Below are 188,665 nucleotides of genomic sequence, written 5' to 3' on the forward strand. Positions count from 1 at the left end.
CCGCTTTCCAAGTAGTAAACTAAGTATAGACGATCATCCGGGAAAAAGGGAGAAAAAAAGACAAAGAAGACTAGAAACGTCCACAAGGACGTTTCTAGTCTTCATCAAGGACTTTTTCAGTGGCCCCATAGACGTACAGCCGGCTTTTTTCTACATATGCTGTCTGTGTGTTTCCTGATCGTGTGCGCCGGCCGCATGTATTTCCTGCGGTCCGGGATCCCGGCGGCGACGGCGGATCTGAACGGTCAACAGAACAGAAGCGAGGACGAGAATCATACCGAGCGCCTGCCAGAGTGTCACCGCATCGCGGTACAGCAGGACGCCGATAATGATCGCCACCACCGGTTCGACAGTGGAAAGAATAGCCGCCCGTCCGGATTCAATCCATTTCAGGCCGGCGGTATAGAAAATGTAGGCGAGAACGGTCGCAAAAACGGCGAGACCGGCGCCATAGAAAAAGACGGTGCCGGTAAACAGGTCCGCTTTCTCCCAGAGCCTGCTCGTCGGCAGTAGAAACAGAGAGCCGAAAAGCATAGAGTAGACGGTGATTGTCAGGGAATGATACCGGCCGCTTACATATTTTCCGAAAATGGAATAAAGTGCGTAAAAGAAGCCTGAGAGAACGCCGTACAGAATGGTCATTCCGGAGATGCTGAGCGAACCAGCCGGCAGAAAGCCGACGGTGAACGCACACCCGGCGAGCATCAGGATCAGTGCTCCGATCTTCCGGAGCGTCACCGGTTCTCCGAATGTAAACCGGGAAATCAGCGCGACGAAGACGGGTCCGGTGTATAAAAGGACAACCGCCAGGGAAATCGAGGCGTCCTGTATCACGGTAAAGAAAAAATAATTAAAAAAAGCGATGCTGATGATGCCGGTGCCGATAAAAAAGGGTATATCACGGGCCTGGATGCGCAGCATCTGCGGGTTTTTCCCTGCGAGAAACAGCGTCAGAATAACGGCGGAAAAAATCAGCCGGATCCCGACTACTTCCCATGGAGTGAAACCGGCGCTGTTCAGTTCATTTACAAACAATCCCGTTGTGCCCCAGAGCGCTGCGCCGAGGATGACGGATAAATAGGCGGTTTTTGTCGTCACGTGCCTCTACCTCCTGCTTTGTCACTTCATATGTCCTTACTCATTGTAATACGGAATGATTTGGAAAAAAAGGGCCTGAGTCCTTGCACTCAGTTCCAGAGTACTGCTTCTGTGAACGCAAAGAATATGATAAAATGGAACATTGGAACGGGGCCTGCTGTGAAGGTCTGAATCAGTCTGTATCAAGCGTCGTTTTCCAGGGGGCGCATGAAGGAATGGAAGAGAGAGGAAGTTCATGCTATGTACATAGAATTGGAATATGGAAAACTGAATTATGAAAAAAGCGGATCCGGCCCACCGGTTATTCTGCTTCATGGCTGGGGGGCGAATATCGGCGCGATGTCACCGATCCAGCGGGGGCTGGAGGGCGATTTTACCGTGTATTCACTGGATCTACCCGGTTTTGGAGACAGCGAAGAGCCTCCGGAGCAGTGGGGAATTGCCGATTACTGTGACGTTCTGCGCGACTTTATCGACAAACTATCGATTGAAAATCCGATTCTTATCGGACATTCGTTCGGCGGCAGAATGTCGATTTACTATACGGCAACTTACGGCGGCGTGCACAAGGTGATTCTCGTTGACAGCGCCGGCATCAAACCGAAGCGGAAATTTTCCTACCACGTGAAAGTCTCCACGTATAAAGCGGCGAAAAAAATGCTGAAGCTGCCCGGGTTAAAACACCGGGAGGAGGAACTTCTGCAGAAGCTGAAAGGGAAGTTCGGTTCAGCGGATTACAAAGGAACCAGCGGCATCATGCAGCAGACGATGGTGAAAGTCGTCAACGAGGACCTGCAGCATCTGATGCCGGATATGAAATGTCCTGTTCTACTCATTTTCGGGGAGCAGGATACCGCGACGCCGGTTTCAGACGGAAAGCGGATGGAAGAGCTTATTCCCGATGCCGGACTCGTCGTGTTAAACCAGGCCGGGCACTACGCCTACCTGGATCAGCCGCAGCAGTTTCAGGCGGTTATACATTCATTTCTTGAAAAAGATAAAAGGAGCCGGACATGATTCAATTGTATATTTTTCTCATCATAATGCTGGTCGGCTGGATTCTTCCAGTCACTCTGAAAGTAAAACGGAGCGTTCACATGCTCCAGCAGAACTCCTACCGTAATGAGCGGTTCAGCAAATGGATTTCTGAAAACACGTCGAAAGTCATCCAGCCGGTGGAGGTGCTTTATGCCGCGCCGTTTCTGCTGCTCGTTTTCACCCGTTCGGATGTGCTGCTTCTCGCCTTTTCCGCCGGGGTCTTTCTCATCGTTTTCGCGGTGATCTACAGCACGAGACCGGAGGAGAAAAAGAAGCTCGTGTACACGAAGCGGGTGCAGCGGCTTCTTGGGGTAACCTATGCGGTATACCTTCTCATTGCATCCATTGCGATCGTCCTTTCGGCATTCATCCACGTCATGGCAGCCTACGCGCTGCTCGCACTGTCGGCGATGCTGCCATTTACGGTCATGAAGCTCGTGAACACGATCAATACGCCGATCGAAGGACGCATTAACGAAGGATTTGTCAATGACGCCAAACGGCTGCTGAAAGCGTCCCCGGACCTGAAAGTAATCGGTATTACAGGCAGCTTCGGGAAAACGAGTGTCAAACACTTTGTGCACGCCGTTTTGTCAGCCAAGTACAATGTGCTGATGACGCCGGAAAGCTACAACACGCGTCTCGGTGTGACGAGAACGATCAATGAACAGCTGAAGCCCTACCATGAAGTGTTTATCGCGGAAATGGGAGCGAAACAGGAAGGGGATATCCAGGAGATCTGCGACATCGTCGGTCAGGAATACGGTATTCTGACGGCTGTCGGCGAGCAGCATCTGGAGACGTTTAAGACGTTGGACAACATTAAAAAGACGAAGCATGAAATCATTGAAACACTTCCGGAGTACGGCGTCGGCATTTTAAACATGGATGATGAAAATATCATGTCCCATAAAGCAGAGAATCCGGCGCGGCGAGTGTACTACGGCATTGACCGGGAGGATGCGGACATCCGCGCGTCGGATATTTCCTACAGTGCGCGGGGGATGTCGTTTACGATTACGCTGAAGGACGGGACGACGGAAACATTCCGCACCCGCCTGCTCGGAAAACATAATATCTACAATGTCATGGCGGCTGTCGCTGTCGGTCTGGAAATGGGCATGACGCTTTCCCAGATGGCAGCGCCCGTGAAAAATATCGCTCCAGTGCCGCATCGTCTGGAACTGAAGCCGACAAACGGCAACATTACGATTATCGATGACAGCTTCAATTCCAACCCCGTCGGCTCGAAAATGGCCGTCGATGTGCTCGGACAGATGGACGGGCGCAGAATGCTTGTCACACCGGGGATGATTGAGCTCGGAGATAAAGAATATGAGCTGAATCGGGAATGGGCCAGATACGCTGCCGGGAAGTGCGATTATATTATTTTAGTCGGACCGAAGCAGACGAAGCCGCTTCAGGACGGTCTTGCCGAAGCGGGGTATCCGGAGGAGCAGTTCTACATTGCCAAAGACTTAAACGACGCCATTCAGCATATGCATCAGGTGGCTGTCGATAAAACGATTGTCCTGCTGGAAAACGACCTGCCGGACACCTTTTTAGAGTAGAAAACAAGAAAAACAACCAGGGAACGTACCAACTGACAGAGGATGGTGGAGGAATGAAAACGCGCGTAGCAGTAATTTTCGGCGGTATTTCCGTCGAGCATGAAGTATCGGTAATCTCCGCACTGCAGGCAGTGCAGAACATGAACAGCGAAAAATATGAGATCACCCCGATTTACATTTCCAAAGACCGCAAATGGTATACCGGGGACGTGCTTTTGGATATTGAAAACTACAAAGATCTGAAAAAACTGATGCAGGAAGCACAGCCGGTCCGCATGCAGCGTACGGCGGACAGCCGGGTGATCGTGGAGAAAGATCCGCGCCCGCGCTTCGGGAAAGCAGAACTTGCGGAAGTGGACGTGGCGTTTCCAGTCATTCACGGAACGTTTGGGGAAGATGGTGTCCTTCAGGGATACCTGGAGCTGCTCGGTCTTCCGTACGTCGGCTGTGATGTAATTTCTTCCGGTGCCGGCATGGATAAAGTGCTGATGAAGCGGATTTACCGCGATGCCCAGCTGCCGATCCTCGACTTCGTGACGTTTTACTCCTCCCAGTGGAATGACGATAACACCGGCTGGCTGAATCAGATTGAAGAGAGTATCGGTTATCCCGTCATCGTAAAACCAGCAAACCTCGGATCGAGTGTCGGCATCAGTAAAGCGGAAAACCGGGAAGAACTCGAAGAAGCGATTGACCTCGCGCAGCGCTTTGCACAGAAACTGGTCGTGGAGCCGATGGTCTCCAACATGACCGAAGTGAACTGTTCGGTCGTCGGCGATCCGTCGGAAGTGGAAGCGTCCGTCTGTGAGCAGGTGCTAGGAACCGATGAATTTTTATCCTACGAGGATAAATACACCGGCGGCGGCAAAGACGGCGGTTCAAGTAAAGGCATGGAATCGACCAACCGGGTTATTCCTGCAGAAATCGGCGAAGGAAAAACCGCGGAAGTGCAGCGCCTTGCGAAAGCAGCCTTTCAAACACTCGGCGCAAGCGGTGTTGCCCGGATTGATTTTATTATCGATGAAAATTCAGGCACCGTTTATATTAATGAAATTAATACCATTCCGGGATCGCTGTCTTTCTACCTCTGGGAACCTGCAGGCCGTCCGTATCCAGAGCTGATCGACCGGCTGATTCAGCTGGCATTAAAGCGCGAGCGCGAGCGCGGCCAGCTGATGTTTTCGATCGACTCCAACTTGTTCTCGATGCAGAACGGCGGCGCGAAAGGAAGCAAAGGATCCAAGCAGTCCTGATCTCATAGGGAACGTTCGTCAAAACGCCATGATGACCAGAAACCGTCATCGTGGCGTTTTGTCCTATTAAATAAATAAAGGAGAAGATACGTATGCTGAATAAAGTACGCTATTTTAAAAAGATGTACATAGATAACCCGAAGCTCGTCGTCATTCATCAAATGGGCAAAGTCGGTTCGACGACTCTGGTCGAAACGCTGAAAGAAAAAAACTGGCAGCCGTTTCATGTCCACAGCTTCCGCACGCCTCTCTCCACCTCGATGTATGAACAGTACCGCTCCACGCGGTATTACCGCACACCTTTATACCGTCTGCGCTATTTTCTCCGCCACCGCCTCGTTGAAATGTTGTTAAAGCAGCGTAAAAAAGTAAAAATTATCTCCCTTGTCCGTGAGCCGGTTTCCCGGAACCAGTCGATGTATTTCCACGCGTTTCATGTGCCTCTCATGGGGATGAATAAATATCAGGATAACCGGCAGGAAGATGCCGTGAATATAGAAGCCTTCCGCAGAGACTTCTATAAGCGCTTCAATCATCTTTACGGGAACCGCTGGTTTGATCAGGAGTTTGCCCGTATCTGGGACGTGAACGTGTATGCCTATCCTTTCGATCAGGAAAAAGGATATACGCGGATCCAGTCCGGCAATAAAGATATTCTGCTCGTGCAGATGGAAAAATTAAATGACCTGGAACAAGTGCTGGCGGATTTTCTAGGGGAAGAAGATCTCACGCTCACCCAGGCAAACAGCGGCTCCAAAAAATGGTATCATGCAGTATATAAAGAATTTAAGCAGAAGGCGGATCCAAGTAAAGAATATGTGGACCAGCTCTATGATACGAAGTATATGAACCACTTTTATTCAAAAGAAGATCAGGAGAAGGGGCGGAACCGGTTTCTCCGGAGCTGATGACGAAAGCAGGAAAGCCGGCTGCCGCCGCCGGGATGGGAAAGCAGGAATGACATAATGAAAAAAACCGTTGTCCTTATGATGCTGTTAACGATTGTTTCGAAAGTGATCGGATTTCTCCGCGATGTGACGCTCGCCTATTTTTACGGTACGTCCGGAGTCAGTGATGCGTACTTAATTTCATTGACTGTCCCTGTCGTTTTATTCGGCATGGTGGCGAAAGGAGTTTCCACCGGCTATATTCCGATGATCAGCCGTCTGGAGACGGAAAAAGGACCGCAGGCGGTTGTCCGATTTACAAACAACCTAATCTGGATGCTGCTTCTCGGCAGTACGGTGCTGATCGGCGCTGCGTGGATATTTGCTGAACCACTCGTGCTCGTTTTCGCGAGCGGGTTCACCGGGGAGACGCTCGAATTGGCTGTCTACTTTACGCGCGTGACGCTCGTTGGCATTTACTTCACGATTTTTATCCGGATTCTGAGTGCGTACTTAAACTACCAGCAGCTCTTCGCCGTGCCGAATCTGCTTGGTATTCCGATGAGTCTTATCGTGATTACGTCCATCGTACTCAGTGCAGAATTCGACATGCCGGAACTGCTGGCGTACGGGTTTGTCGCTGCTCTTTTTGTGCAGTGGCTCATCCTGCTCGGCTTTTCCTTTGCGAAAAAATTCAAATGGAAGCTGGTGCTGGATCCGAAAGATCCGGAGCTTCGGAAAATGGCAGTGCTGGCGCTTCCGGTCATCCTCGGTTCGTCTGTGCAGCAGATTAATAAGCTCGTCGACCGGACACTGGCTTCTCAAGTAACCGTCGGCGGTATATCTGCGTTAAACTATGCCCATACGCTCACGAACTTTGTTCACGGCGTATTTGTGATCTCGATTACGACGGTTATGTTTCCAAGTATTTCGAAGCAGGCAGCGGGCGGGAAAAAGAAATCTTTCCGCTCTACGATTGAGCAGGGATTTCTCGGAACGGCGATGCTGACCATTCCGGCTTCTGCCGCTGTTCTCGTTCTTGCAGAGCCGATTGTCCGGCTGCTGTTTGACCGGGGTGCATTTGACGCCGAGGCAGTCACTCTCACGTCCGGGGCCTTTTTCTTCTACGCGCTTGGAATGACAGGCACCGGCCTCCGGGTCGTTTTATCCCAATCGTTTTATGCGCTGCAGGATACACGCACACCGATGATAAACGCGGCGATTGCGATGGGAGTTAATATCGTGCTGAATTTTCTGCTGGCGCCTGTGATGGGAATCAGCGGACTGGCACTGGCAACGAGTATTTCCGCTGTTTTTTGTGCGGTGCTGTTGTACATGCAGCTGCAGAAACAGGTGGATCTGCGGCTCGGCAGGCTGGTCCGGTCGCTTGTGTTAATTACTGCAGCTTCCGCTGTCATGGCTTTCGCTGCGGGCAGTTTGTATACCACGCTGGCACCGCTTACTGAAATTGGCGCGCTTTCCGCTGCAGCTGCAGTCGGAGCGGTCCTTTACTTTTTGATTTTATATGTATGCAAATTTGAAACGCTCCTCCGGGCTGTGGACGGAATCCGCCGGAGAGTGGCGAACAGGAGGCAGGACCCGTGAAGGAAACATTAACGGAAATGATTGAACTCTCGATTGCTGCAGGCCAGGCGATTATGGAAATTTATGATGAAGAAGACATGGAGGTGGAGCGGAAGCAGGATGACTCGCCGCTCACGAAAGCCGATAAACAGGCACATGAACTGCTGTTCCAAGGTCTTCGTATGTTTGCACCGGACATTCCGGTACTGAGTGAAGAAGGGGATCATCCTGCTTACACCACACGGCGCTCGTGGGATCGCTGCTTCGTCGTCGACCCGTTAGACGGAACGAAAGAATTTTTGAAGCGGAACGGGGAATTTACGGTAAACACGGCGCTTGTGGAGAACGGAGTGCCGGTACTCGGCGTCATTTATGCGCCGGCGCTCGACCTGCTTTATTTTGCTGACATAAACGAAGGAAGCTTCAAGGCGGAACAGGCGTCGTTAAAAAGCTGGTCCAGTGACGCTGTTTTCCGCCTCGGCTATCCGCTTCCGCTGGAGACGACGAATGAACTGACAGCGCTTGTCAGCCGTTCCCATCCGTCGGAGGAAACCCAGCAGATGCTTGCGAAGCTGGAGGAAGCCTACGGCTCACTTCAAAAAGCGAATGTCGGCAGTTCGCTGAAGCTCTGCTATATCGCCGAAGGAAAAGCGGATATTTATCCGCGTATGGTACCGACAATGGAATGGGATACAGCAGCCGGCCAGGCAATCGTGGAGGCAGCCGGAGGGGAAGTGCTCGTTTATCCGTCCGGAGAGAAGCTGATGTACAACAAAGAAGATCTGAAGAACCCGTACTTTACAGCAAAAAGAAAAACGATTTCTCTTCCGAAAGGAGTTTTTCACAATGACCGATAAGCTGCGGAGCCATCTCGACGCACTGGAAGCCGAGGCAGTTTACATCATTCGTGAAGTAGCTGCGGAATGCGAAAATCCTGTCATGCTCTATTCGATTGGAAAAGACAGCTCGGTTATGCTTCATCTTGCATTAAAAGCTTTTTATCCGGAGAAGCCTCCGTTTCCATTTATGCATATCGATACAACATGGAAGTTTAAAGAGATGACAGCGTTCCGCGACAGAAAGGCGGAAGAACTTGGGATAGAGATGCTTGTTCATTCCAATGAAGAGGGGATCCGGGAAGGCGTGAACCCATTTGATCACGGCGCGGCCTACACCGACATTATGAAAACAGAAGCGTTGAAACAGGGGCTGGATCAATACGGCTTTGATGCAGCGTTCGGCGGCGGCAGAAGAGATGAAGAGAAGTCCCGTGCGAAGGAACGTATTTTTTCGTTCCGCAATGAACATCACGCCTGGGATCCAAAAAATCAGAAGCCCGAAATGTGGAAATTGTACAACACACGCATTCATAAAGGGGAAAGTATGCGTGTCTTTCCTCTTTCCAACTGGACGGAAAAAGATATCTGGCAGTATATCCGCCGGGAAAACATTGATATTGTGCCTCTCTACTTTGCCAAAGAACGGCCGGTGGTGGAGCGGAGCGGCAACATTGTTATGGTGGATGACGACCGTATGCCGATCGGAGAAGGGGAGGAAGTCGAATATAAAAAAGTCCGTTTCCGGACGCTCGGCTGCTATCCGCTCACCGGAGGCGTGGAGTCCAATGCGGATACACTGGATGCGGTTATTGACGAAACGCTTGGAGCCGTCAGCTCTGAACGGACGAGCCGTGTGATTGACCACGAAGGAAGCGGCAGTATGGAGCGGCGGAAACGGGAGGGATACTTTTAATGGAGCAGCTTCTTCGATTTATTACGTGTGGAAGTGTCGACGACGGAAAATCGACATTGATCGGTCATCTTTTATACGATGCCAAACTATTATATGCAGATCAGGAGCGGGCGCTCGAACTCGACAGCCGGGTCGGAAGCCGTGGTGGAGAGATCGACTATTCGCTGCTTCTGGACGGCCTGACAGCGGAGCGGGAGCAGGGAATTACCATCGATGCCGCCTACCGCTATTTCACGACAGATAAGCGCTCGTTCATTGTGGCAGATACGCCCGGTCACGAAGAATATACGCGGAATATGGCTGTTGGGGCCTCCACTGCAGATGCGGCGGTACTGCTCGTCGATGCGTCCAAAGGGATCAGTACTCAGACGAGGCGCCATGCACGCATCTGTTCGCTGATGGGAATTCGTCATTTTATCCTCGCAGTGAATAAAATGGATTTAATTGATTTTGATGCAGAACGATTTGCACAGATTGAGCAGGATTTCCGCCGGTATACAGCGTCGTTTTCCATTCAGTCGATTCAGGTGATTCCGGTTTCTGCAACAGATGGGGACAACGTGACGAAAGCGTCCTCGCGAATGCCGTGGTATAAAGGAGCGCCTTTGCTGCAGACGCTGGAAACGCTGCAGACAGAAAGGGAAATGACGGATCGGCCGTTTGTCCTTCCGGTACAGCGCGTGTCCAGACCGGACAGCGGCTTCCGCGGTTTCCAGGGGCAGGTGGAGTCCGGCACGATCCATACAGGAAGTACGATTTATTCGTTTCCGAGCGGAGAACAGGCTTCGGTGGAGAATATTCTCCGCGGGGATGAGAAAGTGCAGGAAGTGACCGCGGGCGATCCGGTCACGATTCAGCTCGACCGGGAAGTGGATGTCTCCCGTGGATGCGTGCTGAGTGAACGCCCGCTTATCAATGCGGATGAGCTGGAGGCGGATATTCTCTGGATGGATGATACGCCGCTGGTTACGGGAAGGTCGTACCTGCTGAAACTCGGTACGAGAACTGTTCCAGCCCAGGTTTCAGAGATCAAGCATCAAATTGATATTCATTCCGGCGAGCCTGTGCCGGCTTCCAAACTTTATAAAAATGAGCTTGCTCTCGTCACCCTCCAGCTGAATGAGCCCTCGCCGGCAGAGCGGTTTGATGAACATCCTGTACTCGGGTCCTTCATATTAATGGACCGTCTGAGCAACATGACTTCCGCCTGCGGCGTTGTGGAGAAAACGGCATCGCGGAAAGAAAATATTCAGTGGCAGGAAACAGAAATCGGGAGAGCGTACCGGGCGGAGCAGAAAGCGCAGCAGCCGGCTGCCATCTGGTTTACCGGACTCTCCGGATCGGGGAAATCCACGCTTGCGGATGAACTGGAAAAGCGCCTTGCAGCGATGGGGAAGCATACGATGCTTCTTGATGGAGATAACCTCCGTCATGGTCTGAACAGCAACCTCGGTTTTTCTGAGGGGGACCGTGTAGAAAACATCCGCCGGGCGGCAGAAACAGCAAAGCTGATGAATGATGCCGGCCTGATCGTTCTGGCTTCCTTTATTTCACCATTTAAAAAAGACCGGCGCCGTGCCCGGGAAATTATTGGCGGAGCATTCCTGGAAGTATACGTCAGTACGCCGCTGGATGTATGTGAACAACGGGACACAAAAGGCTTGTACGCCAAAGCACGCAGTGGTGAAATCAGCAGCTTTACCGGCATTTCGAGTCCGTATGAAACGCCGGAAGCGCCGGAGCTGACAGTGGATACTTCTACAGGGACGCTCGAAGAACAGGTGGAGCAAATCATCAGCATACTTATGCAGAAGGACATGATCTGATCCTGCCTGAAGCAAAAAAGCGGATGAACTGCATCATATGAAAAAGCCGGACGATCCTGAAGCGCATTGCAGCGTTTCAACATCGTCCGGCTTCTTTGTTTTTGAAATATCCCGGATATCGTATGGTCAGGGGGGATCATCCTGTTCCGATCTCCGTGTACTTCTATTCTTTCGATCCCGGTATGGACAGATTTTCCGCCAGCTGCTCCGGGAAAGGGTCTTTGCCGTTCTCCTCCATAAAAAACTGATCCCGGTAGCGCACCATCCGCGTGTTCCATTTAGGAGATATCTCCGGACATTCTCCGTCCAGGCTGCAGCGGAGCGCGATTTCAGGAAAATTCACGCCGGCTCCGAGACTCATAATCTGACTGCCGCAGAAGCGCGGATTCAAATCTGTAAGCAGATACTCTCCGTCCTGCTCCATGAACTGCAGATTTAAAAAGCCGTCCGTCATGAAAAGCGTACCGACTTCTTCAGCTAGTTTCATCAGCTGCTGATCCTCCACAACGACTCCATCCAGCACGATACCGCTTGCGACGCCGCTCCGGCGCCTCGGAATCACCGCGCACGCTTTTCCGCGGTGCAGATACATATCGACGCTGTATTCCTGACCGGCGAGGTACTCCATCAGCATTTTTCTGCCGTGGTGCGGGATGGCCGCGTAGTCCTCTTCCCAGACGACACTTTTCTTTCCCTCGGAAAGCGCCTGGAGGTATCCTTCTTTATCTGTAAGAAGAGCAAAACCGAGTGCTCCGTGGGCGTTTGTATCTTTTGCAACGGTGTATCTGGTGTCTGAAAAACGCATCAGCGCTTTCCGGAGTTCCTCGTTGGTATGAAAAAGCGTATACCGCGGTATGTGCTTTTTCATGCCATGAGCTTCCATAAACGCGTAGGCTTCGCCTTTATCCGTCATTCGGTTTACCGATTGTGTAACCGGTGCGATAGAGCGGGACGGAATCTCTCCACGGCGCCGGTGGTAAATATCGATTTCCTCGTGAAGGGACGGGAATACTAAATCCACGTTCTCCTCCTGCACGATCCGCTGGATGTCCAGTATATACTGATCCTCATCGTGCACACTCGAAATTTGATAAAACCGGTCGCAGAAAGGTCTGCCTGCATTTACCTGCCGCCGGTCACAGCCGATGATCGTTACCCCATCGATCTCCCTCAGTCCGCGCATAACCCCCTGCGCTGTCGGACCGCCGATTCCGGTCACTACTACTCGTACTTGTTTCAATTGCCTTCACCTACTATTCTGCATCCCATAATATTTTCATTATACGTTTTTACGTAAGCAGTTACAAAGCAATTCCGCTATTTTCAGGAATTTAGAGATTCTCGGCAGACGACGCTGGATTTCCGATAGCGGAAAAGGGGCAGACTCTGATACAATAATTCATATGAAAAGGATTTCATACGTGTGGACAAGGAGGAGGATGCAAGATGAGCTGGAAGGTGACAAACAATGAACGCTCCCAGGATCAGCTGCTCGTAAATGAAAGTCTGTTTGCTCTTGGAAACGGTTTCCTCGGAGTGAGGGGAAATGTGGAGGAAGGGTATGGAGAGGGCATGATTTCCATCCGGGGGACGTATATTAATGCCTATCACGACGAAACGCCCATCGAATACGGGGAGAAGCTTCATGCTTTTCCGGAGACCCAGCAGAAGCTCGTTAACGGCATTGATGCGCAGACGATATACATTTCCGTTAATGGAGAGCGTTTTTCCATGTCTGCAGGCACCATCCACAGCTTCGAGCGGACTCTTCACATGGATAAGGGACAGCTCATTCGAAACGTGGACTGGGAGTCCCCGTCCGGTATCCGGATGAAGCTGATGTTTTCCCGGTTCGTTTCCATGACGACGAAAGAACTGTTTATGCAGCAGGTGGAGATTGAACCGGAGGAAGAAGCGGATATCGTTATTACGGCAGAAGTTAATGGCAGTGTCACAAACTTTTCCGACCCCGGCGATCCGCGGGTGGCAAGCGGGCATGCAGAAAGACTCCACGTTACCGACTGCCGTGCAGAAGGGCGGAGCCTGCTCGTCACAGACGAAACGTATGAAACAAAACTGGAAATGCATGTTCACTCTATGTCGGAAGTATCCGCGCCTGCTGACCGGACGACGGAAATAAAGGACGGGCGCGCGGCAGAACATTACTCGCTGAAGACAGGAGAACGGATCGTCTTCACCCGCTGGAATGTGTTCACAGATACGTACCGGCACGGGGAAAGCCTTCAGGAGCGGGCAGAAAATATCATTCGGAAATGCGGCTCTTTCGACGAGGAGGCGGCAAAGCAGCAGGCGTACTTGACACGTTTCTGGGAGGAGGCCGGTCTGAAAATTGAAGGGGATGATTCCCTTCAGCAGGGGCTCCGTTTTCATTTGTACCATCTGCTGCAGTCGGCAGGAAAAGACGGAGTCAGCAACATTCCGGCAAAAGGGCTTTCCGGCGAGGGCTATGAAGGGCATTATTTCTGGGATACGGAAATTTACATGCTGCCATTTTTCCAGATGACGCAGCCGGAGATCGCCCTGCAGTTGATAAAATACCGTTACTCTCTTCTCGGTGCAGCGAAAGACCGTGCCCGGGAGGTCGGGCATGAGAAAGGGGCACTTTTCCCGTGGCGGACGATCACCGGCGGCGAATGCTCCGCCTTTTTCCCGGCAGGTACAGCACAGTACCACATCAGTGCAGATATTGCTTACAGCTTTATTCAATACTACCTCGTCACCGGCGACATTTCATTTGTAGACGAGTATATGCTGGAAGTGCTGACGGAAGTGTCCCGGCTCTGGATGGATATGGGACACTACAAAGGCGGCACGTTCCGGATCGACGATGTAACAGGGCCGGATGAATATACGTGCATCGTCAACAATAACTATTATACGAACGTAATGGCGCGACACAGCCTCCAGTGGGCGGTGAAATCATGGGAGCTGATCGGTGGGGATGCAGCAACCGCGTGGAAAGAAAAGCTTCAGCTGGAAGAAGGAGAGCTTGCAGCATGGCAGGAAGCGGCAGACCGCATGTACCTGCCGTATAATGAAGAACACGGCATTCATGCGCAGGATGATACATTCCTCCAGAAAAAAGTATGGGATCTGGAGAATACACCGGACGAGAAGTTTCCTCTGCTGTTAAACTATCATCCGCTCACGCTGTACCGGTACCAGGTATGCAAGCAGGCGGACACGGTCCTCGGTCACTTCCTGCTGGAGGAAGGGGTCGATGAAGAGGTGATGCGCCGCTCCTACGATTACTATGAAAAAGTGACGACCCATGATTCGTCGCTTTCCTACTGTATTTTCAGTATGATGGCTGCCCGTCTCGGAGATACGGAGAAAGCGTACGATTACTTTATTAAAACGGCCCGTCTCGATATCGATAATACGCACAAAAACACGAAGGACGGACTGCACCTCGCCAATATGGGCGGAACGTGGCTTGCTCTCGTCTACGGCTTTGCAGGCCTCCGGGTGGATGAAAACGGCCTCCGCTTCCGGCCGGTGCTTCCCAAAGCATGGGAATCCATGGCTTTCCGTATCCGGTACCAGGGACGTTTTCTCGAAGTGGAACTCGGGCAGGATCAGATCACGTACCGGCTGCTGGATGGTGAAGACCTTTCTATCGATCACTTTGAAACAAGCGTAACGGTGCAGGCGGGAAAAGAAGTTCACGCTTCCTATCAGACGTAACACGGACTGCAGACGAAAAAAGCGGACGCTCCCTTTTCAGGGAAGATACGCTTTCGTTTTCGATTCCGCCGGGATTTGTCACTTCCCCTGCCTTATCAATTCAGGGAGTTCATGAAGGGAGCGGATTTCATGGTCAGCCTTTATGTCCGCATGCGGTGGATCGTCGAACCGGTTGAGCCATACGCTGCGGATTCCTGCCCGGCCTGCTCCGAGGATATCTGTTTTCGGATTGTCTCCGATCATCCACGTGTCTTCAGGGTGGGAGCCGCTTTTTTCGAGGGCATATTCAAACAGCGAAACATCCGGCTTGCCCCGGCCGAAATCGCCGGAAATAATGACATGATCAAAATAGGGGGCGATTTCCTTCGTAATGTCGAGCTTCAGGTTCTGCAGGCTCGGGGCTCCATTAGTGAGCAGCACGAGTGTGCAGGACTGCTTCAGCTCAGAAAGTACCGGATAGGCGTCTTCAAACACGAACGGTGACTGGATGCGGTACTTGATAAACTGCTGTGCCAGTTGTTCCGCTTCCGCGTCGGAAAGAATGGTTCCAAATGAAGAAAGAGCTTCCTGCCAGACGGTCCGCTGATAGCCGCGGATCATCCGGTTCATTTCCGGAAAGTCAAACGCCGGATCATCGAACGTTCCCCACAGCCCTTCAAACGGATTGATACCGATCATCTGAGTGAAGTCGTACACCTCGTATTCACTGTATCGTTTACGGGCAGTGCGGCGGACTTCGTTCTCCAGTTCGTCTGCATCCAGACCATATGTTCCGGCTGCATCGCTGCAGGTCCGGTTGAGCGCTGTCTGAATGCTTTTGGCATCCCATAAAATCGTATCGTCTAAATCAAAAAAAACAGATGTCATGCTTTCTCCTCCTTCACCTTTCTGCTTTACCAGTTTAAAGCAACGTGAATTTTCTGTAAATACATCTCGGAAAAGAAGGATATCGATGATTTCATCACGAAAGAAATCAAGTGAACGTTCTGCAGTATCGAAAATCGAAACGAAGGAGTCGATTCATGTATGGGTAAGAATATGGAACATATGGGACGCAGCACTCAGCTTCTGCACGCAGGGCAGGTACCGGACCCCGCAACCGGGGCGAGAGCGGTGCCGATTTACCAGACAACCTCGTACGTTTTTGAAGATACCGGTCATGCCGAGCGTCTGTTTTCGCTGGCAGAGCCCGGAAACATTTACAGCCGGATTATGAATCCGACAGTAGACGCATTTGAAAAGCGGATGGCGGTGCTTGAGGATGGCGTCGGAGCACTCGGTACATCCTCCGGAATGGCGGCCATTACGATGACGATTTTGAATCTGGCGTCAAGCGGCGACCACATCGTTGCTGCCTCCCACCTATACGGCGGGACGTACAATCTATTTGCGGTCACACTTCCGCGGTACGGGATTAATGTAACGTTCGTCGATATTTCCAATCCGGACGAAGTGGAAGGTGCCATTCAGGAGAATACGAAAGCGGTGTATGGGGAAACGATCGGAAATCCGGGCCTTTATGTCATGGATTTTCATACGATTTCTGACATTGCCCACAGCCATGGAATTCCGCTCGTCGTGGATAATACATTCGGTACACCGGCTGTCTGCCGTCCGCTGCAGCACGGAGCGGATATCGTCGTGCACTCGGCGACGAAATGGATCGGCGGGCACGGTACAACAATCGGCGGCGTCGTTGTAGACGGCGGACGGTTTACGTGGAACAAAGAGAAATTCCCTCATTTCCACGAACCGGACCCGAGCTACAACGGGCTTGTTTACAATGATCTCGGAGATATGGCGTTTATTCTCAAGTTGCGCGTGCAGCTCTTAAGAGATATCGGAGCTTCCCTGAGCCCGCAGAATGCGTTCCAGCTGCTCCAGGGACTGGAGACGCTTTCTCTGCGGATGGAGCGACACCAGCAGAATGCAAAGAAACTGGCTGAAGCGTTAAGCGGTCATCCCGGCGTTTCGTGGGTTAAGTATCCGGGACTTACCGAACACCCTGCGCATGAGCTTGCAGCGAAATACCTGGACGGCGGATACGGTGCCATCGTTAATTTCGGCATCGAAGGTGGAGTGGAGGCCGGACGCAAGCTGATCGACTCCATCACGCTCTGGTCGCACGTGGCCAATGTCGGCGATGCAAAAAGCCTGATTATCCACCCTGCTTCAACGACGCATCTGCAGCTGTCCCCTGAGGATCAGGACCGCTCCGGGGTAACACCGGATCTCGTCCGGCTGTCTGTCGGCCTGGAGCAGTTTGAAGATCTGTACGCGTCTCTTGCGGATGCGATTGCCGAAGCTACCGGCACCGACGCAGCGCTTCCGGAGGTGGATCCGCTCGCTCAGGCACGTCAGGCGGCGGTCGAACACACAGAAGACGGTCCGCGCCGGAGAGTGCTCGCTGCACTCACGTCGACGAGTGAATATACGAAAGCGTGGGAACGTCTTGGCTACCGGGTTCTGCCGGCAGGCTCTGAGGAGGCGCTCCGTGAACTGCAGCAGAATGGCGTTCATGTAGATTATGTGTATGCTCCGGAGGGGGCAGACAGTCTGACAGAGACTGCCTGCCGGCTGCTTCAGCCAAAAGGCGTGATTCATCATGGCACGCCGGATGTGGAAGCGAAAATTCCATCAGGTACGGCTTCCTTAGTCGACAAAAATTAACATCTCCATGTATTCTCTCTTCTTCAGCTGTAGTATACTAAAGAGTAGAGAGAGGGATGACCATGTGGCTGAAAATGACCGCAAGCCTGTTTATGATCACGACATTTGTACTTGGGGGAGTGCTCCTGTGGCTGCAGCTGACACAGGGCTCGATCCTTGCCGGAGGGGATGAGGAATCGTTCCAGCCGGAGGCGTCGTTTACGGATGCTTCGTATTACTATTTCCTCCCGGATGAAGAAATCGAGTCTTTGATCGACCGGGCTGTGACGTCTACAGAAGGAATCGGCAGCTACCAGCTTCCCGTGGAATACAACGGATTGAACAAGCCGGATGTGGCGTTTACGTATGCTTCCCCGCCTTCCCTCCGTGTCATGCTGGAAGCCGGTAGAGTGTATTCCTCGTACGGACGGATCCCGGGGGTTCAGGAAATGAAAGAAAAACTGAATGATGAATATTTCCCGATTCACGTGCGCTTTCATAAAAACCGGGCTTATGTCTATGATACGCAGCTGGAAACCAATGAAGCGACGGTGTATCCGGAAGAAACCGTGATCCGCGGAAACGGAGAGGAAGCGGTCCACTACTTTCACAAAAATGACCTTCCATTTGATGAGACGGCATCCCTTGTAGTGGAAGATTCGTCAGACGACGCTTATTTCATCAGCTATATACTGGATTTTTCCGCGTATAAATAGAAGACCGGCAGTGCTTTAAAAAGCGCTGCCGGTCTTCTTTCTATTCGGGTCCGTCCGCAGACGAGTTTAACTCAGGATAGTTTTCCTGAAGCTGCTCAAATACGTTCTGTTCGACTTCAAAGTACAGCTGATTCCATTCCTGCGTAGAGGAAGGATTTACTTCTGCATCTGCGGCTGCGTCCTCCCGGATCTGCTGCCAGATGAAGGATTTGGCGTACTGAAACTCCAGCTGCTGTGCAGAAAGCTCCGGATTTTCGGATTCCAGCACATCCAGAAGCACCTGCAGCTCTGTATCTTCCTGAAGTACCTGCTCTTCCTGTTCGTTCATATAGGCCTCAAAATTTTCCCGTGTGTAGGAAAAACCATAATCCTCTTCTGCGAACGTTCTCCAGGCATCCAGTTCGGCTGCTATCCATTCTGCGCTGGAAACCGTATTCTCCTCTTCCACAGCATAATCTTCCCCCTGCTGCTGGAACAGCGTATAGACATACGCATGTTCTTCAAAGGAAGCGCGGGAGAAAGCCTCTTCTTCCGACGGAGTGAACTCAGCCAGCGTCTCCTCTGCCTGTTCCCGCAGCTCTGAAGGGTCACCGGCATCAAACGAACCCTCGTTCGTTTCGCCTTCGATATCCATGTCTCCACTGTTCTGTGCGCCGGCTGTACTTCCCGGATCTTCCTCGGTAGAGGGCTCCGTTTCTTCTGCAGGGCTGACATCCTCCGTCTGGATTACCTGCTGCTCCCGGTCCATGACCACCAGAAGCGCGGACAGGCCGATCAGAATGATGAAGCCTGCAGCGAGTATGTATATTTTTTGTCTGGACATTGTGTCACCTCGTTCTAAGCATTTACCTCAAGAAAAGTATACCAGATTCGGGAATGAAAGAAAGCCACAGAATATTCATGATTCGGTAAGAGAATCATGCACGTCCACTATCACACAACAAAAGACTTATTTCAGAATGTTTTGTTGGATTTTCTGCCAGATAAAACACCATTTCGTAGAACTATGGTATGATAATGAAAACGACTATCGGTACATAATTCTCAAAAAATACAAATCATCAGGGGGTCATGGTATGCGGAAATCGTCAGTGAAACAGAAGATGATGGGAGCATTTGCGGTATTGATGCTGCTCTTTATTGCCGGGGCAGCAGTCACAGTCTGGCAGCTCAATCAAATAGAATCCGAATCGGAGCAGTTTTCACAGGACAACTCCCGTGCGCTGGAAATGACGGATGCAGCAGCGCTGATCCGCTCCCAGTTCATCGCAGCTTCCGATTTTGCACGGACGAATGGAGAGGCGTTTTCACAGGAAAGTTATAATGAAACGAATGCCCAAATCGAGGGAATTCTAGAGACGACTTCACAAGCATCCGGCGGAGAGCTTCTCGAACAAGTGGAGGCCATTCAGTCCGGGCTCGCGTCGTTTAATGAAACGGTCGGACGTATTCCGGAAAACAGCGGACCGCTTCAGAATCAGCGTCTCGATGAACTGGCAGAAGAACGTTCAATTATTGTGGACCAGGCACTTACTGCAGCAGATACGCTGCGGCAGAATGCAGCTCAGTCTGAGAGCAGTGTCAGTTCAATTATTCAGAGCAGTATCGTCACTTTTCTCATTGTAATCGGAGCCGTACTGTTACTGGGTGCTGTGTTATTTTATGTTCTGGCAGGTCGCATCTCCAGTTCATTAACCCAGGTCGTTCATACTGCTGAAGCCGTCAGCAGAGGCAGGTTGGATGTGGAAAAACTCCCCGAACATAACCGGGATGAAACCGGGAGAATGGGCGAAGCCGTCAACCGGATGGTCGATGAGCTGAAAAAAATGATCGGACACACGAGTACAACAGCAGAACAGGTAGCTGCCGGCTCTTCCCAGCTTCTTGCCGGTGCAGAGGAAGCAGGCAGGGCAACGGAAGAGATTACGCATTCGATCCAGGAAGTCGCGTCAGGATCCGAAAAACAGGTGGAGAAAGCGGCGGAAAGTGAAGCGGCCTTTGCCGGTATCAGCCGGACGATGCAGGACGTTTCCGCGATGATTCAGGAGGCAGAAGCCTCCAGCAGCCGGACAAAGGAAGAGGCAGCCTCCGGAAAAGAGGTGGTCGACGCCTCGGTCAAACAAATGAAAGAAGTGGAAGAAGTAACAGCATCACTCGAGAAAAGCATGACTGCACTCGAAGAGAAGTCGAGCCGGATCGGGAGTGTCATTTCTCTTATTACAGATATTGCAGAACAGACGAACCTGCTGGCACTGAACGCCGCCATTGAGGCAGCAAGAGCCGGAGAGCACGGCCGTGGATTTGCGGTCGTTGCAGATGAAGTCCGGAAGCTTGCCGAGCAGACTTCCTCCTCCACAGGAGAAATAACGAATCTGGTCGCCCAGATGCAGGAAAGTGTGCAGGAATCAGTGGAAATGACTCAGTCCGGCCGCAGCGCGGTTGCTTCCGGAGCAGAATTTGCGGCTTCGGCGGGCGGAACCTTTGCTGACGTTACCGGATCCGTCGATGCCATGTCCCGGAAGATGCGGGAAGCGGCAGCCTCGGTGGAAACGATGCAGGAAAAACTGCAGGAAGTCACCGGCGTCGTCCAGGAAAATACGGCGATTGCGGAACAATCTTCCGAGCATGCACAGAACGTTGCTGCAGCTGCCGAAGAGCAGACGGCATCGGTTCAGGAAATCCATGATTCTGCTGCGAGACTGGCACAGGCTGCAGAAAGTCTGGAGGTATCTCTCCAGGCATTTCATATGGAAGAGCTGGAAGAGACGGAAGAAACTGCGGACGAAGCGGAAGAAGAGATGGATCAGGCCGCTTCCTGACGACTGATTATTCAAGCAGGCATACAAGAAGAAACCCTCCGGCAATGATGGAGGGTTTTTTCTTCGTGATTTCGGAAAGAAAAATATATTATCCATTGATTATATAATCAAATGATTATATAATGCAGGAGGTGTTCGATGATTCAGTCAGAAGAAAGGATGTTTTTATGGAGGCGTTTCTTGCAGGAGCTATATTTCTAGTCACATTAGTATTTGTTATCTGGCAGCCGAAAGGGCTGTCTATTGGGTGGTCGGCTTCCGGAGGGGCGCTCCTCGCACTCGCTGCGGGTGTCGTAAGCTTCACGGATGTTGGTGAAGTAACGGCTATCGTCTGGAATGCAACATTCACATTTATCGCAGTCATTATTATTTCATTAATTCTCGATGAAATCGGCTTTTTTGAATGGGCCGCGCTTCATATGGCGCGTATCGCAGGCGGAAGCGGTGTACGTATGTTCATTCTGGTTACGCTGCTTGGGGCAGTAACTGCCGCTTTCTTCGCCAATGACGGTGCAGCACTCATTTTAACACCGATCGTCCTTGCGATGGTACGGGCGCTTCAATTCAAAGAAGCTATGATTCTTCCATTTGTTATGGCAAGTGGATTTATCGCAGACTCGACATCGCTTCCGCTGATCGTCAGTAACCTGGTGAATATCGTTTCAGCAGATGTGTTCGGTATTGGATTTATCGAATATGCCTATTACATGATTGTTCCTAATTTGTTTTCCCTTGCTGCCAGTATGCTTGTTTTGTACGTTGTTTTTCGGAAGAATATCCCTTCTACATATGATATGAACATGCTGCAGACCCCGGAAGCCGCAATTAAAGACCACAGGATGTTCCGTTTGTCCTGGGTTGTTCTCGGGCTCTTATTAGCGGGCTATTTCGGAAGTGAGTTTATCGCATTTGGCGATGGCACACTTCCCGTATCGTTTGTTGCCGGCCTGATTGCTGTATTTTTCCTCCTGATGGCCCGCCGCTCACCGGCTGTGGAAACGGTACGGGTCATGAAAGAAGCACCATGGGCGATCGTCGTTTTCTCTATTGGGATGTACGTCGTTGTATTCGGTCTGCGGAACGCGGGACTCACTACGATTCTGGCGGGCGTTCTGGAGCAGGCGGCAGAAGGGGGGCTGTTCGCAGCTGTTATGGTGATGGGCTTTTTAGCAGCGGTTCTATCCTCTGTCATGAACAACATGCCGACCGTGATGATCAACGCACTCGCGATTCAGGACACCGATGTAACCGGCGTCATGCGGGATGCATTGATTTATGCCAATGTTATCGGCTCCGACCTCGGTCCGAAAATCACACCGATCGGATCGCTTGCGACGCTGCTCTGGCTGTTCGTCCTGCAGCAGAAAGGTATCCGCATTTCCTGGGGCTACTACTTTAAAATAGGCATCATTCTCACGCTGCCGACACTGTTCATCACACTTGCCGGACTGTGGATCTGGCTTTTAATTATCGGCTGACCGGATGATGATTCAGGCTTCTCTGCGAAAAGTGCAGGGAAGCCTTTTTACCGTTGAAGAAATTATAAGAAACGAAGCTTCATTCAAACAGGTGTGCCAAGGGCTGAAGCATTTCAATGTTCAGCTGCATTTACCGTCGTTGTTTTTGTTGGCAGACTTCTCCGCAGTTCGGCAGAAGCACTCTGAACGCTTACAGCCGTCCACGGCCGGGTATATACAAAACAGCGGTGTATTTGCACCACCATGTGATGAAAGGTAGAATGAGAGCAGGAAAGGGCGGAGATATCATGAAGCGATACGGGACAGCCGGGCTCGTCATGGCCGGAGGCAGGTCAAGCCGTATGGGCGGAGATAAAGCGCTTCTGCCGGTCGGAGAAAAGACCGCTGCAGCGCGCACTGCGGACATGGCATCCGCTGTGTGTGATATCGTCGTGGTCATTACAAACTCGGATGAAACGGCAGAAAGCCTTTCTTACGTCTCGGTGAACGATCTCCGGCCGTATGAAGGGCCGCTTGCAGGAATCGAAGCAGGAATGAGCGCTGTGGAGGCGGAGTGGTATCTGGTCTGTGCATGCGACATGCCGCTCGCAGAGGAGAAGGCTGCTTCCATCCTGATAAACGAAGCGGAGAAAACAGGAGCCGATGCAGTGATACCTGTCATCGACGGCAGGCAGCAGCCGCTGTTCGCTGTTTACAGCCGCCGCGTACTTCCGGAGATCAGCCGCTGCCTCGACCGGGAGGAGCGTTCCATGAAAGCTCTCTTCCGCTCGATACACGTAACGGAAGCGCAGGAACCGCTTTTTCTTGAGAGCGGGATGACGAAAGAAGCGCTGTCGCTGTTGTTTTATAACATGAACCGCCCGGAAGAATATGACTGGATCATCAGCCGGATGACGTAGCTTGGAGGCGACATGGATGACAGAGAAAACATTTCAGGACTTTTATCAGAATCAGGTCTATTTCTCCACCGATGATCATCCGTACGGATCAGACCCCCGCCACGTGTGGGTGATTACCCGGCATAAAGGAGACTGGCTGCTGACGAAGCACCGCTCCCGCGGCATGGAATTTCCAGGCGGAAAAGTGGAAGCGGGGGAAACAGCGGAGCAGGCAGCTGTAAGAGAAGTATATGAGGAGACGGGCGGAATCGTCCGGGATATTCATTACATCGGCCAGTACCGTGTGGAAGGCCGGAAAGAAACGGTCATCAAAAATGTGTATTTTGCTGATGTGCCGGAAGTCGAGAAAAAAGATAATTATCATGAAACACGTGGACCCCGGTTCGTTCAGAAGCTGCCTGGAAGAATCCGCGGGCACCGCGGGTACAGTTTTATTATGAAAGATGATGTGCTGCCGCTCAGTCTTGCAGAGGTAGCGAGGCGTTTTCCGGAAGGCTCGGCAAAAATGCGCGGCAGTTGACACAGACAGGAAAGTCCGTTATTATTCTCAAAAGCGGATACTCTTATCCCGAGCTGGCGGAGGGACAGGCCCGAAGAAGCCCGGCAACCATCATCTTTCAGGATGAACGGTGCCAACCTGCAGAACGAAGTTTGTTCTGACCGATAAGAGGTGAAAGGAATCGTATCAGCCTTCTCCTCACTCAGCAGGGGAAGGTTTTTTTTATTCAGTCCACGGACTGCCGATCACCACCATCAATGAGGGAACACCGATGGGAGAATGAGTGCCGTAATGAAGAATGGAGGAGGAACTTGCTCATGGCAGGAAAAACACGTTTATTTACATCGGAATCAGTTACAGAAGGACACCCGGATAAAATCTGTGACCAGATTTCCGACTCGATTCTGGATGAAATTATTAAGCAGGACCCGAATGCACGGGTCGCCTGCGAGACTTCAGTAAATACGGGACTCGTGCTTGTAGCCGGGGAAATTTCAACGTCTACGTATGTGGACATTCCGAAAGTTGTGCGGGAAACACTGAAGGATATCGGCTATGTACGTGCCAAATACGGGTTTGATTATGAAACCTGTGCCGTACTGACATCGATTGATGAGCAGTCGGCGGATATTGCGCAGGGTGTGGATCAGGCGCTGGAAGCACGGGAAGGCCAGATGACTGACGATGAGATCGAATCGATCGGTGCAGGGGACCAGGGGCTGATGTTCGGATACGCCGACAACCAGACACCTGAACTGATGCCGCTGCCGATCGCTCTGTCCCACCGGCTCGCCCGCCGTCTGACACAAGTGCGTAAAGAAGGCATTGTGGAGTATCTCCGCCCGGACGGAAAAGTACAGGTGACGGTGGAGTATGATGAAAACCAGGAGCCGCTTCGTGTCGACACGATCGTCGTTTCCGCCCAGCATCATGCAGAAATTGACCTCGATCGAATCAAGCAGGATATTAAGACGCACGTTATTGAGCCTGTCGTCGATGCATCGCTTCTGGATGATCAGACGAAATATTTCATCAACCCGACCGGCCGTTTCGTTATCGGCGGCCCGCAGGGGGATGCCGGACTGACCGGAAGGAAGATTATTGTGGATACGTACGGCGGCTATGCCCGTCACGGAGGCGGTGCATTTTCCGGCAAGGATGCGACGAAAGTCGACCGCTCCGCTGCTTATGCAGCACGCTACGTGGCGAAAAATATCGTCGCTTCCGGACTCGCGGACCGCTGTGAAGTACAGCTGGCGTATGCGATCGGCGTAGCACAGCCGGTTTCCATTGCAATCGATACATTTGATACAGGAAAAGTATCCGAAGACGTCCTCGTTCAGGTCGTTCGTGATAACTTTGACCTGCGTCCGGCAGGTATTATTAAGATGCTGGATCTGCGCCGTCCGATTTATAAGCAGACAGCTGCCTACGGCCACTTTGGGCGTACGGACATCACGCTGCCCTGGGAGCAGACGGATAAAGCAGAAACGATCGAAAATCAGGCGCTGGAGCTCGCTGGAAAATAAAAAGAAAGCACGGCCGCTTCTGCGGTTCGTGCTTTCTTTTTTGTCTACAGGTTAGTATTTGGCCGACTGGCCGCCGTCGATGGTAATGACAGAGCCGTTAATAAACGTCGATTCATCGGACAGGAGAAAGACGACGAGTGCGCCGACTTCTTCCGGCTTTCCGAATCGTTTGGATGGGTTGGCCTGGACAAACTGCTCTCCGAACGATTCCCAGTCATCGCCGGCCATCTGCTTCAATGAGCCTCGGACCATATCGGTCATAATCGCTCCCGGCGCGATGGCATTAATACGCACGTTGAATTCACCGTACTCCACACCTGAGTTTCGTGTGAGACCGACGACGCCGTGTTTGCTTGCTGCATAGCCCGACTGGCTGCCGACACCGCGGATGCCACCGACAGAGGCGGCGTTGACGATGGAACCGGCTCCCTGCTTTTTCATTTCCTTTAATACGTATTTCATTCCGTAGAAAACACCATTCAAATTGACGTCGACGACTTTGGCAAACTCGTCGGTGCCGTAGTCTTCGGTCAGGTTCTGTTTTCCTTCAATGCCTGCATTGTTGAAAAATCCATCGATCCGTCCAAACGTGCTGACGCATGTTTCGACAAACTGTTTCACTTCTTCTTCGTTCGTGACGTCGGCCTTTACCGCTTCCACCTGCGTACCGTGCTGCTTCAATTTTTCAGCGGCCTCCTGAAGTTTTTCCTCATTCATGTCCACTAAAAACAGAGACGCTCCCTCTTCCGCTGCTTTTTCTGCAGCAGCGAGCCCCAGCCCGGATGCACCGCCGGTAATCAGAATTACTTTGTTTTCCAGTCTTTTCATCGAAATCTGCCTCCTTTACGTAATTTGGAATGGTACAATTTGAGTGTAGCACGCAGAAAAAAAGATAGAAGAGAACAGGATTGGCCTGCTGTAGAAAGAATCGACATCTTTTCAATATGTGTAGAAAGGCGGGGGCGTATGGGGGATCAGGCGGCAAGGACGAAGCATCATTTAAAAGAAGGACTGATGGAAGAAATCCACGATGGGGGCTGGAGCCGGGTAACCGTCAATAAAATTGCGGAGCGGGCGCAGTATCACCGCACGACATTTTACAAATACTATCACAGCCGCGATGAAATCGCACAGGACCTCCGCAGAGAAATGAAGGAGGAGATCAAACGGACGAGCATGAACCGCTACAGTCCGGGATTTCCGGTAGAGCTTGCGGATATGCATGAAGCGTCGTTTGAGTTACTGTATTTCATTCAGGAAAACCGGCGGTATTTCGATCTGCTCATCCGTCAGGACAGCCTCCCCGGGGCGGAGAAGGACCTGGTGGAAGGTATTTATGAAGTGCTGCGGGAAGCGTTCCTGCTTGCCCCCAAAAGCGGAATCGACGTCAATACGCCGGTACACAAACGGTACATGGCCTACGGTACCGCAGGGCTGATACAGGACTGGATTCAGGCGGGATACCAGCCGGGGCCGGAAGAAGTAACAAAGCAGCTTATCACCGTTCTTCATGCCTTTTCCAAAGGGTTCGTTATCGAAGAGAAGCGCTGACACCTAAAAGGTATCAGCGCTCTTCCTGCATTCGTTTGTACACTTTTCCTTTATCCACATACGTCTGGCGGATGCGTGTAAGTTCTGCGTAATCATCCTCCGTCAAATCGCGGACGACCCGTGCCGGTCTGCCGAGGGCCAGTTTCCCCGGTGGGATCTCGGTATTCGGTGTAACGAGGCTTCCTGCGCCGATAAAGGCGTTTTCCCCGATGACCGCCCCGTCCAGAATTGTACTGCCCATGCCGATCAGGGCGCCGTCATGAATCGTGCAGCTGTGAAGCATGCATTGATGACCGACCGTGACGCCGCGTCCGATGACAAGCGGAAGGTTCGGGCTCTGGTGGAGAAGCGACTGGTCCTGGATGTTGGAGTCGTCTCCAATGACCGTCGGCTCCACATCCCCGCGGATAACCGTATGATACCAGATGCTTACACGGGCACCTACCGTAACGTCGCCGGTAATAACGGCGTTTTCCGCTACATAGGCAGTGATATCAATCTCCGGGTCTTTCCCGTTGTATGGGTAGTGAATCATAAGACGCCTCCTTTTTCTTCATCGTACAGGAATGGAAATTGCTTGACCAGTGCCAAAGAGACAGGCAGTATAACGGTAGACGACGAAACCATCAGGGAGGAACAGACTATGTGGCTGTGGAGAAGCACCGTTCAATCACCAAAAGGCGTCATCGTTCTCGTGCACGGAGCAGGAGAATACCATGGGCGCTATGAAAAAACGAACCAGCTGCTCAATGAGCACGGGTATCACATTATCATGGGGGACCTTCCCGGACAGGGAACAACGGCCGGTCCCAGGGGGCACATCGACTCCTTTTCCCAGTACGTCCGCGAAGTAACCAGCTGGATGCGGGAAGCATTTCAGTTTGATCTGCCGGTCATTCTCATGGGTCACAGTATGGGAGGCCTGGCTGCCCAGGAGACGCTGCACAGCCTGCCGGATCATCTTCAGCCGGAAGTCATGCTTCTCTCCTCGCCTTGCTTCGGTCTTGCGACGAGCCAGCCGCGGTGGAGAAGAACACTTGCCGGAATGCTTTCCCGGACGGCACCGAAAACAATGTTTCCGAACGGGCTGGAGCCGGGAAGCGGCACGCGGGATGAAACTATGCGTCAGCGGGATGAGGCAGATGACCTGCTCGTGAAAAAAGTAAGTGCCCGCTGGTACACGGAGCTGTTAAAAGCGATGAAGCGGGCTCACGAGACAGCACCGGCGCTTCCAGACGTTCCAGTGTATGTTACGCAGGGAGGCGACGACCGGATCGTCGATAAACAGGAAGTGCGCCGCTGGTTTGACGCCCTCCGCGTTTCAGAAAAAGCATATAAAGAATGGCCGGACGCCTACCATGAAGTACTGAATGAGCCGGAGCGCAGGCAGGTAGCGGATCACCTGATCGGCTTTTTAGACGTCCAGCTTCAGCTCCGCCGTCGTTAACCGCTCCAATACGACTAAAAAGGGCGCTGCGCCGCGCTGGTTGATATACTGATAGATCAGTGCCTGTACCTGTTTCTGGGGAAGCGATGAGGCGAATGCCATCAGCGCATCGCGCTCGTTTTCTCCGCCCGGATGGCCGTGGTAGACGACCATCACGATCCGTCCGCCTGCTTTCAACTGCGGAAGCAGCGTCCGGAGTGCCTGAAGCGTTTCTTCTGGTGTTGTCACGACGGATTTATCGCCGCCCGGCAGATAGCCGAGGTTAAACATGACGCAGTCGAGCGGTGCGCCGGAAAGATACTTCCCGGCGTTCGCATGCGAGTCCCGGACGAGGGTGACCCAGTCCGGGGCTCTTTCTTTCGTTTCATCCAGTGCCTGCTGCTGGATATCCATGCTGGTGACAGTGCCCTCCGGTCCGGCACATGAGGCGAGAAACGTGGTATCATGACCGTTCCCGGCTGTCGCATCGAGAACGTGGCCGCCTGTTGGAATTACTTCTCCGGCAAACATTTTTGCCGCTTCCAGTACCGATTTCATCGGTCTGCCCCCAGCTTCTGCAGGATGGAAACAACCGTGTCGATATCGTCCGGCGAGACATCCGCATTCGTCGTAAAGCGGACCGCTTCCGGCTTGTACTGAATGACGGCGGCGCCTTCTTCATGGAGCGCCTTCACCCATTCAGCGGCAGAGCGGGAAGAGGTGTCTGTGTCTGCGACGATAATATTCGTTTCCACATCATGGCGGATCGTTAAATCGGTGTCGTTCATAATGACGTGAGCCAGCCGCTTTGCGTGGTCGTGATCTTCCTTTAACCGGCCGCGTCTCTCCTGCAGCGCATAGAGCCCGGGTGCAGCAATAACACCGGCCTGGCGGAGGCCGCCGCCGAGCATTTTCCGCTTTTTGCGTGCGGTCTGAATGAATTCCTTTGTTCCGGCGAGCATCGAACCGACCGGTGCACCGAGTCCCTTCGAGAGACAAAACTGCACACTGTCTGCAAAAGCGGCGATTGCTGCCGGCTGCCGGCCGGTTGCTTCCGCTGCGTTAAACAGCCGGGCTCCGTCCATATGCACCGGAATGCCATATTCGTCAGCCAGTGCACGGACACCGGTCAGATAGGAAAAAGGAAGAACACTTCCGCCGCCGCGGTTGTGCGTGTTTTCCAGCCAGATCAGTCCGGTCTCCGGATAATGAACATCTTCCGGACGGATGGCTGCTTCCATGGCATCCAGATCCACAACGCCTGCTTCGTGCGGGAGCACACGGGGCTGGACGCCGGCGAAAGCGGAGATGGCCGCACCTTCGTAAATATAGACATGTGCTTCATTATCCATCACAATCTCCTGGCCGGGGCGGGTATGGGTTAAAACAGCGGCCTGGTTCCCCTGCGTCCCACTCGTCGTAAACAGCGCGGCCTCTTTGCCGAGAAGCTCCGCTGCATAGCGCTCCAGCTCATTGACGGTCGGGTCTTCCTCATATACATCATCCCCGACGATGGCCTCGGCCATAAGCCGCCGCATCGTATCATCGGGTTTGGTTACCGTATCACTGCGCAGATCAATCATCGTAACGCCTCCTTCAGTAGTAAATCATTTCTATTCTATCATTTCCGGTTCGTTTTTTTCAGGAATCAGAAGGAAAACGGCAGGTGGAATCGGGGAGCAGCGCTTGACAGAGAAGCTTGGGGTGCATACAATGAGAACGATACAATAATATGGAGAAAACCAGCAGAGAAGAGGATCAGTAACAGCATTCCCCGTCTTCAGAGAGTTAACGGCAGGTGAAAGTTAACGTCAGGGTTCTGTGAACTCGCCTTGGAGCTGAGCATACAGCCGTGATTCCAGCGTTAGTGGAAAAAAGGGAGTGCACCGCTGTGCACTAATCGTGGGTGGTACCGCGGGAAGTATTTAAACCTCTCGTCCCGGCAGACGCTGGGGTGTGAGGTTTTTTTTGAAGGCAGAATGAACGGATCAAGCGCGGGTAAGTTCTCTTTACATAAGCAGAGCGTTCCTGAACCCAGCTCCGCGTCCGGACATACACACGATTTTACAACCATGCAGGAGGGAACCAACGTGGCATTTTATCATCAGCAGATTGAGTCCAAATGGCAGAAATACTGGGAAGACAATAAGGTATTTAAAACGAAGGAAGAGCCGTCCAAAGAGAAATTTTACGCGCTGGACATGTTTCCATACCCATCCGGAGCGGGGCTTCATGTCGGTCATCCGGAAGGATATACAGCAACAGACATTCTCTCGAGAATGAAGCGGATGCAGGGCTACAACGTGCTTCATCCAATGGGATGGGATGCGTTCGGACTTCCGGCTGAGCAGTATGCGCTGGATACCGGCAGACATCCGCGGGAATTTACCGAACAGAACATTAACAACTTCCGCCGCCAGATCAAGGCGCTCGGCTTTTCCTATGACTGGGACCGGGAGATTAACACGACGGACGAAGACTACTACAAATGGACCCAGTGGATCTTTATTCAGCTTTACAACAAGGGCCTTGCCTATGTCGATGAAGTAGCGGTGAACTGGTGTCCGGCACTCGGTACCGTACTTGCTAATGAAGAAGTTGTCGATGGAAAAAGTGAGCGCGGCGACCACCCTGTCGAGCGCCGCCCGATGAAGCAGTGGATGCTGAAGATTACGGAATATGCCGACCGTCTCCTGGAAGATCTGGAGGAGCTCGACTGGCCGGAATCCATCAAAGATATGCAGCGCAACTGGATCGGACGCTCGGAAGGGGCGGAGGTTGCTTTCCCTGTTAAAGATTCCGACGAGGAAATCCGTGTTTTCACGACCCGCCCCGATACGCTTTATGGTGCGACCTACATGGTGCTTGCTCCGGAACACGAGCTCGTTGCGAAACTGACGAGTCCGGAACAGCAGAAGCCGGTGGAGAACTACCAGAAAGAAGTGGCGCTTAAGAGCGATCTGGAGCGCACAGAGCTTTCGAAGGAGAAAACCGGCGTGTTTACCGGAGGGTATGCTGTTCACCCTGTGACCGGAGAGAACGTGCCGGTCTGGATTGCGGACTACGTGCTGGCAACGTACGGTACAGGCGCCATCATGGCCGTCCCTGCCCACGATGAGCGTGACTACGAATTCGCCACAGAATTTAACCTGCCGATTCAGGAAGTTGTTTCAGGCGGAGATATTTCCGTGGAAGCTTACACCGGGGACGGGGAGCACGTGAACTCCGGCTTTCTGAACGGTCTGGAGACAGAAGAAGCCATTACGAAAATGTGCACATGGCTCGAAGAAGAAGGAAAAGGTAAGCGCGAGGTCACCTACCGGCTGCGCGACTGGCTCTTCAGCCGTCAGCGCTACTGGGGCGAGCCGATTCCGGTCATCCACTGGGAAAACGGCTCCATGACACCAGTTCCGGAGAACGAGCTTCCGCTCACGCTTCCGGAAATGGACGAGTTTAAGCCATCCGGTACCGGGGAATCTCCGCTCGCCAACAACGAAGAATGGCTCTACGTGGAGGATCCGGCAACGGGCATGAAAGGCCGCCGTGAAACCAATACGATGCCGCAGTGGGCGGGAAGCTGCTGGTACTACCTCCGCTACATTGATCCGGATAACACCGAGCAGCTCGCCGACCCGCAGAAACTGCGCGAATGGCTTCCGGTGGACATTTATATCGGCGGTGCCGAGCATGCGGTTCTTCACCTGCTCTACGCCCGTTTCTGGCACAAGGTGCTCTATGATATCGGCGTTGTGCATACGAAAGAACCGTTCCAGAAACTATACAATCAAGGCATGATTCTCGGGGAAAACAACGAAAAAATGAGTAAGTCGAAAGGCAACGTCGTGAATCCGGACGACATTATCGTCTCCCACGGAGCGGATACACTGCGTCTCTATGAAATGTTTATGGGGCCGCTTGATGCGTCCGTTGCCTGGAGTGAGAACGGTCTGGATGGCGCGCGCCGTTTTCTCGACCGCGTCTGGAGATTGTTTGTTGATGAATCCGGTGCATTAAAGCCGATCGTCATGGACGGTCAGGATTCCGATGAGATGACGCGTGTCTATCACCAGACCGTGAAGAAAGTGACGGAGAACTATGAAAACCTCCGCTTTAACACCGGTATTTCCCAGCTGATGGTGTTTATCAACGAAGCCTACAAGCAGGAAAAACTGTCGAAGAGCCATATTGAAGGCTTCCTGAAAATGCTGTCACCAGTGGCTCCGCATATCAGTGAAGAGCTGTGGAATAAGCTCGGTCATAACGAGACGATCACGTATGCTACGTGGCCGGTGCATGATGAATCCTGGCTCGTGGAGGATGAAGTGGAAATTGTACTTCAGGTAAATGGAAAAGTAAAAACGAAACTGCTCGTCGCAAAAGAAGCATCCAAAGAAGAGATGGAGCAGCATGCCATGGAAGACGAGAAAATCAAGCAGGAACTGGAAGGGAAAACGATCCGGAAAGTGATCGCCGTTCCCGGAAAACTTGTTAATATCGTCGCAAACTAAAGCAGTTCGTAAAAAAACACCCTCCAGAGGGTGTTTTTTTACTGCCGGTGCAGTGAGGCGGTGTAGGAGACTTCCGGATGTTCGGGATGGTGGCGGATAATAGCGAGAAGCTGATTGTTCATGTATTCCGGCGTTTCCGGAAAGCCTCTCCGCACCCAGTCCATGATCATCCCGGTGATCGCATGGGCATGATAGGAAGCGTACAGTTCTTTGTTCAACGATGGAGGGGCATCGATCAGCAGTTCTTCCAAAGTGATTTTCTGGATCATCGACTGGATCTCCAGCTGAAAGTCATACGCTGTGGAGGAATCCAGGATAACCGTGTAGAAACCGCCGTTTTCATACACGTGTTCAAAGATCTGAATGGAGGAAGCAGACAGCTCATCGAGAAACAGGCGGCGGACATGGAGGTAGGGTTCCCGGTAGCACCTGGCCAGGTCATCCAGAACACCGCTCCGTATTTCTTCGAACAGTTCAGCTGCATTGTTATAGTGATGATAAAACGTACTCCGGTTCAGATCGGCGCGCTGGACAAGTTCAGTGATGGTTACAGCCCCGAGCGTTTTTTTCTTTAACAGTGTCAGAAGCGCCTGCTTTAAAGCGAGCTTCGTTTTTCGTACGCGGCGGTCCTCGTTCATTTCTACCTCACTCCTTTCGACATTTCACACGCTCTTGTTGCTTAACCGGCAGTGCAGCTTATGTGTGCTGTCTTTTCTTTCAGTATACTCCGTTATACTGGAAACAGCTACAATGAGTTCCATACTTTTCTTAAGGAGTGACAGACATGAAACTTCAAGGAAAAACAGCTGTTGTGACAGGTGCTGCATCAGGTATGGGGAAGGCGACTGCGCTGCTTCTGGCATCGGAAGGAGCGAACGTTGTGTCAGCAGACATTCAGCAGGATGGAGCGGAGAAAACGGCGGAGGAAATCCGCAGCCAGGGCGGTAAAGCAGTCGGTCAGCAGACAGATATGAGTAGTCCGGAAGAAGTAAAGGCGATGATTGACCGGGCCGTTGATGAATTCGGCACATTGGATATACTCGTAAATAACGCCGGCATTATGGACGGATTTGAGCCGGTCGGCGAGATTTCACTCGAGCGGTGGGAGAAAGTATTTGCAGTGAATACGACCGGGGTAATGACGGCGATGAAGGAAGCGGTACACGTGTTTTTAGAAAAAGAGAGCGGAGTGATTGTGAACATCGCTTCCACCGGAGGAGAGAACGGCTCCCATGCCGGAGCAGCCTACACCGCATCCAAACATGCGGTGATCGGCTTAACGAAAAACACGGGCTTTATGTATGCAGAGAAAGGCATCCGCTGCAATGCCATCGCCCCTGGTGCAGTGCAGACGAATATCGGCTCCAGCATGACATCTGTAAGCGAATTCGGCCAATCGAGAGCCGGAAAGACGCATGGACTCGTTCCCAGGGCCGGGGAACCGGAAGATATTGCCCGGGTGGTTCTTTTTCTCGCTTCAGATGATGCTTCGTTTATCAACGGATCTGTCGTGACAGCGGACGCAGGATGGACAGCTGCTTTTTAGAAATGGATAATGAAGCATTAGAAAAATAACTTCTCACAAACTGTCTGCGGTCTCTATATGACTGCGGGCGGTTTTTTGTTTTGTATAGTATTCGAAACTTCTTCTACACAGGTATGTTGAGAGTCTTGGCATTTCAAAACTCTGTTGGGTACGCAGTATGTTTCTGCTTTCCGGCCTGTTATCATACAGTGATATGGACAGCTGTATACGTTTTGTTTCACTTTTATATAATTAATGTTTGACTTTTGTATAAACGGGGGATTACGTTACTACCGGTGTAACAGCCATTTAAATAGAAAGGAGTGACAGAAGATGACTTCTTTGTTTCTCGTACTGTTTGTGATGCCGCTTCTCAGCTTTCTTGTCGGGATCGGCGGAGGTTATACGCTCCGTAGTATGTCCGTGAAACTGCTGGCACTTCCTTTATCGATGGTCATGCTTCACCTGATTATGATTTTCACGGTTCTTGGTATGAGTTATGCACACTGGCTGATTGCAGTCGTCATGATGGCCGGCATTATGATGGTCCCGGCTACGGTAATCGGAGAGTTCCTGCAGCGGAAATATCCGATTCATCTGCCGGCCTGGCTGCGCCGTTAACAGCACGGCCAATAAAGCCCCGCTTCCGGAACGAGCTCGTTCCGGAAGCGGGGCTCTTTACGTGGAAGGCCAGCCGTTGGCAGTTGTTGTAATATCGCGGAGGTCTCCGAGCGTCGTTCTGCCGCGGTCTTCAATATAGCGGAGCAGTTCTACGAGAAGGTGTGCCGTCGTCAGAGCATCTCCAAGCGCACTGTGCCGGCCGTACACTGGGGTGCCGAAATCAAGCGCATAGTGCTGCAGGTCGCGCATATCTCTCGATGGTGCAAGAAAACCGATTAAATCCAGCGTGTCGATATACATCGGATCCTGAAACGATGCTTTTGCCCGCTGCAGTTCTTTTTTCAGTACTGTAATGTCGAATGCAAGGTAGTGACCGGCCCAGGCACAGCTTTTATGTGACGCGGCAAACGCAAAGAAATTATTTACAGCTTCCAGGGAAAGCGGCGCCGTGGCTGTATCGGCCGCGGAGATTCCGGTCAGTTCTGTAATTTCCGGAGGAATGGAACGGCCGGGGTTAACGTAGGTTTGAAAGGTATGGTCTGTCACTTCAAGGCCTTCCACCTGGACCGCTCCGATTTCAATTAAGCGGTCCTGGCCGCCGACGGCAAATCCGGTCGCCTCCGTGTCAAACACGGTGAACCGCAGGTCTTTAATCGGTGTATTCAGCGGCATCTCTTCGATCAGGCGGTGGGGGAGCTGTTTTCGCTTCCAGAACATTATAGAACCACCTCCATCAGGTCAGCCCGTAGGCAAGCAGTGCTTTCTGCTGTACCATACGCACCGTCTTCAGTGCGGTAATAAATTCTTCTTTTTCTCTGGTTTTTAAGTGGGAGAAATGAATGGTCGAACTCGTATCTTCTCCGCGGCTGAACTGCTGCCAGGACTGCTTTATCCTGATGGAAAGAAGCGTCTCATAGGCGTGAAGCATTTCGTCGGCTGCATCTTCTGAAATAATCCCCCGCTCCTGAAGCAGCTGCATCTGCTGGCGCGGCGTGCCTTCTACCATCTGGTGATGCACACAGAGAAGCTGAAGGCTGTGGTAAAACGGAAATAGCGCCTGCTTTTTCATGTCGATACTCTCTTTTCTCATCCGGAAAAGAGCGCGGATCGGCGAGTCCAGGACAGGGACAGGTGCCTGCTTTTCGAGCTGTGCGGCCCGGTACATAAAAATCCGTGATTCCTGAAACTGCTCCTGCACCATACGATGAAAGGATCCGTGCAGCTTTTCGCTGCCGCAGAGAAAGCGGAAGGCTAAAAAGTTCTGCGCAAGCAGAATGTTGTCATTCGTTGCACGGAGACCCCACGTACGGATCCGCTCGCGCCATTGACTGAGTGTCCCTCTCCACTGCGCGTTTGACGCCATCATATCGCCTTCACACCGCTTGTAGCCGGCAGTCTCCATCAGGTTTGTTATTTCTTCTCCAAAACGGCGGAAGTAGGCAGCCGTCTCTTCCTTTCGGTGATCGGGAGGATCTTCATATACAAAAAAGTGATCCTGGTCGGTCAGCAGAAACTGTTCTCTCCGTCCGCCGCTTCCCATAAGAAAAAAACCATAGGCGGCAGGAGGGACACCGTACCCCTGCGCCTGAAGCTTTTGCCTCGCAAGTTCGACACAGTGACGGATAAGCCGGTCATAAAGGCCGGTAATCACATCAAGTATATGAAGTACCGGAATGGCATCATCCAGCAGGCGCTCCAGTACTCCGTAGATCGCATGTTTTACTTCAGGCAGAGTGGCTTCATCCGCCCGTTCAATTTCCTGCAGAATATCAAACGCCCCACGGTTCTTTTTACGAAGCAGATCCGAAAGGGTCAGCATACCTGCAGGCCGGCCGTTTTCCACGACCGGCAGGTGCTTGATGCCATGGAGAATGAAAAGAGAGATTGCATCGTAATAGTATGCAGCGCGGTCGATGACGACGGGGGAAGGGGTCATAACAGAACCTGCTGACGTTTCCGTTCTGCCGGAGGCAACGACACGCGTGACAACATCTTTTTCCGTAAGGATTCCGGCGAGTGTGCCATCCGCTTCCAGAACCATGAGAGAGCTGACACCGTCATCCACCATTTTTTTCGCTGTTTCCTGAATCGAGGCGTCTGAATGAATAACAGCCGGCGGCTCGTTCATAAAATCCTGCGCCCGGCGGATAAACGCATCGCTTTCACCCCAGGATCGGGCGAGGTGGATCTGCTCGGCAAGGGACGCATAAATTTCGCGGAGTCTGACAGCTACCTGCCTCATCATATATTCCCGGACCTGTTCTTTTTTCCAGAGCTCGTCCATCACAGGGTACGGAATAGACAGGCAGACAGCATCTTCCGCTGCGGCTACTTCCACGGTGACCGTATGGGTTTCCGGCTCTGGTTCCCCCAGAAAAGCAGCTAGACTGGAGAACCCGATCATCTCTCCGGAATCCACTAACTCCAGCACCTCCATACCATCAGCTGCCTCTACGCCGACCTCTGCAGCTCCTTCCAAAAGCAGGAGGAGACCCTCCCGCTCGGTATCCGCGTGAAGGATCTTCTCTCCTTTCCGATATAAAAGAAAGTTACAGTCATCCAGAAGCGCGGAGGCCGCCCCTTGAAACAGGGGATGGCCGAGCGCTTTCTCCTTTTGATTAGTCGTCGGTTCCATCGTTCATCCATACCTCTCCATCCCGGTACGTCATCTGTTCCGGATAACGCAGATCGGTTACTTCATCCTGCAGCTTCTGTGCAGGCGGCGGTGTCATAAGAGAAACGACAATAACGAGTATAAGGTTGGCAGTTACACCGATGAGTCCGGCGCCTGTATCCTGAATGCCGAAAATGGTAATACCGGCCATCGACAGGAAGATGTAGGTCAGCGTCACGCCGAGACCACCGAGCATGCCTGCAAGAGCTCCGGCCGCATTCATCCGTCTCCACCACACTCCGAGGAAGAGAACCGGGAAGAACGTACCACCGGCAAGAGCAAACGCCCAGGCGATAATTTGGGTGATAACTCCCGGAGGATCCAGGGCAATAACACCTGCAGCAATTGTTGACAGCACGATCGCAATCCGTCCAGCCTGAAGGCGCTTGTTGTCTGTCGCATCCGGCTTAAGCAGACGGTAGTAAATGTCGTGTGCAAACGAGGAGGAAATCGTAATCAGAAGTCCGCCGGCAGTGGAAAGTGCAGCTGCCATGGCACCGGCTGCAACGAGACCGACGACGAACAAGCCGAGGTTGGCAATTTCCGGTGTTGCCATAACGACGATATCCGGATTGATTACCAGGTCCTGCCAGTTGAGCGTTCCATCGCCGCCACTGTCCGTAATCTCGAGAAGACCTGTATTAATCCACGATTCTGTCCAGCCCGGAAGGTCATCGAGCGGCTGTCCGACAACCTGCGTCATAATAATAAATCGGGAAAATGCCGCATACGCAGGAGCAGACAAGTAGAGAAGGGCGATGAATAACAGTGCCCACGCACCACTCCAGCGGGCCGCTTTCATTGTCGTAACCGTATAAAAACGGACGATAACGTGGGGAAGGGCAGCTGTTCCAAACATTAATGTAAACAACAGCGCCAGAAACTGCATTTTTGAACTTTCGGAAAATGGCGCAAAATACTCAGAAATACCAAGTTCCCTGTCGATCGCACCGAGCTCCGATACAATATTTCCGTATGTCAGCCACGGAAATGGATTTCCGGTCACCTGAAGCGACATAAAGACAATAGGGATAATATAAGCAACAATTAAAATTAAGTACTGGGCAACCTGCGTCCAGGTGACACCTTTCATTCCACCGAGCGAAGCATAAATAGCGATGACGACAACACCGATCATCACCCCGGTGGAGGCGGGGAGGTTCAACAGCCGGCCGATAACAACACCCGAGCCGGACAGCTGACCGATAATGTACGTAAAGCTGATGATGATGGTGGCGATAGCTGCCACGAGGCGGGCTGCGTTGCTGTCAAAACGGTCTCCAATAAATTCCGGCACGGTAAAGCGGCCGTACTTTCTGAGCTGCGGTGCGAGCAGAAAGGTCAGCAGCAGGTAGCCGCCTGTCCAGCCCATTATGTAGGCGAGGCCGTCATAGCCGAGAATCATGACCGTACCGGCCATCCCGATAAACGAAGCGGCACTCATCCAGTCCCCGCCGATCGCCATCCCGTTCCATACAGGTGGAATGCCGCGGCTTGCAACGTAAAAATCAGAGGTTACTTTGGCACGGTTGTACACAGAAATTCCGATATATAATGCAAAGGTTAATAAAATGAGCGTGAGTGATACGAGTGACTGCTGGTCCAAGTGAGTTCCCTCCTGTCCAATCGATTAGTGGTCTGATGAATTTCCGCTGATACGGACGTTCGCTTTTTCATCGATGCCGAATGCCTTATCCACGCGGTCACTGATGATCGCATTTGCAAATAGGAGCACAACAAAGGTAACGACGGCTCCCTGAGCTCCCATATAATAGTGGGCAGGCATACCGAGAATGGTGGCACCTGTTTCATAAATGACATCGGCAAATGCTGCGACGCCGTAAGATACACTGAATCCGATCAGCAGGCAGATCACAACGAGGATTGTACGGATTTTGAAATACTTTTCTGCAGTCTTTTTTTCGACTTTCCTCATAAGAAAACCCTCCTTTGTACAAAATAAGTAACCGGAGTCACCTCCTTTAAATACTGAAACCGCTTTCAGTTATCGAGGAAAAAAGCACCGTCTTCTAAACGATTTCCGTTGACCCTTATCGTAAGTTAAATACAAAACGGACCGTATCCATAAAAGGAAGCGGCACCATCGCCATCTGTACAATAACGAATAAAAACATCGCAAAAAACGGCACCGTTAAAAGGATCGGCTTCCGGTACTTAAAGGTGGCCCACACAGCTGCAGCAGCAAGCACCCAGAATAAAATGAGTATCCACATAATCACAAAACCTCCCCGGCAGTCTGCTATAGAACAGCACTTCCTATGTAAATGCTTACTTGTAGATTATTTCAAATTTTCAGATACAACTCAACGAAAAAGTGACTCTTTTTTGACAAAATGAAGGAATTAGGAGGATAGTCATACATTAATTGTAAAGAAACGTCGTTCGTGTCCCTGTGTTGCAATACAGATGAAAGACAAATCGTGATATGAAAAACGGCCTTCCGTCTAAAAGGGGAAGGCCGTTTTCATCATGCTTCAATTTTTCGGTCAATCAGGTAATGAAAGACGGCAAGAAGTACTGCATAAAATACGAGGTAAAAGAGCGTATCCCCCGCGTACAAAATAAGGTTCTCTGTTCCATCCGCCATCATTCTTCCAGGAGGAAGGGAAAAGGTGCGGTAAAACAGCTCCGACAAATTGACGATTTCGCCGAACTGGAGCAGTTGAAACACCCCTTCTGCAGCCGAGGTAAGGTAGTTCCAGCCGATAATCAGCAGTACACCCGCCGCTGCACCAAGAAAGCGGAAAGCTTTGAACAGAAGGTACAGCAGCACAACCGCGAAACCGAACTGCAGTGAAAGGTGTGTCATCAAAAGATAAATCCATGGGGAGGCACTCTCATAGAAGGAGAGAAGGCTCCGATCCAGCTCATCGACAGGCAGAACCGCCGGAAACTGTTCTAGAAAGAGTCTCAGACTGAACCAGCCGGCTGCCATGGCATAGGCAAGGGATAGAAGATACTGGCTGAACACCGCAGCAAGTTTGCTCGTAATAAGCTTCCATCCGGGAACCGGCAAATTCAGCCATGTCCAGTGCGTCCGGCTCCGCCACTCCCCCTGAAGGCTCCACAGCCAGGCGATAAACAGGTAAAGGACGTGCGCAGCGGCAACGACGAACATGAGTAAAAACGCCCATCCTGAATTTTGTGTGAGAGAAAACCAGATTAACAAATAGAGGAACGTAAAAACGCCCTGCAGGATAAAAAAGACCGTTCGTGTCTCCCGCCATTCTTTTCGGAAAAGAGTCATCCACATCCGTTCATCACCGTCCTCAGTATGTCCGTCAGCGACTGCTGCCGTTCCATTTTCAGCGTTTCCGTATCTCCTTCAACGACAATTTTTCCGTCATGGAGAAAAAGGACATGATCGAGGTACGGCTCGACTTCGCGGACTTCATGCGTGGATAGAAGGACGAGCTGTTTATCCATGTCAATATAGCGGATAATCATCTGCAGAATGTCCTCCCGTACGACAGGATCCAGTCCGGAAAGTGGCTCATCCATACAGATCAGCGGCGCACTTCTCGAAGCGGCGGCAGCGATTTTCAGCCGGGCACGGTTTCCACGTGACAACGTTTTAACCTTCTGCTGAAAAGGCAGGTTCATTTCACGTGCCATCCCGAGTGCCGTTTCCTTATTGAAGTCTGGAATGATCCGGGACATGAAATCGATCGTCTCCTCGACGGAAAAATAGCGGTAAAGGGCATCTTCCTCTGACAAGTACGCGGTATCCACCGCGCCGTTTCTGGCCGCGGCTGCGTTGTCGATCGTTACTGTACCTTCTGTCGGCCGGAGAAGTCCGGTCAGGAGTTTTAAAAGTGTGGATTTTCCGCTCCCGTTTTCACCGATGACACCGCAGATGCCGGTGCGGTCAAGATGCAGGTCCAGTTCTTTCACTCCTGCGAGCCTGCCGTATTTTTTCGTGACACTGCTGCATTCAATTTTCATCACAAAGCTCCTTTCGCAGGTTTTCGATCAGCTGCCGGCAGTCATCGTGTTCCAGCCCGAGCTGCTTCATCTGCTGGATGTAGCCAGCGGTCTGCTCTTCAGCAAGGCGCCGTTTCAGCGAAGCGATCGTTTCACGGCTTCCGGTGACAAACGTTCCCTGGCCTCTTCTGGACTCGACGATGCCTTCCCGTTCAAGTTCCATGTATGCGCGGGAGGCTGTGTTCGGGTTAACGCCGGTTTCAAGGGCGAAGTCGCGTACGGAAGGCAGACGGCTTTCCGGGGGACGTTCCCCCTGGCAGATCTGATAATAAAGATATTCCATTAATTGAATATAAATGGGACGTTGGTGGTCAAAGGCCAGCGTCATAGCAGGACCTCCTTTCTTCCGGCAGGTGTCGACGGGAAACGGGTGATTCTCTTAATCGGTGATATCCCGTTTATGAAAAACGGCAAATGTCGTTCCAAGCAGTATGCTGACGTATAGAAACAGAATTCCTGCCGACTGCCACCAGCTTGTGCCGTCGATCATCGGCTGGCCCTGAAACAGCGTCAATAGACTCGTGTGGGCAAATAATACATAAAATGCCCAGTCGTACGCAGATGCCAGGAAAACGAGCTGCGGACCCATAAACAAAAGGACAAGAGAAAAAGCAACAGCCGGCGCCTGACTTTTAAACAGTGTTCCGAGTGTAAAAGCAATAACGGTAAAAATCATCATTTCCACATAGGCAAGGCCGTACGTGATCCCAAGGTAGACGGGGAGTGAGACAGCGCGGATCATTCCATCGACCCACTGTATTACTTCCGGCGACGGTATGGAGAAACCGTGGAAAAGAATGCCGGCACCAAGCTGGGAGAGGGCAAACACGATTGTCAGCAGAAGCCCATAGGCAGCGATGGCTGAAAGCTTTGACAATAAAATCTTCCATCGTGCAACAGGAGAGGCTGCCAGAAGCTTTATCGTTCCAGTCGTATGCTCGGATGCTGTCACTGCGGCGCCTGCAATGACTGTAAACATTGTAATGAAAGCGAGGGAGCCGGCGCCCTCCAGTACGTAAGTGAACGCATGCGTTGACTCCAGAAGCGGATACGTACCGGTATTTTCATGATAGAAGCTGAGTTCTTCCGCACGTTCCCTGTTTTCAGGAGGCATTTCATTCGATTCTGCCTGCTGCTCCAGAGCTGATAGTGCCTCTTCTGGTGCCACTGGTTCTGTAACGGCATTGGAAATATAGGACGTTCCAAAAGCAGCAAGGACAACCAGAGCGACAGCAATCCACGTAAAGCGGCGGTGAATCAGCTTCATCCATTCGTTCTTTACTAAATTGATCATGTCAGTCCACCTCCTTCTGTAACTGTAAGAAACTTCTCTTCAAGTGTTGTCGACCGGGAAGGACGGATTTCGGTAACACGGACACCATGATCAACCAGATGCTGGAGCAGATCGGGAACCTGCTCTTTTCGGCAGGTAAATACCCAGCCGTTTTCTTTTTTTATTACATCGGTTTCCATATAGTGCTCAAGGACAGAAGGGAGGGTCGGTGAAGGCTCTGTTTCCAGGTACATGCTGTTTTCTTCCTGCTCGAGAAAAAGACTCATGCTGCCGGTGTGTGTTAAAGAGCCCTGCTGGATCACGAGAAGTTCATCGCATAACAGTTCCATTTCAGACAGCAGGTGACTGGAAACGAGCACAGCCAGATTTTCTTCATGGGCCAGCTTCCGCAGGTACGTCCGTATTTCCCGTATTCCGGCCGGGTCAAGACCGTTTGTCGGTTCATCCAGAATGAGAAGGGAAGGGCGGTGCAGCAGTGCCTGTGCCAGGCCGAGGCGCTGGCGCATTCCGAGTGAATATGTGCCGGCTTTTTCATGAATCCGTCCGGAAAGCCCGACGAGTTCTGTCACTTCCTGTATTCGTTTTTTATCAACGCCTGAATGCAGCCGGCTGAAGTGAAGCAGGTTTTTCCAGCCGCTTAAGTAACTGTACATTTCCGGGTTTTCGACGACAGCGCCGATCTTTTTTCTGCCTTCCGGGCTGCTGCCGGTCACTTTCGAATCATAAATAAAAATGGAACCGCTGTCCGGACGGACAAGGCCGGTGATCATCCGGATCAGCGTCGTTTTTCCGGCTCCATTCGGACCTAAAAGACCGGTAACGGATCCCGATTCTACAGAAAAACTGACGTTCTGGACGGCGGCTGTATTTCCAAACGATTTTGCTGCATTTTTCACGGTTAAAGCGGAAGTCATAAGGTCGCTCCTTTAAATTGTTATAGTGTACTACTTAAATAGTACACTAGGAAATAGAAAAAAGCAATTCGTTTCAGCAGGTCAATGATGGAGAGGAATGAAGGAATATAATAAAGCTGCCAGCGGAAGATGCCGCGGGCAGCTGTAAGAAGAGGAAAAGAAGGGAAGTGCCGGATGTTTTAGTTCTGCAGTGTTTTGGATGAAAGGCTGTGTTCTGCTGCGGCAGAGCCGGCGGTGTAACCGGTGGAAAACGCCACGGTGATATTGTAGCCGCCGGTATAGCCGTGCAGATCCATGACTTCGCCGCTGAAAAACAGCCCCGGCATTTTTTTGGATTCCATCCGCTTTGGAAACACTTCTTTTACGCTGACGCCGCCGCCTGTAACAAACGCTTTTTCCAGCGGAAGGGTGCCGTCTGCAGATAGGGTAAACTGCTTGAGCACGCCAGCGAGTGCACGGATTTTCTCGATCGACAGTTCATTTCCTGTAATGAAGAGATCGATCTCCGCACGCTCCAGACTCACCGGGAGCAGGCGTTCAGGCAGAAATCCGGAGAGCGCGTTCTTCACCGCTTTTTTCGGAACGGCGTCGATTTCCTTTTTCAGACGCTGAAACAACTGTTCCTGATTTTCGTCAGGAAAGAGGTCAATTTCTAACGGAACCGGAACGGATCCGTGCTTTTTCCTTGCTTTGACGACGTACTGGCTGCAGCGGAGTCCGATCGGACCGGACAAGCCAAAGTGCGTAAACAGCAGATCGCCGGTGTGTGCTTTGATCAGCTTGTTCTTTTTCGGATCGATGACCTTGAGCGTAACACCTCGAAGTGATAATCCCTGAAGGGTCTTTTCTTTAATAAGAAGATCCTTCAGCGTAATCGGCACTTCCGTCGGATAGAGGTCGGTAATCGTATGCCCCGCTTTTTCCGCCCAGGGATACCCGTCACCGGTGGACCCTGTGTGGGGGACAGAAGTGCCTCCGGAGGCAATGATGACACTCGGTGCAGAAAATATCCCTGCATCTGTGGTGTGAATACGATGGCCGCTTTCTTCGTCAAAATCGATCGTCGTCACTTCTGTTTTTTTATAGATGTCGACCTTGAGCTGCTGCAGCTTGTGAAGCAGGGCCCGGACGACGTCATGGGCTTTGTCAGTGACAGGGAACATCCGCCCGTTATCTTCTTCTTTCAATTCAATACCGAGAGATTCAAAGAAGGCAATAATGTTTTCATTGTTAAAGATAGAGAACGGGCTGTACATGAAGCGGCCGTTACCGGGAATGTGCCGGATCAGCTCTTCGTTGTCCACCCGGTTGGTAACATTGCAGCGGCCGCCGCCTGAAATAGCCAGCTTCCGTCCCAGTTTGCTTCCTTTATCCAGAATCGCTGTCTTTGCACCGTTTTCTCCGGCTGCAGCTGCGGCCATCAGTCCCGCCGGACCGCCTCCGATGACGATGACATCATACGTGTTCATTGGTATTCGTCCTTTCCTTGTCAAATAGGCTCGTTCTGTCCGTATTTGTTGGTATCTTTCCCGATTGTACGCCTGCGGCAGTGTTTAGGCAAGCGGGAGAGCGGGAATAACAGTTTTCGTACTTTCTATTACATATGCGTCCTCTCCCATGAGCAGAATGTTCGTATCAAGCGTCATTTTCCCTTATAATCGGGGATGTGATGAGATGAGTCGTACTGAGAGGTCCTGAGAGCAGGTGAGCGGCAAAATTGTTTCGATTATTTGCCTAAACGCTATTTTCTTCCCGGTTTGTATGTGCTACACTGCTCTGTGGAGCTAAAAAGCCGACCATTATTGTCAGACACCTGAGAGGAGGATTTAGTTATGTTTACAGGACTAAAATCAAGATTTGAGGAAAAGAGAGCATTTTTATCCCGCCAGACGCAGGATCGGATCGAGCAGTTTGCCAGTTTTGAACGTCAGCAGTCCCTGATTGAGATGGAGCGTTCCCAGTCGCAGCAGTCCATTTTGAATCAGGAGATCGGCAAGTACCTGAAGACGGTACACCCGACATTCCTTCTTAAGCAGGATGTACATCGTGCACTACTGAACATGTTATATTCCCGTTCAGAAGGCACGTTCAATATGAACCTGTCCATGACGAAAGAAATGCGCAAAGCGTATTCGTTCTATCACAACGAGCTGAAGATCTTTATTGCGCTTCTCGAGCGCCGCGGATTCCGTATGGAAGGACGCGAAGAATTGTTCATGCAGACCTTCCTGACGAAGCTGCGTGAAAACAACTACCGCTACCTTTCTGACGTTTACGGAGATTTTGTACCGGAAAATGCTTCTATTGCCGGAGCGTTTGAAGCGTATATCGACGCCGTGGATAGAAAAGATAAGTACGAAAGCGGTCATCTCGACTTCTTTGCAACGTACTTGAATCAAAAAGGAATCGCCGACTTCACTTGGACGAAAAACAAAATGAAGCGGAAACTGAAGCAGTATGAAAAAGCGCACAAGCAGGAATTTAAGCTGAAGCAGCTTGAGCGCCGTCTCCAGAAGACGAGCTGATTCTGCTCTCAGGTGCAGCGGACACCACACGATGGCCGGCTGTCGAATAAAAGCAAGTATCCTCCCACAGTGCGGAGGGTACTTTTTTTTCGACGATTCAGGAAGACACTGCAGCCTTTCTCCTTGTAATAGGGAAAGAGAGTGTAGGCGGAAAAAACACAACGTGGTAAAGTAGAGGGCAGAGGTGAAAAGGTATGGAAAAATGGAACGTCCTATTTATTGGTGCCGGGAGGATGGCAGAAGCCGTTATTTCCGGTATCGTGAAGAAACAGCCGGAGGAGATCGGCACGATCACTGCAGCGAACCGCTCGGATCTTGAACGGCTGCAGTTTCTCCAGGATAAGTACGGGATTACAGTGACCACAGACTGGCTGCGGGCTGTAAAAGAGCAGCAGATGATCATTCTGGCGGCGCCGCCCAAGGCACACGACTCCCTTCTGAAAGCTGTGCGCCCTTTTCTAACGAACCAGGTTGTCGTTACGGTCGCTGCCGGCATCGACCCTGCATATATGGAAGGCCGTCTGCCGGAAGGCACACCGGTCTGCTGGGTCATGCCGAATACAGCGGCGCAGGTAGGCATGTCCATGACGACGCATACGTACGGAGCGCATATCCGTCCGGAGCATAAGCCTTACATAGAAGCGGTATTGGAGGCAATTGGACCAGCGGAGGAAATGTCTGCAGAACAGGTTCATCACATGACAGCGATTACCGGCAGCGCTCCGGCTTTTATCTATTATATGGCCCAGGCGCTGGAGGAAGCGGCAGTATCCTATGATGTAACCGGCGAACAGGCACGCAGGCTTGTTTCCACGATGATGCAGGGAGCAGCCAGGATGCTCTCTGAAGGAAAAAGTCCGGAAGCATTGATGGAGGAAGTGGCTTCCCCTGGAGGTTCGACGGCGGAAGGACTTCATGTGCTTGAAACCTACGAAGTGGATAAAATGATCCGGCAGGCGGTCGATGCCGTCAACCGCCATGCTGCACAAGGAGGAAAATCATGATTACGATGTCCGTTTCAACCACCTCCCATGACCAGATGATCGATATTACATCAAACGTCCAGCAGGCAGTGGACGAAGCAGGTGTACAGTCCGGTGCAGCTGTGATCATGAGTGCCCATACAACAGCAGGGATCACCGTAAACGAAAATGCCGACCCCGATGTGAAAACAGATATGCTCCGCCGTTTCCGCGAGGTATATCCATGGGAGGACCGCCGGGATCTTCATATGGAAGGAAATACGGCGGCCCATATGAAAACAAGCACTGTCGGCGTATCACAGACAGTAGTTATTGATAAGGGAAAGCTGGTTCTTGGAACATGGCAGGGGATTTATTTCTGTGAGTTCGATGGACCGCGCGAACGAAAATATCACGTGATGGTTCTGCCCGCGTAAAAGGGAGTAATGGAGGAATGTCAGATTCGCAGCTGCTCCGGGGGACAATGATCCTTTCGGCAGGCATATTTATTACAAAAATGCTCGGTTTAATTTATATCTTTCCATTTACAGCAATTGTGGGTCACGAAGGGCTGGCGCTGTACCAGTACGGTTATACGCCTTATACCGTGCTGTTAAGTCTTGCAACGCTCGGCGTACCGCTTGCCGTTTCCAAGTTCGTCTCTAAATATAACGCGCTCGGCGACTACCGCACCGGGCAGCGGCTTCTGCGTTCCGGATTGATCATTATGTCAGTCACCGGAGTGATTGCTTTTTTCATTCTGTTTTCCGCAGCAGAAATGATCGCAAACCGTGTGCTGGATCCGGACAGTCTTAACGGCAACACGGTGGAGGACGCAGTGTTTACAATCCGGATGGTCAGTGTGGCACTGCTGATCGTTCCGGTGATGGCAGTCATCCGTGGGTTCTTTCAAGGGCATCAGTCGATGGGGCCGACGGCTGTGTCGCAGGTGATCGAGCAGATTATACGTATTGCATTTATATTGATTGTCACCTACTGGATCATGAATATGACAACAGGGAATCTCGGGACTGCTGTAGGCTTTGCCACATTCGGTGCTTTTGCCGGAGCGGTGGGAGGACTTGCGGTTCTGCTTGTCTACTGGAAGCGGAGGGCACCCGGGTTAAAACAACAGGTGCGGGATAGTACGGTGGATCACCAGATTCCGCTCACCTCGATGTATAAGGAATTATTCCGGTATGCCGTCCCGCTTTCGTTCGTCGGTCTCGCTATTCCGATGTATCAGTCAATCGACTTATGGACGTTCAATCCTGCGATGCAGGCAGCTGGTTTTTCGCTGGAGCAGGCTGAAACATATTTTGCTTCCTTCGGCCAGTCTTCCCATAAACTGATACTGATTCCAGTGTCGATAGCGACAGCAATGTCGATGACGATCCTGCCGACGGTCACTTCTGCTTATACGAATCAGGAGCACGACCGGCTGCAGCGGACGATCACACAGACGTACCAGATCATTCTGTTTCTCACGATTCCGGCAGCCGGCGGACTGGCCGTCGTTGCCCAGCCGATGTACGGAACGTTATTCGGTCTCGAAGAAGTCGCGGCAGGCAGTGACATTCTCCGGGTTTATGCTCCAACAGCTGTATTATTTGCGGTATTTGCTGTCACCGCGTCCCTCCTTCAGGGGATTAACAAGCAGAAATATGCGGTGCTGGCGCTTATTGCCGGTGTGGCGTTCAAGCTGGCATCCAACAGTCTCTTTATCCTCTGGTTCGGACCGGAGGGAGGCGTTTTCGCAACGATGGGAGGCTATATTTTGTCTGTCAGTATTAATGTCTGGGCTGTCGGACGCTTTGCGCAGTTTGATTACCATGTTATCCGCAGGCGCCTCCTGCAGATCACCGCTTTTACGGCCGTGATGCTCCTTATAACAGGCTATCTCGCCTGGGCACTTATGCAGATTTTCCCGATGGATTCACGCACGAACGCAGCTATTGTATTATCGTTATCGGTAGCAGCTGGAATACTCATATACGGTGTGCTCACGATCAAGACCGGTATCGCCGGCAAAGTGCTCGGCCACCGCTTCTCGATACTTAAATAAGGCACAACAAAAAACAGCCCGGATGCGGAATGCATCGGGCTGTTTTTTCGGCTCAGCTTCTGTGCGGTCAGGTGCCGGTGGACGCAGCCGCTGGATCAGCTGTTTCGGGCTGGTCCATCCACTGCTCCGCCCAGGACTGGATTTCATCCAGTGCAGGCTCAAGCGCGCGGCCTTTTTTGGATAGTTCATACTCTATCCGGACCGGTGTTTCCGGATAGACATGGCGCTCTACGACGCCCATTTCTTCCAGCTGCTTCAGCCGGTCCACGAGCATTTTGTCACTCATGCTTGGTATATTTGCAGAAATGTCCTTAAAGCGGGATGGCCCGCTCAGCAGTACGCGGATAATCAAGCCGTTCCAGCGCTTGCCGAGAAGCTGAAACGCAGACTCAAACTTCGGACACATTTCGAATGATTCCATACCTTTCACCTCATTTCGCTCCAATAAAATAGAACGACATTTCCTATGTCTATAGTATAACACAGGGAAGGTAGTTAATATCAAGGTTATATGTAAATAACTTTTCGAAAGTAATAAACGATTATATATAGGTTTAATGTTGTACAAAACAAGGTATAAGCTTCTACAGGTCCTATTCAACCAATTCAGAAGGAGTGTATTATTTTATGACTACTGTACTTGTACCGTATTACAGCACGTTTGGACACATTTATACCATGATGAAAGCAGCAGCGGAAGGAGCGGCGGAAGTTCCCGGCGTGGAAGTGAAAATTGTCCGCATCGAAGAGTTTGAAGCAGCTCGACAGGCTATGTCCGGTCAGGATGCCTACGTGCAGGCGCAGGAAATGCAGAAGGACATCCCGGTCGCAACCCACGAAGATCTGAAGTGGGCGGACGGCATCGTCTGGGGTATTCCGACTCGTTACGGCACGATGCCTGCACAGATCAAACAGTTCCTGGATACAGCCGGCGGTCTATGGGCGAACGGAGAACTGGAAGGGAAAGTAACAGGTATCGTTACGTCCACCGGTTCGATCCACGGCGGCCAGGAAACGACAGCTATCACATCGCTTATTCCGTTTCTCCACTTCGGCATGATCTATGTCGGTCTGCCTTATGGCCAGAACCCGGAACAGATGACGACAGACGGCATCGGCGGTTCCCCATACGCTGCATCGACAGTAGCAGGGCCGGACGGCAGCAATCAGCCGGATGAGCGTGACCTTACAATGGCCCGCCGCTTAGGAAAGCGCGTCGCTCATGTAGCACAGAGCATCCACGGATAAGAAGAACATGCAGAAGACTCCGGATTTCCGGGGTCTTTTTTTTGAGAGTACAAGAAAGTATAAAATTCGAAACTTCTTCCGAGCAGGGATGCCAAGGGTTTTGGTATTTCAAAGCTTTGTTAAATTAACTATTTGCTTCTGTTGGTAGAGTCTCTCCGCTTTTCGGCAGAAGCTTGCCGTGGGGCTTGTCTTCCAGCCGGGCGCTATTTGCACGGCTGTATAGCATGAGCGGAGCCGGCCTATGGTTTAAGGCGCAGGGCAGCGAACTTCTGCCATGCGGCGCGGCCGCGCGGAGCCATGCTACTTGTAATAAAAGTGTTGTACGGCTGCAGGTGCAGGCAGAAAGCGGGAACCTCTTCAATAGACCTCTCTTTTCTTTTAAGACCAGGCGGTTTCTGCCTGGTTTATTTTGAAACGTGATGATGGACAGACCATGTCTCCATCATCCGGCTGATGAAGTTTTAGTGGAAAGGGAGCTTTTTCACATAACAGACAAGCTCCGGCAATTGTGTTAAATCATTGAACAGGCGGGAATCCAGCGAAAGGCACTTTTAGGGTGTTTCCCCATCTGATATAATGAATCAATCAATGGACTGTGGCAGAGGGGGTGCAGGGTTGTCTGAAAGAAGATGGTACATAGACTGGTATTTGATTTCCGCTGTCTTATTCATGTCGGTATTCGGCCTGATTATGGTCTACAGCGCCAGCTTTGTCGAAGGCTATCAAGTGTATGATGACCCGATGCACTTTTTGAAGCGGCACCTCGTCTGGCTGATCCTCGGCGGTACAGCATTCCTCTTCATGATGTTTTTTCCGTACCGTCATTTTAAAAAATTTATTTTGTACATTCTGGCAGCATGTCTGCTTCTGTTGACTCTGGTCGTCATTCCCGGCGTCGGACACACTGTAAATGGAGCAACGAGGTGGATTGCCATCGGAGGCTTCACCCTTCAGCCTTCGGAATTTGTAAAGCTTGGTATGATTATTTACCTTGCCTATATTTATTCAAAAAAACGTTCGTACATTAATGACTTCAAGCAGGGGCTGGCACCGCCGCTTGTAATTGTTTTTCTTGTATTTTTGTTAATTATGCTTCAGCCTGATTTAGGTACGGCGACAGCAATTGTCATGGTTGCAGGTCTTCTCGCCTTTTTTACAGGAGCTAGATACTGGCATTTATTTGCACTCGGCTCCCTTGCCGGGGCGGGGCTGTGGTTTTATGCCAGTACGGAAGAATACCGGATGAACCGTATTACCGGTTTTATGAATGCCTTTGAGCTGCAGCAGACAGAAGGGTTTCAGCTTGTGCAGTCCTATATTGCCATCGCGCACGGCGGACTGACCGGGGCAGGATTTGGCAGAAGTGTGCAGAAATTATTCTACCTTCCGGAGGCCCATACGGATTTTATTTTAGCGATCGTCAGTGAGGAGCTCGGCGTGCTCGGTATTCTCGCAGCGCTCGGGGTAATGGCATTTATCATCTGCCGGGGCATTGTTATCGGTGCCCGCTGCCAGGATGATTTCGGCAGTCTTCTTGCATTTGGTATTTCCTGTCAGCTCGCTGTTCAAGTAGTATTCAATGGAGGAGCGGTAAGTGGTGTGCTTCCAATTACAGGAATTCCATTTCCATTTCTCAGTTATGGGGGATCCTCCCTTCTCATCACACTTACAGCGCTCGGTATTCTGGCCAACATTTCCAGAAGAACGGAGAAAGACAGGATCCACCGGAGTGAAAAAGGCAGTCAAGAATATAACTCCCCTGAAGGTGTGTCGACGCCGCGAAGGGAAGCAGGAATAAGTAGGTGACAAGAACGTCATGCAGGAGCGAAAAAGTGCATTACAGCAGCTCGATTTAAGTTTGTTATTTTTTCTGTTCGTATTAATGTGTATCAGTCTGCTGGCTATTTACAGTGCAGGGAACTCCGCGCAGTACAGTGCGGATCCCTCTTATTTTGTGCAGAGGCAGATTATCTGGTTCGCCGTAGGAACGATCATAATGCTTGGAGCGATGGTCGTTGATTATGAAGTATTTAAAAATTTTTCTATATGGATTTATGGAGTCAGCATGATACTTCTTGTTGCTGTTCATTTTGCAGGAATCGAAGTTAACGGAGCACAGCGCTGGATCGGCCTTCCGAATGTATTTACGTTTCAGCCTTCAGAGTTCGTAAAGATCTTTATGATTATTACACTCGCCCATCTTCTCTACACAATCACGAAAGTCCCGAGACCGAAAACATTCACATCGGATGTCATTGTTGTAGCGAAAATACTCGGTGTCGGTCTTCCACCGTTCGCGCTGATTCTGATTCAGCCCGATTTGGGCACCGCGCTTGTTATCTTTTTCATTATGGTTATTATGATTCTGATGGCCGGCGTCACTTTCCGGATGATCGGTCTGCTGACGACGATCGCTGTTTCTGCGGTTACTTTCCTCGTCTGGATGCACAATAATGCGTATAACGTCTTTATTCAGATCATTAAACCCCACCAGCTCGACCGGATTTACGCCTGGCTGGATCCGCAGGAAAATATTGCTGGTGAAGGTTACCAGCTGTATCAGGCAATGCAGGGGATCGGAGCAGGAAGACTTTACGGAAGCGGCTTTATGGAAGGTGTGAAATCGCAGAGTGGGGATCTCCCGGAGATTCATACCGATTTTATTTTTACAATAATCGCTGAAGAGTTTGGTTTCCTGGGAGCAACGATACTGATCATCGTTTATTTTCTGCTCCTGTACCGCATGGTTATTATTGCATTCACATGTAATAATACATTCGGAACGTATATTGTTGCCGGAGTCATCGGACTGTTCGTCTTTCAAATTTTCCAGAATATTGGTATGACTATCGGTGTTGTGCCGATTACCGGTCTGGCGCTCCCATTTGTCAGTTATGGGGGAAGTGCACTGGTGACGAATATGCTGGCCGTCGGGCTTGTGCTGAATGTAAATATACGTACGAAACATTATATGTTTGGTGAAGATGATTAACTGTTCATACAAATATGAAACGATGTATAACATCCTGTCCGGCAGCCGCCGGTCAGGATTTTTCTCCGAATAAGCGTTAAAAACCAGCATTAAATACCAGGTGAAAGGGGTGTCTCCGCATGCGCGCAGATAAATTGATGTCCGATCTCGGCTATGGATCACGGAAAGAAGTGAAGGAGCTTTTGAAAAAAGGAGTATTAAAAAAAGAGGGGGAGGCAGTAACACTCGGAAAGACGCAGGTGGATCCGGAACGTGATGAGATACTGCTGTACGGGGAAGAACTCGTGTACCGGACCCACTTGTATGCCATGATGAACAAACCAAAAGGGGTCATTTCCGCAACAGAAGATGGGAAGGAAAAAACGGTCATTGATCTGCTGGAACCGGAAGATCAGCAGTTTGCACCTTTCCCGGCGGGCAGGCTCGATAAAAATACAACCGGTCTCGTTTTTTTAACAAACGACGGCAAGCTTGCCCATCAGCTGACCTCTCCGCGGAGGAAAGTCGGCAAAGAGTATATCGTCTCTCTGCACCGCCCCTTTACAGAAGAAATGAAAAATATTCTTGAAGCCGGCGTACTGCTTGAAGACGGGACGGAGACAATGCCGGCTCATATTACAGAAACAGAGGATCCGCATGTCATCCATATGGAAATTTATGAAGGGAAGTATCATCAGGTTAAGCGGATGATTGCCGCATGCCGCAATCATGTAACCGGGTTGAAGCGGATACGGATTGGTCCACTTGTTCTGGATGAATCCCTTGCCGAAGGAGAATACCGGGAGCTATTGGAAGAGGAGATTGAAGCACTGAAAAACGAAACGTGACAGCTGCCCGCGGCAGCTGATTTCTGCGCAGACCTGCCGAAAAAGCACCCCCTGCAAGAAGCGGGGCCACTGAAAATCTCACGCTTTTAATTGAATGAAAGTAAACTCACAGAAAAAAGACGACTAATTTCCAATTTTTGGATCTGGTTGTCTTTTTTTTTCATGGAACTCTTTTGATCACTTTCATGCTTTTTATCCAAGGCTCAATCAGACGAAACGAAAGACGGGGAAAGAGCATGAGGTGAAGACCCCGCAGAACATCCAAAGGATGTTGGAGGAGGCTGAGGCCATGCCCGCGGCAAGCTTCCGTCTGTAGTGCAGTCTGATTTCACTAATTGAAAAGGTTAAAGTTTCTTTTCGTGTATCAAATTGTGCAATAAAAAAGAAACTCTCCATGTAGAGAGTTTCTTTAATAGAGACTTTTTCAGTGGCCCCCAAGAAGCTGCAGGGGGTGTTTCACGCTTCGTTTCAGGGAAATCAGGAAACTTTCGTGCGGCGCTGTGTCACCGACCAGATGCCGCGTTCTGAGGAAGAGACGAGACCGTTGTATTCGAGCACATTCAGATCGCGCTGAACTGTACGTTCCGTCGTACCGAACTCGTCTTTGAGTTCCTTTGTAGAGACCGTTCCTTTCTGTTTGATGTAGAGGTACATAGATTTAATACGAGTTAACATACGATCAGTTGACGGTTTCAAAAAACCACTCCTTCATGTTTGTTACCCAATAGAAATCCCGGCACATCAAGTGCAGAAAGGGTGTAATCGTGACTTAGAGACGGACATCAACACGGCTGCCGGCATCCGGATGGGGAGCTTTCGGCGCCTCATTTCCAGCATCAGCAGTGTGAAGTTCTTCCAGCATTTTCATACTCTGTGCTGCCTGAGTCGACAGTGTGCTTTTCATGAGGTTCATGGAAAGCGTATGCTGGAGCTGCTGCGTCTGTGCCTGCATGGCTGAGCTTAGGTTCACAGATTTCCCCTCCTTTATCTGATATTTTACACGTTTCGCCTCTCATTCGTAAAGTGAAATAATCGTAAAATTCGTAAATCGCACGTAAAGAGCCGTGGAAACGTTCGGAATCTGCCTTTAATTCCTGTGATTTCAGGCGTATACTGGAAATTAGAAGATTATTGAGAGAAAGTCAGGGATGTATACATGACCGAGGCGCAGCGTTTTTACCGTATGAAAGGTTATTTTTTCTTTGTATATTTTGGATTCGGTGGATTATTTCCGCTTCTTACCGTTTATCTGCAGAGTGAAGCAGGACTGAACGGTACACAGATTGGTGTGATTACATCGATCGGTCCGATTGTTATGATTATCATTCAGCCGCTTTGGGGGATGCTCAGCGATGTGACGAAAAAGCCGCGCCTTCTGCTCGTCATTGCCTCGATCGGATGCGGAGCGGTCGGCCTTACTTATTTGTTCGCAGAAGCGTATGTCGTTTATACCGCAGTGGCTGCCGGCATCGCGCTGTTTCAGAGTGCGCTGATTCCACTTTCGGACAGCATGGCGATGAATTATGTTAAAAAGAAAGGCGGAGATTACGGCCGTATCCGTATGTGGGGAGCGGTCGGTTTTGCGCTATCGGTCTGGCTTATGGGAACCTTGTCTGATACGTTCGGTCTGCAGGTTATTTTTTACGGGTTCGCTGTCGTACTGCTGATCAGTGCCTGGCACGCTGCAGGGATGCCGAATGAATCCGGTACCGAAAAGGTCGATTTAAAAGGCGGGCTGAAGCAGCTGATTCACGTACGATCATTCAATGCCTTTCTGCTCGTCACATTTCTCGTCTACGGCCCGATTATGGCGAACAACTTCTACTTCGGCGTGTTAATTCAATTTGTCGGCGGAAGTCTCGCGGGCGTCGGGTTTGCCTTTTTACTGGCTGCAGGAAGTGAAGTTCCGTTTATGAGGTGGGCAGGGGCATGGATCCACCGCCGGGGGATTTTATTCATTCTTGGAGCAGCTGCACTGGTTTCGGGTCTTCGCTGGCTGTTTTATGCAGGTGGTCCGGATCCGGTATGGATCTACATAACGACAATCATGCAGGGATTCAGTATAGGCCTGTTTGTTCCTGCGGCACTTCAGTTCGTAACGGATATTGCTCCAGGTCCGGTGAAAGCGACAGCCGTATCGATTTATGCCGCTGTCGGCAATGGAATCGGTGCCTTCTTTTTCAGTTTAAGTGCCGGTCTGCTTCTGGACTGGTTTTCTATTACAGAAGTCTATCTCTTTTATGGAGTAATGACGCTTCTCGGTGCCGTGCTGCTTCTTTATATTGCCTGGCAGCGGAAGGGTATGACGAACGTTGCAGTAAACTGAGAAAATAACAAAAAAGCATGGAAACAGCACAGGATTCTGCCGATATAATAGACAGAGCCGTGCTTTCCATGCTTTCTTTCTGCTTTCGTTCAATGTTAACGGAGGATCAGGATTCGAAATCAAACAGATCCGTGGACAGATAGCGTTCTCCGGTGTCGCAGGCAATCGCAACAATCACGTCATCCGGGCCGAGCCTCTCTGCCACCTGAAGTGCTGCATAGCAGGCGGCACCCGAGGAAGGGCCGACAAGAATACCTTCTTTTTGAGCCAGGTGGCGGGCCGTTTCGTATGCATCTTCATCCGTAATTTGAAAAATCTCTTCATAGACGCTCTCGTTTAATATTGGTGGCACAAATCCAGGGGACGTACCGACCAGTTTGTGCGGACCAGGCTTTCCACCGGATAAAACAGGGGAGCCTTTCGGTTCAACGACATGGATCGATGCCTCCGGATATGCTTTTTTCAGCTCTTCACCGGTGCCGGTGATCGTGCCGCCAGTGCCGGAAGTAGCGACGAAAGCAGAAAGGGGGCGGCCGATCTGCTTCATCGACGTCTTAATTTCTTCGGCCGTCGTATGTCGGTGGGCATCCGGATTGGCTTCATTTTCAAACTGCATCGGCATGAACGCATTTGGATCGGCCTCTGTTATCTGCCTTGCTTTCTCAATTGCACCGGGCATTTTTTTATCACCGGGAGTAAGTACAACTTCGGCGCCGTACGCTTTCAGAAGGTTAATCCGCTCCTGGGACATCGTGTCCGGCATCGTCAGAATGGCTTTGTATCCTTTTGCTGCAGCATTCATTGCCAGGCCGATCCCGGTGTTGCCGGAGGTAGGCTCGACGATAACAGAATCCGCATGGAGGAGACCTGCTTCTTCTGCCTGTTCAATCATATTCGCAGCGGCACGGTCTTTTACGCTTCCGCTCGGATTCATAAATTCCAGTTTTAGATACACCTGCGCATGTCCGGGTTTCCCCGTCCGCTGAAGTTTCACAAGCGGAGTGTCTCCAATCAGTTCATCCATCCTGTTCACTACTTTTGACACGATCGACATCCTTTCTTCATCCTATTATTGTCCCGGAATAGAAAGTCGCTTTTTCCGGGTGGTTTATTGGGTAATTGCTTTATATAGTATAGCACAGGAAAGGGGGCGGTGATAATGGAACACCACTTCATTGCCGTACGTACAAAGGGAGACGCCGCCGTCACTGCGGAAAAAGCACAGGCGGAAGCGGAGCTTGATACCTATTTTAAAACGCTCGTGCATCCAGCGGATTTTCACATCACGCTTTTGTTTCTCGGAGGATGGGACATGGAAAAAACGAAGCAGCTGTGGAAAGCGCTCCAGAACGCAGAGGCTGCGGGAGGAAAGGTGAAGATGGAGGGATACGGTTGGTTTGGCAGCAGAGAGAGGCCCGGTGTCTGTTATTTGGATGTGAAAGAGGAAGGACCGCTTCCCGCACTTTATCAATGTATAACAGAAGAAGCAGCGAAGCTGGGGTTTCCCCTTCCAAAAAGGCCGTTCAAACCGCATGTCACACTTGCAAAGAAATGGGCAGGAGGGAATCAGCAGCTGGTTCTGCCGGAGTATGTACCGGCATCAGAGCAGGTTGTGAAAGAAATCGACCTTCTCCGCGTACATCCGGGAAAGAAACCTTCTTATGAAACATTGGATATACTGGAGTTAAAAGAAGCAGAAGGAAAAGAGGGGAACAGATGGCACAACTCGTAAAACTGGCAGACTATGTTTCCCGATATGAAATAGACATTCACCGCTACCCGAGCCGGTTCGTCCGGCTCAAGCGGGAAAGATGGGACCGGCTTTACCAGGACTGGGAGGCCGTGCGCCGCGGGGATGGAGAGCTGGCCCAGCATTACCGGAAGCCGGGAGAAGGCTGGAAAGAAAAAGCACGCAGCCTGTTCAGCCGCAGAAAAACGCAGGAGGAAGTGGAACTTCCTGATGACTGGCAGCTCCGCAACAAATCACTTCCGGAATTAAAAAAACAGTTTCAGGATGAGCTGTTTTCCTTTCAGCTCAGCTGGGCGAGCTCGACGGTATCAGAAATTTCTGCTGTCGACGAGCATTATCAGAAAGACCCGCTTCTCCGGCTGTTCGTTTCGGCACTGCCGGACACCTGCTTTCTTTTCTACGAGCCGACGCTTTATGCCCGGAAAGCGCCGGTGGACTGCGACGTCATCCTGCTCACACCGAACGAGATATGGATTATTCATACTCTGTCAGGATCAGAAGATACGATCTACAGCCGGATCGATCAGCGGCACTGGGAAAAGAGAGAGGGAGAAAGCCGGAAAAATATGCTGAGTCCGCTGCTTTCACTGAAGCGGACGGCGTCTGTTGTAACGACGATTCTGGAAGAAAAGGATATTACCTATCCAGTAAAAACAGCGGTGATGACGCTTGATGCTTTTTTGGACGTGCCGCGTTCCGGCAGGCAGGTGCGGTATGTGGACCGGAGAGAGCGGGAGTCGTTCATGGGCTACTTCGAAAAAATGCAGGCACCGATCAAGTCCGGCCAGTTAAAAGCAGCGGAAGCACTTCTGGATCATGCAGCGACGATATCGAGAAGGCGCCCCGGCCAGGAAGACGGCAGTGATGTTGAAAATCCTTCTGAAGTAGAGTAGTATAGATGAGGCTGTATGCTGGAGGGATTTGGATGATAGACAAACAGGACGTGGTGGAAGTGCGGCGGACCTTTGACTGGGCCGGTGCCCAGGGAATTGAACTTATGACGTCATCGCATCAAGTGTTTGCACCGACATGGAAGCAGGCAAAAGTAGAGCTGGAGAACCTGTGTGGAACAAAGGATTCACGCCTGTGGCGCATCCAGCCGCCGATGAGTATGGAAGAAGCAGAGCACATAGACCGGATGCTGCTGGAATGGGCAGATGCGGAAAGTCGTGAAAAAGCATAATTTCCTGCAATGGAAAAACCTCCCGGATACGCTGGTATCCGGGAGGTTTTTCCTATTAGGAGAACATTGTGGGAGATCAGGAACGTACCGGCGTCAGCTTCCAAATGTCGGACGCATACTCATGAATCGTCCGGTCACTCGAAAATTTCCCGGAATAGGCCGTGTTTGCGACGCTCATTTTCTGCCAGTGACGGGGATCCCGGTACGCCTGCTCTACCAGTTCCTGTGTAACGACGTAGGAATCAAAGTCTTTCAATACGAAATAAGGATCGTTGTGGTAAAGGATATGATAGAACAGATCTTTAAATTCGATTTCCTGAGAGCCGAACTCTCCGCCGTGAAGCTGATCCAGAATGCGGCGGATCCGTTCATCGGTATGATACAGATCTTTTGCATTGTAGCCGCCCTCCGCATAATAGCGGTGCACTTCCTCACTCGACAGACCGAAGATGAAGATGTTGGATGGCCCGACCAGATCTTTAATTTCAATGTTGGCTCCATCGAGGGTACCGATCGTTAAGGCTCCGTTCATCATCATTTTCATGTTGCCCGTACCGGAAGCCTCTTTACTGGCAGTGGAAATCTGCTCACTCAGATCCGCTGCAGGAATGATTTTTTCAGCGAGGCTGACATTGTAGTTTTCGAGAAAGACAACTTTCAGGCGGTCGCCGATAACAGGGTCCTCGTTTACGATAGAAGCAACGTGGTGGACCAGTTTGATAATCTCCTTCGCCATGTAATAACCGGGCGCTGCTTTCGCTCCAAATATAAACGTCCGGGGCGTCAGGTCCAGGGACGGATTGTCCTTTAATTCATTGTACAGGTGGATGATATGAAAAATATTCAGCAGCTGCCGCTTATATTCATGAAGCCGCTTAATCTGTACATCGAAAATTGAATTTTCGTTTACGTGGATACCGGTTCGTTTTTGGATCAATTCCGCCAGTACTTTCTTGTTTTCCTGCTTTACCTGCCCGGCCGCTTCAAGGAAGGCTGCGTCATTACTGTAGCGGACGAGCCCGCTCAGTTTCTGCGGCTGACTGATCCACTGCGGTCCGATGGCTTCTGTTACGACATCTGCCAGACCGCGGTTTACCTGCAGCAGCCAGCGGCGGTGCGTAATTCCGTTTGTTTTGTTATTGAATTTTTCCGGATAGAGGCGGTAAAAGCGGTTCATTTCCCGTTTTTTCAGTATTTCCGTATGCAGATGCGCGACACCGTTTACGCTGTGGCTGCCGACGATCGCAAGGCGGGCCATGTGCACCTGGTCGTCAGCAATAATCGCAAGGTGCGGAATATCGAGCCGCATGTCCGGATGATCAAACCAAAGTCCGCGGCAGAAGCGTTCATTAATTTCATTAATGATCATGAAGATACGCGGCAGAAGCTGCTGGACAAGATCAACCGGCCATTTTTCCAGTGCTTCGCTCAGCGTCGTATGGTTCGTATAAGCAAGCACAGCTGTTGTAATCTTCCACGCTTCCTCCCAGCTTAAGCGCTCTTCATCCATTAAAAGCCGCATCAATTCCGGAACAGCAAGAGAAGGGTGGGTATCATTAATCTGAATCGCTGTCTTCTTATGAAGCTCCCGGATGCTGCCGCCGTTAGCTTTATACTCGCGGAGAATATTCTGGATGGTCGAAGAAACGAGGAAATACTGCTGCTTCAAGCGCAGTTCCCGTCCTTCCAGGCTGGAATCATCCGGGTAGAGAAACCCTGAAATCTGCTCCACGGAATGCATGTGATCCAGATGGTGATAGTATCTGCTTTCCGAATCGCCAGGGATTTCCGCTTCGTGTTCCGGCAGTTCTGCACTCCAGAGGCGGAGTGTATTTACGACATTGTTGCGGTAGCCGACGATGGGAACATCATAGGGGACAGCCAAAACCTCATCTGCATGTTTGTAAGTGAATTCCAATGAACCATCCGCACGGGCGTGGCTGTGCACCTCGCCGCCGAAGTAGATCTTTAAGGATTCATTCGCTTTTCGGGTTTCCCAGGCGTACGCTTCTTTCAGCCAGTAATCCGGCAGTTCCACCTGGTTGCCGTGAATGATGCGCTGCTCAAACAATCCATACCGGTAGCGGATCCCGCTGCCGTGACCAGCATATTTGAGCGATGCCATCGAGTCCAGAAAACAGGCAGCCAGTCTTCCTAGTCCACCGTTGCCGAGTCCGGCATCGTGTTCCTGATTATATACGGATTCGGGATCGCGTCCGAGCTGGCGCAGTGCATCACTGCATACATCCAGAAGACCGCAGTTCATAAGATTACTCTCCATAAGACGTCCGATTAAAAACTCCATGGAAATATAATAAATCTGTCGTTCATTACGCTTTTCATACCGCTGGCGGGTTTCCAGCCAGTCTTCTGTAATTGAATCCTGGACGATGGAGGCAACAGCCTCGTAGACATCCTTATCATCGGCTTCTTTTATTTCCTTCCCCCGCTTGCGGCGGAGCTTATCTTCCAATAGTTGTTGAAATTCTGTCGTTGTATACAAAAAAGTGACCTCCCTCGAGAAATAGCAGTGCACGTGAAGGGCAGCAGCCCGGCATTGAAACCTGGGCAGTCTGCGGGAAAACGGGTGGCGGCAGTTCCTCCTGGAGGGATTTCTCCATCATAAGGTCAGAAGTTCTTTATACATTCCATCGTAAAGTTTTGCAGAATCTTTCCAGCTGAACCGGCTTTTGTTGACGTTCTGCAGGAGCGGCTTTAATAGTTCCGGACGGGAGTAAATGAGGAGGGAATACCTCATCGTATACAGCAGTTCGTGTGCATTATAGTTCGCAAAGCTGAACCCATTTCCTTCCCCGGTGATTTCATCATAGGGAAGAACAGTGTCCCGGAGTCCGCCGGTTTCCCGGACGATTGGAATTGTCTTGTACTGAAGAGAAATCAGCTGGGAGAGACCGCACGGTTCAAACTTGGACGGCATCAGGAAAAAGTCGGCTGCAGCATAAATCTGCCGGGCCGTTGCTTCACTGAATTTAAGGAGCGTTACCATTTTATCGGGATATTTTCCTGCAAAATGGGCGAAGCTCTGCTCAAAAGCATAATCACCGGTTCCGAGAATGACAACCTGAACGTTTTCCTGCAGAAATTCATCAAGAATCCGTTCAAGCAGGTGGAATCCTTTCTGCTCTACAAAACGGGATATGGCTGCATACATTGGAATATCTCCGTCTTCCGGAAGGCACAGCTCGCGCTGCAGCCAGCGCTTGTTTTCTTTCTTTTTTGCTCTCGACGTCCGGTAGGGGACATAGAGGTTCGGATCTTTCATCGGATCATAATCAGCTGTATCGATCCCGTTGACGATTCCCATAAGGTCGATGGAACGCTCGTTCAAAAGCGGGTCGAGGCCTTCGCCGTAGTACGGCTGTTTGATTTCTTCCGCATAGGAAGGGCTGACTGTCGTAATTTTATCCGCGTGGAAAATAGCCGCTTTCATGCAGTTGATCATGCCGTGCCACTCCATGCCTGGGAAATGCTCCGGTCCGACATTCATCAGATCATAAAACGCTTCGTGTGTCATCCAGCCCTGATATTGAATGTTGTGAATCGTAAAGACACTTTTTAAATCAGGCATCATGATGTTGGCGAAGGCGACCGCCATACCGGTCTGCCAGTCGTGCGCATGAAGAATATCCGGTCGTTCTTCCATGCCTTGAATAATTTCAACGACTGCCCTGCTGAAAAAGACGAAACGTTCGCCGTCATCAAAGTAGCCATAGGCGCCGTGGCGCCCGAAATAAAATTCATTTTCGACGAAATAGTAAGTAATACCGTCCCTTACCAGTTTATGAAGGGCAGCTCCCTGACTTCTCCAGCCTACCGGTACGTTAAGTGTGCCGGCTGGAATGAGCTGAGAGCGGTACGCTTCATCCATCTGGTCATAGAGCGGCAGAATGACGCTGATCTCATGACCGGTCTGCTCACGCAGTGCCTGAGGAAGTGAGCCGATAACATCAGCAAGTCCTCCGGTTTTAACAAAAGGGGTACATTCCGATGCAGCGAAAACAATATGTGTCACGTAAGGCTCCTCCTTGCGTCCGGATATGAACCGGCGTTTCCATAGTATCTATATCAATAGGTGTGCCCCTGCAAAGTAGGGGAGCCGGTATTTCCGGCCCCCTGTGCTGACGTTCTGCAGGTGACAGGTCAGATAACTTTCCGTTTTGCGACGATGAACGGTTTCTCAGATGAACCAATAAATGTTTGACCGCCGCTTATCTTTACGTCTTTGTCCAAAATGACGTTTTCCAGATGAACGCCTTCTTCGATCGTACAGCGCTGCATGATGATGGAATTTTTAACGGTAGCGCCTTTCTGTACTTTTACTCCTCTGAAGAGGACACTTCCGCTGACGTCCCCATCGATGACGCATCCGTTCGCGAGAAGGGAATTTTTCACATCGGCAGTCTCACGGTATTTCACCGGTGGCTCGTTACTGATTTTCGTGCGGACATATGAATTATCGAAAAATAAGCGACGGTACGCATCCGGGGAAAGCAGTTTCATATTATGACGGAAAAAGCTTTCGATGGAATTGACGAACATGGCATAGCCGTTGTACTGATAGGATTCCACATGCAGTTTATCCAGATTTTCTTTAATGCCGTGGAAGAAGAAATGATCTTTATGAAACGCGATGCATTCATCAACGAGGTCCATCAGCACATCTTTTTTAATGATATAGACATTCGTGAACGCTTCTTTGTTGTTCTGATCATTTGTAAGCTGCGTTACTCTTCCGTTATCCGCAGTTACACGGAGCTGGGACTTGTGTTCCGGGAGCTCATCATCCAGGTGGACGGTCAGGAGAGTGACATCGGCGCCGGATTTTACATGATGATTAAACATCTCTTCATAGTTTGTATTAGCCAGAAACTGACTTCCGCTGATCAGCACATGATCCGCTTTGGAACGATTGAAGTAATCGCGGTTGTTGTGAAAATGGCGCAGGTCTCCTCTGGAAATATCGGTAGGATCGTTCCAGTCAGGAGGGAGGATGAACAAACCGCCGTGCCTGCGTGCAAGCTCCCAGTCAGATCCGGTGCCGACATGGTCCATCAGCGAACGGTACTTTTTGTTCGTAAAAACGGCTACTTCTTCAATTTCTGTTTTTACCATATTGGACAGGGTGAAATCGATCAGTCTGTACCGGCCGGCAAACGGTGTTGCAGCACCGCAGCGGAAATACGTCAATTCTTCCAGAAAGTCATGCTCGTGCTCTAAATTAATTAACCCCATTAGTCTCCGCATGGTCATCCCTCCTTAAGTTAGCTGCTCTACGTAGTCACGGTTAATAACAACAGGTTCTTCTTCCGTCGTTCCATCGATCACGGTGTTATCAGGAATGTCGACGTTTTCCATAACAATGGCCCGCTTCACCGTACATCCTTTGCCGATTTTCACATTTGGGTGGAGAATCGATTCAGAGACCAGGGACTGTGCGCCTACATCGATACATTCAAACAAAATTGAGTTTTTCACCGTGCCGCTGATCCAGGAGCCCGAGTTGATAAGGGAATTTTCCACGACCGCATTCTCATCGAGAAACTGCGGCGGATAGTTTGTATCCTGTGAATACGTCCGCCATTCCTTATTGTTGAGTGAAACCGAAAGGTCCTCCTCCAGAAGATCCATATTCGCTTCCCAGTAGCTCTGGATCGTTCCGACGTCTTTCCAGTAGCCTTCAAAGCGGTAGGCGAACATCCGCTTCTCGTCGTTCAGCATCGCCGGTATGACGTCTTTTCCGAAATCGTGGTCGGACGTATCGGATTCTGCGTCTGCGACAAGGTATTCCCGAAGCGTTTTCCAGTTGAACAGGTAAATGCCCATCGATGCCAGGTTGTTTTTCGGTTTGGCAGGCTTTTCATCGAATTCGTAAATTTCCAGGTTGTCATGTGTATTCAGAATACCAAAGCGTGAAGCTTCCTCCCATGGCACTTCAATAACAGAGATTGTCGCATCCGACTGCTTCTCTTCATGGTGCTGGATCAGTTCCTCGTAATTCATCTGATAAATGTGGTCGCCGGAAATGACGAGAACATATTCAGGATCATACTGATCGATATAGTGTATGTTCTGGTAAATGGCGTCCGCTGTCCCCTGATACCAGCTCCCGCCTTTTTTCGCCGTGTAGGGGGAGAGAATCGTCGCTCCGTCCTCCTGGCGGTCCAGATCCCACGGCTTGCCGATACCGATATGCTTGTTTAATACGAGCGGGGAATACTGTGTCAGTACACCGACAGTATGAATCCCCGAGTTGGAGCAGTTGGAGAGGGTGAAATCGATAATGCGGTACTTTCCTCCAAACGGCACGGCCGGCTTGGCCAGGTTTTTCGTGAGCAGGCCGAGCCGTTTCCCTTCACCGCCGGCGAGCAGCATGCCTACACATCTCTTTTTCATGAGGAAGCCTCCTTCTGGTTTGGAATTGATTCTTCTTTCCGCTTAAATACACAGACAGCAAACGGCGGAACTTTGATTTTTATATGCTGAGGGTGGTCATGCCACCGCTCCGGCATCGTGAAATGGAGACTGTCATTCTCCTGTCCGGACCCGCCGTATTCCGCTTTGTCCGAACAGAAAATTTCCGTATAGGTGCCTGGATGAGGAACGCCGACTTTGTAATCGTAATACACTTCCGGCGTGAAGTTGCAGACGACCGCGAGCGTTTCATTTCCGTAGCGGCTTTTCCGCAGGAAGCAGGCAATACTCTGCTCATTGTTATGCGGATCGATCCATTCAAAGCCTTCCGCTTCGTGGTCCAGTTCAAACAGGGCAGGGTGGTTCTGATAAAACGCATTTAATTCTTTTACAAAGCGCTGCATGGCATGGTGTCTCGGATAATCGAGCAGGAACCAGTCCAGTCCAGCCTGGTCCCGCCATTCCACGTACTGACCGAATTCCGCGCCCATGAACAAAAGCTGTTTTCCGGGGTGGGCCGTCTGATATCCGAGCAGAAGGCGCAGCTGGGCGAACTGCTGCCACTGATCCCCCGGCATTTTATTCAGAAGGGATTTTTTCCCGTGAACGACCTCATCATGGGAAAGAGGCAGAACAAAGTTCTCACTGAACGTATACATAAAGGAAAAGGTCAGATTGCTGTGATGCCATTTCCGGTAAAATGGATCATACTCCATGTAGTCCAGCATGTCGTTCATCCAGCCCATGTTCCACTTGTAGTTAAATCCAAGGCCGCCGGTATAGGTCGGTGCGGTAACAAGCGGGATGTCGGAACTGTCTTCAGCCATCATCAGCACATGGGGGTCATAATGAAAGACCGTTTCATTCAGCTTTTTTAAGAAAGCGAGTGCTTCTAGATTTTCTTCGCCGCCGTAGGTATTGAACAATTTACCTGCACCATCCGGAAGGTCGAAGTTTAAAGAGATCATGCTGGCGACAGCATCTGCGCGGATGCCGTCAACATGCATCTCCTTAAGCCAGAAAACGGCGTTCGATATGAGGAAGCTCTGGATTTCCGGTCTGCCGAAATCAAAAGTAAGTGTTCCCCAGGAAGGTTTGTCGGCTTTACGGATATCGGCATATTCAAACAGCGGTTCCCCGTCAAACTGGCGGAGACCATGCTCATCCCGGCAGAAATGCCCCGGAACCCAGTCCATAATGACGCCGATTTCCTCCTGGTGGCAGCGGTCGACGAAATATTTAAATTCCTCCGGCGAGCCGTAGCGGCTCGTGACCGAATAATAACCGGTAATTTGATACCCCCAGGATAGATCAAACGGGTGTTCCGCAAGCGGCATAAGCTCTATATGGGTAAACCCCATTTCTTTCACATAAGGAATGAGCATATCTGCCATTTCTGTATAGGAGTAGAGAGAACCGTCTTCTTTCTGTTTCCATGTTCCAAAATGAACTTCGTAGATAGAAAGCGGCTGGTTGTAGGAAGGGACACGGGCTTTCGTTTTCTGCCATTCGGCATCTGACCATTCATACGTTGAAGGGGCAGGTACGACCGAAGCAGTCGCCGGACGCACTTCCGATTCCCGTGCATACGGATCTGATTTCAATCCGCTCCAGCCGTCGGGATGCGTGATCGCGTATTTGTACGTCATGCCGGGTTTGAGGTCCGGGAAGAAACCTGCCCATACACCGGCTTCGTTCTGTTTCGTAAGCGGGTGGGAGGTTTCATTCCATTCGTTAAAGTCTCCGGTAACGCAGACAGAAGAAGCATGTGGTGCCCAGACAGCAAATCGGCAGCCTTCTTCGCCGTCGACTGTCTGCATATGCGCGCCGAGCAGGCGGTAGGATTCGAAGTGGGTTCCCTGATGAAATAAGTAAAGCTCATCTTCAGGGAGAGTGTATGTCATGAAAAAGCCCCCCTCTCAAGGGAAAATGTTGTGCATTTGTATTATTCTCTGTCCAGCAGTGATTTTCCTGTACCGATGTAAAAAAAGTGAGAAAATTCTTGTTTCATTAAGAGGCTTCCTCCCGCAGCCAGACAGAAACAGGCAGCAATTACAGGTGATAAGAAGCTGTGCAGAGAATACATTTTTCTTTTCCCCATCAACTCCGTGCAGAAACGGGAAATAGTACGTATAATAGGAAGTTCAATGTGTAAAGAGGCAGGAACATTATTTTGACTTTCGTAACTGCTTGAAACGGATGAAAAGAGGGAATTTATCCGTTAAGAAGGATAGAAATGGGGAAACAGAATGAACGTCTGGATGGACGACCGCTATACAATTGAAATTAATGAAGAAATAGATACCCACTGGGCAGAGCTTGTCACAGAAGCCGGGCCGATGGAGCTGCAGAAAACCGAAGCATTTCTTTACCAGTCAAAAGAACCGATGCCGGTGGAGGATGATCTCCGCTTCCGGATTGAAGAGAAAACATATCCGGTGTATTTCCGCGGGGTTGTCACAGACCCTGCGTTTGATGCGGCCTACCCTGCAGAGAAGGAAATACTTGGAGCCACAAGACAGGACGGCGGAACCGTTTTCCGCGTCTGGACTCCTTCCGCGTCGTCTGTGAGAATATGTACGTACAGCCAGACATATCCGATGCACCGGAAGTATAACGGAACCTGGGAGCGCTGGACGGATGACTGTCCGCACGGCACGCCTTACTGGTATGAGGCAGAAGTACATGGGGAGACGATCCGCACGCCCGACCCATACGCAAAAGCGCTGACCGTAAACAGCAGAGAAAGCGTCGTTTATTTTCCGGAAGGGCGTCAGTCCGTATCAGAGCGGCCGCCGCTTCAGCACACACAGGATGCGGTCATTTATGAAATACACGTTCGTGATGCAACGATTCACCCGGACAGTGGTGCGGAGAATAAGGGCACGTACCTCGGACTTGCTGAAAAGGGAACGGTGTCTCCGGAGGGGTACACGACAGGTCTCTCCTATATTAAAGAACTCGGCGTCACGCATGTGGAACTGCTGCCGGTAAATGATTTTGCGCGCGTCGATGACCTCGCTCCGGAAAAGCAGTACAACTGGGGATACGATCCGCTTTTCTTTCAAGTGCCGGAAGGGAGCTATGCCTCCCGTCCGGATGTTCCTGAAGTACGCATAACCGAACTGCAGTATCTTATCGATACGTTTCATGAAGAAGGGCTTCACGTTGTCCTGGACGTCGTTTTCAATCACGTTTATGTAATGGAGGAATCCCCTTTTGAAAAACTTGTGCCGTGGTATTATTTCCGCCGTCACTGGAGCGGTGAAATCAGTAACGGCACCGGGGTCGGAAACGATATGGCGACAGAGCGGCACATGGTCCGGAAATTTTTTCTTGATACCATTGATTACTGGCTCTGCCATTTCCGTGTCGACGGGTTCCGCTTCGACTTGATGGGGGCGCTTGATCAGGAGACGATGCGTCAGATTGAGTTGCGCTGCAGGGAAGAAGATTCCCCGATTCTTCTGCTTGGGGAAGGATGGGACCTGCCGACCGCACTGGCGCCGGATCAGAAAACGGTCAATACACAGGCCGGGGACGTTCCCGGGATCCGTTTCTTTAATGATATGTTCCGGGATTCGCTGAAAGGGCCGGTTTTTGATGTGGAAAGCCTTGGCTACGTGAACGGAAAAGGACTGGGAATTGAGCGGATGTTTCAGCTTGTAAAAGGGTCTGCGGATCCATTTGACAAGGGTTCACCGCCGCATACGTCTGAAGTGACCCAGACCGTAAATTATATTGAGTGCCACGATAATCATACACTCTGGGATAAGCTTGAACGCTCCAACAAAGGGGAATCGGAGGAAGACCGCAGAGCACTGCATCAAATGGCTTCCGGACTGATGCTCGTCAGTCAAGGAGTACCGTTTCTACACGCCGGTCAGGAGTTTTACCGGACCAAGTCGGGAGATGGCAACAGCTACATCTCCCCGGATGAAATCAACCGCCTCGACTGGAGACAGAGAGAGGTACACGAAGAAGATATTCAGTTTATCCGAAGCCTGATCGACCTCCGGAGACGTTTTGATATTTTCCGGCTCCGCACAAATGAGGCGGTGCGGAAGCGTCTTTACCGGCTGCAGACTCCGGCTCCGGTCTTTGGCTTTATGCTTCTTGATACCGACCGGGATTTCTGTGTCTACGCTAATCCTGTTAAACGGCGCCAGGAGATTGAACTGCCTTCTCCGGGGCCGTGGCAGCTGCTCGTATCCAATAAGGAGAGCCGGGATGTGACTATTCACAGTGAGTTCACGATGCTTGAACCGTACGAGTTTCTCGTGATAAAAAAATCAAGGCGGTAGTTGAACATTCCTGCAAACTTCTTTACAATGATAAAAGGCTTTTTGTGCGCAGGATTGTCATACCCGCAACGTTGACAGATAAGGGTGAATAATGTGGAACATTTTATGGGAGAAGGCTGGCGGCTCCGGCCTGCAGGCGGCGCTACCGGTGAAGCGTACGTTGCCGAACAGGGAAAACAGAAAATATTTGTAAAGCGCAACTCTTCTCCTTTTCTTGCAGTTTTGTCTGCAGAAGGCATTGTTCCCAAATTACTGTGGACGAAGCGGCTGGAAAATGGAGATGTGATTACCGCACAGCAGTGGATCAGCGGCAGGGAACTGACGGTGGAAGAAATGAATCAGGACCGGACCGCAGGACTCCTTGCTAAAATCCACCGTTCCAATGAACTGCTGGCGATGTTTAAGCGGATGGGCAACACACCGCTTTATCCGGAGGAAATTGTACAGAAGCTGGAAAGGCAGAACGACAGCGATACAGATATAAAAAGGCATCTGGATCACATACGCACGCTGATGCCGTCCGTTCAGGAAGAAACGTACGTGGTCTGTCATGCAGACGTTCACCATAACAACTGGATTGAAGATGATCAGGGAAGTTTATTTCTTATCGACTGGGATGGAGCGCAGGTAGCAGATCCTGCGCTCGATTTGGCCCCGCTTCTTTACGGATATGTGCCGAAAGAACACTGGGCGGACTGGCTCGACCGTTACGGCGCAGAGCCTTCGAATAGCCTCCGGCACCGGATATGGTGGTATCGTTTAATTCAATGCCTGGAAAACATCCTCTGGTTTCGAAGTGTCGGACAGGAGGCAGAGGAACTGGAGTGGCAGTATCAGCTTGAAAAAGCCTGGGCTTCTGCTCCGGATTAATATCCGCTGGAGGAAGAAATCGTCATCATTCTATACTCCCACGATAATGCGCTTGTGTTGTCGTGGGAATTTTTCTGTAAAAAATGCACGAATAGAAGTAAGGAAACACAGGAGGAATTTACATGCGATTACGTCATAAACCGTGGGCAGCTGAATATCTGGCAGACCACCCGGAAATTCTGGAACCGGACCCGGCTTCCTACCGCGGGAAGTGGGCCAGCCGTTTTTCAAAAGACCAGCCGCTCTATGTAGAGGTCGGCACCGGGAAAGGTGCTTTTGTCAATGAGCTTGCTGAACAGAACCCGGATGTAAATGTTATCGGGATTGAACTTTATGAAAGTGTGATCGTCACAGCAGTAGAGCGGGCCGTGGAAAAACCAAAAGACAATCTGATTCTGCTGAAACAGGATGTCGCGGATCTGACGGACTTTTTTGCACCCGGAGAAGTGGACCGTCTCTACATTAATTTTACGGACCCGTGGCCGAAAAACCGGCATGCGAAACGACGGCTCACGCATGAAGGATTTTTAACGAAGTATACCGAAGTAATGAAAAAGGGAGCAGGTATTCACTTCAAGACAGATAATCAGGGGCTGTTCGAATTTTCGCTGGAATCAATGAGCCGTTTTGGATTTTATTTTGAAAATGTCAGCCTGGATCTTCATCAGAGTGGCATGAGACAGAACATTATGACGGAATACGAAGCGAAATTCGCCCGCAGAGGGATGAGGATTTATCGTCTTGAGGCAGTGCTCCACTGACTGTATGTGGAGGAGGCGTCCGGTATGGCAATGGAACAATTTCAGGCCGGTGAAAACATGGTGTTGACCTGGCTGGACGGCGGGGTAACTCATATGGATGGAGGGGCGATGTTCGGGGTCGTACCGAGACCGTTATGGGAGAAAAAATATCCGCCTAATGAAAAACATCAGATTGAGCTGCGCTCGGATCCGGTTCTGATTCAGACAAAAGAGCGGACGATACTGCTTGAGTCCGGCATCGGCAGAGGAAGGCTGTCGGAAAAGGCGATGCGCAATTTCGGTGTAACAGAAGAGTCACGCGTGGAAGAGAGTCTTCAGAAGCTTGGACTCGCGCCCGGGGATATCGATGTCGTACTGATGACACATATGCATTTTGACCATGCCTGCGGACTGGTTAAAGAAACGGCCGATGGCCCGGTTCCAGCATTTCCTAATGCAGAGATCTGGTGCACAGCAGTGGAATGGGAGGAGATGAAGCATCCCAACATCCGTTCCCGCAATACTTACTTTAAAGAAAACTGGGAGCCGGTTGCGCATCAGGTGAAGACGTTTACGGATACGTACTCACCAGAGCCGGGCATTACCATGATTCATACCGGCGGTCACAGTGCCGGTCATGCGGTGCTGCGCCTTGAAACGGAAGCAGGGCGGTTCTGGCATTTTGCCGACATCATGCCGACCCACGCCCATCAGAATGTCCTCTGGGTGCTTGCTTATGATGATTATCCGATGGATTCTATTGCAGCAAAACAGACATATACCGCTCCGGCAGTGGAAGCCGGCGACTGGATTTTTTTCTATCATGACGCTGTCTACCGGATGATACGTTGGGAAAATGTGGGCCGGGATATTGCCGGGGAAGTCCGACGGAACAAATAAACACACAGAAAAACCGCAGGAGGCTTGCTCCTGCGGTTTTTCTGTGTGGGATGATTCCCGTAATGCGCTGATGTTTCAGGGAAACATCAGCCTTCCTGTTTTTTAAATTCCAGAACCGTGCCTGTTGCTGCATCGACGAAAAATTCGTAGGCAGAGGTGTTTCCGTCTTCTTCAGCGACAGTAATGCCGCCACGGTAAGCATCGTAGGACAGCTGCTCCTGATCGTAGGATTCCGGAATCATATGAACCCAGGAACCTTCCACCCGTCCCATTTCAGAAGCCTTTTTCTTCACCAGCTTCAACGCTTTCTCCGGCTGCATTAACGTTTCTTTTTGATCCATCGTTGTTTTTGCGAGGACAGTTACAGCAACACCTGCACCGACACCTGCAGCAAAACGTTTCCAACTCATAGCACGACACTCCTCTTCATAACTTCAATCTTGCTTTCAGTATAGCGGATGAAACGCAGAATGCCAACGATTCTACGTGGAAAATGCAAATAATTTCCGTAAGCGGGCAGGACATTGGTGGAGATTCGGGACAGTGTTCGATAGAATGGGAGGTAGAAAAAATTTTGAAGGTGGTATGCATACATGGATACGTCTACATATGAGATGTTTGAAACATTGACGCAGCTTCCCGGAGCACCGGGGTTTGAGCACGGCGTACGCGCGTTTATGAAGCAGGAATTGAAAAAATACAGCGATGAAATTGTTCAGGACCGCCTCGGCGGAGTGTTTGGAGTCAAGCACGGCGAAGGGCCGAGAGTGATGGCAGCCGGCCATATGGATGAAGTCGGTTTTATGGTGACATCGATTGATGAAAAAGGCCTTCTACGTTTTCAGCCGCTCGGCGGCTGGTGGAGTCAGGTGCTTCTCGCACAGCGTCTTCATGTGATCACGGAAAACGGTCCAGTGACAGGAGTAATCGGATCCATTCCTCCCCATCTTCTGGATGAGGCGAAGCGGAGTAAACCGATGGAAATGAAAAACATGTATATTGACATCGGCGCCGACAGTAAAGAAGATGCTGAGAATGCCGGCATCCGCCCGGGGCAGCAGGTCGTACCGGTCTGTCCGATGGAACGGATGGTAAATGAAAAGAAAATTATGTCCAAAGCCTGGGACAACCGTTACGGCACCGGCTTGTCCATTGATCTGCTGAAAGAGCTGCAGAATGAAAAGCTGCCTAACACGCTTTACTCCGGAGCAACCGTTCAGGAGGAGGTTGGTCTCCGCGGTGCTCAGGCAGCAGCCAATATGATTCAGCCGGATATCTTTTATGCGATGGATGCAAGCCCCGCAAATGATGCTTCCGGGGAAAAGGATGCGTTCGGCAGACTTGGTGAAGGGGCGCTGCTCCGCATATTTGACCGCACCATGATTACCCACCGTGGCATGAGAGAATTTGTACTGGATACCGCCGAAACGAATAATATTCCATATCAATATTTTGTTTCCCAGGGCGGTACGGATGCAGGAAGAGTACACATTTCCAATAACGGTGTTCCTTCTGCTGTAATCGGTATTCCATCGCGCTATATTCACACGGCAGCTTCTATTATGCACGTGGAGGATTATGCAGCTGCAAAAGAGCTTCTCGTCAAACTGGTTAAACAGACCGATGCGTCCACAGTGGAAAGCATCCGGAGCCGAGTATAATACTGCTTCAGCGCCCACTCTATGGTATGGCCGGGAGTCTTTGAAAAATAAGAAGATTCCGTGAAGCTCCTCGTTGTCATAGACGAAGTGAAGCCCCCGGCGGAAATTCATCTGCCGGGGGCTCCTTAAATAATGATATTCTATTCGTCTGCAAAGAGGTAGGCGAGTGCTTCAAGTGCCTGGTCGATCGTTTCCACTGTTACCTGCGCCTTCTGGGAGATTTCTTTCAGTGGATGATGCAGCTTTTCCGGACGCACGAGAATGAGCGGCTTATCGAGCGCAATCGCAGCTCCTGCATCCATAGCGGTGTTCCACTGGCGGTATTCTTCTCCGAACAAGGCAACGACAATATCGGCTTTTTCGAGCCAGACACGCGTCCGCAGGTTGTTAAGCTGGGAAGCAGCATCGTCACGGTAGACCGGCCCCGGCTGATCACCCATAATTTCCTCCCCAATGCCGTCGGAGCGGGAGTGGTTCTCCATCGGTCCGGAAAACGTTACGGGAAGATTTTTCTTGTCTGCTGCCGCTTTCAGCTCTTTGCGCCAGTCGTCATGAATCTGGCCGGCAAGATATACATGAATCGTCATCCTGATCCCTCCTGATTGGAAATGTCTGGTCCATTTCTATCTTGAAGGAAGACATGCAGAGAGTCAATTTTACCGCCTGCGCTGCAATGATTTGAAAAGAAATTGAAACTTTTTCGACATATTACGACTATTTTATGCTACAATTACGCTGGTAAAAGACAGGATAGGAGTGAGTTTCCATTGTGGTGGATGGGAAAATGGCTCAGTGCCGCAGGGTTGATCATTGCTGCAGCGGGATGTCAGGCGGCAGAAGATCAGGCGGCAGCTGAAGTAGACAACATCATAGCATCATATCTGAATGAATCTCCAAAAGATCCGGTCTGGTCCAGAGAAGGGCTGTCCCTCTATCTTCCGGACAATGCTTCTGTGGAGCAGAAAGAGGATGAGGTGTATCAGATCAGTACGGAGGACAGAGAATATCTGCTGTACCGGAATGATCTAATGGAAGAAGTCACTGCGGCAGACCCGGAGTACGGACAGACGGGGAACGAAGAGCCGATTGTTGCGGAAATGGAAGAGCAGGGAGAAGACCGGGCATTTGTCATTATCACCCCGTTCAATAAAGATATGTATGAACTGAAAATCGGCATGAACACGACATCGATGACGACGATCATGAAACTCTCGGAAATGGAAGAACAGGCCGGGATCATGTTTGATATTGTCCAGTCCGCTGAACAAACGACTGAACCGTAACTTCCTCAGGGAAGGCGGTTCTTTCTTCCATACAAACGTGAAATATTTCACAATGATGCAGATTGGCTTTTCTGCAGAAAGGGGCTTTTCATGAAAGACTGGATGAAGCGGAAAGGGGTGGAGCCCGGTTTCCGTCTGTACTTTATACACTCGCTCAGTTATATGGCTCTCGGGCTGTTTGCTTCGCTCATTATCGGGTTGATCATACAGACGGCAGGAGAGACGATGGAGGGCGCCGGTATCGAAGCAGCCTGGCTCACGGGTACTGGAGCAGCGGTGATAGCGCTGACCGGACCGGCGATCGGTGCTGCGACAGCTTACAGTCTGCAGGCGCCGCGGCTCGTTTTATTCGCATCGCTTGCAGCGGGTGCCGTAGGTTATGAGGCGGGCGGTCCGGCAGGAAGTTTCCTCGCAGCTATCATTGCTGTAGAGGCCGGCAAATTAATATCCGGTGAAACAAAACTTGATATTATTTTAACTCCGCTTGCAGTAATTATGACCGGTGCCGTTACGGCAGCTGCTGCCGGTCCCCCGCTGCAGGCATTCGTGACGAGTGTCGGACGATTTGTTATGTGGTCTGCGGAACAGCAGCCGCTGCTATTGGGCATCCTTATTGCTATTACGATGGGACTGGCGTTAACCGCTCCTATTTCAAGTGCAGCCATTGCAGTCATTCTTGGACTGGAAGGCGTAGCAGCCGGCGCGGCAACAGCGGGATGCTGTGCCCAGATGGTCGGCTTTGCCGTCTCGAGCTACCGGGAAAATAAAGGTGCCGGGCTCGCTGCGCTCGGTATCGGTACATCGATGCTTCAAATTGCAAATGTTGTCAAAAATCCCCGGATTCTCATTCCACCGACAGCAGCAGGAGCCGTCACAGGAGCTCTTGCCGCTGCCGTCTTTGCAATGGAGAACAACCCGGAGGGGGCAGGAATGGGGACAAGTGGATTCGTTGGGCAGATTATGACGTTCCGCACGATGGGATTCAGTCTTGACGTGTGGACGGCCGTCCTGCTGCTGCACTTTATCGTACCGGCACTCCTCAGTTTCCTTTTATCTGAATGGATGAGAAAGAAAGAATGGATCCGTTTCGGCGACATGAAAATTGAGCAGTCCTGATTTCTGTATCATGCTGCAGAAACGTGTTACACTGCACAATAGATGAAAGAGAAAGAAGGGAGGAAGGCAGCTTATGCTGCCGACTGCAGATGAAATCAGTTGAGCTCAAACGGGCATTGGAAAAAGAGCTTCAGCATAAACACTGGACGACGTCGTTCGACCGGGATAAAGACACCTTCCGTGTAGAAGATGACCGTGTCGGAAAAGGCATCACGATCCGGCTCGGCAATCTGAAACCGAAGTTTGAAGAAAATGAAACAGAAGCACTGGCTTCCACGGTAAAACAGATTAAAGAAGGCATGCGCCTCTTGATCGAAACAGCAGATATCCGCGGTAATGAGAATCGGATTTACCCCGTTCTGCGTGTACCTTCATTTGGAGAGGAAAAGCCGCTCGTCCGCGATGAGCATACGGCCGAAACATCTGTATTTTATGCGGTGGACGAAGGTGCCTCCTACTCGCTCATAGATGAAGCGATGCTGGAGAATTCCGGGAAAACGAAAGAGGAGATCCGGGAGCAGGCATACTTTAACATCCGCTCTCTACCTTCAGAAATGAAGCAGGATGAAGTAGCCGGCAATATCTTTTACTTTCTTCACGCCGGAGATGGATATGAAGCAAGCCGTCTGTTGAATGACCGGCTTCTGCGCGATCTGGAAAAGGAGATACACGGGGAGATGGCCGTGGCTGTACCGCACCATGATGTGTTCATAGCCGCAGACATCCGCAATGAAACAGGATACGACGTTCTTGCGCAGATGACCTTCCAGTTTTTCTCTGAAGGCCACGTTCCAATCACGGCACTTCCGTTTATGTACAAAGAGGGAGAACTGGAGCCGATCTTTATTTTAGCGCAGAAGAAACCGAAGAGTACGAAAAAAGATGGATGATAGATTCATCTCATATGATGTATGATGGGGGAAAGGCAGTCTGTTAAGGACAGGCGCTTTCTCCTGTGGAAAGAAAGATCTGTCCCGGGGCGGTATAAACATGCCACCCGGGATTTTTTTTCGACGATAACCGGCAGCACGGATAACACAAGGCTGACGGAGGGACATACACATCCACAGCAGTATCTATATACTGGAGATGAATATATGAATTATATTGATAAATGGAAATCATTAATACCTGAAGAAGAACCCGAGAGACAGGATCAGCACGGCCGGATTCTGGAGCAGCACCGAGTCGAACAGGACTTTCTGGAACCGGTGCGGATGCTTCATATTTATCCTAAAGAGCGTCAAATGACTGCCCGGAAGGAAAAGCCCGTGCCAGAAAAAAAGAGCGGAAGAAAAAAAGAACAAAAAAAGCCGGAGGAGACGGAAAAAGTAAAACCTTCCAACCGGCCGCCGTTTCAGGTGAGGGAGATTCCTTCCCCGATTTATGGGCTGGAACTGCAGCGTGAGCGGGCAAAACGATACATGGACAGCCGGCGGCCTGCTGTTTTGGATGAGCTGAACGAATCTGAGAGCCGGTCTGATCTTGAGGAGCCGGAAGCGGTACATGCTGAATTGCCAAAGACGGAAGAGCCGGAAGAAAGGCAGTCCGGCGGAGAATCGGCCATTTCGCTTGAAGTGAAGGGACCGAAACATCGTGTTACAGGTTTTGTGAAACCGCAGGAGAGTGAAAACAAACAGCCGGGTAAACCGGAACCGGTTGAGCAGATAAATAAGCCTGCTGATACAGCCCGGTACGATCCGGCACCTGTCACACGCCCGCACGTAGAAAAAGACAAAAAGAGCAGAACGAAACCTGGTGAGCCGTTTAATGTATTAATGCAGCCGCGGGATAAAGTGAAACAGAGAAGAAAGCCTGTATCCTCCTCATACCGTTTTCCCGGTTTGAACCTTCTTCAAGTGCCGCCGAAGCCGACCGGGGAGCAGGAAGATTGGGCGCGGGAAACGGCGGAAAAGCTCGATGAAACGCTCGGCTTATTTCAAGTAAAGGCCAAAGTGGTGACATGGACGAGCGGCCCCGCTGTGACGCAGTTTGAAGTGCAGCCGGAGCCGGGGGTCAAAATCAACAAGCTCGTGCAGCTGACAGATGACTTAAAGCGGAGTCTTGCAGCTGTTGAAATACGAATGGAAGCGCCGATCCCCGGCCGGACGACCGTCGGTATCGAAATTCCAAATCAGCAGGCGGACCCAGTCATGCTGCGGACGATTCTCCGGTCCCGTGAATTCACCCAGCCGGAGTCGTCTTTAACCGTTCCGCTCGGTGTTAATATAAACGGCGAAGCCGTTTCCTGCGATATTTCCTCGATGCCGCATGGATTGATTGCCGGTGCTACCGGTTCCGGTAAAAGTGTCTGTGTCAACGCCATGCTTGCCGGTATTCTATATAAAGGAGCTCCCGAGGACGTGCGCCTTCTTCTCATTGACCCGAAAATGGTGGAGCTTGCCCCGTTTAACAAGGTACCGCACCTCGCTGCACCGGTAATAACAGATGCGAAAGAGGCGACTGCTGCGTTGAAGTGGGCAGTGGAGGAAATGGAACGGCGCTATCAGCTGCTGGCTGAAGCTGGTGTGAAAGATCTGGAGCGGTACAATAAAAAAGCAGAGCAGAAACTGCCGAAACTGCTTATTGTGATCGATGAACTGTCCGATCTGATGATGACGGCTCCGCAGGAAGTGGAAGATGCAATCTGCAGAATTGCCCAGAAAGCCCGGGCCTGCGGGATTCATCTGCTCGTAGCTACACAGCGTCCGTCTGTTGATGTCATTACCGGACTGATCAAAGCAAATATCCCATCCCGCATTGCGTTTGCCGTCTCTTCTCAGGCCGATTCACGGACCATTCTGGATACAGGGGGTGCCGAGCGTCTTCTCGGACGGGGAGATATGCTTTACCACCCTGTATCAAGCTCAAAGCCGATGCGGATCCAGGGCGCATTCTTAACAGATGAGGAACTTGAGAGAGTCATTGATCATGCCGCAGAGACGCCGGCACTTCCGCCTCTGTTTGATGCGGAGGCACTGACGGAAAAAAACATGTCTTCAAGCGGCGATCCTCTGTTTGAAGAAGCAGTAGCTCTCGTGACGGATCAGGGAAGCGCATCGGCATCTCTGCTCCAGCGCCGGTTTCAGATCGGTTACAACCGTGCTGCGCGTCTGATCGATGAAATGGAATCCGGGGGAATTATTTCACCGCCCCGCGGAACGAAACCGAGAGATGTTTATCTCTCCTGATCAGGCGGCCGGGAACGGAATAGAAATCATTTTCAGTGGATGCAGGAAACGCATCCACTGTTTTTTTCTCTCAGGGACTGGATTATAACGACCGGGAAAGGGTATAGTATAGGAAGCTTCACCTTCGGTTCTGTTTGCAGTACAATGGAACCAGAAATAAGAAACAGGGAACCGTGATCGCAGAAGACACAATGAAAAGGAGATGTTTTTATGCATCAAATTTCGTTAGGTCATCTGGTGGAACACGTATCGCCATCCCGTCTTTATCTTCTGACAGAGAGTGAGAGGACGAAATATGTAGTCCTCCGAAACGGCGTGGAGAACGTCGGTCAGGAAGACGTGGAAGAGATCATGGAAGCAGTCATCACCGAACTGGCAGAAGATGCCCTGTATCATTAATTACTGGAAAACAAGGAGATTCATTGATGAAGGAAATTACTTTAAAGCTGCAGGGAAAACTGGACCGTCTGACAAACAAAACGTTTAAGTTTGATGAACGGGTCGGCGAAGGCTGGTTTTCTGCTGTCTATTTTCTTAAAACCAAGCAGATCGCCGAAAAAATGGTTCCGGATAATATCGTGACCATGCAGTTTTTTCAAAAAGAAAGCGCTGTTCTCTGTGGAACAGATGAAGCCATTGCGCTTCTTCAGGAGTTTGCGGTGGATCCGGAAAAGCTGGAGGTGCACTCTCTGGAAGATGGAGACAAGATTGAACCATTTGAAACAGTCCTGACGATCACGGGACCTTATCAGCACTTTGGTTTTCTTGAGGGTGTTATCGATGGCATTCTGGCCCGCCGTACTTCTGTTGCAACGAACGTTTATGAAGTCGTCAGGGCAGCCAAAAAGTCCGGCCGGGAGAAGCCGGTTATTTTTATGGGTGACAGAGATGATCACTTCACCATGCAGGCCGGCGACGGCTATGCAGCATTTATCGGCGGATCAAAAGCACAGGCGACCCATGCGATGAATGAATGGTGGGGCAAGACTGGAATCGGAACGATGCCGCATGCCCTGATCCAGCTGTTTAGAGGAGATCTGGTGCAGGCAACGAAGGCATATCAGGAAACATTTCCTCATGATGAACTTCTGGCACTTGTCGATTACAACAATGACGTCATCGAAGATTCGTTGAAAGTAGCCCGTGCGTTTGGCAGTGAATTGAGCGGTGTGCGGCTTGATACATCCAATCATATGGTGGATCGTTACTTTACACGTCATCAGGATGTTCTGGGAAGCTTTGACCCCCGCGGAGTTAATCCACCGCTTATTTTTGCGCTTCGGGAAGCATTGGATAATGAAGGATTCCACCACGTTAAAATCGTCGCCTCCGGCGGCTTTGATGCCGGAAGGATAGCGGAATACGAAGAAAAAGGTGTGCCGGTGGATATGTACGGGGTCGGCAGCAGCCTGTTAAAAGTACATATAGGCTTTACCGGAGATAATGTGCTGCTGAACGGCGATCATGAAGCGAAGGAAGGCAGAAGGTATCGTCCCAACGAACGTCTCCTGCCGATTCAGCTCGATCCCCGCAGCGGAAAATCAACGTAAGGCGCAGAAAAAGCAGGTACGGAGCAGCCGGAACGATCCGGCTGCTTTTCTGTATCGTATTCCGGGCTGCTGTATTTCTTCAGTTTGTGAGGAAGAACAGACGGTCTGGATTAGAATACTTTACTATGGAGTACATCCGCCTTTCCGGAAAGGCGGTTTCTACTCCAGTAAGTTGTGCAATGGTCTGGAAACCTCAAATCAGCCGCAATAGAAGCTGCTCATGACGAAAGAAGACCAAATAAAAGAAAATAAGTGAGTATAATGGCACGAAAAGTGACGGTTTCCAGCCAGGGGATTGAACGCTGGGAATACGGTCCTGCATAGCCCGGAGAGGAAATGTCTGCTATAATGAGGACTGGCTCCGGTCAGATAATCTGCCGGCAAATCAACTAAGACAGGTGGAGGCAATAAACCTATGACCCACTATCATTTTATAGGAATTAAAGGATCCGGGATGAGTGCGCTGGCACAAATCCTGAAAGATATGAATTATACGATTCAAGGTTCGGATGTGGATAAACGGTTCTTTACGCAGGGCCCATTGGAAGATCGTCAAATTCCGATCCTGCCGTTCCAGGAGAGCAATATTCAGCCGGGGCAGACAATTGTAGCCTCTCCGGCATATAACGAAACAAATGAAGAAGTGAGACGTGCAGGGCAGCTCGGCATGGAAGTGCATCCCTATCCCACATTTCTCGGAAGCTTTCTAGAGCAGTTCACAAGCATTGCCGTTACCGGCGCCCACGGAAAAACGACGACGACCGGTCTGCTGGCCCACGTTCTCTCGGGTGCAGAGGCAACGTCATACCTGATCGGTGATGGGACCGGGCGTGGTGTAAAAGACAGCGAGTATTTTGCGTTTGAAGCGTGCGAATACCGCCGTCATTTTCTACATTACCATCCGGACTATGCGATTATGACGAATGTCGATTTCGACCATCCTGATTACTTTGCCGACGTAAATGATGTGTTTTCTGCTTTTCAGGAGATGGCTTCCCAGGTGAAGAAAGCTATTTTTGCCTGTGGGGATGATGAGCACCTTCAGCAGCTGCAGGCCGATGTGCCGGTTATTTATTACGGCACAGAGGAGCATAACGATCTGCGGGCGGTTAATATCACCGCTGACAAAAACGGAACTCACTTTGACTGCCTGATCCGCGGCGGAGAAAAAGAACAGTTTACAATTCCAGGCTACGGCACCCATCACGTTTTGAATGCTCTGTCGATTATTGCTGTCTGTGAATATGAAGACGTGGATCTGGAAGTGGTGCGGAGCCGCCTTGCAACGTTTGACGGCGTGAAAAGACGCTTTACAGAGACCGAAGCAGGCTCGCAGGTGCTGATCGATGATTACGCCCACCACCCGACGGAAATACGCGCGACAATCGAATCGGCAAAAATGAAATATCCGGAGAAAAAAGCAGTCGCTGTCTTTCAGCCGCATACCTTTTCCAGGACGGAAGCATTTCTCGATGATTTTGCCGACTCCTTAAAGGGAGCGGATTACGTATATCTATGCGATATTTTCTCCTCAGCAAGAGAGAAAAAAGCGGACTTGACCATTCAGGACCTGCAGGAGCGGATTCCGGAAGCTGTCCTTTTATCCGAGGCAGAGGTTTCCCGCTTAGACGGGCACTCCGACAGCGTCCTTCTCTTCATGGGGGCAGGGGATGTGTCCAAGTATCAGCGGGCTTATGAATCATACCTCGGAGTGGAAAAAGAAACGCAGGCAGAATAATCTGCCTGCGCCATTCTTCTGCCGGAGGGGCTATTTTGTCAGCTGTTCGGGGTTCAGCTGCTGGAGGTCCTCCGGGACGAACCGTCCATTACGCCTGATCAGCTCGCCGTCGAAATAAAGGTCTCCGCCGCCGTATTCTTCACGCTGGATATGCACAAGATCCCAGTGTACTGCTGAGTCATTGCCATTATACGCATTATCGTACGCCTGTCCGGGAGTGAAATGAAAACTGCCGTCAATTTTCTCATCAAATAAAATATCCTGCATCGGGTGCTTGATATAAGGATTGACACCGATCGCAAATTCACCGATGAATCTGGCACCTTCATCCGTATCGAGAATTTCATTGAGCTTCGCAGTGTTATCCCCCGCGGAAGCATCGATGATTTTCCCGTTTTGGAACGTAAATGTCACGTTCTCGAAAGATGATCCCTGATAAGGAGACACGGTGTTATAGGCAATCGTCCCGTTAACGGAATCTTTTACCGGGGCTGTATAGACTTCGCCGTCCGGAATATTCAGCCGGCCTGCGCATTTAACTGCCGGAATATCCTTAATGGAAAACGTAAGGTCCGTGCCAGGAGCGGAAATCTGTACCTGGTCTGTTTTTTCCATTCGTGCTGCGAGAGCATCCATCGCTTTATCCATACGGCTGTAGTCGAGCGTACATACATCAAAGTAAAAGTCTTCAAAGGCTTCTGTGCTCGTACCGGCAAGCTGTGCCATGGAAGCGGTCGGATAGCGGAGAACGACCCATTTTGTGCTGGGGACCCGGATTTTTCGGTGCACTTCTGTACCGACTGTTTTCTGGTGAAGGGCCATATGCTCGGAAGGAACATCTGACAGCTCATTAATATTGTCTCCTGCGCGGAGGCCGATATACGCGTCCATCTGTTTCATGACGTAGGCTTCAAATTCAGCCGTTTTTTCCTGCTGCTGAGGCGTCGCTCTCATAAGCAATGCACGGTTTACGGCATGCTCTTTCAGGGAAACGAAAGGTAGTGCATCTGCACGGTACGCTTCTTCTACGAGCGCGTTGACAAGCTCCTGCTGCACCCCGAAATTTTCGATGAGTACTTTTTCCCCCGGCTTCAGGCTGGTGGAATAGTGGATGAGTGTTTCTGCGAGCTTTTGAATACGTGGATCTTTCATTCGGCAATCCCTCCTGATCTGTGATGACACCGTTTCATTTTACGCCCGGTGGTGAAAAAATTCCAGTAATCCGGGAGATCGGCAGGAAATCGCACCTTCGGCAGCGAAACATAGTAGAGAAGGCCGGACAGATGATATTTATAAAGGAGGCAGGTATGATGGAATGGTTATTATATGTAAGTCTGCTTATTATTGCACTCGCGTTTGTTATTCTGGTAGTTTCCATTATTTCAACGCTGAAGTCGTTAAAGCAGACGATGAACAGTGTGTCGACAACCGTAGATGATCTCCAGACGCAGCTGGACGGCATCACAACCGAATCGTCCAACCTGGTACATAAGACGAACGATCTGGCAGATGATCTGCAGCGCAAATCCGATTCTTTAAACAGCGTATTTGAGGCGGCCCATGAACTGGGTGTCACTTTTCAAAATATGAATCAGTCGGTTAAGCGGGTATCTGACTCTGTGTCCAGACAGGCGGATGAACGTTCTGAGCAGGCTGCAAAAGCAGTGCAGTGGGGCAATGTAGCTATGGAACTCTGGAGCCGCTGGAAAAAGACACAGGCGAAGGAAGCTGCCGGCCGTACGCGATAAAAGGAGGAAATCATGCATGAGTGAAGCAAACGGTGTGAGTGTCAAGGACTTTGTGACAGGAGCCCTTGCAGGGGCGATGGTCGGCGCTTCGGCCGCGTTCCTTTTTGCGCCGACATCGGGGCGCAGGCTGCGTGAGGGAATTAACGAACAGGCAAAAGAAAGCACAGTAACAATCGCTAATAACATCCGCAGGCTGACCCGTTCGCTGCGCAGAGACATGAAAGAACTAAAAGACTCCGCAGATTATCTTCTCGATGATTTCGATGACGTCTCCGGTGATATCGCTTCGTCGGTGCGTCAGGAAGTCGAAGATCTGCAGCGTTCTGTTGAACAGCTGATTAAAGAAGTGGAAGAACGTGAAGCGGCTAAAAAGGGGGAACAGACAGATGATGACCATTATTGATGCGTCGTCCGAACTGGATGAACTTCTGGAAACAAGTAACCGCTTTTTCCTGATGAAACACAGCCTTACCTGCCCTGTCAGCGCAGATGCGATGAAAGAAATGGAACAGGCAGAACCGGAACTGCGCACCCCTGTCTATGTTATCCACGTGCAGGAGTTCCGGGGAGGATGCACAAAGACCGCCGACCATTACGGAGTGAAGCATGAATCTCCGCAGGTGCTTCTCATCGATGGCGGGAAGGTGCAGAACCATACTTCCCATTGGCACGTGACGGCAGACTGGATAAAAGCCGGAGACGAGGCGGCTGGGAATTAAGCTATATCGATCATCAGATTAAAAAACCGCCGGTGCATTGATATGCGCCGGCGGTTCTATTTCTAATTGCTGCCTGAATGAAAAGCTGTTTGAGCTTCCCAGTCAAGTGTCAGTGTATCTCCATGAATAATCGGTGTTGAAAAGGAAACGGATTCCCCGCCCCGTCGGATAACAGGCTTCAGGCTACGGTCCTCCGGACGCGGGATCGTGATTTCGGCAAACACATCCTGAAAGATAAAGCTGTCATTTCCGGTTTTTTCTGCTTTCAATTCGTCCTCCGGATAGATTTCTGTATCCAGGGAAAGTTTCTCTTTCTCCCGGAAACATTCAAACCGCTGTTTCTCAAGCGTTACAGGTTCTTCATTAAACGTGATCTGGATTGTGTGAATGGCAGGTTTCCCGCTCCAGACTTCCAGGGCTTCGGAGACAGTGGCTGTACCCGGAGAAAGGACTTCCACCGTATCATTTGCATGAATCGGCGTATCAGCAGAAGCCGGCGATCCGTTACGATAGATGCCCGCTTTCTGAAACACATCCACCGGACTATTGTCTATATAAACAGCGGTATCAGAGGAGGTGGTTGTCACACGTTCTCCAAGAAGCGACGCGGCTCCATTTATCGTGGACGGCAGCTTTATCATCAGTTCATCGCCGTTTTTTAATGTCCGGGAGGGATCTGTCTTATGCTTATTTACAACAACATCAGGGTGGACCGTACGCTGTTTCCCGTTCCAGGTAATCTTCAGCGGAAATACTTCATCCAGGTCAGCGATTCTCACCACTGCATCGCTCCCATCTTTTCCTTTTATAGCCTGCAGGTGATCACCGTCGTTTACCCTTTCATCGACTTCGACCTCTCTGCCGTTTACAGAGAGAGAGGGAGGTCCGCCGGGGGTTCCGTGAAACGTTCGCTTCCGGCCGTTAATAGTAACCATTACCGGTTCGCCGTAAGCACCGTAAAGATCCTGGAGATTCATGCCGCTCGCCAGCAGTGCATCTCCTGCATTCAAATGATGAATATCAAACATGCGGACAGAGCGGCCGTTTACATAGATCGTTTTGTATTCAATGGGATTTTCTTTTGCGGCGATCGCAATACCGACAGGAGTAACGAGTTCGGGTGTCGGCTCCACAGAATCCTGGAAGGTAATATTGGAGAGCGCGCGGATATCCCTGAGAGCCACACGGTTTTCCGGAAGTTCTAGCATTTCTGCAACTGCCTGCTGCATCCCGGGTGTCAGAGAACCTCCGCCTACGAGCATAACGGCTTTCGGGGCTTCCCCGTTTAACCGGAGAATCTCATTGGCGATGGCACGTGCCGTTTCCTGAACAATTCCATTTAAAGCTGCTACCGCTTCGTCCGACGGGATAATCTGTTCCATTCCGAGGATATCGGTAAAAGAAACGGTTTTTTCCTGATCGAGAAGCCGTTTGATCCGTTCTGCTTCAGGAAAGTCCAGAAGGTAGTGATCGCTCAGCGCTTCTGTTACGGCATCGCCGGCACGCGGGACCATGCCGTATGCTTTTACGGTACCTTCTGCGGTAATGGCAATATCGGAAGTACCTGCACCGATATCTACCAGAGCTACATTCAACCGGCGCATGGAGGAAGGAATTAATACATCCATGGCGGCAATCGGCTCAAGCGTCAGTGCTTCCATCTGCAGGCCGGCACGTTCCAGAGCAGCGAGAAGGGAGTCTACGACGACTTTAGGCAGAAATGTCGCTATAATATCGACGCCTGCTGTTGTGCCGGACTGATCGATGAGGCTGCCGATAATTTCGTTATCAAGCCGGTACCTTACGACGGAATAGCCGACACAGGCATCGTTACTGGTAGAAACTGCTTCGTTTTTGAGCAGTTTCCGCTGCGCGTTCTGTACAGCTGCAAGCTCCATATGAAGGACGCCGGCACGGTCGATAACAGGGCGCCCATCCAAGGGCGTTTCATAAGAGGTTTCCACCGTCCGGAGAGACCTGCCGGCAGCCGCTACGCATGCGGCAGGCAGAGGCCCGTGACGTTCCTCCAGCGTTTGTTTTACCTGTTTAATTGTTTCAGCAACTTCCAATACGTTATGTATCTGTCCATCAAGCATCGAGCGTTCTGTATGTTCCAGCCGTACCATATCTGTCACATGATAGCTGTTTCCGTTTTGTTCAAGCAGAAGACCGACAACCGATCTGGTGCCGATATCAAGTCCAAACAGAAGGGGAGATGTCATAAAAAAGACGCTCCTTTCATCTTATTCTTCCACTGCACCCTGAATTTCACAAAACAGGCAGAGGACAGCAGGTGGAAAAAGAAAGTTTTTTTCTAGTATACATGATTTCAAATCCCTTGTCAGACAAGGATTCCAGGAGGTGTTTATCGCTTTAATGCTTAAAAGCGTTTAATTATTAAAGAAAAAGGGCTGACAATTCCCGTTCCATCGTTTATAATGACAATTAATCCAACCAAGCACAGGCTTGAAAGTATAGAGAGGGGTTTTTTGAAATGGGTAACGAGCAACTGGAAGAACTACGGAAACAGCTGGATGAGGTAAATGATCAGCTGTTTGATCTCATCACAAAACGGGCGGAACTTGCTCAGGAAGTAGGGCGTGTCAAAGCAGCCCAGGGACTGAACCGTTTTGATCCTGTACGTGAGCGCAAAATGCTGGATGCTCTGGCAGCGAAGAACGAAGGACCATTTGAAACATCGACTATCCAGCATATCTTCAAGGAAATTTTCAAAGCCAGCCTTGAACTGCAGGAAGATGATCACAGTAAGGCACTGCTCGTTTCCCGTAAGAAAAAGCAGGACGATACGATCGTAGATGTTAAAGGTGAAACGATCGGAGACGGTCAGCAGCGGATTATCGCAGGCCCATGTTCTGTAGAAAGCTTTGAACAGGTGGACGAAGTTGCAGCCGCACTGAAGCAGCAGGGAATTAAACTGATGCGCGGAGGCGCATTCAAGCCGCGTACTTCTCCATACGATTTTCAGGGGCTCGGAGAAGAAGGTCTGAAGATCCTTAAAGAAGTAGGCGAGAAGCATGACCTTGCCGTCATCAGCGAGATTGTTACACCTCATGATATCGAAAAAGCGGTGGACTACCTGGACGTCATTCAGATCGGTGCACGGAATATGCAGAACTTTGAACTTCTGAAAGCTGCAGGAAAAGTAAACAAGCCGATTCTTCTGAAGCGCGGCCTGTCTGCAACCATTAAAGAATTTATCAATGCAGCCGAGTACATCCACTCCCAGGGCAACGGTCAGGTTATCCTCTGCGAGCGCGGTATCCGCACGTACGAAACAGCGACGAGAAACACGCTGGATATTTCTGCAGTGCCGATTCTGAAGCAGGAAACCCACCTTCCGGTACTCGTGGATGTTACGCACTCCACAGGCCGCCGCGATCTGCTTCTGCCGACAGCAAAAGCGGCACTCGCAGTCGGAGCAGACGGCGTTATGACCGAAGTACACCCGGATCCAGCTGTCGCACTGTCCGATTCTGCCCAGCAGATGGATATTCCACAGTTCGGTGAATTTCTTGATCAGCTGAAAGCTTCCGGGCTTTATAAGCAGGGCGAAGCAACACTGCGTTAATGTAAATGGTACGGACCCGCAGTCCGTTATGCGGGGGTAGATCCCACGATGCCTGTCATCGTGGGATTTTCTCTGCGGTGATTTCCGCTGCACTCTGGATAAATAAGGAATATTTATGGAGCGGATGCTGTTTTATCAAAAATAATGCGTAAATCCTTTAGGTATTTCGGCATTCAGACGATATCATTAATAGTTTGCGTGCCTCTATAAAGTATCGTATGATGAAAACAGCTATGAAAATAAGAAAAACTGCATCATATAGAAGCAAGGAGGACACGACAAATGAATGTAACAATTTACGATGTAGCAAGAGAAGCAGGCGTATCCATGGCGACGGTTTCCAGGGTGGTTAATGGAAATCCCAACGTTAAACCGACGACCAGAAAAAGGGTGATGGAGGCGATTGAACGTCTCGGATACCGTCCAAATGCGGTAGCAAGAGGGCTTGCCAGTAAAAAAACAACAACCGTCGGGGTCATTATCCCGGATATCTCCAGCATTTTCTTTTCTGAACTGGCACGGGGGATTGAAGACATTGCCACGATGTATAAGTACAATATCATTCTAAGCAACTCCGACCAGAACAAAGAAAAAGAAATTCACCTGATTAACACACTGCTGGAGAAACAGGTGGACGGCATTGTATTTATGGGCGGTGAGATTACGAAAGAGCACGAAGAAGCGTTTAAGCAGTCGCCGGTGCCTGTCGTTCTTTCTGCTACGCTTGACGACAAGAAGGAATTTCCATCTGTAAACATTGATTATAAGCAGGCGGCTTACGATGCGGTTTCTGCTATTGCATCCCACGGCCATAAGCGGATCGCTATGCTGTCCGGCACTCTGGAAGATCCGATTAACGGCTACCAGAAGTTCTCTGGATATAAGCAGGCGCTGCAGGAAGCGGGCATCGAGCTGGACGATTCACTTGTTGCAATCGGAGATTATACGCACCATGCCGGACTGGAAGCGATGGAAGAACTCCTGCAGCTGAAGGACCGCCCGACCGCTGTGTTTGCCTCAACTGATGAAATGGCGCTCGGACTGATTCACGGCGCCCAGGACGCCGGACTTCGTGTGCCGGAGGATATAGAAATTCTCGGATTTGATAACACACGCCTTGCAACGATGGTGCGTCCGACGCTGTCCACAGTTGTTCAGCCGATGTATGATATCGGCGCTGTATCGATGCGTCTCTTAACAAAGCTGATGAACAAAGAAGAAGTAACGGAAAATGCTGTAGTTCTGCCTCACCGGATTGAATATCGTCAGTCCACCTCCTTCCAGGAGAACGACTGATCTAAAGCTCCGCAGGTGAAGGCAGAACGGGGAGAGGGTTATGAAAAAAACGGATCTGCTGACACCTATTGGAATTTTTATCGGGTTGACTGCCATGCTCATGGCGGTATTTACGAATACCGCCGGAGACGGGCAGCTGACGGACTTTATTCAGATTACTTCCATACTGATTGTTCTCGGCGGACTGAGTGCTGCGATCATGATCAACTTTTCGCTTACGGACCTCAAGCTTCTGCCGAAAGTTATTAAAGAAACGTTTCAGACACGCACACATAATCTCCAGGATCTCATTGATACATTCGTTGACTTATCAACAAAAGCCCGGCGAGAAGGGCTGCTGGCTCTTGAAGCCGGTCTGGAAGACGTGGAGGATCCATTTATAGAAAAAGGGGTTCTTCTGGCTGTCGATGGAATAGAGCCGGACGTCATTAAAGATATTATGATGGCTGAAGTTGTGGCCATGGAAGAAAGACACCGGAAAGGACGCGTTATTCTGGAGAAGGCGGCGGAATATGCGCCGGCCTGGGGGATGATCGGAACATTGGTCGGTCTCGTGCTCATGCTGCAGAACTTGAACGATCCGTCCACACTCGGTCCAAATATGGCTGTGGCACTGCTGACGACACTGTATGGCAGTCTGCTTGCCAACCTGGTCTTCTCTCCAATGTCGCATAAGCTAATGCTCAGTACAGAAGACGAGGTATTTGTAAAACAGATTATTATTGAAGGCGTGATCGGCGTGCAGTCCGGTCAGAATCCGAAAGTACTGCAGGAGAAACTGAGTGCATTCCTGCCGAATCATACGAAACAGGATGAAGAGGCAAAGCAGTCCGAGGAGGAAGTCGTCAATGAATAGGCGGCGCCGGCAGCAGGATAATGGAGCTCCGAAATGGTACGTCACATTTTCGGATATGATGACGCTGATACTGGTCTTTTTTATTCTCCTCTTTTCCATGTCGGTCGTAGATGCACAGAAATTCCGCGCGATCGCGGATTCCTTTCAGGACAGAGCTGTATTCGACGGATTCCCTTCCATCGTTCCTTTTGAAGAGCCTGCCGAAGAGCGGGATGTGGATGAGAATCCATTTGAAAGTCAGGAAGATCCGTTTGAAGAAGTGCAGAATATGGAAGAAGAACAGATGAATGAGCAGCTTGATGAACTTCTCGTGGAAGTCAACGAATACCTCGAGGAAAATGAATATACGGAAGAAATCACAGCTACCAGGGATGACCGGGGTGTCGTCCTCGTTCTGCAGGAACAGGCTTTGTTTGAAACGGCAAGTGCTGATCTTACAGGAGGAGCACAGCCTTTTCTGGATAAAGTTGGAGAGCTTCTTACGACGCTTCCAAACATGGTCCGGGTGGAGGGCCATACAGATAACAGGCCGATTAACACGGCTCAGTTCCCGTCCAACTGGGAGCTTTCCGGTTCCAGAGCCAGCAGTGTCATCCGGTATCTGATCGATTCGGATTCGCTGGATGAAGAAAGGTTTGTCGCCGCCGGCTATGGCGATACGCGTCCTGTTGCACCGAATACAACCGCAGATAACCTGCAGCAGAACCGTCGTGTCGTGATTATCATATCTGATCCCGCCTATGAAGGCGGCACTTCCTTTTAGAATGAACGAAGGGAAGCGGTAATGTGAAAATTGGCGTAATAGGAGCGATGGATGAGGAAATTGCTCACTTCACTAAACACTTAACCATCGAAAACAAGCATACTCTTGCCGGAAATACGTTCGTGGAGGCAGTGGCAGGCTACTGTGAAATCGTTCTTGCAAAAACGGGTGTAGGAAAAGTGAACGCAGCCATAACTGCACAGAAGATGCTTGATTATTTTGAAGTAGATCTGCTGCTTTTTACCGGAGTTGCTGGAGCTTGTGATCCATCATTGGAAATAGGAGATATCGTCGTAAGCACAGATTGTCAGCATCATGACATCGATGCTTCACCTCTTGGTTTTCCTAAAGGCACCATTCCAATGTTTCACGGACCGTCTATTTTCCCTGCTGATCCGGAATGGCAGAAGCGCGTTCTTCAGGCTGCTGAAGAAGCAGTGAACACGAAAGTCATTCCCGGAAGGATTGTCAGTGGAGAGGTGTTTGTCGCTGATAAGCAGGAAGTGGAAATGCTCCACCGCACATTTGATGCTGCCTGTGTGGAAATGGAAGGAGCGGCTGTAGCTCAGACAGCCTGGCTTCACAGCACGCCGTTTGTGATCATCCGGTCGATTTCGGATAAGGCAAACGGAGAAGCGCCGGCCTCTTTTCAGCAGTGGCTCTATGAGGCTGCAGAACGCTCGGCAGCGCTCGTTCTGGAAACAATCCATATCTATAATAAAGAAATAAGAGAGAGCCGGTAATCATTCCGGCTCTCTCTTATTTTGCAGAACAACAGAGAACTCAGCGACCTTTTGGAGAATGGATAAGCTTCAGCGCCTGCTGTACCGTACGGGCGTTTTTTTTGTTGATTTCCTCACGTCTCGGGATCGCAGGGTAGAGGCCTTTTGGATCGTACCAGGACGACGGAAGTGCCACAGGCGATTTTTCCTGCCAGGAAGAAGTCCAGTTTTCTGGAAATGACTGATTCAGTTTCTCTCCCTGTCCGCTCATTTCAAGCCAGATACTGGCCCATGCGCGGGGCACTACACGCCAGATATCATAACCTCCCCCACCCACCGCGATCCAGCGGCCTCCGCAGTGTTCATGGGCCAGTTCGTGAGCCAGTTTCGGGATCTCATGAAAGAGAGAGACGGTGCCGCATAGATGCGTGAGCGGATCAAAATAATGAGCATCCGCGCCATTCTGAGTTAAAATAACATCCGGTTTAAAGGAGGCAGCCACCTCTCTGAAGACCTCACGGTACGCTTCCAGAAACGAGTCATCTTCCGTGAAAGCTTCCAAAGGAACATTGACTGAAGTGCCGTACCCATCCCCGTGTCCTCTTTCTGAAACATGGCCGGTCCCCGGAAATAAAAAACGGCCGCTTTCATGAAACGAAAGCGTGCATACGTCCGGATCATCGTAAAACGCCCACTGTACTCCATCACCATGATGGGCATCCGTATCAACATAAAGCACACGGGCTCCAAATTTCCGGCGCATGTATTCGATAGCGATCGAGCTGTCATTATACACACAAAAACCGGATGCCTTCCCGCGGAAGCCATGATGAAGGCCGCCACCTAAATTCAATGCGTGCTTATAGCCTTTTTCAAAAACGAGATCCACTGCTTCCAGTGTACCGCCGGCAAGCCAGGAGGCCGCGTCGTGCATTAGAGGAAAGACAGGCGTATCATCGGTGCCGATGCCATATTTCGTCTGAAAGGAGGATTTCATCTGGCCTTCGGTGGCGCTCATGACGGCACTGACAAAATCCTCATCATGCACGAGAAGCAGTTCATCGATTGAGGCCATGCGGGCGGGGTGAATGGCTGACTTCTCCAGAGCTTCTGCTTTAAATAGAAGGTCATTTGTCATCGTCAGACGCTGCTGATTAAATGGATGGTCTTCGTGAAATCGATAGTCAAGCTGTTCGGGTGAGAATACAAAAGCTGCTTCGCGGTTCATATATTCCACTCCGATTCTTTTGGCCAGAGGATCTCCCAATTTTTCTGACTGAACAGCTCCAGCAGTGGGTGGGGATTCATGGTCTGTACCCGCATAACAATTCGCATAGACTGTTCTTTCCCAGGCAGGATGAACAGGCTTCGGATATTCAGCCCGGAAACTCGGACTGCCTCTGTCACTTCTGCCAGCATTCCAGGTTTATCGTCCACCTCAATCTCGATTCGGGAAGAGGGTCGGTCTGCGCCTGTCAGTGTTACGAGTGTTTTTAATAAATCGGTATCGGTAATAATTCCAATAATTTTATCTTCCCCGTCCACCACCGGGAGACAGTGAATTTTATTTTCCATCATTGTCCAGGCGGCTTCTTCGACAAAGTCTCCTGGGAAAGCCGTATGTACATCGGTAATCATAATTTCATCCAGCGTGTTTTTGGAGGCAGAGGCAAGGTCCCGGTCCGAAATAATACCGATCAGTCTTTCCTCTTCATTTACGACCGGCAGGTGCCGGATTTTTTCGCGGTTCATCTTCGTTAATACATCCGCCGCGTCTTCATGCGGCCGGCCGGTCATAACCGTTGTTTTCATCACTTCAGAAATGATCATGAGACTGCCTCCTTTCTTAAATCATATAGCGGTTTTGAAAACGGACCCGGTCAAATTTATGAACGGAGTCCACCGGCACCCGGGAACCGATGCGGGCCATCAGGCAGTTTGCGGGGTGGGAAGTAATTTCAGGGTCATCGGTTGCGTACCACATCAGCCCTCCGGATTTCATTACTTTCTCCATGACATCCCGGTATTCCCATATGGAAAGGCCTGTACCGCGCAGATCCCAGTGCCAGTAATATTCTGTGGTAATAATAATATAATCTTCTACTGCTTGATCCATCATGGTGACTTCAAGAATTTTCTTGGCAAGGTTATGTCCGCGGTAATCAGCAGAGACTTCAATCGCCCCAAGCTCCAGAAGATTTTGGTGCTGATACTGAGACCACCGCTCCATTTCATCGGGATAAAGAAGCACGGCATAGCCGACAAGTCTTTCACCATCCACCGCTGCAATAATACGGCTTTCATCCAGTCCGGCCACTTCAATCAGCGCTTCGTGCTGCTCCTTCGGCCGGCGGAATGCCTGCAGGCCATCATCAAAGATAAGGTTACGCAGCATATCTTCGGAAAGTGGTCCGGAAATCGTAAACTGTTTATCATTTTTTCCAGTATGATCAATGGATTGGAACGTTTTACGATGCTTCAAAAGCAATCCCTGCCTTCCGAGAGAATACCTTCAATATACCATAGATTGAAACCGCTTCCTATTGATTGCAGGGAAGTTTTTGACAGGTTTCATGAAAGAACTGATTTACGAGGTAAAAGAAAAAGACAGGCAGGAAGCGCGGAAGCTTCATCTGGCCTGTCTCAAATCTATTTATTCCTCATTCTCTGTGTTGTTATTTCCGGCAGCATCTGCGTTTCCATCATTGGCACCGGAGTTACCGCCGCCGTTACTGCCACTATTGTTGGCACCGGAGTTACCGCCGCTGTTGCTGCCGCCATTGTTGGCACCGGAGTTACCGCCGCTGTTGCTGCCGCCATTGTTGGCACCGGAGTTACCGCCGCTGTTGCTGCCGCCATTGTTGGCACCGGAGTTACCGCCGCTGTTACTGCCGCCATTGTTGGCACCGGAGCTGCTGCCGTTGTTACTGCCGCCATTGTTGGCACCGGAGCTGCTGCCGTCGTTACTGCCGCCATTGTTGGCACCGGAGTTACCGCCGCTGTTGCTGCCGCTATTGTTAGCACCGGAGCTGCCGCCGCCGTTGCCGCCTCCAGCGGAGCTGTCCGTATTGGAGCTCCCACCGGTACTGCCGCTGCCGGAGGCGGATCCCGCTCCGCTGCCACTGCTGCCTGAAGAAGAGCCGCTGTCTGAACTGGATCCTCCGCTGGAAGAGCTGCCGGAACTGCTTCCCGGGCTGCCGATAGTGACAGTGCTGCTCGGACTGGATTCACGGCCTGCTACATCTACAGCTGTTACGTAATAATAGCCGGTTCCTGCAGAAGCGCGGTAGTCCTGATCCCAGCGTACGCTGTCCACCAGGCTGTAACTGCCTCCGCTTGTCGCAGAACGGTAGACACGGTAACCGACAACATCGCCTTCAGGGTGAGCTCCCCAGCCCATGGAAGAGGAGCCGCCGAATACCGAAGGAGGAGCACCCGGTGTCCGGCCGTTATCCGGAGCCGTATCTTCAGTGTTGACGAGGTTATCCCAGTCATCCGGGATGTATTCAGAAATATCTCCGTCCTCATCAAAATCAAAATATTCTTCTTTTACGGACACGCCTGAGCGTGTAAATTCAGACGGAGTAGAAGACAATGCTTCGTAATTGCTTCCATTCACCCGTACATACTGGACCCGTTCCAGACTGTCATCCGATTCTGTCGGCACATATTCTGCGTTGAACAGGTCGGTTGTAACAAGTCCTGCTTCTCGGCATAAGTCAGAAGGAAGCATACCGGAAATTCCGCATACGCTCTGCTCGACGATGCCGTCCGGCCGGGCGAAACCTTCTTCCGGAGCCATAAATTGCGGATCGACGGAATGGGCTGCATTGGCAAGGTCCGCCCAGAGACTCTGCGTCCGGGGACCGTAACCGAGCCCGTTCCACTGCTGTTCGATTTCTAAGTTGAATGCATCATATCCGACCCAGATACCCTGAGTGAAATTAGGGTTGACGCCGACAAACCAGGAGTCTTTAATTTCGTTTGTTGTACCCGTTTTCCCGGCAAGGTCTGTGGAGAAATTCAGTCTGTCCGGAAGGCTTCCGGCTGTACCAAGCCCTGGTGTCAGTACATCGCGCATGACATCAATCATCAGGTAATTTGTCTGCGGAGACAAAATCTCTGTTTCTACTTCTGTGTCTGTCTCATAAATAACGTCGCCTTCGCTGGTTTCGATCCGGTCGATAATAAATGCTTCTTTACGGCTTCCGTTATTTCCAAATGTCGTGTACGCGCTTGTATTGGCTTCCACGGTCATCCCCAGTGTTCCAAGCGGGCTCCCGGGGTAAGGAAACGACGCATCATCATCGGGGAAGTAGCGTTCAAAGCCATAGTTGATCAGTGCCTGACGCGCCGTGTCATGGTCTACATCCTCAAATTCTCTCACAGCAGGAACGTTTCGGGAGAGCGCAAGCGCTTCGCGGGCCGTAATCATGCCGCGGTAGCTGCGGTCAAAGTTATTGACCTCCTCTCCATCATCACCGGGATATGAATATGGAGTGTCCGGAGTAATGAATCCTGGCTGGAGCACACCGGTTTCAAATCCGACTGCAAATGTCAGAAGCGGCTTCATCGTGGAGCCGGAGGAGCGTTGAAATCCACTTGCGTAAGAAAGGGACATCGCATGGTTGTTCTGGTTCTCTTCGAAGTCCCGGCCGGCAACAAAACTGATGACGGCCCCGGTCCGGTTGTCCATCAGCACAGAGCCGACTTCTTCCTGGTAGTTAATTTCGACGATTTCCCCTTCGTCGTTTTCATCTGCGACGGTTTTATCCGGTCCGAAGTTTTCGAAATTCCTTACTGCTTCCTGCTGCGCATCATAGATATCTTTGTTAATCGTCGTATGAATGCGGTAGCCGTTCCGCTGGAGTTCCTGTTCTGCCTGTTCCCGGTAGCGGTTCAGCATCAAGAGCCGGTAGTCCGGATCTTCCATTTCATCCGGATTGACGCCGTCCTGGGCCATGAGATGCTCTGCTACACGGTCCCGTGCCCGGTTCTCAACGGTGCTCAGAATAAAAGGGTAGTCCTCATAGGAAGACGATTCAGCCTGGGCGAAATCCGCAGTGATATCATAATTGAGCGCATTTTCAAACTCCTGCTCGGTGATGTATCCGTGGCGGTGCATCCGGTCCAGTACTGTTTCCATCCGGTTTAAGCCGGCTTCTAAGGATTCTTTCTGCTCGCCGTTTCCGTTGAATGGGGTGTAGGCGAACGGGCTCTGCGGAAGGCCTGCAATAAACGCGGCCTGCGGAATCGTAAGCTCAGCTGCATCAACGTCAAATATCCCCTGCGCAGCTGCCTGGACGCCCGCAATCTGCTGTCCTGAGGCGTTACGCCCGAACGGAACGATATTTAAATAGGCCTCGAGTATATCTTCTTTCTCAAAAAAGTGTTCCAGCCGCATAGCGAGAAGAATTTCTGTCGCTTTCCGGTCATGGGTTACTTCACTGGACAGCACTTGGTTTTTCACAAGCTGCTGTGTCAATGTACTGCCTCCGGTCTGCGTGGCCGCATTGGAGAAATCCTGCATGACAGCGCGCATCAGCGCTTTAGGAACGATGCCTTCATGTTCAAAGAAGTACTCATCTTCTGTTGCGATAACAGCATCGATTACGTTCTGTGAGACTTCCTCCAGAGGGATTTCTCTGCGTTCCAGCGGCGAAGGCATGTCGCCCAGGTACACTTCATCAGCGAAATATATTTCCGTCGATTCTTCATAGTCATAAACGGCCGCTTCCAGTTCTTCGGCTCCCCGTACGGGTTCATCCTGTACGAGAGAAGCAAAATAACCAGCTGCGGTCCCCCCTGCAAAAGCAGCTCCGATCAGTCCAAAAACAACAAGAATCAATAATAAATTCCAAAACACAGCGGACGTTATGCGGATGCTTTTTGCAGCGGCATTGGTTCCACGGCCGCCAAACAGCCTGGACCAGCGGTTACGGTCGTCACTCACCCGGACCCCTCCTAATTAAAATTACACAATATCACTACATATTATATCACAGCAGAGCCCAGTGAAATAGGTACCGGGAAGGAAATGAAAGAAAGAGGCAGTTGACATGGTAAAAGCAGATGTGATAAAACTAATTTCATGAATAAGTAAGTACGTTGAAGAAGCAGAAGTAGCTTATTGTCTCCCTGTTCCCAGAGAGCTGACGCGGGTGGAAGTCAGCACACAGGCAGAAGCGAATTACGGTTTCGGAGGAACTCTGCAGAAATGCAGAGCGGCAGCTGTACGTTATGCAGCAGAAGAAGCGGGCGCATCGTATGTGCCCGCAGCCGAGGGTGGTACCGCGTGACGAACGCCCCTCGCCGGAATATTTCCGGCGGGGGGCGTTTTTTGTTTTCGCGCAGTGAAACCGGCCGCGTAAAAGCGTACGAAAAGGATAAACAACGAATTGAAGGAGGATATAACATGACGTTAATGGAAGATTTACAACAGCGCGGCCTGATCAATCAGGCGACAGATGAAAAGGGCTTAAAGGAGCTGCTGGAAAAGGAACAGGTTAAGCTATACTGCGGATTTGATCCGACCGGTGACAGTCTTCACATCGGCCACCTGATCACGATTATTACGCTCCGCAGGTTTCAGCTGGCCGGCCATCAGCCGTTCCCGCTAGTAGGAGGCGCTACCGGGCTGATCGGGGATCCGAGTGGAAAGAATGCTGAGCGGACGTTAAACGAGCAGAGCGTCGTGGAAGGATTCAGCGATAAAATCCGCTCCCAGCTGGAAAAACATCTGGACTTTACAGGTGAGAATAAAGCTGTACTCATGAATAATTACGACTGGATCGGGCAGATGACGGTCGTTGATTTTCTGAGGGATACCGGTAAGCACTTCAGTGTGAACTACATGCTTGCCAAGGAATCGGTTGAGGCACGTATTCAATCAGGGATATCTTTCACTGAATTCAGCTACCAGATTCTGCAGTCTCTTGATTTTCACCACCTTTACAAGGAGCATGGTGTCAAGCTTCAGATCGGAGGAAGCGATCAGTGGGGCAATATTACTGCAGGACTCGAGCTCATCCGCCGGATGCACGGAGCAGACGAAGAAGAGCGGGAGCCTGCATTCGGTTTCACCATTCCGTTAGTGACAAAAGCGGATGGACAGAAGTTTGGTAAAACAGAAGGCGGCGCTGTCTGGCTGGATCCGGAAAAGACGAGTCCGTACGAATTTTACCAGTTCCTTCTGAATACCGATGACCAGGACGTGATCAAGTTTTTGAAATTTTTCACGTTTGTGGAGCTTGCGGAGATTGAAGAGCTGGAAGATGAAGTCAAAGAACGCCCGCATGAGCGAGCAGCCCAGCGGCGTCTCGCTGAAGAGCTGACCCGCTTTGTGCACGGAGAAGAAGCTCTTCAGCAGGCGCAGAATATTTCTGCGGCACTGTTTGGAAAAGGGGAGCTGACGGAATTGACAGCTTCTGAAATTGAACAAGGATTTAAAGACGTACCTGGTGTGACTCTCTCTGTAGAGGAGATTCCGCTCGTGGACCTCTTAATTGAGACTGGAGCGGCACCATCGAAGCGCCAGGCCCGGGAAGATATTCAAAACGGTGCAGTATACCTGAACGGCGGACGCTGTCAGGAGCTTGATAAGTCAGTAGGGAAAACAGAGAAAATTGAAGACACGTTTACAATCCTCCGCCGTGGGAAAAAGAAATTTTTCCTGATCCGCTGGGCAGGATAATCAGCGGTAATGAAAAGGTGCGCTTCCCCCGTCATGGAGGAGCGCACCTTTTCTTATTTCTTCGGCTCATCTTTCTCGTTGAACAAAAAGTGATTCATTTTCATGATCAGCCGGAAGAACAGGGGCATCCCGACCCAGACGACGAGCAGCATGAGACTGCCGTATACAAGCCCGTACAGCATCCCGCCCTGGACAAAGTAGCTTATTAAAAACAGCGGAGACAGCAGGATGGGAATAAAAAAGACCACCGCCGTCACCCAGTAGTACAGGCGGAGCTGACTGTTTTCGGGAATTTCCCCGTAGAGTACCGTAAATACGCGTTTTATCATTGCTTTCACATCAACGCCTCTTTCTAAACGCAGCAGAAGCTGCAGGATCTTCTTCCGTCCTACTCCCGGAAGTCAAAGAAGCATGTCCGGTTAAAAGAAATCATACAGAAATGGAACAGCTGCCGGAAGGGCTTTATCGAGTTTCTGAATGCTCTCTTCATCACCGGTGATCAAACCTTCTTTCCATAATAGTAACGGAGAAGTGTCCCCCATGACAATGGAAGAAAGTGCTTTAATATCGAGATGGATGCCGTTTTTCGGGAGCTGTCTTGCGATCGTCTCCGATTCTCCCTCTGCAGGGAAAAAGCGGACACGCGGCTCTTCCGAGGGGTCCCGGGAAACGATATAGGTGCCTTCATTCTCTTTAAGAAGCGGATCCTGCAGATGCAGAACAACAGCTTCATTTAGTTCCAGCCGCAGCGGCAGCTGATTCAGCATATTTTCGACGTGGACGATACGGGCCATAAAATAGGAGTGAATCGTCCGCTTAACTTTTGGATCCGGCAGCAGCCGGTTAAATCCGGTATGGGCAGATGTGTTAATTTTTACCTTGTCTACCATGGAGTCATGGTTGTGTATAAATGTAAACAATCCCCGCCGGGCATCGTCATCCAGCCAGACAATCTCGTGAACGTTCATCTCCCGTTCTTTGATGGAATAAAGCAGGTAGCCAAACGGCACTCCCTGGCGTTCGTAAACGATCGTCCGGCCTTTTTTGCGCCGGTGAACCGATTTCATCCACCACTCTCTGTCCCGGTCCAGCATTCCTTGAAAGCGGGCAGCATAGTCGCGGTAAACCGGTCCGGTGATAGAAGGATCCGGCTCGATACTCCGGCATGTGCCGGTGTGCGGTTCCGCTTTTGGAAGCTGATGGCGCTCCAGTGTCAGTCTCTCTGCGTCGGTAAACAATTCATAGCCGTAATTGCGGTAAAAGGGAACGGAGAAAGGATACAGGAGGGAAAAAAGCCGTCCTTTCTGATACTCTTCCTCCAGTGAGTGAAGCAGCAGCTTCGATACGATCCCCTTTCTCCGCTGTTCAGGCCACGTGGCTACGCCGGAGACGCCGGAAGCCGGAACGGATTTTCCGTAAAAAAAGATGTGGAGCGGGAGGATCGTTACTTTGGAGAGAAGTTCTCCACCTTCTTCCGCCACCCACGTTTCGAAAGGTTTCATATCCGCTTTCCGCTCGCGGCGCTCTTCTTCGCTCAGCTCATACTGAAATGCAAACTCCGACAGGCGGATGGCGGCATCCACTTCAGCCGGACGGAGCTTTCGAATAATCATTGGTCTTTCGCCTCCTCAAACATAGCAATGGCTCTTTTCCGCTCTTCTTTGTGATCAACGACCGGTTCGGGGTAATCCGAACCGATGATACAGCCGGCTTCTTTCTGCACGCTTTCCGGCATCTTGTGGGGCTCCTGAATATATTTATCCGGCACGTGTTTCAGTTCCGGGAGAAACTGGCGGATGAATGTTCCTTCCGGGTCGAACCGCTCTCCCTGTCTGACAGGGCTGAACACACGAAAGTAAGGCACTGCATCTGTGCCGACCGAAGCGGCCCACTGCCAGCCCCCAATATTGGAAGAGGGGGTGTAGTCAATTAATTTATGACCAAAATACGCCTCGCCTTTCTGCCAGTCGATCTGCAGATCTTTCGTCAGAAAGGAAGCCGTGATCATCCGGAGACGGTTGTGCATCCAGCCGATCTGATTCAGCTGACGCATGCCGGCATCCACAATAGGAAAGCCGGTGCGTCCTTCTTTCCAGGCAGAGAAGTGCTCGTTGTTCTCACTCCAGGGCAGATTTCGGTACTGCTCCTGAAACTCATCCTTCTCTGCTTCCGGAAAATAGTGAAGAATGGCTGCGTAAAAATCCCGCCAGGCAAGTTCTTTAATGAACGTTTCTGCTCCGCTGCCGGAGGTCGTTTCCATCTGCGAAGCAGCAGCTTCATACACTTTCCTTACAGAGAGACTGCCGGTGCGCAGATAAGGGGAGATACGCGTCGTTCCCGCTCTGGACGGCAGGTCCCGCGTATCCTGATACCCGGGAACAATTTTTTTCATCGTATATTCCAGCCGCTCGAGCGCTGCTTTTTCTCCAAGGCGCTCCCACGAGCGTGTACAGCTGTTGACGACGCGGTCAAATGCCTCTTCACTTTCCTGATCGAGAGCTTTTTTCCGGGTGCATCGTTTTTTCAATACATCCATATCCACATGACGAAGCTCCGGCTTCGCTTCCTTCATCCATTTCCGCGAAAACGGCGTATACACTTTGTAGGGATCACCGTTATCTTTTTCCACGGTGCCCGGCTCATGAATATAATTTCCGGGAACCGAGTAAAAGGGAACGGAGTGATCTGTTAAAAAAGAAGCAGCTTTTTCATCCCGTTTCCGCGCAAAAGAAGTCACTTCCGGCGTACAGAAAACAGCGTTGATTTCTCCGGCCCGTTCAAGAAGTGTGGAGAAAGCATCCTCTACCTCGCCGCTGAGCATATGAATCTTTACATTTTCGGACTCAGCATCTTTTTGAAACGACGCTGCCGTCTGGAAAAAATAATCGTTGCTTATGTCTGTATTATCTGTAAAATATGGGTGCAGATGAAACATAAGCAGCAGGTCCGTATCATGCGTCTCCGCGTATTCTACAGCCTCTGCCAGTGCAGGGTGGTCATGAAAACGAAGATCATTTCGGAACCAAAGGACAGTTGTTGCGGTCATAGCGGCCACCTCCATGATTACCGATACCCCGGGAAGTAGAAAAACTAACACAGCTGAGCAGGAAAAATCGTGCCGCTGTCCACATTCTGTATAATAGGAAAAAGAGGAGCAGTGATACGATGAAAGAAGAGAGAATTTATGACATTATCGGTGTCGGGATCGGCCCTGCCAACCTTGGTATGGCGGCCCTTCTCCATCATCAGAAAGATATACAGGCCGTTTTTTTCGATGAGAGTCCCGAATTTCAATGGCATCCGGGCATGCTGATCGAGGGAGCGGATCTGCAGGTTCCTTTCCTCGCAGATCTGGTAACACTTGCGGATCCGACCAATCCGTTTACGTTTTTGAATTACCTGCGTGAGCATGACCGGATTCACGCCTTTTTCTTTTTTAACCGGTTTGACATTCCACGAAGAGAATACAATGATTATGCTTCCTGGGCTGCACAGAGTATGGAAGAGTGCCATTTTGGCATGCGGGTCATCAATGTTGTCCATCACGAGAAAAAAGACTGCTATGAAGTCCTTGTTGAAGACCAGGAAACGAAAGCAGAGACTTCCTGGTTCGCCCGGCATATTGTAACAGGGACCGGCATGAAACCACTGATCCCATCGTCTCTCGAGGGACATCCTTCCGATGATGTGTTTCATACGAGTCAGTACATGTTCCGCAGAGATTCACTGAAACAGACAGAAACAGTATTTATCGCAGGATCCGGCCAGTCTGCAGCGGAGGTATTTCTGGATCAGCTGCAGCGGCAGGAAAACGGAGCGCCGCACCTCGCCTGGTATACGCGCTCGCCCGGGTTTTTCCAACTGGAAGCCGGCAAGCTGGGCCAGGAGGTATTTTCTCCGGATTACGTCGATTACTTTCATCAGCTTCCGCTCTCAAAAAGGCTGGAGGAACTGCCGAACCTTGGACAGCTCCGTAACGGTGTAGAGCAGTCGACGCTGCACCAGATTTACGATCTTCTCTATCATCTCTCTGTCGGCCGGGGCAGACCGGATGTCACTATTCAGGCAAATACAGAGATCGAAAAAATCACTCCGGCAGAGACAGGATACGATGTCCACTGCAGGCAGCAGCAGTCGGAGCATGTATTCACGGTCCGCGCAGACAAAGTCGTTCTCGGCACCGGCTATCAGCCGGACCTTCCGCCGTGGTATGAGAAGCTGCTCGAACAAGTGGAGTGGGAAGACGAATCGTATCCGAAAATCGGCCGGAATTTTAATCTTCAATTTGCCGATAAGCGGAACGCGGATGTCTTTACGCTTACGGACGTCGTTCATTCCCATGGGGCCGGTGCTACTAACCTGGCGCTCTCTGTTCACCGGAATACATTAATTATTAATGAAATTGCCGGCAGAGAAATATACCCGGAGAAAGAGCATACCGTCTTCCAGCAGTTTTCTCCGGACATGAATGAGGGATCCTCATGAAGCTGAGTATTCTGGATCAAAGTCCGGTACGGGCGGGAGGAAATGCGGAAACTGCTTTTCAGGAAACGATTCACCTGGCACAGAAAGCAGAGGAGTGGGGGTACCACCGGTTCTGGGTCTCGGAGCATCATGACACCCGCTCACTTGCAGGAAGCAGTCCGGAGGTTCTTCTCGGAAGTCTTGGGGCACATACGCAAAAAATCCGCCTCGGTACCGGCGGGCTGCTTCTGCCGCACTACAGCCCCTATAAAGCGGCGGAAATTTTCCACGTACTTGAAGCACTGTATCCGGGCAGGGTGGATGCAGGTATCGGCAGAGCTCCGGGAGGAATGCCGAGAGCATCTCTGGCGCTCAGTGAAGGCAGACCGAGAAATGCTTCCCGGTTTCCCTCCCAGGTGGACGATCTGCTTCGGTACATGCGCTTTGAGACGATACCGGAGCACGTCTACGGCGAAGCAGAAGCTCTTCCTTTTACCAGCGCTGTTCCCCCTGTCTGGCTTCTCGGAACGAGTAAAGAGAGTGCTGCCCACGCTGCAGAAAAAGGGCTCTCCTATATGTATGCCCATTTCATACATCCGGATGCCGGCATGGAAGCAGTAAAAGCGTACCGCGGGCAAACTCATCAGGTAGAGTCATCATTCAGCGCGGCGGTCTTTGTGCTCTGTCTTGATACGGAAGAGGAAGCCCAGTACGAGGCCAGAAGCCTTGATTTCGGCCTGCTGGAGGCGGAAAAGGGAAACCGGGGAGCCGGTATACGGCCTCCGGATTATTATGACAACGAACGGCCGGGCGTGTATGAGCAGGAGCGCATCCGTGATAACAGACGGCGGATGATCGTAGGAAATCCGGAATCTGTACGCAGGCAGCTGGAAGCTTTTGCAGAGAAATACGGAACAGATGAAATAATGATTGTGACATCCGTTTATGATCCGGAGAAGCGTTTCCGCTCTTTTGAGCTGACGGCCTCACTGTTCTAATCGTGGCGGATACGAAAAGAAGATTCTTTCTCTTTTTCCTCCACGGCGACGGGAATCAGTTCATCGACCTGTGCCGGATAGCGCGCCTGACGGATCGAGCGGATAAAGGAATGGAGCTGCTCTTCTGATCCCTGGGCTTCCATACGCACTGTTCCGTCTGATTCATTTCTCACCCAGCCGGTAAGGTCCTGATGAGCGGCTTCTGTCTGGGCAAAGAAGCGGAATCCCACACCCTGGACACGGCCGGTGACGGTAATATCATAACGTGGCATAAATTGTTCCTCCTTTTTGAGTTTCACTTATGTATGGATATTCCCGCAGCCGCCGGCCGTCACACTAAAAAATAGAAAGAAGATATAGATTAAAGGAGAAGGTAGATGTGATACGGACAATTGGATGGTTTGTTTACTTTTTCGGCTATCTGGCCGCTGTCAGCCCCCACTTACGAAAAGCAAAGAAGCTGGAAAGGGAGAATGCGCCGGAGCTGGAGGAATATATGCGGAAAATTTCTTCCGTGTGGGCCTCGCGGCTCCTGCAGAAAGCGGGAGCTGAAATTCATGCCCGTGGCGCAGAAGAACTGCCAGAAGGCCCTGTTTTGTTTGCGGCGAATCATCAGGGGAATTTCGATATTCCTCTTATTCTTGCGACATCAGGCAGAAAAACAGGATTTATTTCGAAAAAAGAAGTCCGTAAGCTTCCTCTGATTGGCGCCTGGATGGATCTGCTTTCCTGCGTATTTATTGACCGAAAAGACCGCAGACAGTCTCTTCAGGCAATGAAAGAAGGGGCGGAAGTGCTGAAGAGAGGCAGCAGCCTCGTCGTATTTCCGGAAGGAACAAGAAGCCGCGGTGGTCACATGGGAGAGTTTAAGCAGGGAAGTTTTATGCTTGCAAAACACGTTCCTGTTATTCCAGTCCTCATTGAAAACACATACACATTGATGGAGCAGAACAACGGGAAAATAACCCCCGGCAGCGTGTCGATTACGTACGGAGAACCGATTAAAGACCACCTTGAACAGCCGATGAAACCGAAGCAGCTGTCAGAGCTTGTAGAGAAGCGTCTCCGGAATATGCAAGAGGAGGCGGCAGATTATGCATAAACAGGAAGCAGCCTATATTCAACAGCATCTCGCCAATGAACGCACCTACCTTGCGTGGGTGCGCACGGCGCTTGCAATGAAAGGGATCGGCTTCTTAGTAGCAGCGCTGGAGTATGCCGTGCAGAGTGGCGAAGCCTCTGTGCGTCTTCCGGCGGTGGTCATCAGTGCCGGCGCCTTCAGTGCCGGTATGGTCGTTCTGCTGATCGGAACGATTCTTTATTTCCGCAACCGGAGATCGATCAATGCGTCCTCTTATCAATCGGCTGCGGCGAGCATACTGATCAGCACCGTTCTGATAACGATTCTTCTCGTATCGGTCTTTTTCTACACATGGACACTTTCGCTTTAAGAAGCAGTGGAACAGAAAGACAGATATACAAATTTGGCAGGGTGAAGTATAATGAATGAATCACCATTCATTGTTTAGGAGGAACTGCAGATGACAATTGAAGAAACGCTCCGCCAGTTTACTATGCGTATGGAAGCTGATCCCGAACCGATCCGTACGCTCCAGTACACGTATGAATTTATTATTTCCGATGATCCCGATGGGGTGTACCAGCTCGACATTAATCAGGGCAGTGCCACGTATTATAAAGAACGGAAAAAAGAGCCGGATCTGTCACTGGAGATGGATCAGAAGCATTTTGAGAAACTGGCGGATGGAGACCTGAATGCAGCGATGGCTTATATGACCGGAAAGCTTAAAGTGCACGGGGAAGTAAGGCATGCATTAAAATTTCAGGAACTCATCAAAAAATACCGCTCCAGCTGAAGCGGTATTTCCCTTATTTTTTGACTGCCTGCCGGCATTTGGTATACTGGCGGCAGATACCGCCTTTTCTGACGCTGCCGGATTCTAGAAGAACGTCCAAAGTGCTTCCGCACGCTTTCAATGCGTGCTCTGGGATGCCTCCTGCTCGTGCCGCTCATCCAGCCGTGCTTCAATCGTTTCAATTGCTTTCTCGTCCTGCATGATTTCTTTTTTGTTCTGCTGAACGAGTTCATTAAAGGTGGTACGCATTGATTTACGCATTCTCATCACCTGCCTGTGTGCATTATTTCACTTTTAATTATACAGAATTAACTGAAAAATGTAATAACAGAATTGTTACAACATTTCGAACAATTGTGGAGGGAAATCGAATGACTGCTTTTACAGAAACAGAATCCGTTTCAAAAATACGTATTCCTACGCCATTCGCTGTCGGAGACGTGAATGTGTATGTTATCCACGGGGAGAAAGAAACGATTCTCGTAGATACAGGGCCGGAACATCCTGAGAGCTGGAAAGCGCTCGAGCAGGGCTTAAAAGATGCTGGCACGTCACCGGAAAATATCGACCGGCTTATTCTCACCCACCATCATCCGGATCATATCGGAATGGCATGGCGCTTTCCTACAGCCCGTATTTATGGTCATGGCAAACTGGTGCCCTGGATTGAAAAAGACCAGCTCCACTACGCCAGAGTACAGTCTTTTTTTAGAGAATTCTTTGCACAGCACGGCATGCCGCCGGAAAAAGTAGAGCAGATTCTGGAGACGCAGGAGAAATACAGAGCGTTTGTTCACCCGGCAGCACTGGATGGGGAGTTGTCTGAAGGAGACTTACTTCCCGGACTGCAGTCATGGAACGTAATCGAAACGCCGGGCCATGCGCAGACACATCTCTCTTTTATACGGACAGATGGTGTCTGTATTGCCGGGGATCATTTAATTGAACATATTTCATCCAATGCGATTATGGAAGCTCCATATGAAGGGGAAAGCATGCGTCCGCGCACGCTGCTTCAATACCGGGAGACGCTGCAGAAAATCAGTCATGCCAAAACAGTGCTACCCGGTCATGGGAACACCATCGATCAGCCGGAAGCTCTCATTAATACCCGCCTGAATGACCAGCTTGAAAAAGCGGAAATGTTCCTGCAGAAAATGGGCGGGGAGCCGGTGCAGGCAGCTCAACTGGCTCAAAGCGTGTATAAACGCGTGTTTGAAAAGCAGCCGGATTTGACGTTCTCTGAAACACTCGGTCACCTGGATTTATTAAAAGAACAGGACAAAATCACGATGGAGCTGGAAGATGGGCATGTCTGGTACCAGGCGGCTCATACAGGTAAAGCAGCAGAGCGGAGCACCGGACAGGAATAAATACAGCCGCATAAATAAAAGGCAGGCATCCCTTATTCGGGGAGCCTGCCTTTTCATTCTGACTTCTTAAGAGACATACGTCTGTTTTTTGCTTTTTTCTTCCGGGAACTGCTCTGCATAAAGGGTGCGTGCAGCCCGTGGTGCCAGCCAGAGTGTCGGCAGAAGGAGCAGCGACACCGGCACGGCTGTAAATACGATAAAGGACTGCAGGGCATCCACGCTTCCTTCACCGATGTAAAGAAGGACCGCAGCCACCGTTCCCATTAAGAGTGCCCAGAACACGCGTAGAGAAGCCGGAGGCGATGCGTGGCCTGTAACGGCCATCGAAATCGTGTAGCTCATCGAGTCCGTCGTTGTCGCAACAAAAATAACAGTCACGAGAAGGAAAGCAGCAGCAATCCATGTTCCAAACGGCATCTGCTCGACAATCGCGATCATCGCTGCCGGCATTCCGCCTTCGTTCAGCGCGCCGGATACAGCGCCGCTTTCGCCGAGCTCATAAAAGATACCGGAGCCGCCTACAACGGAAAACCAGAAGTTCGTAATTAACGGAGCAATGATGGCAACAGCCATGACCAGTTCACGGATCGTCCGTCCTCTGGAAATACGGCTGATAAAGACGGCCATCATCGGTGCATACCCGATAAACCAGCCCCAGAAAAACAATGTCCAGAAAGAGAGCCATCCGGCATCGCTCCGATAGAGGCTGAGCTCGAGGAAATCACGAGTATAAACGCCCATCGTGCCGACGAACGTATCAATGATAAATCCGCCGGGTCCGAGAATCAGAATAGCACCGATCAGTGCGAGCGTTAAAATCACATTCCAGCGGCTTAAAAACTGAATTCCTTTGTGAAGTCCTGTTGCTGCGGAGATCGCAGCAATCGAGACGAGACCAAAAACGATAAGAAGTTGTGTCAGAAACGTATTCGGAATACCGAAAAGCGAATCAAATCCATATGCTGCCTGCAGTCCGAGAAAGCCGATCGGGCCGATTGTGCCGGCAGCGACCGAGATGATGGAGAATGCATCAGCTGCTGTACCGAGCGGGTGATTCTCTGCGATTTTCTTTCCCATGATCGGGTAAAGCAGCGTACGCGGTTTCAACGGCATTCCGCGGTGAAAGTGTCCGTACATAATGACAATTGCTGCGAGAGTACCAAGGATCGCCCATGCGAGAAAGCCCCAGTCGAGAAAAGACTGCGCCATCGCCGGAACGACAGCCTGAGTGGTTCCGCTTTCTGCATCATACATCGGCGGGGTTTCAAGAAAATGATACATCGGCTCTGCAGCGGCCCAGAAAACGCCGCCGCCGGCCAGAAGTGTACACATAATTATAGAGATCCATTTGAACGTGCTCAGTTCCGGCTTGTCAATATTGCCAAGACGGACTCTTCCCAGTTTGGAAAAAGCAATGACGAGCGCAATCAGAAACGTCGCAAGCATCAGTACCTGCCAGAAAGCGCCGAAATACGTTGTCGAGAATGCGAAAGACCAGTCGACAAAGCTTCCAACCGCTCCGGCGTTAATAAGTGAAGCAATAACAAAGGTAATAAGCAGGCCGCCGCTTATGAGCATGACCGGCCAATCAATTTTATGAGAAAAATTCAATGATAAATCCTCCTGAAAGTTAGTATCGAATCATGTCGATTGTTCAACACAAGTTTCAACATTAACAGGAAAAGGGTATGCATGCAAGAGAAGAATATTTTAATTTTAAAAGGGATATTCTGGTATGATAAACATGCACGTATTACAGCTTATGGAGGGATTTAAGATGAGTACAACATCAAAATGGCTGGTCGGCGGAGCAATCGTAGGCGTCGCAGCCGGAGCAGCAGCAGTAGCATCCAGTCAGCGTGCAAGAGAAACGGTAGGCGATAAAGCGTCGACTTCCTCATCTAATGTGCGTCAGTTTGTGACCGCTGTACGCGACAACCAGGAAGAAATTAAAGAACATATGCAGGATTCGGGATCCAAAATTTCCGAAGTGGCCGATAGAGCCTCTGAAGATTTAAAGGAGCTCATTGAAGTCGGAAAACGCCTCCGCGGACATGCCGATGATATGATGCAGGTTATTAATGGAATGAACAGAGAGTGGCGGAAGCTGATCGACGAGATTTCGTCGGAACCGGACCGCCTGGATCAGGGAGACGTAGAACTCGAACATCTTCCGGACCCGGAGACAGCGTCCACCGACCCTTCTGAAAATAAATAAAACGACTTTTTTCCTTTCTGTCTCCGGATGCGTACTGTCCGGGATAGAAAGGTTTTTCTATACGCTTTCAAAGGTGTATCAAATACGGCGGATTATCCGGAAATGCCCCGCCGCAGATGAAGATGCAGGAAGGATGAAATGGCTTTTATGACGTATTTACGCTGGACAGCAGGTGCTTTTGCAGCAGTGGCCCTGCTCGTGTTTTTGTTTATCGGATGGGAAGTGTCGGACGGAGGGATGACCGGTCTGGATCGTTTCGTGTCCCAGACCGTTTTTCAGCTGCAGAATCCGGATCTCATAGGAATAATGGGAGTTATTACAGAGCTCGGATCTGTCTGGTTTCTGACACTGATGACCGTTCTGCTGCTCGGGTTTTTATTATGGAAGCGCAGATATCTTGATTCAGCTGCAGCTTCTATTGTTATGCTCGGAACAGCCCTGCTTACGGCGTTGATGAAACAGCTTTACGGCAGGGAGCGTCCGACAACGACGGAACAGTATGATGCAACCGGGTTCAGTTATCCAAGCGGGCACTCATCGGGAGCGGCGGCTTTTTACGGTCTGGTGCTCTACTTTATCTGGGTAAGTCCATGGAGGCCGGGAACGAAAGTAACAGCATCTCTCGTGCCCCTTTTTACTGCGGCGGCTGTAGCTCTCAGCCGCGTATTTCTTGATGTACATTATGCATCGGATCTGGCAGGAGGCTTTGCTTTCGGTGCGGCCTGGATGATTCTCTGTCTTCTGGCTGCGGATTACTTCCGAAATAAGTAAAAAAGCAGGTTTTAATCTGCTTTAATCAGGCTACACATTCTGTATACAATTCTCTAGGAGGTATGGTGTCATGACATTAACCAACGAACTTCAATCCTTGAAAAAGATAGAATGTCCGGATGGGAAGTGCGTGCTTTCTATCTATCTTAACACCGACCCGGCTGATCAGGACCAGCAGAAAGGCGAATGGAAAATCCGTCTGAAAAATGGTTTGAAACGGATTGAGGAATACATTGAAGCTTCCGGCGAGAAGGAAGAGCTGAAGGAATATAAAAAACTGCGGAAGCAGGTAGAGGAAGAAATTCACGGCAATCGTCCGAAGATGGCAAAAAGTGTCGTCATTTTCGCCAGCGATCATGAAGACCTCTGGAAAGCCCACTATCTTCAGGTGCCGGTGGATACAAACTTTTACTGGGAGGCGTCACCGCAGCTGGAGGAGCTGGATCAGCTTGAATCCCATTATCCTCGCGCAGGCGTAATTCTTCCGAATAACGATGAAGTGCGTATTATCGATACGTCCTTCGGCGAGGTGAACGACGAGTGGCACTATAACTTTGATTCCGGTAAGGAAGAGTGGAATTTATCGGATGGCGTGGCTTCTGCGGACCGGACGGCCTCCAGTGCAAGCCACGTGGATAAGTTCCAGCAGCGGTTCGAAGAGAACAAATACCGCTTCTACAAAGATATGGCGCAGAAAGTGGAGAATATGAGAAAGAAAAATGAATGGAAAGAGCTCCACATTGTCGGAGAAGCGGAAATGGCAAGAACATTCCGTGATGTTCTTCAGACCGATCCGAAAGGAATTGTGCAGAAGAACATGAATAAAGATGAGCCGACGAAAATATTAAGTGAAGTATTTGAGCGCTGATAAAAACGCAGACTGCCGACATAGCGGCAGACAGTTTGAAGCCGTGATAACAGAGATGTTATCGCGGCTTCTTGCTCTCTCATTCAGGCAGACTGCATTATTCCGGCGGGGAATATACAACGGTCCCTGCGCGTCCCATTCTTTCCGGCTCTCGGTACAGCAGTCCGGAGAAAAAAACGCAGGCAAGCATCAGGACGACTGCAGCATAGGGAGCGCCTCTGCCGATCTGTTCGATGAGGAAACCTGTCAATAACGGACCGCTCATACTTCCAAGTGCAAAGAGCACACCTGCAAGCATGTTTCCGGCAGGCAGGAGAGACGGCGGCACCAGGTCTGCCAGGTAGGCGATACCCAGGCTGAAAAGCGAGCCCAGCAGCATGCCGGAAGCTGCGAACAACATACCGAGAAGCGGCAGAGAAGATTCCACGAGCGGCATGATGGAAAAGAGAACCAGGCCTGTGCCGGTAACGATGGAAATCAACCGCCGCCGGCCGATTTTATCGCTCGCGATTCCGAGGGGAATCTGTGTAATTAAGCTTCCGATAACAAATCCCGGAAGAAGAAAGATGGTCGTAAACGACAGGTCGATGCCAAAGCGCATCGCATAGACCGGATAGCTGCCGTGAATTGCAGCTTCCAGAAAACCGTAGGCGAAGGCCGGAAGCAGCGCGACCCATCCTTTACTCCAGACACTCCGGCATCTGTTCAGCATCGTCACTCCCGACGTCTCGGCAGCGCCGGTTTCCGGAAAGGTATTTTTGATCTGAAGCATTAACAGCAGTGCCGCAGTACTTAGTGAAGCCGACAAAATAAATGGCAGCGAAGGATGCACCTGGATCAGCATCGTCATCACCGGTCCTGCCCCGAATCCGAGTCCAAAAGCGAGGCCGTACACAGCGAGGTTTCTGCCGCGTATATCCGGCCGGCTCTCTGAGCTGATCCAGACCTGCGTGGAGAAATGGATCAGGTTGTCTGCGATGCCGATGATGAGGCGGAGGGCAAACCAGAACCAGAAAGCATACCAGAATGGAAAGGCGGCCAGACTGAGAATGATCGTAATCAGGCCGGTAAGAATAACGGGACGGTAGCCGAACCTCCGGATGAGCGGTTCCAGGAAAGGAGCAGCCAGGATGATACCGATATAGAGTGCAGAGGCGTGAAACCCATTCGCTGTAGAGCTGATACCGGTCTCCTCGAGCATAACAGCGAGTACAGGCAGCAGCATGCCCTGGGAGAAACCGGCAATCAGAACCATCAGCGTTAAAATCCAGAATTTACGATCACGGGGTGTCATTGTTTTCCGCCTCCTTTCTCTCAGGGTAGTTTAAGAAGTAGAAGTGCTTTTTACCCGGTCGTTCCAGGGCCGTTTAAGCACAGCATTTCCATTTTACAGGAGGGAGAGCAGTTTTCCTATACAACCCTGCAGGTTTTTCGTAAACTGATAGTGTTGGATATTCATTGAAGGAGCGTGTTTTGTATGGAATTTAAATGGAATCAGGATCATTTCACCGGAGAAACGGAATTTGGAGAGATGGTCGTAAGCGGTGATGAAACAAAAGGCTTCCGCCCCTATCAGATGATGGTCGGATCGATCGCGGTCTGCAGTGCTTCGGTACTCCGGCAGGTGATGGAAAAGCAGCGTCTGGAAGTAACCGGTCTGACGGTGAAGGCGGACGTAAAGCGGAATCCGGACGAAGCAAACCGGATTACACATATTGCTCTTCACTATGTGATTCAGGGAGGAGAACTTCCGGAAACAAAAGTAGAGCGGGCTGTTAAGCTGGCCTCTGCCAACTGCCCGATGGCAAGAACAGTGGAAGGTGCAGTAGAAATTACAGAAACGTTTGAGCTGAACAGTTAATTTCATCATGGACGTAAGGAGAGGCAGCAATGGCTGGAAATCAGTACGACTTCACAGAAGGCAGCATCATGAAAAAAATGATTTTATTTTCCTCTCCCATTTTTTTAACCAATATTCTGCAGACATCCTATCAGGTTATTGATTCGCTCTGGGTAGGAAACCTTCTCGGTTCGGCAGCTTTGGGAGCAACAGCGGTATCAGGCACCGTTATCTTCACGATATTATCTTTCATTATAGGAATTAATACGGCTGCACTGACTGTACTCTCCCAGTATAAAGGGGCAAAAGACAGCGGCGGACTTGCAAAGGCGCTGAACGCATTTGTTGTCATACTCGGCTCGCTCTCTCTTGTGCTCGGCATCGTTGGTTTTGTCATCGCAGAACAGGTGCTCTTGTGGATGGGGACACCGGAAGAAACGCTTCCGCTTGCGGTCACCTATCTGCGCATAAACTTCGTCGGCATCTTGTTTTTGTTCGGCTACAATTTTATCGCCACCGTCCTGCGGGCGCTTGGTGACAGTAAGACTCCGGTACGCTTCGTTCTGCTGGCTGTTCTGCTGAATGCCGTGTTTGACCCGCTCTTTATCGCTGTTCTGGATATGGGGATCGCAGGAGCAGCTTATGCGACGATCGTGGCTCAGGGAACAGCCTTTATATACGGCCTGTTGTTTTCGATCCGCCGCGCGGGCGTGCCGTTTTCCCTGCCACACCTGCCTGAAAGAGACCAGGCGGCAAAGATCATGAAGCTTGGATTACCCTCCGGTATGTCGATGATGGTTATTTCGGGCGGTGTGCTTGCCATTATGACAGTCGTCACGAGCTACGGCGGAGAAGTGACTGCAGGATTCGGCGCCGCACAGCGGCTGGACAGCCTGATTATGCTGCCTGCGTTAACGCTCGGATCCGCCATCAATAGTATGGCCGGGCAGAACATTGGTGCCGACAACTGGGAGCGGGTGCGTGAGACTGCCAGGAGCGGGCTGATCCTTATTGCGGTTGTCTCCTTGACGCTGAGTACGATCGTTTTTTTCAGTGCTGAATTTATGGTTTCATTGTTTGTGCAGGAGAGTGCAACGATTGCATTTGGTACAATGTATGTGCAGACGGTGGCTTTCTTCTATCCTTTTTTAGGAATTAATTTTGTGTTAAACGGCGTTGTCCGGTCTGCAGGAGCCATGATGCAGGTGTTTGTCCTGAACGTGATTTCATTCTGGGTGCTCCGTTTTCCGCTGACATACCTGGCATCGGAAATTTACGGAGAAGCAGGTATCGGTATCGGCATGGGAGCGTCCCTCGTTCTGAGTGCTGTGATTGCTGCGGTTTATTACCGCTTTGGACGCTGGGACCAGATTGAGGTCATAGAGAAAAAAGATAGGAAAGTCCCGGCAGAAACGAAAAAGGTTTAGCGAATAGCTGTAAGAGACAGCTGTGGAGGAGTGGGGATCATGGAACAGACAGAACATCTGGTTCAGAAACTTTTTTACCGGACATTGGTAACCGATGGAGCACAGGAGCCGGCCGCCTTTTTAGGCAGAGAGATGAAAACGGCCGGGGCAGATATGGATGCCATTCGATTCGCGCAGGGAGAAGTATACTTTCATTACCATGACTTAGAATCGGCAGTGTTTAAGTGGGAGCAGGTCGAAGGGGACCTCTCTGGATGGGCATGGAAAAATATCGGCGATGTGTATTATGATCAGCAGGACCACGACAGAGCGCTGGAAACCTTCCGGTCGGTACGTACAGACGAGCCTGTGCTGCAGATCGAACTGGCTCTTCAGCTGTTGTCGGTGCATGCAGAGAAACAGGAAATGGGAGAAGTATATCGTTATCTGGAGGAAGCGCTGGCTGTCGACCCGGACTATCCGGGCGTGACAGATCTGGCTCAGACGCTGTACGAGGACAATAAAGACTGGCAGAAAGCAGTGGATCTGGCCGTGACAGAAGCACTGCGTACCGAATCCAGAGTCTGGTTTGAAACACTTGTCCGCTATATACGAGAGTCCCGTGTGGAAGAATTTCCTCCGGAGTATTTTCAGGATCCTGCTGCCCAGCTCGCTGAAATCTATCCGGACTTATTCCGGGAGATGATGGCGGAACTGACCGCCGATTTCCGGAGACGGGATCAAGTGCTGGAGTGGACGGCGGTTTTCAACAGCGTCTTTACAGCTGTTGCGAAAGAACCCGGACCACAGTGGGAAACTATGGCCGCACTGCATCATGATTTGTATCTGGAACTGGTGAGCGGACGGTTCCTCGAACCGGATATCGCGCCGGTTCTTCCGGATCTTATGCGGAACTGGGAGCTTCTTTCCGAAGGGTCCCACCGGAACATGGCAGGTGCGGCACAGTCAGCTTGGAATGAAACGTTCCCGGAATACGAAACGATGGAACCTGCTTCTGTTCAGGATGGAAGCGGAGCAGCAGCTGCTGCAGAGGAACTGCTGTTATTATTTGAATCCATTCTCACATGGATGCGTGGAGAGAAACTACTTGACCGCGAAGCAGAGGAAGCGGCTGCTTCCGATATAGAAGACGCACCGGAACTGCTGCCTGTCCTGCGCGGGGAACCGATGTCGTTTGACCGCGTCCAGTGGCTCACAATGGTCCGTTCCAATGAAATAAAAGCTGTCCGCTCCGCAGAAGTTCTTTCTAATGCGGTGCAGAAACAGCTGCAGCGGCTTCTTGAACAGCAGTCCACCGTAGAAGAAGGACTGGCACAGTCGATCGATTTTTATGAAGAAATGCTGAGCCGGTTTAAAGGGGTGCGTGCTTCGCTTCTTGATAAGCGGACGGAAAGGCGGGATGCGGTGCTCGATACGTACCTGCAGATGAAACAAATGCAGAAAGAGCAGTTTGAGCAGGCCGTACCTGATATCCTCCGTGCTGCAGAAGATGTACTCGAAGACGAAGAGAAAAGCGCGAAGTACCTTCATGACGATTTAAACGCAGCGATGAATACCAGGCTCCGGGCGTACATTGATGAAGAATTGTTTCCGGTATTCAAACGCTCCATTCAGCAGTGGCTGAAGCATACGGAGGAAGACTTTTCAAACGAAGCTGCGGAGCTTTCGGAACTAGAGACGAACCTGAATGCTTCTGCAGACGAAGAAGTACTTTCCCTGAAACTGGATCAGAGTATTCTCTCTGACTGGCGGCGTGATTTAAACCGGATGCTGAACCGGACAGAATTGACGGATGAGAATATTATGTCCAGGTTTGAGCCGAAGCAGATGCTTCTCCGAAACGTCGGCAAGTGGTTCGGCGATATGCAGCAGAGCCGGAGTTTTCTGGTACAGCAGTACAGACGCTACCTGGAAAACGACGATTTTCATGAAACAGCAGAAGCGCTCTCCTACAAATTGTTTTTCGAATTTGATTTGTTTGAACGGGCGGTCAAGGCAGACGTTGATACCGTGTATACAGAATTGATTGAACATCTGGATGACGTGATTCTGACGTACGAAAGATACCTGGAGGAAACGAAAGAAGAGCTACACCTGCTTCAGGAGCATCCGGAACGGTTTTATGATCCGATTAAACTCTTTGATATGCGTCACCGTCAGTGCAGTCAAATGCTGTCCTACGCACAGCGGCAGTAAGGAAAAGAAAAAAGACAGAGGCCGGAAAACGGCACTCTGTCTTTTTTTTAGAGTACAAGAAAGTATAAAACTCGAATCCTCTTCCGAGCAGGGATGCCAAGGGTTTTGGCATTTCAAAGCTTTGTTAAATTAACTATTTGCTTCTATATGGTAGAGCTTCTCCGCTACTCGGCAGAAGCCTGCGTGGGCTTGTCTTCCAGCCGGGCGCTGTTTGCACGGCTGCAGCGCATGAGCGGAGCCGGCCTTTGGTTTGAGGCGCAGGGCAGCGATCTTCTGGCCTGCGGCGCGGCCGTGCGGAGCCATGCTTCTTCAATCGAAGCATTGTCCAGCTCCAGCGCCCACTCGCTCGAGGTTCCTTCACCCCTGCCGAAGAAAGCAAAGAGCAGCTTTCGTCGGCAGGGCCTCCAGGACTGGTCGCTCGTAACCAGGGCGCTTCCGCTTTTCGGGCGACTGCGCTTGATCCCACCGGCGTCTCTGCCGAACGCTCCGAAGCGAAGTAAAATAGAGCTGAAATACCAATGATCCATAGCAGGACCGGTGTCTATAAGGCAAAGATGACCTTGTACAATTCGATTGGATGACAGTATTCACTGTGCAAAAGGGACCGCTTCGATCAAGCGTTTTCTTCCAACCTGCCGAAACCGGAGGCCGTCGACTCCGGGAGGATCCGAACGAGGCGAAAATCCACGCCGCGTCAAGCGGCTGAAAGCACGAGCGGAGCCGGCCTTTGGTTTAAGCCGCAGGGCAGCGATTTTCTGCCATGCGGCGCGGCCGCGCGAAGCCGCGCTTCTTATAAAAGAAGCGTTGTCCAGCTGCAGCACCCACTCGCTCGAGGTTCCTTCACCCCTGCCGAAGAAAGCGAAGATCAGCTTTCGTCGGCAGGGTTTCCAGGACTGGTCGCTCGTGACCAGGGCGCTTCCGCTTTTCAGATTCCCTCCGGAACGCGTACGGTTGCAGGTGCAGGCAGAAAGCGGGTACCTGTTCAACAAACGTCTCTTAGCTTTTAAGACCAGGCGGTTTCTGCCTGGTTTATTTTAGATGAAATCCGAAGAGGAAGACACACTTCTTCCGGCTGTTTTTTCATGGAAGGACAGCTTCGAGCTGCCGCTTGTAAACGTATGTCCGGGATAATAGGTGTTTTTTACAAGAAGATTCGGCCCGAGGCACTTCACCTCTGGACAGTGGCAGCTGAGAGAACGGGATGTTTCTGTCTTCTGCCAGGATTGAAATGCTTCCGGAAGCGACTGCTCATGAATCGTGCCGAGGTTTCCATCCTGATGAAAATCGGTCACATGGATACCTCCGTCAAAAATATTTACATTCAGACGGGAGCGGCCATCCGGATCATTCCGCACGGTCACATTCGGTGCTTCATGAAGCCGGCTCAGAAGTTCCAGATCGCGCGTATCTCCGCTGCACGCATAAAAAGGCAGTGTGCCGAACAGCATCCATGTATCCGGGTCCCGGATATCCAGAAGCTTGTGGATCGCGCCGCGCACATCATCCAGTCCTGCAGTCTCCAGGTGGGCAGCGAAGCTCGTAGGATACATGGGATGAATTTCGTGGCGGGCGCATCCCATGGACAGCACCTGTTCATGGATGGAAGCAAGGTTCGGCAGTGTCCGTTTGTTTAACATCGTTTCTGCGGAAATCATGACCCCCTGCCGGCTTAAATAACGGCTGTTTTCCACCATGCGGTGAAATGCTTTTTCCCGGACCTCTTTCGGCGGTTTTTTCTCCATCACCGCAAAACCAATGTCCGTAAAATCCTCAATACTGCCGTAATTATGTGAAATGTGGAGGACGTCCAGATAGGGAAGTATCCACTCATACCGCTTGAGCGGCATTGTTAAGTTTGAATTGATCTGTGTTCGAGCCCCACGGCTGTGTGCATATTTGAGAAGCGGCAGCACATAGTTTTTTACCGATGACACGTTCAGCATCGGCTCTCCGCCCGTAATGCTGAGAGCACGCAGGTGGGGAATTTCGTCCAGCTTCTTAATGAAGAGCTCAAGAGGCAGCGGATCGGGCTCCTTCTGCTGAAGGGAATAACCGACCGCGCAGTGCTCGCATCTCATATTGCACAGATTGGTTGTGGTGAATTCGATATTCGTCAATGCTGGTCCTCCGTACGCCTCCTGATCCAGGTAGGCTTCCCAGGGGTCGTGTGAAGGGCGCATCGGTTGAAACTTTTCCATGAATCGATCATCCTTTCCAACGGTATCGTACCACAAATTACACTGCGTGAGGCAGACATCTCTGGCGGGAAGCGCCGGCATTTGGTAGAATAGGGCAGGATTCGTTTAGAATACAGCACTTGTTCAGTTGTCAAAGAAAGGAAGATTAGATGAGCGGACACCGCAGTGATCAATTCAATACGCTGCAGCAGCAGATGGAGCGGCTGGCAGTAAGAGTAGATTCTCTCGACCCGGAGAAAACCGATGTGGAGGAAATTGACCGAATGATTGAAAGCCTGGAGGAGTTGGAAGAAGCGTGCCGGAAATACCGGCGTGAATACGAGTAGGACAGGACGGAGGTATCTCGTTGACTACACTGTATTTAATCCGGCATGGAGAGTCGGAAGGCAATGTGCAGAAGATCATTCAGGGACAGACGGATTACCCGCTTAGTGAAGCAGGAATGCTTCAGGCGGAAAAGCTGGGAAGAGCATTTGCAGAAGTGAATCTGGACGCAGTATATTCCAGTGATCTGACCAGGGCTGCGGACACTGCAGCCAAAATCGCAGGCAGCATTCCGGTGAAAGAGGATATGCTGCTGAGAGAAGTTTTTCTCGGACCGCTTGAGGGGAAGACAAGAGCGGAACTGGAGGCGGATTATCCGGAACTTGCGCATAAAAGCGTGGTGACTTCCGGAATTCCAGGCACAGAAACGTTCGATATGCTCACAGAGCGCTGCCGGTCGTTTGTGCATTACCTTCATCACGAGCATCAGGATGATCACATCGCCTGTGTTTCCCACGGCGGGTTTATCAGCATTCTTCTGATGTACTTTATTGCAGGTGATGCCTGGCATCAGTGGAACCGTCCTTTTTTAATCGGGAATACCGGTATTACGAAAGTATATATGGATGAAATGGGTCAGGTGAAACTTCACTATACAAACGATCAGTGTCACCTCCATGATACCATCAGCCATACGCGCGGCTGAGGATTTATACACAGGACGAAGTTAAGACGAATGCCGTCGGAAGGTGCTTCCGGCGGCATTTTAAGCCGGACTGCCGGTCAGAAACGGTAGGAAATCCAGCTGTCCAGAGCTTCTGCCAATTCTTTCAGCTGTTTTTTTTCATCTGATTGGAGCGGGCGTTCTACTTTCAGATGCATTGTTCCTCCGCCGACGTTAAAATAAAGGTCCACTCCTTCTGCGGGTTCTGAATCCGGATAGGAAAACAGCGGGGTGGAATGCCCATCACAGGAAAAGCTGCACCAGCGTACAGGAGGGAGCCCGGACGGCAGCATCGAGACGGCTTTTTCCAAAAGCTCCTCCCGGCCGCAGTGATTGTAGATTTCTTTCATCAGCTGATATGAGATCTGTTCCGTCTGTACGGTCAACGGCATCGCTCCTTCTTACGAGGTTCGTTCTGCGTAAAATAGTTTAACAAATTTTGTTCCGTCTGTGAGACACAAAAAAAGATATGATCATTTAGTCGGAATGGCACCCATTACAAAAAAGGAGGCAGTTGAATGCACGAAATCATTCATCTGGACAAACCGTATCAGTTCGCCCGGGCGCTTAAGAGAATTCAGATGGATCCTCTAATTCAAGTTGTTCCGGAAGAAGAAACGCTCCACCTGCCCATGTGGATACACGATCAGCCGGAAGTTATAACCGTGCAGCGGATGCGGGATGGTGCCTTTCATATACGAGGGAGAAACGGCGTGGATATCGATGAAGTCTTCAGGCAGCTGCGCCGAATTCTTCAGTGGGAGGCCCCGCTTGTGGAAGCGGCTGAAGCGCTCCAGAAGACAGAGCTTGCCCCACTGTTCCCCGGTATGACCGGTGTTCCGCTTATCGGTGAATTTCAATTATACGGCGCGCTGATGAAAACAATTATTCATCAGCAGCTGAACATGACGTTTGCCTACACGCTGTCGACAAGGTTTGTCCAGACGTTCGGTTTTGAAAAAGAAGGCGTATGGTTTTATCCAAGACCAGAGACAACCGCCGGACTGCAGGTGGAAGATCTTCGGAAGCTTCAGTTCAGCGGAAGAAAAGCAGAGTATGTCATCGATACCTCCAAAAAAGCAGCTTCCGGCGAACTGAATCTGGAAGAAATGATGCAGGAGCCGGATGAGGTCATCATTAAAAAACTGACGGCTGTGCGCGGTATCGGCCGCTGGACAGCAGAAAACATGCTCATGTTCGGATACGGACGCCGGGATTTGTTTCCGGTCCAGGATATCGGCATTTTAAATGCATTGAAAAAGCTCCGCGGTACCACCGAAAAACCGGATAAAGATCTTTTGGATTTCGAAGCCCAGGCGTTTGCACCGTACCGAACTTACGCTGCGCTTTATTTATGGGAGAGCATTGAAGGCTGAGCGGAAGGAGAGATTACGAATGGGACAAAAAATGGAAAAGGGGTCCACCTTTCCGCTGACGGTAAAACGGATGGGGATTGACGGGGAAGGGGTCGGATTTTTCAAGCGGAAAGTCGTCTTTGTTCCGGGGGCACTCCCCGGTGAAGAAGTCGTCTGCCGGGCACAGAAAGTCTCAGATAAATTCATTACGGCTTCTTTAATAAAAGTGCGTAAATCCTCATCAGAACGTATCACGCCCCCGTGCCCGGTATATGACCGGTGCGGAGGCTGCCAGCTTCAGCACCTTTCCTACGAAGGGCAGCTGAAAGAAAAGAGAGACATTGTCGTACAGGCTTTTGAGCGCTACGCGAAAAAACACCTTTCCCGCATTGATATCCGGCCTGCGCTTGGCATGAAGGACCCCTGGCGCTATCGGAATAAAAGTCAGATGCAGGCGGGAGTGAAGAATGGGCACGTCATTGCCGGTTTATATCAGCAGGGATCCCATAAACTTCTGGACATCGATACGTGTATCGTTCAGCATCCCGTGACAGAAGAAGTGACGAATAAAATAAAGCAGATTGCTGAGGATTTATCCATCCCTATCTATAACCCCAAAAAACATCAGGGGGCACTCCGCACGATTGTCGTCCGCACCGGATTTGAGACGGGGGAGACACAGCTCGTTCTTGTAACTGCGACAGATGAACTTCCGAAAAGAGAAATTTTCGTGGAGGAAATTCAAAAGCGGATTCCCGAACTGGTTTCCATCGTACACAACGTTCAGCCGAAGAAATCACCGATCGTCTTCGGTGATAAAACGACGGTTCTTGCAGGAAAAGAAAAGATCACTGAAACGTTGGATGGAACCGCCTTTGACCTGTCCGCCAGAGCTTTTTTCCAGCTGAATCCGGAGCAGACAAAAGTGTTGTATGATGAAGCGGTAAAGGCAGCAGCGCTGACAGGGAAAGAAAATGTCGTGGATGCCTACTGCGGAACCGGAACCATTGGAATCCGGGCAGCCGCGAATGCCCGCGAAGTGCGAGGTATGGATATCACCCGCGAAGCGGTGGAAGACGCCAATGAAAATGCTGCCGCAAATCAGCTGTCGCATGCCCGCTTTTATCATGGGCCTGCAGAAAAACTGCTGCCGGAATGGATGAAGGAAGGCTGGAAGCCGGACGTTATCATCGTCGACCCACCAAGAACCGGCCTGGACGCCTCCCTTCTGAAACTGCTGCTTACGGCAAAAGTCGACCGCTTCGTGTATGTGTCCTGCAATCCATCGACGCTTGCAAAAAACGCGGATGAACTGATCCGTGGAGGCTACACTCTGGATTACGCCCAGCCGGTAGATATGTTTCCACAGACCGCGCAGACAGAAGTCACAGCAAGTTTCCGCTATACAGGAAAATAGAGGCCTCCCGACCTGCATCCCGCGACGAAACTTCTGCGGATGCAGGTTTTTTCTGGATATTTTTGTCGGACCGTGCTAATATGAGAACAAATGTTCGTATTGGAGGCGGTTAGATGGAATCGCTGCAGCTATTATTTCAAGGCGGTCTGTTTTTTCTGGCATTTTTAACGTTTCTTGTCATTTTAATAGAAAAAATTTCGAAAAAGTAAAGAGGATCAGGTTCAGCAGTGAAATAGTTCTCAACAAAGCAAACAAAGCAGGCAGCCCCCGGTAAAAAGGCTGCCTGCTTTTGGTAATTATTACTGATGGATCGAGTGGCCGGCTTCTGCCTTCTGGAGTGCCTGCTCCATCGATTCAAGGAAAGCCCGGCTGGTAAGAACAGACATGTGATCTTCCGCGCCTGCAGAGGTCACTTCAGGAAATCTGTACTCCTTTAGAAATGAATCCAGCTTGGAAAAATCAACGACTTCATCATTTTTCCCGCAGAGAATGTGCATGTTTTCTGTGGAGATGCCCTGAAAGTCTGTCGGCCGGGTGATAAATCTGGAAGTCAGCAGACGGAAGGAAAGCTGTTTGCGGTACGTGGCGGAACGGCTGTCGAGCGGATGGGTGCGGATCGGAATTTCAGCAATCTTCCAGTGGCCGGCACTGCTCAGTCCCATCCGTGTAAGAAAGCCTGCTGCCACCGCTTTCTTCAATGAAATTGTATATGCTTTGTTATCAGACTCAAACGAATGGAAGACAGGATGCGCCGGGTGAAGAAACGGCGCAGCCAGAAAGGACGCAGATACCTCTGCCGTCCCTTTTTCCTGAAGATAGCGGAGTACATTGCCGGCTCCCATCGAGTGTCCAGCCAGCGTAACAAAGGAATGGCGGGACTGAAAATGGCGGAGAAGATCTTCGATATCCTCATCGAACTGGGAGGTGCGTACGATCGTCGCCTTTCGTTTGTTGTGATGGTAGCCGCGGAGCACCGGCAGATATACAGTGGTGTTGAGTTTGTCAGCAGCCTGCTCCGCCGATGCAGCGAGTGTATCCATATCCGTAGTGATGCCATGCAGCATCACTACTGCATGATGGGGATCGGCAGGTGCCAACGTTTTGTACACCGGCAGGAGCGTGCCGTCCCGCATATAGACAGAAGTTAAATTCATAGCAGCGTATCCTTTCCGGGTTAATTTCAGATGCCTCTATGCTACGCCTATCAGTCGTGAGAACACAAGCAGAAACGCTTGATCGGGCAGAGCTGTGTCATGCTTCTGGAAGATTGAGTTTTTTATTCATATCGAAGATCCGCAGAAAGATCTTGTTTTCTCCACTTTTTCATTCAGTGTTTTCCCGGGGCGGACATATACAGATATAGTAATATAATAAGCCGGTTCTAAAGGCTTAGCAGCAGGCAGGCAGAGACATCAATGATAACGCTTACAATAAAATCCAATTAAGTCCATAGGCTTTAAAATATCTCAGAAATTGAAAAATAGTTGAAAAATTTGTTGAAATATTGAAATCCATAGTGTAATTTATATTTTAGAAACATAATTTTCTGAAAAATAATAATCTTCAATTTGTCCATCGAAGGGAGGCAGCTCATGGAGAAGAAGCCAGTACTGGAAGTCAATCATCTGCGGACACATTTTTTTACAGATGATGGAGAAATCCCGGCCGTGGATGATGTCAGCTTTTACATAAACGAAGGAGAAGTACTTGGAGTCGTAGGAGAATCAGGCTGTGGGAAGAGTGTTACGTCGCTTTCCATCATGGGCCTGGTGCCGAATCCGCCGGGAAAAATTGTCGGTGGAGACATCCTGTTCCGGCGGGAGGAGGCTGGAGAAGAGTGGAACATTGCAGAACTGCCGGGAAAAGAGCTGCGGAAAATAAGAGGAAATCAGCTTTCCATGATTTTTCAGGAGCCGATGACTTCGCTGGATCCGCTTTATAAAATAGGATTCCAAATTTCGGAAGGGCTCCGGCGTCATTTTAAAATCAGTAAAAAAGAAGGGCGCCGGAAAGCGGTCGAAATGCTGGAACTCGTCGGTATTCCAAGGCCTTCTGAAGTCGTGGATGAATACCCCCACCAGCTCTCCGGCGGAATGCGCCAGCGGGTGATGATTGCGATGGCGATGGCCTCGGATCCGGAGCTTTTAATTGCAGATGAGCCGACAACCGCGCTCGATGTGACGATTCAGGCACAGATTCTGGAGCTGATGAAGCGGCTGAACAAAGAAAAAGGCACGGCGATTATGATGATTACGCATGATCTTGGGGTGGTCGCTGAAATGTGTGACCGCGTTGTCGTTATGTATGCCGGCAAAGTGGTCGAACAGGGAGATGTACGCACGATATTAAAGAATCCGAAGCACCCATATACGCAGGGCCTTATCCGCTCCCTTCCAAAACTGACCGGCCGGGACGAGAGGCTGTATTCCATTCCGGGAAATGTGCCGAAGCCGGGCTCCATTAAGCGGGGGTGCCGTTTTGCAGCACGCTGTCCGGAAGTATTTGACCGCTGTGTCAAGGAAGATCCGGAGCTGTATTCTCTTGAAGGGGAACACGCCTGCCGGTGCTTCCTCTATGATCCACAAGGAGGAGAGGACCATGACGAAAACAGAACCACTGCTCCGCGTCACGAATCTGAAGAAATACTTTCCGATTAAAGGCGGTGTTTTCGGCCGCAGGGTCGGAGATGTGAAAGCAGTGAATGACGTATCATTTGAGGTCTACGACAAAGAAGTGCTCGGCATTGTCGGTGAATCCGGCTGCGGAAAATCAACAACAGGAAAAGCGCTCCTCCGGCTGATCGAGCCGACAGAAGGAAGCGTCTATTTTCAGGGAGAGGATATTACCGCAAAAAGTCCGGAAGAGATGAGAAAAATGCGCCGGGATATGCAGATCATTTTTCAGGATCCCTATGCTTCATTAAATCCGCGACATACGGTGGAAAAAATTCTCGGGGAACCGCTGCTCGTCCATGGTGTCGGCTCCAAAGCCGAACGCCGGAAAAAAGTAGAGGAAATTCTGGAAATTGTCGGACTGCCGAAAGAACACGCTTCCCGCTACCCGCACCAGTTCAGCGGCGGACAGCGTCAGCGTATCGGAATCGCGCGGGCACTGATTGTCCGTCCGAAGCTGATCGTTTGTGACGAACCTGTCTCCGCTCTCGATGTTTCCATCCAGTCACAGATTTTAAATCTGATGGAGGATCTTCAGGAAGATTTCGGTCTGACCTATATTTTTATTGCGCACGATTTAAGTGTCGTTAAGCATATCAGCCACCGGATCGGCGTCATGTATCTCGGGAAGATGGTGGAGCTGTCTTCAAACGAAGACCTTTACAGCGAACCGCTTCATCCATACACCCAGTCGCTTCTTTCCGCGGTGCCGGAGCCGGACCCGGATATGCAGAAGGATCGGATTGTGCTGGAGGGGGATGTACCGAGCCCTTCCGACCCGCCGGATGGCTGCGCGTTTCATAACCGCTGTCCTTCCTGCATGGAGATTTGTAAAACTGTCATCCCGGAATTCCGGGAAGTGAGAAAGGACCACTTTACTGCCTGCCACCTTTATAATGAGGAGCAGCCGGTAAATTAGTCATAAAACTATTACGAACTAAAGGGGGAAAAAGAATGAAAAAGGCAATGGTGTTATCGTTCAGCCTTTCCGGAGCGCTGCTTCTCGCGGCCTGCGGCGGAGATGGCGGAAACAACGAAGGGGAAAATGCGCCGGAAAACAACGGTGGAGACAACGCAGCTGCAAACGATGAAGAAAACGGAGGCGGAGAGGCCGAAGGCGGCGAAGCAGCCGAGGATCAAACGCTGATCTTTGCCCGCGGCGGAGACTCTGTCAGCCTGGACTATGCAAGTGTGACAGACGGGGAATCCTCCCGTGTGACGCAGCAGATTTATGAAACGCTGCTTTTCTTCGAAGAAGATTCCTTCGAAGTCGGTCCGGGACTTGCAGAAGACTGGGAAGTTTCTGATGATGGCCTGACGTATACATTTATGCTGAAAGAAGGCGTTACGTTCCACGACGGCACGGAATTTAATGCAGATGCAGTCAAGCTGAACTTTGAACGTTGGGCGGATCCGGATCACGAATACCATTTCGCAGACGAAGGTTATGCGTACAGCGTATATGGTACACAGTTCGGCGGTTTCCAGGGGGATGAAGGTCATGTCATTGATGAAATCAATGTCGTGGATGACTACACGGTGGAGTTTCAGCTGAACTCCCAGCTGGGGTCGTTCCTGCAGAATATGGGCATGAGCTATTTTGCCATGACATCTCCGCAGGCATTTGAAGAGCACGGCAGCGCCATCAATGAAAATCCTGTCGGTACAGGACCGTTCCAGTTTGTGAGCTGGTCCAAAGATGACAGCATCGTTCTGGAAAAGTACGAAGATTACTGGCAGGAGGACATGCCGAAGCTGGATCAGGTCATTTTCCAGGTGATTCCGGATAACTCAGCGCGTCTTACCGCACTCCGCTCAGGCGAAATTGACATTATGGACGGACTGAACCCGGATGATCTGCAGGCGCTTGAAGGAGAAGAAGGTATTCAGACATTCCAGCGTCCGGCAAACAACATCGGCTACCTCGGCTTCAACGTAGAGAAAGAGCCGTTTGATGATCCGGAACTGCGTCGTGCACTGAACCATGCGATTGATAAAGAAACACTCATTGAAGTCCTCTATGCCGGCAATGCGGAAGCAGCAAAGAATCTGATTCCACCGGACTACCTCGGCTACAATGATGAAATTGAAGCCTATGAATACGATCCGGAAATGGCCCAGCAGATGCTTTCTGATGCCGGCTATGAAGATCTGGAAGTAGAACTGTGGACGATGCCGGTGGCACGACCTTACATGCCGGATCCGGAGCGGGCAGCCGAAGTGATGCAGGGCAACCTGGCGGACATCGGTGTCACTGCTGAAATCGTCACAATGGAATGGGCAACATACCTTGAGCAGACGGAAGCTGGGGAACAGGAACTCTTCATGCTCGGCTGGTCCGGTGTAAACGGGGATCCGGACTACTTCTTCGGTAACCTGATCCACGGTGATGCGATTCCAGGAGGAAACCGGAATTTCTACAGCAATCCGGAGCTTGATGATCTTTTAAATCAGGCGAAAACAAGCATTGATGAAGACGAGCGTGCGGACCTTTACATGCAGGCACAGGAAATCATCCATGAAGATGCACCGATGATTCCACTTGTTCACTCCACGCCGATTCTTGCAGGCAGCGAGCGTGTTTCCGGCTACGTGCCGCATCCACAGACAAGTGAGCCGCTTACAGACGTAGAACTTACGGAGTAAGCAGTCTGCACCTTCTGAACGGTGAACCTTTTTTAGAGTCATGAGAGAGCCGCCGGCGGGCGGCCTCTCCTATTACATAACGGCAGAAAGCGTGGTGGGGAGACATGGGTGCCTACATCCTGCGCCGGCTGTTCATGCTGATTCCTGTGCTGATCGGAATGTCACTGATCACTTTTTCGATTATTCATCTCATTCCCGGAAATCCGGCCCAGACGATACTCGGGGAACAGGCGACGCCGCAGGCAATTGAACAGCTGGAGGAACAGCTCGGTTTAAACGAGCCTTATCTGGTGCAGTACGGCAAATATATGGCAGGCCTGGTCCAGGGAGATCTTGGGACTTCACTGCGGACGAACAGTCCGGTAACAGAGGAAATCTGGCCTTTTCTTGCTGCAACCATTGAGTTAACGATATTTGCTATGATTTTTGCCATCATTGTCGGAGTGAATGCCGGCATTATCAGCGCATGGAAACAGAATTCAATATTTGACTACTCGGCAATGATCATTGCGCTTATCGGCGTATCGATGCCGATTTTCTGGCTCGGTCTGATGCAGCAGTGGATTTTCGCCCAGGAACTTGGCTGGCTGCCGGCATTCGGCCGGAACAACCCAAGGGATCCAATTGAAACCATCACCCATTTTTATCTGCTTGATACACTGCTGCAGGGGAATATGGATCAGTTCTGGACGGCGTTACGCCATTTGATTCTTCCGGGAATTGCGCTTGGCACCATCCCGATGGCAATCATTGCAAGAATGACGCGGTCGAGCATGCTTGAGGTGCTCCGCTCGGACTATATCCGTACGGTGGAAGCGAAGGGGATTGCGCAGATGTCGGTTGTGTACAGGCATGGATTTAAGAATGCTGTCATTCCTGTATTAACTGTAGTCGGTCTGCAGACCGGGACGCTTCTCGGCGGTGCGATATTGACAGAAACCATCTTCAGCTGGCCGGGTGTCGGAAGGTACGTATTTGATGCCATCGGAAACCGGGATTATCCGGTCATTCAGTCAGGTATTCTCGTTATCGCATTTATGTTTGTCATGATTAATCTGATTGTGGATCTGCTTTACAGCTATGTCGATCCGAGAATCAAATATTAAAGGGGGAGAAGACATGGAAGCTGCAGATAAAAAAACAGGGCAGCCAATGCCGGGACCGGAAAATCAGGAACCGAACACATCCGTTCCTGAACCGGCTTCCCCCTGGAAGGTGGCGTTCCGCCGCCTCCGGAAAAATAAACTGGCAATGATCGGACTCGGCATTATTCTCTTTTTTATCGCGATAGCACTCGCTGCTCCGCTGTTGACGAGTCAAGGGTATGAGACGATGAACGGTTCCGACCGTCTGCAGGGGCCCTCAGGCGCCTATTGGTTCGGAACAGACGATCTTGGACGGGACATTTTCGCCCGGATCGTCTACGGGGCCAGAATTTCATTGTTCGTCGGGTTCTTTGCTGTTACCGGGGCGCTCGTATTCGGTTCGATCCTTGGAATTGTAGCAGGATACTACGGACGCTGGGTGGACATGATCATTTCCCGGTTTTTTGATATCATGCTCGCGTTTCCAAGCATCCTGCTTGCGATTGCTATTGTTGCCATTCTCGGACCGTCTCTGCAGAATGCGCTTATTGCGATTGCGATCATTAATATTCCGATTTTCGGCAGACTGGTACGATCCAAAGTTATTTCGATCCGCGAAGAAGAGTATATTATGGCTGCAAAGGCACAGGGAATGAAAAGCGGAAGAATACTTATTCATCATGTGCTGCCGAATTCTACGGCGCCGATTATCGTACAGGCGACGCTCGGATTTGGTACAGCGATTCTGGAAGCAGCGGCTCTCGGCTTTCTCGGCCTCGGTGCACAGCCGCCGACACCGGAATGGGGAAGAATGCTGTCGGATTCCAGGCAGTACATTCAAAGCGCTCCGTGGACCGTTCTCTTTCCCGGTATCTCCATCATGCTCGTCGTTCTCGGATTTAATATGATCGGGGACGGGCTGCGGGATGCACTGGATCCAAAATTAAAGCAGTAACGATCCTTCTTTCTCTGCTATACTGTAAAAAGGGAGGCAGAGACGGCTGGTAAGAGGCGTTCTCTGATTCATTTAGGAGGGATCCGCATTGGATGGAACAAAGCGTGCAGCGATTAAGCCGGGGATGAAAGTAAAAGTGGTCCAGAAGCAGGATCAGCGGAGCGGGAAGTTGACAGAAGGTACCGTTGCGTCGCTTCTGACCAACTCGGCGACGCATCCGCACGGCATTAAAGTGAAATTAACAGATGGTGTCGTCGGCCGTGTTAAAGAAATTCATACACCAGAATAAAGGAATGCCTCCCGGAAGCATGTGATGCCTCCGGGAGGTTTTTTAGAGAAGAAAGGAAATAAATCAGACTGAATACAAATTTGATTTCGATGCATCAATATTACCTTTTTGTATAGGACACTTCTCCGCTTTTCGGCAGAAGCTTGCCGTGGGCTTGTCTTCCAGCCGGGCGCTAGTTGCACGGCTGTAGCGCATGAGCGGAGCCGGCCTTTGGCTTGAGCCGCAGGGTAGCGAAATTCTGCCATGCGGCACGGCCGCGCGGAGCCATGCTCCTTCAATTGAAGCATTGTCCAGCTGCAGCGCCCACTCGCTCGAGGTTCCTTCACCCCTGCCGAAGAAAGCAAAGAGCAGCTTTCGTCGGCAGGGCCTCCAGGACTGGTCGCTCGTGACCAGGGCGCTTCCGCTTTTCGGGCGACTGCGCTTGATCCCACCGGCGTCTCTGCCGAACGCTTCGAAGCGAAATAAAATAGAGCTGAAATACAAATGATCCATAGCAGGACCGGTGTCTATAAGGCAAAGATGGCCTCGTACAATTCGATTGAATGACAGTATTCACTGTGCAAAAGGGACCGCTTCGATCAAGCGTTTTCTTCCAACCTGCCGAAACCGGAGGCCGTCGACTCCGGGAAAATCCGAACGAGGCGAAAATCCATGCCGCGTTAAGCGGCTGAAAGCGCGTGCGGAGCCGGCCTATGGTTGGAGCCGCAGGGCAGCGGTTTTCTGTCATGCGGCGCGGGCGCGCGAAGCCGTGCTTCTTGTAATTGAAGTATTGTCCAGCTGCATCACCCACTCGCTCGAGGTTCCTTCACCCCTGCCGAAGAAAGCGAAAAGCGGCTTTCGTCGGCAGGGCTTCCAGGACTGGCCGCTTGTGACCAGGGCGCTTCCGCTTTTCAAACTCCCTCCGGAACGCGTACGGCTGCAGGTGCAGGCAGAAAGCGGGAACCTGTTTTACAGACCTCTCTATTCTTTTAAGATCAGGTGGTTTCTGCCTGGTTTATTTTAGAAGGGTCCTTTTCCATTATGCGCAAGAGGCCAGGGAGGTGAGCTTACTCTCCAGGGTGAAAATGAGATTGAAATCTCTGTGTGTCATAAAAATTATTGTCATTTTATTTTGGATCCGACGAGTAATATTTTAAACTGCTTACATTTACTTAATACATAAAAAGGCTGGATTCAAGTGATTTTATGCCAGTTATATGACAAAATGATACACAGGTCATAAAATGTCAATACTACAGAAGGGGGTGGCACTGGTTTGAAATCTAAACCTATTTACATAGAAATACCCATTCTGGCTCCTGTAGAAAAAGTATGGGAAATGTCGCAGGATCCTCAGCTGCATGAGCAATGGGATTTGCGATTCTCTTCTATTACTTATTTACCCAAAGAGTCAGCAGATGATCCGCAATCATTTTTATATGAAAATAAATTTGGAATGATACGTGTTGCAGGCTGGGGTGTTAGCCGGGGTACACATAATCAAAAAGATGGCTCAAAGACCTCTTCTCTTCATTTTGGTACAGATCAAAAAATTTCACCAATCAAAGAAGGCAAAGGCTATTGGAAATACATACCTACAAATGACGGAACGACTTTTCTGACACAATATGATTATGATGTTCGCTGCGGGATTTATGGAAAACTACTTGACTTATTGTTTCGCCCAATTATGGGGTGGGCGACCGCTCTCAGTTTTGATGTTCTGAAACAATGGATAGAAACAGGAGAATCAGCAAAAAGTCAGTACTTACGGTTCTTTACCAGCTCTTTAATTGCTATACTTTTCTGCTTTATCTGGGTTTACCAAGGATTAGTGCCAAAGATTATCGCCCAGCATCCTGATGAAACAGCTATGCTTTCCAGACTGCCATTCATAGATGGGCAGGGTGCTGTAACTGGCGTGGTGATAGTGGGTGTGCTCGAGATTTTCTTTGGGTTATTATGGCTCGTATACCGGAAAAAAAGACATTTATATGCCTTGCAGATTGTGTTATTTCCTCTGTTAACATTCGGTTCCTTCATTGCTATGCCTTCCATATTCTTTCATCCATTTAACCCACTTACTTTTAACGCTGGTCTATGGGTTCTCACTATAATTGGATTTGTCGTAACGAAAGATCTACCTACAGCCGCCAGGTGCAGGCGTAATAGAAAGGTTGATTCTACGTGACCATATACCAACATATTTTGCGGGAGGATTTCCAGAAACTTCATCCGAAGCTTCAAGAGCGTTATACGCTGCAGGTAGGAAAACCTTTTTATGGAGAAGGGACAATGTCAAAAATTGAAAGAGGCGCTGCTTGGTTAGTTCCCCTTCTAAAATTAGGCGTCCGGTGGAAGCTCCTCTTTCCTGAAAGTGGGAATGACATACCATTCACAATAAAAAATACAAGTAGAATTCTTTCAGATGGAGAGGTAGAGGTCTATTGGGAGCGATCTTTTTATTTTGAGAAGGTTACTCGTAATTTCAATGCCTTTATGACCGTGGATGCAAATCAAGAGTTTGTAAAGGACTATCTTGGTGAGCCCAATTTATTTTATTCCGATTTAAAATTCAGCGTAACATCTGAAGGAAACATGTGTATCCGGTCAGGGGTTCAGCGTCTCATTTTAAGAAATATAGAGATCCCCATTCCATCTTTCTTACAAGCAGATGTCGTAGTAGAAGAAAGTTATGATGAGGATAAAGATACGTTCACAATTAACGTAACTATCCAGAATAAAATAGTAGGAAGGGTCATGGCTTATGAAGGAGAATTTAAAGAACAACATATTTAACTCCATCACTTTAGTGGGAATGGTTTTATTTACCTTAAGTTTTCTGGTGGCAGATGAACCTTATCTATTATTACTGACAGCTGCACAAATCATCTTAGTGCCCCTAATACTTCAGCAGATCATCCACACAAATAAATATCTTATTCTTTTTATATGGATTACAATGACTTCTGTTTTTTTGCTGCAAATAGTATCATTCAGTGTAGCACAGACAGCCCTTGCTGGTGTGTACTTAATTTTCACGTTTCTTGTGGCTTTATACGGACTAAAGCGGTTTTTGAATCGTGGATTTACAAATTGGGCTGAAATTTCTATAGACGCCGGCATGTGCTATTTATTTGTTGGAGGGCTTTGGTTCTTCGCATATATTACAGGCATTGATACGGGTTTTAGTACGCTCCTTACATGGCTGACAGCGATTCACTTTCATTACTCTGCTTTTCTGCTGCCTATTTCAATTGGATTTCTGGGTCGTGTACATATGTGGCCTGGGCTTAGATGGATTGTGCCAGTAATTTTAGGTGCTCCGCTGCTTGTAGCTGCTGGAATCACTTTTTGGTCTTTATTAGAGGTTATTGCTGTCTTGTTGTACATGCTTGCGATTTACAGCTTGATACGCTGGGTCTTTCAGACACCTTTCCCTTCCAAACTGCAGGCGTTTATGATACGAACGTCCTACGCCTCTCTTGGGATTACTATTTTGTTTTCTCTTCTTTATGCACTACATCAGTCGTTTGGGTTCTGGTATATCAGCATTGACTTTATGCTGACCTTCCATGGATTTATTAACTTTATTTTTTTCGGGGTGTGCGGAGTTGTTGGGTGGGCTGTATTCCCACCAGCATCACAGCATAATGGATGGATGTTTCCGGTAAGTCAAATTAGAGGTAATTTATATGAAGCGGGTAACAAACATCCTGGTTTGATAGATGATCTAAATGAGTTTGTAAATGTAGAGCATGTACCTGACACAATCGTTCATTTTTATGAACATACAGAAGAATATCGATTATTTGCTTCTGTTGGGTGGGCTGCCTGGTTTAAGCCATTAGCGGTGGTGTACAAACTGTTCAGTAACAAACTGCAGCAGTTAAATCTTCCACTTACAAGCAAAACTACAGAAATGACGGGTGAAATACGAGCGGTGGATTCCCACGCTGACGGCAGGCATAGCCCTAGAGTATGGATCCGTAAAGCAAAGAACTCTACCATATTTGCAGCCATTTACTCAAAGCACAAATCCAAAGGAAAAAACTACATGAATATTGCCCTTCCTCTTCCTTATTCTTCTATGATTGGAGTTCTGCAGCTATACGTAATAAATAATTCTCTCATCCTAACAAGCGAAGGATTGAATGATGAAGATACCGGCGTTTATTTAACTGTAGGTGAATTCTTATTTAAACTACCTTTATCTGAGCACTTTTTAGTAGAGGAAACAGAAGAAGGTGTTCTCAAAGCTGGACATAAGATGAGAATATTTGGTATACCTTTTTTACAAATTAATTATTCCATTCATCATAAAGAATGAATCGTTTAATCCTGTTGGTTCCGTGTGCTTTATAATTATAGATTCTTTTTATTTTGGAATTTTTTTACCAAACTGTCTTCGCATAAATTGAAGAACATTTTAATATAGCGGGAAGTCTCTGCAATTTAATGCAAAGACATTGCTCAATCATTCACAAATTCGTCACGAACATTATGCTCACTCATTCACAAAGGGTGCTATAGTATAACTATAGAAAGGTTGCTCATTAATTCACAAGACGAGGCAAACTGTTACCGGAGGGCGCGCACCGGTTCGAGATTTCCGCGAGCAGCTTTTCCATACCAGACTAAAACGAAATGGGGAGGAATTAAAAATGATCATGGATTTTCTTCGAAACAACCGGGTGGCAGCAGGTATCTGGCTCGTGCTTCGTGTATATCTCGGCTGGGCGTGGCTGACAGCGGGATGGGGAAAGGTCACCGGCGGCTTTGATGCAAGTGGATACTTACAGGGAATTCTCGCCAATGAAGAGGTAATGACAACGTACCCGACGTACTACGCGTTTATTGAAAACTTCGCCGTTCCGAATGCGGAAGCGTTCAGCTTTATGGTTGCGTGGGGCGAGCTGCTCGTCGGACTTGGTCTCATCGTCGGTATTTTCACGACGGCCGCTGCGTTCTTCGGCATCGTCATGAACTTTGCCTTCATGTTCGCCGGCACGATTTCGACCAACCCGTGGATGGTGCTTCTGACCATTTTCATCCTGGCTGCAGGCGCGAACGCCGGCCGCTACGGCGGCGACCGCTGGGTTATCCCGTATCTCCGCACACACATTCTCGGCCGCGACTGGGTGCAGAATCACCTGCCGAAGCGGTACGCGAAAACAGCATAGCAGAAAAAGCAGCCGCCGGGCATATTTCGAGGCCACTGAAAATCTCAAGATTTTAATTGAACGAAAGTAAAGTCCCAGAAAAAAGACGACCAATTTCCGATTTTTGGATCTGGTCGTCTTTTTTGTCGTGGAATTCTTTTAACCATTTTCATGCTTTTTATTCCAGGCTCAATCAGACGAAACGAAAGACGGGGACGCCTGCGGGAAGAGCATGAGGTGAAGACCCCGCAGAACATCCAAAGGATGTTCGAGGAGGCTGAGGCCATGCCCGCGGCAAGCTTCCGTCTGTAGTGCAGTCTGATTTCACTAATTGAAATGGTTAAAGTTTCTTTTCGTATATCAAATTATGTAATAAAAAAGAAACTCTCAATGTAGAGAGTTTCTTTAATAAAGACTTTTTCAGTGGCCTCCATATTTCCGACGGCTGTTTTTTTCAGGTTATTGAGCTTCTTTCCAGGCCTGTTCTTCCGTATCTGTTTTTGCAGGAGACGTTAATTTAAAGCTTAGCAGGAAGGCGGCTGCTGCAAGAACGGCGCTGCCGATAAAGCCCCAGCGGAAGCCGTTCATTTCTGCCATAAGGGTTTCTGTCGCTGCACCGGAAGTCCCTGGCTCATACAGCATTGTACCGAGACTGACGAACGTAATTAGAATCGCTGTTCCGATCGATGCCGAAATCTGCTGCAGTGTGTTGGCCATGGCAGAGCCGTGGGCGTACCACTCTTCCGGAATTTGATTCAGCGCAGCAGTCATGACCGGCATCATTGTCAATGACAGGCCGAACATGCGGATGGCGTAAATCGTTGTTAAATAAGCAAAGGACATGTCGAGAGACAGATTCGTTAAGAGCAGTGTCGTTACAACGACGATAGCAAACCCTGGTATGGCGAGCCTCCGGGCACCGTATTTATCAAAAAGAGCTCCGGCAACAGGGGACATGATTCCGATAACAACGGCTCCCGGAAGCAGCATCAGACCAGACTGCAGCGGTGTAAAGCCGAGAACGTTCTGAACAAACAGCGGCAGCATCGTTTCTGCACCGATTAAAGAAATCATGGCAACAAGCGTAATTCCGATTGCAAGCGTAAAGATCGGAAACTTAAAGATGCGGAACTCGAGAATCGGCCGCTCGAGCTTAAACTGCCTGCGGACGAAGAGTGTGATGACGACTGCACCGAGAAGAACGAACGCACCGACAACCGGACTGGCAAACCCCTCTTTGGAGGCGATACCGAACCCGTAAAGAAAGGAACCGAACCCGATTGTCGACAACGCGATGGAAAGCACATCGATTTTTGGACGTGCCAGATTGGTAACATTACGCATGAGAAACCAGGCAGTAAGGATCACGAGTCCGACCAGCGGAAGAAGTGTAATGAACAGCGACCGCCAGCTGAAGTATTCCAGCAGCACGCCGGAAAGTGTCGGCCCGATGGCCGGTCCAAATGCGATAACGATACCGAGCATTCCCATCGCACGGCCGCGCCGCTCTGCAGGAATGAGTATTAACAGGACGGTCATTAACAGCGGCAGCATAATGCCGGAGCCGGATGCCTGAATCACTCTTGCGGCAAGCAGCATCGGAAAGTTTACAGAAAGAGCGGCTGTCAGTGTACCGAGCCCGAAAAGGCCGATGGCTGTTAAAAATAATTTCCGTGTCGAAAAGCGTTCAATTAAAAATGCAGAAATCGGAATCATAATTCCGTTTACCATCAGAAAGACGGTCGTAAGCCACTGGACTTCCCCCTGTGTAATCCCGAATACTTCCTGAATAGTCGGTAGAGCGGTGGCAAGAAGGGTTTCATTTGTAATGCCCATGAATGCTCCGAGAAGAAGCGCTCCAATCATTCCGTATTTTTGTCTGTTCGTTAAAGGTTCATTCACGATAGTTTCTCCTCTCTTTATTCCACAGGACCGCAAAGGGTTCCCATATATGTTTTTCCACCCCGGTTTTAATCACATGCAGCAGCGCATCGAGCACAATGGAATCCGGAGCTTTCTTTTGGGCTTCCATGTTCAACCGCTCTGCCGTTTCTTCCAGACCGGAACCGTGAAGCTTTTCCCGAAGGAGGGCTGCTTCTTCAGAAAGCGTAGTCTGAACCTGAGCCGGATAGTGAAGCTCGGAAAAATATACGCCGTGATCAACGAACGAACGGCATGCATTGGTGATAAAAGCGGCACAGCCTTCAGCGGTATACGGCTGGTTTTCCCAAATCATCCGGCGGAGCAGCCCATGGTAAAGTGCATCGGTTAAAAACAGTAATTCAGGGAGGCGGGCGTCTGCTTTTCCGAAATCATTGGCAATCGCCTCCTCCCGCCACGCTTGAAGATGTGCATGTTTTTTTTGAAGCTGCTGACCGATTTTATGGTCTTTTCCGGGAGGGTAGAGCACCGTCAAATCAATGAGAAAACGGCGGTACTCTTCTGCCTGCATAAACTCTTTTTCCAGACGATGGGGCAGGAGGTGGTCCTCCGGTTCTCTGCCGGCGAACAATTCTTCATGGTACATATCGACAAGAGCGAGGAGAAGCGATTCTTTTGAAGGGAAGTGCTGATAAAAGCTACCTTTGGATACACCGCAGTCGTTTGTAATATCTGCCACAGAGGTATGCTGCATTCCCTGTGATTGAAAAAGGGATTTGGCGCTGTAAAGGAGCGCTTTTTTTCGTTCATTCAACCGGTCCACCACCCTTGTATGACTTAATGGTCATTTATATTGACTGATTGGTCAAAGAACAGCATAGCAAAGGAAGATGGAGAAATGCAAGCACATAATGAAGAATACTGTATAAAAGCTGTATAAAGAGAGGATAAGACACACTGGCATATGCTGAAAAGAATACACGGGTATAAGGGACGTTTGTCTCTTTGGTTGAACCACGCTATAATTAAATAATGTGTAAAACAAGCAGAAGGAGTGTGTAAACATCATGAAAAAACCTGGATTGACAAGTGCCGCGCTGCTTTCTGCCGCGTTCCTTGCAGCATGTGGAGCGGATGAGGGGAACAACAGCGGAACAGAAAACGATGGAAATACAGAAGAGGCTGCAGACAACAGCAGCGGTGGAGAAGCCGGAGGAGAAATCTCACTCGGTTATAATAACTGGGCGGAGAACATTGCTATAACAAACATGTGGAAACTGCTCCTCGAAGAAGAAGGCTATGACGTTGAAATTACGATGTCGGAAAAATCACCGATTTGGGTCGGCGTCGCAAATGGTGAACTGGATGCCGCCATGGAAGTATGGCTTCCGACAACGGACGAACCATTTTACGAAGAACACGAAGATAATATTGAGCTCGGTGAAGTCTGGTTTGAAGGAACCGGCCTTGGTCTCGCCGTACCGGAGTATGTAGATATCAACAGCATCGAAGAGCTGAATGATAATGTCGATATGTTCGATGGAGAAATCGTCGGCATCGATGCCGGTGCCAGTCTCACCCGTCTGACGGATGATGCCATTGAGGCATATGGTCTGGAATATGAGCATCTGGTCAGTTCCGAGCCTGCGATGATTTCAGAACTTGATACAGCGATTGCGGATGAAGAGCCGGTCGTAGTGACCATGTGGAATCCGCACTGGGTATTTTCTGATTATGATATTAAGTACCTGGATGATCCGGATAATGTTTACGGTGATGCGGAGGATATCTATTACATGACCCGTACCGGTTTCGCAGAAGACCACCCGGAAGTGGTTGAATGGTGGAACAACTGGGAAATGGATGATGAGACACTCGGTGAGCTGATGTCCTATATTAACGAAGCGGAAGATGAAGAAGAAGGTGCTTCGCAGTGGATTGAAGAAAACCGGGATATGGTGGATGAGTGGATACAGTAAACGAAACACGGAGGCTTTCCTTAACAGGGGGGGCCTCTTTTTTTACTCAAAAAATGCATTTAATCCGAAGCTGTCTTCATGCGGGTTTGCCGGGAATGGCGTCGTTTTTCCTTCATAATAAAGTTCTATGGCAGCCAATGTTCGTTCAGTTGCCCTGCTTCTGCCAGTCTGTGATTTGAGAAGCAGATGTGGGGGAATAATACAGGTGAAAATAGAAGCAGGAGGAGGGAGCGGCTTTGACCAGCTGGGAAACGATCTTTGCTGCAGGTGCAGGAAGAGAAACACTTGAAATTAAACGAAAAGTCGAAGATGAGGGAACGTGGTACAGGCGCATCATCCGCGGACTGGAAGAAGGAAGCGGGCAGTGGTCTTCCCCGGAAAAGAACATTCTGCCGGGAACACTTTTGGAGGACACATCCTGGCTTGCGATGCATCCGATTGAACTCGATTCTGAACTCTATCCGGACTTACAGAAACGCCTTCTTGAGGTCGATCCCGAACGGACACGGCTCTGGTCCAGCTGGGCGCAAGCAGTGTTCGGCGAGGAGGTCGATACAGCGATGGCGGCTGCTTTTATTCTGCATGCCGGCACTGTCTGTGTATTAACCGGAGCAGGAATCAGCACCGAATCCAACCTGCCGGATTTCCGGTCTTCCTCGGGATGGTGGAGGAAAATCGATCCGAAGACGGTGGCGAGTGTGGAAGCCCTGACCAATGAATATGAACTGTTTCATTCTTTTTATTCGGCAAGGATTACCGCGCTGAAGCAGGCGGAACCGAATAACGGTCATGACATTCTGGCTGCCTGGGAGGCGGGAGAACTGGTGCAGCTGACAGCGACACAGAATGTAGACGGACTGCATCAACGTGCAGGATCACAAAAAACGGCGGAACTTCATGGCAGTCTGGCATCGTTCTCCTGCTCTGTATGCCACGAATCAGCGGGAAAAGACGCCTTTCTCGAAGGTGTGGGCTGCAGGGTCTGCGGCGGGAATCTGCGGCCGGATGTCGTTCTGTTCGGCGAACCTCTGCCGCAGGAAGCCTGGGAGAAAACGTTCGAGGCGGTACGGAATGCAGATGTTCTTATCGTTATCGGTACAAGTCTGGAGGTGGCACCGGCGAATCAGATACCCCGGCAGACACGAGGACGGAAAATTTATATCAATAAAGACCGGGCAGGAACATGGGAGGATTTTGACTTGATTCTCACGGGTTCTGCCGGATCTGTACTGAAGCAGATCGATTTCTGGATACAAGCTGTCAAACAGAAGTAATATAGGCAATTGTCACTAATTGTTCAATCATTCACATAAACAATGGCTCTTTTTTATAAATACTTGTCGTATAATAGAAATATAGACATTGTGAAATAATGAGCAAATTAGTAGGGGGATTTATTATGACGGCCTTAACAGCTTTCAGTGCAGTACTTCTGCCTTTTTTATTCCTGGTTGTACTCCGCATGCCGGCGAAAATAGGAATGAGCTGGACGTTTATTTTATTTGCCGCAGGAGCCCTTGTCATCTGGCAGATGCCGCTTATTGATGCAGGAGCCGCAGTGACACAGGGAATGGTGCAGGCACTTGCTATACTTTACATTTTATTCGGAGCCGTTCTGCTTCTTCGTACGCTGGAGAAAACAGGAGCGGTTGCCCGTATTAACGAGGGCTTCCGGAAGTTGTCTCCGGATATGCGCGTGCAGACAGTCATCGTTGCCTTTTTATTCGGGAGTCTGCTGGAAGGAGCTGCAGGCTTTGGCACGCCGGCTGCTGTTACCGGACCACTGCTTTTAGCACTCGGCTTTCCTCCGGCTGCAGCGGTTGTTCTTGCACTGGCAGCGGACAGTACGGCCGTATCGTTCGGGGCTGTCGGCACACCCGTTATTTTCGGTCTCGGCGGTGTAGAAGGAGCAGGACCTGGGTTGTTTCAGGAAGCGGCTGTCTGGATTACCGGGATGGATCTGATTACCGGTACGCTGCTTCCGCTTGGATTAATTATGCTGCTTACCATCTTGTTCGGCGGAAAAGAAAACCGGGCATCGTGGATCCCAATGATTCCATGGGCGCTGATGATCGGAGCGGTATATTCTGTTTCGGCTTTCCTGTCAGCTCTGTTTCTCGGTCCGGAATTCGTTGCTATAGTGGCTTCTCTCATCGCTCTCGCTGTCTCCGCGTGGACAGCCTCGATTGGCTTCCTGCTTCCGGAGGAAACGTGGGCGCCTCTCCGTGAGGAAATAAAGGAGATCGATGTTCCACGTAAAATGAAGCTTCCGACAGCCTGGTCCCCTTACATTATCGTCGTGCTCCTTCTCATTTTGACGAGAGCGTTCCCTGCTGTTCAGTCTGCGCTTCAGTCTGTCCGCCTTGAATGGACGGAGATTTATGGCACGCCGGTTTCCGCCGCCTGGGAGGTGCTTTATTCTCCGGGAACGGTTCTCATTCTAGCGGCTTTGGCTGCATCTCTGCTGCAGACCTCTTCGGGAACAAGTGTGGTGCGTGCTGCAGGAATCTCTGCAAAAACAGCAGGTGCTGCGGCGCTTGCACTCATTCCTACACTTGGATTTGTTTATTTATTTATCCATTCCGGACTGAATACGGCAGGGCTTCCATCCATGCCGCAGTACCTGGCGTCGGTCCTTACCTCTATTATCGGCGGAGGCTGGCACGCAGCTGCCCCATTTTTAGGAATGCTCGGCTCTTTCATTACAGGCAGTGCGATGGTCTCGGGACTGACGTTTGCGCCGGTGCAGCAGTCGGTGGCTCAGGCCAATGAGCTGTATGAACCGCTCGTCCTCGCGCAGCAGACGGCGGGGGCCGCTGCCGGAAATATGATCTGTGTGCACAATGTGGTGGCAGCCGCTGCAGTAACAGGAATGATTGGAAGAGAAGGAGAAATCATCCGAAAAACCGTTATCCCTGCGCTTATTTATGGCGTCCTTCTCGCGGTCATTGGTGTAACCCTCTCCCTGGTGTTTCCGATCTTCTAAACATTCGTAACCCTTTCTGCTTTTCTGCCACCTGTGCTACAGTAAGGTGGAAGGGAGTGGAAACGATGGTTCAGGAAATAAAGCATATCGGTAAACGAATTGTCTATTTAACACCAGTGGAGGAAACTGACCGTCCGATTCTTGCGGCTGTGCAGGGAAAGAGCCGGACACTGCTCATTGATGCAGGAAATTCGGAGGATCACGTACGGCTGTTTCTCGACCACTTAACGAGACTCGGCATTCCTGCGCCGACGCTTGCAGCCATCACACACCACCACTGGGATCATATATTCGGTATGGCGGCACTGACACGGACACCGACGATTGCCACTGCGCAGACAGCCCGGGAAATCGAGAGAATGAAGCAGTACATGTGGGACGATGCTTCCCTCGACAAACGTGTTGAGGAGGGGACGGAAATCTCATTCTGTGCGGATGCCATTAAAAAAGAGTTTCCGCATGAGCGGAGCATCCGGGTGGTGACACCGACCATCACATTTGAACAGCAGAGTGAGATTGATCTCGGAGATGTCCACGTGACGCTTCAGCATGTAGGAGGCGATCATTCCCCGGATGGATTAACCGCCTACGTCCATGAGGAAAAAACGTTGTTTTTAGGCGATGCGCTCGCTCCGGATATGTACGCCCCGTCCTGGCGCTTTACACCGGAAAAGACGATTTCAATGCTGGACAAAATGGAAGCTTTTGATGCAGAAACGTACGTCATTTCCCACTGGAAACCTGTGACGAAAGAAGTGTTTCAGGAAGAAGCGGATCTGCTGCGGTTTACGGCGGAGCAGATGATCGAGCACCACGGAGACGAAGCAGAAGTGCGCCGCCGGATGGAAAACGAATTCGGGACGCCGCTCAGTGAGGAAGAAGAGCTGGCATTGGAATATTTCCATAACGGAAGAAAATAAAGCCTCTTGCTGGATGAACATTTTTGCGGTAGAGTTACCATATATTGATTGAAAATACTTTGACGAACAAAATATAGTACCACGGTGATCAGGGTGCCGCACGGCGGCTGAAAAGGGAATCCGGTGAAAAACCGGAGCTGTCCCCGCAACTGTAACTGCTGACGACAAAATCAAGCCACTGTCCTGTTTAGGATGGGAAGGGATTTTGAAGGAAGACGCAGAAGCCAGGAGACCTGCCCTGCACCGTTGAGTTTCTGGTCTCCGGGGTGAGAGATACAGAGAACGATGCTGAAAAGCAGAGTTTCTCTGCTCTCCTGCGCCGTTTTCTGCTGTCCTTCCGGAGTACCGGGAGGGCTTTTTTGTTCAGAAAGGAACGGTGCATAATGGAGAATCAGACGATGACGACATGGCTCGACCGGGCAGAGGAAGCAGGAGGTATTTCACTTGAGCTGCTTCGGGAGAAAACGGCGCAGATGACGGAAGAAAAGGCCCGCGACTATGTGTTTCAGCATGCGCTGAATCATACGGCGATGGATGCACCAGGCTATACGTTTACAGCCGCTTCGATTTATCTGGAACGTCTGTATGAAGAAGCGGAAGTAAACAGAGGGAGTGCAGGATACACGAATCTTTACGGGCTCGTGCAGCAGCTGGTGGAGGAGGGGATTTACGACCCTGCTCTTTTGAGCGTCTACTCTCCGGAGGAATGGCAGGAGGCAGAAAAAATGATCCGCCCGGAACGGGACCGGTTGTTTACGTTTGTTGGATTGTTTCTGCTCCGGGACCGGTATCTTGCCTGCACACACGACAAAAAAACAATGGAACTTCCGCAGGAGCGCTTTCTTATCATTTCCATGACTCTGATGCAGAAAGAGCCTGTACATAAGCGGATGGCATTCGTGGCTGAAGCCTACCGTGCGCTGTCCAACCTTTATATGACAGTAGCCACACCGACACTGTCCAATGCCGGGAAAAGCTACGGCCAGCTTTCCTCCTGTTTTATTGATACGGTGGAAGACTCCCTGGACGGCATTTATTTAAATAACTGGGATATCGCCCGTCTCAGTAAAGACGGCGGGGGGATCGGCGTGTACCTGGGCCGGGTGCGGGCGCTCGGTTCGGACATCAAAGGCTTTAAAGAAACGTCTTCCGGTGTCATTCCGTGGATCCGTCTTCTCAATGATACCGCCGTCAGTGTCGACCAGCTCGGTCAGCGTCAGGGGGCCGTCGCTGTCTATCTCGATATTTTCCATAAAGATGCGGCACTCGGTTTTTTGGAGCTCAAAACAAACAATGGAGATGAGCGCCGGAAAGCGCACGATGTTTTCCACGGAGTCTGTATTCCGGACTTGTTCATGCGCCGGCTAGAGGAAAAAGATGAGGAAGGAAGAAGTTCGGGCTCGTGGTCTCTGTTCTGTCCGCATCAAGTAAAGCAGATGATGGGGTGGAAAGCGGAAGACGGGACACCGCTCGGCCTGGAAGATTTTTACGATGAGACGGACAGAGCCTGGTTTACGGAGAAATACCAGGAAGCAGAAAACCACCCGCTTCTGCCGAGAAAAACGGTCCGGGCGATGGAACTCATGAAACAAATCATGATTTCCCAGCTGGAAACCGGCACGCCATACATGTTTTACCGGGATGAAGTAAACCGGATGAATCCGAACAAAGAGAACCCTGGAAGAACATCCATTTTCTGCAGCAACCTCTGTACAGAAATCGCCCAGAACATGTCAGCTTCGTCGATTTCTGATGAATATATTACGGAAGATGGGGACATGGTCATCGTACGCCGTCCGGGAGACTTTGTCGTCTGCAATTTATCGTCGCTGAATCTTGGAAGGGTTGTCGAATCCGGTGAAATCGAACGGACAACCGCCATTCAGATGAGAATGCTTGATAATGTGATCGACCTGAATCACCTGCCGGTTGCCCAGGCAGAAATAACGAACAAACGCTTCCGCGCTGTCGGTCTCGGCACGTTCGGATGGCATCACCTTCTCAGCCAGCAGCGGATTCACTGGGAGTCGGAGGAGGCGGTTTCTCTGACAGATAAAGTGTATGAGATGATCGCTTATTCCGCGATCAAGGCATCTGCTGACCTGGCCGGGGAAAAAGGGGCCTATCCTGCTTTTTCAGGATCAGAATGGGAGAGCGGCCAGTATTTCAAACGGAGAAACTATTTAGGAGAAAATTGGGAAGAGCTGGCGGAGAAGGTGGGAACATCCGGCATCCGAAACGGCTGGCTGATGGCAGTTGCACCGAATTCCTCCACGGCGAAAATCGCCGGTTCCACCGACGGAATTGACCCGATTTACGCCCTTGAGTATGCAGAGGAGAAAAAGAACTTTAAGTTTAAAGTGACGCCTCCGGATCTGGACCACCGGAGCTACCCTTACTATCAGAAGGCACGTCATGATCTGGACCAGCATGCGAGCATCCGTCAGAACGCAGCGCGACAGCGCCATGTGGACCAGGGGATCAGTTTTAACCTGTACGTCCGCCATGATATCAAAGCAAAAGATCTGCTGGAGCTGCATCTGGATGCCTGGAGGCACGGGTTAAAAACGACATACTATGTCCGGAGTACGTCCCAGGAAGAAATAGAGGAGTGTGAAAGCTGTCATGCCTGATACTGCACTGAACAAAATGACGTTAATGAATCTGGAAGCGGAAAATAAATCAAAAAGGCTTGTCAACGGCCAGGCAAGCGGCATATTAAACTGGAACGATATTGCCTACCCGCAGATGTACGATATGTATCAGGCACTTCTGTCCAATTTCTGGAAAGCGCAGGAAATCAACATGCAGGATGATATTAAACAGTGGGACAGTCTGAGCAGCGTGGAGCAGGATGTCTTTCTCCGCCTCAATGCTCAGCTTGCCTCCCTCGACAGCCTGCAGACACCGACAATGATGCAGGTCATGAACTATGTGACTGATCCAGGGTGCCAGGCAATTTTTGCGGTTATTGCCCAGCAGGAGGCTGTGCACAACGAATCCTATTCCTACGTGCTCAGCTCACTTGTTTCCGGCGGCGAACAAAAGAAACGGTTTGATGAGGCGCGGAGAGACCCCGTTGTCCGCCGGCGGAATGAAGAAATTCTGGCAGCCTATGAATCGTTTCACCAGAATCCGTCCTTATCGTCCTTATTTACACTCGGCATTCATTCGATCGTACTGGAAGGGATTTATTTTTATGCTGGATTTGCCTATTTCTATCACCTTGCGCGCCAGCAGAAAATGGTGAAGACCAGCACGATGATCAGCTACATCCAGCGGGATGAAATGCAGCATGCCTATTTTGTTTCCTACTTTCTGCGGATGCTGCGGCGTGAAAATCCGGAGCTTCAGTCAGCGGAGGCAGAAAAGGAAGCAGCTGCCGTTCTCCGCCGCGGCGCCGAGCTTGAAAAAGAATGGGCGCGCGATGTGCTGCAGCCGATCGATGGTATCGATATGGAAGAATACGAAAAGTACGTGGAATACCTGGCGAATAAACGGATGCGGCAGCTCGGTATGGATAACATTTTTCCAGAGCAGGAAAACCCAATGCCGTGGATTCACGTCTTCAGTGATGACATGATGAATGAAACAAAATCCGATTTTTTTGAACAGAAATCGAGAGCGTATTCGAAAGTGACAGAGCGGAATGGATTTGATGAGCTTTGATCGTTATTGTATATGTTTCCGCAACGGGAAATACAGAAGCACTCGCAGGCATGATTAAACAAGAGGCAGAAGCTTCAGGAGAAGAAGTGTGTTTAATGCCTGCTCCCCGTCTGGACACCGCGCTGCTGAAAAAAGCATCGGTCCTGTTTGCAGGCACGTATTCCTGGGGACAGGGGGAGATGCCTGATGCCGCCCTGGAAATGGCGGAAGAACTCTCAACGTGCGGGATGTCCCCGCAGGCAGCCGGATGCTTCGGGACCGGCGATACGTTTTATCCTCACTTCTGTGGAGGCGTTGATGAATTAAAAGCTTCACTGCCGCCTTCGTTTCCGGATGGTCCGGTGTTAAAAGTAGAGTTACTGCCGCAGCCATCTGACCGGAAAAAATGCCGGAGGTTTGTCGAACAGGTGCTGAATCAGAAAGAATGCATGGCCTCTGGTGAAAATGGGTAGAAGTAGTAAGCATAAGAAAACTATTCGTTTACCCAGGAGGGATACAGTATGACGGAAAAAACATACCGTGCATTTGTGACAGAGGGAGAAAAGCAGGGACGTGTTGTGGAACGACATATAGAAGAACTGCCGGAAGATGGTGTATTGGTAAAGGTTCATTATTCGAGCGTCAACTACAAAGATGCAATGACATTGGATAAAGATGCCAACATTGCCGAGCACTATCCGATCGTACCGGGAATCGATTCTGCAGGCGTCATTGAAGACGCGGGAGATTCTTCGTTTGAAGCGGGCCAGAACGTTATCGTGACGAGCTATGCACTCGGTACCGGACGTGATGGCGGCTTTGCAGAATACATTCGTGTTCCGGAGGAGTGGATCGTTCCGCTTCCGGAAAAGCTATCCCTCAAAGATGCGATGATTCTTGGAACTGCCGGGTTTACTGCGGCGCTTTCTATCGACCGTCTGGAGCACAGCGGCATCACACCGGAAGATAAGCCGGTCCTTGTTACCGGCGCTTCCGGAGGCGTCGGCAGCATAGCAGTAGATATGCTTTCCGGACGCGGCTACAGCGTAACGGCAAGCACCGGGCGGATGGAAGAAAAAGCATTTCTCGAAAAACTGGGAGCGGACGAGGTAGTGTCGAGAGAAGAAGTTACACCGGAAAAGGTAAAGCCGCTGCAGTCCCAGCGCTGGGCAGCAGCGGTGGATCCGACAGGCGGAACACCACTTGCCTCCATTCTTGCGTCGCTGAAGCATAATGGCGCCTGTGCAGTCAGTGGACTAACCGCCGGGGTGGAAGTGCCGACGACCGTCATCCCCTTTATCCTGCGCGGCGTTACTCTTCTCGGCGTAGATTCTGTTTACTGCCCGATGGAGCAGCGGAAACATGTCTGGGAGCGGGCTGCCGATGACTTAAAACCGTCCCATATGGAAGACATTGCCCAGGAAATCACACTGGACGGACTGCAGGAGACGCTGGAGGCGATCCGTGAAAGCAGAGTCCGGGGCCGTGTTATCGTGCGTCTGTAACAAAATAATCAAACAGCAGAAAGGGCCCGGGAACTTTTCCCGGACCCTTTTTTCTGTTGAAGCCTGAGCGACTGCTACATGCTGCTCTGCTGCTGGGACGTGTAGAGCGCTTCGATTACTTTCATGTTGTTGTGCGTGCTTTCCGGAGTGTAGGACGGAGCGGTGCCGTCGAGAAGACACTGCGAAAAATGTTCAATCTGCAGCGTAAACTGGTCCGCTGCAAACGTCTCATGCTTTGTGACGGCTCCGTCTTCTCCTTTTACGAACACTTCACCGAGGCCGTCGTTTGGATTCTGGTCCGGCCGGAAGGCAAATGGTACTTCTATTCGTCCTTTGGTACCGACCACTTCATACCGGTTTAACGGGGATTCCTGAAAGCTGCAGTCCAGTACGGCATCTGCTTCGTCAAACGTTAATAAAGCAGTCGACGAAATGTCCACGCCATCTTTGTAGCGTCCGTCACTGAATACATGCGTCGGCTCCGCGTCCAAAAGAAAACGGGATACGTGCACACAGTAACAGCCGACATCATACAGGCTGCCGCCCCCGAGTTCCGGATCGAGGCGGATGTTGCTGCTGTCGAGATCCAGGTTAAAGGAGAAAGAGGCGCGGATGCGGCGGACATCCCCGATGACGTTCTGGCTGATCTGTTCTTTCACAAAAGCATGCTGCGGATGAAATTGATACATAAATGCTTCCATCCAGGTCATACCTGTTTCTTTACCGGCTTCACGGATTTCCTGAATATCCTCGGATGTCACCGCTGCCGGCTTCTCCAGAAGGACGTGCTTTCCGTGATGCATCGCTTTAATCGCCCATTCTTTATGGAGGGCATTTGGAAGCGGAATATAAACAGCATCAATCGTTTCATCCTGCAGAAGTGCTTCGTAGGAATCGTAGGAAGTCTCCGCCTTCCAGGAAGCGGCAGTTTCCGCTGCTTTTCCGCTGGCACTCGCTACCGCATGCAGTTCTGAATTGGAAGCAGAATGGATGGCTGGAACCATGGAGTTTTCAGCGATTTTAGCACTGCTGAGGATGCCCCATTTTATCGTTTTCGTCATGGTGGTGCCTCCTTTATTAATTTGGTCATCATTCCTCTTTTCCATAAACGCCGGGATTTTTCCTGCCTCCCTTCAAGAAATATGATACGATGACGAAAGATGTCAAGATATTGCAGGAGGAATGAACATGAAACGAATGATTGATACAACAAGGGAAGCAGGGTCGCTTTCCACTGTCGAGAGCGCTGTTTTTCTACTGGAGGCAATGCTCGAAGCGGAAAGTGGAGAAAGCGGGGAAGAGCAGAGTGTCCTTCAAAAAATGCTCGAGGAAAAAGCGCTGGACCAGGAGGACCGCATCTTACTGAATGAAATGATGGACCGTCTGAAAGAGCGGCTGGCCGGAGAAACCGTAGTGGAGGAGCAGGAAACAGACTCATGAGAATAGCTGCCTTATCTGCCATAACGGCCCTGATTCTGCTCGTATCGGTTCATATCGGAAAGCGGCGGCTGCCGAAAAAAACGATTCACCTGCTCGCTGCAGGAGCATTTACCATTTTAACGATGCTCGTGACTGCAGCTTCCTTCTACCGCGGAGCTGATCCGGAAGAGATTGCAGCCGGCGGCATCTGTACACTGCTCGGTTTCTTTATTTTAATGAAAGTGATCCGTTCGGAGGAAGGCTGATTGCCTTTCTGCGAAAAAAGGCGGCTCCCTAATACGGGAAGCCGTCTTTTTGAGTTAGGAATTGTTTTTTTCAGACCGGGTTTTAGGCTGAGCCGGAAGAGTCCGGACTGTTTTCACGGACCTGGGAGGAAGAGCCGGATGGCCGTCTGTTTTTCAGCTGATTGACGTAATTGTAAACTTTTCCGACTTCTTCTTCTGTTAGATGATCGAGCATGAGGCGTATTTCTTCTTTGTTGTAGTACATCGCAGGCTCCTTAATCAGAGAAGGTCTGGAACGGAGCAGGAAGGCTTTCCAAATCCGTTCCAGACCTTCGGCTGAGTTACTTATACAGCATTTTTACGGAGAATCCATCGTACATTTCCTTTAATTTATCGTAGAAACTGCAGGCAAAATCTTTATTCTCCATAAATACTTCCTCCATATCCGTACCGTTTACCGGATCTGGAATCTGCTGCGTCTCGCCGTTATCGTCCAGAACAATCAGGGAATACTTCTTTTCCATTCGATCACGCTCCTCTCTGTAAAATATAAGTAAAATAAAAAAAGAAGATGTACTACTAATTACCGGAATACCTAGAAAATAAACGTCTTTTGTCCTATTCGCCGGGCTGACGGTTTTTTCGATCGGCAGGAAAACGGATACCTGCACTTTCACGTGCTTTCGTCATCATTTCCATAACGAGCTTTGTTTGACGGATACCGGTGTCCGTCTCTTCGCCGTTCACAAGACGACGGAAGAAATCGAGCTCATATACCATCGTATTTTCTGCCTGATCTACCGTATGAATCTTTTTCTCCTCATTTGTCCACTGCTCCACGACCCGGCATCCGTTCGCTCCTCCGGGAATACGAATCGACCCGTTTTCGCCCTGGATCTGTACAAAACTTTCTGCGGCCGTATCTTTACTGCCGACGGCTGAAGCAGAAAATCCTTTATAGGAAAAAAGCGCCGTGCCGGAGGTGTCGATTCCGTTTTCATACATCGCTGCACGGTACTGCACGTCATCCGGCCGGCCGAAAAGCCCGGCTAGAAAATGCAGGTTGTAGACGTTTATATCCATAAGCGCCCCTCCGGAAAATGCGGGCTGAAAAACGTTCGGCTCTTCTCCGTTCAGCAGCTTACCGTAGCGGCTCGAATACTGGCTGTAGTTGCACTGGACGACACGGACAGGAGCAATCTCTTCAATAAGAGAATGAAGCTGCTGGTAGTTTGGGAGGTAAGTCGTCGTGATCGCCTCCATTAAAATGAGACCGGTATCTTCTGCTTTCTGCTGCATGACTTCGGCCTCATTCAGGTTGGAGGCGAAAGGCTTTTCACAGAGTACGTGCTTCCCGGCTTCCAGGCACGCGAGCGTATGCTCGTAGTGCAGGCTGTTTGGAGAGGCAATGTAGACCGCGTCCACCAGCTCGTCCCGGAGCATGTCCTCCAGGGAATCGTATGCTTGATCAAGCTGAAAAGATCGTGCTTTTTCCATCGAACGGGAATAGACAGCGCAGGGGTGAACGCCTTCTACCTGGTGCATGGCATCGATCATTTTTTCTACAATGCTGCCGGTGCCGACAGCGGCGATATGTATCATAAAGGGGCCTGCCTTTCTGTAAGGGGGATTACTTCCAGTATACGTGAAGCGGGGAATGAAAAAAATATGTTTTCTTTAGGAGTAAAGTAGGGTAATAATAGAGGGTAGGTTACGAATTCAGGAGGTATGCGTGAATGCTGGGACTTAAGAATGATAAATTGAGATCGATGACAGATGAAGAAATTTTACAGGCCATTGCCGTGTCTGCGCCTGTTTTTCAGGCGGTTTCGAAAGATGATTTTATGATGGATATTGTAACGAAGGACACGTGGTATGCTCATTTTCCCGGGGAGACGATTGATGTGGAAGTAGCGGTGGGGGCACCGATTCCGGATGATGATCACGTGATGCAGAGCGCGCTGAGGGGCGTCCCGCAGTCGGGAAGACCGCCGTATGAGGCGTATAACGCTCATTTTCTAGGCCGGACCGAGCCGATCCGGAACGGCAGGGGAGAAGTAATCGGTGCGATCGGTATCGGCTACAACATTGATCAGCTGATTCATATTGAGGAAAACCTGGATCAGACCGAGTCTGCTCTGGCATCGGTGAATCAATACATAGAAGACATCCGCCGGGCGTCTGCTGCGCTGGAGGAATCAAGCAGCAGTCTGGAAGCACAGACAGAGGAAGTCAACAAGAGCGTGAAAAACATTGACGGTGTGCTCGCGCTGATCGACAAAGTGTCCTCACAGACGAATATTCTGGGGCTGAATGCTTCGATCGAAGCAGCAAGAGCCGGAGAGCACGGCCGCGGATTCAGCGTTGTTGCTGATGAAGTGAGAAAGCTCGCTGGAGAAACGATCAAAGCAGCTGAGCAGATACGAAGCGATATACAGACCATTCAGAGCGCAATGAAGCAGCTTCTGGATTCGTTCAGCAAAGTCGATCATTCCGTGGAAAACAATGCGGAACTCGTAGAGAAATTTGCGGTTGTGAATACGAAGCTGAAAGAAATGAATGAGAACATGAGCACCTCCGTCCGCCGTATGCTGGACGTTTCATAACAGCGGATCGACCGCCGTATTAAGTAAATCCCCGGGGGTATGAAACCCTCCGGGGATTTTTGGCGGATCAGATCCAGCCGCCGAATGTGCCGTAGATTAACGTGGCGGTAATGGTAATTACGAGACCGACAGCTGCTTCATACGGAAACAGCCGGAGCCGTTCTTTCAAGTCCATATGAACGGAGGCAGCCGTGGCGTGAAAGAAGCTGCCTACAGGAGAATGATCAATCATGACAGAGCCTGCATGAATCATGGCGGCTGCAGAAACGGCAGATATTCCCAGTTCCAGAAGCGTGGAGCCGAACACTTCGGACGAGATAACGGTCGCGGCTGTCGTAGAGCCTGTCGCGCCACCCATCACCATGCCGGTGAATGGAGCGAGAAAATAGCCAGGCAGACCGATAGCGCTGATAAAACCGGTCATCGCTGCTTCTGAATCAGAGTTTGTTATGATGCCGGCAATAGCCCCGGTCACGAGAAGAAGCAATGCTACCGGCATGACCTTATCAAGCCCGCTGCGCATAAAAAAGCGGATCGAATCCCACTGGCCGAGAACGAGTGTCCCCACAAATGCTCCGAGAGGAAGAGCGATCAGCGGATCGATTTCGATTCCGGCTGCCGGGCCGAGGATAAGCAGCGAGATTGCTGTTACCGGAGCAGCCGCAGCTTTCCAGACCGGCGGGAGATGAAACGGCTCTTCGGTTACTTCGTCCTGCACAAAACTGCCTTTGTGTTTCAGCTTTTCGGCAATCCAGCACGTAACCAGAATACCCGTCACAGCGGATGGAATGCCGACAGCCATGACGGTCGTGAGCGGCAGATCAAACGCATCAGCGAGGGCGATCGTATTCGGATTTGGAGAAATCAGGTTACCTGCTTTGCCGCCGCCGACCATTGCAAGAAGAATGGCCGGTTTCGACAGACCGGCATTTTTGGCAATAACGACGGCAATTGTCGAGACCGTAATAATGGCGACGACGATAAATACGCCGACAGCGGTTAATATCATGGCTGCTACAGCAAGTGCAGCAAGCGCCCGCTTTTCGCCGAACACCCGGACGACGAAACGGGCGATGGACGATGCAGCACCGGACTCAATCATAACACCGGCAAGCGCGCCGGAAGCGATGACCCTGAGCACCGCAGGAACCATGCCTTCTGCGCCTTCCATCATAAATGAGATGGTCGTCATCAGGTCTGCGCCGCCGATCAATCCACCGGCTACGGCACCGATCAACAGGGAGTAAACGGGAGAAAATCGGATTAATATTAAAATAACAGCAAGAAGAAAGCCTATCCCCGCTCCGGCTGCTGTAATCGTCATGGTTTCACTTCCTTTTTCAGAACGTTTGCGTGCTTTCTGCACAGATAGTTTATCCTATCACGAGCCGGAGCGGCTGACTATACGCTTTACAAAATCTTTAGTATTCAGAATTGGCGCAACAAATGCTTACTTTTTGTAAGTTAGTGGTATAGTGTGTTATAACCAATTAGAGGAGGGATTTACATGAAACAGCGAAAAATTCAGGATCACTGGCAGACAACATACGAAATGCAGCAGCTTCCGGGAGTGCAGAAAGGGATGATTCTCCCGCCGGAAAAAATGCAGGTTCACGACCCATTTTTACTGATGGCAGAAGACTGGTTTAAGCGGGGAGCGTTTTCCGATCATCCACACCGGGGATTCCAGACGATAACGTATGTTATTGACGGCCGGCTCGAGCACACTGATAACAGTGGCGGGCATTCGGTACTGGATGCAGGTGATATGCAGTACATGAATGCAGGGAAAGGTGCCCGTCATGCGGAGGAAGCAGTGGATGATGACTTGATTCATACTCTCCAGCTCTGGCTGAATCTGCCGAAAGAAGACAAAATGACGGAATCCTATTACCAGAATGTGCGTGTGGAAGACGCGCCGGTAAAAGAAATAGAAGGCGGAACACTCCGCGTGTACAGTGGTGAAATCGACGGTATTAAAGGGTCCGCTGAAAGCGTGTATCCATTCCGTATGGCAGAAGTGCAGCTGGAAGAAGGGGCAGAATACGACATCCCGTTCCCGGGAGAAGAAACCGTCTTTTCTTTTGTTCTCGCAGGGGAAGTGCTCCTCGGAGAAGAAGAGGTGAAACAGTCCCGCGCCGGAACAGCAGTGTATGAAAAAGAACCAGGGGCATCGGCGGTCCGGATCAAAGCAGCATCCCGAGCGCGGATTCTGTTCTATTCCGGAAAACCGATCCAGGAGCCGATCGCTGCCGGAGGACCATTTGTGATGAATACAGAGGACGAAGTCCGTCAGGCCATGAAAGATTACCATGCAGGACGTTTCGGTCCTTCGTCTCAATAGCAGGAAGAGGACGCTCAGGTAAGGAATTCATAGTGTATGAGGAAAAAACAAAGTATGACTTAAATCAAATAAAGGGAAGCATGTGTAATTGAAAGTATGTTTTCCTGCATTACGGGCGCTTCTTTTTTTAGGAGCGTCTTTTTTGCCGGTCGTCTCGGTTCGAAATGAAAAAAGGGCAGGACGGATCAATGGATTGCCGCTCCCGGCTTTGTGGTATAGAACGTATAGATAAGAAGACTGCTTTACTCATCCTGTATATACAAGTTATAATGGTTTCAAATCAACGCTCAGGAGGCGATAGCATGCAGGAATGGTGGAGAAAATCTGTTGTATATCAAATTTATCCGAAAAGCTTCAATGATACGATGGGAAATGGCACCGGCGATCTGCCCGGCATCATTGAAAAACTGGACTATTTAAAAAAACTGGGGGTGGATGTGCTGTGGCTCACCCCTCCATACCGCTCCCCCCAGAATGACAACGGCTATGATATCAGCGACTACTACGGGATTCACGAAGAGTACGGCACGATGGAAGATTTCGAAAGGCTTCTGAAGGAAGCCCACAGCCGGGATATAAAAATCATCATGGATATTGTCGTCAACCATACATCGACAGAACATGACTGGTTTCAGAAGTCTTCTTCATCCAAAGATAATGAGTACCGGAATTACTATATTTGGAAAGACCCTGTAGACGGGGGACCGCCGACAAACTGGCAGTCGAAATTCGGCGGAAATGCGTGGAAGTTCGATGAGAAAACGAACCAGTATTACCTTCATTTATTCGATGTAACACAGGCGGATCTTAACTGGGAAAATGAGAATGTGCGCCGGGATGTCTATGATATGATGCACTTCTGGTTTAAAAAGGGTGTGGACGGCTTCCGTCTCGATGTCATTAATCTCATTTCCAAAGATCAATCTTTTCCGGATGATGACGGGAAAACGGCTCCTGGCGACGGAAGGAAGTTTTATACCGATGGTCCGCGTGTTCATGAATTTATGCATGAAATGAATCAGGAAGTATTTTCCTACTACGATGCGATGACCGTCGGTGAGATGAGCTCGACTAATATTCAGGACTGCATTAAGTACACGCGTCCCGACCGGAATGAACTAAGTATGACGTTCAACTTTCATCACTTAAAAGTAGATTATCCAGGCGGGGAAAAATGGACCGCCGCTCCATTCGACTTTCTTCAGCTGAAGCAGATTTTGTCCACTTGGCAGAAAGAGATGCATGAAGGAGGTGGATGGAATGCCCTTTTCTGGTGCAACCATGATCAGCCCCGGATCGTCAGCCGGTACGGAAATGACGGCGCATACCACCGTGAATCTGCAAAAATGCTCGCCACAGCGATGCACATGATGCAGGGAACGCCGTATATTTATCAGGGAGAAGAATTTGGTATGACGAACCCGGGATTTGCTTCCATTGAGGATTACCGGGATGTAGAAACGCTGAATTATTATAAGGCGCAGAAAGAAAAAGGCATACCGGAAGAAGATTTTATGCCGGCAGTACGTGCAAAGTCCCGTGACAATTCCCGGACGCCGGTACAGTGGAACGCAGAGAAGCACGCCGGATTTACAAGCGGCACCCCTTGGATTCCTGTTCCGGATAATTACAGAGAGATTAATGCAGAAGCGGCTCTTCAGGATCCGGATTCCATCTTCTATCACTACCAGAAGCTGATTGAGCTGCGCCGCACGGTCGATGTTATTACAACCGGCGACTACCAGCTTCTATTGGAAGACGATCCGCGCCTGTTTGCCTATATGAGGGAGAGTGCAGACGCGCTGCTTCTCTGCGTAAATCATTTTTACGAAGGGGAAACGTCTTTTACACTTCCGGAGAAACTGAAAGGGCTCGATGGAGAAAAACTCCTGGCCAACTATAAAGATACAAAACTGCAGGCATCAACGACTGTGCGGCCGTATGAATCTTTTGTGTACCACTTTCCAAAGGTATGATACACTAAATCCGGTGATTGCTCATGCAGAATAAATATTTACTGATTTACCGGCAGCTGGCTGAAAAGATTCAGTCCGGCGGATTTACGGCCGGCGAAAAACTGCCCTCTGAACATGAGCTGGCAGAAACGTATACAACGTCCAGAGAAACAATCCGGAAAGCATTAAATCAACTTGCTCAGAATGGCTTCATCCAGAAGGTCCAGGGAAAAGGATCGATCGTTCTGGAAGCAGGGAAGTATGACTTTCCTGTATCCGGTCTCGTCAGTTTCCGGGAGCTTGCCGGAGCCCTCGGCAGAGAGCAGGAAACGCACGTGGAGAAGCTTGAGAAAAAGCCGGCGGATGCATTTTTACAGGGACAGCTGCAGGCCCCTGAAGGTGCAGAAATCTGGGAAGTGCACCGGATCCGTGAGATTGACGGGGAGCGCATTATCTTCGACAAAGATTTTTTCAAAGCGATGTTCGTTGATCAGTTAACCGAAGAAATCTGCCGCACATCCATTTATGATTATATTGAACAGGATCTCGGGATGATGATCAGCTTTGCGAAAAAGGAGATTACTGTAGAAGAGCCGACGGAGGAAGATAGAGCCTATCTTGATCTGGAAGGCTACCCGATGATTGTCGTCGTGAAAAACTATGTCTATTTCGATGATGCCAGTCTATTTCAATATACGGAATCCAGGCACCGGCCGGACAAATTCAAATTCGTTGATTTTGCCAGACGCACACAGTATTAACAAAAGCAGAAGGATCTCCGCGGAGATCCTTCTGCTTTTTGTATAGGTGCTGATCAGGACGTTTTCTTTTTCATCGTCTGTACAATTGCCTGCTTCAGCGATGGTTCATCAACCGTCTGCTGCAGCCATTCTTTCATGCTGCCAAACGATGACTGCTTGATACGCCGGGAAAATTCCACCAGCGTGTTCCGCAGTACGCCGTTTCCAAACTCGCGTTCCAGCTGATCGGCACGCGTCAGAATTTCACTGCATACGGCTGTATCTTCAAGTGGGGCGGTTTCTGCAGCGAAGCCGAGAAATTCAGCAGCGGTCCGGCCCTCATTTGCGTAGAAATAGTCCTGCATGGCAAGCTCGAGAAGCTCCGGATGTTTGACGATATCCAGTGCCAAAGGTGGAATGAGCTGGTCCAGCCGGTGCGCTTTCAAAAATGAATACGCCTTTTTTGAGTTCGCAGTCTCGAGCGCATCGAACAGTGCTTCCATGATAAGAGAATCGTCTGCGCCGTCCATTTCGCGCTGCAGTGCGATCAGTCTGGAAGGCCACTGATTTTTAATATCTTCAAGGTGCTCATCCCGCAGAAGCTTTTGAATGCGGGGGTTTTTCATTTTTGCTTCGGATTCGGATTTTAATGCATCCTTTAAATCATCCTGTGTGACGCGGTGCTGCTGCTTTCTCGCCTGAATCTGCTTATACCGCTCCAGGGCCTCCCCGGATGCTTTCGTCGTTTTGTTGGAAAGGAAAAAGGAGTCGAGAAATTGGCCGTCGTAGTCCATTGTGGCAAAAATGACGGGAACTTCATGATCAAACAGCAGAACATCCACCGTTTTTTTCTGGGACTGATCCTCATATTTGATCACATAGTAGCGCTGTTTTTCCTGATCGGAGAACACTTTTTTACCTAAAAAGCTTGGTGCTGGTGTTTTCATGTAACAGGACTCCTTTCCATAAGTAAGATGTTAGTCGCTGCGGATAATCAGGTAAACAATCAAGCCGAGAATCGGAAAGAAGAGCGTTCCGATCAACACGACCAGTGCATATTCACGCGACCGGCCGAGCCGGAGGGAGTCGCGGTACGCCCAGATGCTCGTAAATATATTCAATAAAAAGATACCGAGTATAAAGAAAAGGAAGACTAGCATACTGCCTCCTGCCATCATCATCTGAAGTATCACTGCGTCTCACCTCCTGCCTTCTCTTTCCATCTTACCGGTTTCCACGCGCAATGTGTAGGCATACAGCGAAATCGTTTTGATTGAAACAGGATTTTTCCAGTCAGGAAGGAAATCTGCTGTTATTTTCATATGTTTATGGTACGATACTTGTACGGATAAGTTTAGAGGAGGGCTGGCTTTGAATACGAAATACAATACAGTGAAAGAGCAGATACGGTCGAATATTCTAGCTGGAATGCATCAGCCGCACGAAAAAATAGGTTCGGAAAATGAATTGATGAAAGAGCATCAGGTCAGCCGTCATACCGTGCGAAAAGCTATTGATGATCTTGTTAACGAAGGCTGGCTGTATAAAAAACAGGGTGCCGGCACATTTTGCGCCGAGAGACTGGTGCGGGAGACAGCTCCAGGCGGGAGAAAAAAGAATATTGCTGTTATCACGACGTATTTTTCTGATTACATTTTCCCGACGATCATCCGTGGGATTGAGAAATATTTAAGTGAGAACGGATTCCATATGACCGTATTCAGTACAAACAATGATATTGACCAGGAACGGCGCTGCCTGGAAGCAGTTCTGTCTCAGCAGTTTGATGGTATTATCGTAGAGCCGACGAAAAGCGCCCTGCCGAACCCGAATATTAATTATTACTTGAATATGGAGCGTCTCGGCATTCCCTACGTCATGATCAATGCCTATTATGAAGAGCTCGAACCGCTTCACCTCATGATGGATGATGTAAAAGGGGCGTACCTGCAGACAAAGCATCTCCTGGAAGCAGGTCACGAGAACATTATGGGCTTCTTTAAAAACGATGATATTCAGGGAACGAAGCGGATGAAAGGATTTATTAAAGCGCACCGTGAGCACCGTCTTCCGGTGAGTTCAGAAAACATCGTCACGTATACAACGGAGGAAAAAGAAATACTGCCCATGCAGGCCTTAAAAGAAAGGCTCCGCAGCGGAAGTCAGCTTCCGACAGGAATTGTCTGCTATAACGACCAGCTGGCCGTCCGCCTGCTCGATGTAATACGGGAAAGGAAGATACGAGTTCCGCAGATGCTCTCCCTCGTTGGGTATGATGACTCCAACCTTGCAACGGCTTCAGAAGTGAAGCTGACGACAATTCGTCATCCACAGGAACAGCTTGGAGAGGATTCCGCGCGGATTCTGCAGCAGCTGATTGAAGGCCAGCAGATGGAGGTGGAATCGAAGCTGTATGACCCTGAATTGATTATCCGCACATCCACCGCTTCGAAGCGCCCGCAGACAGCAGAGACTACCTGAAACAGACAGGAAAGTTCATTGAAAAAATAAAGAGGTACTGACAAAAAGAGACGTTCCCGACTCAGCCGGAAGCGTCTCTTTTTTGATGATTCACTGTATCTGCGGCTCAGATAAAAATGACTAAAAGCGTTATTCCCCGACAAGGTCGTACAGCGCTTCTTCCAGCTCTGCGTAGTCAAAGTGGAAGCCTGCGTCGAGAAGCTTCTGTGGAATGACCTGCTGGCCTTCCAGAATGAGAACACTCATGTCACCGAGAACCAGCTTAAGTACGTTGGACGGAACCGGTGCCCAGAACGGTTTGTTCAGCACATCGGAAAGCGTGCGGCCGAATGTTTTCATGCGGGCCGGCTGTGGGGCAGTCATGTTGACCGGACCGCTCATCGATTCATTATTGATGCAGAAAATGAGGGCGTTTGCGACATCTTCCACGTGGATCCAGGACATCCACTGTTCACCGGTACCAATTTTTCCGCCGGCACCTAGTTTAAACGGCGGCAGCATTTTTTTCAGTGCACCGCCCTCTGCGGACAGAATGATGCCGAACCTGGCACAGACGGTCCGGATTTCTTCCGGTGTACCGTCCGTCTCCTTTTCCCAGCGCGTGACAACCTCGGCAAGAAAATCATTTCCCGGCTCCGTATGCTCTTCGGTAAACGCTTCATGAAACGACGTTCCGTAGTAGCCGACGGCAGAACCATTAATGAATACGGACGGTTTCTGTTTCAGCGCATGAAGAATCCGTACCGCTTCACGCGTAACATCGATACGGCTGTCGAGAATTTCCTGCTTTTTTGCGTCGGTCCAGCGTCCGCTGTTTAAGCTTTCTCCGGCAAGGTTAATAAAGGCATCGATGCCTTCGAGACTTTCCTCCGGAACCGCCTGTCCTGTCAGCCAGGCGACATAACGTACGGATGGTGATGAGCGTTTATTATATGGATTTCGTGTGAGGATAAGGACTTCATGCCCTGCATCCGCCAGTTTTTTGGTCAGCGTACCTCCGACAAGACCGGAACCTCCGGCAATTGCTACTTTCATGATGACCCCTCCTGGTTTATTCTTAAAGAATAAGTAATGGCAGATTTCTGCTTGTATAATCAGCATCCGGAAAATGATTCCGTATATAAGGGTAGTATTCCTTATTCGAATAAAATTGAAACGTGAAGGGGGAAACTGTATGCCGGAACTTGCCCGCATTCAGACAGCAAAAAAGACGAAGAACAGGTATCATCTTTTTGTTAAAGAAGGGGAAGGCGAAACGTATGCCTGCTCCATCTCTGAAGATGTGCTCGTCAAAGAAGGACTTCAGAAAGGTCAGCAGCTGTCCGGGGACGATTTGGAAAGACTGAAAGAAACAGACGCTCTGGATAAAGCATTCCAGAAAGCATTGAACTACCTCTCCTACCGGATGCGCTCAGAAAAAGAAATCCGGGATTATTTAAAGCAGGAGGAGGTCCCGCCTGAAGAAATCGACGATATGATCAGCCGTCTGGAAGAGCTGGACTTTCTTCATGATGCCCGCTTTGCTGAAGCGTTTGTAAGGACGAAGCGGGATCAGTCTAAAAAGGGACCGATGGTTATTCGTCAGGAACTTTTTCAAAAAGGCATATCTGATGCCGTTACGGCCCAGGCACTGGAGCAGTATTCGGAAGAACAGCAGATTGATGATGCCATAAAGCTGGTGGAAAAAAAGCAGCATTCCTACAAAAAGGAATCTACGAGACAGCGGGAACAGAAATTGATGCAGTTCCTGATGCAGCGGGGATATTCCTCCGCAGTAGCCTCCACGGCAGTAAAGGAGGCTGACCTCGAAGAAAGTCAGGCTATGGAGGAAGAGGCGCTCGACAAGTGGGCGGAAAAAGCGTGGAGAAAATATGAAAAGGATGATCCGTGGAAGCGGCGTCAGAAAGTAAAGCAGGCCCTTTACCGTCGTGGATTTTCCGGCGATCCGGTAGAAGCATGGATGAATGAGAAGGAAATGGAAGAGGAAGGCTGATGCCGGAAAACTTTCGCCTGCATGGGTAGAGCAGGTATACTGATAGAAGAGGAGGGATTCTTCTATGACACAACAGTACAGCAGCATGACAAAAGGGGAACTGGAACAGGAGATAAAAGAACTTCGTGTTCTCGCACAGAAGGCGGAAGCCAAAGGAATGATCAATGAATACGCGGTTCATGAGCGGAAGCGGGTCATGGCAGAGGCGTACCTTCTTGACCCGGATTCGTTCAAGCCGAAAGAAACGTATGTCATCCGGGACAGTCCCGGTGAACCATTTGAAATCAGCTATATGAATGGTGTTTTCGCCTGGGGCTACCGGAACGGCGGCTCCAAGCTGGAGGCAGTGCCGATTTCCGTGCTCGGCGAGCGCATGGATTAAGGAAAGGAGGCAGAAGACATGGAAGAGCAGATCAAGCGGCTGACAGAGATGCTTCTGGAAAAAAATGATCAACTATCCTACATGGATGCCCGCACATGGGTGGAGCTTTTATGGGAAGACTTCGAAGCGACACGCGCGAAAGCAGGGCGGGAATACCAGGGAAAAGAAATGACGGAGCGGATTGTGGAGCAGTGGATTCAGCATTACGGACCGAGGCTGCATGAGCTTGCACAAACCCACCCTCAGTATAAAAAGTGGTTCGAGCATAAGCAGTTCTTTCAGTAAAAAATATACTGCTGAGCGGAGAAAAAACGCTCCCTCCGGAATCATCCGGAAGGAGCGTTACGGCTCTTCTGCTCAGGCGTAGGTTAATTTCCGCCGCAGCGTATTCGTATTGTAAATCCAGCCTGTGTAGGAACTCAGTACGTTCAGATCTTCATCCAGACGCACGATGGCAACAAAGGGATAATAGCCTTTGCTCCGGTAGCGCAGGTCGACAAATTTGACGGAATAGCCGTGCTTTTCAATCGACACTTCCCAGCGGTAGGCTGGAGAAAACGAAAGAAATGCTTTCAGGTTATCATCGTTTCTTGCAGCATTGATTACCCTGTCGTCCGGGATCGGTTCAAAAGGATATGTTTCAAAATAGCGGATGCCCCGCCGGTTCGCCTCTGCTACATACATTTTACGCGCGGTCCGGACCACGATGTGCCACCGGGACCACCGGAATGTCGGTGACGTAAGAATGTGGGTTGCCTCCGGATGGGCGGAAAGCATCTGCCGGTGGATCTGCCGCTGGGCGTGAATCCGCCAGAGGTAATAAAAAATAACGATGATATAGAGCACAAGAAATGTCCACCCGGGCGGCGTGCCGAACCGCCAGAAGATAATCGCTGTGATGTGGGCAATAAAAATGAACGGATCAAAGATGTTGATGACCCCGAGCGCCAGCCATTTATTGTATATCGGAGCGAATGCTTTCGTTCCATAGGCATTGAATATATCTACATACACGTGAAGAAACACAGCGAAAAACGTCCACATCCATAAATGCCATGGATCCGGCACAGGCATCAGCATCATCAGGAGAAGCGTGAGTACGGTCGGCCAGATAAACCAGAATGGAATGGAGTGGGTGGCTCCACGGTGGTTGCGGATATAAACAGCATTGTTGCGGAGTTTTAAAACGGTATCAAAGTCAGGGGCCTGGGAGCCGACGATCGCACCCACCATGACTGCCTGCGTCATCGCAGGATCTCCGGAAACGACCGGATCAAGTGCTGCGAGTCCGCCGACAGCAATGCCCATGACGACATGCGTTGCAGAATCCATACGCTTCCCTCCATCACATTGCAGGCGTTGGTACTGATAGTTTACCCCTTTTTCCATAGAATCAAAAGAGGTGTTTTCACATTGCAATTATTTGATACGAATCAATTTCAACAGGATCTGCTGGCATGGTACAGGTCCGAAAAGAGAGATCTCCCCTGGCGCAGAGAGAACGATCCGTACCGCATCTGGGTATCGGAAATTATGCTCCAGCAGACGAAAGTAGATACAGTTATCCCTTATTATGAACGGTTTATGAACGATTTTCCCACCCTTCAGGCCCTGGCAGAGGCCCCGGAGGAAAAAGTGCTGAAAGCGTGGGAAGGACTCGGTTATTATTCCCGGGCCAGAAATCTTCATGCAGCGGTTAAAGAAGTTCAGTCCCATTACGGCGGGCGGGTGCCGGATTCCGAAAAGGAAATCCACCAGCTGAAAGGAGTGGGGCCATATACAGCCGGGGCGGTATTATCCATTGCCTATCAGGTGCCGGCGCCTGCAGTAGACGGAAATGTCATGCGCGTCCTCTCCCGGCTTTTCTCCATGTACGATGATATTACGAAAGCATCCACACGTAAAATGTTCGAAGAGATTATCCGCGATATTATCTCAGAAGAGGACCCTTCCTCGTTTAATCAGGCCCTCATGGAACTTGGTGCGGTCATCTGTACACCGACAAGCCCGGGGTGCCTGCTCTGCCCTGTCGCGGATCACTGCCGGGCATCAGCTGAGGGGGTTCAGGAGCTTCTTCCTGTCAAACCAAAGAAAAAAGCACCTAAAACCGTCCACCTCCAGTCGCTCGTCCTCAGCTCGGAGGATGCGGTACTCGTGGAAAAACGGCCGGAAAAAGGGCTTCTTGCCAACCTGTGGCAGTTTCCGATGCTCGCCGATGGGGAACCCGAAGCTATGTGGACCAACTACGCGAAACAGAGAGACGGAACGGTGCGGAACCTGACGTACGTCGCCCATATCCGGCACGTGTTTTCCCACCTTGTCTGGGAAATTGACGTCTACAAAGCTGAAGGATCCATCAGTAGTCCGGAGGAAAGACAGGCGTGGATGACGGAAGCGCAGATGGACGAAGCAGCATTTCCGGTCTCCCATCAGAAGATTAGAGAAGAAGTACAAAGCAGCAGTTCAGATCGATAAAAAGACGGACACCCGGGGAAAACGACGCCCGGCGCTTCCGACTGACATTAGAGGAGGATGAACATGGATTTACAGTTGAAAGGAAAAACCGTGCTTGTCACCGGCGGATCGAAAGGAATCGGCCTTGGTATTGCCGAAGCATTTGAAAAGGAAGGAGCGCGGGTCGCAGTCGCTGCAAGAGGCAAAGAAGCGCTGGATCATGTACAGCAGCTGCATCCCGAATTTCTCTGTCTGGAGTCAGACATAACGAATGAAAGCCAGCGTACCGCTCTGATTGAGAATGTACGTAAAACATTCGGAGAGCTGGATATACTGATTAACAATGCCGGAGGTTCTGCAGGCGGGGAGACAATGGAAACGCCGCTTTCCTCGTTCAAGGAGGCAATGGAACTGAACTATTTCTCTGCGCTGCATCTGGCACAGCTTGCCGCATCCGGGATGAATGAAGGAAGTGCAATTATCAATATTTCCTCTATCTTCGGACGGGAGGCAGGCGGAAAGCCGTCCTATAACAGCGCAAAAGCAGCGATGATTTCAATGACCAAATCCCTCGGCGACGAGCTTATTAAAGATGGTATCCGCGTCAATGGCGTGGCACCGGGATCGATTCTCCACCCGAGCGGCAACTGGCAGCGGCGCCTGGATGAAAATCCAGAAAAAATCCATGCATTTGTGGAACAGGAAATTCCGGCCGGCCGTTTCGGTACAGTCGAGGAAATTGCGGACGTCGTCGTGTTTCTCGCTTCGCCGAGAGCCGGCTGGGTCTCCGGAGCGACATTGAACGTCGACGGAGGCCAGTCCCGTTCGAACTTTTAACTTCAGGAACATTACTCCCGCCGGTAAGAAAAAAGTCTGGCAGATTATCGCTCCACCCGGACCACTCCCGGCGGGAAACGTGATAATATATCACGATGCGTTATTAGGATGAAGGAGGATATTATGTACACACCTACTGCAGAGCACTACCCTTATGGATCAAAACGGACAGTTACATACGGTAAAAACGGCATGGTCGCCACGTCCCAGCCAATGGCGGCGCAGGCGGGCCTGGATATGCTGAAGCAGGGTGGCAACGCCGTCGATGCGGCCATTGCAACGGCAGCGGCACTGACGGTAGTGGAGCCGACTTCCAATGGTATCGGAAGCGACGCCTTTGCGATCGTCTGGATTAAGGATAAGCTGTACGGACTGAATGGAAGCGGTCCGGCCCCTGCCTCGATCTCCATTGAAAAAGTTAAGGAGAAGGACGGAGAAGAAATGCCGGTATTCGGACTGACGCCGGTTACCGTTCCGGGTACTCCCGCCTCCTGGGCAGCGCTTTCTAAACGATTCGGAAAGCTTCCATTTGAAAAATTAATGGAGCCGGCGGTCCGTTACGCCAGAGACGGGTTTCCTGTAAGCCCGGTGCTCGCTTCGTTTTGGAAGCGCGGTGCAGAAGCGTTCCGCTCCCGGTTTAAAGGGGAAGTATTTGATGAGTGGTTCCGGGTCTTTACGCCGGATGGGAAAGCTCCTGAGGCCGGGGAACTCTGGCGCTCACCGGATCATGCCGATACACTGGAGGAAATCGGCAAAACCGGCGCCCGATCCTTTTATGAAGGGGCACTTGCAGATAAAATGGATGCCTGTTCGAAAAAATATGACGGCTTTATCCGCCGGGAAGACCTCGAAGGGTTTGAGCCGGAGTGGGTGGATCCCGTTTCTGTTTCCTATAAAGGGTACGATGTATACGAGATCCCACCGAACGGACAAGGAATGATCGCGCTTATGGGGCTGAATATGCTGAGAAACGACGCGTTTACTTCCAGAGAGTCGGATCACACGTGGCACTATCAGATCGAAGCGATGAAACGGGCGTTTGCTGATGGGGAAAAGCAGATTACAGAGCGTTCAGACATGAACGTATCGGTGGAATCACTTCTTGATCCCTCCTATGCAGATTCCCGGAGAGAAGGAATAAAAGAAACAGCGCAGGAGCCGGAAGCCGGGGATCCGTCCGCCTCAGGCACGGTCTATCTAGCCTGCGCCGACAGCGAAGGAAATATGGTTTCCTTTATTCAGAGCAACTACATGGGCTTCGGTTCCGGTGTTGTTGTCCCTGGAACCGGCATCGCTCTTCAAAATCGGGGGCACAATTTCCATATGGACCCGGATCATGTCAATGCGCTGAGGCCCGGGAAGCGTCCGTATCACACGATAATTCCCGGCTTCTTAATGAAAGACGGCAGTGCTGTCGGACCGTTCGGTGTCATGGGCGGCTTTATGCAGCCTCAGGGACATATGCAGGTGATCATGAATACACTTGATTTTGGGCTGAATCCGCAGCAGGCGCTGGATGCTCCGCGTTGGCAGTGGACCGGAGGGAAAAACGTCCTCCTGGAACAGGCTGTGCCGAACGCACTCGTTCAGCAGCTGGCGGCAAGAGGACATCACGTATCGGTCACCCATGATTCCGGCAGCTTCGGCAGAGGGCAGATTATCTGGCGCAATCCGGAAACCGGTGTGCTGGCAGGAGGAACGGAGGCAAGAACGGATGGCACGATCGCAGCCTACTGACGGAAAGAAGCTGCAGCGGCAGCTGTTCGCCGGGTTTTTCCGCGTGGGAATGCTCGGCTACGGCGGGGGACCGGCCTCCATTCCTTTAATTCAAAAAGAAGCGGTGGATACGTACCAGTGGATGGATGAAGAAGAATTTGCGGATATACTGGCTATCGGGAACACGCTTCCCGGCCCAATTGCAACGAAAATGGCCGGCTACATCGGCTGGAGGAAAGCAGGAGCACTGGGGATGGCGAATGCTATCGCTGCTTCTGTCGTCCCGACAGTCATTCTCATGGTTATTCTGCTCGTGTCGCTTGCCTCGTTCCGGGAATACAGCTGGGTGCAGGGCATGACGCAGGGTGTTCTTCCGGTCGTGGCTGTCATGCTTGGCGTTCTTACATGGAGCTTTTTGAAGAAAGCCTCCGTGTCGATGGGGGGGACAGCGGCAGCCGGACTGGCTGTCGTTTCCGCCGTTCTGATTGAATGGCTCGGTCTTCATCCAGCGTTTCTAATCGCGGCTTTAATCCTTATTGTTCTTGGAAGGAGGAGCCGCACATGATTATTTACTGGGAATTGTTTCTTGCGTTTTTTCTTCCCGGCATTCTCGGCTATGGCGGAGGACCGGCTACCATTCCACTGATTGAATATGAAGTGGTCCACCGCTACAATTGGATGACAGTGGAGGAGTTTGGTGAAGTGCTGGCGCTCGGCAACGCGCTTCCCGGTCCGATTGCAACGAAAATGGCCGGCTACATCGGCTATGCAGAAGCGGGTATACCGGGAATGATCGCTGCACTGACGGCAACGATTGCCCCGTCTTTAATTCTGATGATTGCGCTGGTCGGCCTTCTGATGAAATTCAGAGATTCTCCGAAAGTAAAACAGCTGTCCGCCGCGGTCCGTCCGACGATCGCTGTCCTCTTAGGAGCGATGACGATCCGCTTTCTGGAAACAGCGTATGAAGGAAGCGGTGCACTGCATACGGTGCTGATTGCAGGGGTCTCCTTTTACCTGCTGGAGAAGCGGAGCGTGCATCCAGTGTGGGTCATTCTCGGTGCCCTTCTTTATGGGGCGCTGTTTCTGGGTGGATAATAGGAATAAGCGTACGAACTTCACATAGAAATGAGGGGAAAAGAATGGATCCAAATACGAAAACGGCCCTGATCACCGGCAGCAGCCGCGGAATCGGCCGTGAAATTGCACTGACTCTGGCGCGTGAAGGATATCAGATTGTCATTAATTATGCGCGGAGCCGGACGAAGGCAGAAGAAACTGCAGAAGAGATCCGGGAGCTCGGAGTCGATGCGATGACGGTGCGGGCGAATGTGTCCAAGCAGGAGAAAGTACAGGACATGTTTGCTGAAATTGATGAGAAAGCAGGGAGGCTCGATGTGCTGGTGAACAACGCCGCGTCCGGTGTTCTCCGGCCGGTGATGGAAGTAGAAGAGAGCCACTGGGACTGGACGATGAATACAAACGCGAAAGCGGCTTTGTTCTGCGCACAGGAAGCAGCAAAACGGATGACAGACGGCGGAGCCGTCGTAAGCCTGAGTTCTCTCGGAGCCGGGCGGTATCTGCCGAACTATACGACCGTAGGCGTGTCCAAAGCAGCGGTGGAAGCTTTGACGCGGTATCTTGCTGTAGAACTGGCTCCGCGCGGAATCCGGGTGAATGCGGTATCCGGGGGCGCAGTGGACACAGATGCGCTGACGCATTTTCCAAACCGGGACGAGCTTCTGGAGGATGCTTCGTCACGAACGCCCGCCGGCCGGATCACAGAGCCGAAAGATCTCGCAGCAGCTGTTCGTTTCCTCGTATCAGAGGATGCGTTTATGATCCGTGGACAGACAATCGTCGTTGACGGAGGAATTTCACTGCTCGCGTAATCGATTTCCCTCATTCCGTGTCATTTTTGTTTATTCATAGTATACTGGAAAGGAGACAACGTATAGTATGAATAAACGCCGGCCTCTGTGTGTGATTCAGAGAGGGGGAAACGAATGTTTCGTAAAAAACGAAAGGCTGCCGGGGAAGAACCGGCGTGGGAAGTCATTTCCTGCAGTCAGGATGATATCCGGCAGGCGGTGAACGCATTTGCCAGACAGGCAGATCAGCGGATTTCGCTCCGGTCCCTGATACGTCAGGACAACAGTCTGGATCCGGAGCTTCTGGCACCGCATCTCGGCGGCATACCCGACAGACCCTTTTATATGTCCAAGGAAACATTTGAAGTTGCTGAAGAGCAGGAGCTTGTGAAAATGCTTGACTATGCGCAGATAGCCGTCGATCAATATTTTCTCGAAACGGGGAACTATCCGACGATGGATGGCGCGAGGAGCGGAAAGGTCAGCTATTTCAAGCTGCAGCATTATTTAAAGGAAAAACCCCCGATGGATTTGTATCTTGACCCTGGAGACAGGATGGTGACGCACCGGAAGCCGGCGGAAATGTAACAGGAGGAACTGTTTGTGGAATTTCCGACGGTAGGAAGTACAATTGAAGTGCAGAGCTACAAGCACGATGGTACCCTTCACCGCGTCTGGGAGGAAACGGTTATTTTAAAAGGCACGACACAGGAAGTGATCGGCGGAAATGACCGTATTCTCGTGCAGGAATCAGACGGACGGCACTGGCGGACGAGGGAGCCTGCCATCTGCTATTTCACGGCACACAGCTGGTTTAATGTCATTGGAATGATTCGTGATGATGGTATTTATTACTACTGTAATCTCGGCACACCTTTTACCTATGATTCAGAAGCGCTGAAATATATCGATTATGATCTGGATATTAAGGTGTTTCCTGATATGACGTACAAACTGCTGGATGAGGATGAATTTCAGCTTCATAAAAAAGAAATGAATTATCCTCCGGAAGTGGAGACAATTCTCCAGCGCGCTGTGGATGAGCTGGTTTCCTGGATCAGCTCACAGAAGGGACCGTTTGAACCAGGCTTTATTGAATACTGGTACGAGCGGTTTCTGCATCACCGATAAACAGAAATGAAGGGCCTGCCGGGCTTTCCAAACGGCAGGTCTTTCCTGTTGCAGTAAACCTGATTTTTCGTACGGAAAGGAGGTTCACATTGGAAAGCATCAAAAGATATATGGTATTTATTCGTCCTTATTGGAAGGAAATCATTATTACCGTTCTGATCGGGATGCTGAAATTCGGTATCCCGCTGCTGATTCCGCTCATTTTGAAGTATGTCATCGACGATATTATCGGCGCTGAAAATATGTCCACCTCGGAGCAGATGGAGACATTGTACTGGCTGATGGGCGGTGCGCTCATTCTGTTTGTCGTTTTCCGCCCGCCGATCGAGTATTACCGGCAGTATTTCGCACAGTGGACAGGTAATAAAATTTTATATGATATACGGGAGCAGCTGTTCACACACCTGCAGAAGTTAAGTTTGACATTTTATGCGAACCGTAAAAGCGGGGAAGTTATTTCCCGGGTAATAAACGATGTGGAGCAGACGAAAAACTTCATTATGACCGGGATGATGAACATCTGGCTCGATATGTTCACCATTATCGTGGCCATTATCATCATGCTGACGCTGGATCCGCTGCTTACACTCGTTGCCGTCGCACTGCTGCCGCTGTTTGGATTCGCGGTAAAGTATTTCTACGGCAGACTCCGGGATTTAACGCGACGGCGCTCGCAGGCACTTGCAGATGTGCAGGGACACCTTCATGAACGGCTCCAGGGCATCAGCGTCATTAAAAGCTTCGCGCTGGAAAATCACGAGCAGAAGCAGTTCGACCAGCAGAATGAAAACTTTCTTGACAGGGCTGTCGATCATACACGCTGGAATGCCAAGACGTTTGCTGTTGTCAATACGATCACGGATACAGCTCCGCTCCTCGTTATTTTTGCCGCCGCCGTTCTGGTTCTGCAGGCGGATCTGACAGTCGGCACGATGGTTGCCTTTGCGACCTACATGGAGCGTCTCTATGCACCGCTGCGCCGACTCGTCAACTCATCGACGCAGCTCGTGCAGTCCATCGCTTCCATGGACCGGATGTTTGAACTGATTGATGAGAAATACGATATTACGAACAAAAAAGATGCGCTTCCTTATACAAATGCATCGGGCGAGGTCATTTTCGACCGTGTTTCTTTCTCCTACGAGGAGGAGGAGGTCCTTCATGACGTCAGTTTCCGGGCGGAGCGCGGGGAAACGGTCGCATTCGTCGGCATGAGCGGCGGAGGAAAAAGTACGGTAATGAGCCTGATTCCTAGATTTTACGATGTGGATGAGGGAGTGATCCGTATTGATGGGCGCGATGTCCGGGACTATGATGTGCACAGTCTGCGTCAGGAAATCGGAATGGTGCTGCAGGATAACATTATTTTCAGTGATTCGATCCTGTTCAATATTCGGATGGGGCACCCGGAGGCATCGGAAGAAGAAGTTATTGAAGCGGCAAAAGCTGCCAATGCGCACGACTTCATCCAGTCGCTTCCCGAAGGTTATCATACAAAAATCGGCGAACGCGGCGTGAAGCTCTCAGGCGGTCAGAAGCAGCGCCTTGCCATTGCCAGAGTGTTTTTGAAAGACCCGCAGATTCTCATTTTTGATGAAGCCACGAGTGCGCTTGATCTGGAAAGCGAGCGCCTGATTCAGGATTCTGTAGAGCGTCTTGCGAAAGACCGGACGACATTTATCGTGGCGCACAGGCTGTCCACCGTCACCCATGCAGACAAGATCATCGTGATGGAAAACGGCCGCGTCCGGGAAACCGGAAATCATTTAGAATTGATGCATCAGGATGGGAAATATGCACAGCTTTTCTCTATGCAGGAGCTCGGCTGAGCAGATAAAATCATATGAAAAGCGTCCCGCAGTCGAAGGCAGACAGCGGGCCGTTTTTTTTGAAGGACAAGAAAGTTCGAAGCCTCTTCCGAGCCGGGATGCCAAGGGTTATAGTATTTCAACGTTCTGTTCTATGTGCCGTTTGTTTTTGTTAATGGAGCTTCTCCGCTTTTCGGCAGAAGCTTGCCGTGGGCTTGTCTTCCAGCCGGGCGCTGTTTGTACGGCTGCAGCGCATGAGCGGAGCCGGCCTATGGTTTGAGCCGCAGGGCAGCGAACTTCTGGCCTGCGGCGCGGCCGTGCGGAGCCATGCTTCTTCAATCGAAGCAATGTCCAGCTCCAGCGCCCGCTCGCTCGAGGTTCCTTCAACCCTGCCGACGAAAGCGAAGATCAGCTTTCGTCGGCAGGGCTTCCAGGACTGGTCGCTCGTGATCAGGGCGCTTCCGCTTTTCAGATTCCCTCCGGAACGCGTACGGCTGCAGGTGCAGGCAGAAAACGGGTACCTATTCAACAGACCTCACTTTTCTTTTAAAACCAGGCGGTTTCTGCCTGGTTTATTTGACGGCTCTACTCCGACCATTCAAAAAGTTTCCAGAATCAGGCTTGAACGGATATACACAGTGTGCTACTGTGTATATAAACATATACAGTTAGAGGTGATCGATTTGGATTGGCGCATAACCTGGAAATTAATGAAATATGAATGGCGGTGGACGAAGCTGCACCATTACTTGCTTCTGCTGCTGTATGCAGCAGGTCTTGCCTACTTTGCTGTACTGGTTCTCCCCATGCGGATGGGAGAGCCACAGCCGCTGACGGTGATGAATGATTTTATTTTCATTGTGCTGTTAAGTTTAGGTGTTTATGCACCCAGGGGGTACGCATTTTTCGTACGTGAAGTGAAATCGCAGCTGTATGCAGCACCTCTATTTCTGCAGTGGCGTCCGCTTCCGGTTCCGGAGAATGTGCAGATCGTCTCGCGCATGCTGATGAGTGCGTGGTGGATGGTCATGATGCAGCTCTGTTTTCTCGTACTGCTGTATCTATTCAGCTGGATGACAGGTGTGCTCCTTCCGGAAAATCCGCTCTGGTTCGCCGTCCACTGGATGATCGCGTGCAGCGTTTTTGCCGGCATGGCACCGGCTTCAGAGCCTGGAGATAAAATGTCTATGCTGAAAATTGTCTTGTTTTGTTTCGGTGTTTTTGCCGGGCTTATCATCTTGTCCCTTGCCGTTTTTTTCATAAGCGGCGGGCGGTTTATCTGGGAATGGTTTCTCGCTGCATCCAGCTCCCAACCGCTCCTTCTGACCATCCTGCTCCTTTCCGCTTCCACCTGCAGCAATTTCGGCTGGGTTCAGTATATGCGCCACTATATGAAAAAAACGAATTATACCGTTTAGGAGGGGTGCTATGCTTCCGATCCATATCGATCAGACGAGCCGTGCCCCGATTTATGATCAGGTGGAGAATGCTATAAAAGAGATGATAGAAACGGGAACACTGCCTCCCGGCGAGAAACTTCCTTCCGTCCGCAAGCTGGCAGCAGATTTAAAATGCAGTGTCATTACGACGCGAAGGGCGTATCAGAACCTGGAACAGAACGGCTTAATCCAGACGTATCAGGGGAAGGGAACCTTCGTGGCTGAGGCTGCCTCTGTCGATTATACGGAGGTTCGTAAAGAAGAAGTGCGGAGGCGTTTAACGGACGCCTGGAATCACGCGGAGGCTTTCGGCTTTTCTTCCGGAGACGTAAAGGAATGGCTGACGGACATTATGGAAAGGGGAGATTCCGGTGAAGATTAAAAACTGGAAAGGCATAAATAAGCATGCTGCAGCAGAAATGAGTATACTGCCCGGCCGGGTGTACGTGCTGATTGGCGAAAACAGTGCCGGGAAAACGATGCTGCTCCGGTCACTGATGGCGATGGTGCATCCCGGGGAAACGGTTTACGAAACGGAAAACGGCGCGCTTACGGAGCTGGAATGGAAAGAACAGACAGCCTACGTCCCTCAGGAGATGACTGCCTATCAAAAAACGACACTCCGTCAGGCAGCGGAACTCCATCAGATCGTCTGCAGCGACTGGAGTGAAGGGCACTTCACACATTTTATTGAATCTTTTGGGCTTGAACTGAACAAGCCGCTGGATCAATTATCCGGTGGAAAGCAGAAACTTGCAGGCTGCGCACTGGCTTTATCCCGGAATACAAGCCTGCTTGTCATGGATGAGCCGTTCGCTGGTGTCGATTTCCCGGGCCAGCAGAAATTAAAAGAAGCCTGTATTGACTGGCTTGAAGAAGATGAGAGCCGTTCCATCGTGTATACATCCCACCAGGCAGGCGATATTCAGGATCTCGGAGATTATATATACCCAGTGCTGGACGGCACCGTTCTTCCCGGTGTGGAGAAAGATTCACTTATGCAGGAAGCGGCATTTGTCTGGCTGAAAGAGGAAAGTGGAAACCAAAGAAGCACGTTATTCGTAGAGCAGAAAAGACAAGGGCAGCTGGTCCAGGGAGTGACGTTTTCCCTGACGCAACTGCTGGAGGAACTTCAGGAGAACAACAGTGGAGCAGAGCACATTCAGAACCTTTCGATCGGCGAGGCGCTCGATCTCTACCTGCAGCATCAAAGGAGGAAAACGGTATGACATTAAAGCTGGAGTCGCTGGAAAAAACATTTGGCAGCCATACGGCAGTGGGCGGGATTAATGCTGAAGTCGCCCCCGGTTCCATGTTCGGGATGCTCGGAGCCAACGGAGCCGGAAAAACGACTACGTTCCGTATGATTCTCGGTCTCCTGGATCCAACGTCCGGTACAGCCGAATGGAACGGGAGGCGTATCGGGTATGACCGGACTCACTTGATCGGTTACCTGCCGGAGGAGCGGGGGCTGTTTCCAAAGCTCACGGTAAAAGACCAGCTCGTGTATTTAATGCGGCTGAACGGCATGAAGCGTCAGGATACGATCAAAGAAATGAGGTCCTGGCTGGAGCGGTTTCAAGTAGAGGAATACGAGAATAAAAAAGTGGAGGAACTGTCCAAAGGAAACCAGCAGAAAATTCAGTTCATGGCAGCGGTGCTCCACCGGCCGGAGCTTCTCATACTGGATGAGCCGTTCAGCGGACTCGATCCGGTCAACGCCGACATGCTGAAAGAGGCGGTGCTCTCCATCCAGAAAAACGGAACGACGATCGTTTTCTCCAGTCATCAGATGCGCAATGTGGAAGAGCTCTGTGAAGAGATTCTGATGCTCAAGGAAGGCAGAGTCGTGCTGGAAGGTCATTTGAATGATATTAAGCGCAGCTACAGTATGAAAAACATACGGATCCGGGCGGACCATGATTTTTCTATTACCGAAACACCGGGAAGCATTTTATCTGTGTCGTCAAACAAACTGGAAACCGTCGTTCAAGTGAACGGGGAAGAGGCAGTAAAAGACGTGTTCTATCAGGCATCTGCGGACGGTTATCTGCGTCATTTTGCCGTGGAGGAACCGTCGCTCCATGATATATTTATCGACAAGGCAGGAGGAAATGAACATGAATAATTTCTGGACGACATTCAGCCATACCGCCTCCAAGCGTGTCCGCACGAAAGCATTTGCTATTTCCACCGGGATCATGGCTTTCCTCATCATTGCGCTGTTAAATATTCCAAACATCATTGATATGTTCTCTGACGGAGAAGAAGCTGTCATGGAAGCTGTGATATTGGATGATACGGAATTTGCTCTGGCAGAGCAGTTTCAGGATACAGACCAGATTACATACGAAGCAGCAGATACTGATCCCGGGGAAGCGGAAGAGACCTACACGGACGGCGAAACAGTCATCGTCCTGTCCGGGCCGCTCGAATCCATGGAAGCTGTATTGTATGACGCTCCCCCAGCTGTAGAAATGGACGTTCAGGCACAGCTGCAGCAGGTCAAGGATCAGGCAGCCGCCGAAGAAGCGGATTTGTCCGAAGCGCAGCTGGCGCTCCTTCAGGCACCGGTGCAGGTTTCCACGCAGTCGTTTACCGATGACGGAGGAGCAGCGCCGGAAGAGGCAGGATCCGGTTCCTATTGGATGGTTTATGCGCTGGTATTTATTATTTACCTTCTCGTCATTACATTCGGGTCCATGATTGCGACCGAAGTGGCCACAGAGAAATCCTCCCGTGTAATGGAACTGATCGTTTCCAGCATTAATCCGGTAACACAGATGTTCGGGAAGCTTTTCGGCATCGGTGCTGCCGGGGCGCTGAATTTGTTGATTCTTGGAGGTGCAGCTGTTGTGGGGCTGTGGATGAGCAGTGAAGAGATGCTCCGTTTTATTGTAAATGACATCCTGGATGTATCGCTGCTCGGCTACGCGCTGCTGTTTATTGCACTCGGGTACTTCCTGTACGGAGGGGTTGCTGCCATGCTCGGCGCACTGGTAAGCCGGGCAGAGGAAGTAAACCAGGCAATTCAACCGCTCATTTTTCTGGCGATGATTGCTTTCTTTCTCTCCATTATGGCGTTAAACGCGCCGGAATTAACGGTTTTCCGTGTGTTGAGCTACGTTCCTTTCTTTACACCGCAGCTGCTGTTCCTGCGCATTGGTATGGGAACCGTACCGGGGTGGGAAATCGGAATTATCATAGTCCTGCTGGTTCTCAGTGTAGTGCTGATCAACCTTCTTGCAGCCCGTGTCTACAAAGGCGGCGTGCTCCTGTACGGCAGGTTTTCGTTTAAAAAGAGCGTGAAGCAGGCACTTGCGCTCTCCAGAAAAGAATAGGACGAGAAACTTGATTCACCCGGTTTCGGACGCCGGTATAGTAAAAGCGTGCGCTCCACGTAAAGGGAGTGCACGCTTTTTTGGATCCAAGGCTTGTTTTCCGCTGGTGCCTGGAGCTTTAAAGTTCACGGTCGCTGACTTCGACTTCGTTGTTTTCCGTATGGTACGTGAAAAAGCCGTCTACGAGTGTGTCGAGATGCTCCAGCTCTTCCGCGTATTCCAGAATGAGCGCGATAACCGGGAAAAAGTGCATCCATTCATCATAGTCCAGCTCATCACTTGTCTGGTGAGTCATAAACGTTTTCACGAGATCCCGCCTGCGCTGTGCAATTTCATTGTCGTAGTCATCGCCTGCCTGCGGTTTCACTTTTCCCATGTATTTCAGCATGATTCGTTCATGATAGCTCGTAAATTCATCGAGCTGGGCACGGAGTGTTTCTTCCACGACCGCCGGCAGCTGATGGGTAACGTGGTCGTTTCTTGCCAGGCTTTTAAGGATATCTTCCGCTTTTCTTGTCGTGCGTATCATCTGCCGGAAAAGAACAATCTTCCGCATGCGGGAATATTCGCTGCGCCGGAAAATGCTCCGCTCTTCTTTGTAAAGATCGAACATTGTCTCCAGTTTCACGATAGACGTGCGGATTTTTTCCTGGTCCTGCTTTAGTGTCTGGTAATCAACTTCATGGTGAAGCAGCAGGCGGATCCATTGAATGATTTCTTCGTTGATGGCAGATAACTTGTGATAGAGCTGATTTTCATGTTTTGGCGGTAAAAACATCATGTTCACAAGGAAGGCGGAAAATACGCCGACGATAATGAGCAGAAAACGGTCTGCTGCGAAATTGTAAAAGTCATCCGTTGGACTTCCCATAATGATTATCGCTGTCACGACCGCCAGTGGAATAATGTTTTCCTTCTTCCATTTGATGTGAATAGCAATAATCAGCAGCACGACCACACCGATCACGAATGGTTCTGAGCCGAAGGCGGTAACAAACGTAATGGCAAGTACCGCACTGATGATATTAGCCTGCACCTGATCCCAGATCAGTGTCATGCTTTTATGAACGGACGGCTGGACGGCAAAAAAAGCAGCCAGTGCGGCAAACTGTGTTGTCGGAAACTGAAGCCACATCGCCACGTAAAGTGCAAGCGTCACAGCAAGTCCGGTTTTAAATATTCGGGCACCGAGCCTCATCTTTGAGTATGTTCCTTTCGTAACGTAATTGAAGAGAGAAGCAGAAATAATGCTGCTCTTCATGTTTTCCTTTCCTATGCTTCTGGAAAAGGGTGCTGTTGATGTATGATACACCTCAAAAGAAAGGAATTCAAGCGGTGCTGAGCCCATTTTCAAAGACTTCTCTTACAGCTTCAATGGTCTGATCGATTTCCTTTTCAGTATGTTCCGTTGTTAAAAACCACGCTTCAAATTTAGACGGAGCAAGATGAACTCCTTTATCCAGCATCTGATGAAAGAACGATGCAAACATCGCTGTATCGGATGATTCTGCATCCGCGAAGTTTTTGACGCTGTCTACACCGAAATAGACTGTCAGCGCGCCGCATACCCGCTGCACGTGTGCCGGTATCTGATAGTCAGCAGCAGCCTGTTCTATTCCTTCCTGAAGCCGCTGGCCGAGAAGATCCATTTTTTCATAAATACCGTTACCCTGCAGCACTTCCAGGCAGGCGATACCGGATCGGATGGAAGCTGGATTGCCTGCCATCGTTCCGGCCTGATAGGCAGGCCCCATAGGAGATACTTCTTCCATAATATCTCTGCGTCCGCCGTAAGCGCCGATCGGCAGTCCGCCGCCGATGATTTTTCCCATGGCAGTAAGGTCCGGCGTGACGCCGAGCATGTTCTGTGCTCCGCCGTACATAAACCGGAAAGCGGTAATGACTTCATCATAGATAACCAGGGAACCGGCTGCGTGTGCCAGATCGTTCACTTCCTCCAGAAAGCCGGGCTCCGGCTCCACCATACCGAAGTTTCCGACGATCGGCTCCACCATAACTGCAGCAGTTTCTTCCCCGAAGTGATCCAATGCTTCTTTTAATGCGTGGGTATCGTTAAACGGAACGGTAATGACTTCCGAAGCGATGTTTTTGGTCACACCGGCGGAGTCCGGGTTCCCGGTAGTGGAAGGTCCGGAACCGGCGGCGACAAGAACAAGGTCGCTGTGTCCGTGGTAGCAGCCTGCAAATTTGATGATTTTATTCCGGCCGGTGTATGCACGGGCGACCCGGATCGTCGTCATCACTGCTTCCGTGCCCGAATTGACAAAGCGTACCCGCTCGAGCGATGGGATGGCCTCCTGCAGCATGGCCGCGAACGTATTCTCGTATTTTGTCGGCGTACCAAGAAGGACGGCGTCAGCCGCTGCCTGCTGAATCGCTTCCGTGATATGAGGATGGGCGTGTCCGGTAATGATCGGGCCATAGGCTGCCAGGTAATCAATGTATGTATTTCCGTCGACATCCTTCAGGTAGGCGCCGCTTCCGGTCTCCATAAAAACAGGGGTGCCGCCGCCAACTCCTTTGTATGCTCTGGACGGGCTGTTAACCCCGCCGAGAATGACTTCTTTTGCCTCGCTGTAGTATGTTTCAGACGTCTGCCGGTTCATAAATGATGCCGCCTTTCTAAATAATAATTTTTCCTCCGGCTCAGCACCAGGGGACTATTCATATAATACATCGTACCATGCGCGGTCCCCTTCTCTTGGAAACGAGACCGCTGTTTCCTGCTGAAACCAGTCTATCACTTCCTGCCAGTCTGCCGTCCTGAGTGCCTCCCCGCTGTCATCCAGGAGGAGAAAGGATGGTTTCTCGTCGATATCCATATAGGTTTCAAAGTATTCAGGCTGATGGTAGATGACATCCAGGTACGTATCATACCGCTCTCCAATCTGGGATGCAAACTCCTGAAGGATGTTCAAGTATTCCCGGTTGAACGATTCGTCAAATAAAAACAGCATATAGTGGTTGTCCTCGACCGGCGTATGAACTTCCAGGAAATCTTCTGACGTGTAGGGGGAGGTGGTGATCGATTCAGCTTCCACCACCGGAAGCAGTCTGGAATCATTTGTTACCGGTGTCTCCCTCTCTGTTACAACAGGCAGGTTCTCTGCAACGACTTCGATTTCCACCCGCTGGTTGGGGAGGTGGAATGGAAATTCCTCAAATCCTTCGGAGCTGCTGCCTTCATTAAAAAAGGTAGTGTCTTCTGATAGCTGCACAACATACGATTCCACTTCATAATCGTCCGGCAGCTCATAGTACAAATCCTGCAGGTACCGGTAGGAAGTGCCGGTGTAGGTATCCTGGACGAATAATTGAAAGCGGCCATCAGTATCCAGGGTGAACATGTATCTTCCTTCAAGCGTCGTCGTGTCGTTGTCTGTGCAGCCGTTTAGGAGGAAGAGAGCGGCCGCTCCCAGAATCCATCGTTCACTCCTGCGTCGATGAGCCATTCCAGCACCTCCTCCTGATCTGTGGACCAATGAATCCGTGACTGTCTGTCGATGACGAAAAACGTCGGGTTTTCCCAGTCTCTCTCGATCTCGGTGACGAGTGGAGGAGAGTCGAATGTGGAAGCAGCATATTCGCGCGGAGACAAATGAAGCCGCCGCTCACCCCGGAGGCGGGTAACTTCAGAAAGAAGGCTGCTGCGGCTTCCGGACTGGTAATATTCCTCCCCTATGATACCTAGGAACAGTTTCTGACCTTCCGGCGGGCTGAAAAAGCGGATGAGATCCTCTTCTGTCAGCGGCTCGATCGTGACAGTTTCCGGTTCGATTACCGGGGAAAAAGCGGACATGGTGGAGAGGTTTTCAAGTGATACGTTCCGCATGACCAGTTCTCCCATTTCTTCAGCTACGAAGGATACCCGCTGCGATGGGAAAATAATGTCCTCCAGATCCGGGCTGCTCACCTCTGAAGCAAGATTTTCCGGCAGGAGTGCTGTTGTATCGGAAAGGAACAGCTGAACACTGGCTGCTTCATACGATTCAGTCTGTCTGATTTTATCGCCGTGAAGAAACGTGAGTGTATCCCCGAGTGTGTCTTCAAGAAAAACGGGGAGAATGTTTTCCGCAGGGGAGAAGAAGGGCATCGCCTGCCCCGCTGTTTCGGTGTGGTTCTGCTGCTCCGGACTGCATCCCGCGAGAAGCAGAACCGTACATACGATTATCTTTTTCATCGGAGGTGTCCTTTCCGTAACGTTGTTTTACTAGACGCCTTCCTCAAGTGCCTGGAGGATTTTTTCAGGAGAGGAGGATTCTATAAGCGTCCCCTCTGAATCAAGCAGGTAGTAGGCACTGTCTAAAAACGATGCCATTTCCGGCGCAGGTGTGTGTGTCTGCAGGCGGTAGCCATCCGGCAGGAAATCAAACATTTCTGCCAGGAGGCCGGCTGGAAGCGTGTCAGCTGTGATGAAGAGCCAGTGGTGGGATTCGACCGGACGGAAATAATGGAGCAGATCCGATTCGGTATAGGGCAGCGCTTCGGCCTCTGTATGAATAACGGGCAGAAAACGGTCATCGTGTGCGAGGTGACGGTCTCTTTCGAGCATTATTCCCTGTCCTGTATCCTTTGTAACCTGTACGCGCTGGTTCGGATACAGGCGCGAAGAGTCTATGTTGTCCCGCGGCAGAATGTATGCTTCAGCTTCGTAGGAATCAACGGGGTGCCGATTGATATGAGCACTGAACCCGGTACCGGCATAGTTGTCCTCGATGAGAAGGATCACGCGTCCGAATGCGTCTGCTTCTCCGGCAATTCTTGCGGTCTCGGTTCCGCCTGTGCAGGCTGTGAGCAGTAAAAGCACAGCCGTCCAAATAAATTTCAAAAGCAGCCACCTCCTGATACTAGTATTGTAGCAGAGAGAGTGTCAGAACCTGCATCAGGAAGCCCGGAACGCAGTGAAACACGCGAAAAGAAAAAATTATCCGCGCAGTGAAAGGGGGGAACTGATTTTTCATGGATTCTCTGCTACTATAGAAGGAGAAGGGTGGGGGTCACTGTGAAACAGTTTATTCCGTTTATTATTATCGCCGCTGTTATCGGCGCTGCCCTGTTCCTGTTTCAGGATGAATACGAAGGACCGTTCCGCCCGGACTACAGCAGCAGCGCATCGAACAGCTTCTGGGATGCTTCGCTGTACGTCATGGAAGAAGGCGGGGAATACGAGATAGGTCTGCGGCTGGAAGCATCCGATGAAATCGACGTAGAGGAAATCGAAGCTGTGGAATTTTTCGTCGACAGTTCTGCTGTCAGTTTTTATTTTCAGGATCTGGAGACAGAGTCTTTCGATGGCGTCATTGATTACTCTGAACCATGCTCTGTCTGCAGTCAGACGAATCATATTGAAGCGAGGGCGCTTGTAAACTGGCGCGCTGAAACAACGAATACCTCCCAGTTTCAATTCAGTCTCGATCTTGACGAAGAATAACGAACCATGCAGCGGCTGAGCTGCTGCATCACATAGATTGGTTGAAGGAGTTGCCGTTATGATTGTGGTTTCCAGTGCAGGACTTTCAAGCGAACGAACGAAAGAATTAGAAGAAGAATTTCCGGAGGTGGATTTCCGTTTTCATCCTTCCATGAAGGAGGCAGAGCAGGATCTCCCCGAAGCAGAGGTTCTCCTGACCTTTGGTGAAGATGTCGACGAAGAGCATATAACGATGGCAGCATCACTGAAGTGGATCAATATTATTTCTGCAGGAATGGATAAAATGCCGTTCCAGTCCATAAAGGAGCGGGATATTCTTGTAACGAATGCCCGGGGGATCCACGGAAATCCGATGGCAGAATATACGTTTCACATGATGCTTCATGTATCCAGACAGATGCCTGTCCTGATGAAGCAGCAGGACAATGCCGCCTGGGACCGGTCTCCGGTGATGACAGAGCTCCGCGGGAAAACGCTTCTGACTGCAGGGACAGGAGCGATTGCTTCTGAGACTGCAAGGCTCGGAAAAGCATTTCATATGCGTACAATCGGTATAAACCGGACCGGAAGCCCTGCTCCCCATTTCGATGAGACAGCTGCGGCCGGCGGGCTGGAAGAAGCCTGCAGGGAAGCCGATTTCATCGTCTCGGTCCTTCCTAAAATGCCGGAAACGGATCATTTTTTCACAGACCGGATCTTTCAGTCCATGAAACCAACGGCTGTTTTTATCAATATCGGCAGGGGAAACGCAGTCGATGAAAAAGCTCTGCTGAATGCCCTGGAGCAGGGAAGACCCGCCCACGCTGTGCTGGATGTTTTTCAGGAGGAGCCGCTCCCGGCATCCTCCCCATTCTGGGAGCATCCCCATGTAACGGTAACTCCTCATTTGTCGGGGATTTCACCGGAATATCTTCCCCGTGCGTGCCGGATGTTTGCGGATAATTTAACGAAATACCTTAGTGGAAGCACGTCGTTCATTAATCCCGTTGACCCGGAAAAAGGCTATTAACAGGAGGGAGAGATTCTAATGAAATTAATGGTATGTATCGTGCAGCCGCCCTACCGTGATGCTGTTGAAGATGGATTGAATGAAGCCGGCTACCGCATGACGGAGCTTTCAAGCAGCGGAAGCTTTTTCCGGAAAGGGAGTACAACATTTCTTATCGGAATCGAGGAAGCCGATGCTCCGGATGTTTTCAAGAAGCTGCAGACGATCTGCCTGGAGATGGAGGATGAGAAAGGGAAACCGAAAGATCTCCCCCATCGGTACATCTCATTTCTTCTGCCGGCAGAAAATGCCGCGCCGCTCCTGGCTTCTCAGAGGGTTTCTGATTGACACTTCCGGAAATGATCCGATATACTGATTGTAACCATTCTTATTAAGTAATCTCTATTTCATGTAAAAGGATTGCTTTCTTTAGATGTACTATGAATCCGTCATGCAGAGAGAGGTGAAAACGATGGAGAATACAGAGCTGCGGGAAGCACTTCAGTCTTTAAAAAGTACAAAAGTGAGAATGACTCCTCAGCGTCATGCTATTTTGGAATTCTTATTTAACTGCGAGAGTCATCCCACGGCAGATGATATTTATAAAGCACTGGAGGATAAGTTCCCGAATATGAGTGTTGCTACCGTGTATAATAACCTCCGTGTTTTTAAAGACGCCGGTCTGGTGCGTGAACTGACTTATGGGGATTCGTCCAGCCGCTTCGACAGCAACACATCGGATCATTACCATGTTATCTGTGACTCCTGCGGCAAGATTGTCGATTTTCATTATCCGGGTCTGGATGAAGTGGAAACGCTGGCTGAACATGTTGCCGGATTCCGTGTCCGCTCCCACCGCATGGAAGTGTACGGAACCTGTCCGGACTGTATCAAAGCACAGGCACATTAGAAAATGTCTCTCCGCCTCTCCGGGATGGCGGAGAGTTTTTTTGAGAAAAGCGGTAAAGGCCATTTCCAGGCACGGTACTTATTAAAGAAAGGAAACCCTGTTTCTTTACCCAGCAGAAAGCGGGCGCTCCTATATTCGGAGCGCCCGCTTTCTGTTCAATTCCAGATTTTCATTTGACTATTGTGCGTTAACTATTGGATGAGGTGTCCTTCTTCTTGCTGTTATACGCCTGATTAAATTCTTTCCCTTCAAGATCAGGGTCCAGCGTAAGTGGTTCGTTGCAGTGCATGCAGGCATCCACACGCCCGAGCATTTTGGTCTGCAGGCCGCATTCCGGACAGTTGACCTTGACTGCCTTGGATGACAGCATGCCGATCCAGAAATAAATAACGGTACTTGCTATTATCGCCAAAAAGCCAAGCAGCATAAACAGCGTCATAATAATCGGCTGATTCCGGAAAAACAACCCGAGATACATAATAATGATACCGCCAAAAATCAATACGAGGGCAAATGTCCGTATTTTGTTAATTTTACTGGTGAAATTGAGCATATGCTTCACGCCTTTCTTTTCGTAGTATAGCATAAGCGTTACCTGTCCGGGAATCCATAGAGATGAGGAATTCGTGACAGTTACAGAGGCCTCAAAATGTGAATCCGGTTTTTTCTATAAAGGAATTAACAGACCTGCGTCGAACTTTATAAAGGGGAAGCGGAAGTTTGAACCAGGAGGGTGATAACATGGAAGAAATGATGCGGGCGCTTTATCAGGATAAGACCGGTGATGCAGATACAGCTGCGGTAGTTACAATGGAAAGGCGGGGACATGATGATGTTTCCACCGATTATTTTGATGCTGTTATCCTTATTATAAAAGAAAATGGCCGCAGACAATGGGAAATAAAACATTATGAAGCGGATGGTGTAACCGCGGCTGTTCACATCGTCGCAACAGAACAGATCGATGAATGGCTGACACACGGTACAAACCGGCGGGCTGTGGAATGGATGGTCCGTGGCAGAGTTGTATATGACCGGGATGAATTCATGAAAAATTACCGCCGGCACTTAAATACGTTTCCTGAAGAGAAAAGGCAGACGAAAATCGGCATGGAATTTTCACGGCTGGTCCGCAGGTATGCAGATGGACGCTCCCTTTTTGCTTCAGGCCACTATCTGGATGCCTATAATCAAATTGTACATGCCCTTCATCACCTCGCGAGACTCGCCGTCATTGAAAAAGGCTATTACCCGGAAGTAACGGTTTGGGAACAGGTCAAGCGCCTGGAGCCGGAGATTCACAAACTTTACTCAGAGCTGACCAGCGGAAGAGAGCCGCTTGAAAAGCGCCTCGAGCTGCTGCTCCTGGCAAATGAATTTGAAATGACGACAAAAGTGAAGCTTGGCAGTGCTCATCTTCTCTCTATTATGGAAGAAGCCGAAGAAGCATGGAGTGTAGAGGATTTAAAAGAGCGGGTATCGTTCCACGATTATTCACTCGATATTACACTGCTGCTGGAATACCTCGTCCAGAGGGGGGTGCTGAGGGTTATCCTGAAAGAGACGAAAGGGAGGGGCATTCAGCATAGATTATACAAAGCGAAACGTGTTCCAGAAGCAGAGGATTAACCGCTAGGTGCGTTATTGCGGAATAGAATGATGAATGAATTTTTACCGCAGGAAAAACTTCTTTTGTTTTTTTGGATTTACCTGTTGCAATGAATCTGAGAACCATGCTATATTAATAAACGTCGCCGAGAGAGACAGCGGCGGCAGACGAAGCGGCGGAAGAAAAACAATAAAAAAGTTGTTGACCTTAAGTTGCTATCGTGATATATTAATAAAGTCGCCAAATTGAGCGGCGGAAACGAAAAGCCCTTTGAAAACTAAACAAAAGACAAAAGTGAAGGAAAGAGAATGACACATTCTCTGTTCAATTTCAATTTGGAATCTAAGCCAGATTCCGTCTGATGCAGCGAAAGC

The 188,665-nt window shown here is 50.4% G+C and carries 186 protein-coding genes, 2 riboswitches and 2 other annotated features; of the genes, 119 read left to right on the top strand and 67 right to left on the bottom strand.

Translation table 11 applies throughout. The features are described from left to right. Positions 1-150: 150 nt before the first annotated feature. Positions 151-1,098 carry a DMT family transporter gene (locus C6I21_RS09180; protein ID WP_105959172.1) on the bottom strand — a complete coding sequence of 316 codons (948 nt, stop codon included), beginning with the start codon at positions 1,096-1,098 and terminating at the stop codon, positions 151-153. A 240-nt stretch (positions 1,099-1,338) separates the two neighbouring features. On the opposite strand from C6I21_RS09180, the gene C6I21_RS09185 reads away from it, so the two are divergent. The 8 genes from C6I21_RS09185 (at position 1,339) to cysC (ending at position 11,009) form a co-directional block, all read left to right on the top strand. After that, on the top strand, positions 1,339-2,115 hold the full coding sequence (locus tag C6I21_RS09185) for an alpha/beta fold hydrolase (protein WP_105959173.1): 777 nt from the start codon (positions 1,339-1,341) through the stop codon (positions 2,113-2,115). Next, positions 2,112-3,707 (top strand): UDP-N-acetylmuramoyl-tripeptide--D-alanyl-D-alanine ligase, encoded by a 1,596-nt coding sequence (locus tag C6I21_RS09190; protein WP_245411586.1) that lies wholly within the window; start codon positions 2,112-2,114, stop codon positions 3,705-3,707. The genes C6I21_RS09185 and C6I21_RS09190 overlap by 4 nt, the downstream gene beginning before the upstream one ends. A 53-nt stretch (positions 3,708-3,760) precedes the next feature. Then, a complete protein-coding gene (locus C6I21_RS09195; RefSeq protein WP_105959174.1) occupies positions 3,761-4,960 on the top strand; it encodes a D-alanine--D-alanine ligase family protein in 1,200 nt (399 codons plus the stop codon). Between the two features lie 92 nt (positions 4,961-5,052). Further along, on the top strand, positions 5,053-5,868 hold the full coding sequence (locus C6I21_RS09200; protein WP_105959175.1) for a putative capsular polysaccharide synthesis family protein: 816 nt from the start codon (positions 5,053-5,055) through the stop codon (positions 5,866-5,868). 57 nt (positions 5,869-5,925) lie between these two features. Next, positions 5,926-7,452, top strand: a complete 1,527-nt coding sequence (gene murJ, locus C6I21_RS09205) for a murein biosynthesis integral membrane protein MurJ (RefSeq protein WP_105959176.1) — start codon at positions 5,926-5,928, stop codon at positions 7,450-7,452. Next, positions 7,449-8,288, top strand: coding sequence for a 3'(2'),5'-bisphosphate nucleotidase CysQ (gene cysQ / locus C6I21_RS09210; protein ID WP_245411587.1), 840 nt, complete (start codon positions 7,449-7,451; stop codon positions 8,286-8,288). The genes murJ and cysQ overlap by 4 nt, the downstream gene beginning before the upstream one ends. Beyond that, the gene (gene cysD, locus C6I21_RS09215) at positions 8,278-9,183 is read left to right on the top strand and encodes a sulfate adenylyltransferase subunit CysD (RefSeq protein WP_105959177.1); all 906 of its coding nucleotides are present in this window, start codon (positions 8,278-8,280) and stop codon (positions 9,181-9,183) included. The genes cysQ and cysD overlap by 11 nt, the downstream gene beginning before the upstream one ends. Further along, a complete protein-coding gene (cysC, locus tag C6I21_RS09220; RefSeq protein ID WP_105959178.1) occupies positions 9,183-11,009 on the top strand; it encodes an adenylyl-sulfate kinase in 1,827 nt (608 codons plus the stop codon). Before cysD ends, cysC begins: the two co-directional genes overlap by 1 nt. 163 nt (positions 11,010-11,172) lie before the next feature. On the opposite strand, the gene C6I21_RS09225 is transcribed toward cysC, so the two are convergent. Beyond that, entirely contained in the window at positions 11,173-12,249 is a 1,077-nt protein-coding gene (locus tag C6I21_RS09225; protein WP_142393246.1) for an ATP-grasp domain-containing protein, read from the bottom strand. Between the two features lie 206 nt (positions 12,250-12,455). Between C6I21_RS09225 and C6I21_RS09230 the strand changes: the two genes are divergently transcribed. Next, positions 12,456-14,717 (top strand): glycoside hydrolase family 65 protein, encoded by a 2,262-nt coding sequence (locus tag C6I21_RS09230; RefSeq protein WP_105959180.1) that lies wholly within the window; start codon positions 12,456-12,458, stop codon positions 14,715-14,717. 78 nt (positions 14,718-14,795) lie between these two features. On the opposite strand, the gene C6I21_RS09235 is transcribed toward C6I21_RS09230, so the two are convergent. Next, positions 14,796-15,584 carry an HAD family hydrolase gene (locus C6I21_RS09235; RefSeq protein WP_105959181.1) on the bottom strand — a complete coding sequence of 263 codons (789 nt, stop codon included), beginning with the start codon at positions 15,582-15,584 and terminating at the stop codon, positions 14,796-14,798. Between the two features lie 180 nt (positions 15,585-15,764). Between C6I21_RS09235 and C6I21_RS09240 the strand changes: the two genes are divergently transcribed. Both C6I21_RS09240 and C6I21_RS09245 read left to right on the top strand, forming a co-directional pair. Continuing rightward, positions 15,765-17,387 (top strand): O-acetylhomoserine aminocarboxypropyltransferase/cysteine synthase family protein, encoded by a 1,623-nt coding sequence (locus C6I21_RS09240; RefSeq protein ID WP_245411588.1) that lies wholly within the window; start codon positions 15,765-15,767, stop codon positions 17,385-17,387. A gap of 56 nt (positions 17,388-17,443) precedes the next feature. Then, positions 17,444-18,082, top strand: a complete 639-nt coding sequence (locus tag C6I21_RS09245) for a hypothetical protein (protein WP_142393247.1) — start codon at positions 17,444-17,446, stop codon at positions 18,080-18,082. Between the two features lie 40 nt (positions 18,083-18,122). Here the strand turns inward: C6I21_RS09245 and C6I21_RS09250 are convergent, their stop codons facing one another. Further along, positions 18,123-18,905: a hypothetical protein gene (locus C6I21_RS09250; RefSeq protein WP_181186197.1), complete on the bottom strand. Its 783-nt coding sequence runs from the start codon at positions 18,903-18,905 to the stop codon at positions 18,123-18,125. 253 nt (positions 18,906-19,158) lie between these two features. Here C6I21_RS09250 and C6I21_RS09255 point away from each other — a divergent pair, with 253 nt between their 5' ends. The 5 genes from C6I21_RS09255 to metK all read left to right on the top strand — a co-directional run bounded on the left by C6I21_RS09255 (position 19,159) and on the right by metK (position 25,306). Continuing rightward, a complete protein-coding gene (locus C6I21_RS09255) occupies positions 19,159-20,901 on the top strand; it encodes a methyl-accepting chemotaxis protein (RefSeq protein WP_181186198.1) in 1,743 nt (580 codons plus the stop codon). A 167-nt stretch (positions 20,902-21,068) separates the two neighbouring features. Continuing rightward, entirely contained in the window at positions 21,069-22,379 is a 1,311-nt protein-coding gene (locus C6I21_RS09260; RefSeq protein ID WP_105959186.1) for an arsenic transporter, read from the top strand. A gap of 287 nt (positions 22,380-22,666) precedes the next feature. Then, entirely contained in the window at positions 22,667-23,278 is a 612-nt protein-coding gene (locus C6I21_RS09265) for a molybdenum cofactor guanylyltransferase (protein ID WP_181186199.1), read from the top strand. Between the two features lie 16 nt (positions 23,279-23,294). Beyond that, the gene (gene ytkD / locus C6I21_RS09270) at positions 23,295-23,798 is read left to right on the top strand and encodes an RNA deprotection pyrophosphohydrolase (protein WP_105959188.1); all 504 of its coding nucleotides are present in this window, start codon (positions 23,295-23,297) and stop codon (positions 23,796-23,798) included. 40 nt (positions 23,799-23,838) lie between these two features. Further along, positions 23,839-23,948: riboswitch (SAM riboswitch) on the top strand. 146 nt (positions 23,949-24,094) lie between these two features. After that, a complete protein-coding gene (metK, locus tag C6I21_RS09275; RefSeq protein ID WP_105959189.1) occupies positions 24,095-25,306 on the top strand; it encodes a methionine adenosyltransferase in 1,212 nt (403 codons plus the stop codon). A 51-nt stretch (positions 25,307-25,357) separates the two neighbouring features. Here metK and C6I21_RS09280 read toward each other — a convergent pair whose 3' ends face one another. After that, positions 25,358-26,134, bottom strand: coding sequence for a glucose 1-dehydrogenase (locus C6I21_RS09280; protein WP_105959190.1), 777 nt, complete (start codon positions 26,132-26,134; stop codon positions 25,358-25,360). A gap of 138 nt (positions 26,135-26,272) precedes the next feature. On the opposite strand from C6I21_RS09280, the gene C6I21_RS09285 reads away from it, so the two are divergent. Further along, entirely contained in the window at positions 26,273-26,857 is a 585-nt protein-coding gene (locus C6I21_RS09285; RefSeq protein WP_105959191.1) for a TetR/AcrR family transcriptional regulator, read from the top strand. A gap of 13 nt (positions 26,858-26,870) precedes the next feature. On the opposite strand, the gene C6I21_RS09290 is transcribed toward C6I21_RS09285, so the two are convergent. Next, complete coding sequence (locus tag C6I21_RS09290) at positions 26,871-27,389, bottom strand: gamma carbonic anhydrase (RefSeq protein WP_105959338.1); 519 nt, start codon at positions 27,387-27,389, stop codon at positions 26,871-26,873. Between the two features lie 111 nt (positions 27,390-27,500). Here C6I21_RS09290 and C6I21_RS09295 point away from each other — a divergent pair, with 111 nt between their 5' ends. Continuing rightward, positions 27,501-28,304, top strand: a complete 804-nt coding sequence (locus tag C6I21_RS09295) for an alpha/beta hydrolase (protein WP_105959192.1) — start codon at positions 27,501-27,503, stop codon at positions 28,302-28,304. Here the strand turns inward: C6I21_RS09295 and mnmM are convergent. Beyond that, positions 28,272-28,841 (bottom strand): tRNA 5-(aminomethyl)-2-thiouridylate-methyltransferase MnmM, encoded by a 570-nt coding sequence (gene mnmM / locus C6I21_RS09300; protein WP_105959193.1) that lies wholly within the window; start codon positions 28,839-28,841, stop codon positions 28,272-28,274. The two genes, C6I21_RS09295 and mnmM, sit on opposite strands and share 33 nt — an antisense overlap. Beyond that, entirely contained in the window at positions 28,838-29,866 is a 1,029-nt protein-coding gene (locus tag C6I21_RS09305; protein ID WP_105959194.1) for a threonine aldolase family protein, read from the bottom strand. The genes mnmM and C6I21_RS09305 overlap by 4 nt, the downstream gene beginning before the upstream one ends. Before the next feature lie 156 nt (positions 29,867-30,022). Continuing rightward, positions 30,023-30,228 (top strand) — a binding site (T-box leader). 127 nt (positions 30,229-30,355) lie between these two features. Here C6I21_RS09305 and leuS point away from each other — a divergent pair. Then, complete coding sequence (gene leuS, locus C6I21_RS09310) at positions 30,356-32,791, top strand: leucine--tRNA ligase (RefSeq protein WP_425352497.1); 2,436 nt, start codon at positions 30,356-30,358, stop codon at positions 32,789-32,791. Between the two features lie 38 nt (positions 32,792-32,829). Here leuS and C6I21_RS09315 read toward each other — a convergent pair whose 3' ends face one another. Continuing rightward, positions 32,830-33,429: a TetR/AcrR family transcriptional regulator gene (locus C6I21_RS09315; protein ID WP_105959196.1), complete on the bottom strand. Its 600-nt coding sequence runs from the start codon at positions 33,427-33,429 to the stop codon at positions 32,830-32,832. 146 nt (positions 33,430-33,575) lie between these two features. Here C6I21_RS09315 and C6I21_RS09320 point away from each other — a divergent pair, with 146 nt between their 5' ends. Next, positions 33,576-34,337, top strand: a complete 762-nt coding sequence (locus C6I21_RS09320) for an SDR family oxidoreductase (RefSeq protein WP_105959197.1) — start codon at positions 33,576-33,578, stop codon at positions 34,335-34,337. A gap of 312 nt (positions 34,338-34,649) precedes the next feature. After that, positions 34,650-34,937, top strand: a complete 288-nt coding sequence (locus tag C6I21_RS09325; RefSeq protein WP_105959198.1) for a hypothetical protein — start codon at positions 34,650-34,652, stop codon at positions 34,935-34,937. A 57-nt stretch (positions 34,938-34,994) separates the two neighbouring features. Here the strand turns inward: C6I21_RS09325 and C6I21_RS09330 are convergent, their stop codons facing one another. The 11 genes from C6I21_RS09330 to C6I21_RS09380 form a co-directional block, all read right to left on the bottom strand. Beyond that, positions 34,995-35,654 (bottom strand): 3'-5' exonuclease, encoded by a 660-nt coding sequence (locus C6I21_RS09330; protein ID WP_105959199.1) that lies wholly within the window; start codon positions 35,652-35,654, stop codon positions 34,995-34,997. Positions 35,655-35,670: 16 nt separating this feature from the next. Beyond that, positions 35,671-37,572, bottom strand: coding sequence for a DUF294 nucleotidyltransferase-like domain-containing protein (locus tag C6I21_RS09335; RefSeq protein WP_105959200.1), 1,902 nt, complete (start codon positions 37,570-37,572; stop codon positions 35,671-35,673). After that, positions 37,556-39,217 carry a sodium:solute symporter family protein gene (locus C6I21_RS09340; RefSeq protein ID WP_105959201.1) on the bottom strand — a complete coding sequence of 554 codons (1,662 nt, stop codon included), beginning with the start codon at positions 39,215-39,217 and terminating at the stop codon, positions 37,556-37,558. The genes C6I21_RS09335 and C6I21_RS09340 overlap by 17 nt, the downstream gene beginning before the upstream one ends. 24 nt (positions 39,218-39,241) lie before the next feature. Further along, positions 39,242-39,547 carry a DUF4212 domain-containing protein gene (locus tag C6I21_RS09345; RefSeq protein ID WP_105959202.1) on the bottom strand — a complete coding sequence of 102 codons (306 nt, stop codon included), beginning with the start codon at positions 39,545-39,547 and terminating at the stop codon, positions 39,242-39,244. 115 nt (positions 39,548-39,662) lie between these two features. Further along, positions 39,663-39,845: a hypothetical protein gene (locus tag C6I21_RS09350; RefSeq protein ID WP_105959203.1), complete on the bottom strand. Its 183-nt coding sequence runs from the start codon at positions 39,843-39,845 to the stop codon at positions 39,663-39,665. 254 nt (positions 39,846-40,099) lie between these two features. After that, positions 40,100-40,879, bottom strand: a complete 780-nt coding sequence (locus C6I21_RS09355; protein WP_181186200.1) for a hypothetical protein — start codon at positions 40,877-40,879, stop codon at positions 40,100-40,102. Next, a complete protein-coding gene (locus C6I21_RS09360) occupies positions 40,876-41,577 on the bottom strand; it encodes an ATP-binding cassette domain-containing protein (RefSeq protein ID WP_105959205.1) in 702 nt (233 codons plus the stop codon). Before C6I21_RS09360 ends, C6I21_RS09355 begins: the two co-directional genes overlap by 4 nt. Continuing rightward, positions 41,567-41,944, bottom strand: coding sequence for a GntR family transcriptional regulator (locus tag C6I21_RS09365; RefSeq protein ID WP_105959206.1), 378 nt, complete (start codon positions 41,942-41,944; stop codon positions 41,567-41,569). The genes C6I21_RS09360 and C6I21_RS09365 overlap by 11 nt, the downstream gene beginning before the upstream one ends. A gap of 51 nt (positions 41,945-41,995) precedes the next feature. After that, positions 41,996-42,910 carry an ABC transporter permease subunit gene (locus C6I21_RS09370; RefSeq protein WP_105959207.1) on the bottom strand — a complete coding sequence of 305 codons (915 nt, stop codon included), beginning with the start codon at positions 42,908-42,910 and terminating at the stop codon, positions 41,996-41,998. Continuing rightward, positions 42,907-43,824 (bottom strand): ABC transporter ATP-binding protein, encoded by a 918-nt coding sequence (locus tag C6I21_RS09375; RefSeq protein WP_105959208.1) that lies wholly within the window; start codon positions 43,822-43,824, stop codon positions 42,907-42,909. The genes C6I21_RS09370 and C6I21_RS09375 overlap by 4 nt, the downstream gene beginning before the upstream one ends. Before the next feature lie 179 nt (positions 43,825-44,003). Continuing rightward, positions 44,004-45,317, bottom strand: a complete 1,314-nt coding sequence (locus C6I21_RS09380; RefSeq protein WP_280953448.1) for a BaiN/RdsA family NAD(P)/FAD-dependent oxidoreductase — start codon at positions 45,315-45,317, stop codon at positions 44,004-44,006. 339 nt (positions 45,318-45,656) lie between these two features. On the opposite strand from C6I21_RS09380, the gene C6I21_RS09385 reads away from it, so the two are divergent. The 4 genes from C6I21_RS09385 to C6I21_RS09400 all read left to right on the top strand — a co-directional run bounded on the left by C6I21_RS09385 (position 45,657) and on the right by C6I21_RS09400 (position 49,376). Continuing rightward, positions 45,657-46,349 carry a hypothetical protein gene (locus C6I21_RS09385; protein ID WP_105959210.1) on the top strand — a complete coding sequence of 231 codons (693 nt, stop codon included), beginning with the start codon at positions 45,657-45,659 and terminating at the stop codon, positions 46,347-46,349. Between the two features lie 194 nt (positions 46,350-46,543). Beyond that, positions 46,544-47,353 (top strand): pyrroline-5-carboxylate reductase, encoded by an 810-nt coding sequence (proC, locus tag C6I21_RS09390; RefSeq protein ID WP_105959211.1) that lies wholly within the window; start codon positions 46,544-46,546, stop codon positions 47,351-47,353. Beyond that, positions 47,347-47,748 (top strand): secondary thiamine-phosphate synthase enzyme YjbQ, encoded by a 402-nt coding sequence (locus C6I21_RS09395; RefSeq protein ID WP_105959212.1) that lies wholly within the window; start codon positions 47,347-47,349, stop codon positions 47,746-47,748. Before proC ends, C6I21_RS09395 begins: the two co-directional genes overlap by 7 nt. A 17-nt stretch (positions 47,749-47,765) precedes the next feature. Beyond that, on the top strand, positions 47,766-49,376 hold the full coding sequence (locus tag C6I21_RS09400) for a putative polysaccharide biosynthesis protein (protein WP_105959213.1): 1,611 nt from the start codon (positions 47,766-47,768) through the stop codon (positions 49,374-49,376). 67 nt (positions 49,377-49,443) lie between these two features. Here the strand turns inward: C6I21_RS09400 and C6I21_RS09405 are convergent, their stop codons facing one another. Further along, a complete protein-coding gene (locus C6I21_RS09405) occupies positions 49,444-49,797 on the bottom strand; it encodes a winged helix-turn-helix transcriptional regulator (protein ID WP_105959214.1) in 354 nt (117 codons plus the stop codon). A gap of 206 nt (positions 49,798-50,003) precedes the next feature. Between C6I21_RS09405 and wrbA the strand changes: the two genes are divergently transcribed. From wrbA to C6I21_RS09425, 4 genes are all read left to right on the top strand, one after another. Next, complete coding sequence (gene wrbA / locus C6I21_RS09410; RefSeq protein ID WP_105959215.1) at positions 50,004-50,624, top strand: NAD(P)H:quinone oxidoreductase; 621 nt, start codon at positions 50,004-50,006, stop codon at positions 50,622-50,624. A gap of 615 nt (positions 50,625-51,239) precedes the next feature. Next, positions 51,240-52,430, top strand: a complete 1,191-nt coding sequence (ftsW, locus tag C6I21_RS09415) for a putative lipid II flippase FtsW (protein ID WP_245411589.1) — start codon at positions 51,240-51,242, stop codon at positions 52,428-52,430. A gap of 10 nt (positions 52,431-52,440) precedes the next feature. Next, positions 52,441-53,616 carry a rod shape-determining protein RodA gene (gene rodA / locus C6I21_RS09420; RefSeq protein ID WP_105959217.1) on the top strand — a complete coding sequence of 392 codons (1,176 nt, stop codon included), beginning with the start codon at positions 52,441-52,443 and terminating at the stop codon, positions 53,614-53,616. 119 nt (positions 53,617-53,735) lie between these two features. Further along, positions 53,736-54,443 (top strand): pseudouridine synthase, encoded by a 708-nt coding sequence (locus C6I21_RS09425; RefSeq protein WP_105959218.1) that lies wholly within the window; start codon positions 53,736-53,738, stop codon positions 54,441-54,443. Between the two features lie 477 nt (positions 54,444-54,920). Here the strand turns inward: C6I21_RS09425 and C6I21_RS09430 are convergent, their stop codons facing one another. Further along, the gene (locus C6I21_RS09430) at positions 54,921-55,139 is read right to left on the bottom strand and encodes a DeoR family transcriptional regulator (RefSeq protein ID WP_105959219.1); all 219 of its coding nucleotides are present in this window, start codon (positions 55,137-55,139) and stop codon (positions 54,921-54,923) included. 73 nt (positions 55,140-55,212) lie between these two features. Beyond that, a complete protein-coding gene (locus C6I21_RS09435; RefSeq protein ID WP_142393248.1) occupies positions 55,213-55,413 on the bottom strand; it encodes a hypothetical protein in 201 nt (66 codons plus the stop codon). Between the two features lie 186 nt (positions 55,414-55,599). Between C6I21_RS09435 and C6I21_RS09440 the strand changes: the two genes are divergently transcribed. Further along, entirely contained in the window at positions 55,600-56,769 is a 1,170-nt protein-coding gene (locus C6I21_RS09440) for an MFS transporter (RefSeq protein ID WP_105959221.1), read from the top strand. Between the two features lie 106 nt (positions 56,770-56,875). Here C6I21_RS09440 and cysK read toward each other — a convergent pair whose 3' ends face one another. Next, positions 56,876-57,823: a cysteine synthase A gene (cysK, locus tag C6I21_RS09445; protein ID WP_105959222.1), complete on the bottom strand. Its 948-nt coding sequence runs from the start codon at positions 57,821-57,823 to the stop codon at positions 56,876-56,878. A gap of 105 nt (positions 57,824-57,928) precedes the next feature. Here cysK and thpR point away from each other — a divergent pair, with 105 nt between their 5' ends. The 3 genes from thpR to C6I21_RS09460 are packed head-to-tail and all read left to right on the top strand — an operon-like array spanning position 57,929 to position 59,702. Next, positions 57,929-58,501 carry an RNA 2',3'-cyclic phosphodiesterase gene (gene thpR / locus C6I21_RS09450; RefSeq protein WP_105959223.1) on the top strand — a complete coding sequence of 191 codons (573 nt, stop codon included), beginning with the start codon at positions 57,929-57,931 and terminating at the stop codon, positions 58,499-58,501. Then, a complete protein-coding gene (locus C6I21_RS09455) occupies positions 58,486-59,412 on the top strand; it encodes a nuclease-related domain-containing protein (protein ID WP_105959224.1) in 927 nt (308 codons plus the stop codon). Before thpR ends, C6I21_RS09455 begins: the two co-directional genes overlap by 16 nt. A gap of 32 nt (positions 59,413-59,444) precedes the next feature. Continuing rightward, the gene (locus tag C6I21_RS09460; RefSeq protein ID WP_105959225.1) at positions 59,445-59,702 is read left to right on the top strand and encodes a hypothetical protein; all 258 of its coding nucleotides are present in this window, start codon (positions 59,445-59,447) and stop codon (positions 59,700-59,702) included. Between the two features lie 76 nt (positions 59,703-59,778). Here the strand turns inward: C6I21_RS09460 and C6I21_RS09465 are convergent, their stop codons facing one another. The 5 genes from C6I21_RS09465 to glgB form a co-directional block, all read right to left on the bottom strand. After that, positions 59,779-62,205: a glycogen/starch/alpha-glucan phosphorylase gene (locus C6I21_RS09465; protein ID WP_105959226.1), complete on the bottom strand. Its 2,427-nt coding sequence runs from the start codon at positions 62,203-62,205 to the stop codon at positions 59,779-59,781. 117 nt (positions 62,206-62,322) lie between these two features. Next, entirely contained in the window at positions 62,323-63,735 is a 1,413-nt protein-coding gene (locus C6I21_RS09470) for a glycogen synthase (protein ID WP_105959227.1), read from the bottom strand. Positions 63,736-63,863: 128 nt separating this feature from the next. Continuing rightward, positions 63,864-64,967: a glucose-1-phosphate adenylyltransferase subunit GlgD gene (gene glgD, locus C6I21_RS09475; protein WP_105959228.1), complete on the bottom strand. Its 1,104-nt coding sequence runs from the start codon at positions 64,965-64,967 to the stop codon at positions 63,864-63,866. A gap of 12 nt (positions 64,968-64,979) precedes the next feature. Continuing rightward, positions 64,980-66,116: a glucose-1-phosphate adenylyltransferase gene (locus C6I21_RS09480; RefSeq protein WP_105959229.1), complete on the bottom strand. Its 1,137-nt coding sequence runs from the start codon at positions 66,114-66,116 to the stop codon at positions 64,980-64,982. Next, positions 66,113-68,038: a 1,4-alpha-glucan branching protein GlgB gene (gene glgB / locus C6I21_RS09485; RefSeq protein ID WP_105959230.1), complete on the bottom strand. Its 1,926-nt coding sequence runs from the start codon at positions 68,036-68,038 to the stop codon at positions 66,113-66,115. The genes C6I21_RS09480 and glgB overlap by 4 nt, the downstream gene beginning before the upstream one ends. A 345-nt stretch (positions 68,039-68,383) precedes the next feature. Here glgB and pulA point away from each other — a divergent pair, with 345 nt between their 5' ends. The 4 genes from pulA to C6I21_RS09505 all read left to right on the top strand — a co-directional run bounded on the left by pulA (position 68,384) and on the right by C6I21_RS09505 (position 72,948). Next, entirely contained in the window at positions 68,384-70,438 is a 2,055-nt protein-coding gene (gene pulA / locus C6I21_RS09490) for a type I pullulanase (protein ID WP_105959231.1), read from the top strand. Between the two features lie 93 nt (positions 70,439-70,531). Continuing rightward, positions 70,532-71,308: a phosphotransferase gene (locus C6I21_RS09495; RefSeq protein ID WP_425352498.1), complete on the top strand. Its 777-nt coding sequence runs from the start codon at positions 70,532-70,534 to the stop codon at positions 71,306-71,308. 122 nt (positions 71,309-71,430) lie between these two features. Then, complete coding sequence (gene trmB, locus C6I21_RS09500; protein ID WP_105959232.1) at positions 71,431-72,069, top strand: tRNA (guanosine(46)-N7)-methyltransferase TrmB; 639 nt, start codon at positions 71,431-71,433, stop codon at positions 72,067-72,069. A 30-nt stretch (positions 72,070-72,099) separates the two neighbouring features. Continuing rightward, positions 72,100-72,948 (top strand): MBL fold metallo-hydrolase, encoded by an 849-nt coding sequence (locus tag C6I21_RS09505; protein WP_105959340.1) that lies wholly within the window; start codon positions 72,100-72,102, stop codon positions 72,946-72,948. A gap of 86 nt (positions 72,949-73,034) precedes the next feature. Here the strand turns inward: C6I21_RS09505 and C6I21_RS09510 are convergent, their stop codons facing one another. Next, positions 73,035-73,358, bottom strand: coding sequence for a PepSY domain-containing protein (locus C6I21_RS09510; RefSeq protein WP_105959233.1), 324 nt, complete (start codon positions 73,356-73,358; stop codon positions 73,035-73,037). A 183-nt stretch (positions 73,359-73,541) separates the two neighbouring features. On the opposite strand from C6I21_RS09510, the gene C6I21_RS09515 reads away from it, so the two are divergent. Next, positions 73,542-74,609 (top strand): M42 family metallopeptidase, encoded by a 1,068-nt coding sequence (locus C6I21_RS09515; RefSeq protein WP_105959234.1) that lies wholly within the window; start codon positions 73,542-73,544, stop codon positions 74,607-74,609. A 140-nt stretch (positions 74,610-74,749) separates the two neighbouring features. On the opposite strand, the gene C6I21_RS09520 is transcribed toward C6I21_RS09515, so the two are convergent. Next, positions 74,750-75,196, bottom strand: coding sequence for a YtoQ family protein (locus C6I21_RS09520; RefSeq protein WP_105959235.1), 447 nt, complete (start codon positions 75,194-75,196; stop codon positions 74,750-74,752). Between the two features lie 180 nt (positions 75,197-75,376). Between C6I21_RS09520 and C6I21_RS09525 the strand changes: the two genes are divergently transcribed. The 7 genes from C6I21_RS09525 to murC all read left to right on the top strand — a co-directional run bounded on the left by C6I21_RS09525 (position 75,377) and on the right by murC (position 83,487). Continuing rightward, a complete protein-coding gene (locus C6I21_RS09525; protein ID WP_142393249.1) occupies positions 75,377-75,892 on the top strand; it encodes a hypothetical protein in 516 nt (171 codons plus the stop codon). A 90-nt stretch (positions 75,893-75,982) separates the two neighbouring features. Further along, a complete protein-coding gene (locus C6I21_RS09530; RefSeq protein ID WP_105959237.1) occupies positions 75,983-77,008 on the top strand; it encodes a PTS sugar transporter subunit IIC in 1,026 nt (341 codons plus the stop codon). Positions 77,009-77,097: 89 nt separating this feature from the next. Further along, the gene (locus C6I21_RS09535; protein WP_105959238.1) at positions 77,098-77,898 is read left to right on the top strand and encodes a DUF1444 family protein; all 801 of its coding nucleotides are present in this window, start codon (positions 77,098-77,100) and stop codon (positions 77,896-77,898) included. A gap of 207 nt (positions 77,899-78,105) precedes the next feature. Continuing rightward, positions 78,106-80,199, top strand: coding sequence for a DNA translocase FtsK (locus C6I21_RS09540; protein WP_245411591.1), 2,094 nt, complete (start codon positions 78,106-78,108; stop codon positions 80,197-80,199). Positions 80,200-80,409: 210 nt separating this feature from the next. Continuing rightward, positions 80,410-80,598 carry a hypothetical protein gene (locus C6I21_RS09545; RefSeq protein ID WP_105959240.1) on the top strand — a complete coding sequence of 63 codons (189 nt, stop codon included), beginning with the start codon at positions 80,410-80,412 and terminating at the stop codon, positions 80,596-80,598. 26 nt (positions 80,599-80,624) lie between these two features. Then, positions 80,625-81,749 carry a nicotinate phosphoribosyltransferase gene (locus C6I21_RS09550; RefSeq protein WP_105959241.1) on the top strand — a complete coding sequence of 375 codons (1,125 nt, stop codon included), beginning with the start codon at positions 80,625-80,627 and terminating at the stop codon, positions 81,747-81,749. Positions 81,750-82,164: 415 nt separating this feature from the next. After that, positions 82,165-83,487, top strand: a complete 1,323-nt coding sequence (gene murC / locus C6I21_RS09555; RefSeq protein WP_105959242.1) for a UDP-N-acetylmuramate--L-alanine ligase — start codon at positions 82,165-82,167, stop codon at positions 83,485-83,487. Positions 83,488-83,517: 30 nt separating this feature from the next. On the opposite strand, the gene C6I21_RS09560 is transcribed toward murC, so the two are convergent. After that, complete coding sequence (locus tag C6I21_RS09560; RefSeq protein WP_105959243.1) at positions 83,518-84,639, bottom strand: aminopeptidase; 1,122 nt, start codon at positions 84,637-84,639, stop codon at positions 83,518-83,520. 155 nt (positions 84,640-84,794) lie between these two features. Between C6I21_RS09560 and C6I21_RS09565 the strand changes: the two genes are divergently transcribed. Genes C6I21_RS09565 through ytxJ form a run of 3 tightly spaced genes read left to right on the top strand, consistent with a single transcriptional unit; the run spans position 84,795 to position 85,954 of the window. Further along, positions 84,795-85,235, top strand: coding sequence for a DUF948 domain-containing protein (locus C6I21_RS09565; protein ID WP_245411592.1), 441 nt, complete (start codon positions 84,795-84,797; stop codon positions 85,233-85,235). A 16-nt stretch (positions 85,236-85,251) separates the two neighbouring features. Beyond that, positions 85,252-85,638, top strand: coding sequence for a YtxH domain-containing protein (locus C6I21_RS09570; protein ID WP_105959245.1), 387 nt, complete (start codon positions 85,252-85,254; stop codon positions 85,636-85,638). Further along, positions 85,622-85,954 (top strand): bacillithiol system redox-active protein YtxJ, encoded by a 333-nt coding sequence (ytxJ, locus tag C6I21_RS09575; RefSeq protein ID WP_105959246.1) that lies wholly within the window; start codon positions 85,622-85,624, stop codon positions 85,952-85,954. Before C6I21_RS09570 ends, ytxJ begins: the two co-directional genes overlap by 17 nt. A 62-nt stretch (positions 85,955-86,016) precedes the next feature. Here the strand turns inward: ytxJ and pilM are convergent, their stop codons facing one another. Next, positions 86,017-88,176: a cell division protein FtsA gene (gene pilM / locus C6I21_RS09580; RefSeq protein WP_105959247.1), complete on the bottom strand. Its 2,160-nt coding sequence runs from the start codon at positions 88,174-88,176 to the stop codon at positions 86,017-86,019. Positions 88,177-88,448: 272 nt separating this feature from the next. Between pilM and C6I21_RS09585 the strand changes: the two genes are divergently transcribed. From C6I21_RS09585 to C6I21_RS09605, 5 genes are all read left to right on the top strand, one after another. Beyond that, a complete protein-coding gene (locus C6I21_RS09585) occupies positions 88,449-89,543 on the top strand; it encodes a bifunctional 3-deoxy-7-phosphoheptulonate synthase/chorismate mutase (protein WP_105959248.1) in 1,095 nt (364 codons plus the stop codon). 282 nt (positions 89,544-89,825) lie between these two features. Next, positions 89,826-90,839 (top strand): catabolite control protein A, encoded by a 1,014-nt coding sequence (gene ccpA / locus C6I21_RS09590; protein WP_105959249.1) that lies wholly within the window; start codon positions 89,826-89,828, stop codon positions 90,837-90,839. 40 nt (positions 90,840-90,879) lie between these two features. Beyond that, positions 90,880-91,695 carry a flagellar motor protein MotP gene (gene motP / locus C6I21_RS09595; RefSeq protein ID WP_105959250.1) on the top strand — a complete coding sequence of 272 codons (816 nt, stop codon included), beginning with the start codon at positions 90,880-90,882 and terminating at the stop codon, positions 91,693-91,695. After that, the gene (gene motS / locus C6I21_RS09600) at positions 91,688-92,458 is read left to right on the top strand and encodes a flagellar motor protein MotS (RefSeq protein ID WP_105959251.1); all 771 of its coding nucleotides are present in this window, start codon (positions 91,688-91,690) and stop codon (positions 92,456-92,458) included. Before motP ends, motS begins: the two co-directional genes overlap by 8 nt. Positions 92,459-92,481: 23 nt before the next feature. Then, positions 92,482-93,201: a 5'-methylthioadenosine/adenosylhomocysteine nucleosidase gene (locus tag C6I21_RS09605; protein WP_105959252.1), complete on the top strand. Its 720-nt coding sequence runs from the start codon at positions 92,482-92,484 to the stop codon at positions 93,199-93,201. 40 nt (positions 93,202-93,241) lie between these two features. Here the strand turns inward: C6I21_RS09605 and C6I21_RS09610 are convergent, their stop codons facing one another. The 4 genes from C6I21_RS09610 to C6I21_RS09625 form a co-directional block, all read right to left on the bottom strand. Continuing rightward, entirely contained in the window at positions 93,242-94,408 is a 1,167-nt protein-coding gene (locus C6I21_RS09610; RefSeq protein WP_105959253.1) for an acetoin utilization protein AcuC, read from the bottom strand. Beyond that, complete coding sequence (locus tag C6I21_RS09615; protein WP_105959254.1) at positions 94,405-95,010, bottom strand: CBS and ACT domain-containing protein; 606 nt, start codon at positions 95,008-95,010, stop codon at positions 94,405-94,407. Before C6I21_RS09615 ends, C6I21_RS09610 begins: the two co-directional genes overlap by 4 nt. 16 nt (positions 95,011-95,026) lie before the next feature. Next, positions 95,027-95,662 (bottom strand): GNAT family N-acetyltransferase, encoded by a 636-nt coding sequence (locus tag C6I21_RS09620; protein ID WP_280953449.1) that lies wholly within the window; start codon positions 95,660-95,662, stop codon positions 95,027-95,029. A 171-nt stretch (positions 95,663-95,833) separates the two neighbouring features. After that, entirely contained in the window at positions 95,834-99,133 is a 3,300-nt protein-coding gene (locus C6I21_RS09625; protein ID WP_105959255.1) for a transglycosylase domain-containing protein, read from the bottom strand. A gap of 146 nt (positions 99,134-99,279) precedes the next feature. Continuing rightward, positions 99,280-99,493: a binding site (T-box leader), on the top strand. 102 nt (positions 99,494-99,595) lie between these two features. Between C6I21_RS09625 and tyrS the strand changes: the two genes are divergently transcribed. Further along, positions 99,596-100,873 carry a tyrosine--tRNA ligase gene (gene tyrS, locus C6I21_RS09630; protein ID WP_105959342.1) on the top strand — a complete coding sequence of 426 codons (1,278 nt, stop codon included), beginning with the start codon at positions 99,596-99,598 and terminating at the stop codon, positions 100,871-100,873. Positions 100,874-100,926: 53 nt separating this feature from the next. Here tyrS and C6I21_RS09635 read toward each other — a convergent pair whose 3' ends face one another. The 3 genes from C6I21_RS09635 to C6I21_RS09645 form a co-directional block, all read right to left on the bottom strand. Further along, positions 100,927-101,211: a hypothetical protein gene (locus tag C6I21_RS09635; RefSeq protein ID WP_105959256.1), complete on the bottom strand. Its 285-nt coding sequence runs from the start codon at positions 101,209-101,211 to the stop codon at positions 100,927-100,929. Positions 101,212-101,292: 81 nt separating this feature from the next. Next, positions 101,293-102,486, bottom strand: a complete 1,194-nt coding sequence (locus C6I21_RS09640) for a GNAT family N-acetyltransferase (protein WP_105959257.1) — start codon at positions 102,484-102,486, stop codon at positions 101,293-101,295. Continuing rightward, positions 102,483-103,919 carry a cryptochrome/photolyase family protein gene (locus tag C6I21_RS09645; RefSeq protein ID WP_181186201.1) on the bottom strand — a complete coding sequence of 479 codons (1,437 nt, stop codon included), beginning with the start codon at positions 103,917-103,919 and terminating at the stop codon, positions 102,483-102,485. The genes C6I21_RS09640 and C6I21_RS09645 overlap by 4 nt, the downstream gene beginning before the upstream one ends. A 119-nt stretch (positions 103,920-104,038) precedes the next feature. On the opposite strand from C6I21_RS09645, the gene C6I21_RS09650 reads away from it, so the two are divergent. Both C6I21_RS09650 and C6I21_RS09655 read left to right on the top strand, forming a co-directional pair. Beyond that, positions 104,039-105,358, top strand: a complete 1,320-nt coding sequence (locus C6I21_RS09650; RefSeq protein WP_105959259.1) for a lysine N(6)-hydroxylase/L-ornithine N(5)-oxygenase family protein — start codon at positions 104,039-104,041, stop codon at positions 105,356-105,358. Then, positions 105,355-106,335 carry an LLM class flavin-dependent oxidoreductase gene (locus C6I21_RS09655; protein WP_342587721.1) on the top strand — a complete coding sequence of 327 codons (981 nt, stop codon included), beginning with the start codon at positions 105,355-105,357 and terminating at the stop codon, positions 106,333-106,335. The genes C6I21_RS09650 and C6I21_RS09655 overlap by 4 nt, the downstream gene beginning before the upstream one ends. Here C6I21_RS09655 and C6I21_RS09660 read toward each other — a convergent pair. Beyond that, a complete protein-coding gene (locus C6I21_RS09660; RefSeq protein ID WP_105959261.1) occupies positions 106,332-106,607 on the bottom strand; it encodes an acylphosphatase in 276 nt (91 codons plus the stop codon). The two genes, C6I21_RS09655 and C6I21_RS09660, sit on opposite strands and share 4 nt — an antisense overlap. A 107-nt stretch (positions 106,608-106,714) precedes the next feature. On the opposite strand from C6I21_RS09660, the gene C6I21_RS09665 reads away from it, so the two are divergent. The 3 genes from C6I21_RS09665 to C6I21_RS09675 all read left to right on the top strand — a co-directional run bounded on the left by C6I21_RS09665 (position 106,715) and on the right by C6I21_RS09675 (position 108,212). Further along, positions 106,715-107,437 carry a lysophospholipid acyltransferase family protein gene (locus C6I21_RS09665; protein WP_105959262.1) on the top strand — a complete coding sequence of 241 codons (723 nt, stop codon included), beginning with the start codon at positions 106,715-106,717 and terminating at the stop codon, positions 107,435-107,437. Further along, on the top strand, positions 107,430-107,786 hold the full coding sequence (locus C6I21_RS09670; RefSeq protein WP_105959263.1) for a YidH family protein: 357 nt from the start codon (positions 107,430-107,432) through the stop codon (positions 107,784-107,786). Before C6I21_RS09665 ends, C6I21_RS09670 begins: the two co-directional genes overlap by 8 nt. 90 nt (positions 107,787-107,876) lie before the next feature. Then, on the top strand, positions 107,877-108,212 hold the full coding sequence (locus C6I21_RS09675) for an SCP2 sterol-binding domain-containing protein (RefSeq protein ID WP_105959264.1): 336 nt from the start codon (positions 107,877-107,879) through the stop codon (positions 108,210-108,212). Between the two features lie 117 nt (positions 108,213-108,329). Here the strand turns inward: C6I21_RS09675 and C6I21_RS09680 are convergent, their stop codons facing one another. Next, complete coding sequence (locus C6I21_RS09680) at positions 108,330-108,473, bottom strand: FbpB family small basic protein (RefSeq protein ID WP_105959265.1); 144 nt, start codon at positions 108,471-108,473, stop codon at positions 108,330-108,332. Between the two features lie 110 nt (positions 108,474-108,583). Between C6I21_RS09680 and C6I21_RS09685 the strand changes: the two genes are divergently transcribed. After that, a complete protein-coding gene (locus C6I21_RS09685) occupies positions 108,584-109,585 on the top strand; it encodes an MBL fold metallo-hydrolase (protein WP_105959266.1) in 1,002 nt (333 codons plus the stop codon). Between the two features lie 66 nt (positions 109,586-109,651). On the opposite strand, the gene C6I21_RS09690 is transcribed toward C6I21_RS09685, so the two are convergent. Next, positions 109,652-111,163: a BCCT family transporter gene (locus C6I21_RS09690; RefSeq protein ID WP_105959343.1), complete on the bottom strand. Its 1,512-nt coding sequence runs from the start codon at positions 111,161-111,163 to the stop codon at positions 109,652-109,654. A gap of 199 nt (positions 111,164-111,362) precedes the next feature. On the opposite strand from C6I21_RS09690, the gene C6I21_RS09695 reads away from it, so the two are divergent. The 3 genes from C6I21_RS09695 (at position 111,363) to C6I21_RS09705 (ending at position 113,442) form a co-directional block, all read left to right on the top strand. After that, on the top strand, positions 111,363-111,803 hold the full coding sequence (locus C6I21_RS09695; RefSeq protein WP_105959267.1) for a hypothetical protein: 441 nt from the start codon (positions 111,363-111,365) through the stop codon (positions 111,801-111,803). Positions 111,804-111,941: 138 nt separating this feature from the next. Next, positions 111,942-112,574: a phosphatase PAP2 family protein gene (locus tag C6I21_RS09700; protein ID WP_105959268.1), complete on the top strand. Its 633-nt coding sequence runs from the start codon at positions 111,942-111,944 to the stop codon at positions 112,572-112,574. A 70-nt stretch (positions 112,575-112,644) separates the two neighbouring features. Further along, positions 112,645-113,442 carry a VLRF1 family aeRF1-type release factor gene (locus tag C6I21_RS09705; RefSeq protein ID WP_105959269.1) on the top strand — a complete coding sequence of 266 codons (798 nt, stop codon included), beginning with the start codon at positions 112,645-112,647 and terminating at the stop codon, positions 113,440-113,442. Between the two features lie 97 nt (positions 113,443-113,539). Here the strand turns inward: C6I21_RS09705 and C6I21_RS09710 are convergent, their stop codons facing one another. Beyond that, positions 113,540-114,736, bottom strand: coding sequence for an MFS transporter (locus C6I21_RS09710; RefSeq protein ID WP_105959270.1), 1,197 nt, complete (start codon positions 114,734-114,736; stop codon positions 113,540-113,542). Between the two features lie 183 nt (positions 114,737-114,919). Between C6I21_RS09710 and C6I21_RS09715 the strand changes: the two genes are divergently transcribed. From C6I21_RS09715 to C6I21_RS09725, 3 genes are read left to right on the top strand one after another with little or no spacing between them, the layout of a single operon-like run. Next, positions 114,920-115,303: an OsmC family protein gene (locus C6I21_RS09715; protein WP_105959271.1), complete on the top strand. Its 384-nt coding sequence runs from the start codon at positions 114,920-114,922 to the stop codon at positions 115,301-115,303. Between the two features lie 29 nt (positions 115,304-115,332). Then, complete coding sequence (locus C6I21_RS09720; protein WP_105959272.1) at positions 115,333-116,709, top strand: MATE family efflux transporter; 1,377 nt, start codon at positions 115,333-115,335, stop codon at positions 116,707-116,709. Between the two features lie 39 nt (positions 116,710-116,748). Then, positions 116,749-118,905, top strand: a complete 2,157-nt coding sequence (locus tag C6I21_RS09725) for a tetratricopeptide repeat protein (RefSeq protein WP_105959273.1) — start codon at positions 116,749-116,751, stop codon at positions 118,903-118,905. Between the two features lie 164 nt (positions 118,906-119,069). Here C6I21_RS09725 and C6I21_RS16195 read toward each other — a convergent pair whose 3' ends face one another. Next, a complete protein-coding gene (locus C6I21_RS16195; protein ID WP_142393250.1) occupies positions 119,070-119,432 on the bottom strand; it encodes a hypothetical protein in 363 nt (120 codons plus the stop codon). A 507-nt stretch (positions 119,433-119,939) separates the two neighbouring features. Next, a complete protein-coding gene (yfkAB, locus tag C6I21_RS09740; RefSeq protein WP_105959276.1) occupies positions 119,940-121,103 on the bottom strand; it encodes a radical SAM/CxCxxxxC motif protein YfkAB in 1,164 nt (387 codons plus the stop codon). Between the two features lie 149 nt (positions 121,104-121,252). Here yfkAB and C6I21_RS16525 point away from each other — a divergent pair, with 149 nt between their 5' ends. Together C6I21_RS16525 and C6I21_RS09745 are read left to right on the top strand one after the other, a co-directional pair. After that, positions 121,253-121,429 carry an SE1561 family protein gene (locus tag C6I21_RS16525; RefSeq protein ID WP_181186202.1) on the top strand — a complete coding sequence of 59 codons (177 nt, stop codon included), beginning with the start codon at positions 121,253-121,255 and terminating at the stop codon, positions 121,427-121,429. Positions 121,430-121,449: 20 nt separating this feature from the next. Further along, complete coding sequence (locus tag C6I21_RS09745) at positions 121,450-122,073, top strand: histidine phosphatase family protein (protein ID WP_245411593.1); 624 nt, start codon at positions 121,450-121,452, stop codon at positions 122,071-122,073. 77 nt (positions 122,074-122,150) lie between these two features. Here the strand turns inward: C6I21_RS09745 and C6I21_RS09750 are convergent, their stop codons facing one another. Next, positions 122,151-122,477, bottom strand: coding sequence for a hypothetical protein (locus C6I21_RS09750; RefSeq protein WP_105959277.1), 327 nt, complete (start codon positions 122,475-122,477; stop codon positions 122,151-122,153). Between the two features lie 132 nt (positions 122,478-122,609). On the opposite strand from C6I21_RS09750, the gene C6I21_RS09755 reads away from it, so the two are divergent. The 3 genes from C6I21_RS09755 (at position 122,610) to C6I21_RS09765 (ending at position 125,072) form a co-directional block, all read left to right on the top strand. Continuing rightward, on the top strand, positions 122,610-123,467 hold the full coding sequence (locus C6I21_RS09755; RefSeq protein WP_105959278.1) for a DNA-3-methyladenine glycosylase family protein: 858 nt from the start codon (positions 122,610-122,612) through the stop codon (positions 123,465-123,467). A 19-nt stretch (positions 123,468-123,486) separates the two neighbouring features. Continuing rightward, complete coding sequence (rlmD, locus tag C6I21_RS09760; RefSeq protein WP_105959279.1) at positions 123,487-124,863, top strand: 23S rRNA (uracil(1939)-C(5))-methyltransferase RlmD; 1,377 nt, start codon at positions 123,487-123,489, stop codon at positions 124,861-124,863. Positions 124,864-124,976: 113 nt separating this feature from the next. After that, on the top strand, positions 124,977-125,072 hold the full coding sequence (locus tag C6I21_RS09765) for a putative holin-like toxin (protein WP_105959280.1): 96 nt from the start codon (positions 124,977-124,979) through the stop codon (positions 125,070-125,072). A gap of 90 nt (positions 125,073-125,162) precedes the next feature. Here C6I21_RS09765 and C6I21_RS09770 read toward each other — a convergent pair whose 3' ends face one another. Further along, complete coding sequence (locus C6I21_RS09770; protein WP_105959281.1) at positions 125,163-126,017, bottom strand: alpha/beta hydrolase; 855 nt, start codon at positions 126,015-126,017, stop codon at positions 125,163-125,165. Between the two features lie 438 nt (positions 126,018-126,455). On the opposite strand from C6I21_RS09770, the gene C6I21_RS09775 reads away from it, so the two are divergent. The 6 genes from C6I21_RS09775 to C6I21_RS09800 all read left to right on the top strand — a co-directional run bounded on the left by C6I21_RS09775 (position 126,456) and on the right by C6I21_RS09800 (position 132,510). After that, the gene (locus C6I21_RS09775) at positions 126,456-127,520 is read left to right on the top strand and encodes an ABC transporter ATP-binding protein (RefSeq protein ID WP_105959282.1); all 1,065 of its coding nucleotides are present in this window, start codon (positions 126,456-126,458) and stop codon (positions 127,518-127,520) included. After that, positions 127,462-128,454, top strand: coding sequence for an ABC transporter ATP-binding protein (locus C6I21_RS09780; RefSeq protein ID WP_105959283.1), 993 nt, complete (start codon positions 127,462-127,464; stop codon positions 128,452-128,454). The genes C6I21_RS09775 and C6I21_RS09780 overlap by 59 nt, the downstream gene beginning before the upstream one ends. A gap of 35 nt (positions 128,455-128,489) precedes the next feature. Continuing rightward, positions 128,490-130,181 (top strand): ABC transporter substrate-binding protein, encoded by a 1,692-nt coding sequence (locus C6I21_RS09785; RefSeq protein WP_105959284.1) that lies wholly within the window; start codon positions 128,490-128,492, stop codon positions 130,179-130,181. 104 nt (positions 130,182-130,285) lie between these two features. After that, the gene (locus C6I21_RS09790; protein ID WP_105959285.1) at positions 130,286-131,287 is read left to right on the top strand and encodes an ABC transporter permease; all 1,002 of its coding nucleotides are present in this window, start codon (positions 130,286-130,288) and stop codon (positions 131,285-131,287) included. Positions 131,288-131,333: 46 nt separating this feature from the next. After that, the gene (locus C6I21_RS09795) at positions 131,334-132,221 is read left to right on the top strand and encodes an ABC transporter permease (protein ID WP_245411600.1); all 888 of its coding nucleotides are present in this window, start codon (positions 131,334-131,336) and stop codon (positions 132,219-132,221) included. Positions 132,222-132,309: 88 nt separating this feature from the next. Then, on the top strand, positions 132,310-132,510 hold the full coding sequence (locus C6I21_RS09800; RefSeq protein ID WP_105959287.1) for a YwbE family protein: 201 nt from the start codon (positions 132,310-132,312) through the stop codon (positions 132,508-132,510). Positions 132,511-132,573: 63 nt separating this feature from the next. On the opposite strand, the gene C6I21_RS16530 is transcribed toward C6I21_RS09800, so the two are convergent. After that, positions 132,574-133,002, bottom strand: a complete 429-nt coding sequence (locus tag C6I21_RS16530) for a hypothetical protein (protein ID WP_181186203.1) — start codon at positions 133,000-133,002, stop codon at positions 132,574-132,576. 46 nt (positions 133,003-133,048) lie between these two features. Here C6I21_RS16530 and C6I21_RS16535 point away from each other — a divergent pair, with 46 nt between their 5' ends. From C6I21_RS16535 to C6I21_RS09825, 5 genes are all read left to right on the top strand, one after another. Continuing rightward, positions 133,049-133,513, top strand: coding sequence for a hypothetical protein (locus C6I21_RS16535; RefSeq protein ID WP_105959288.1), 465 nt, complete (start codon positions 133,049-133,051; stop codon positions 133,511-133,513). A 252-nt stretch (positions 133,514-133,765) separates the two neighbouring features. After that, the gene (locus C6I21_RS09810; protein WP_105959289.1) at positions 133,766-134,680 is read left to right on the top strand and encodes a DoxX-like family protein; all 915 of its coding nucleotides are present in this window, start codon (positions 133,766-133,768) and stop codon (positions 134,678-134,680) included. Then, positions 134,677-135,288, top strand: a complete 612-nt coding sequence (locus C6I21_RS09815; RefSeq protein WP_105959290.1) for a DUF4166 domain-containing protein — start codon at positions 134,677-134,679, stop codon at positions 135,286-135,288. Before C6I21_RS09810 ends, C6I21_RS09815 begins: the two co-directional genes overlap by 4 nt. After that, positions 135,257-136,819, top strand: coding sequence for a YndJ family protein (locus C6I21_RS09820; RefSeq protein WP_105959291.1), 1,563 nt, complete (start codon positions 135,257-135,259; stop codon positions 136,817-136,819). Before C6I21_RS09815 ends, C6I21_RS09820 begins: the two co-directional genes overlap by 32 nt. A gap of 334 nt (positions 136,820-137,153) precedes the next feature. Continuing rightward, entirely contained in the window at positions 137,154-137,672 is a 519-nt protein-coding gene (locus C6I21_RS09825; RefSeq protein ID WP_105958268.1) for a DoxX family protein, read from the top strand. Positions 137,673-138,110: 438 nt separating this feature from the next. On the opposite strand, the gene C6I21_RS09830 is transcribed toward C6I21_RS09825, so the two are convergent. After that, the gene (locus C6I21_RS09830) at positions 138,111-139,553 is read right to left on the bottom strand and encodes an MDR family MFS transporter (protein ID WP_245411594.1); all 1,443 of its coding nucleotides are present in this window, start codon (positions 139,551-139,553) and stop codon (positions 138,111-138,113) included. Next, positions 139,546-140,346: a TetR/AcrR family transcriptional regulator gene (locus C6I21_RS09835; protein ID WP_105959292.1), complete on the bottom strand. Its 801-nt coding sequence runs from the start codon at positions 140,344-140,346 to the stop codon at positions 139,546-139,548. The genes C6I21_RS09830 and C6I21_RS09835 overlap by 8 nt, the downstream gene beginning before the upstream one ends. A 253-nt stretch (positions 140,347-140,599) precedes the next feature. Between C6I21_RS09835 and C6I21_RS09840 the strand changes: the two genes are divergently transcribed. From C6I21_RS09840 to C6I21_RS09875, 8 genes are all read left to right on the top strand, one after another. Then, a complete protein-coding gene (locus C6I21_RS09840) occupies positions 140,600-141,511 on the top strand; it encodes a glycine betaine ABC transporter substrate-binding protein (RefSeq protein ID WP_105959293.1) in 912 nt (303 codons plus the stop codon). Positions 141,512-141,747: 236 nt separating this feature from the next. After that, entirely contained in the window at positions 141,748-142,785 is a 1,038-nt protein-coding gene (locus C6I21_RS09845; protein ID WP_245411595.1) for an SIR2 family NAD-dependent protein deacylase, read from the top strand. Between the two features lie 125 nt (positions 142,786-142,910). Continuing rightward, complete coding sequence (locus C6I21_RS09850) at positions 142,911-144,497, top strand: L-lactate permease (RefSeq protein WP_105959294.1); 1,587 nt, start codon at positions 142,911-142,913, stop codon at positions 144,495-144,497. A 65-nt stretch (positions 144,498-144,562) separates the two neighbouring features. After that, entirely contained in the window at positions 144,563-145,417 is an 855-nt protein-coding gene (locus C6I21_RS09855) for an MBL fold metallo-hydrolase (protein ID WP_105959347.1), read from the top strand. A gap of 74 nt (positions 145,418-145,491) precedes the next feature. Continuing rightward, a riboswitch (cobalamin riboswitch) is annotated at positions 145,492-145,670 on the top strand. Positions 145,671-145,800: 130 nt separating this feature from the next. Next, entirely contained in the window at positions 145,801-148,050 is a 2,250-nt protein-coding gene (locus C6I21_RS09860) for a ribonucleoside-diphosphate reductase subunit alpha (RefSeq protein WP_105959295.1), read from the top strand. Beyond that, positions 148,043-149,086 carry a ribonucleotide-diphosphate reductase subunit beta gene (locus C6I21_RS09865; RefSeq protein WP_105959296.1) on the top strand — a complete coding sequence of 348 codons (1,044 nt, stop codon included), beginning with the start codon at positions 148,043-148,045 and terminating at the stop codon, positions 149,084-149,086. The genes C6I21_RS09860 and C6I21_RS09865 overlap by 8 nt, the downstream gene beginning before the upstream one ends. Beyond that, complete coding sequence (locus C6I21_RS09870; protein WP_105959297.1) at positions 149,083-149,538, top strand: flavodoxin domain-containing protein; 456 nt, start codon at positions 149,083-149,085, stop codon at positions 149,536-149,538. Before C6I21_RS09865 ends, C6I21_RS09870 begins: the two co-directional genes overlap by 4 nt. A 48-nt stretch (positions 149,539-149,586) precedes the next feature. Then, positions 149,587-150,570 (top strand): oxidoreductase, encoded by a 984-nt coding sequence (locus C6I21_RS09875; protein ID WP_105959298.1) that lies wholly within the window; start codon positions 149,587-149,589, stop codon positions 150,568-150,570. Positions 150,571-150,644: 74 nt separating this feature from the next. Here the strand turns inward: C6I21_RS09875 and C6I21_RS09880 are convergent, their stop codons facing one another. Next, positions 150,645-151,631 carry a Gfo/Idh/MocA family protein gene (locus tag C6I21_RS09880; protein WP_105959299.1) on the bottom strand — a complete coding sequence of 329 codons (987 nt, stop codon included), beginning with the start codon at positions 151,629-151,631 and terminating at the stop codon, positions 150,645-150,647. Between the two features lie 127 nt (positions 151,632-151,758). On the opposite strand from C6I21_RS09880, the gene C6I21_RS09885 reads away from it, so the two are divergent. Together C6I21_RS09885 and C6I21_RS09890 are read left to right on the top strand one after the other, a co-directional pair. Further along, positions 151,759-152,010, top strand: coding sequence for a hypothetical protein (locus C6I21_RS09885; protein WP_105959300.1), 252 nt, complete (start codon positions 151,759-151,761; stop codon positions 152,008-152,010). After that, positions 152,007-152,255, top strand: coding sequence for a hypothetical protein (locus C6I21_RS09890; protein ID WP_105959301.1), 249 nt, complete (start codon positions 152,007-152,009; stop codon positions 152,253-152,255). The genes C6I21_RS09885 and C6I21_RS09890 overlap by 4 nt, the downstream gene beginning before the upstream one ends. An 82-nt stretch (positions 152,256-152,337) precedes the next feature. Here the strand turns inward: C6I21_RS09890 and C6I21_RS16540 are convergent, their stop codons facing one another. The 3 genes from C6I21_RS16540 to C6I21_RS09900 form a co-directional block, all read right to left on the bottom strand. Then, positions 152,338-152,499: a hypothetical protein gene (locus C6I21_RS16540; protein WP_181186204.1), complete on the bottom strand. Its 162-nt coding sequence runs from the start codon at positions 152,497-152,499 to the stop codon at positions 152,338-152,340. A 76-nt stretch (positions 152,500-152,575) separates the two neighbouring features. Next, positions 152,576-152,758 carry a hypothetical protein gene (locus tag C6I21_RS09895; RefSeq protein ID WP_105959302.1) on the bottom strand — a complete coding sequence of 61 codons (183 nt, stop codon included), beginning with the start codon at positions 152,756-152,758 and terminating at the stop codon, positions 152,576-152,578. Positions 152,759-152,852: 94 nt separating this feature from the next. Further along, on the bottom strand, positions 152,853-153,836 hold the full coding sequence (locus C6I21_RS09900; protein ID WP_105959303.1) for a Gfo/Idh/MocA family protein: 984 nt from the start codon (positions 153,834-153,836) through the stop codon (positions 152,853-152,855). Between the two features lie 134 nt (positions 153,837-153,970). On the opposite strand from C6I21_RS09900, the gene C6I21_RS09905 reads away from it, so the two are divergent. Beyond that, positions 153,971-154,840 (top strand): methyl-accepting chemotaxis protein, encoded by an 870-nt coding sequence (locus C6I21_RS09905; RefSeq protein WP_105959304.1) that lies wholly within the window; start codon positions 153,971-153,973, stop codon positions 154,838-154,840. Positions 154,841-154,907: 67 nt separating this feature from the next. Here C6I21_RS09905 and C6I21_RS09910 read toward each other — a convergent pair whose 3' ends face one another. Further along, on the bottom strand, positions 154,908-156,164 hold the full coding sequence (locus C6I21_RS09910) for a GntP family permease (RefSeq protein WP_105959348.1): 1,257 nt from the start codon (positions 156,162-156,164) through the stop codon (positions 154,908-154,910). 183 nt (positions 156,165-156,347) lie between these two features. On the opposite strand from C6I21_RS09910, the gene C6I21_RS09915 reads away from it, so the two are divergent. The 3 genes from C6I21_RS09915 to treR all read left to right on the top strand — a co-directional run bounded on the left by C6I21_RS09915 (position 156,348) and on the right by treR (position 159,900). Next, a complete protein-coding gene (locus C6I21_RS09915) occupies positions 156,348-157,184 on the top strand; it encodes a pirin family protein (protein WP_105959305.1) in 837 nt (278 codons plus the stop codon). A gap of 302 nt (positions 157,185-157,486) precedes the next feature. Further along, complete coding sequence (gene treC / locus C6I21_RS09920) at positions 157,487-159,160, top strand: alpha,alpha-phosphotrehalase (protein WP_105959306.1); 1,674 nt, start codon at positions 157,487-157,489, stop codon at positions 159,158-159,160. Positions 159,161-159,183: 23 nt separating this feature from the next. Further along, positions 159,184-159,900 carry a trehalose operon repressor gene (gene treR, locus C6I21_RS09925; protein ID WP_105959307.1) on the top strand — a complete coding sequence of 239 codons (717 nt, stop codon included), beginning with the start codon at positions 159,184-159,186 and terminating at the stop codon, positions 159,898-159,900. A gap of 53 nt (positions 159,901-159,953) precedes the next feature. Here the strand turns inward: treR and C6I21_RS09930 are convergent, their stop codons facing one another. Further along, the gene (locus tag C6I21_RS09930; protein WP_105959308.1) at positions 159,954-160,826 is read right to left on the bottom strand and encodes a hypothetical protein; all 873 of its coding nucleotides are present in this window, start codon (positions 160,824-160,826) and stop codon (positions 159,954-159,956) included. Positions 160,827-160,856: 30 nt separating this feature from the next. Beyond that, positions 160,857-161,069 (bottom strand): PLDc N-terminal domain-containing protein, encoded by a 213-nt coding sequence (locus C6I21_RS09935; protein ID WP_425352499.1) that lies wholly within the window; start codon positions 161,067-161,069, stop codon positions 160,857-160,859. Between the two features lie 181 nt (positions 161,070-161,250). Here C6I21_RS09935 and C6I21_RS09940 point away from each other — a divergent pair, with 181 nt between their 5' ends. Continuing rightward, positions 161,251-162,360, top strand: a complete 1,110-nt coding sequence (locus tag C6I21_RS09940; RefSeq protein WP_105959309.1) for a GntR family transcriptional regulator — start codon at positions 161,251-161,253, stop codon at positions 162,358-162,360. A gap of 129 nt (positions 162,361-162,489) precedes the next feature. On the opposite strand, the gene C6I21_RS09945 is transcribed toward C6I21_RS09940, so the two are convergent. Then, complete coding sequence (locus tag C6I21_RS09945) at positions 162,490-163,395, bottom strand: TIGR01777 family oxidoreductase (RefSeq protein ID WP_105959310.1); 906 nt, start codon at positions 163,393-163,395, stop codon at positions 162,490-162,492. A 139-nt stretch (positions 163,396-163,534) separates the two neighbouring features. Between C6I21_RS09945 and recX the strand changes: the two genes are divergently transcribed. From recX to C6I21_RS09960, 3 genes are all read left to right on the top strand, one after another. Beyond that, positions 163,535-164,353 (top strand): recombination regulator RecX, encoded by an 819-nt coding sequence (recX, locus tag C6I21_RS09950; RefSeq protein ID WP_181186205.1) that lies wholly within the window; start codon positions 163,535-163,537, stop codon positions 164,351-164,353. 64 nt (positions 164,354-164,417) lie between these two features. After that, positions 164,418-164,735: a YfhH family protein gene (locus tag C6I21_RS09955; RefSeq protein WP_105959312.1), complete on the top strand. Its 318-nt coding sequence runs from the start codon at positions 164,418-164,420 to the stop codon at positions 164,733-164,735. 18 nt (positions 164,736-164,753) lie between these two features. Next, the gene (locus C6I21_RS09960) at positions 164,754-165,020 is read left to right on the top strand and encodes a YfhJ family protein (RefSeq protein WP_105959313.1); all 267 of its coding nucleotides are present in this window, start codon (positions 164,754-164,756) and stop codon (positions 165,018-165,020) included. Positions 165,021-165,092: 72 nt separating this feature from the next. On the opposite strand, the gene C6I21_RS09965 is transcribed toward C6I21_RS09960, so the two are convergent. Then, the gene (locus C6I21_RS09965) at positions 165,093-166,067 is read right to left on the bottom strand and encodes a metal-dependent hydrolase (protein ID WP_105959314.1); all 975 of its coding nucleotides are present in this window, start codon (positions 166,065-166,067) and stop codon (positions 165,093-165,095) included. 81 nt (positions 166,068-166,148) lie between these two features. Between C6I21_RS09965 and mutY the strand changes: the two genes are divergently transcribed. The 9 genes from mutY to C6I21_RS10010 all read left to right on the top strand — a co-directional run bounded on the left by mutY (position 166,149) and on the right by C6I21_RS10010 (position 174,573). After that, the gene (gene mutY, locus C6I21_RS09970) at positions 166,149-167,210 is read left to right on the top strand and encodes an A/G-specific adenine glycosylase (RefSeq protein ID WP_245411596.1); all 1,062 of its coding nucleotides are present in this window, start codon (positions 166,149-166,151) and stop codon (positions 167,208-167,210) included. Between the two features lie 63 nt (positions 167,211-167,273). After that, the gene (locus tag C6I21_RS09975; protein ID WP_105959316.1) at positions 167,274-168,026 is read left to right on the top strand and encodes an SDR family NAD(P)-dependent oxidoreductase; all 753 of its coding nucleotides are present in this window, start codon (positions 167,274-167,276) and stop codon (positions 168,024-168,026) included. A gap of 108 nt (positions 168,027-168,134) precedes the next feature. After that, on the top strand, positions 168,135-169,763 hold the full coding sequence (locus tag C6I21_RS09980) for a gamma-glutamyltransferase family protein (RefSeq protein ID WP_245411597.1): 1,629 nt from the start codon (positions 168,135-168,137) through the stop codon (positions 169,761-169,763). Then, positions 169,741-170,307 carry a chromate transporter gene (locus C6I21_RS09985; protein ID WP_105959318.1) on the top strand — a complete coding sequence of 189 codons (567 nt, stop codon included), beginning with the start codon at positions 169,741-169,743 and terminating at the stop codon, positions 170,305-170,307. Before C6I21_RS09980 ends, C6I21_RS09985 begins: the two co-directional genes overlap by 23 nt. Further along, positions 170,307-170,840, top strand: coding sequence for a chromate transporter (locus C6I21_RS09990; protein ID WP_105959350.1), 534 nt, complete (start codon positions 170,307-170,309; stop codon positions 170,838-170,840). The genes C6I21_RS09985 and C6I21_RS09990 overlap by 1 nt, the downstream gene beginning before the upstream one ends. A 44-nt stretch (positions 170,841-170,884) precedes the next feature. Beyond that, positions 170,885-171,634 carry an enoyl-[acyl-carrier-protein] reductase FabL gene (fabL, locus tag C6I21_RS09995; protein WP_105959319.1) on the top strand — a complete coding sequence of 250 codons (750 nt, stop codon included), beginning with the start codon at positions 170,885-170,887 and terminating at the stop codon, positions 171,632-171,634. 114 nt (positions 171,635-171,748) lie between these two features. After that, complete coding sequence (locus tag C6I21_RS10000; protein WP_105959320.1) at positions 171,749-172,201, top strand: DUF3939 domain-containing protein; 453 nt, start codon at positions 171,749-171,751, stop codon at positions 172,199-172,201. A 15-nt stretch (positions 172,202-172,216) separates the two neighbouring features. Continuing rightward, on the top strand, positions 172,217-172,744 hold the full coding sequence (gene ntdP, locus C6I21_RS10005) for a nucleoside tri-diphosphate phosphatase (RefSeq protein ID WP_105959321.1): 528 nt from the start codon (positions 172,217-172,219) through the stop codon (positions 172,742-172,744). A gap of 89 nt (positions 172,745-172,833) precedes the next feature. After that, entirely contained in the window at positions 172,834-174,573 is a 1,740-nt protein-coding gene (locus C6I21_RS10010) for an ABC transporter ATP-binding protein (RefSeq protein ID WP_105959322.1), read from the top strand. Positions 174,574-174,724: 151 nt separating this feature from the next. On the opposite strand, the gene C6I21_RS16200 is transcribed toward C6I21_RS10010, so the two are convergent. Continuing rightward, entirely contained in the window at positions 174,725-175,081 is a 357-nt protein-coding gene (locus C6I21_RS16200) for a hypothetical protein (RefSeq protein ID WP_142393251.1), read from the bottom strand. A gap of 181 nt (positions 175,082-175,262) precedes the next feature. On the opposite strand from C6I21_RS16200, the gene C6I21_RS16205 reads away from it, so the two are divergent. Genes C6I21_RS16205 through C6I21_RS10035 form a run of 5 tightly spaced genes read left to right on the top strand, consistent with a single transcriptional unit; the run spans position 175,263 to position 179,332 of the window. Further along, on the top strand, positions 175,263-175,970 hold the full coding sequence (locus tag C6I21_RS16205; protein WP_181186207.1) for a hypothetical protein: 708 nt from the start codon (positions 175,263-175,265) through the stop codon (positions 175,968-175,970). Between the two features lie 10 nt (positions 175,971-175,980). Further along, entirely contained in the window at positions 175,981-176,373 is a 393-nt protein-coding gene (locus C6I21_RS10020) for a GntR family transcriptional regulator (RefSeq protein WP_105959324.1), read from the top strand. Continuing rightward, the gene (locus C6I21_RS10025) at positions 176,363-177,220 is read left to right on the top strand and encodes an ATP-binding cassette domain-containing protein (protein WP_105959325.1); all 858 of its coding nucleotides are present in this window, start codon (positions 176,363-176,365) and stop codon (positions 177,218-177,220) included. Before C6I21_RS10020 ends, C6I21_RS10025 begins: the two co-directional genes overlap by 11 nt. Beyond that, the gene (locus tag C6I21_RS10030) at positions 177,217-178,119 is read left to right on the top strand and encodes an ABC transporter ATP-binding protein (RefSeq protein ID WP_105959326.1); all 903 of its coding nucleotides are present in this window, start codon (positions 177,217-177,219) and stop codon (positions 178,117-178,119) included. The genes C6I21_RS10025 and C6I21_RS10030 overlap by 4 nt, the downstream gene beginning before the upstream one ends. Then, positions 178,112-179,332, top strand: a complete 1,221-nt coding sequence (locus C6I21_RS10035; protein WP_105959327.1) for an ABC transporter permease — start codon at positions 178,112-178,114, stop codon at positions 179,330-179,332. Before C6I21_RS10030 ends, C6I21_RS10035 begins: the two co-directional genes overlap by 8 nt. A 118-nt stretch (positions 179,333-179,450) precedes the next feature. Here the strand turns inward: C6I21_RS10035 and C6I21_RS10040 are convergent, their stop codons facing one another. From C6I21_RS10040 to C6I21_RS10060, 5 genes are all read right to left on the bottom strand, one after another. Next, complete coding sequence (locus C6I21_RS10040) at positions 179,451-180,593, bottom strand: FUSC family protein (protein ID WP_245411598.1); 1,143 nt, start codon at positions 180,591-180,593, stop codon at positions 179,451-179,453. Positions 180,594-180,660: 67 nt separating this feature from the next. Continuing rightward, positions 180,661-181,959 carry a glutamate-1-semialdehyde 2,1-aminomutase gene (locus C6I21_RS10045; protein ID WP_105959328.1) on the bottom strand — a complete coding sequence of 433 codons (1,299 nt, stop codon included), beginning with the start codon at positions 181,957-181,959 and terminating at the stop codon, positions 180,661-180,663. 54 nt (positions 181,960-182,013) lie between these two features. Then, positions 182,014-182,805 carry a hypothetical protein gene (locus tag C6I21_RS10050; protein WP_142393253.1) on the bottom strand — a complete coding sequence of 264 codons (792 nt, stop codon included), beginning with the start codon at positions 182,803-182,805 and terminating at the stop codon, positions 182,014-182,016. Beyond that, positions 182,745-183,533, bottom strand: coding sequence for a hypothetical protein (locus C6I21_RS10055; protein WP_105959330.1), 789 nt, complete (start codon positions 183,531-183,533; stop codon positions 182,745-182,747). Before C6I21_RS10055 ends, C6I21_RS10050 begins: the two co-directional genes overlap by 61 nt. Before the next feature lie 30 nt (positions 183,534-183,563). Beyond that, on the bottom strand, positions 183,564-184,181 hold the full coding sequence (locus tag C6I21_RS10060; protein WP_105959331.1) for a hypothetical protein: 618 nt from the start codon (positions 184,179-184,181) through the stop codon (positions 183,564-183,566). Between the two features lie 174 nt (positions 184,182-184,355). Between C6I21_RS10060 and C6I21_RS10065 the strand changes: the two genes are divergently transcribed. The 4 genes from C6I21_RS10065 to perR all read left to right on the top strand — a co-directional run bounded on the left by C6I21_RS10065 (position 184,356) and on the right by perR (position 186,682). Further along, positions 184,356-184,784, top strand: a complete 429-nt coding sequence (locus C6I21_RS10065) for a hypothetical protein (RefSeq protein WP_142393254.1) — start codon at positions 184,356-184,358, stop codon at positions 184,782-184,784. 58 nt (positions 184,785-184,842) lie between these two features. Continuing rightward, positions 184,843-185,793 carry a D-2-hydroxyacid dehydrogenase gene (locus C6I21_RS10070; RefSeq protein WP_105959333.1) on the top strand — a complete coding sequence of 317 codons (951 nt, stop codon included), beginning with the start codon at positions 184,843-184,845 and terminating at the stop codon, positions 185,791-185,793. Positions 185,794-185,811: 18 nt separating this feature from the next. Then, positions 185,812-186,120: a cyclic-di-AMP receptor gene (locus C6I21_RS10075; protein ID WP_105959334.1), complete on the top strand. Its 309-nt coding sequence runs from the start codon at positions 185,812-185,814 to the stop codon at positions 186,118-186,120. A 124-nt stretch (positions 186,121-186,244) separates the two neighbouring features. Further along, positions 186,245-186,682, top strand: coding sequence for a peroxide-responsive transcriptional repressor PerR (gene perR / locus C6I21_RS10080; protein ID WP_105959352.1), 438 nt, complete (start codon positions 186,245-186,247; stop codon positions 186,680-186,682). Between the two features lie 187 nt (positions 186,683-186,869). On the opposite strand, the gene C6I21_RS10085 is transcribed toward perR, so the two are convergent. Then, on the bottom strand, positions 186,870-187,235 hold the full coding sequence (locus tag C6I21_RS10085; RefSeq protein ID WP_105959353.1) for a YgzB family protein: 366 nt from the start codon (positions 187,233-187,235) through the stop codon (positions 186,870-186,872). Positions 187,236-187,423: 188 nt separating this feature from the next. Here C6I21_RS10085 and C6I21_RS10090 point away from each other — a divergent pair, with 188 nt between their 5' ends. Beyond that, positions 187,424-188,311: a nucleotidyltransferase-like protein gene (locus tag C6I21_RS10090; protein ID WP_105959335.1), complete on the top strand. Its 888-nt coding sequence runs from the start codon at positions 187,424-187,426 to the stop codon at positions 188,309-188,311. The last annotated feature ends 354 nt before the right edge of the window (positions 188,312-188,665 follow it).

Origin of the sequence: Alkalicoccus urumqiensis, assembly GCF_002993335.1 — a bacterium.
Lineage (GTDB): Bacteria > Bacillota > Bacilli > Bacillales > Salisediminibacteriaceae > Alkalicoccus > Alkalicoccus urumqiensis.

What these genes read in the sequence shown, in the direction of transcription:
- C6I21_RS09185 (WP_105959173.1), top strand. Translation starts at nt 1,339, where the DNA reads ATGTACATAGAATTGGAATATGGAAAACTGAATTATGAAAAAAGCGGA.
- C6I21_RS09190 (WP_245411586.1), top strand. Translation starts at nt 2,112, where the DNA reads ATGATTCAATTGTATATTTTTCTCATCATAATGCTGGTCGGCTGGATT.
- C6I21_RS09195 (WP_105959174.1), top strand. Translation starts at nt 3,761, where the DNA reads ATGAAAACGCGCGTAGCAGTAATTTTCGGCGGTATTTCCGTCGAGCAT.
- C6I21_RS09200 (WP_105959175.1), top strand. Translation starts at nt 5,053, where the DNA reads ATGCTGAATAAAGTACGCTATTTTAAAAAGATGTACATAGATAACCCG.
- murJ (WP_105959176.1), top strand. Translation starts at nt 5,926, where the DNA reads ATGAAAAAAACCGTTGTCCTTATGATGCTGTTAACGATTGTTTCGAAA.
- cysD (WP_105959177.1), top strand. Translation starts at nt 8,278, where the DNA reads ATGACCGATAAGCTGCGGAGCCATCTCGACGCACTGGAAGCCGAGGCA.
- cysC (WP_105959178.1), top strand. Translation starts at nt 9,183, where the DNA reads ATGGAGCAGCTTCTTCGATTTATTACGTGTGGAAGTGTCGACGACGGA.
- C6I21_RS09230 (WP_105959180.1), top strand. Translation starts at nt 12,456, where the DNA reads ATGAGCTGGAAGGTGACAAACAATGAACGCTCCCAGGATCAGCTGCTC.
- C6I21_RS09235 (WP_105959181.1), bottom strand. Translation starts at nt 15,584, where the DNA reads ATGACATCTGTTTTTTTTGATTTAGACGATACGATTTTATGGGATGCC.
- C6I21_RS09240 (WP_245411588.1), top strand. Translation starts at nt 15,765, where the DNA reads ATGGGACGCAGCACTCAGCTTCTGCACGCAGGGCAGGTACCGGACCCC.
- C6I21_RS09245 (WP_142393247.1), top strand. Translation starts at nt 17,444, where the DNA reads ATGACCATGTGGCTGAAAATGACCGCAAGCCTGTTTATGATCACGACA.
- C6I21_RS09250 (WP_181186197.1), bottom strand. Translation starts at nt 18,905, where the DNA reads ATGTCCAGACAAAAAATATACATACTCGCTGCAGGCTTCATCATTCTG.
- C6I21_RS09255 (WP_181186198.1), top strand. Translation starts at nt 19,159, where the DNA reads ATGCGGAAATCGTCAGTGAAACAGAAGATGATGGGAGCATTTGCGGTA.
- C6I21_RS09260 (WP_105959186.1), top strand. Translation starts at nt 21,069, where the DNA reads ATGGAGGCGTTTCTTGCAGGAGCTATATTTCTAGTCACATTAGTATTT.
- C6I21_RS09265 (WP_181186199.1), top strand. Translation starts at nt 22,667, where the DNA reads ATGAAGCGATACGGGACAGCCGGGCTCGTCATGGCCGGAGGCAGGTCA.
- ytkD (WP_105959188.1), top strand. Translation starts at nt 23,295, where the DNA reads ATGACAGAGAAAACATTTCAGGACTTTTATCAGAATCAGGTCTATTTC.
- metK (WP_105959189.1), top strand. Translation starts at nt 24,095, where the DNA reads ATGGCAGGAAAAACACGTTTATTTACATCGGAATCAGTTACAGAAGGA.
- C6I21_RS09280 (WP_105959190.1), bottom strand. Translation starts at nt 26,134, where the DNA reads ATGAAAAGACTGGAAAACAAAGTAATTCTGATTACCGGCGGTGCATCC.
- C6I21_RS09285 (WP_105959191.1), top strand. Translation starts at nt 26,273, where the DNA reads ATGGGGGATCAGGCGGCAAGGACGAAGCATCATTTAAAAGAAGGACTG.
- C6I21_RS09295 (WP_105959192.1), top strand. Translation starts at nt 27,501, where the DNA reads ATGTGGCTGTGGAGAAGCACCGTTCAATCACCAAAAGGCGTCATCGTT.
- mnmM (WP_105959193.1), bottom strand. Translation starts at nt 28,841, where the DNA reads ATGAAATCGGTACTGGAAGCGGCAAAAATGTTTGCCGGAGAAGTAATT.
- C6I21_RS09305 (WP_105959194.1), bottom strand. Translation starts at nt 29,866, where the DNA reads ATGATTGATCTGCGCAGTGATACGGTAACCAAACCCGATGATACGATG.
- leuS (WP_425352497.1), top strand. Translation starts at nt 30,356, where the DNA reads ATGCAGGAGGGAACCAACGTGGCATTTTATCATCAGCAGATTGAGTCC.
- C6I21_RS09315 (WP_105959196.1), bottom strand. Translation starts at nt 33,429, where the DNA reads ATGAACGAGGACCGCCGCGTACGAAAAACGAAGCTCGCTTTAAAGCAG.
- C6I21_RS09320 (WP_105959197.1), top strand. Translation starts at nt 33,576, where the DNA reads ATGAAACTTCAAGGAAAAACAGCTGTTGTGACAGGTGCTGCATCAGGT.
- C6I21_RS09325 (WP_105959198.1), top strand. Translation starts at nt 34,650, where the DNA reads ATGACTTCTTTGTTTCTCGTACTGTTTGTGATGCCGCTTCTCAGCTTT.
- C6I21_RS09330 (WP_105959199.1), bottom strand. Translation starts at nt 35,654, where the DNA reads ATGTTCTGGAAGCGAAAACAGCTCCCCCACCGCCTGATCGAAGAGATG.
- C6I21_RS09335 (WP_105959200.1), bottom strand. Translation starts at nt 37,572, where the DNA reads ATGGAACCGACGACTAATCAAAAGGAGAAAGCGCTCGGCCATCCCCTG.
- C6I21_RS09345 (WP_105959202.1), bottom strand. Translation starts at nt 39,547, where the DNA reads ATGAGGAAAGTCGAAAAAAAGACTGCAGAAAAGTATTTCAAAATCCGT.
- C6I21_RS09350 (WP_105959203.1), bottom strand. Translation starts at nt 39,845, where the DNA reads ATGTGGATACTCATTTTATTCTGGGTGCTTGCTGCTGCAGCTGTGTGG.
- C6I21_RS09355 (WP_181186200.1), bottom strand. Translation starts at nt 40,879, where the DNA reads ATGACTCTTTTCCGAAAAGAATGGCGGGAGACACGAACGGTCTTTTTT.
- C6I21_RS09360 (WP_105959205.1), bottom strand. Translation starts at nt 41,577, where the DNA reads ATGAAAATTGAATGCAGCAGTGTCACGAAAAAATACGGCAGGCTCGCA.
- C6I21_RS09365 (WP_105959206.1), bottom strand. Translation starts at nt 41,944, where the DNA reads ATGACGCTGGCCTTTGACCACCAACGTCCCATTTATATTCAATTAATG.
- C6I21_RS09370 (WP_105959207.1), bottom strand. Translation starts at nt 42,910, where the DNA reads ATGATCAATTTAGTAAAGAACGAATGGATGAAGCTGATTCACCGCCGC.
- C6I21_RS09375 (WP_105959208.1), bottom strand. Translation starts at nt 43,824, where the DNA reads ATGACTTCCGCTTTAACCGTGAAAAATGCAGCAAAATCGTTTGGAAAT.
- C6I21_RS09385 (WP_105959210.1), top strand. Translation starts at nt 45,657, where the DNA reads ATGTTTACAGGACTAAAATCAAGATTTGAGGAAAAGAGAGCATTTTTA.
- proC (WP_105959211.1), top strand. Translation starts at nt 46,544, where the DNA reads ATGGAAAAATGGAACGTCCTATTTATTGGTGCCGGGAGGATGGCAGAA.
- C6I21_RS09400 (WP_105959213.1), top strand. Translation starts at nt 47,766, where the DNA reads ATGTCAGATTCGCAGCTGCTCCGGGGGACAATGATCCTTTCGGCAGGC.
- C6I21_RS09405 (WP_105959214.1), bottom strand. Translation starts at nt 49,797, where the DNA reads ATGGAATCATTCGAAATGTGTCCGAAGTTTGAGTCTGCGTTTCAGCTT.
- wrbA (WP_105959215.1), top strand. Translation starts at nt 50,004, where the DNA reads ATGACTACTGTACTTGTACCGTATTACAGCACGTTTGGACACATTTAT.
- rodA (WP_105959217.1), top strand. Translation starts at nt 52,441, where the DNA reads ATGCAGGAGCGAAAAAGTGCATTACAGCAGCTCGATTTAAGTTTGTTA.
- C6I21_RS09425 (WP_105959218.1), top strand. Translation starts at nt 53,736, where the DNA reads ATGCGCGCAGATAAATTGATGTCCGATCTCGGCTATGGATCACGGAAA.
- C6I21_RS09440 (WP_105959221.1), top strand. Translation starts at nt 55,600, where the DNA reads ATGACCGAGGCGCAGCGTTTTTACCGTATGAAAGGTTATTTTTTCTTT.
- cysK (WP_105959222.1), bottom strand. Translation starts at nt 57,823, where the DNA reads ATGTCGATCGTGTCAAAAGTAGTGAACAGGATGGATGAACTGATTGGA.
- thpR (WP_105959223.1), top strand. Translation starts at nt 57,929, where the DNA reads ATGGAACACCACTTCATTGCCGTACGTACAAAGGGAGACGCCGCCGTC.
- C6I21_RS09455 (WP_105959224.1), top strand. Translation starts at nt 58,486, where the DNA reads ATGGCACAACTCGTAAAACTGGCAGACTATGTTTCCCGATATGAAATA.
- C6I21_RS09460 (WP_105959225.1), top strand. Translation starts at nt 59,445, where the DNA reads ATGATAGACAAACAGGACGTGGTGGAAGTGCGGCGGACCTTTGACTGG.
- glgD (WP_105959228.1), bottom strand. Translation starts at nt 64,967, where the DNA reads ATGCGGAGACTAATGGGGTTAATTAATTTAGAGCACGAGCATGACTTT.
- C6I21_RS09480 (WP_105959229.1), bottom strand. Translation starts at nt 66,116, where the DNA reads ATGAAAAAGAGATGTGTAGGCATGCTGCTCGCCGGCGGTGAAGGGAAA.
- glgB (WP_105959230.1), bottom strand. Translation starts at nt 68,038, where the DNA reads ATGACATACACTCTCCCTGAAGATGAGCTTTACTTATTTCATCAGGGA.
- pulA (WP_105959231.1), top strand. Translation starts at nt 68,384, where the DNA reads ATGAACGTCTGGATGGACGACCGCTATACAATTGAAATTAATGAAGAA.
- trmB (WP_105959232.1), top strand. Translation starts at nt 71,431, where the DNA reads ATGCGATTACGTCATAAACCGTGGGCAGCTGAATATCTGGCAGACCAC.
- C6I21_RS09505 (WP_105959340.1), top strand. Translation starts at nt 72,100, where the DNA reads ATGGAACAATTTCAGGCCGGTGAAAACATGGTGTTGACCTGGCTGGAC.
- C6I21_RS09510 (WP_105959233.1), bottom strand. Translation starts at nt 73,358, where the DNA reads ATGAGTTGGAAACGTTTTGCTGCAGGTGTCGGTGCAGGTGTTGCTGTA.
- C6I21_RS09515 (WP_105959234.1), top strand. Translation starts at nt 73,542, where the DNA reads ATGGATACGTCTACATATGAGATGTTTGAAACATTGACGCAGCTTCCC.
- C6I21_RS09520 (WP_105959235.1), bottom strand. Translation starts at nt 75,196, where the DNA reads ATGACGATTCATGTATATCTTGCCGGCCAGATTCATGACGACTGGCGC.
- C6I21_RS09530 (WP_105959237.1), top strand. Translation starts at nt 75,983, where the DNA reads ATGAAAGACTGGATGAAGCGGAAAGGGGTGGAGCCCGGTTTCCGTCTG.
- C6I21_RS09535 (WP_105959238.1), top strand. Translation starts at nt 77,098, where the DNA reads ATGAAATCAGTTGAGCTCAAACGGGCATTGGAAAAAGAGCTTCAGCAT.
- C6I21_RS09540 (WP_245411591.1), top strand. Translation starts at nt 78,106, where the DNA reads ATGAATTATATTGATAAATGGAAATCATTAATACCTGAAGAAGAACCC.
- C6I21_RS09545 (WP_105959240.1), top strand. Translation starts at nt 80,410, where the DNA reads ATGCATCAAATTTCGTTAGGTCATCTGGTGGAACACGTATCGCCATCC.
- C6I21_RS09550 (WP_105959241.1), top strand. Translation starts at nt 80,625, where the DNA reads ATGAAGGAAATTACTTTAAAGCTGCAGGGAAAACTGGACCGTCTGACA.
- murC (WP_105959242.1), top strand. Translation starts at nt 82,165, where the DNA reads ATGACCCACTATCATTTTATAGGAATTAAAGGATCCGGGATGAGTGCG.
- C6I21_RS09560 (WP_105959243.1), bottom strand. Translation starts at nt 84,639, where the DNA reads ATGAAAGATCCACGTATTCAAAAGCTCGCAGAAACACTCATCCACTAT.
- C6I21_RS09565 (WP_245411592.1), top strand. Translation starts at nt 84,795, where the DNA reads ATGATGGAATGGTTATTATATGTAAGTCTGCTTATTATTGCACTCGCG.
- C6I21_RS09570 (WP_105959245.1), top strand. Translation starts at nt 85,252, where the DNA reads ATGAGTGAAGCAAACGGTGTGAGTGTCAAGGACTTTGTGACAGGAGCC.
- ytxJ (WP_105959246.1), top strand. Translation starts at nt 85,622, where the DNA reads ATGATGACCATTATTGATGCGTCGTCCGAACTGGATGAACTTCTGGAA.
- pilM (WP_105959247.1), bottom strand. Translation starts at nt 88,176, where the DNA reads ATGACATCTCCCCTTCTGTTTGGACTTGATATCGGCACCAGATCGGTT.
- C6I21_RS09585 (WP_105959248.1), top strand. Translation starts at nt 88,449, where the DNA reads ATGGGTAACGAGCAACTGGAAGAACTACGGAAACAGCTGGATGAGGTA.
- ccpA (WP_105959249.1), top strand. Translation starts at nt 89,826, where the DNA reads ATGAATGTAACAATTTACGATGTAGCAAGAGAAGCAGGCGTATCCATG.
- motP (WP_105959250.1), top strand. Translation starts at nt 90,880, where the DNA reads ATGAAAAAAACGGATCTGCTGACACCTATTGGAATTTTTATCGGGTTG.
- motS (WP_105959251.1), top strand. Translation starts at nt 91,688, where the DNA reads ATGAATAGGCGGCGCCGGCAGCAGGATAATGGAGCTCCGAAATGGTAC.
- C6I21_RS09610 (WP_105959253.1), bottom strand. Translation starts at nt 94,408, where the DNA reads ATGAACCGCGAAGCAGCTTTTGTATTCTCACCCGAACAGCTTGACTAT.
- C6I21_RS09615 (WP_105959254.1), bottom strand. Translation starts at nt 95,010, where the DNA reads ATGATCATTTCTGAAGTGATGAAAACAACGGTTATGACCGGCCGGCCG.
- tyrS (WP_105959342.1), top strand. Translation starts at nt 99,596, where the DNA reads ATGACGTTAATGGAAGATTTACAACAGCGCGGCCTGATCAATCAGGCG.
- C6I21_RS09640 (WP_105959257.1), bottom strand. Translation starts at nt 102,486, where the DNA reads ATGATTATTCGAAAGCTCCGTCCGGCTGAAGTGGATGCCGCCATCCGC.
- C6I21_RS09645 (WP_181186201.1), bottom strand. Translation starts at nt 103,919, where the DNA reads ATGACCGCAACAACTGTCCTTTGGTTCCGAAATGATCTTCGTTTTCAT.
- C6I21_RS09650 (WP_105959259.1), top strand. Translation starts at nt 104,039, where the DNA reads ATGAAAGAAGAGAGAATTTATGACATTATCGGTGTCGGGATCGGCCCT.
- C6I21_RS09655 (WP_342587721.1), top strand. Translation starts at nt 105,355, where the DNA reads ATGAAGCTGAGTATTCTGGATCAAAGTCCGGTACGGGCGGGAGGAAAT.
- C6I21_RS09660 (WP_105959261.1), bottom strand. Translation starts at nt 106,607, where the DNA reads ATGCCACGTTATGATATTACCGTCACCGGCCGTGTCCAGGGTGTGGGA.
- C6I21_RS09670 (WP_105959263.1), top strand. Translation starts at nt 107,430, where the DNA reads ATGCATAAACAGGAAGCAGCCTATATTCAACAGCATCTCGCCAATGAA.
- C6I21_RS09675 (WP_105959264.1), top strand. Translation starts at nt 107,877, where the DNA reads ATGACAATTGAAGAAACGCTCCGCCAGTTTACTATGCGTATGGAAGCT.
- C6I21_RS09680 (WP_105959265.1), bottom strand. Translation starts at nt 108,473, where the DNA reads ATGCGTAAATCAATGCGTACCACCTTTAATGAACTCGTTCAGCAGAAC.
- C6I21_RS09685 (WP_105959266.1), top strand. Translation starts at nt 108,584, where the DNA reads ATGACTGCTTTTACAGAAACAGAATCCGTTTCAAAAATACGTATTCCT.
- C6I21_RS09690 (WP_105959343.1), bottom strand. Translation starts at nt 111,163, where the DNA reads ATGCTCATAAGCGGCGGCCTGCTTATTACCTTTGTTATTGCTTCACTT.
- C6I21_RS09695 (WP_105959267.1), top strand. Translation starts at nt 111,363, where the DNA reads ATGAGTACAACATCAAAATGGCTGGTCGGCGGAGCAATCGTAGGCGTC.
- C6I21_RS09700 (WP_105959268.1), top strand. Translation starts at nt 111,942, where the DNA reads ATGGCTTTTATGACGTATTTACGCTGGACAGCAGGTGCTTTTGCAGCA.
- C6I21_RS09705 (WP_105959269.1), top strand. Translation starts at nt 112,645, where the DNA reads ATGACATTAACCAACGAACTTCAATCCTTGAAAAAGATAGAATGTCCG.
- C6I21_RS09710 (WP_105959270.1), bottom strand. Translation starts at nt 114,736, where the DNA reads ATGACACCCCGTGATCGTAAATTCTGGATTTTAACGCTGATGGTTCTG.
- C6I21_RS09715 (WP_105959271.1), top strand. Translation starts at nt 114,920, where the DNA reads ATGGAATTTAAATGGAATCAGGATCATTTCACCGGAGAAACGGAATTT.
- C6I21_RS09720 (WP_105959272.1), top strand. Translation starts at nt 115,333, where the DNA reads ATGGCTGGAAATCAGTACGACTTCACAGAAGGCAGCATCATGAAAAAA.
- C6I21_RS09725 (WP_105959273.1), top strand. Translation starts at nt 116,749, where the DNA reads ATGGAACAGACAGAACATCTGGTTCAGAAACTTTTTTACCGGACATTG.
- C6I21_RS16195 (WP_142393250.1), bottom strand. Translation starts at nt 119,432, where the DNA reads ATGGATCATTGGTATTTCAGCTCTATTTTACTTCGCTTCGGAGCGTTC.
- yfkAB (WP_105959276.1), bottom strand. Translation starts at nt 121,103, where the DNA reads ATGGAAAAGTTTCAACCGATGCGCCCTTCACACGACCCCTGGGAAGCC.
- C6I21_RS16525 (WP_181186202.1), top strand. Translation starts at nt 121,253, where the DNA reads ATGAGCGGACACCGCAGTGATCAATTCAATACGCTGCAGCAGCAGATG.
- C6I21_RS09755 (WP_105959278.1), top strand. Translation starts at nt 122,610, where the DNA reads ATGCACGAAATCATTCATCTGGACAAACCGTATCAGTTCGCCCGGGCG.
- rlmD (WP_105959279.1), top strand. Translation starts at nt 123,487, where the DNA reads ATGGGACAAAAAATGGAAAAGGGGTCCACCTTTCCGCTGACGGTAAAA.
- C6I21_RS09765 (WP_105959280.1), top strand. Translation starts at nt 124,977, where the DNA reads ATGGAATCGCTGCAGCTATTATTTCAAGGCGGTCTGTTTTTTCTGGCA.
- C6I21_RS09770 (WP_105959281.1), bottom strand. Translation starts at nt 126,017, where the DNA reads ATGAATTTAACTTCTGTCTATATGCGGGACGGCACGCTCCTGCCGGTG.
- C6I21_RS09775 (WP_105959282.1), top strand. Translation starts at nt 126,456, where the DNA reads ATGGAGAAGAAGCCAGTACTGGAAGTCAATCATCTGCGGACACATTTT.
- C6I21_RS09780 (WP_105959283.1), top strand. Translation starts at nt 127,462, where the DNA reads ATGACGAAAACAGAACCACTGCTCCGCGTCACGAATCTGAAGAAATAC.
- C6I21_RS09785 (WP_105959284.1), top strand. Translation starts at nt 128,490, where the DNA reads ATGAAAAAGGCAATGGTGTTATCGTTCAGCCTTTCCGGAGCGCTGCTT.
- C6I21_RS09790 (WP_105959285.1), top strand. Translation starts at nt 130,286, where the DNA reads ATGGGTGCCTACATCCTGCGCCGGCTGTTCATGCTGATTCCTGTGCTG.
- C6I21_RS09795 (WP_245411600.1), top strand. Translation starts at nt 131,334, where the DNA reads ATGCCGGGACCGGAAAATCAGGAACCGAACACATCCGTTCCTGAACCG.
- C6I21_RS16530 (WP_181186203.1), bottom strand. Translation starts at nt 133,002, where the DNA reads ATGGATCATTTGTATTTCAGCTCTATTTTATTTCGCTTCGAAGCGTTC.
- C6I21_RS09820 (WP_105959291.1), top strand. Translation starts at nt 135,257, where the DNA reads ATGAAGGAGAATTTAAAGAACAACATATTTAACTCCATCACTTTAGTG.
- C6I21_RS09825 (WP_105958268.1), top strand. Translation starts at nt 137,154, where the DNA reads ATGATCATGGATTTTCTTCGAAACAACCGGGTGGCAGCAGGTATCTGG.
- C6I21_RS09840 (WP_105959293.1), top strand. Translation starts at nt 140,600, where the DNA reads ATGAAAAAACCTGGATTGACAAGTGCCGCGCTGCTTTCTGCCGCGTTC.
- C6I21_RS09850 (WP_105959294.1), top strand. Translation starts at nt 142,911, where the DNA reads ATGACGGCCTTAACAGCTTTCAGTGCAGTACTTCTGCCTTTTTTATTC.
- C6I21_RS09855 (WP_105959347.1), top strand. Translation starts at nt 144,563, where the DNA reads ATGGTTCAGGAAATAAAGCATATCGGTAAACGAATTGTCTATTTAACA.
- C6I21_RS09860 (WP_105959295.1), top strand. Translation starts at nt 145,801, where the DNA reads ATGGAGAATCAGACGATGACGACATGGCTCGACCGGGCAGAGGAAGCA.
- C6I21_RS09865 (WP_105959296.1), top strand. Translation starts at nt 148,043, where the DNA reads ATGCCTGATACTGCACTGAACAAAATGACGTTAATGAATCTGGAAGCG.
- C6I21_RS09875 (WP_105959298.1), top strand. Translation starts at nt 149,587, where the DNA reads ATGACGGAAAAAACATACCGTGCATTTGTGACAGAGGGAGAAAAGCAG.
- C6I21_RS09880 (WP_105959299.1), bottom strand. Translation starts at nt 151,631, where the DNA reads ATGACGAAAACGATAAAATGGGGCATCCTCAGCAGTGCTAAAATCGCT.
- C6I21_RS09885 (WP_105959300.1), top strand. Translation starts at nt 151,759, where the DNA reads ATGAAACGAATGATTGATACAACAAGGGAAGCAGGGTCGCTTTCCACT.
- C6I21_RS09890 (WP_105959301.1), top strand. Translation starts at nt 152,007, where the DNA reads ATGAGAATAGCTGCCTTATCTGCCATAACGGCCCTGATTCTGCTCGTA.
- C6I21_RS16540 (WP_181186204.1), bottom strand. Translation starts at nt 152,499, where the DNA reads ATGTACTACAACAAAGAAGAAATACGCCTCATGCTCGATCATCTAACA.
- C6I21_RS09895 (WP_105959302.1), bottom strand. Translation starts at nt 152,758, where the DNA reads ATGGAAAAGAAGTATTCCCTGATTGTTCTGGACGATAACGGCGAGACG.
- C6I21_RS09900 (WP_105959303.1), bottom strand. Translation starts at nt 153,836, where the DNA reads ATGATACATATCGCCGCTGTCGGCACCGGCAGCATTGTAGAAAAAATG.
- C6I21_RS09905 (WP_105959304.1), top strand. Translation starts at nt 153,971, where the DNA reads ATGCTGGGACTTAAGAATGATAAATTGAGATCGATGACAGATGAAGAA.
- C6I21_RS09910 (WP_105959348.1), bottom strand. Translation starts at nt 156,164, where the DNA reads ATGACGATTACAGCAGCCGGAGCGGGGATAGGCTTTCTTCTTGCTGTT.
- C6I21_RS09915 (WP_105959305.1), top strand. Translation starts at nt 156,348, where the DNA reads ATGAAACAGCGAAAAATTCAGGATCACTGGCAGACAACATACGAAATG.
- treC (WP_105959306.1), top strand. Translation starts at nt 157,487, where the DNA reads ATGCAGGAATGGTGGAGAAAATCTGTTGTATATCAAATTTATCCGAAA.
- treR (WP_105959307.1), top strand. Translation starts at nt 159,184, where the DNA reads ATGCAGAATAAATATTTACTGATTTACCGGCAGCTGGCTGAAAAGATT.
- C6I21_RS09930 (WP_105959308.1), bottom strand. Translation starts at nt 160,826, where the DNA reads ATGAAAACACCAGCACCAAGCTTTTTAGGTAAAAAAGTGTTCTCCGAT.
- C6I21_RS09945 (WP_105959310.1), bottom strand. Translation starts at nt 163,395, where the DNA reads ATGAAAGTAGCAATTGCCGGAGGTTCCGGTCTTGTCGGAGGTACGCTG.
- recX (WP_181186205.1), top strand. Translation starts at nt 163,535, where the DNA reads ATGCCGGAACTTGCCCGCATTCAGACAGCAAAAAAGACGAAGAACAGG.
- C6I21_RS09955 (WP_105959312.1), top strand. Translation starts at nt 164,418, where the DNA reads ATGACACAACAGTACAGCAGCATGACAAAAGGGGAACTGGAACAGGAG.
- C6I21_RS09960 (WP_105959313.1), top strand. Translation starts at nt 164,754, where the DNA reads ATGGAAGAGCAGATCAAGCGGCTGACAGAGATGCTTCTGGAAAAAAAT.
- C6I21_RS09965 (WP_105959314.1), bottom strand. Translation starts at nt 166,067, where the DNA reads ATGGATTCTGCAACGCATGTCGTCATGGGCATTGCTGTCGGCGGACTC.
- C6I21_RS09975 (WP_105959316.1), top strand. Translation starts at nt 167,274, where the DNA reads ATGGATTTACAGTTGAAAGGAAAAACCGTGCTTGTCACCGGCGGATCG.
- C6I21_RS09980 (WP_245411597.1), top strand. Translation starts at nt 168,135, where the DNA reads ATGAAGGAGGATATTATGTACACACCTACTGCAGAGCACTACCCTTAT.
- C6I21_RS09985 (WP_105959318.1), top strand. Translation starts at nt 169,741, where the DNA reads ATGGCACGATCGCAGCCTACTGACGGAAAGAAGCTGCAGCGGCAGCTG.
- fabL (WP_105959319.1), top strand. Translation starts at nt 170,885, where the DNA reads ATGGATCCAAATACGAAAACGGCCCTGATCACCGGCAGCAGCCGCGGA.
- C6I21_RS10000 (WP_105959320.1), top strand. Translation starts at nt 171,749, where the DNA reads ATGTTTCGTAAAAAACGAAAGGCTGCCGGGGAAGAACCGGCGTGGGAA.
- C6I21_RS16205 (WP_181186207.1), top strand. Translation starts at nt 175,263, where the DNA reads ATGAAATATGAATGGCGGTGGACGAAGCTGCACCATTACTTGCTTCTG.
- C6I21_RS10020 (WP_105959324.1), top strand. Translation starts at nt 175,981, where the DNA reads ATGCTTCCGATCCATATCGATCAGACGAGCCGTGCCCCGATTTATGAT.
- C6I21_RS10030 (WP_105959326.1), top strand. Translation starts at nt 177,217, where the DNA reads ATGACATTAAAGCTGGAGTCGCTGGAAAAAACATTTGGCAGCCATACG.
- C6I21_RS10035 (WP_105959327.1), top strand. Translation starts at nt 178,112, where the DNA reads ATGAATAATTTCTGGACGACATTCAGCCATACCGCCTCCAAGCGTGTC.
- C6I21_RS10040 (WP_245411598.1), bottom strand. Translation starts at nt 180,593, where the DNA reads ATGAAGAGCAGCATTATTTCTGCTTCTCTCTTCAATTACGTTACGAAA.
- C6I21_RS10045 (WP_105959328.1), bottom strand. Translation starts at nt 181,959, where the DNA reads ATGAACCGGCAGACGTCTGAAACATACTACAGCGAGGCAAAAGAAGTC.
- C6I21_RS10050 (WP_142393253.1), bottom strand. Translation starts at nt 182,805, where the DNA reads ATGGCTCATCGACGCAGGAGTGAACGATGGATTCTGGGAGCGGCCGCT.
- C6I21_RS10055 (WP_105959330.1), bottom strand. Translation starts at nt 183,533, where the DNA reads ATGAAAAAGATAATCGTATGTACGGTTCTGCTTCTCGCGGGATGCAGT.
- C6I21_RS10070 (WP_105959333.1), top strand. Translation starts at nt 184,843, where the DNA reads ATGATTGTGGTTTCCAGTGCAGGACTTTCAAGCGAACGAACGAAAGAA.
- C6I21_RS10075 (WP_105959334.1), top strand. Translation starts at nt 185,812, where the DNA reads ATGAAATTAATGGTATGTATCGTGCAGCCGCCCTACCGTGATGCTGTT.
- perR (WP_105959352.1), top strand. Translation starts at nt 186,245, where the DNA reads ATGGAGAATACAGAGCTGCGGGAAGCACTTCAGTCTTTAAAAAGTACA.
- C6I21_RS10085 (WP_105959353.1), bottom strand. Translation starts at nt 187,235, where the DNA reads ATGCTCAATTTCACCAGTAAAATTAACAAAATACGGACATTTGCCCTC.
- C6I21_RS10090 (WP_105959335.1), top strand. Translation starts at nt 187,424, where the DNA reads ATGGAAGAAATGATGCGGGCGCTTTATCAGGATAAGACCGGTGATGCA.